The sequence below is a fragment of the Phyllobacterium sp. SL163 genome (assembly GCF_049896885.1).
GTDB lineage: Bacteria > Pseudomonadota > Alphaproteobacteria > Rhizobiales > Rhizobiaceae > Phyllobacterium > Phyllobacterium calauticae.
Map to the genome: position 1 here is coordinate 394,199 of NZ_JAFCVE010000001.1, position 222,302 is coordinate 616,500.

225 protein-coding genes, 4 tRNA genes, 1 other RNA gene and 1 riboswitch (2 of these 231 running past the window's edge) are annotated in these 222,302 nt (G+C 60.0%); of the genes, 140 read left to right on the forward strand and 90 right to left on the reverse strand.

From position 1 onward, the window contains the following. From ACP7B1_RS01925 to ACP7B1_RS01935, 3 genes are all read right to left on the reverse strand, one after another. Positions 1–176: the 5' end (the start) of an ArnT family glycosyltransferase gene (locus ACP7B1_RS01925; RefSeq protein WP_346306297.1), read on the reverse strand. It extends 1,270 nt beyond the left edge of the window; 176 of the gene's 1,446 nt are visible here — the first part of the coding sequence; the start codon lies at positions 174–176; its stop codon lies beyond the left edge, outside the window. Positions 177–367: 191 nt separating this feature from the next. Further along, a complete protein-coding gene (locus tag ACP7B1_RS01930) occupies positions 368–532 on the reverse strand; it encodes a DUF1328 domain-containing protein (protein ID WP_346306316.1) in 165 nt (54 codons plus the stop codon). Between the two features lie 87 nt (positions 533–619). Next, positions 620–1,414: a response regulator gene (locus tag ACP7B1_RS01935; protein ID WP_346306298.1), complete on the reverse strand. Its 795-nt coding sequence runs from the start codon at positions 1,412–1,414 to the stop codon at positions 620–622. Positions 1,415–1,580: 166 nt separating this feature from the next. Between ACP7B1_RS01935 and ACP7B1_RS01940 the strand changes: the two genes are divergently transcribed. Both ACP7B1_RS01940 and ACP7B1_RS01945 read left to right on the forward strand, forming a co-directional pair. Further along, a complete protein-coding gene (locus tag ACP7B1_RS01940) occupies positions 1,581–1,784 on the forward strand; it encodes a NepR family anti-sigma factor (RefSeq protein WP_223613786.1) in 204 nt (67 codons plus the stop codon). An 11-nt stretch (positions 1,785–1,795) separates the two neighbouring features. Then, positions 1,796–2,347, forward strand: a complete 552-nt coding sequence (locus ACP7B1_RS01945; RefSeq protein WP_223613785.1) for an RNA polymerase sigma factor — start codon at positions 1,796–1,798, stop codon at positions 2,345–2,347. On the opposite strand, the gene ACP7B1_RS01950 is transcribed toward ACP7B1_RS01945, so the two are convergent. After that, the gene (locus ACP7B1_RS01950; RefSeq protein ID WP_346306299.1) at positions 2,330–2,749 is read right to left on the reverse strand and encodes a hypothetical protein; all 420 of its coding nucleotides are present in this window, start codon (positions 2,747–2,749) and stop codon (positions 2,330–2,332) included. The two genes, ACP7B1_RS01945 and ACP7B1_RS01950, sit on opposite strands and share 18 nt — an antisense overlap. Before the next feature lie 141 nt (positions 2,750–2,890). Here ACP7B1_RS01950 and ACP7B1_RS01955 point away from each other — a divergent pair, with 141 nt between their 5' ends. Next, positions 2,891–3,646 (forward strand): Crp/Fnr family transcriptional regulator, encoded by a 756-nt coding sequence (locus ACP7B1_RS01955; protein ID WP_346306300.1) that lies wholly within the window; start codon positions 2,891–2,893, stop codon positions 3,644–3,646. Further along, positions 3,555–5,117: a sensor histidine kinase gene (locus ACP7B1_RS01960; RefSeq protein ID WP_346306301.1), complete on the forward strand. Its 1,563-nt coding sequence runs from the start codon at positions 3,555–3,557 to the stop codon at positions 5,115–5,117. Before ACP7B1_RS01955 ends, ACP7B1_RS01960 begins: the two co-directional genes overlap by 92 nt. A 7-nt stretch (positions 5,118–5,124) precedes the next feature. On the opposite strand, the gene ACP7B1_RS01965 is transcribed toward ACP7B1_RS01960, so the two are convergent. Beyond that, a complete protein-coding gene (locus tag ACP7B1_RS01965; RefSeq protein ID WP_346306302.1) occupies positions 5,125–5,346 on the reverse strand; it encodes a hypothetical protein in 222 nt (73 codons plus the stop codon). 222 nt (positions 5,347–5,568) lie between these two features. Between ACP7B1_RS01965 and ACP7B1_RS01970 the strand changes: the two genes are divergently transcribed. Further along, entirely contained in the window at positions 5,569–7,023 is a 1,455-nt protein-coding gene (locus ACP7B1_RS01970) for a sensor histidine kinase (RefSeq protein ID WP_346306303.1), read from the forward strand. Here the strand turns inward: ACP7B1_RS01970 and ACP7B1_RS01975 are convergent. From ACP7B1_RS01975 to ACP7B1_RS01990, 4 genes are all read right to left on the reverse strand, one after another. Next, positions 7,003–7,449, reverse strand: coding sequence for a hypothetical protein (locus ACP7B1_RS01975; RefSeq protein WP_346306304.1), 447 nt, complete (start codon positions 7,447–7,449; stop codon positions 7,003–7,005). The genes ACP7B1_RS01970 and ACP7B1_RS01975 overlap by 21 nt on opposite strands. A gap of 1 nt (position 7,450) precedes the next feature. Further along, entirely contained in the window at positions 7,451–7,789 is a 339-nt protein-coding gene (locus tag ACP7B1_RS01980) for a DUF883 family protein (protein WP_223613778.1), read from the reverse strand. 126 nt (positions 7,790–7,915) lie between these two features. Next, positions 7,916–8,788, reverse strand: coding sequence for a PRC-barrel domain-containing protein (locus tag ACP7B1_RS01985; RefSeq protein ID WP_346306305.1), 873 nt, complete (start codon positions 8,786–8,788; stop codon positions 7,916–7,918). A 224-nt stretch (positions 8,789–9,012) separates the two neighbouring features. Beyond that, entirely contained in the window at positions 9,013–9,171 is a 159-nt protein-coding gene (locus tag ACP7B1_RS01990) for a DUF3309 family protein (protein ID WP_346306306.1), read from the reverse strand. Positions 9,172–9,497: 326 nt separating this feature from the next. Between ACP7B1_RS01990 and ACP7B1_RS01995 the strand changes: the two genes are divergently transcribed. From ACP7B1_RS01995 to ACP7B1_RS02010, 4 genes are all read left to right on the forward strand, one after another. Continuing rightward, positions 9,498–11,354, forward strand: coding sequence for an AI-2E family transporter (locus tag ACP7B1_RS01995; RefSeq protein ID WP_346306307.1), 1,857 nt, complete (start codon positions 9,498–9,500; stop codon positions 11,352–11,354). Positions 11,355–11,605: 251 nt separating this feature from the next. Next, on the forward strand, positions 11,606–11,797 hold the full coding sequence (locus ACP7B1_RS02000) for a CsbD family protein (protein WP_223613774.1): 192 nt from the start codon (positions 11,606–11,608) through the stop codon (positions 11,795–11,797). Positions 11,798–11,922: 125 nt separating this feature from the next. Beyond that, positions 11,923–12,729, forward strand: a complete 807-nt coding sequence (locus tag ACP7B1_RS02005; RefSeq protein ID WP_346306308.1) for a transglutaminase family protein — start codon at positions 11,923–11,925, stop codon at positions 12,727–12,729. A 67-nt stretch (positions 12,730–12,796) separates the two neighbouring features. After that, the gene (locus ACP7B1_RS02010; RefSeq protein WP_346306309.1) at positions 12,797–13,039 is read left to right on the forward strand and encodes a hypothetical protein; all 243 of its coding nucleotides are present in this window, start codon (positions 12,797–12,799) and stop codon (positions 13,037–13,039) included. A gap of 8 nt (positions 13,040–13,047) precedes the next feature. Here ACP7B1_RS02010 and ACP7B1_RS02015 read toward each other — a convergent pair whose 3' ends face one another. The 4 genes from ACP7B1_RS02015 to ACP7B1_RS02030 form a co-directional block, all read right to left on the reverse strand. After that, a complete protein-coding gene (locus ACP7B1_RS02015; protein WP_346306310.1) occupies positions 13,048–16,299 on the reverse strand; it encodes an error-prone DNA polymerase in 3,252 nt (1,083 codons plus the stop codon). Beyond that, the gene (locus tag ACP7B1_RS02020; RefSeq protein ID WP_346306311.1) at positions 16,299–17,855 is read right to left on the reverse strand and encodes a DNA polymerase Y family protein; all 1,557 of its coding nucleotides are present in this window, start codon (positions 17,853–17,855) and stop codon (positions 16,299–16,301) included. Before ACP7B1_RS02020 ends, ACP7B1_RS02015 begins: the two co-directional genes overlap by 1 nt. Next, entirely contained in the window at positions 17,764–18,549 is a 786-nt protein-coding gene (locus ACP7B1_RS02025) for a hypothetical protein (RefSeq protein WP_346306312.1), read from the reverse strand. Before ACP7B1_RS02025 ends, ACP7B1_RS02020 begins: the two co-directional genes overlap by 92 nt. 94 nt (positions 18,550–18,643) lie before the next feature. Beyond that, positions 18,644–19,072: an Lrp/AsnC family transcriptional regulator gene (locus ACP7B1_RS02030; RefSeq protein ID WP_223613768.1), complete on the reverse strand. Its 429-nt coding sequence runs from the start codon at positions 19,070–19,072 to the stop codon at positions 18,644–18,646. 122 nt (positions 19,073–19,194) lie between these two features. Here ACP7B1_RS02030 and ACP7B1_RS02035 point away from each other — a divergent pair, with 122 nt between their 5' ends. The 4 genes from ACP7B1_RS02035 (at position 19,195) to ACP7B1_RS02050 (ending at position 23,182) form a co-directional block, all read left to right on the forward strand. Then, entirely contained in the window at positions 19,195–20,298 is a 1,104-nt protein-coding gene (locus tag ACP7B1_RS02035; protein ID WP_223613767.1) for a saccharopine dehydrogenase family protein, read from the forward strand. Between the two features lie 211 nt (positions 20,299–20,509). Beyond that, complete coding sequence (locus tag ACP7B1_RS02040; protein WP_346306313.1) at positions 20,510–21,529, forward strand: ABC transporter substrate-binding protein; 1,020 nt, start codon at positions 20,510–20,512, stop codon at positions 21,527–21,529. A gap of 13 nt (positions 21,530–21,542) precedes the next feature. Then, the gene (locus tag ACP7B1_RS02045) at positions 21,543–22,394 is read left to right on the forward strand and encodes an ABC transporter ATP-binding protein (RefSeq protein WP_346306314.1); all 852 of its coding nucleotides are present in this window, start codon (positions 21,543–21,545) and stop codon (positions 22,392–22,394) included. Then, the gene (locus ACP7B1_RS02050; protein ID WP_346306315.1) at positions 22,391–23,182 is read left to right on the forward strand and encodes an ABC transporter permease; all 792 of its coding nucleotides are present in this window, start codon (positions 22,391–22,393) and stop codon (positions 23,180–23,182) included. The genes ACP7B1_RS02045 and ACP7B1_RS02050 overlap by 4 nt, the downstream gene beginning before the upstream one ends. 35 nt (positions 23,183–23,217) lie before the next feature. Here ACP7B1_RS02050 and ACP7B1_RS02055 read toward each other — a convergent pair whose 3' ends face one another. The 3 genes from ACP7B1_RS02055 to ACP7B1_RS02065 all read right to left on the reverse strand — a co-directional run bounded on the left by ACP7B1_RS02055 (position 23,218) and on the right by ACP7B1_RS02065 (position 27,242). Next, on the reverse strand, positions 23,218–24,507 hold the full coding sequence (locus tag ACP7B1_RS02055) for an MFS transporter (RefSeq protein ID WP_426136358.1): 1,290 nt from the start codon (positions 24,505–24,507) through the stop codon (positions 23,218–23,220). Between the two features lie 88 nt (positions 24,508–24,595). Next, positions 24,596–25,846: an aminopeptidase gene (locus ACP7B1_RS02060; protein WP_346307714.1), complete on the reverse strand. Its 1,251-nt coding sequence runs from the start codon at positions 25,844–25,846 to the stop codon at positions 24,596–24,598. Between the two features lie 82 nt (positions 25,847–25,928). Beyond that, on the reverse strand, positions 25,929–27,242 hold the full coding sequence (locus tag ACP7B1_RS02065; protein ID WP_346307713.1) for an MFS transporter: 1,314 nt from the start codon (positions 27,240–27,242) through the stop codon (positions 25,929–25,931). A gap of 328 nt (positions 27,243–27,570) precedes the next feature. On the opposite strand from ACP7B1_RS02065, the gene ACP7B1_RS02070 reads away from it, so the two are divergent. Then, complete coding sequence (locus tag ACP7B1_RS02070) at positions 27,571–28,251, forward strand: superoxide dismutase (RefSeq protein ID WP_346307712.1); 681 nt, start codon at positions 27,571–27,573, stop codon at positions 28,249–28,251. A gap of 34 nt (positions 28,252–28,285) precedes the next feature. Here ACP7B1_RS02070 and ACP7B1_RS02075 read toward each other — a convergent pair whose 3' ends face one another. Beyond that, positions 28,286–28,732: a hypothetical protein gene (locus ACP7B1_RS02075; protein WP_346307711.1), complete on the reverse strand. Its 447-nt coding sequence runs from the start codon at positions 28,730–28,732 to the stop codon at positions 28,286–28,288. A gap of 276 nt (positions 28,733–29,008) precedes the next feature. Between ACP7B1_RS02075 and ACP7B1_RS02080 the strand changes: the two genes are divergently transcribed. The 5 genes from ACP7B1_RS02080 to ACP7B1_RS02100 all read left to right on the forward strand — a co-directional run bounded on the left by ACP7B1_RS02080 (position 29,009) and on the right by ACP7B1_RS02100 (position 32,313). Continuing rightward, positions 29,009–29,995 carry an MlaD family protein gene (locus tag ACP7B1_RS02080; protein ID WP_346307710.1) on the forward strand — a complete coding sequence of 329 codons (987 nt, stop codon included), beginning with the start codon at positions 29,009–29,011 and terminating at the stop codon, positions 29,993–29,995. A 94-nt stretch (positions 29,996–30,089) separates the two neighbouring features. After that, positions 30,090–30,461, forward strand: coding sequence for a hypothetical protein (locus ACP7B1_RS02085; RefSeq protein WP_346307709.1), 372 nt, complete (start codon positions 30,090–30,092; stop codon positions 30,459–30,461). 3 nt (positions 30,462–30,464) lie between these two features. After that, positions 30,465–30,617: a hypothetical protein gene (locus ACP7B1_RS02090; protein ID WP_346307708.1), complete on the forward strand. Its 153-nt coding sequence runs from the start codon at positions 30,465–30,467 to the stop codon at positions 30,615–30,617. 88 nt (positions 30,618–30,705) lie between these two features. Further along, a complete protein-coding gene (locus ACP7B1_RS02095) occupies positions 30,706–31,497 on the forward strand; it encodes a head GIN domain-containing protein (RefSeq protein ID WP_346307707.1) in 792 nt (263 codons plus the stop codon). A gap of 561 nt (positions 31,498–32,058) precedes the next feature. Then, the gene (locus ACP7B1_RS02100) at positions 32,059–32,313 is read left to right on the forward strand and encodes a helix-turn-helix domain-containing protein (protein WP_346307706.1); all 255 of its coding nucleotides are present in this window, start codon (positions 32,059–32,061) and stop codon (positions 32,311–32,313) included. 28 nt (positions 32,314–32,341) lie between these two features. Here the strand turns inward: ACP7B1_RS02100 and ACP7B1_RS02105 are convergent. After that, positions 32,342–32,431: transfer RNA gene (locus ACP7B1_RS02105), tRNA-Ser, on the reverse strand. A 352-nt stretch (positions 32,432–32,783) separates the two neighbouring features. Here ACP7B1_RS02105 and rplU point away from each other — a divergent pair. The 9 genes from rplU (at position 32,784) to rlmH (ending at position 39,731) form a co-directional block, all read left to right on the forward strand. Next, positions 32,784–33,263: a 50S ribosomal protein L21 gene (gene rplU / locus ACP7B1_RS02110; RefSeq protein ID WP_223613754.1), complete on the forward strand. Its 480-nt coding sequence runs from the start codon at positions 32,784–32,786 to the stop codon at positions 33,261–33,263. Between the two features lie 24 nt (positions 33,264–33,287). Next, positions 33,288–33,560 carry a 50S ribosomal protein L27 gene (gene rpmA, locus ACP7B1_RS02115; protein WP_223613753.1) on the forward strand — a complete coding sequence of 91 codons (273 nt, stop codon included), beginning with the start codon at positions 33,288–33,290 and terminating at the stop codon, positions 33,558–33,560. A 119-nt stretch (positions 33,561–33,679) separates the two neighbouring features. Then, positions 33,680–34,303 (forward strand): GNAT family N-acetyltransferase, encoded by a 624-nt coding sequence (locus ACP7B1_RS02120; protein ID WP_346307705.1) that lies wholly within the window; start codon positions 33,680–33,682, stop codon positions 34,301–34,303. A 95-nt stretch (positions 34,304–34,398) separates the two neighbouring features. Beyond that, the gene (gene obgE, locus ACP7B1_RS02125; RefSeq protein ID WP_346307704.1) at positions 34,399–35,433 is read left to right on the forward strand and encodes a GTPase ObgE; all 1,035 of its coding nucleotides are present in this window, start codon (positions 34,399–34,401) and stop codon (positions 35,431–35,433) included. A gap of 7 nt (positions 35,434–35,440) precedes the next feature. Further along, positions 35,441–36,607: a glutamate 5-kinase gene (gene proB, locus ACP7B1_RS02130; RefSeq protein ID WP_346307703.1), complete on the forward strand. Its 1,167-nt coding sequence runs from the start codon at positions 35,441–35,443 to the stop codon at positions 36,605–36,607. 3 nt (positions 36,608–36,610) lie between these two features. Further along, a complete protein-coding gene (locus ACP7B1_RS02135; protein ID WP_346307702.1) occupies positions 36,611–37,894 on the forward strand; it encodes a glutamate-5-semialdehyde dehydrogenase in 1,284 nt (427 codons plus the stop codon). Between the two features lie 56 nt (positions 37,895–37,950). After that, on the forward strand, positions 37,951–38,547 hold the full coding sequence (locus ACP7B1_RS02140) for a nicotinate-nucleotide adenylyltransferase (protein ID WP_346307717.1): 597 nt from the start codon (positions 37,951–37,953) through the stop codon (positions 38,545–38,547). 149 nt (positions 38,548–38,696) lie between these two features. Beyond that, on the forward strand, positions 38,697–39,080 hold the full coding sequence (gene rsfS, locus ACP7B1_RS02145) for a ribosome silencing factor (protein ID WP_223613748.1): 384 nt from the start codon (positions 38,697–38,699) through the stop codon (positions 39,078–39,080). 168 nt (positions 39,081–39,248) lie between these two features. Then, the gene (gene rlmH, locus ACP7B1_RS02150; protein ID WP_346307701.1) at positions 39,249–39,731 is read left to right on the forward strand and encodes a 23S rRNA (pseudouridine(1915)-N(3))-methyltransferase RlmH; all 483 of its coding nucleotides are present in this window, start codon (positions 39,249–39,251) and stop codon (positions 39,729–39,731) included. Between the two features lie 56 nt (positions 39,732–39,787). On the opposite strand, the gene ACP7B1_RS02155 is transcribed toward rlmH, so the two are convergent. Both ACP7B1_RS02155 and ACP7B1_RS02160 read right to left on the reverse strand, forming a co-directional pair. Then, positions 39,788–40,210 (reverse strand): DUF3011 domain-containing protein, encoded by a 423-nt coding sequence (locus tag ACP7B1_RS02155; protein ID WP_403181019.1) that lies wholly within the window; start codon positions 40,208–40,210, stop codon positions 39,788–39,790. Between the two features lie 73 nt (positions 40,211–40,283). Beyond that, positions 40,284–41,165: a LysR family transcriptional regulator gene (locus tag ACP7B1_RS02160; protein ID WP_288192953.1), complete on the reverse strand. Its 882-nt coding sequence runs from the start codon at positions 41,163–41,165 to the stop codon at positions 40,284–40,286. A gap of 132 nt (positions 41,166–41,297) precedes the next feature. Here ACP7B1_RS02160 and ACP7B1_RS02165 point away from each other — a divergent pair, with 132 nt between their 5' ends. Further along, the gene (locus ACP7B1_RS02165; protein WP_223613744.1) at positions 41,298–42,794 is read left to right on the forward strand and encodes a CoA-acylating methylmalonate-semialdehyde dehydrogenase; all 1,497 of its coding nucleotides are present in this window, start codon (positions 41,298–41,300) and stop codon (positions 42,792–42,794) included. Between the two features lie 71 nt (positions 42,795–42,865). Here ACP7B1_RS02165 and ACP7B1_RS02170 read toward each other — a convergent pair whose 3' ends face one another. Beyond that, positions 42,866–43,519: a GntR family transcriptional regulator gene (locus tag ACP7B1_RS02170; RefSeq protein ID WP_346307700.1), complete on the reverse strand. Its 654-nt coding sequence runs from the start codon at positions 43,517–43,519 to the stop codon at positions 42,866–42,868. A gap of 81 nt (positions 43,520–43,600) precedes the next feature. On the opposite strand from ACP7B1_RS02170, the gene ACP7B1_RS02175 reads away from it, so the two are divergent. The 12 genes from ACP7B1_RS02175 (at position 43,601) to ACP7B1_RS02230 (ending at position 58,889) form a co-directional block, all read left to right on the forward strand. Next, a complete protein-coding gene (locus ACP7B1_RS02175) occupies positions 43,601–44,494 on the forward strand; it encodes a dihydrodipicolinate synthase family protein (RefSeq protein WP_346307699.1) in 894 nt (297 codons plus the stop codon). Positions 44,495–44,503: 9 nt separating this feature from the next. After that, the gene (locus ACP7B1_RS02180; protein WP_346307698.1) at positions 44,504–45,757 is read left to right on the forward strand and encodes an FAD-binding oxidoreductase; all 1,254 of its coding nucleotides are present in this window, start codon (positions 44,504–44,506) and stop codon (positions 45,755–45,757) included. 13 nt (positions 45,758–45,770) lie between these two features. Beyond that, positions 45,771–46,772: a 4-hydroxyproline epimerase gene (locus tag ACP7B1_RS02185; protein ID WP_346307697.1), complete on the forward strand. Its 1,002-nt coding sequence runs from the start codon at positions 45,771–45,773 to the stop codon at positions 46,770–46,772. A 269-nt stretch (positions 46,773–47,041) separates the two neighbouring features. Continuing rightward, entirely contained in the window at positions 47,042–47,950 is a 909-nt protein-coding gene (locus ACP7B1_RS02190) for a branched-chain amino acid ABC transporter permease (protein WP_105734358.1), read from the forward strand. Positions 47,951–47,954: 4 nt separating this feature from the next. Continuing rightward, positions 47,955–49,379 (forward strand): high-affinity branched-chain amino acid ABC transporter permease LivM, encoded by a 1,425-nt coding sequence (gene livM / locus ACP7B1_RS02195; protein ID WP_346307696.1) that lies wholly within the window; start codon positions 47,955–47,957, stop codon positions 49,377–49,379. Beyond that, on the forward strand, positions 49,379–50,653 hold the full coding sequence (locus ACP7B1_RS02200; RefSeq protein WP_346307695.1) for an ATP-binding cassette domain-containing protein: 1,275 nt from the start codon (positions 49,379–49,381) through the stop codon (positions 50,651–50,653). The genes livM and ACP7B1_RS02200 overlap by 1 nt, the downstream gene beginning before the upstream one ends. Then, positions 50,653–51,402, forward strand: coding sequence for an ABC transporter ATP-binding protein (locus tag ACP7B1_RS02205; RefSeq protein WP_223613737.1), 750 nt, complete (start codon positions 50,653–50,655; stop codon positions 51,400–51,402). Before ACP7B1_RS02200 ends, ACP7B1_RS02205 begins: the two co-directional genes overlap by 1 nt. Before the next feature lie 62 nt (positions 51,403–51,464). Beyond that, entirely contained in the window at positions 51,465–51,818 is a 354-nt protein-coding gene (locus ACP7B1_RS02210; RefSeq protein WP_346307694.1) for a DUF6867 family protein, read from the forward strand. 127 nt (positions 51,819–51,945) lie between these two features. Continuing rightward, positions 51,946–53,061, forward strand: coding sequence for a branched-chain amino acid ABC transporter substrate-binding protein (locus ACP7B1_RS02215; RefSeq protein ID WP_223613735.1), 1,116 nt, complete (start codon positions 51,946–51,948; stop codon positions 53,059–53,061). A 169-nt stretch (positions 53,062–53,230) separates the two neighbouring features. Further along, positions 53,231–56,686 carry a pyruvate carboxylase gene (gene pyc, locus ACP7B1_RS02220; RefSeq protein WP_426136370.1) on the forward strand — a complete coding sequence of 1,152 codons (3,456 nt, stop codon included), beginning with the start codon at positions 53,231–53,233 and terminating at the stop codon, positions 56,684–56,686. Between the two features lie 203 nt (positions 56,687–56,889). After that, a complete protein-coding gene (locus ACP7B1_RS02225) occupies positions 56,890–57,672 on the forward strand; it encodes a DeoR/GlpR family DNA-binding transcription regulator (protein WP_346307154.1) in 783 nt (260 codons plus the stop codon). Between the two features lie 38 nt (positions 57,673–57,710). Then, positions 57,711–58,889, forward strand: coding sequence for an MFS transporter (locus ACP7B1_RS02230; RefSeq protein ID WP_346307155.1), 1,179 nt, complete (start codon positions 57,711–57,713; stop codon positions 58,887–58,889). A gap of 1 nt (position 58,890) precedes the next feature. Here ACP7B1_RS02230 and ACP7B1_RS02235 read toward each other — a convergent pair whose 3' ends face one another. After that, positions 58,891–60,012, reverse strand: a complete 1,122-nt coding sequence (locus ACP7B1_RS02235) for a patatin-like phospholipase family protein (RefSeq protein WP_223613731.1) — start codon at positions 60,010–60,012, stop codon at positions 58,891–58,893. Continuing rightward, a complete protein-coding gene (locus tag ACP7B1_RS02240; protein ID WP_223613730.1) occupies positions 60,012–60,791 on the reverse strand; it encodes a 3-hydroxybutyrate dehydrogenase in 780 nt (259 codons plus the stop codon). Before ACP7B1_RS02240 ends, ACP7B1_RS02235 begins: the two co-directional genes overlap by 1 nt. Positions 60,792–61,007: 216 nt before the next feature. On the opposite strand from ACP7B1_RS02240, the gene ispG reads away from it, so the two are divergent. Continuing rightward, positions 61,008–62,264: a flavodoxin-dependent (E)-4-hydroxy-3-methylbut-2-enyl-diphosphate synthase gene (gene ispG / locus ACP7B1_RS02245; protein ID WP_374042709.1), complete on the forward strand. Its 1,257-nt coding sequence runs from the start codon at positions 61,008–61,010 to the stop codon at positions 62,262–62,264. Positions 62,265–62,266: 2 nt separating this feature from the next. Here ispG and ACP7B1_RS02250 read toward each other — a convergent pair whose 3' ends face one another. Next, the gene (locus ACP7B1_RS02250; protein ID WP_346307156.1) at positions 62,267–63,184 is read right to left on the reverse strand and encodes a polyprenyl synthetase family protein; all 918 of its coding nucleotides are present in this window, start codon (positions 63,182–63,184) and stop codon (positions 62,267–62,269) included. Between the two features lie 170 nt (positions 63,185–63,354). Here ACP7B1_RS02250 and mtgA point away from each other — a divergent pair, with 170 nt between their 5' ends. The 3 genes from mtgA to ACP7B1_RS02265 all read left to right on the forward strand — a co-directional run bounded on the left by mtgA (position 63,355) and on the right by ACP7B1_RS02265 (position 64,942). Then, complete coding sequence (gene mtgA, locus ACP7B1_RS02255; protein ID WP_288193000.1) at positions 63,355–64,092, forward strand: monofunctional biosynthetic peptidoglycan transglycosylase; 738 nt, start codon at positions 63,355–63,357, stop codon at positions 64,090–64,092. 178 nt (positions 64,093–64,270) lie between these two features. Further along, on the forward strand, positions 64,271–64,453 hold the full coding sequence (gene rpmF, locus ACP7B1_RS02260; RefSeq protein ID WP_008121851.1) for a 50S ribosomal protein L32: 183 nt from the start codon (positions 64,271–64,273) through the stop codon (positions 64,451–64,453). An 84-nt stretch (positions 64,454–64,537) separates the two neighbouring features. Then, complete coding sequence (locus ACP7B1_RS02265; protein WP_105734368.1) at positions 64,538–64,942, forward strand: hypothetical protein; 405 nt, start codon at positions 64,538–64,540, stop codon at positions 64,940–64,942. Positions 64,943–65,005: 63 nt separating this feature from the next. Here the strand turns inward: ACP7B1_RS02265 and ACP7B1_RS02270 are convergent, their stop codons facing one another. Continuing rightward, a complete protein-coding gene (locus tag ACP7B1_RS02270) occupies positions 65,006–65,443 on the reverse strand; it encodes a GlcG/HbpS family heme-binding protein (protein WP_223613726.1) in 438 nt (145 codons plus the stop codon). A 90-nt stretch (positions 65,444–65,533) separates the two neighbouring features. Beyond that, positions 65,534–66,145: a polyhydroxyalkanoate synthesis repressor PhaR gene (gene phaR, locus ACP7B1_RS02275; RefSeq protein WP_105734372.1), complete on the reverse strand. Its 612-nt coding sequence runs from the start codon at positions 66,143–66,145 to the stop codon at positions 65,534–65,536. A gap of 273 nt (positions 66,146–66,418) precedes the next feature. Here phaR and ACP7B1_RS02280 point away from each other — a divergent pair, with 273 nt between their 5' ends. The 6 genes from ACP7B1_RS02280 to ACP7B1_RS02305 all read left to right on the forward strand — a co-directional run bounded on the left by ACP7B1_RS02280 (position 66,419) and on the right by ACP7B1_RS02305 (position 74,243). Continuing rightward, positions 66,419–67,603: an acetyl-CoA C-acetyltransferase gene (locus ACP7B1_RS02280; protein WP_403180438.1), complete on the forward strand. Its 1,185-nt coding sequence runs from the start codon at positions 66,419–66,421 to the stop codon at positions 67,601–67,603. Positions 67,604–67,733: 130 nt separating this feature from the next. Beyond that, positions 67,734–68,459 carry an acetoacetyl-CoA reductase gene (phbB, locus tag ACP7B1_RS02285; RefSeq protein ID WP_105734374.1) on the forward strand — a complete coding sequence of 242 codons (726 nt, stop codon included), beginning with the start codon at positions 67,734–67,736 and terminating at the stop codon, positions 68,457–68,459. A 681-nt stretch (positions 68,460–69,140) separates the two neighbouring features. Continuing rightward, entirely contained in the window at positions 69,141–72,197 is a 3,057-nt protein-coding gene (locus ACP7B1_RS02290) for a helicase-related protein (RefSeq protein ID WP_346307842.1), read from the forward strand. Positions 72,198–72,211: 14 nt separating this feature from the next. Then, positions 72,212–72,616, forward strand: a complete 405-nt coding sequence (locus tag ACP7B1_RS02295) for an RNA-binding S4 domain-containing protein (RefSeq protein WP_346307843.1) — start codon at positions 72,212–72,214, stop codon at positions 72,614–72,616. Between the two features lie 327 nt (positions 72,617–72,943). Next, complete coding sequence (gene fdxA, locus ACP7B1_RS02300; RefSeq protein ID WP_105734377.1) at positions 72,944–73,282, forward strand: ferredoxin FdxA; 339 nt, start codon at positions 72,944–72,946, stop codon at positions 73,280–73,282. A 352-nt stretch (positions 73,283–73,634) separates the two neighbouring features. Beyond that, entirely contained in the window at positions 73,635–74,243 is a 609-nt protein-coding gene (locus ACP7B1_RS02305) for a CarD family transcriptional regulator (protein ID WP_223613722.1), read from the forward strand. Between the two features lie 50 nt (positions 74,244–74,293). Here ACP7B1_RS02305 and ACP7B1_RS02310 read toward each other — a convergent pair whose 3' ends face one another. The 4 genes from ACP7B1_RS02310 to thiB all read right to left on the reverse strand — a co-directional run bounded on the left by ACP7B1_RS02310 (position 74,294) and on the right by thiB (position 79,367). Beyond that, positions 74,294–75,721: a M48 family metalloprotease gene (locus ACP7B1_RS02310; RefSeq protein ID WP_346307849.1), complete on the reverse strand. Its 1,428-nt coding sequence runs from the start codon at positions 75,719–75,721 to the stop codon at positions 74,294–74,296. A gap of 242 nt (positions 75,722–75,963) precedes the next feature. Beyond that, positions 75,964–76,716: a thiamine ABC transporter ATP-binding protein gene (thiQ, locus tag ACP7B1_RS02315; protein WP_346307844.1), complete on the reverse strand. Its 753-nt coding sequence runs from the start codon at positions 76,714–76,716 to the stop codon at positions 75,964–75,966. Beyond that, entirely contained in the window at positions 76,709–78,343 is a 1,635-nt protein-coding gene (gene thiP / locus ACP7B1_RS02320; protein WP_426136379.1) for a thiamine/thiamine pyrophosphate ABC transporter permease, read from the reverse strand. Before thiP ends, thiQ begins: the two co-directional genes overlap by 8 nt. Before the next feature lie 4 nt (positions 78,344–78,347). After that, positions 78,348–79,367, reverse strand: coding sequence for a thiamine ABC transporter substrate binding subunit (gene thiB, locus ACP7B1_RS02325; protein WP_346307845.1), 1,020 nt, complete (start codon positions 79,365–79,367; stop codon positions 78,348–78,350). Positions 79,368–79,411: 44 nt separating this feature from the next. Next, positions 79,412–79,528: riboswitch (TPP riboswitch) on the reverse strand. Positions 79,529–79,685: 157 nt separating this feature from the next. Here thiB and ACP7B1_RS02330 point away from each other — a divergent pair. The 5 genes from ACP7B1_RS02330 to ACP7B1_RS02350 all read left to right on the forward strand — a co-directional run bounded on the left by ACP7B1_RS02330 (position 79,686) and on the right by ACP7B1_RS02350 (position 83,448). Beyond that, entirely contained in the window at positions 79,686–79,883 is a 198-nt protein-coding gene (locus ACP7B1_RS02330) for a hypothetical protein (protein WP_223613719.1), read from the forward strand. A 54-nt stretch (positions 79,884–79,937) separates the two neighbouring features. After that, a complete protein-coding gene (locus ACP7B1_RS02335) occupies positions 79,938–80,564 on the forward strand; it encodes a thiamine diphosphokinase (RefSeq protein WP_346307846.1) in 627 nt (208 codons plus the stop codon). 103 nt (positions 80,565–80,667) lie between these two features. Further along, positions 80,668–80,958 (forward strand): hypothetical protein, encoded by a 291-nt coding sequence (locus ACP7B1_RS02340; RefSeq protein WP_223613717.1) that lies wholly within the window; start codon positions 80,668–80,670, stop codon positions 80,956–80,958. Positions 80,959–81,102: 144 nt separating this feature from the next. Beyond that, positions 81,103–81,474 carry a YMGG-like glycine zipper-containing protein gene (locus ACP7B1_RS02345; RefSeq protein ID WP_223613716.1) on the forward strand — a complete coding sequence of 124 codons (372 nt, stop codon included), beginning with the start codon at positions 81,103–81,105 and terminating at the stop codon, positions 81,472–81,474. A gap of 156 nt (positions 81,475–81,630) precedes the next feature. Next, a complete protein-coding gene (locus tag ACP7B1_RS02350) occupies positions 81,631–83,448 on the forward strand; it encodes an ABC-F family ATP-binding cassette domain-containing protein (protein WP_346307847.1) in 1,818 nt (605 codons plus the stop codon). 30 nt (positions 83,449–83,478) lie between these two features. On the opposite strand, the gene ACP7B1_RS02355 is transcribed toward ACP7B1_RS02350, so the two are convergent. Further along, positions 83,479–83,844, reverse strand: a complete 366-nt coding sequence (locus ACP7B1_RS02355; protein WP_223613714.1) for a cell division protein ZapA — start codon at positions 83,842–83,844, stop codon at positions 83,479–83,481. A gap of 27 nt (positions 83,845–83,871) precedes the next feature. Then, positions 83,872–84,144 (reverse strand): DUF4164 domain-containing protein, encoded by a 273-nt coding sequence (locus tag ACP7B1_RS02360; RefSeq protein WP_223613713.1) that lies wholly within the window; start codon positions 84,142–84,144, stop codon positions 83,872–83,874. Between the two features lie 296 nt (positions 84,145–84,440). Between ACP7B1_RS02360 and tkt the strand changes: the two genes are divergently transcribed. From tkt to ACP7B1_RS02390, 6 genes are all read left to right on the forward strand, one after another. Then, on the forward strand, positions 84,441–86,426 hold the full coding sequence (gene tkt / locus ACP7B1_RS02365) for a transketolase (RefSeq protein ID WP_426136383.1): 1,986 nt from the start codon (positions 84,441–84,443) through the stop codon (positions 86,424–86,426). A gap of 67 nt (positions 86,427–86,493) precedes the next feature. Then, the gene (gap, locus tag ACP7B1_RS02370) at positions 86,494–87,501 is read left to right on the forward strand and encodes a type I glyceraldehyde-3-phosphate dehydrogenase (RefSeq protein ID WP_105734389.1); all 1,008 of its coding nucleotides are present in this window, start codon (positions 86,494–86,496) and stop codon (positions 87,499–87,501) included. Positions 87,502–87,726: 225 nt separating this feature from the next. Beyond that, positions 87,727–88,920 carry a phosphoglycerate kinase gene (locus ACP7B1_RS02375; RefSeq protein WP_346307244.1) on the forward strand — a complete coding sequence of 398 codons (1,194 nt, stop codon included), beginning with the start codon at positions 87,727–87,729 and terminating at the stop codon, positions 88,918–88,920. A 178-nt stretch (positions 88,921–89,098) separates the two neighbouring features. After that, positions 89,099–90,124, forward strand: a complete 1,026-nt coding sequence (locus ACP7B1_RS02380; protein WP_223613710.1) for a class I fructose-bisphosphate aldolase — start codon at positions 89,099–89,101, stop codon at positions 90,122–90,124. Between the two features lie 79 nt (positions 90,125–90,203). Beyond that, on the forward strand, positions 90,204–90,962 hold the full coding sequence (locus tag ACP7B1_RS02385) for an SGNH/GDSL hydrolase family protein (protein WP_346307245.1): 759 nt from the start codon (positions 90,204–90,206) through the stop codon (positions 90,960–90,962). After that, a complete protein-coding gene (locus ACP7B1_RS02390) occupies positions 90,959–91,177 on the forward strand; it encodes a helix-turn-helix transcriptional regulator (RefSeq protein WP_346307246.1) in 219 nt (72 codons plus the stop codon). Before ACP7B1_RS02385 ends, ACP7B1_RS02390 begins: the two co-directional genes overlap by 4 nt. A gap of 252 nt (positions 91,178–91,429) precedes the next feature. Here ACP7B1_RS02390 and ACP7B1_RS02395 read toward each other — a convergent pair whose 3' ends face one another. Next, entirely contained in the window at positions 91,430–91,594 is a 165-nt protein-coding gene (locus tag ACP7B1_RS02395; RefSeq protein WP_223613708.1) for a hypothetical protein, read from the reverse strand. A gap of 137 nt (positions 91,595–91,731) precedes the next feature. Between ACP7B1_RS02395 and ACP7B1_RS02400 the strand changes: the two genes are divergently transcribed. From ACP7B1_RS02400 to ACP7B1_RS02420, 5 genes are all read left to right on the forward strand, one after another. After that, positions 91,732–93,642: a propionyl-CoA synthetase gene (locus ACP7B1_RS02400; protein WP_346307247.1), complete on the forward strand. Its 1,911-nt coding sequence runs from the start codon at positions 91,732–91,734 to the stop codon at positions 93,640–93,642. A gap of 130 nt (positions 93,643–93,772) precedes the next feature. Next, positions 93,773–94,069, forward strand: a complete 297-nt coding sequence (locus ACP7B1_RS02405) for a hypothetical protein (RefSeq protein WP_346307248.1) — start codon at positions 93,773–93,775, stop codon at positions 94,067–94,069. 27 nt (positions 94,070–94,096) lie between these two features. Further along, complete coding sequence (locus tag ACP7B1_RS02410) at positions 94,097–94,687, forward strand: DJ-1/PfpI family protein (RefSeq protein WP_346307249.1); 591 nt, start codon at positions 94,097–94,099, stop codon at positions 94,685–94,687. Between the two features lie 21 nt (positions 94,688–94,708). After that, positions 94,709–95,116: a hypothetical protein gene (locus ACP7B1_RS02415; RefSeq protein ID WP_346307250.1), complete on the forward strand. Its 408-nt coding sequence runs from the start codon at positions 94,709–94,711 to the stop codon at positions 95,114–95,116. A gap of 5 nt (positions 95,117–95,121) precedes the next feature. Beyond that, positions 95,122–95,829: a helix-turn-helix transcriptional regulator gene (locus ACP7B1_RS02420; protein ID WP_223613704.1), complete on the forward strand. Its 708-nt coding sequence runs from the start codon at positions 95,122–95,124 to the stop codon at positions 95,827–95,829. A 48-nt stretch (positions 95,830–95,877) separates the two neighbouring features. On the opposite strand, the gene ACP7B1_RS02425 is transcribed toward ACP7B1_RS02420, so the two are convergent. Continuing rightward, on the reverse strand, positions 95,878–96,414 hold the full coding sequence (locus ACP7B1_RS02425; protein ID WP_346307251.1) for a GNAT family N-acetyltransferase: 537 nt from the start codon (positions 96,412–96,414) through the stop codon (positions 95,878–95,880). 86 nt (positions 96,415–96,500) lie between these two features. Next, the gene (locus tag ACP7B1_RS02430; RefSeq protein ID WP_223613702.1) at positions 96,501–97,196 is read right to left on the reverse strand and encodes a DUF1013 domain-containing protein; all 696 of its coding nucleotides are present in this window, start codon (positions 97,194–97,196) and stop codon (positions 96,501–96,503) included. 226 nt (positions 97,197–97,422) lie between these two features. Between ACP7B1_RS02430 and ACP7B1_RS02435 the strand changes: the two genes are divergently transcribed. Then, the gene (locus tag ACP7B1_RS02435) at positions 97,423–99,624 is read left to right on the forward strand and encodes an esterase-like activity of phytase family protein (protein WP_346307252.1); all 2,202 of its coding nucleotides are present in this window, start codon (positions 97,423–97,425) and stop codon (positions 99,622–99,624) included. Positions 99,625–99,683: 59 nt separating this feature from the next. Here ACP7B1_RS02435 and ACP7B1_RS02440 read toward each other — a convergent pair whose 3' ends face one another. Continuing rightward, positions 99,684–100,688, reverse strand: a complete 1,005-nt coding sequence (locus tag ACP7B1_RS02440; protein WP_426136390.1) for an NAD(P)H-quinone oxidoreductase — start codon at positions 100,686–100,688, stop codon at positions 99,684–99,686. Between the two features lie 93 nt (positions 100,689–100,781). On the opposite strand from ACP7B1_RS02440, the gene ACP7B1_RS02445 reads away from it, so the two are divergent. From ACP7B1_RS02445 to ACP7B1_RS02455, 3 genes are all read left to right on the forward strand, one after another. Next, entirely contained in the window at positions 100,782–100,967 is a 186-nt protein-coding gene (locus ACP7B1_RS02445) for a DUF1192 domain-containing protein (protein ID WP_105734400.1), read from the forward strand. Positions 100,968–101,072: 105 nt separating this feature from the next. Then, entirely contained in the window at positions 101,073–102,314 is a 1,242-nt protein-coding gene (locus ACP7B1_RS02450; protein WP_223613698.1) for an MFS transporter, read from the forward strand. Between the two features lie 64 nt (positions 102,315–102,378). Further along, positions 102,379–102,642: an ArsR/SmtB family transcription factor gene (locus ACP7B1_RS02455; RefSeq protein ID WP_223613697.1), complete on the forward strand. Its 264-nt coding sequence runs from the start codon at positions 102,379–102,381 to the stop codon at positions 102,640–102,642. Between the two features lie 119 nt (positions 102,643–102,761). Here ACP7B1_RS02455 and ACP7B1_RS02460 read toward each other — a convergent pair whose 3' ends face one another. Next, on the reverse strand, positions 102,762–102,941 hold the full coding sequence (locus ACP7B1_RS02460) for a YdcH family protein (RefSeq protein WP_105734402.1): 180 nt from the start codon (positions 102,939–102,941) through the stop codon (positions 102,762–102,764). A gap of 226 nt (positions 102,942–103,167) precedes the next feature. On the opposite strand from ACP7B1_RS02460, the gene ACP7B1_RS02465 reads away from it, so the two are divergent. The 5 genes from ACP7B1_RS02465 (at position 103,168) to ACP7B1_RS02485 (ending at position 106,020) form a co-directional block, all read left to right on the forward strand. Further along, positions 103,168–103,371 (forward strand): YdcH family protein, encoded by a 204-nt coding sequence (locus ACP7B1_RS02465; RefSeq protein WP_008128260.1) that lies wholly within the window; start codon positions 103,168–103,170, stop codon positions 103,369–103,371. Between the two features lie 95 nt (positions 103,372–103,466). Next, positions 103,467–103,964, forward strand: coding sequence for a 5-(carboxyamino)imidazole ribonucleotide mutase (purE, locus tag ACP7B1_RS02470; RefSeq protein ID WP_346307255.1), 498 nt, complete (start codon positions 103,467–103,469; stop codon positions 103,962–103,964). Between the two features lies 1 nt (position 103,965). After that, complete coding sequence (locus tag ACP7B1_RS02475; RefSeq protein WP_346307256.1) at positions 103,966–105,039, forward strand: 5-(carboxyamino)imidazole ribonucleotide synthase; 1,074 nt, start codon at positions 103,966–103,968, stop codon at positions 105,037–105,039. Between the two features lie 168 nt (positions 105,040–105,207). After that, positions 105,208–105,333: a type B 50S ribosomal protein L36 gene (gene ykgO, locus ACP7B1_RS02480; protein WP_091880250.1), complete on the forward strand. Its 126-nt coding sequence runs from the start codon at positions 105,208–105,210 to the stop codon at positions 105,331–105,333. Positions 105,334–105,432: 99 nt separating this feature from the next. Continuing rightward, positions 105,433–106,020 carry a hypothetical protein gene (locus ACP7B1_RS02485; protein WP_346307257.1) on the forward strand — a complete coding sequence of 196 codons (588 nt, stop codon included), beginning with the start codon at positions 105,433–105,435 and terminating at the stop codon, positions 106,018–106,020. 55 nt (positions 106,021–106,075) lie between these two features. On the opposite strand, the gene pyk is transcribed toward ACP7B1_RS02485, so the two are convergent. Further along, positions 106,076–107,512, reverse strand: coding sequence for a pyruvate kinase (pyk, locus tag ACP7B1_RS02490; RefSeq protein WP_223613694.1), 1,437 nt, complete (start codon positions 107,510–107,512; stop codon positions 106,076–106,078). Beyond that, positions 107,509–108,060, reverse strand: coding sequence for a DUF1036 domain-containing protein (locus ACP7B1_RS02495; RefSeq protein WP_403181027.1), 552 nt, complete (start codon positions 108,058–108,060; stop codon positions 107,509–107,511). Before ACP7B1_RS02495 ends, pyk begins: the two co-directional genes overlap by 4 nt. Before the next feature lie 128 nt (positions 108,061–108,188). Here ACP7B1_RS02495 and ACP7B1_RS02500 point away from each other — a divergent pair, with 128 nt between their 5' ends. The 3 genes from ACP7B1_RS02500 (at position 108,189) to ACP7B1_RS02510 (ending at position 109,696) form a co-directional block, all read left to right on the forward strand. Then, complete coding sequence (locus ACP7B1_RS02500; RefSeq protein WP_346307258.1) at positions 108,189–108,983, forward strand: N-formylglutamate amidohydrolase; 795 nt, start codon at positions 108,189–108,191, stop codon at positions 108,981–108,983. Between the two features lie 2 nt (positions 108,984–108,985). Next, positions 108,986–109,291, forward strand: a complete 306-nt coding sequence (locus tag ACP7B1_RS02505) for a DUF1244 domain-containing protein (protein ID WP_346307259.1) — start codon at positions 108,986–108,988, stop codon at positions 109,289–109,291. Between the two features lie 135 nt (positions 109,292–109,426). Next, a complete protein-coding gene (locus tag ACP7B1_RS02510) occupies positions 109,427–109,696 on the forward strand; it encodes a DUF2312 domain-containing protein (RefSeq protein ID WP_175540565.1) in 270 nt (89 codons plus the stop codon). A 120-nt stretch (positions 109,697–109,816) separates the two neighbouring features. Here the strand turns inward: ACP7B1_RS02510 and ACP7B1_RS02515 are convergent, their stop codons facing one another. After that, positions 109,817–110,401: a TetR/AcrR family transcriptional regulator gene (locus ACP7B1_RS02515; protein WP_346307260.1), complete on the reverse strand. Its 585-nt coding sequence runs from the start codon at positions 110,399–110,401 to the stop codon at positions 109,817–109,819. A 156-nt stretch (positions 110,402–110,557) separates the two neighbouring features. On the opposite strand from ACP7B1_RS02515, the gene ACP7B1_RS02520 reads away from it, so the two are divergent. Beyond that, positions 110,558–110,989, forward strand: coding sequence for a DUF3995 domain-containing protein (locus ACP7B1_RS02520; RefSeq protein ID WP_346307261.1), 432 nt, complete (start codon positions 110,558–110,560; stop codon positions 110,987–110,989). Positions 110,990–111,212: 223 nt separating this feature from the next. Continuing rightward, positions 111,213–112,562, forward strand: a complete 1,350-nt coding sequence (locus ACP7B1_RS02525; RefSeq protein ID WP_346307262.1) for an MFS transporter — start codon at positions 111,213–111,215, stop codon at positions 112,560–112,562. A 74-nt stretch (positions 112,563–112,636) separates the two neighbouring features. Here ACP7B1_RS02525 and ACP7B1_RS02530 read toward each other — a convergent pair whose 3' ends face one another. From ACP7B1_RS02530 to ACP7B1_RS02575, 10 genes are all read right to left on the reverse strand, one after another. Beyond that, positions 112,637–113,020, reverse strand: coding sequence for a hypothetical protein (locus tag ACP7B1_RS02530; RefSeq protein ID WP_346307263.1), 384 nt, complete (start codon positions 113,018–113,020; stop codon positions 112,637–112,639). Positions 113,021–113,105: 85 nt separating this feature from the next. Then, a complete protein-coding gene (locus tag ACP7B1_RS02535) occupies positions 113,106–114,407 on the reverse strand; it encodes an MFS transporter (protein WP_346307264.1) in 1,302 nt (433 codons plus the stop codon). Beyond that, positions 114,404–115,081: a FadR/GntR family transcriptional regulator gene (locus ACP7B1_RS02540; protein WP_223613688.1), complete on the reverse strand. Its 678-nt coding sequence runs from the start codon at positions 115,079–115,081 to the stop codon at positions 114,404–114,406. The genes ACP7B1_RS02535 and ACP7B1_RS02540 overlap by 4 nt, the downstream gene beginning before the upstream one ends. Before the next feature lie 101 nt (positions 115,082–115,182). Further along, positions 115,183–115,512, reverse strand: a complete 330-nt coding sequence (locus ACP7B1_RS02545; RefSeq protein ID WP_346307265.1) for a hypothetical protein — start codon at positions 115,510–115,512, stop codon at positions 115,183–115,185. Positions 115,513–115,542: 30 nt separating this feature from the next. Then, the gene (locus ACP7B1_RS02550) at positions 115,543–116,691 is read right to left on the reverse strand and encodes a DUF1501 domain-containing protein (RefSeq protein WP_346307266.1); all 1,149 of its coding nucleotides are present in this window, start codon (positions 116,689–116,691) and stop codon (positions 115,543–115,545) included. Positions 116,692–116,693: 2 nt separating this feature from the next. Then, positions 116,694–118,085: a DUF1800 domain-containing protein gene (locus ACP7B1_RS02555; protein ID WP_346307267.1), complete on the reverse strand. Its 1,392-nt coding sequence runs from the start codon at positions 118,083–118,085 to the stop codon at positions 116,694–116,696. Positions 118,086–118,160: 75 nt separating this feature from the next. Beyond that, positions 118,161–118,631 (reverse strand): periplasmic heavy metal sensor, encoded by a 471-nt coding sequence (locus ACP7B1_RS02560; RefSeq protein ID WP_346307268.1) that lies wholly within the window; start codon positions 118,629–118,631, stop codon positions 118,161–118,163. Next, positions 118,632–119,042, reverse strand: coding sequence for a hypothetical protein (locus ACP7B1_RS02565; protein WP_346307269.1), 411 nt, complete (start codon positions 119,040–119,042; stop codon positions 118,632–118,634). It lies immediately after the preceding gene. Beyond that, complete coding sequence (locus ACP7B1_RS02570; protein ID WP_223613683.1) at positions 119,039–119,599, reverse strand: RNA polymerase sigma factor; 561 nt, start codon at positions 119,597–119,599, stop codon at positions 119,039–119,041. The genes ACP7B1_RS02565 and ACP7B1_RS02570 overlap by 4 nt, the downstream gene beginning before the upstream one ends. Positions 119,600–119,617: 18 nt before the next feature. Next, on the reverse strand, positions 119,618–120,025 hold the full coding sequence (locus ACP7B1_RS02575; RefSeq protein WP_346307270.1) for an acid-shock protein: 408 nt from the start codon (positions 120,023–120,025) through the stop codon (positions 119,618–119,620). A 395-nt stretch (positions 120,026–120,420) separates the two neighbouring features. Between ACP7B1_RS02575 and ACP7B1_RS02580 the strand changes: the two genes are divergently transcribed. The 6 genes from ACP7B1_RS02580 (at position 120,421) to phoB (ending at position 126,635) form a co-directional block, all read left to right on the forward strand. Continuing rightward, positions 120,421–121,467 carry a substrate-binding domain-containing protein gene (locus tag ACP7B1_RS02580; RefSeq protein WP_223613681.1) on the forward strand — a complete coding sequence of 349 codons (1,047 nt, stop codon included), beginning with the start codon at positions 120,421–120,423 and terminating at the stop codon, positions 121,465–121,467. Positions 121,468–121,556: 89 nt separating this feature from the next. Next, positions 121,557–123,023: a phosphate ABC transporter permease subunit PstC gene (pstC, locus tag ACP7B1_RS02585; RefSeq protein ID WP_223613680.1), complete on the forward strand. Its 1,467-nt coding sequence runs from the start codon at positions 121,557–121,559 to the stop codon at positions 123,021–123,023. Beyond that, entirely contained in the window at positions 123,020–124,339 is a 1,320-nt protein-coding gene (gene pstA / locus ACP7B1_RS02590; RefSeq protein ID WP_346305059.1) for a phosphate ABC transporter permease PstA, read from the forward strand. Before pstC ends, pstA begins: the two co-directional genes overlap by 4 nt. A gap of 66 nt (positions 124,340–124,405) precedes the next feature. Beyond that, positions 124,406–125,179 (forward strand): phosphate ABC transporter ATP-binding protein PstB, encoded by a 774-nt coding sequence (gene pstB / locus ACP7B1_RS02595; RefSeq protein WP_223614121.1) that lies wholly within the window; start codon positions 124,406–124,408, stop codon positions 125,177–125,179. 23 nt (positions 125,180–125,202) lie between these two features. Next, positions 125,203–125,928, forward strand: coding sequence for a phosphate signaling complex protein PhoU (gene phoU, locus ACP7B1_RS02600; protein ID WP_105734424.1), 726 nt, complete (start codon positions 125,203–125,205; stop codon positions 125,926–125,928). Between the two features lie 20 nt (positions 125,929–125,948). Beyond that, the gene (gene phoB / locus ACP7B1_RS02605) at positions 125,949–126,635 is read left to right on the forward strand and encodes a phosphate regulon transcriptional regulator PhoB (protein ID WP_162700294.1); all 687 of its coding nucleotides are present in this window, start codon (positions 125,949–125,951) and stop codon (positions 126,633–126,635) included. On the opposite strand, the gene ACP7B1_RS02610 is transcribed toward phoB, so the two are convergent. Then, on the reverse strand, positions 126,636–127,826 hold the full coding sequence (locus tag ACP7B1_RS02610) for a VWA domain-containing protein (protein WP_346305058.1): 1,191 nt from the start codon (positions 127,824–127,826) through the stop codon (positions 126,636–126,638). A gap of 65 nt (positions 127,827–127,891) precedes the next feature. Then, positions 127,892–128,731, reverse strand: a complete 840-nt coding sequence (locus tag ACP7B1_RS02615) for an AAA family ATPase (RefSeq protein ID WP_426136401.1) — start codon at positions 128,729–128,731, stop codon at positions 127,892–127,894. A gap of 550 nt (positions 128,732–129,281) precedes the next feature. On the opposite strand from ACP7B1_RS02615, the gene ssrS reads away from it, so the two are divergent. The 5 genes from ssrS to ACP7B1_RS02640 all read left to right on the forward strand — a co-directional run bounded on the left by ssrS (position 129,282) and on the right by ACP7B1_RS02640 (position 132,660). Further along, positions 129,282–129,438, forward strand: a non-coding RNA gene (gene ssrS, locus ACP7B1_RS02620) — 6S RNA. A 27-nt stretch (positions 129,439–129,465) separates the two neighbouring features. Next, positions 129,466–130,080 carry a 5-formyltetrahydrofolate cyclo-ligase gene (locus ACP7B1_RS02625; protein WP_346305060.1) on the forward strand — a complete coding sequence of 205 codons (615 nt, stop codon included), beginning with the start codon at positions 129,466–129,468 and terminating at the stop codon, positions 130,078–130,080. Positions 130,081–130,140: 60 nt separating this feature from the next. Beyond that, positions 130,141–130,965, forward strand: a complete 825-nt coding sequence (locus ACP7B1_RS02630) for a TIGR00282 family metallophosphoesterase (protein ID WP_223613676.1) — start codon at positions 130,141–130,143, stop codon at positions 130,963–130,965. A 66-nt stretch (positions 130,966–131,031) separates the two neighbouring features. Continuing rightward, positions 131,032–131,613 carry a biotin transporter BioY gene (locus ACP7B1_RS02635; RefSeq protein ID WP_346305056.1) on the forward strand — a complete coding sequence of 194 codons (582 nt, stop codon included), beginning with the start codon at positions 131,032–131,034 and terminating at the stop codon, positions 131,611–131,613. 297 nt (positions 131,614–131,910) lie between these two features. Beyond that, the gene (locus ACP7B1_RS02640; RefSeq protein WP_223613674.1) at positions 131,911–132,660 is read left to right on the forward strand and encodes a YebC/PmpR family DNA-binding transcriptional regulator; all 750 of its coding nucleotides are present in this window, start codon (positions 131,911–131,913) and stop codon (positions 132,658–132,660) included. A gap of 89 nt (positions 132,661–132,749) precedes the next feature. On the opposite strand, the gene ACP7B1_RS02645 is transcribed toward ACP7B1_RS02640, so the two are convergent. Next, positions 132,750–133,220: a GNAT family N-acetyltransferase gene (locus tag ACP7B1_RS02645; protein WP_288194854.1), complete on the reverse strand. Its 471-nt coding sequence runs from the start codon at positions 133,218–133,220 to the stop codon at positions 132,750–132,752. Between the two features lie 104 nt (positions 133,221–133,324). On the opposite strand from ACP7B1_RS02645, the gene ACP7B1_RS02650 reads away from it, so the two are divergent. Then, complete coding sequence (locus tag ACP7B1_RS02650) at positions 133,325–134,062, forward strand: class I SAM-dependent methyltransferase (protein WP_346305055.1); 738 nt, start codon at positions 133,325–133,327, stop codon at positions 134,060–134,062. Positions 134,063–134,126: 64 nt separating this feature from the next. Here the strand turns inward: ACP7B1_RS02650 and rpmE are convergent, their stop codons facing one another. Continuing rightward, entirely contained in the window at positions 134,127–134,348 is a 222-nt protein-coding gene (gene rpmE / locus ACP7B1_RS02655; RefSeq protein WP_130271002.1) for a 50S ribosomal protein L31, read from the reverse strand. Positions 134,349–134,554: 206 nt separating this feature from the next. On the opposite strand from rpmE, the gene ACP7B1_RS02660 reads away from it, so the two are divergent. After that, positions 134,555–136,360, forward strand: coding sequence for an ABC transporter transmembrane domain-containing protein (locus ACP7B1_RS02660; protein ID WP_346305054.1), 1,806 nt, complete (start codon positions 134,555–134,557; stop codon positions 136,358–136,360). 3 nt (positions 136,361–136,363) lie between these two features. On the opposite strand, the gene ACP7B1_RS02665 is transcribed toward ACP7B1_RS02660, so the two are convergent. Next, positions 136,364–138,022 carry an FAD-binding dehydrogenase gene (locus tag ACP7B1_RS02665; protein ID WP_346305053.1) on the reverse strand — a complete coding sequence of 553 codons (1,659 nt, stop codon included), beginning with the start codon at positions 138,020–138,022 and terminating at the stop codon, positions 136,364–136,366. A gap of 262 nt (positions 138,023–138,284) precedes the next feature. Between ACP7B1_RS02665 and ACP7B1_RS02670 the strand changes: the two genes are divergently transcribed. Then, positions 138,285–138,635, forward strand: a complete 351-nt coding sequence (locus ACP7B1_RS02670; protein ID WP_346305052.1) for a DUF1304 domain-containing protein — start codon at positions 138,285–138,287, stop codon at positions 138,633–138,635. Here the strand turns inward: ACP7B1_RS02670 and ACP7B1_RS02675 are convergent. The 7 genes from ACP7B1_RS02675 to ACP7B1_RS02705 form a co-directional block, all read right to left on the reverse strand. Then, positions 138,632–139,663 (reverse strand): peptidoglycan -binding protein, encoded by a 1,032-nt coding sequence (locus ACP7B1_RS02675; RefSeq protein WP_223613667.1) that lies wholly within the window; start codon positions 139,661–139,663, stop codon positions 138,632–138,634. The two genes, ACP7B1_RS02670 and ACP7B1_RS02675, sit on opposite strands and share 4 nt — an antisense overlap. A gap of 2 nt (positions 139,664–139,665) precedes the next feature. Next, positions 139,666–140,688: a MotA/TolQ/ExbB proton channel family protein gene (locus tag ACP7B1_RS02680; protein ID WP_346305051.1), complete on the reverse strand. Its 1,023-nt coding sequence runs from the start codon at positions 140,686–140,688 to the stop codon at positions 139,666–139,668. 151 nt (positions 140,689–140,839) lie between these two features. Then, positions 140,840–141,631 (reverse strand): inositol monophosphatase family protein, encoded by a 792-nt coding sequence (locus tag ACP7B1_RS02685; RefSeq protein ID WP_346305050.1) that lies wholly within the window; start codon positions 141,629–141,631, stop codon positions 140,840–140,842. Positions 141,632–141,700: 69 nt separating this feature from the next. Then, on the reverse strand, positions 141,701–142,264 hold the full coding sequence (efp, locus tag ACP7B1_RS02690) for an elongation factor P (protein WP_223613664.1): 564 nt from the start codon (positions 142,262–142,264) through the stop codon (positions 141,701–141,703). 149 nt (positions 142,265–142,413) lie between these two features. After that, a complete protein-coding gene (locus ACP7B1_RS02695) occupies positions 142,414–143,577 on the reverse strand; it encodes a M20 aminoacylase family protein (RefSeq protein ID WP_403180599.1) in 1,164 nt (387 codons plus the stop codon). Positions 143,578–143,627: 50 nt separating this feature from the next. Further along, positions 143,628–144,704, reverse strand: coding sequence for a tetratricopeptide repeat protein (locus tag ACP7B1_RS02700; RefSeq protein WP_346308311.1), 1,077 nt, complete (start codon positions 144,702–144,704; stop codon positions 143,628–143,630). A 4-nt stretch (positions 144,705–144,708) separates the two neighbouring features. Continuing rightward, the gene (locus ACP7B1_RS02705) at positions 144,709–145,365 is read right to left on the reverse strand and encodes a thiamine phosphate synthase (RefSeq protein WP_346308310.1); all 657 of its coding nucleotides are present in this window, start codon (positions 145,363–145,365) and stop codon (positions 144,709–144,711) included. A 236-nt stretch (positions 145,366–145,601) separates the two neighbouring features. Here ACP7B1_RS02705 and ACP7B1_RS02710 point away from each other — a divergent pair, with 236 nt between their 5' ends. From ACP7B1_RS02710 to ACP7B1_RS02810, 21 genes are all read left to right on the forward strand, one after another. Beyond that, the gene (locus ACP7B1_RS02710) at positions 145,602–146,369 is read left to right on the forward strand and encodes a sulfite exporter TauE/SafE family protein (RefSeq protein ID WP_346308309.1); all 768 of its coding nucleotides are present in this window, start codon (positions 145,602–145,604) and stop codon (positions 146,367–146,369) included. Positions 146,370–146,508: 139 nt separating this feature from the next. Beyond that, positions 146,509–147,732, forward strand: a complete 1,224-nt coding sequence (locus ACP7B1_RS02715) for an OpgC family protein (protein ID WP_346308308.1) — start codon at positions 146,509–146,511, stop codon at positions 147,730–147,732. 99 nt (positions 147,733–147,831) lie between these two features. Continuing rightward, positions 147,832–149,478 carry an acyl-CoA synthetase gene (locus ACP7B1_RS02720; RefSeq protein ID WP_426136408.1) on the forward strand — a complete coding sequence of 549 codons (1,647 nt, stop codon included), beginning with the start codon at positions 147,832–147,834 and terminating at the stop codon, positions 149,476–149,478. Between the two features lie 360 nt (positions 149,479–149,838). Then, positions 149,839–150,369, forward strand: a complete 531-nt coding sequence (locus ACP7B1_RS02725) for a DUF1465 family protein (RefSeq protein ID WP_426136507.1) — start codon at positions 149,839–149,841, stop codon at positions 150,367–150,369. A 95-nt stretch (positions 150,370–150,464) separates the two neighbouring features. Next, a complete protein-coding gene (gene ruvC / locus ACP7B1_RS02730; RefSeq protein WP_105734445.1) occupies positions 150,465–150,992 on the forward strand; it encodes a crossover junction endodeoxyribonuclease RuvC in 528 nt (175 codons plus the stop codon). Next, a complete protein-coding gene (ruvA, locus tag ACP7B1_RS02735) occupies positions 150,989–151,606 on the forward strand; it encodes a Holliday junction branch migration protein RuvA (protein ID WP_346307152.1) in 618 nt (205 codons plus the stop codon). Before ruvC ends, ruvA begins: the two co-directional genes overlap by 4 nt. Positions 151,607–151,646: 40 nt before the next feature. After that, positions 151,647–152,687, forward strand: coding sequence for a Holliday junction branch migration DNA helicase RuvB (ruvB, locus tag ACP7B1_RS02740; protein ID WP_346307151.1), 1,041 nt, complete (start codon positions 151,647–151,649; stop codon positions 152,685–152,687). Between the two features lie 69 nt (positions 152,688–152,756). Beyond that, positions 152,757–153,224 carry a tol-pal system-associated acyl-CoA thioesterase gene (gene ybgC / locus ACP7B1_RS02745; protein ID WP_346307150.1) on the forward strand — a complete coding sequence of 156 codons (468 nt, stop codon included), beginning with the start codon at positions 152,757–152,759 and terminating at the stop codon, positions 153,222–153,224. Positions 153,225–153,578: 354 nt separating this feature from the next. Then, positions 153,579–154,289, forward strand: coding sequence for a protein TolQ (gene tolQ / locus ACP7B1_RS02750; RefSeq protein WP_105734448.1), 711 nt, complete (start codon positions 153,579–153,581; stop codon positions 154,287–154,289). A 33-nt stretch (positions 154,290–154,322) separates the two neighbouring features. Further along, a complete protein-coding gene (tolR, locus tag ACP7B1_RS02755) occupies positions 154,323–154,769 on the forward strand; it encodes a protein TolR (RefSeq protein WP_105734449.1) in 447 nt (148 codons plus the stop codon). A 6-nt stretch (positions 154,770–154,775) separates the two neighbouring features. Then, positions 154,776–155,879: a cell envelope integrity protein TolA gene (locus tag ACP7B1_RS02760; protein WP_223613653.1), complete on the forward strand. Its 1,104-nt coding sequence runs from the start codon at positions 154,776–154,778 to the stop codon at positions 155,877–155,879. A 29-nt stretch (positions 155,880–155,908) separates the two neighbouring features. Next, on the forward strand, positions 155,909–157,225 hold the full coding sequence (tolB, locus tag ACP7B1_RS02765) for a Tol-Pal system beta propeller repeat protein TolB (protein WP_223613652.1): 1,317 nt from the start codon (positions 155,909–155,911) through the stop codon (positions 157,223–157,225). 233 nt (positions 157,226–157,458) lie between these two features. After that, positions 157,459–157,962, forward strand: a complete 504-nt coding sequence (pal, locus tag ACP7B1_RS02770; RefSeq protein ID WP_223613651.1) for a peptidoglycan-associated lipoprotein Pal — start codon at positions 157,459–157,461, stop codon at positions 157,960–157,962. A gap of 191 nt (positions 157,963–158,153) precedes the next feature. Continuing rightward, positions 158,154–159,134: a tol-pal system protein YbgF gene (gene ybgF / locus ACP7B1_RS02775; RefSeq protein WP_346307149.1), complete on the forward strand. Its 981-nt coding sequence runs from the start codon at positions 158,154–158,156 to the stop codon at positions 159,132–159,134. Then, positions 159,115–160,476: a tRNA lysidine(34) synthetase TilS gene (tilS, locus tag ACP7B1_RS02780; RefSeq protein WP_346307148.1), complete on the forward strand. Its 1,362-nt coding sequence runs from the start codon at positions 159,115–159,117 to the stop codon at positions 160,474–160,476. Before ybgF ends, tilS begins: the two co-directional genes overlap by 20 nt. A 96-nt stretch (positions 160,477–160,572) precedes the next feature. Next, positions 160,573–162,507, forward strand: a complete 1,935-nt coding sequence (gene ftsH, locus ACP7B1_RS02785) for an ATP-dependent zinc metalloprotease FtsH (protein ID WP_346307147.1) — start codon at positions 160,573–160,575, stop codon at positions 162,505–162,507. A 211-nt stretch (positions 162,508–162,718) separates the two neighbouring features. Next, on the forward strand, positions 162,719–164,071 hold the full coding sequence (glmM, locus tag ACP7B1_RS02790) for a phosphoglucosamine mutase (RefSeq protein WP_223613647.1): 1,353 nt from the start codon (positions 162,719–162,721) through the stop codon (positions 164,069–164,071). 203 nt (positions 164,072–164,274) lie between these two features. Further along, positions 164,275–165,048, forward strand: a complete 774-nt coding sequence (locus tag ACP7B1_RS02795; RefSeq protein ID WP_346307146.1) for an outer membrane protein — start codon at positions 164,275–164,277, stop codon at positions 165,046–165,048. Between the two features lie 196 nt (positions 165,049–165,244). Then, a complete protein-coding gene (locus tag ACP7B1_RS02800) occupies positions 165,245–166,420 on the forward strand; it encodes a phosphoserine transaminase (RefSeq protein ID WP_346307145.1) in 1,176 nt (391 codons plus the stop codon). Between the two features lie 78 nt (positions 166,421–166,498). After that, positions 166,499–168,094, forward strand: coding sequence for a phosphoglycerate dehydrogenase (gene serA, locus ACP7B1_RS02805; protein ID WP_426136413.1), 1,596 nt, complete (start codon positions 166,499–166,501; stop codon positions 168,092–168,094). A 15-nt stretch (positions 168,095–168,109) separates the two neighbouring features. Next, positions 168,110–168,628, forward strand: a complete 519-nt coding sequence (locus ACP7B1_RS02810; RefSeq protein WP_346307143.1) for a GNAT family N-acetyltransferase — start codon at positions 168,110–168,112, stop codon at positions 168,626–168,628. On the opposite strand, the gene ACP7B1_RS02815 is transcribed toward ACP7B1_RS02810, so the two are convergent. Next, on the reverse strand, positions 168,629–169,522 hold the full coding sequence (locus tag ACP7B1_RS02815; RefSeq protein WP_346307142.1) for a DMT family transporter: 894 nt from the start codon (positions 169,520–169,522) through the stop codon (positions 168,629–168,631). A gap of 188 nt (positions 169,523–169,710) precedes the next feature. Between ACP7B1_RS02815 and ACP7B1_RS02820 the strand changes: the two genes are divergently transcribed. Together ACP7B1_RS02820 and ACP7B1_RS02825 are read left to right on the forward strand one after the other, a co-directional pair. Then, entirely contained in the window at positions 169,711–171,003 is a 1,293-nt protein-coding gene (locus ACP7B1_RS02820) for an adenylosuccinate synthase (RefSeq protein ID WP_223613641.1), read from the forward strand. Between the two features lie 54 nt (positions 171,004–171,057). Continuing rightward, positions 171,058–172,749, forward strand: coding sequence for a hypothetical protein (locus ACP7B1_RS02825; RefSeq protein ID WP_346307141.1), 1,692 nt, complete (start codon positions 171,058–171,060; stop codon positions 172,747–172,749). A 54-nt stretch (positions 172,750–172,803) separates the two neighbouring features. Here the strand turns inward: ACP7B1_RS02825 and ACP7B1_RS02830 are convergent, their stop codons facing one another. Then, the gene (locus ACP7B1_RS02830) at positions 172,804–173,724 is read right to left on the reverse strand and encodes a GNAT family N-acetyltransferase (protein ID WP_426136416.1); all 921 of its coding nucleotides are present in this window, start codon (positions 173,722–173,724) and stop codon (positions 172,804–172,806) included. 101 nt (positions 173,725–173,825) lie between these two features. Between ACP7B1_RS02830 and ACP7B1_RS02835 the strand changes: the two genes are divergently transcribed. Beyond that, positions 173,826–174,215, forward strand: coding sequence for a VOC family protein (locus tag ACP7B1_RS02835; protein ID WP_346307461.1), 390 nt, complete (start codon positions 173,826–173,828; stop codon positions 174,213–174,215). A gap of 76 nt (positions 174,216–174,291) precedes the next feature. Here ACP7B1_RS02835 and rpoH read toward each other — a convergent pair whose 3' ends face one another. Together rpoH and ACP7B1_RS02845 are read right to left on the reverse strand one after the other, a co-directional pair. Next, a complete protein-coding gene (gene rpoH / locus ACP7B1_RS02840) occupies positions 174,292–175,203 on the reverse strand; it encodes an RNA polymerase sigma factor RpoH (protein ID WP_223613638.1) in 912 nt (303 codons plus the stop codon). Positions 175,204–175,459: 256 nt separating this feature from the next. Beyond that, on the reverse strand, positions 175,460–176,518 hold the full coding sequence (locus ACP7B1_RS02845) for an RluA family pseudouridine synthase (protein WP_346307460.1): 1,059 nt from the start codon (positions 176,516–176,518) through the stop codon (positions 175,460–175,462). Positions 176,519–176,520: 2 nt separating this feature from the next. Between ACP7B1_RS02845 and ACP7B1_RS02850 the strand changes: the two genes are divergently transcribed. Together ACP7B1_RS02850 and ACP7B1_RS02855 are read left to right on the forward strand one after the other, a co-directional pair. Beyond that, a complete protein-coding gene (locus ACP7B1_RS02850; protein WP_319025543.1) occupies positions 176,521–176,922 on the forward strand; it encodes a fimbrial protein in 402 nt (133 codons plus the stop codon). A gap of 87 nt (positions 176,923–177,009) precedes the next feature. Continuing rightward, positions 177,010–177,084: transfer RNA gene (locus tag ACP7B1_RS02855), tRNA-Glu, on the forward strand. 56 nt (positions 177,085–177,140) lie between these two features. Here ACP7B1_RS02855 and ACP7B1_RS02860 read toward each other — a convergent pair. Further along, positions 177,141–178,328 carry an alpha-hydroxy acid oxidase gene (locus ACP7B1_RS02860; protein ID WP_426136419.1) on the reverse strand — a complete coding sequence of 396 codons (1,188 nt, stop codon included), beginning with the start codon at positions 178,326–178,328 and terminating at the stop codon, positions 177,141–177,143. A 202-nt stretch (positions 178,329–178,530) separates the two neighbouring features. Here ACP7B1_RS02860 and ACP7B1_RS02865 point away from each other — a divergent pair, with 202 nt between their 5' ends. Next, on the forward strand, positions 178,531–179,457 hold the full coding sequence (locus ACP7B1_RS02865; protein WP_346307458.1) for a 2-hydroxyacid dehydrogenase: 927 nt from the start codon (positions 178,531–178,533) through the stop codon (positions 179,455–179,457). Between the two features lie 268 nt (positions 179,458–179,725). Here ACP7B1_RS02865 and purU read toward each other — a convergent pair whose 3' ends face one another. The 5 genes from purU to cobG form a co-directional block, all read right to left on the reverse strand. Then, complete coding sequence (gene purU, locus ACP7B1_RS02870) at positions 179,726–180,580, reverse strand: formyltetrahydrofolate deformylase (RefSeq protein WP_426136421.1); 855 nt, start codon at positions 180,578–180,580, stop codon at positions 179,726–179,728. A 150-nt stretch (positions 180,581–180,730) separates the two neighbouring features. Then, positions 180,731–182,428 carry a precorrin-3B C(17)-methyltransferase gene (gene cobJ, locus ACP7B1_RS02875; protein ID WP_346305831.1) on the reverse strand — a complete coding sequence of 566 codons (1,698 nt, stop codon included), beginning with the start codon at positions 182,426–182,428 and terminating at the stop codon, positions 180,731–180,733. Continuing rightward, positions 182,425–183,165: a precorrin-2 C(20)-methyltransferase gene (locus ACP7B1_RS02880; RefSeq protein ID WP_346305830.1), complete on the reverse strand. Its 741-nt coding sequence runs from the start codon at positions 183,163–183,165 to the stop codon at positions 182,425–182,427. Before ACP7B1_RS02880 ends, cobJ begins: the two co-directional genes overlap by 4 nt. Beyond that, complete coding sequence (locus ACP7B1_RS02885) at positions 183,165–183,791, reverse strand: precorrin-8X methylmutase (RefSeq protein ID WP_223613631.1); 627 nt, start codon at positions 183,789–183,791, stop codon at positions 183,165–183,167. The genes ACP7B1_RS02880 and ACP7B1_RS02885 overlap by 1 nt, the downstream gene beginning before the upstream one ends. Continuing rightward, a complete protein-coding gene (cobG, locus tag ACP7B1_RS02890) occupies positions 183,784–185,202 on the reverse strand; it encodes a precorrin-3B synthase (RefSeq protein ID WP_426136424.1) in 1,419 nt (472 codons plus the stop codon). Before cobG ends, ACP7B1_RS02885 begins: the two co-directional genes overlap by 8 nt. 138 nt (positions 185,203–185,340) lie before the next feature. Between cobG and cbiE the strand changes: the two genes are divergently transcribed. Both cbiE and ACP7B1_RS02900 read left to right on the forward strand, forming a co-directional pair. Next, entirely contained in the window at positions 185,341–186,558 is a 1,218-nt protein-coding gene (cbiE, locus tag ACP7B1_RS02895) for a precorrin-6y C5,15-methyltransferase (decarboxylating) subunit CbiE (protein ID WP_346305828.1), read from the forward strand. Positions 186,559–186,738: 180 nt separating this feature from the next. Continuing rightward, positions 186,739–187,788: a DUF475 domain-containing protein gene (locus tag ACP7B1_RS02900; protein WP_346305827.1), complete on the forward strand. Its 1,050-nt coding sequence runs from the start codon at positions 186,739–186,741 to the stop codon at positions 187,786–187,788. A gap of 70 nt (positions 187,789–187,858) precedes the next feature. Here the strand turns inward: ACP7B1_RS02900 and ACP7B1_RS02905 are convergent, their stop codons facing one another. The 3 genes from ACP7B1_RS02905 to ACP7B1_RS02915 all read right to left on the reverse strand — a co-directional run bounded on the left by ACP7B1_RS02905 (position 187,859) and on the right by ACP7B1_RS02915 (position 190,039). Then, positions 187,859–188,335 (reverse strand): SRPBCC family protein, encoded by a 477-nt coding sequence (locus ACP7B1_RS02905; protein WP_346305826.1) that lies wholly within the window; start codon positions 188,333–188,335, stop codon positions 187,859–187,861. A gap of 91 nt (positions 188,336–188,426) precedes the next feature. Next, entirely contained in the window at positions 188,427–189,668 is a 1,242-nt protein-coding gene (locus ACP7B1_RS02910; RefSeq protein ID WP_346305825.1) for an RNA polymerase sigma factor, read from the reverse strand. Beyond that, on the reverse strand, positions 189,665–190,039 hold the full coding sequence (locus tag ACP7B1_RS02915) for a YciI family protein (protein WP_223613625.1): 375 nt from the start codon (positions 190,037–190,039) through the stop codon (positions 189,665–189,667). Before ACP7B1_RS02915 ends, ACP7B1_RS02910 begins: the two co-directional genes overlap by 4 nt. A gap of 209 nt (positions 190,040–190,248) precedes the next feature. Between ACP7B1_RS02915 and ACP7B1_RS02920 the strand changes: the two genes are divergently transcribed. Continuing rightward, positions 190,249–191,133 (forward strand): methyltransferase domain-containing protein, encoded by an 885-nt coding sequence (locus ACP7B1_RS02920; RefSeq protein WP_346305824.1) that lies wholly within the window; start codon positions 190,249–190,251, stop codon positions 191,131–191,133. A 24-nt stretch (positions 191,134–191,157) separates the two neighbouring features. Here the strand turns inward: ACP7B1_RS02920 and ACP7B1_RS02925 are convergent, their stop codons facing one another. Then, entirely contained in the window at positions 191,158–192,354 is a 1,197-nt protein-coding gene (locus ACP7B1_RS02925) for an NAD(P)/FAD-dependent oxidoreductase (protein WP_346305823.1), read from the reverse strand. 140 nt (positions 192,355–192,494) lie between these two features. Between ACP7B1_RS02925 and ACP7B1_RS02930 the strand changes: the two genes are divergently transcribed. The 3 genes from ACP7B1_RS02930 (at position 192,495) to ACP7B1_RS02940 (ending at position 197,180) form a co-directional block, all read left to right on the forward strand. Next, positions 192,495–193,625 (forward strand): GNAT family N-acetyltransferase, encoded by a 1,131-nt coding sequence (locus tag ACP7B1_RS02930; protein WP_346305822.1) that lies wholly within the window; start codon positions 192,495–192,497, stop codon positions 193,623–193,625. Positions 193,626–193,976: 351 nt separating this feature from the next. After that, entirely contained in the window at positions 193,977–194,975 is a 999-nt protein-coding gene (locus ACP7B1_RS02935; RefSeq protein WP_346305821.1) for a glycosyltransferase, read from the forward strand. Positions 194,976–195,008: 33 nt separating this feature from the next. Then, a complete protein-coding gene (locus tag ACP7B1_RS02940) occupies positions 195,009–197,180 on the forward strand; it encodes a glycoside hydrolase (protein ID WP_426136430.1) in 2,172 nt (723 codons plus the stop codon). A 2-nt stretch (positions 197,181–197,182) separates the two neighbouring features. On the opposite strand, the gene ACP7B1_RS02945 is transcribed toward ACP7B1_RS02940, so the two are convergent. Together ACP7B1_RS02945 and ACP7B1_RS02950 are read right to left on the reverse strand one after the other, a co-directional pair. Next, a complete protein-coding gene (locus ACP7B1_RS02945) occupies positions 197,183–198,256 on the reverse strand; it encodes a GNAT family N-acetyltransferase (RefSeq protein ID WP_346305820.1) in 1,074 nt (357 codons plus the stop codon). A gap of 140 nt (positions 198,257–198,396) precedes the next feature. Further along, complete coding sequence (locus ACP7B1_RS02950) at positions 198,397–199,704, reverse strand: lipopolysaccharide biosynthesis protein (protein WP_346305819.1); 1,308 nt, start codon at positions 199,702–199,704, stop codon at positions 198,397–198,399. A 158-nt stretch (positions 199,705–199,862) separates the two neighbouring features. Here ACP7B1_RS02950 and ACP7B1_RS02955 point away from each other — a divergent pair, with 158 nt between their 5' ends. The 6 genes from ACP7B1_RS02955 to ACP7B1_RS02980 all read left to right on the forward strand — a co-directional run bounded on the left by ACP7B1_RS02955 (position 199,863) and on the right by ACP7B1_RS02980 (position 207,199). Then, entirely contained in the window at positions 199,863–201,341 is a 1,479-nt protein-coding gene (locus ACP7B1_RS02955) for a GumC family protein (RefSeq protein ID WP_346305818.1), read from the forward strand. Between the two features lie 17 nt (positions 201,342–201,358). Then, positions 201,359–202,687, forward strand: a complete 1,329-nt coding sequence (locus tag ACP7B1_RS02960; RefSeq protein WP_346305817.1) for an O-antigen ligase — start codon at positions 201,359–201,361, stop codon at positions 202,685–202,687. Next, complete coding sequence (locus ACP7B1_RS02965) at positions 202,680–203,456, forward strand: polysaccharide deacetylase family protein (RefSeq protein ID WP_346305816.1); 777 nt, start codon at positions 202,680–202,682, stop codon at positions 203,454–203,456. Before ACP7B1_RS02960 ends, ACP7B1_RS02965 begins: the two co-directional genes overlap by 8 nt. Further along, the gene (locus ACP7B1_RS02970; protein ID WP_426136509.1) at positions 203,450–204,694 is read left to right on the forward strand and encodes a glycosyltransferase family 4 protein; all 1,245 of its coding nucleotides are present in this window, start codon (positions 203,450–203,452) and stop codon (positions 204,692–204,694) included. The genes ACP7B1_RS02965 and ACP7B1_RS02970 overlap by 7 nt, the downstream gene beginning before the upstream one ends. Next, positions 204,694–205,848, forward strand: a complete 1,155-nt coding sequence (locus ACP7B1_RS02975; protein ID WP_346305814.1) for a glycosyltransferase family 4 protein — start codon at positions 204,694–204,696, stop codon at positions 205,846–205,848. Before ACP7B1_RS02970 ends, ACP7B1_RS02975 begins: the two co-directional genes overlap by 1 nt. Before the next feature lie 127 nt (positions 205,849–205,975). Next, positions 205,976–207,199, forward strand: coding sequence for a hypothetical protein (locus ACP7B1_RS02980; RefSeq protein WP_346305813.1), 1,224 nt, complete (start codon positions 205,976–205,978; stop codon positions 207,197–207,199). 175 nt (positions 207,200–207,374) lie between these two features. Here the strand turns inward: ACP7B1_RS02980 and ACP7B1_RS02985 are convergent. Continuing rightward, a tRNA-Arg gene (locus tag ACP7B1_RS02985) sits at positions 207,375–207,451 on the reverse strand. 89 nt (positions 207,452–207,540) lie between these two features. Next, entirely contained in the window at positions 207,541–208,710 is a 1,170-nt protein-coding gene (locus ACP7B1_RS02990; protein WP_426136435.1) for a M20 aminoacylase family protein, read from the reverse strand. A gap of 179 nt (positions 208,711–208,889) precedes the next feature. Here ACP7B1_RS02990 and ACP7B1_RS02995 point away from each other — a divergent pair, with 179 nt between their 5' ends. After that, entirely contained in the window at positions 208,890–210,005 is a 1,116-nt protein-coding gene (locus tag ACP7B1_RS02995; protein WP_346305811.1) for a D-alanyl-D-alanine carboxypeptidase family protein, read from the forward strand. A 22-nt stretch (positions 210,006–210,027) separates the two neighbouring features. Continuing rightward, positions 210,028–211,200 carry a CobW family GTP-binding protein gene (locus ACP7B1_RS03000; protein WP_426136437.1) on the forward strand — a complete coding sequence of 391 codons (1,173 nt, stop codon included), beginning with the start codon at positions 210,028–210,030 and terminating at the stop codon, positions 211,198–211,200. A gap of 180 nt (positions 211,201–211,380) precedes the next feature. On the opposite strand, the gene ACP7B1_RS03005 is transcribed toward ACP7B1_RS03000, so the two are convergent. Next, positions 211,381–211,605, reverse strand: a complete 225-nt coding sequence (locus tag ACP7B1_RS03005) for a sulfurtransferase TusA family protein (protein WP_346305809.1) — start codon at positions 211,603–211,605, stop codon at positions 211,381–211,383. Between the two features lie 33 nt (positions 211,606–211,638). Beyond that, on the reverse strand, positions 211,639–212,916 hold the full coding sequence (locus ACP7B1_RS03010; protein WP_346305808.1) for a murein L,D-transpeptidase family protein: 1,278 nt from the start codon (positions 212,914–212,916) through the stop codon (positions 211,639–211,641). Between the two features lie 319 nt (positions 212,917–213,235). Here ACP7B1_RS03010 and ACP7B1_RS03015 point away from each other — a divergent pair, with 319 nt between their 5' ends. After that, on the forward strand, positions 213,236–213,688 hold the full coding sequence (locus tag ACP7B1_RS03015; RefSeq protein WP_223613581.1) for an SRPBCC family protein: 453 nt from the start codon (positions 213,236–213,238) through the stop codon (positions 213,686–213,688). Next, positions 213,681–214,223 carry a GNAT family N-acetyltransferase gene (locus tag ACP7B1_RS03020; RefSeq protein WP_346305807.1) on the forward strand — a complete coding sequence of 181 codons (543 nt, stop codon included), beginning with the start codon at positions 213,681–213,683 and terminating at the stop codon, positions 214,221–214,223. Before ACP7B1_RS03015 ends, ACP7B1_RS03020 begins: the two co-directional genes overlap by 8 nt. 34 nt (positions 214,224–214,257) lie before the next feature. On the opposite strand, the gene ACP7B1_RS03025 is transcribed toward ACP7B1_RS03020, so the two are convergent. Both ACP7B1_RS03025 and ACP7B1_RS03030 read right to left on the reverse strand, forming a co-directional pair. After that, a complete protein-coding gene (locus ACP7B1_RS03025) occupies positions 214,258–214,533 on the reverse strand; it encodes an HU family DNA-binding protein (RefSeq protein WP_091880272.1) in 276 nt (91 codons plus the stop codon). Positions 214,534–214,704: 171 nt separating this feature from the next. Further along, positions 214,705–215,679, reverse strand: a complete 975-nt coding sequence (locus tag ACP7B1_RS03030; protein WP_346305806.1) for a LysR family transcriptional regulator — start codon at positions 215,677–215,679, stop codon at positions 214,705–214,707. Positions 215,680–215,847: 168 nt separating this feature from the next. Between ACP7B1_RS03030 and ACP7B1_RS03035 the strand changes: the two genes are divergently transcribed. Next, positions 215,848–216,801 (forward strand): ring-cleaving dioxygenase, encoded by a 954-nt coding sequence (locus ACP7B1_RS03035; RefSeq protein WP_346305805.1) that lies wholly within the window; start codon positions 215,848–215,850, stop codon positions 216,799–216,801. Positions 216,802–216,848: 47 nt separating this feature from the next. Here ACP7B1_RS03035 and ACP7B1_RS03040 read toward each other — a convergent pair whose 3' ends face one another. The 3 genes from ACP7B1_RS03040 to ACP7B1_RS03050 all read right to left on the reverse strand — a co-directional run bounded on the left by ACP7B1_RS03040 (position 216,849) and on the right by ACP7B1_RS03050 (position 219,965). Further along, positions 216,849–218,414 carry a VOC family protein gene (locus ACP7B1_RS03040; protein ID WP_346305804.1) on the reverse strand — a complete coding sequence of 522 codons (1,566 nt, stop codon included), beginning with the start codon at positions 218,412–218,414 and terminating at the stop codon, positions 216,849–216,851. Positions 218,415–218,631: 217 nt separating this feature from the next. Continuing rightward, positions 218,632–218,781 (reverse strand): DUF1127 domain-containing protein, encoded by a 150-nt coding sequence (locus tag ACP7B1_RS03045; protein WP_091879951.1) that lies wholly within the window; start codon positions 218,779–218,781, stop codon positions 218,632–218,634. A gap of 245 nt (positions 218,782–219,026) precedes the next feature. After that, positions 219,027–219,965, reverse strand: a complete 939-nt coding sequence (locus ACP7B1_RS03050) for a hypothetical protein (protein ID WP_346305803.1) — start codon at positions 219,963–219,965, stop codon at positions 219,027–219,029. A gap of 256 nt (positions 219,966–220,221) precedes the next feature. Here ACP7B1_RS03050 and ACP7B1_RS03055 point away from each other — a divergent pair, with 256 nt between their 5' ends. Next, complete coding sequence (locus tag ACP7B1_RS03055) at positions 220,222–220,350, forward strand: hypothetical protein (protein WP_346305802.1); 129 nt, start codon at positions 220,222–220,224, stop codon at positions 220,348–220,350. 71 nt (positions 220,351–220,421) lie between these two features. Here the strand turns inward: ACP7B1_RS03055 and ACP7B1_RS03060 are convergent. The 3 genes from ACP7B1_RS03060 to ACP7B1_RS03070 form a co-directional block, all read right to left on the reverse strand. Next, positions 220,422–220,498 (reverse strand) — tRNA-Arg (locus ACP7B1_RS03060). Positions 220,499–220,711: 213 nt separating this feature from the next. Further along, positions 220,712–221,665 (reverse strand): acetyl-CoA carboxylase carboxyltransferase subunit alpha, encoded by a 954-nt coding sequence (locus tag ACP7B1_RS03065; protein ID WP_223614118.1) that lies wholly within the window; start codon positions 221,663–221,665, stop codon positions 220,712–220,714. A 215-nt stretch (positions 221,666–221,880) separates the two neighbouring features. After that, positions 221,881–222,302, reverse strand: partial view of a hypothetical protein gene (locus ACP7B1_RS03070; protein WP_346305801.1) — the 3' portion only. 124 nt of this gene lie beyond the right edge of the window; the window shows 422 of its 546 coding nt (coding positions 125–546); its start codon lies off the right edge, out of view; its stop codon occupies positions 221,881–221,883.

Consider the following 222,302-nt stretch of genomic DNA (forward strand, 5'->3'; position numbering starts at 1 on the left):
TTGTAAAGCGGCGGGTGCGAATTGCCGTAAATCCAGGAAAAATCCACGGAACCGACGAACTGTGCTTCATCGATGTCGAGGAATGACGACAGTGCCAGCCTGAGTGCGATCAGGGCCGCTGTGTAGCATAGTATTGCAAGGGGGATTCGCCGGGCGAGGTAGGTCCAGTTGATCATCGGGCCGTCCAGTTTCAACGCTGCATAGACTCAAGATTGGATGCAGCCTGACGTCATTTCACATGTGTCGTATCCCACTACAACCAAGTCTCCATTGCCGCAATGCTACAAATTTCCAATGGAGAACCGTGCCAATGAATAAGGCCGCCGGCTTGATGCCGACGGCCTTTCACGCATTCAAATTGTTGTGACTACGCCCTGCGGAGCAGGCCTGCGATCAACGAGACGAGCAGCAACGCCAGGAACACAAAGAAAACAATCTTGGCTATCCCGACCGAAGCCCCGGCTATTCCGCCAAAGCCAAGTGCACCGGCCACGAGGGCAATAATAAGAAACACAACCGCATAATATAACATTATCAACTCCCTATCCTGTTGCATGCACAACGATCTAAGGGGTGCCTTTGTTCCATGCGGCAGCAGGTGCGGATGCTTTGCCGGCTCCTATGCCTTTGCCTTGCTGCTTTCCTTGAAGAACAACGCCTGTGTAATCAGGGCTTTGACCATGTCAGGGTTGAAGGGCTTGGTGACAAGGAAGGTCGGTTCCGGCCTTTCGCCGGTCAGGAGCCGCTCAGGAAACGCTGTGATGAAGATCACGGGAACCGCGTCCTGGCTCAGGATGTTGTTGACCGCATCGATGCCTGAACTGCCGTCGGCGAGCTGAATGTCGGCAAGAATCATGCTCGGATGTGTTTCCGCGTAGAGTTTCACGGCCTCGTCGCGGGTTCGTGCGATACCGACAACCCGATGACCCAGACTTTCCACCATATGTTCGATGTCCATGGCGATCAGCGGTTCGTCCTCGATGATCATGATATCGGTGGCGATCTGCCTGGAGATGCCGACGGAAGCCTCGTCGAGGAGAGCATAAAGCTCCTGCTCGTCTATATCGAGAATATCGAGGGTTTCAGCCTGGCTGAAGCCTTCAAGGCTGATGAGAAGGAAAGCCTGACGCGCGCGCGGGGCGATGGCCGTCAGGTTTGCTGCCGCGTGCTTTTCCCAGCCGAATTCCGATTGCAACTCGAGCGGGCGGACATTGACGGAATTGAAGTGCTTGATCAGCAGCTTGTAGAGGCTGACCCGGTCGGAGGTAGCTTCAGGAAAAAGGGAGACATCGCTGATAAGGATTTCGAGCGTCGCCGCTACATAAGCATCGCCTGACGATTGCGACCCGGTAATGGCGCGGGCGAAGCGGCGAAGATAGGGCAGATGTGGAGCGATCCGAGTGGACAATGACATTATGGTGATTTCCCGTTCCCGTTTGGGCATTGAAGACTAGTACGAACCAAAACACATTGGCGAAAAAAAAGTTCCCTGGCATGGAACTTTTCCTTCTCCAGGGGATTATCGACATTAATGTGCCTGCCAAAAGCTTTTGCGACGAATGACCAGCAAAGATAGTAGAATGAACGCCAACAAAAGTATCTCAGACGGCTCCGAAAAGGGTCGTGTCCGCCGCCGCGACGTCAGAAACGCGGAATCAGAAATTGGTTTGAAGCTGCGTGCGCTTTATGCCTCCGTACAGGAGGAGGAAATACCGGCACGTTTCCTCGACCTTCTGGAAAAGCTCGACGAAGCTGAACGCAACCATGCTCAGTCGTCAAAATAGCAGGCGGTCGAATGGTACATGAATCCCCTGATTTCAAGAGAAATCTGATTGCGTCCCTGCCGAAGCTGCGCGCATTCGCAGTATCGCTGATCGGCAATCCCGACCGCGCGGATGATCTCGTCCAGGACACGATCATGAAAGCGTGGGCCAAGCAGGATTCGTTCGAGCCCGGCACCAACATAAAGGCCTGGCTGTTTACGATCCTGCGCAATGAATTTTATAGCCAGATGCGCAAGCGCGGGCGCGAAGTGCAGGACTCGGATGGCATTTTCACCGAACAGCTTTCGGTGCATCCCTCCCAATACGGCGCGCTTGATCTGCAGGATTTCCGCAAGGCTTTGGAAAAGCTGCCCGACGATCAACGCGAGGCAATCATTCTTGTCGGAGCGTCCGGCTTTTCCTATGAAGAGGCGGCGGATATCTGTGCATGCGCCGTTGGGACAATCAAGAGCCGCGTCAGCCGTGCAAGAACACGCTTGCAGGAACTTCTCGATGTCCAGGGAGAGGTTGACTACGGCCCAGACTCCATTTCCACGCAGGTAACATCAAACAAGTTCGCCTGACGCGCCGTCTTCTTTTGCCGGCAGTGCTCTTAGAGCCATTCGGGCAAAAGCGGTGGTGACGGCTTGCAGGATCTGGGTCTTGCCATAGGGCTTCAAAACCACGGGAACATCGGCAAAACCGGCAATGCCGCTCCTTTGCTGATCATAGGCGGTGGCAAAGACAACGGGAACGCCCCGTTGCAGCATGAGGCTTGCGGCGTCCAGAGAGGAGGTGCCCCGCGCCTTGACTTCGAGAATGGCGATGTCGCATGGCGGCTGGCTCTCAATCCAGAATAGAAGCTCTGCAACGGTCGAGACGACATGAACGGATTTCGCGCCACATTCCTCCGCAATGCGCTCCAACTCGAGTGCGATCAGATATTCGTCCTCCAGAACCAGAAGTCGCTTGCCGGTCAATTCCATATCAACTGCTCCTAAAAGCAGTGCTTATGCGCTGAACGGAATAGGGTGTCATTTAACTATGACATGTCGAACGCGAAGAATTATCGGTCATTTCAATGGCAGCATGTTAGCGTGCTCAACAACTCTCGATTGAGAAATCAAATGAAAACAGCAACAGCTTCAGCAGTACGGCAATTCCCCTGCGAAAAATGCCCCTTGCAGGATTTCCCGCATTTCCAACCGCACGACAAGGACGAACTGGAGTTCCTGTCGGGCTTCAAGACGGGCGAGCTTGTTGCCGACGCCGGGACGACATTTCTGGTTGAAGGTGCCAACAGCGCGCACCTTTTCACGGTTCTGTCCGGTTGGGCGTTTCGCTACAAAACCCTGGAAGACGGCCGTCGGCAAATCCTCAACTACGTGCTGCCCGGCGATCTCATCGGGCTGCAGGGATCCCTGATGAAGGAGATGCAGCACTCCATCGAAGCCATGTCGCCGGTGATTTTGTGTGTTTTCCAGCGTGACAAACTCCCCAACCTTTTTCGCACCTTTCCAAGCCTTGCCTACGATATTACCTGGCTGGCGTCCCGCGAAGAGCAGATGCTGGATGAAATCCTGCTCAGTGTCGGGCGTCGCACCGCATTGGAGCGCGCGGCCTATCTGTTTGCCTTCATTTTTCAGCGTGCCAAGTCGGTCGGCATGGTCAAGAACAACAAGTTGTTTGTGCCGCTGAAACAACAGCACGTTGCCGATACGCTCGGATTGTCCATCGTGCATACGAACAAGACGCTCAAGAAACTAGCGGCGCGCGGTGCATTGCGCTGGGTTGACCGGGGCTGTGAAGTCCTCAATGAAACGACCCTTCTGGATATATCGGGATGGCAAGGTTTGCCGAAGCTGCCAAGACCCTTTATCTAGTTCGTGTATATGGCGGGCCGAGCATACGAGGCCTGTTTTGGCAGGAGCAGTGCAGTTGGTGCAGTGGCGCAGAGTTTTGGCAGGCTTTTCGGAGAGACCCCGGCGCGGGTTGGCCATCATCATCTCGCTTGCCCTGATCATCACCGCTGCGACGTCGACCGTCATCCTGACCCGCGGCTTCAACAACCAGATGGACGACGTCATTGCCACCTACCGGGTCCGGGAGCAGGCGGATGGCGCACTCGCCCTCTTGAACGAAGCGCATACCAGTCAACGCGGTTATCTCCTGACCCAAAACCCCGCCTTCCTCGATCTCTATCGTGCGGCCGCGTCCCACCTTGCCGAATCGCTGAATACGCTGAACGAGATGACAAGAGGCAATCCCCGGCAACAGGCCATTGTCAGCCAAATTCAGGATCTGGCGAAGCAGAAGCAGCAAAAGGTCGAAGCGGCCATATCGATGTCTCTTGCGGGGAACAACAGCGAAGCTCTGGCTTCACTCGGCTCCGATTTCGGCATCGGCCAGATGGATGAAGTCAGGAAAACCATCAACAGTTTCCTGGGTGAAGAAGATCGTCGGCTGATTGCCCGCAACATAGCCATGGACAAGTTGCGCTTCTGGCTGACCATTGCCTCGATCCTGGCCCTCGCAGGTGCACTGATACTCGCCTATATCCTTGCCAGCCGCACCAAGCGCTATGTGCGCAAGCTGACCGAAGGTCAATCGACGCTGCTTTCTGAAAAATCGCAACTGGAAGAAATGGTTCAACTGCGCACCGCCGAGCTCGAAAAGGCCATGCTGATTGCCAAGCGGGAGCGCGCGCGCGTGGAAACGCTCCTGCAGGATTCCGATCATCGCATCGGCAATTCGCTGGCGACCGTGTCATCGCTTCTTGGCATCCAGATGCACGGCGTTTCGTCAGACGAAATCCGCGTGGCCCTCGGCGCGGCGCGTGATCGAATCCAGACGATTTCTTCGGCACACCGCCGGCTCCGGCTGGGAAAGGATCACGAAACCGTTCGGGCCGATGAGTATTTGCCGGAGATTATGGCCGACATCAGGGAAGCGCATTTTCACGACCGGGATATCCGGATCGAAGCCCATTTCGAACCGATTGATCTGAGCTCCCGGGATGCCACAACCCTCGGTATCATTATCGGTGAGCTGACGATGAACGCGATCAAACACGCATTTCCGCATAATCGCGCGGGGTTGATCGAAATCAGCCTGCAGCGTGATGCCCACGGCATTATAGCCCTCACCATTGCTGATGATGGCATCGGCATCCAGAAAAAACTCCACAAGCGGGCGACAGGTTTGGGCTCCGTGATCGTCGCACAGCTCTGCCAGCAATTTGGCGGTGCGGTGACCTATGGCGCCAAAGATGGTGGCGGCACGATCGTGACGGTCACGTTCCCCTCCCTTCGCAGTGCAGCTGCGCCGGAAAACGCGAAGGCGGAAGACGAATGAGTGGCAGTCAGAGGGTTGCCGCCCCGGTTTCCGGCATGTCGGCTTTCAGCTGTTCCAGCGCAAGTTCGATGTCGCGCAAGGTCCGGGTAGCGCCGTCCTCATTGTCCATTCCACCTTCCGTCGCTGCCCGCTGCAATCCTCTGGCTTCGCTGAGCAGTTCCCGCAGCTTTTCGATTTTCACGATCCTGTCCAGACTATTGTCCGATAGAATGTCCTTCGCTTCGCGCATAGATTTCTCCTTTGCATTCCTCACGCAACAGAAACGACGGGCGCTATTAAATGTTCCGGGCGGGGAACAAAGGGGTATGCGTTGCGTTGATAATCGAAGCTGTTTCAATGTTAAGAGTAAGGACGGCTCGATGAGGGGCGTCATGTGACTATGAAGTCAGACCAAATTTCAGAAAACATGTCAGGATTTCTGTCAGAGCCCGCTCGTCTGGACGCTGTTTCCATGCTGAGCGGCCTTGAATTTCAGCCTGAAAGCGAGCTTCACGGACTAGCCTCTCTGGCCTTGTCATTCTCGAATGCCGATGTTGCGCTGATCGTGGCGGTCGGTGAGACGCAAACCCGGATACTGGCGCAGGCCGGAAACGCGCCGGCGGGACGCACCGATTTCTGGGTGTTCGGCGCAAATGCGCTGGTCCTGCCAGAGGGAGAATCGCTGGTCGTTCCCGATGTGACGGCAGACAAGCGATTTTCCGGGGGTGTGGCGGGCTCAGCCGGCAATGATGTGCGGTTTGTTGCAGCAACGCCCGTCGAGGTTGGTGGCGCGCGGGTAGCTGCGCTTATCATCGCCTCGGCGCAGCCCGGACAAACGGCAACCACGCTGCTGCAATCCCAGTTGAAACAGGTGGCCAGGCTTGCCGGTTCCTTTCTCAAAATGAAGTGCGATGCACAAAGCAATGTCCGGTCCATCGAAACCCTGAACAGGGATGAACTGCGCCATGATATGGCACTGGAGGTTGGAAATGTCGGCAGCTGGGTTTGGGACCTGAAGACCGGAAAATTCACCGGCAACAAGATGGCGTATTCCATGCTCGGCCTTAGCGGCGACAAGCCGATAAGCGGCGAAGATGTTTTCCGCGCCATGCATCCGGATGATTTTCCATTGATGAAATCGGCGTTCACCCGCGCAATGGCACATAACCAGGATTACATCGGCGAATTTCGCGCCGCATCCTCCGGCCAGTGGCTGCTCGGACGCGGCCGTGTCTTTGAACGGGATGCCGCCGGCAGGCCGCTTGTAGCCGTTGGCGTTAATATCGATATCACCAGCACGCGAAATGCCGCCGAGAAAACCCGGCTGCTGTTGCGGGAATTGAATCACCGGGTCAAGAATACGCTGGCCATGCTGCAATCGCTGGCGCGGCAGACATTGAACCGGACCTTGGATCCGGCGGAATTCATGGAGGCTTTCTCCGGTCGGCTGCGGGCGATCTCCGAGGCACACACGCTTTTGTCGGATCGTGAATGGAGCGGCATCAGTCTCGTTGACCTCATCACCAAGCAGGTCGAACCCTATGCGATTTATGATCCGGCCCAGGTCGTGCTGGAAGGCGAGGACATGATTCTCCCGCCCGATCATGCCTTGGGACTTGGCATCGCGTTGCACGAACTTGCCACCAATGCGGCCAAGCATGGTGCTCTGTCCTCCGCACGGGGGAGGGTGCGTGTGTCATGGCAGACGGAAACCGGGCTCGATGAATCCAGGGTTGTGATTCACTGGGTCGAATCCGATGGGCCCCGTGTCATACCTCCTGCCGCCCGAGGACTTGGCGAGCGGCTGATTGAACGCAGCCTGGACAAAGTTCTGTCGAGCAGCGTCCGGTTGAGTTACCCCGAAACCGGCATGGAAGTTCTGATTTCGATGCCGATAAAGGAAGGATCAGCCGCTGTCGTTGGATGATGGTTTCTTCTTGGTGAGAAGCGAAAGTCCGGCAAAGGCGATGACCGGTACGGCGAGCATCAGCAGTCCCCGCGATTTCAAGATGGTTGGCGCGGCGGCAAGTGCAGCGACGGTCAGCAGGGTTGAGGTATCGACCTTTGACCGCTCGCGCTGCCGCTTGCGTGCAACCGTTTCAGCAACTTTCATGATGATGTAGGCCAGAAGCGCAAGGACGATCGCGCCGCCGGCCAGGATTAGGGCGGCGTACAAATCGCCGAAATGCCGAGAAAGCGCGATATAGCCCGCGACGAGCAGGAAGACGCCGGCAATCGCCAGCAGAATGCCGATCAGCGCGAGGAAGACCGCACGGCGCTTTGCCCGGCTCACAGCGGAACCGAGCTCTCCAGAAACCGCACTGGACAGAAGGGGGGCCAGCAGTTTCAGCATGTCAGCGGCGGGCGATCAGAGCCAGAAGAAATCCCACGCCCGCAGCGACGGCAACGGTTGTCAGGGGGTTCTCGCGCACAGTCTCTGTCAATTGATCCTCGAGCGCCTTGGCCTGAGACCGTATTTCATCCAGTGCGTCTTCGCCGCGTGCCCTGGCGTTCTCGAAGGTCGAGGATGCATTACTGCTCGCCTCTTTTGCGGAGGTCTTGCCAATTTTGGCGAGTGTTGCCGCAATGTTCGCGATGTCCTCTTTCAACGCGGCAACCTGAGCTTGCAGATCCGGGTTGGACTCCGTTGCATCGTCCACGGCTTTGCGAACTTTCGAAGAAACTGACGCCATTAAAGGAACTCCTTGAGAAATATAAGTTTCATGGGGATTGAAACGCCCCGCTTGCGGTTTGGTTCCATGCGGAAGCGGAGACCGCTGCTCATGCAGCGGTCTCCCTGCATTGGGCTGCAAACACTGTTATTCGGCGCTGCCGCGCAGCAGGATTTTCTCGCTGTCGGCCTTGTAGGCTTCCTCGCTATAGGCGGGATGGGCCTGTAGCTGCTGCTTCGTGAAGGGCGTGTAGACGGCGATCTTGCCGTCCTTGTCCGACAGTAGGTCGAGATTCTCGATGGAAATGGCGATGGGTTTCTTGCCCAGGCCAAGGAAACCGCCGACGTCCACGACGAAGGCTTCGACCTGACCGTCGGGGGTCATCAACGCGTCGCCCACGGAACCAAGCGTCTCATCATCCGAGCCATAGACGGTCGTGCCGATCAATTTTTCCGCGCTGACGGCGGTTGCCGGTACAGCTTTCAACCCGTCACGCGTCGCCATTGTGGCTTGCGGGGCCGGCTTGGCAGGCGCAAGAGACGGCTTCAGAACATCGGCCGCGGGGTGCCCGTCGAGCAAAGCCGCCTTGTCAAAGGCAGGCGCCTTTTCCAGCTCCTCCTTGCTGGTGGCGATGACGAGCCAACGCGTACCGTCCGCCCGGTCAGCCCAGGCCAGACCATCCAGTCCAACGGCCACATCCTTCTCGCCGATGCCGATAAATCCGCCAACGCCGATGATTGCCGCCTCAGCCGTGCCATTGGCGTCAAGCACCAGATCTTTGACCGCGCCGATCGAGACGGAATCATCCTTGGCGCCGTTATAGACTTTCTGCCCGATCAAGCCGGAAGCCAGGATTTGCCCGGCTGCAGATTCGACATAGCGCCCGGCATTTTGCGCAGGCTTGCTTTTGTCGTGGAAAATGCCGTGCGTTGCCGCTGAACCCGGTTCCTGGGCCTGGGCGAAACCGGATGTTGCCAGGACTGTGATCAAGGCAGTGGTCATCAAGAGACGTTTGGTCATGCGAATATGATTCCTGTATAATATCGTGATGTGAAGAAGCGCCGGGACAATGGCCGGCATGAAGGCAGCGCCGCGCAACGTTCCTACGAGAGATAGCCGAGGAACCAGAGAATAAGGATGATCGGTATTGGCAGGCCGATGAGCCAAAGTAAAACTCCACGCAGCATAGTGTGTCGATCCTTTCGTCAGGTCTGATCCGGGCAATCAGAGTTCAAACAGTTCCGTTAGATGCGGCCCAAAAGCAGCAGGATGAGCAGAATCACCAGGACAATCCCAAGCAAACCGGAAGGGCCGTAACCCCATGCCCGCGCGTGGGGCCAGCTTGGAAACACGCCGATCAGCGCCAGTATCAGAATGATGATCAGGATCGTTGTCACCGGCATTCTCTGCTTCTCTCCTTTGAGCGGCCCGATGCATTGAAAACTTCCGATATCGATTTTTGTTCCGGCCGCTGCAGCGTTTCGATGCTGCTCCATGCAGTGCGAAAGAACGGGTTGGTGTCGTTTTCGTAGGTCTTGGCGGGGGCCATGCAACCAAATTCAGCCGGCTTCGTTTCAGAGTGTTATCGAACGGAGAGGGATTTTCATGAATTCGGAGAAGCGGGCTGGCTATGCCGTCTGAGAATGTAAGGGAGGCGTCCCCGCGCGCCGTTGAGCGCGTCAGTCAAAGGTCAATTTATGCGCCTGCTCCTCCCGATGCCGACGGGCGAATGCAGTTCCCGCCCATCATTGTGGCCATTGCGGTGGTCGCTGCGCTGTATTTTGCCCGGGATATTTTTGTTCCGCTGGCGCTGGCGCTGCTCTTGACCTTTGCCTTGTCGCCGCTGGTCACTCAGCTTCACCGCTTCGGTGTGCCGAAGATTCTTTCGGTTATCGCCGTGGTGCTGACCGCGTTTATCGCCATATTCCTGTTTGCCACGATTGTGGTCGGGCAGCTCACGGTTCTGGCGCAAAATCTGCCAAGCTACCAGTACAACATTGAGGCAAAGATCAGGACCATCAAGGACGCGCAGTCCGGTAACGGTGTTTTTGACCGCGGTGCGCGCATGTTCAAACGGCTCAATGAAGAAATTGGCCGCTCCGATGAAGTGGAGCGGTTTCCCGCGCAAAACGGCGCAGGCACACAGGCACAACAACCTCCTGAGAATGTGACGCCGAACAATCAGGCAGAAAACAAGTCTCCCCTCGCAAAAGGTGATCCGGATAAACCCGTTCCGGTCGAAATCCGTTATCCGGCCCCGGATCCCCTGCAATTGCTGCAAACCGTCGCCGTGCCCTTGATTCAGCCGCTGGCAACGGTCGGCATTGTCGTGGTCTTTGTCATCTTCATGCTGCTGCGGCGGGAAGATTTGCGTGACCGCTTCATCCGGCTTGTGGGAGCCAGCGACATTCACCGCACGACCACGGCATTGCATGATGCGGGCAAGCGGGTCGGGCAATATCTCCTGATGCAGCTTGTGATCAATATCTGCTTTGGTGTCCCGATCGGCATCGGCCTCTGGCTGATTGGTATCCCCAATCCGATGCTGTGGGGCCTTCTCGCCATCGCCCTGCGTTTCGTGCCCTATATCGGACCATTCATTGCCGCATCTTTCCCGCTCATGCTTGCGTTGGCGGTCGATCCCGGCTGGATGCTCCTGTTGTGGACCGCCGCCTTGTTCATCGTTCTCGAGTTGATCAGCAACAATGTCATGGAGCCGGTGCTCTATGGTTCGAGGACCGGACTCTCGCCGGTTGCCATCCTGCTTGCGGCGATAGTCTGGACCTGGATATGGGGCCCGATCGGGCTCCTGCTTTCCACGCCGCTGACGGTCTGTCTCGTGGTGCTCGGGCGTCACGTGCCGCGCTTCGAGTTCCTGGATGTGCTGCTTGGCAACGAACCCGTATTGTCGCCGCCGCAACAGCTTTATCAGCGGTTGTTGTCCGGCGATCCCGACGAGGCGACGGAAAAAGCGGAAGACTATCTGCAGTCATCGGCGATTGCGGATTACTACGCATCCGTTGCTGTCCCTGCGCTGTTTCTCGCCGAGCATGACCGGGGACGGGGCGTGCTGGATGCTGCGCGCCGCAGCCGCGTGGCACAAAGCATGATACGCCTTGTGGAAAATCTCTCGGAACATCAGGACGTGCAAGGCGAGGATGATGAAGATCATGTCGAACCGGCCAAGAGCGGGCGCAGCAAGAGCGAAGAGCCAAGGACGATCATTTCAGCGGGTGGGCGAGGCGATCTCGACGACGCGGCAGCGGTGATCATTGGCGATATCCTGGAGCGGGGTGACTTCGAGGTTCGCGACATCACGCATGACGAGCTTGAAGCCGTGAATATCGGCAAGCTCGACCTTGCCGATGCGAGTGCGATCTATATCAGCTATCTCAACATGTCTTCGGTGGCCCATGCCCGTTATCTCGTCCGTCGTATTCGCAGGCGGAATGGGCGTATCAAAATCATTGTCGGCTTCTGGGCCGAGGATGCAGGCACTGTTGAAGGTGACAAGATCGTTGGATCAAGCCGAAATTGCTATTTTGCCTCGAACATCGAAGCGGCAATCAAACAGGTTGCCGGGTGATATCCGGGATATTCGGGAAAGCCTTCCCGCGGATGGGAACCAAGATGACTCTGTGACGTTTCGCAGAAGCTGGTTACACGTTGACCGGCACGTTCAGAACCCGGTGCCTGTTCCCCCGTGGGCACCGGGTTTTTGCTTTGATATAAAAATTATCCTTTAAATTCAATATTTTAAGTATTTTTGATTTCGCGGGAACCGGAAGCGCCACCGCCCGTTTACCTCTGGTGAGTGAACATTCAAGGAGTGTACCGATGGGTAGCACAGGTGACAAGATTTCCGGACTTGCCAACAAAGCCGCTGGCAACATCAAACAGGCAGCGGGCAAGGTAACAGGCTCCAAGAAGCTGCAGGCCGAAGGCAAGGCTCAGGAACTGAAGGGCGATGCCCAAGAGATGAAGGGCAAGGCCAAGGATGCCGTGAAGAAGGTCGTTGACCGCGCTTGACTGTTCCTATGGCTGAAGTTTGAACCGGCTCGCAATCGAGCCGGTTGCTTTTTGCGCAATAGTCTGTCGTGCTGAGCTGCGATTTTCAAAAAGCGATATTCTTACAGGTTGATGGGGATGTGTTCATGAGACTGAATGTCGGGTGTGAATTGCGTTTTGACTTTGTTCAGGAAACACCCTTGATTGCCATCTTGAACGTGCACCATTCGCGCGTCGAGGACATTGAAGGCGTCGAGACATTCCAGTCGACATTCGGTTCGAGCGTCGACGGTTATCACGACCAGTTCGGCAACTGGTGCAACCGCATCCTGGCTGCGCCCGGCCCGTTCATCTGTTCGACCAATGCGATTGTCCGCGATAGCGGTATGCCGGATCCTGTTGTGCTGGAGGCTGTCCAGCACCGCGTGCAGGACTTGCCTGCGGAGACACTGGTCTATCTCCTGGGCAGCCGCTATTGCGAGACGGATGTCTTGAGCGAAGAAGCATGGCGGCTGTTCGGCAATACGCCAGAGGGTTGGCAACGGGTGCAAGCCGTTTGCGACTATGTCCATAATCACATCACATTCGGCTATGCGTTTTCCAATCCGACACGGACCGCCGCATCGGGCTATGCGGAAGGCCGAGGCGTTTGCCGGGATTTTACCCATTTGGCCGTGGCTTTTTGCCGGTGTCTCAATATTCCGACGCGCTACAGCACGGGCTATATCACCGATATCGGCGTACCGCCGCCCCATTCGGCGATGGATTTCTGCGCCTGGATGGAAGTCTATCTGGGTGGACAGTGGCATGCGTTCGATCCGCGCAACAACAAGCCCCGTATCGGGCGGATCAAGGTGGCGCACGGAAGAGATGCGGCCGATGTTCCATTGACCAATATTTTTGGTCCCAATGTGCTGACAAAATTCACGGTTTGGGCTGAAGAGGCGGTGTGATATCCTGCTTTTTTCGCAACCTTCTCCGCTGCCAGCTGTTTTGACTGGTGATATACAGGAGGAAAGCATGAGCCAACGTGCGATCGATTTCGTCAATAGCTGGATAGAAGCCAATGTTCATGCCACGCGTCCGGCAGATATGGCGCATCATGATCCAAGGCCCAAACAACTGGTCGCAAAATGCACCGCCGCCGCGGAGGCTATCGGCATCTCGAAGGAAGAGATTCTGGATGGCTTGGGGGATCTGGAAATTTGCATGATCGCCGCCATTGACCGGGCTGCATTTGCCAAGGATATCAAGCGGGCCTAGGCTGCGATTCAATGAAAATCCCGTGATTTTGGCAGAATCCGGACCTTGCGCGGATGACGGGCTCTCGATTGATCGGGAACCGGATGAACCACTTCATCGGCATGCGATACAGGCAAGGGCGGCAGTTGTTCCGAAAGCCGATACAGATCCGACGTCCGGTCAATCAGTTTCCGGGCAACGATATGCGTGACATTATCGCTGCTCTGGACCGTTCCCTCGATCAGGATGAGGCGGGAACTCATCACTTCCTTGCGATAGGTGGCCATTGTCTTCGCCCAGACGATGATGTTGGCAATGCCGGTTTCATCCTCGATCGTCATGAAGACAACACCTTTGGCGCTGCCCGGTCTTTGGCGGACGGTGACCACGCCGGCAAGCTTGACGCGCCTGTTGCTGGCCAGAGACGTGGCCTGTCTGCAGGTCACGACACCTTCACGGCCAAGCATGTCCCGCAGAAACTGCATGGGGTGTCCCTTGAGCGATAGCCGGAAGGATTCATAGTCGGCAATGACATGCTCAGCCATCTGCATAGGCGGCAACCGAGTCTGCGCTTCCACGGCAAGTTCGTTGGTGTCAGCAATCTGGAAGAGTGGCAGGGTTGTATTGTCGGGAAATCTGCGCACGGCCCAGAGTGCTTCACGCCGGTCAATGGCCAGTGAGCGGAACGCATCCGCATCGGCGAGCAGGACAAAGGCGCGGCGCTCCAGTCGCGTCAGGCGGCGAAGCTCTTCAATGTCCGCATAGGGTTTTTTCCGCTTTACGCAAATTTCGTCGGCCCAGGCTTTCGAGAGGCCGTCGACCTGCCGAAAGCCCATGCGCATGGCAGGATTTCCACGGCTTTTCTTTTCCAGCGTGTTGTCCCATTCGCTGAAATTGACATCGACAGGACGCACTTCGACATCGTGTTCCCGTGCGTCGCGGATGATCTGGGCCGGGGCATAAAAACCCATGGGCTGCGAATTCAGGAGAGCGGCGGCAAACACTTCCGGATGGTGGTATTTGATCCAGGAAGAAATGTAGACGAGAATGGCAAAACTTGCCGCATGGCTTTCCGGAAAACCATATTCACCGAAACCCTTGATCTGGTTGAAGCAGTTTTCGGCAAAGCTGCGCTCATAGCCGCGGCGTACCATGCCCTCAACCATCTGCTCCTGCATCTTGTGAATGGTGCCGCGATTGCGGAATGTTGCCATGGCGCTGCGGAGCTTGTTGGCCTCATCGGGGGTGAACCCTGCCGCTTCAATGGCAATGCGCATGGCCTGTTCCTGAAACAGGGGAACACCAAGGGTTTTTTCAAGAACCTTTTTCAGCTCGTCCTTGTCGCCATGCTCGGGAGAAGGAGATGGAAAATGAACCTTTTCTATGCCTTTGCGGCGCCGCAGATAGGGATGAACCATGTCGCCTTGAATCGGGCCCGGGCGCACAATGGCGACCTCGATGACCAGATCATAAAATTTCCTCGGGCGCAGGCGCGGCAGCATGTTCATCTGAGCGCGGCTTTCCACCTGAAACACCCCAAGGGAGTCCGCCTCGCACAGCATATCGTAGACCTTCAGATCGCCTTGCGGGACAGTCGCAAGTTCTAAGCGCTCGCCCCCCTTATGCAGATGAATGAGATCGAAAGCCTTGCGGATACATGTCAGCATGCCGAGTGACAGCACATCGACCTTCATGATCCGGAGCGTGTCGATATCGTCCTTGTCCCACTCAATGAAGGAACGGTCCTCCATGGCTGCAGGGCCGATGGGAACGGTTTCATCAAGCCGCTCCCGTGTCAGGACGAAGCCGCCGACATGCTGCGAGAGGTGGCGCGGAAAACCGAGCAGCTCCGTTGCCAGTTTGACGGCACGGCGGATCATGATGTTGTCGGGGTCAAGACCCGCCTGCCGCACATGCTGCCGGTCCACGGTGGAGCCCCAGCTGCCCCAGACCGTATTGGCAAGCGCCGCCGTCACATCTTCAGTCAGCCCCAGGGCCTTGCCGACATCGCGGATGGCGCTGCGCGGGCGGTAGCTGATAACCGTCGCGACAATGGCTGCACGGTCCCGGCCGTAGCGCTTGTAAACCCATTGCATGATTTCCTCGCGGCGCTCGTGTTCGAAATCGACATCGATATCGGGCGGTTCCTTGCGCTCGGCCGAGAGAAAGCGCTCGAACAGCGCATTGCCGTTCGTCGGATCGACAGCCGTGATGTGCAGGCAAAAACAGACGGCTGAATTGGCTGACGAACCCCGGCCCTGGCACAGGATGTTCTCCGACCGCGCATAGGTAACAATGTCGTGGACCGTCAGGAAATACGGCGCATATCCCAATGTTGCGATCAGCGTCAGTTCCTTGTTCAGGAGGTCGCGAACCATTTCCGGAATGCCGTCGGGATAACGTTTCGCCGCGCCCTTCCATGTCTCGTCAGCCAGATGTTGCTGCGGGGTTTTGCCCGGCGGCACGGGTTCATCGGGATAATGGTATTGCAGTTCACCAAGGGAGAAGGTGACCGGCGCGGTGAAACGGCGGATTTCCGCTAAGGCTAAGGGAAAATGCCGGAAGAGATGCTGCATTTCCTCCGCTGATTTCAGATGCCTTTCTGCGTTCTTCTCCAGCCTTCGCCCGGCCGTATCAATGGTGACATGGTCCCGGATGCAGGTCAGTACATCCTGCAGGGGGCGGCGGGAAGGGGTGTGGTAAAGCACATTGTTGACCGCCAGCAGCGGAACACCGGCTGTAGTGGCGATACGCTCCAGCTTTTCGCCATGACGCCGGTCAGCGCCTTCGTAAGACATGGCAAGACCAAGCCAGACACATCCCGGCGCAACAACGCTTAGTTTTTTCAGTACAGATCCGAGATCTTCATCCGGCTGTCCTGATGGCATGACCACCGTCTGGAAATCCTTGGCGCGGAAAAGAAAATCCTCCAGCACCAGATGGCACTCGCCCTTGATCTCAGCTCGCGTCTTCCCCTCGCTCAAAAGGCGGCACAGCTGCCCATAGGCCGGGCGGTCGCGCGGATAGACGACCAGATCGGGCGTGCCATCGATGAACATCAGCCGGCAGCCGATAAAGAGGTTGAGCTTTATTCCCTGCTCCTGCGTCAGTTCCTGATGCGCCTTGTAGGCCCGGACAACCCCGGCAAGCGTGTTGCGGTCGGCGATGCCTATGCCTTCAAGGCCGAGCAATGCTGCTGCCTGCACCAATTCCTCCGGCTGCGAGGCGCCTTCGAGAAAGGAGAAATTGCTGGTGACGGCAAGTTCCGTGTAGCTGGGCATCAGGCAAAAAGCCCATGCAGATACCAGCGCGGAGTGGTCTGGCCGCGCTCGTAAAGGCCTTCACGGAAGACCCAGAAACGATGCCCCTGATTGTCTTCGAGACGATAATAATCCCGCGTCAGGGCGCCGGCATGTTCCCGCCACCATTCCGGCGCGATGCGCTCCGGCCCTTCGGCCAGGACGATATTGTGCCGGACCCGCCGCCAGACGAACTGTGCCGGGGCGCCATCGGGAATTCCCGCCGTGGTTTCAATCTGTTCCGGCGGCTGGAACAGCCGGACCGGGCGCTCGGGTGGCTCACCCGGGTGCTGAACGGGCGCCCATTCGACCGGCAGATTTGCGGTGGTGTGAACAGCCGGTTCCAGTGAAACGGCGCGCTCGGGAATATGCGTGTCGACGGGATGCGGACGCAGAACCCGGCTGGTGCCGAGACGAATAGACAGGCGGTCGATCAGCCCGCCAATCTCTTCGGTTTCCTGAACAGTGCTGTCGAGGCTTTTCTGCATGGTTTGGGTTCGCTCGGCCCGCACCGCCGCAAGACGGATGATGTCAAAGCCATAACCGGTATCGAGCGGTTCTGCGAGGGTGGTGAGCCGCTCCTTCAGCAGCCTGAACAGGGTTTTGGTGTCGGTCAGCGGCCGGCCGGCCTGAATGCCGATCCGCCTGACTTCACCATCGACGCGGAAAAACGCAGCCTCGACTTCCCGCGCACCCTCGACACGTTGCTGCAGCTGCCGGAAAAGTTCGTCGCCAAGCGCGTGCAGCACCAGCTCAACACTGTCCATGACAATCAAGGGTTCGGCCATGCGCCGCTCGACCATGCAGGCGGGTACGATGCGCCGAGGCGAGATCGGATGGTGCGCATATCCGAAAAGCGCATCGAGTCGATCGACCAGCCCGGCGCCGAAACGCGCGGCAAGGGCAGCACGGGGAAGCACTTCGACATCGCCGACAGTGCGCAGTCCGGCCCTCTTCAGACCGGCCAGATGAACATCCTCGATCTCGAGGCTGACGAGGCGCAACCGCCGCAATTTTTCCTTGAGCGCGGAATCCCCGATCACATCTCCCGGTGAATGACGGGCAAATGCGTGGGCCGCCGCCGCATTGCCTGTAATGGCCGAGCGGACCACAACGCCATGCTGGCTCAGGCGCTGGTGGATATCCCGGCGCAATTGATGCTCGTCACCGAAGAGATGCACGCAGCCGGTGATATCGAGCATAAGCCCGTCGGGGCCATCGAGTGCGACCAGTGGCGTATAGCGGTCGCACCAGTCAGCGAGTTTCTCCAAGAGGGCGGCGTCCTTGCGCGGTGAAGCGAAGGCAATATCGAGATTTTCAAACTGCGCCCGGGCGTCGGTCAAAGCCATGGTCTTGAACAGGCCTGCCTTGGCGGCACGTTCGTCAAGGGCTGTCAGGCGCAAGGCATTGGCGACCTTGTCGACGACAATCAGGAACTGTCCGGACTCAGCCCGTTGCGGATTTTCGCGTTTGAGGCGGTCGGTGGGCAGGTGTGGAAACCACAGTGCCAGAAACCGGTTCGATCTGTCTGAAAACATGATTGTCACTCTCCCATTGCAGGATCCAATGGCCTGTCATGCCCTGCCTGTTGCGTATAAGGGTGGCGTCAAACACCGGGTGACCCGGCGCATTGGCGCCGCTTGACCGTGACGCGTTCGAGCGGATCATCCAGCGCGTCACAGCGGAATTGTCGATTGGAACGGCGCCGAGCCGCAGCAGGAAGGCGGGCACGCCCGTCTGCTGGGCGGTCAGCAGCAATTTGCGCGTGGCTGTCAGGTCGAGGCATTTCGGATTGCTCCACGGCGCTATGATGACCGCGCCCGTTCCGCGGATGCCAAGGCTGTCCGATGCGGCTTTCAACACATCCTGCGGCGACGAACAGCGCACGATGACGAGCCGCTGCGGATCAAGCCCGAGATGCTTCAACCCCGGCGCATAGGGAAAACCGTGTTCCTGCGCGGCAAAATCCTCTTCCAGCCAGACAATGGGGCTCTGGCCACTGGACGAACGCAAGGCTAAGGCGATGACGAAGCCCGTTGCTGCGCCCGCATCGTGCATTTCCGCCGAAAAAACCTCATGCAGCGCGCCGCGTTGCAATCCCTTGCCAAGCACCCTGTCGATGCTTCTGTCGCCAAAACCAAAGGCACTGCGCGGCGCCTGCGCTTCCAGCGCATTCCGCTCGCTTAAAGACGCGATGTCGCGCCGCAACGCCGTAAGGTCGACGGTTGTCACCACGGTTTCCCCTGAATGTTCATGATATGTTCTATTATGGAATCCATTCGACCAAAGAGTCAAGCGGAGTCCATGGAGGGACGGATTATATGACTCAGCGGTCGATACGCGTGGAAAGGATGATGGACGAAATGGTGCGTTCCACGCCTTCCAATGCGCCGATCCGATCCAGCAATGTATCGAGCTCGCTGATGGAGGGCGCTTCCAGGATGACGATCATGTCGTACTGTCCGCTGACCGAATGCAGGGTCCGCACCCAGGCAATCTCGCGCAATGCCGCTTCGACCCGCTTGGCAAATTTCGGCAGGGCCGTGACCAGTACATGCGCCTTGACCAGATCCCGCTCATATTCGGGGGAAAGCAGCACGCTGTAGCCGCGAATCATGCCGCGCTTTTCCAGCCGTTCGATGCGGCTTTGTACCGTAGTGCGCGATACGCCGAGCTTGCGGGCAAGGTCGGCGGTCGAGGCGCGGGCGTTCTCGCGCAGCAGGGAAAGCAGGGCGTGGTCGGCATCTGTCAGCATAATGTCAAACTCATACGGCGTATTGCCAAAAAATAGGGTGTTATATCGTCAGTTTACACACTTCATTTCGACGAACAAGGGTGAGAAAATAATGAAAGTTCTGAAATCCTGAGGGGAATCACATGAAAGAGATCGTCATCGTCGGTGCAGGCAAAATCGGCGGAACAATCGCCAACCTGCTCGCAAACACCGGAGACTACCGCGTAACGGTCGTCGACCGGGCCCAGGCACAGCTTGATGCCCTGGATGTTTCCCCGCTTGTCGTCACCCGCTGCATCGAGATTGCTGAAGAGGGCGCGCTTGAAAAGGTTCTCGCCGGCAAATTCGCCGTGCTCAGCGCCGCTCCCTTCCATCTGACCACGCGGATTGCGCAAGCCGCTGCGTCGTCGGACGTGCATTATCTCGACCTGACCGAGGATGTTGCCAGCACCCGCATCGTCAAGCAGCTTTCGGCGACGGCAAAGACAGCCTTCATTCCCCAGTGCGGTCTGGCTCCGGGCTTCATTTCGATTGTCGCCAATGATCTGGCCAAGCGCTTCGATACGCTGGAAAGCGTGCGCATGCGCGTCGGTGCGCTGCCGCAGTACCCGTCGAATGCGCTCAACTACAACCTGACCTGGAGCACGGACGGCGTCATCAACGAATATTGCGAGCCATGCGAAGCCATCGTCGACGGTGAGCTGACCGAAGTGCCGCCGCTGGAAGAGCGCGAGGAATTCTCGCTCGACGGCGTAACCTACGAGGCTTTCAACACGTCGGGCGGTCTTGGCACCCTGTGCGAAACGCTGCTCGGCAAGGTCCGCACGCTGAACTACCGCACGATCCGTTATCCCGGCCATGCCGCCATCATGAAGGCCCTGCTCAACGATCTTGGCCTGCGGGACCGCCGCGACGTGTTCAAGGACATCCTGGAAAACGCCCTGCCTTCGACCATGCAGGACGTCGTGGTGATTTTCGTTACGGTCAGCGGCCGCAAGAAGGGCCGTCTCCTGCAGGAAACCTATGCCAACAAGGTTTATAGCGGCCATATCGGCAACGTGCTGTACAGCGGCATCCAGATCACCACGGCGTCGGCCATCTGCGCCGTTCTCGACATGCTGGCCAATGGCGACCTGCCGCAGCAGGGCTTCCTCAAGCAGGAGGATATCGCGCTTGATGCCTTCCTCGCCAACCGTTTCGGCAAGGCCTATGCCCAGACCGAAACAGCAGGACGCCTCGTCGCCTGATTGTTCCGCTTGTCGGCTAACCTTTAAAACAACGCGCTGGATTCCGCATCCGGCGCGTTTTTTGTTGCGGTGTTTCGTCCATTTCCTTGCCTTGCGCTTCCAGAATCCGGGTGGTAGCGTTTTGAAAACATGTGAAAACAGTAAACATCACGCGGCTCACCAAGGCGTTCCTATGTCTTGCTGAACGGCAGGTGATGCCGGGAGGAAGACAATGGAACGGCGTGAATTTCTTGTGGGCGCAGCGGCCCTGTCCGTGCTGGCTGCATCGAACACGGGACTGATGGCACAGACAGGCGGAGCGCTGGAAAAGACCAGCCTGACGCTGGGTGTCGGCGGAAAGCCGCTCCTCTATTATCTCCCGCTGACCATTGCCGAGCGCCGCGGCTTTTTCAAGGATGCCGGTCTCGATGTGACGATCAACGATTTCGGCGGCGGGGCAAAATCCCTGCAGGCGCTGGTGGGCGGCTCCGTCGATGTGGTGACGGGTGCTTACGAGCACACGATCCGCATGCAGGCGAAGGGGCAGGATGTCCGTGCACTGTGCGAGCTCGGGCGTTTCCCGGCCATCGTCATTGCCGTGCGCAAGGAACTGGCCGACAAGGTCAAATCTCCCGCCGACTTTGCCGGCCTGAAGCTTGGTGTCACCGCCCCCGGTTCGTCGACGGCCCTGACCGTCCAGTATGCCATGGTAAAGGCGGGCTTGAAGGCCAACAATGCGCCGCTGATCGGCATTGGTGGTGGTGCCAGCGCTGTCGCCGCGATCAAGCAGGGCCAGGTGGATGTGATTGCGCATCTGGATCCCGTCATTGCCAAGCTTGAAGCGGACGGCGATATCAAAATCCTCATCGATACACGTACGGAGGAAGGCACGCGCGCGTTGTTCGGCGGCTCCAATCCGGCGGCGGTTCTCTATGTGAAAAAGGATTTTGCCGACGCGAACCCCAATACGTCTAAAGCGCTGGTGGGTGTTTTCGTCAAGACGCTGAAATGGCTGCACGGCGCTACACCGGAAGAGATCGCCGACAGCGTTCCCGCCGAATACCAGCTGGGTGACAAGCCGCTTTATCTCAAAGCCATTGCCAATTCGCTGCCGACCTACTCGCTGGATGGGGTTCTTCCCATGGAAGGCATGCAGTCGGTTCTCAATACGCTGAAAATCCTCGACCCCGAATTCGCCAATGCGACGATTGACCTTGCCGCGACCTATGATGACCGTTTCATCAAGGGGTGAGGCATAAGCATCAATGATCATTGCACGGAAGACCACGCGGGACCTGAACGAGGCCCAGGATGTCAATGCGGTTGAGCTCAACGGCATCCATATTGCGTTTCCCCTGCAGGGCGGCGGCATCTATGAGGCTGTCGGTGAGACGAACCTCGTGGTCAGCGACCGGGAGTTCGTGGCGATTGTTGGCCCCACCGGCTGCGGGAAATCGACACTGCTCAATGCCACGGCGGGTCTTCTCAAGCCGGCGCAGGGGCAGGTCCGCACGTTTGCCAAGCCGCTGTCGGGCTTGAACAAACATGCAGGCTATCTCTTCCAGCAGGATTCACTAATGCCCTGGAAGACCGCGATCGACAACGTGGCCATCGGGCTGGAAGTGGCGGGCACGCCGCGCCGCGACGCCCTGGAGCAGGCACGGGTCTGGCTCGGTAAAGTGGGTCTCGCGGCCTTCGCCGATCGCTATCCGCACATGTTGTCGGGCGGCCAGCGCAAGCGGGTGGGGCTGGCGCAGGTGCTGATCCGTCACCCCAAGATATTGCTGATGGATGAGCCGTTCGGGCCGCTCGATGCCCAGACACGGCTGATCATGGGTGATCTCCTGCTTGATCTGTGGTCGGCGGACCGCAAGGCGGTGATGTTCGTCACCCACGACCTTGATGAGGCTATCGGTCTTGCCGACCGGGTGATCATCATGTCGGCGGGACCCTCATCCCGTATCATCGGCAATTACACGATCCCGCTGGCGCGCCCGCGCAACATGGCCGATATCAAGTCCGAGCCGCAATTCCACGAGGTGCACCGGGAAATCTGGAATGCCTTGAAAGAGGAAGTTCTGAAGGGTTATCGGCAGACGGAAGAGGTCCGGCCATGAACAGGCTTACATTGATCAGCCTGCAGGTGCTCGTGGCGGTTGTCACCTTGGTGTTCTGGCACATTGCCTCGACGACAACCCTTATCGGCAATCCGAAAATCATCAGCTTTTTCTTTGCCGAACCGCTCGCCGTGGGCAAGCGCATGGTTCAGTGGTTCACGGAAGGATCGATCTGGTATCACCTCGGCATCACGCTGACCGAGGCGGCGCTTGCCTTCATCATCGGTTCGCTCGGCGGGGTCATCATCGGGTTCTGGTTTGCCCGCAAGCCCTTGCTCGCTGCGGTGTTCGATCCTTATGTCAAGGCGGCCAATGCCCTGCCGCGCGTCGTGCTCGCGCCGATCTTTGCGTTGTGGCTGGGGCTCGGCATCTGGTCCAAGGTGGCGCTGGGTGTGACGCTGGTGTTCTTCATCGTCTTCTTCAATGTCTATCAGGGCGTTAAGGAAGTCAGCCCAGCCGTTCTTTCCAACGCCCGCATGCTTGGAATGAACGAGCGGCAGCTCTTGCGGCATGTCTACATGCCGTCGGCTCTCTCATGGATGTTCTCGTCGCTGCACACATCCGTGGGTTTTGCCGTGGTCGGTGCGGTGGTGGGAGAGTATCTGGGATCCGCTGCCGGTCTCGGCTACCTCATCCACGAGGCCGAAAGCGTGTTCGATGTCACCGGCGTTTTCGCGGGGATGTTCGTGCTGATGGGCTTTGTCATACTGGTGGACTGGCTGGTGACGCTGGTCGAAAACAGGCTGCTCGTCTGGCGGCCCAAGACCTCGGTCATTACCAGCAGATAGGCGACCGCCACCGGCATTCCGGTGGCGGTCTTTGGTCAGATAGCCGTCAGATCCGCTCCGCGCGTTTCCTTCGACAGGAGCACGCAGACAATGCCCGGTATGACCATGACCGCCGCGTAGATGATGACCGCATGCTGCGTGCCGGTTGCGTTGAGGAGCAGCGTTGCAATCAGCGGTGCAACAGAGCCGCCGACCACCGAGGCGACCTGATAGCTGATGGACATGGCGGAATAGCGCACATGGGTCGGAAACAGCTCCGTGAAGAACGGGGCCATGCTGCCGACGATAATGCCGTGGAATGTCAGGGTGAGCAGGGTTGCCTGCAGGACGAGGCGCGGATCGGCACCGTGCGGCAGGCTGAACAGATAGGTACCTGCAGCAAGGCCGCCAACCAGTCCCAGCAGCATCAATGGCTTGCGGCCAAAACGATCCGAGGCATAGGCTGCGGCCATGATGACGATGACTTCGAGGATCGAGCCCCAGAACAGAGCGCCCACGCCGACGGACCGCGCCAGACCGAGGAACTGGACGGTGAGAACGAGAAAGAAGGTCGTGAACAGATAGAACAGGGTGTTTTCGGCTGTTTTGACCAGAAATACCTGGCCCATGGGCTTGCTGAAATGCTTGAAGGCTTCCGACAAGGGGGCGGCCGGTACGGATTTGCGCTTTTCGACCAGTTCGATGAAGGCAGGGGATTCCTCCACCTTGCGGCGCATCCAGAAACCAAGGACAACCAGAACGATCGAGAACAGGAACGGCAGGCGCCATGCCCAGTCGACAAAGGCCTGTTCGCCGAAGCGCAGGGTCAGGAAGCTGATCGTGGCTGCGGCCAGCACGTTTGCCGCAGGGCCGCCGATCATCGGGAAACTGGTCCAGAAACCGCGCTGTTTGCCCGGCATGGATTCGGCGACGATGAGCAGCGCTCCCGTGGCTTCACCGCCGACGGCAATCCCCTGGAAAATGCGCAGCAGCACCAGCAAAGCGGGTGCCAGGACGCCAACCGAGGCATAGGTCGGCAATAGGCCCATGGCAAAGGTTGAACCGCCCATCATGGCGAGGCTGACCACAAGCGCATTCTTGCGGCCGATACGGTCACCCAGCACGCCAAAGATGATGCCGCCGAGCGGACGGGCAATAAAACCAATGGCAAAGGTGCTCAGGCCGAGCAGAATGCCGATTGCCGGGTCGGCGGTCGGAAAAAACGCCTTGTCGAAAACCAGCACCGCGCAGGTGGCAAAAACAAAGAAGTCATACCATTCGATGATGGTGCCCACCGCGCTGGCAAAAAGCAGCCGCGCGCGTTTTCCGAATCCGTCCTGAGCCATGAATTTTCCTCCCAATGGCATGGTTGACCCCGGGAGGCGTTCTACTGGCTCATTTTGTAACCATCAACGCATGCGCTTCAGGTGTTTTTCAGGCCCATTCTCCCCGGCGCATGACGGGGACTGTGCTGCCGTCCGCATTGACGCCATCCACATCGATCTCACCCGATCCGATCATCCAGTCGATGTGAATGAGGCTCTTGTTGCCGCCGCGTGCCGCAACCTCTTCGGGTGACAGCCTGTCGCCGTTGACGAAGCACTTGGAATAGCACTGGCCGAGCGCGATATGGCTCGCGGCATTTTCATCAAACAGGGTGTTGAAGAAGAGAAGGCCGGAAGCGGAGATCGGCGAGGAATGCGGCACCAGCGCCACTTCGCCGAGACGCCGCGCCCCGTCATCGGTGTTCAGCACCTTGTTGAACACCTCTTCGCCGCGCGAAGCCTTGGCCTCGACGATCCTGCCACCTTCAAAACGCACCGAGATATCCTCGATCAGCGTGCCCTGATGGGACAAAGGCTTTGTGCTGGAGACATGGCCGTCCACGCGCAATGCATGCGGCGTGGTGAAAACCTCTTCCGTCGGGATGTTCGGATTGCAGGTGATACCATTCTTGGCGGTCGAGGCGCCGCCCTGCCACCGGTGCTCGTCGGCAAGACCGACAACCAGATCGGTACCCGGGCCCTTGAAGTGCAGGGAGGCGAAGTTGAGGCCATTCAGCCATTCGCGGCGCTTGGCAAGCACGGCATTGTGCTCCCGCCATGCGGTGACGGGATCATCAATGTCAACGCGCGACGCGGCAAAGATGGCGTCGGCCAATTTGGCAACCGCTGCGTCCTCGGAAAGATCCGGGAAAACCTGCTTTGCCCAGGATGGATTCGGATACGAAACGATGTTCCAGTTGACGTCGAAACCGGCAATTTTCTCCAGTGCCGGCTGATAGGCCTTCGAGGTTGCCCGGTTGGCGCGGGCGACCTTTTCCGGGTCTTCCGCCGAAAGCAGCATCGGATTGTCACCGGCTATGGCAAGCCGCGCTGTGTTCGCTGAAAAGGCCTTGGCCATTCCCTCGAAGAGCCATGTGGCGGCGTGGTCGAAACTCTCCGCCGGCGCATGGCGATAGCGCATCAGCGTCGCTTCTTCGTCCGCATAGAAGGAGGTGACCAGACCGGCGCCCGCCCTGTAGGCGTGCTCGGTGATGCGGCGCACCAGCGGCAGGGCAGCCAGCGGTGCGGTGATCAAGAGGTCTTGCCCCGCTTGCAGTTGCAGGCCGATTTTGACGGCAACTTCGGCCAGGCGGTCGAGTTTTGCGGAATCGATGGAGGTGGTCTTTGCGGATGTAATCATGACGGTTCCAGAGTGACGGCGGGATGGAAAGCAAAAGATGGAGGCGGGGGGTGCGAGACAGTCTGCTTCCCCGCCTGTCGGATCAATCCTCGTGGATCAGGCTGTGGTCACGGCTGTCGCGCATCTTGATGTAGACGATCAGGGACAGGCCGATCATGATGGTGACATACCAGAAGAACCAGGTTTCGTGGCCCATCTGCTTGAACTTCAGCGCCACCCATTCGGCGGTGCCGCCGAAGATCGTATTGGCCAGGGCATAGGGCAGGGCAACACCGAGCGCACGGATATGGGCCGGGAACAGTTCGGCTTTCACCACGGCATTGATGGAGGTGTAGCCGGTGACGATCAGGAGACCGGCCAGCGACAGGGCAAAGGCGACGTAGGGACTGGTGGTGACGGCCAGCGTGGAGAAGATGAGGTAGGTGAAGAGAACGCCGAGAATACCGAAGCCGACCATCAGCGGCTTGCGGCCGATCCTGTCCGAAAGAGCCCCGGCGATGGGCTGGCACAGCATGAAGATCAGCAGGGCGAGTGCGGTGATTTCGCTCGACGATTCCTTGCTGAAGCCGGAGGTGTTGACGAGGAATTTCTGCAGGTATGTGGTGTAGGCATAGAAGGCGAGCGTACCGCCGGATGTCAGTGCCAGAACGGTGAAGGCTTCTTTCGGATAGTGCCGGAACAGGGCAAAGCCGCTGGATTTCGGCTTGTCATCGTTCTTGGCATTGTGAAAGGACTGGGTTTCGGCAAGGCCGCGACGAATGTAGAAAACCGCGATGGCCAGGAAGCCGCCAATGGCGAAGGGAATGCGCCAGCCCCACGCACCGAGCTGTTCCGGCGTCAGGATACGCTGCAGTATAAGCAGAACCACAAGGGCAACGAGCTGTCCGGAAATCAGCGTCACGTACTGGAAGCTTGAATAGAAGCCGCGGCGGTTCTTGCCGGCCATTTCGCTGAGATAGGTTGCGCTGGCGCCATATTCGCCGCCGACGCTCAGGCCCTGCAGCAGGCGTGCCAGGACCAGAAGGGTCGGAGCCAGAAGACCGATCGATTCGTAACCCGGCGTGATGGCAATCAGCAGCGAGCCCAGGCACATCAGCGTCACGGACAGGGTAAGGCCGGCCTTGCGGCCCTTGCGGTCGGCATAGATGCCCATGACCCAGGCACCGATCGGACGCATCAGGAAGCCGACGGCGAAGACAGCTGCGGCGCTCAGAAGCTCGGCGGTCTGGTTGCCGGAAGGGAAAAAGACGGGGGCAAAATAGAGCGTGAAAGCGGCATAGACATACCAGTCATACCATTCGACAAGATTACCCGCCGAACCGCCGATGATGGATTTCAGTCGGGTTTTAACGTCGGGTGCAACGGCAATGGGTGCGGTTTCGGCAATATCGCTCATGAAAATTCCTACCTTTGATTGTGGCTGACCGTCTGCGCGGCGCTGATTTCCGGCATGGCGTTTCTTCGGTGTGAAACAGGGACTCCCTGCCTCCAAGTCTTAGGGCAGCCCCCGCCAGAATTCAAATCCTTATCTGCCCGGCCGATTCTGACGCGATCCGCTGACGCGCAACTGCACCAAAGCGTGATCGCAAAGATCAGAAAATTGCCATGATCCGGGAACTCCCTCTGGCCGGTGCCGTTTTTCACAATGGGAAGGATGCGAGACAAGACACGTTGCACTCGATCACCCCTGTCATTTTGCCGGCAACAATCCTCAGGAGAAGAAGATGGATCTCAACAGACGCGATATGCTCGTCCTCTCGGGCGCCGTGGCAGCCACAACGCTCTTTGCTCCAAACATCCAGGCGCGTGCGGCCGCCCCATTCAAGCAGCCGGAACTGCCCTATGCTGAAGACGCTCTGGCGCCTGTCATCTCCGCGCGCACGGTCGGCCTGCATTATGGCAAGCACCATGCGGGCTATTTCAAGAAGCTGAACACCCTGGTGGAAAAGACGCCCTATGCCGATCTTTCGCTCGAAGAGGTGGTGGTGCGGGCGAAGAAGGAAGGTAATGCGCCAGTCTTCAACAATGCAGCGCAGGCCTGGAACCATAACCTCTACTGGCAGCAATTCCAGGGCGGGTCCGCGCCCGCCAAGGGTGCCTTTGCAACGGCGGCAGAAAGCAGCTTTGGCGGGCTCGACGGCCTGAAGAAGAAGATCGTTGCCGAATCAGACAATGTTTTCGGGACAGGCTGGGTCTGGCTGGTCAGGGATGGCGACAAGCTTGCCGTGGCGGGCATGAAAGACGCTGGCGATCCGTTGGCTGAAGGCGGCAAGGCCGTGCTTGGCATCGACGTCTGGGAGCACGCCTATTATCTCGACTATGAAAACCGCCGTGCCGAGCATGTGGCAGCGGTTCTCGACAAGCTGGTTAACTGGCAGTTCGTTTCCGACCGGTTCGACGCCTGATCCGGCTCATTGCTGCGATGGTTCAGAAAATATCCTAGCCGAAATTCGGGACGCGGATGTAGTGTTTGAGCGGGCTGATGTGTCCTTGCGGTTCATCATCCTGCTCGTCATCCGCCGTTTCCTGCGCCAGCGCTGCATCCTTCTCCAGGCGCGCCTCGCGGATTTCCTTTTCCGAACTTTCGCCCATGCACAGGGCGCCAAGCAGGATCATGCGCGCCTTGCCGGCAAGGCCGGAATGGTCTTCATCCAGGGCGATATCGAGAATGACCCGGCTGAAATCGGTTGGCTCCGGCGCAGCTTCAGCGGTGTGGCGGAGCCGGTCGCGGCGCCGATTCTCCGCATCGATCAGGCTGTAGAGTTTTTCGCGCAGGTCCGCGCCGACGTTTTCGTATTGAGCTGCAAGGCTCGGTGCAGCCGCGGCGAGCTTCTGCTTTTGCCGCTCCCGGTGCCGTTTCTGTCTCTCTGCGTTGGATAGTGCCATGGGTATGTCTGTGCCGTAACGAACGCGAATCACTTGCATGAACTTGATAGGGGTGCGTGCCCTAACGGGCAACATTATGGTCACGTAACACACAGACTGTGGATAACAATCGTTAGGATTGCGTGCGTTACGTAACGCGAGCCGTTATGGCATTGGGCCTCGCCGTAACGGCTGTGACGGAACCATAAGAACGTGGTGGCGTTCTTTGACGCGCAGGGTTAGGGATATTGCACGATAAGGTTGCAAATCTGTCGGACGGAATGAATGGAATCGTGAATGGAAACCAAGGCCAATTATCTTGTGGTCAGTATTTTCACCCTGCTGGTGAGCGCGCTGGCCCTTGGTTTCGTCTACTGGATCGAGCGTTTGGGCGACACGCGCCCCACGGCAATGCTTGAAATCCGCATTCCAGGCTCTGTTACGGGACTGGCCGTGAAAAGCCAGGTTCTGTTCAACGGTCTGAAGGTCGGCGATGTGACCCGGCTTTTCGTCGATGCCAGCAATCCCGACGTGGTGATCGCCCAGACGCAGATCGATGCAACCACGCCAATCACGCGATCGACCCAGGCGCAGCTGGCTTTCGTCCTGTTGACCGGGCAGGCCTATATCGAGCTGAAGGGCGGCAAGAGTTATGAACCGAAGCTCCTTGAAGAAGCGGAAAAGGAAGATACGGTCGCGCGTATCGATATCGACCCGTCATCCCTGAAAACCCTTGTCCAGACGGTGCAGGATGTGCTGCAGCGCGTGGATCGTGCCATGGATGCCACCGAAAACTATCTGGACGAGATGAAAGGGCCGGCGCTCGACCGGGCGCACGAAGCCAAGGCGTTTACCCAGCAGCTTGCCGACAGCACGGATATGATCAACCGTTACGGACAGCGGGCGCAGGATGTGCAGGCGGTGATACAGGATGCGCGTGAAACCATGTCGCGGATCAACCAGGCGTCTGTCAAAGTCGACGATGCGCTAACGAAGCTGGACAAGGAACTCTCCGAAGGCAAGGGCAGCACGGTTGCCAATATCCGCGAACAGCTGCAATCCTATCGCGATACGGCTGACAGCCTGCAGGCCCGGCTGGCGCCAATCCTGAAAACACTGGGAACCTATACCGGTGAAAAGCTGCGCAACGCGCAAAAGTTCATTTCCGACAGTCGGCGCTCGGTCGAGTCTATCGAACGGGCGATTTCGAACTTTGACAGCAATCCGCGGGACGTTCTGTTCGGCGGAGACAGCAAGGTTCCGGAGTATAACGGGCGGCGCTGAATCAATCCGGGATCGCCGCCGCATAGGCGCTCAAGGTAGTGCTCGACACACCGGCATTCGATGGATAGCGTTGCAACCCTGTATGGGGGATATGATGCGGTTCAATGTGATCGGAACGGGACTTTTGATTGCGGCACTTGCGGGCTGCACAACGCCATCCGGCGGCAGGAGCGGCGAAGCCGCGCTTGTGGTGGATGTCAAACAACTCGTGACCACATCCTATCAATGCCAGAGCGCGCTTGGCCGCGAGCCGCATTACTCCGCCATTGAAAGCAGCGAGACCATCCTCAAGGCGCTCGGCCGCTCACCTGAGGAGGCTGACCGGACCGTTCGCGGCTGGCTGAAAGGCCTGATCGCATCGCCAAGGCAGCCAACGGATATGGACCGCAAGTCGTGCAAGGATACGCTGCTGAAACTGGCGGAGAAAGTCAGGGTCGAATTCGAGGCGCGCAAAACCAGGGGATGATGCATGGCTGAGCCGGAACCTCCGCAATCTGCCTCCCTGTCACCGGTATTGTTTGTTCTGGTGCTTGTGTTCGCTGCCGGAGTGAGTTCGGTTTTGTTCTATCCGGCGATGTCTCTGCTGGGCGGTATTGTCGGGCTGTTCCGGGCGACGGGCTAGCCTCCACATTTCAAACGGTCTTGACGCGTTGCGGACATGTTGCCGTAATCCGTGCGATGTATATTGCCGCGCCTATGGAGGCTTCGTAATGGCTCGCATGTCTGGCATGTTTCTGATTGTTTTGTTTTTTATTGCTCTGGTTTCCTTCGAGATTCTCAAGAAAGAGCAGATCGCCGGTTCGGGACATGTCATTGCCAAGACGATCGATATCGAGACATTCGATGGGATTACGCTGGAAGGTATCGGCAATGTCCAGATGAAGCAGGGCGACGGCGAGAGTCTTGTCGTCACGACGGACGACAATATCCTCCCGCTGCTGGATATAGGTGTTCGCGGCGGCGATCTCGTGCTTGGTACCCGGGGCAGGATAGAAATCGTGCCGTCGAAAACGGTAGCATATGACATTACGGTCAAGGACCTCAGCCGGGTCACATTGTCCGGTTCCGGCAGCATCCGCGCCGGCGCGTTCAAAGGCAGCACGGTGAAGATCGATTTGTCCGGCTCCGGCGACATCCAATTCGACGCGCTGAGCGCTGAGCAGATTCTGCCCCGGGTGACCGGCTCGGGCAGCGTAAAGCTGGACAACATAGCGGCCGGCGACGTCGCTGCCGCGATCACCGGATCGGGGCAGATCAGCCTTGGCGGCAAGGCGCAGACGCAGGAACTCGATCTGGATGGCTCCGGCGCCTATAACAATGGCGACCTGGCCACCGATGCCACGAAGGTGGATATTTCGGGAAGCGGCAGCGCATTGGTCCAGGCAAAGAACACGCTGGATATTTCGGTGAACGGCAGCGGAAGGGTGGAATATTATGGCCAGCCGGCAGTCGAACAGCGCGGCCATGGTTCGATGCGCGTCACGCCGCTCGGGGAGAGGTAGCTGTTTTCCCTTTTATGCAAAGGGAGATTAGAACATTTGGAGCGACACACTGCGATCGCAGATATCAAATGGTGTCTTCTATTCTGGATACGGGGCCATCATAACTGTTCAAGACTGTTTGGATTGCAGAAATTCTTAGAACTAGAGCGCCTTCAGAGTGGTCCTAGCTACGCCATGCCCAAGCCGCTTTCAAAACTCGCTGGTTTGATGTTGAATTGCTAGTCGAATGCGCTTCCACTTTTTTTGTGTAAACGAGTCACAGCGCCGCCATGCTTCGACTTCCCTGTTGAATGCTATTTCCCCAGCCCGTTGGCCGTGTCGCGCAATCTGCTCAGCAGCGAGTGCTCTGATTTCTGCTTTGGGGATCAGTCGAGGTCTGATCTCGCCTTCCCATGTCTCCCAAATGAACGCGCCCCATATCGGTGATGTAGCCAGCAATATAGCTAGCCATTTAAGTGAAAATACAAAAAACAAAGCTGCCCCCAGATGAGACGAATTATCTGAATTTAAGATAACTGATTTTCAGATTTACTGGAAGTCCCGTTAAAGACGGGAACACTGATGGGAAAAACGCTTGGAACAGAAAAACACAAGGCGCTGATCGCTTTGCTGATCGCCAGGCGGGAAGCTGCCGGCCTCACGCAGACGCAGCTTGCCGATGCGCTGGGCGAATATCAGTCCTTTGTCGCCCGGCTCGAAAGCGGTCAGCGTCGCGTGGATGTGGTCGAGCTGATCGAGCTTGCGGGCATTCTCGGATTTGATGCGGCGCAGATGGTGAAGGCGGTTGAACTGTCCGGCGAAGCGGACCGGGCTTAAGTCTGGAGACGCATCTTCAGGAAAGTAATGGCGGAGAGGGAGGGATTTGAACCCCCGATGGAGTTGCCCCCATGCCGCATTTCGAGTGCGGTGCTTTCAACCACTCAGCCACCTCTCCGCGTAAAAGCGCCTGTCGTGGACAGACGCCTGATAAAGCCGGGATGTTCTCCCTGCCGGTGCCGCGATGTCCCGAAGGACTTGGCTTGAGCGTGCGACGCGCTAGATAGCGGGCAAAGCGCAAGGATACAAGAGCAATTTTGCGTTAAATTTCTTGACTCTCGCATAATCCTCACCTTATAAGCGCCCGACGACTGGCGTGGGGGATTCTCCGCGCCGTTTGTTTTTGAGTCTGGATGCCCGGATCCCTAGGGGTTGCAGGCATCTTTCGATTAATATGTCACGACTGACAAAAAGACGGTTAGCGCCCTTCAAACGGCAAAAAACCGAACCGAACGCCGAAAGGGCATAAAATGTTCGCAGTCATCAAGACCGGTGGTAAGCAGTATCGCGTTGCCGCCAATGACCTTCTGAAGGTCGAGAAAGTTGCCGGCAATGCCGGTGATATCGTTGAATTTGCCGAAGTTCTGATGGTTGGCGTCGGTGCAGACGCTACGATCGGTGCTCCGACCGTTGGCGGCGCGCTGGTCACAGCCGAAGTCGTCGAGCAGGGTCGGGCACGCAAGGTCATCGCTTTCAAGAAGCGTCGCCGCCAGAACTCCAAGCGTACACGCGGTCATCGTCAGGAACTGACGACGATCCGGATCGCCGAGATCCTGACGGGTGGTGCCAAGCCTTCGAAGACTGCCGCTGACAAGCCGGTCAACAAGAAGCCTGCTCCGAAGGTGGAAGCTGCCGCTGCGGAAGCAACCGAGACGAAAGCCGCCCCGAAAGCCAAAGCTGCGCCGAAGAAGGCTGCTGCCAAGGCCGAAAAGCCCGCTTCGGGCGAGTAAGAACAGGTTTAAAGGAGCAATCCCATGGCACACAAAAAAGCTGGTGGTTCGTCGCGCAACGGTCGTGATTCCGAATCAAAGCGTCTTGGCGTGAAGAAGTTTGGCGGCGAGCGCGTGCTTGCTGGCAACATCCTCGTTCGTCAACGCGGCACCAAATGGCATGCCGGCGTCAATGTTGGCATTGGCAAGGATCATACACTCTTCGCACTTGAAGCCGGTGTTGTATCTTTCCGTACCAAAGCCAACGGCCGTAGTTTCGTGTCGATCGTGAACCCGATCGCCGAAGCAGCAGAATAGCTGGTCCTGCTTGAAGCACCGGCGTCCCCATCGGACCCGGTGACTGGCATCCAAGCCAAGAGATCAAAGGGGAGATGGGGTTTCACCCATCTCCCTTTTCGCATCTGGAGGATAGCAAAATGGTTGCCGAATTACTGGAAGACGATGAAGACAGGCTGGACCTGATAGACTGTCCGGTCCTCGTGACCGAACGCCTGGTCCTGCGCGCGCCGCACGCCGAGGACGTTGACGCAATTGCCCGTCTCGCCGACAATCCCCGTGTGGCGGAAATGCTTTCCCGCATGCCCCATCCCTACACGCAGGATCATGCGGTGGACTTTGTGCGCCGCGCCAATGCGGGCGAGATCGGCAAATGCGTCTACGCGATTACCCTTGCGCAATCCGGCACCTTCATCGGCTGTTGCGGCATCAATTACCGCCGCAGCAAGGACTTGCGGATGAGCGAACCCCGCCGGGATGAGCTGGAGATCGGCTATTGGCTGGGCGAACCCTATTGGGGCAAGGGCTATGCCACGGAAACCGCGCATGCGCTGGTGGATCTCGTGTTCCGCGCCACGCAGGTGGAAAAGCTGCATGCGTCGTGCCGGGTCTCCAACATCGGTTCGCGCCGCGTGCTCTACAAGAGCGGGTTCCAGTATGCCAATACCGGCATGATGGATTCGCTCGCTGCAGGCAATGTGCCCGTCGAACGCTATATGCTGGATCGCCGGACATGGATCGGGCTTCGCAGCTGGAACGCATAAATTACAATTGGCCGCCGCGATCTCTTGCGACGGCCAGTTTTCTTCCCGCGTATTTTCCTGTAATGGCTCGGGACATCAAAAAGGACTGAACTTCCATGAAATTTCTCGATCAGGCGAAAGTCTATATCCGCTCCGGCGATGGTGGTGCCGGCTCGGTATCGTTCCGCCGTGAAAAATTTCTGGAATTCGGCGGTCCCGATGGCGGTGATGGCGGGCGCGGCGGTGACGTTTGGGCCGAGGCCGTGGACGGTCTCAACACGCTGATCGACTATCGCTACCAGCAGCATTTCAAGGCCAAGACCGGCATGCACGGCATGGGCCGCAACATGACGGGCGGCAAGGGTGCCGACGTGGTGCTCAAGGTTCCCGTGGGAACGCAGATTTTTGAAGACGACAATGAAACCCTGATCTACGATTTCACCGCCGTGGGGCAGCGCTACCGGCTTGCCAAGGGCGGCAATGGCGGCTTCGGCAATCTGCACTTCAAGACATCGACCAACCAGGCGCCGCGCCGTGCCAATCCGGGACTCGAAGGCGAAGAGCGCAATCTGTGGCTGCGGCTGAAACTGATCGCCGATGCAGGTCTTCTCGGCAAGCCGAATGCCGGCAAGTCGACATTTCTCGCCAGCGTGACGGCAGCCAAGCCGAAAATCGCCGACTATCCCTTCACCACCCTGCATCCGAACCTGGGCGTTGCCCGCGTCGATGCGCGCGAATTCGTCATTGCCGATATTCCGGGATTGATCGAAGGCGCGCATGAGGGCGTTGGTATCGGTGACCGGTTCCTTGGCCATGTCGAGCGCACGCGGGTTCTCCTGCATCTGGTTTCGGCACAGGAAGAGAATGTGGCCGAGGCCTACAAGACCGTGCGCACCGAGCTTGAAGCCTACGGTCATGGGCTCGCCGACAAGCTGGAGATCGTGGCGCTGAGCCAGATCGATACGCTGGATGCCGCGGCGCGCAAAAAGAAGATTGCCGCGTTGAAAAAGGCCGCGGGCCGCGAGCCGATGCTCCTGTCCTCGGTCAGCCGCGAGGGTGTCGAGCAGGTGCTGCGTGCACTGTCGGCGATCATCCTTGAATCGCGTCAGTCAGAGGCCCCGGCAGAGGCCGATACCCGCTTCAAATATTGAGTGCATCATGTCCGTGCAGAACGAGCTCGCTTCTCCCGCCACTCTCAAGCTTTCCGCCTATCGGCGGATCGTGGTCAAGATCGGTTCGGCATTGCTGGTGGACCGCGCCAAGGGACTGAAGCGCGACTGGCTGGAAAGCCTTGGCGCCGATGTGGCAAAGCTGGTGCAGGCCGGTGTCGAGGTGATGATCGTCTCCTCCGGTGCCATCGCCCTCGGGCGGACGGTGCTCGGACTGCCGAAGGGCGCGCTGCGGCTCGAGGAAAGCCAGGCTGCGGCTGCGGCGGGTCAGATCGAACTTGCCAAAGCCTATTCCGAGGTGCTGGGCGGGCATCAGCTGCGCGCTGGCCAGATCCTGCTTACCCTTTCCGACACGGAAGAGCGCCGCCGTTATCTCAACGCCCGCGCCACGGTCGGCACCCTGCTGCGGCTCAAGGCCGTGCCCGTCATCAATGAGAATGACACGGTAGCGACCACGGAAATCCGTTATGGCGACAATGACCGCCTTGCCGCGCGGGTGGCGACGATGATGGGAGCGGACCTCCTGATTCTCTTGTCCGACATTGACGGGCTCTATACCGCGCCGCCGCATCAGAATCCCGATGCGCAGTTCCTGCCGGTTGTCGATGCCATTACGCCAGAGATTGAAGCCATGGCTGGTGCCGCTGCGTCGGAATATTCGCGGGGCGGCATGAAGACCAAGCTCGACGCCGGCAAGATTGCCAATGCGGCGGGCACGGCGATGATCATTGCCTCCGGCACACGCATGCATCCGCTGGGTGCCATCGATGCGGGCGAGCGGTCAACACTGTTCAAGCCGAGCCTCAATCCGGTGAATGCATGGAAGACGTGGATATCGGGCAATCTCGAGCCGGCCGGGCGGCTGGTGATCGACGAGGGTGCGCTGACGGCGCTCAAATCCGGCAAATCGCTTCTGGCTGCCGGTGTCCGTGACGTTGCCGGTCAGTTCACCCGCGGCGATACGGTTGCGGTTGTCGGTCCGGATGGACGCGAAGCCGCGCGCGGCCTTATTGCCTATGATGCCGCAGATGCCGTAAGGATTGCAGGGCGCAAGACCAATGAGATTGCCGCGATCCTCGGTTACGATGCCCGGTCGGCGATGATACACCGGGATGATCTGGTTGTACGCGCAGCAAAACGTGCTGCGAAGGAGTGAAAAATGCTGGGACGGGTCGAACCGATTGACGACGTTGCTGAATTGATGGCCGGAATCGGCCGCAAGGCCCGTGCCGCTGCCCAGCCGCTGTCGATCGCTTCGCCGGAACAGAAGATGATTGCCCTGATCGCCATGGCGGATGCGGTGGATCGCCGTGCCCCGGAGATTCTGGACGCCAACCGGCAGGATATGGCCGATGGTGAAAAGGCCGGGATGGCCGCCTCGCTGCTCGACCGGCTGAAACTGGATGCAGGCCGTATCGCTGCGATCTCGGAAAGCATCCGCACCATTGCCGCCCTCAAGGACCCCGTTGGGGACATCATTGCCGAATGGGACCGTCCCAACGGCCTGCACATCGAGCGCGTGCGCACGCCGCTTGGTGTTATTGGCGTGATTTACGAAAGCCGCCCGAATGTAACAGCCGATGCGGGTGCCCTTTGCCTGAAGTCGGGCAATGCCGTCATCCTGCGCGGCGGGTCGGATTCCGCCCATTCCTCCCGCGCCATTCATGCGGCGCTGACCGAAGGGCTCGAAGCGGCGGGTTTGCCCAGGGATGCCATCCAGCTCATCCCGGTGACGGACCGTGCCGCGGTTGGTGAAATGCTGAAGGGGCTGGACGGCAATCTCGACGTCATTATTCCTCGTGGCGGCAAGAGTCTCGTGGCCCGGGTGCAGGCGGAAGCGCGCGTGCCGGTCTTTGCCCATCTGGAAGGGCTCTGCCACGTCTATGTCGACGCCTCCGCCGATCTCGACATGGCGCGTCGGATTATCGTCAATGCCAAGATGCGCCGGACCGGCGTCTGCGGTTCCGCCGAGACACTGCTGCTCGACCGGCTGATCGCCCCCGCCCGTCTTTTGCCGCTGCTTGAGGATTTGCAGGCAGCAGGCTGCGAAATTCGCGGTGACGCCGCAGTGGTCCAGCTATTATCAGCGGCAAAACCGGCGACGGAGGAGGACTGGTCGACGGAATATCTCGATGCCATCATATCCGTGAAGCTGGTTGACGGTATTGGCGACGCGATCGCGCATATCAATCACTATTCGTCCCACCATACGGAAGCGGTGATTGCTGAGGACATGCATGTGGTCGAGCGGTTCTTCAACGAGATCGACTCTGCCATCCTGCTGCACAACGCCTCGACACAGTTCGCCGACGGCGGTGAATTCGGCATGGGCGCGGAAATCGGCATCGCGACGGGCAAGATGCACGCACGGGGCCCCGTGGGTGTGGAGCAATTGACATCCTTCAAATACCGCGTGCGCGGCAATGGCCAGACCCGCCCGTGACATCCATCGATGCGTTACGTCACGATTTTCCCGGCGTGAGCGATGCGCATCTGCGCATGCCTTTCGTTGAAAAGGGCATGACCGTCGGGTTGTTTGGCGGATCGTTCAATCCGCCCCATGCGGGCCACGCGCTGGTGGCGGAAATCTCGCTGCGCCGGCTGCAGCTCGACCAGCTCTGGTGGATCGTTACGCCGGGCAATCCGCTGAAGGACACGCGCCATCTGGCCCCTCTGGCGGAACGGCTGAAATTGTGCGAGCAGCAGGTGCATGACCCGCGCATCAAGGTGACGGCGTTTGAAGCGGCCTATAATGTGCGCTACACGGCCGACACGCTGGCTTTGATCAAGGCGCGCAATCCGGGTGTGCATTTTGTCTGGATCATGGGAGCGGACAATCTTGCCGATTTTCACCGCTGGCAGCGCTGGCAGAAGATTGCCATGACGTTTCCCATCGCCGTGATCGACCGTCCGGGTTCGACCCTGGCATTTCTCTCGTCGCGCATGGCCAAGACGTTTGACTACGCCCGCTTCGATGAGGATGACGCCCCGCTGCTGGCACGGGCATCCGCGCCGGCATGGACTTTCATCCACGGGCCGCGTTCATCGCTGTCATCGACGGCGATACGCAACGGAGCCGTAAAACGGCAGGAATGAAAACGTGAACAAAGGCCGTGTCGCGACGTCTTGAAAGTGTCATGCGACTCTGCCTATCTTAATAACGTGCAGCAAGATTAAAGGCTGCGGCGCGTTGTTCTTATTGGAAAGGAAATACACTGAGAACAGCAATTCAGAAGAAGGATGCCTTGGCACCTTCAACGGCGGAGATGAACGGTGCAACTTCCGTTTCTCTTGCCCTCCAGACGGTCCTTGCCAGTCTCGATGACTCCAAGGCTGAAAAAATTGTCCCCATCGATCTTCGCGGAAAATCTGTCATCGGCGACCACATGGTCATCGCATCGGGCCGTTCGCACCGTCACGTAACGGCGGTGGCTGATCAGCTTCTGCGTGCGCTGAAGGAAAGCGGTCACGGAAACAATGCGAAGGTTGAAGGTCTTTCCAGCGGTGACTGGGTGCTGATCGACACGGGCGATATCATCATCCATATTTTCCGTCCTGAAGTGCGCGAGTTCTACAACATCGAAAAGATGTGGCAGGCTCCCGAACTTGACGGGGAAACCGTACATTAGAGCAAGGTGTGCCGTTACGGCACACGGAGCCTTGTGTGAGAAAGTTCTGACGGATCGGGGTATCCCGGCATAACGCCAGCGGGATGCTTCGGGCGGCTTACTGGATATGGACCGGTCATGCGCCGGAGAGTTATTCTTCGCGCCAAATTACAAAGGACTGGACGTGCCATGCGTATCACCGTTTTTGCCGTGGGCCGGATGAAGTCTGGCCCCGAACGGGAACTGGCAGACCGCTATTTCGACCGGTTGAAGAAAACCGGTTCACCGCTTGGTCTCGAATTCAGCTCCGTCACCGAAATCACCGAAAGCCGCGCCCAGCAGCCGGACCTGCGCAAACAGGAAGAGTCCGCTAAAGTGCTGGAAGCGCTGGATCAGGGCGGTGTACTCGTTCTTCTCGACGAGCGCGGCAAGACCATGCCATCGGAAGACTTTGCCAATGCAATCGCCCGGTTTCGCGATGACGGTAAACGCCAGCTGCTCCTGGCGATAGGCGGGCCTGACGGCCACGATGCGGATTTAAGGAAGCGTGCCGATCTCGTGCTGGCGCTGGGCGCCATGACCTGGCCGCATCAGATTGTCCGGATTCTTGTGGCGGAACAGCTCTACCGCGCGACCACGATCCTTTCCGGGCACCCGTATCACCGGGTGTGAAGTGTTTTCGCCACCTCCGGCCCGGAGATGGCGAAAAGCGGGGCACTTAATGCCGATCAATAATCGTCCGGCTGGTAGTAACGGTCATCGCGGTATTCACGCCGGTAGTCGCGGCGGGGATAACGATCATCCCGCCAACGCGGACGGTCGTCGCGGTCCCGCCAGCGCGGACGCTCGGCACTGTCGGCAAAGACCGCCGAGCAGCCCTTGTCCACCCAGATGGTGCCGCGGCTGAAGCCCCAGCTCTGGCCGGGAATGCAGGCCGAACCCGAAAGCTGCCGGATGATCCGCGGCCGGCGCATGTCGGTCTCGCACTCATTGTAGCGGAAGCTGCGTGATTCGCATCTGATGGGCCGTTCCTGTGCCTGTGCGGCTGGAACCGTTACGAACTGCATACCCCCCAGGGTCACAGCCAAAGCTAGTATATATCGGTACATTTTCCCTCTCCGATATGATGACAACACACGCTGAAAGCGCATGTGTTCAAGGCGCAATTGTGGTGTTTGTTCCGTGCTCGTCAATCACATTTCCACCGCTGCCTGTTATGCTTTGTCAGGTGAATCGTCCAGTCTCGCTGTTCACGAGATCGGAGATGAAGCTGGAGACCGCCGTGATGCGGCGCAGGGTGCGTACGGATTCGTGGTAGGCAAGCCAATAGGACCGGTGAATCGTCCGTTCCGGCAGGACCGGGACAAGGTCGGGATATTCCCGTGCGATGAATGTATGCAGAATGCCGATGCCCGCCCCGGCCTTGACCGCTTCCACCTGTCCGATGGCACTGGAAATCTCGAAAGCGGGGCGCCATTCGCGGGTGATTTCAGGCGCATAATTCAGCGAAGGGCTGATGACCAGGTCGTCGACATAACCGACCAGCCGGTGCGCCGCGAGATCTTCGATGCTGCGGGGTGCCGGGTGCGCAGCCAGATAGGACCGGCTGGCATAGAGGCAGAGCGTGTAGTCAACGAGCTTTTTCGCCACGAGGCGTCCCTGATCGGGTCGGTCGACCGTAATGGCTATGTCAGCCTCGCGCCGCGACAGCGAGAAGGAACGGGGAACCGGAACAAGCTGGATCTTGAGATCGGGATAGCGGGCGGTGAGGGTGGCAAGGCGCGGCGCGAGGAAGGAGACACCGAAGCCATCCGGCGCGCCAATGCGCACTGATCCGGAAATGGACACATCGGCATCGCCAAGCGAGGAGCGGATCGACAGCATTTCCGCTTCCATGCGCTCAGCTGACAGGAGGAATTCTTCGCCGGCATGGGTCAGCTCGCAGCCGTTGGTGCGGCGGGTCAGCAGCTTGGTGTTGATGTCATTCTCCAGCGCAGTGAGACGGCGCGCCACGGTCGCATGGTTGACGCCAAGCCGTTTGGCCGCGCCGAGTATTTGGCCCGAACGCGCGACAGCCAGAAAAATCCGCACATCGTCCCAGCTCATCGTTTGACCTCCTGTGCTATTCGTACTTCAATTTTTGCACAACGGATACGCTTTCGCTCGGCTTGCAATAAAAAATTTGAAGCGCGATGATAGAGTAACGAAATTCAGTCAATCCCAGGGAGGTTGCTCGCAATGCGTGAAGTCGGACATTTTATCGGTGGCAAGCATGTCGCCGGAACAAGCGGTCGTACGACCGAAATTTTCCAGCCCATGGACGGCACCGTTCAGGGCCGCGTGGCGCTCGCAACCCCCAATGAAGTGCGCGCTGCCATTGCCAATGCCAAGGCGGCTCAGCCGGCATGGGCCGCAACCAACCCGCAGCGCCGTGCGCGCGTGTTGCGCAAGTTCCTTGATCTCGTCGAAGCCGAATACGACTCGCTTGCCGAACTTCTGGCGCGCGAGCATGGCAAGACCATTCCCGATGCCAAGGGCGATATCCAGCGCGGTCTGGAAGTGGTCGAAGTTTGCCTCGGCTCAGCCCACATGCTCAAGGGTGAGTTCACCGACAATGCCGGCACGGGCATCGATGTTTATTCCATGCGCCAGCCGCTCGGCGTCGTCGCCGGCATCACCCCATTCAATTTCCCGGCAATGATTCCGCTGTGGAAGGCCGGTCCGGCGATTGCATCGGGCAATGCCTTCATTCTGAAGCCTTCCGAACGTGATCCGGGCGTGCCGATGCGTCTGGCCGAACTCTTCATCGAGGCCGGTTTGCCGGCGGGCATCTTCAACGTCGTCAATGGCGACAAGGAAGCTGTCGACACCATTCTGGATGATCCGGATATCAAGGCTGTCGGCTTCGTCGGCTCGACGCCGATTGCCCAGTATATCTATTCCCGCGCCACGGCCAACGGCAAGCGTGCTCAGTGCTTCGGCGGTGCCAAGAACCACATGATCATCATGCCCGATGCGGACATGGACCAGACGGTTGATGCCCTTATCGGTGCCGGCTACGGTTCCGCGGGCGAGCGCTGCATGGCGATCTCCGTTGCCGTTCCCGTCGGCAAGGATACCGCGGATCGTCTCGTCGAGCGCCTGATCCCTCGGGTTGAAAGCCTGAAGGTCGGACCCTCCACCGACGCGTCGGCGGATTACGGCCCGGTTGTGACCCGGCAGGCGCTGGATCGCATCAAAGGCTATGTCGATCTGGGCATCCAGGAAGGGGCGAAGCTCGTCGTCGATGGCCGCGGCTTCAAGATGCAGGGCTATGAGAACGGCTTCTACATGGGTGGTTGCCTGTTCGATCACGTCACGCCTGACATGCGGATCTACAAGGAAGAAATTTTTGGTCCGGTTCTGGGCATTGTCCGCGCCGATACCTATGAGGATGCGATCCGTCTGCCGAATGAACACGAATACGGCAATGGCGTTGCGATCTTCACCCGTGACGGCGATGCTGCCCGGGATTTTGCCTCGCGCGTTCAGGTCGGCATGGTCGGCATCAATGTGCCAATTCCGGTTCCGATCGCCTATTACACCTTCGGCGGCTGGAAGGGTTCCGGTTTCGGCGATCTGAACCAGCATGGCCCGGATGCATTCCGCTTCTACACCAAGACCAAGACCGTGACGTCGCGCTGGCCGTCGGGCGTCAAGGACGGGGCCGAGTTCGTCATTCCGACGATGAAGTAACTCGCTTTGAGCTTTGAAATCGCCGTCCGGTTCCGCACCGGGCGGCGATTTTCTTTTGAGCCAAACCCGGTTTACGGGGCCATTGTCCGGAGATAGCCGATCAGCCGGGTCGCCTCGTCGGCGGCCTTGTCCGGTTCGCGGGCGATGATCGCCTTGATCAGCGCGGTGTGCGCCCCGGCGGATTGTTCGAGGCTGCCGGGCCGCTGCAGGCGGAACCAGAACCGGCGGCTGTGGGTTTGTAGCGGGGATGCGAGACGGGCCGCATAGGGGTTTTCCGCCGCCTGTCCGAGCACCGTATCGAAAATCTTGTCGGCGTTGAGAAAGCTGATCACATCGTTTCCGGAGCGTGCAGCCATCATTGCATCGGATGCCGCCTTCAGTCTTTCATGGTGTAGGGATGCGCCATAGAGCGCCGCATCGCGTGCAAGAACCCGCTCGACACCCTCGCGCGCATCGAGAACCTTGGTAAAGTCCTGCGGATTGAGCGCGGCAATGGCAATGCCCGAGCGGGGGCGAATTTCCATCAAGCCTTCCCAGGCCAGCTTCTGCACCGCTTCGCGCACCGGCGTGCGGCCCATATTGGTAACATCCGTGAGGGTGCGCTCGTTGACGACCGCGCCAGGCTCAAGCTTCAGCGTGACGATCATCTCTTCGATCTGGCGATAGGCCAGTTCAGCAAGACTTTCGCCCGTCTGGGCCATGGTGTGGACTGCGGTTTGATCCATCAGATAAACTTTCTGTTCAAGGCAATTGACAGCCACACGCCTTACAGATATATTTCTGATATATCAAGAAGGAGAAGAGACATGTGGTCAGGCGTTTTCCCTGCGGTTACAACCAAATTCACTGAAGATGATAAACTCGATCACAAGGAAATGGAACGTTGCTTCTCGCTCCTGATGGATGCGGGTTGCGATGGTTTGATTGTTGCGGGTTCGCTCGGCGAAGGCCCGATGCTCAGCCACGAGGAAAAACTCGCGGTGCTGAAAACGGCGCAGGGTGTTGCCAAGGGCAAGCCGGTGCTTCTCACCATCAATGAAGCGGCAACCCGCGATGGCGCCGCGCTTGCCAAGCAGGCAGCCAAGGCCGGTGCCGACGGCCTCATGCTGGTTCCAAGCCCGATCTATCATACGGACCCGGAAGAAACGGTCACCACCCTGAAGGCTGTTGCAGCTGCCGGCGATCTGCCCGTCATGATCTATTCCAACCGCATTGCCTATCGCGTCGATGTGACCAGCGAAATCCTGGCGGAACTTGCGTCCGACAAGCACTTCGTGGCCATCAAGGAATCCTCCGACGACGTGCGCCGCACCACCGATATCATCAATACGTTCGGCAAGCGTTATGACCTCTTCACCGGCGTCGACAACCTTGCCTTCGAAGCGCTGACTGCAGGCGCCATCGGTTGGGTCGCCGGGCTGGTTACGGCCTTCCCGAAAGAGACCGTTGCGATCTACAAGCTCGTCGGTGCCGGCCGCTATGCCGAGGCACTGGATATCTATCGCTGGTTCCGCCCCTTGCTTGACCTCGATGTCTCCACCTATCTTGTGCAGAACATCAAACTGGCGGAAGTCCATGAAATCGGAACCAATGATCGCGTGCGTCTGCCGCGCCAGCCTTTGCGCGGTGCGCGCCGGGCGGCTGTCGACAAGATCGTCAGGGATGCAATGGCATCGCGGCCGAAGCTGCCTGTTCTCTGAGGCTGCGCGATGAGCGCCGCTCCGGAAAAGCATGATGTTGTCATTGTCGGCGCCGGTATCATCGGCGTCGCCATCGCGGCTTTTCTGGGCGAAGCCGGGCGCAGGGTTCTGGTGATCGATCACCAGGGCATCTGCGAAGGGACGAGCTCCGGCAATGCCGGGGCCCTGGCTTTTTCCGACATACTGCCGATGGCCTCGAAAGGGGTCATGGCCAAGGTTCCGGGCTGGCTGATGGACCCGCTCGGGCCGTTCACCATCCGGCCGTCCTACCTCCCCAGGCTGGCGCCATGGCTCTACCGGTTCTGGCGCGCCAGCCGGCCGGACGTATTGGAGCACACCACAGTGGCGCAAGGCGCGATGATGCGCCTCGCCGAGCCGGAAATGCTGGATCTGATGCAGCGCGCCGGTATCCGCCACATGGTGCGCGAGGATGGTTCGCTCGAGCTTTACGAGAGCGAGCACGAGCTCAATCTCTGTCTGCCCGGCTGGGCGGCACGGGAGAGGGCGGGCATTGCCTTCGAACATTTGCGCGGCGACGCGCTGGCTGCCTGTCAGCCAGGCCTCGCCCGCCGCTTTGTCGCCGGAACCTTCGTTCCGGGATGGAAGACGGTCAGCGATCCCAAACATGTGGGCAAAGGGTTGTGGGCCCATGCGGAAAAACTGGGCGCCCGCTTCGAGCGTGCGGACGTCGTTTCCGTCAGCGCGAACGATACGGGTGGTGCAGTCACGCTTGCCGATGGGCGGACGGTCGAAACAGGCAAGCTCATCCTTGCTGCGGGCGCCTGGTCACACCGGCTGGCGCAGCATCTCGGTGACCATATTCCGCTGGATACGGAGCGCGGCTACAACACCACATTGCCTGTCGGGGCCTTTGATCTGAAACGCCAGTTGATATTCTCCGGTCACGGATTCGTCGTAACACCGCTCGAAACCGGCGTGCGCGTCGGCGGAGCCGTCGAATTGGGCGGTCTCGACTTGCCCCCCAATTACAAGCGCTCGGACGTCATGCTGCAGAAAGCCAAGACCTTTCTGCCGGATCTCGATACATCAGGCGGGAGGCAATGGATGGGGTATCGTCCGTCGATGCCCGATTCCCTGCCGGTTATCGGCTATTCCAGGCAAAGCAAGAATGTTCTCTATGCCTTTGGCCACGGGCATCTGGGCTTGACCCAGTCCGCTGCCACGGGACGACTGATCTGCGATCTCATCGAGGGCCGGCGGCCGTCGATCCCGATCGATCCCTTTAATCCGCAACGCTTTTAGGACCCTGTACATCATGGCGCGTCATTCCTTCTTCTGTGTCGACGGTCACACCTGTGGTAACCCGGTACGTCTCGTGGCAGGGGGAGGGCCAAACCTCACCGGCTCGACCATGATGGAAAAGCGCGCGCATTTCCTGCGCGAATTCGACTGGATCCGCACCGGTCTGATGTTCGAGCCGCGCGGCCACGACATGATGTCCGGTTCCATTCTCTATCCGCCGACCCGCGAGGATTGCGATGTGGCGGTGCTGTTCATCGAGACGTCGGGCTGTCTGCCCATGTGCGGCCACGGCACCATCGGCACGGTGACGATGGCAATTGAACACGGCCTGATTACCCCGAAGACGCCGGGCATCCTGAAGCTGGATACCCCGGCCGGTCTGGTGGTCGCCGAATACACGCAGGAAGGCCAGTATGTCACCAGCGTGCGCATCACCAACGTTCCGGCCTTTCTCTACGCGGAAGGGCTGGAAGTGGAATGTCCGGATCTCGGGACGCTGCATGTGGATGTTGCCTATGGCGGCAATTTCTATGCAATCGTCGATCCGCAGAAAAACTTCCGGGACATGGCGGATTACCGGGCGCTCGATCTTATCGGCTGGAGCCCGGTTTTGCGCGAGCGTCTGAACGAGCGATATACGTTCCAGCACCCGGAAAAGCCCGATATCAACACACTCAGCCATATCCTGTGGACCGGGGCGCCGACCAAGCCGGAAGCGCATGCGCGCAATGCCGTGTTCTACGGCGACAAGGCGATTGACCGCTCCCCCTGCGGCACGGGTACATCGGCTCGCATGGCGCAACTGACGGCGAAGGGAAAATTGAAGCCTGGAGACGACTTCGTGCATGAATCGATCATCGGCTCGCTGTTTCATGGCCGGGTGGAATCGGCCACCCATGTTGGCGATCGCGATGCAATCATACCCTCGGTCGCGGGGTGGGCGCGGATGACCGGTTACAGCACGATCTTTATCGATGACCGCGATCCCTTCGCTCACGGCTTTGTGGTCAAGTGAGCCTCACCAGGCTCGTTCCGACAATAAGGCGGGGATAGGTAATTCAGTTAAATCAGAGGCATTTGCTGTAAATTTCGTCAACAAATGACGAAAATTTGGTGAAAAATTTCGCACGGAGTATGCAAGCAAATGTGATGCCGCTGTTTGTGCTAAAAAAGCTGTTGCTTTCTTTAACGCAGACGTTACGTGTAAAGAGGTTGGGGTAAACGGGAACCGGATAAAAAAACCGGATAAGAAACTTCCCAATGAAAATGAGGGGTATCGTTGCGATGGAGTACTTCATCCAGCAATCGATCAACGGTCTGACACTCGGTTCAATCTACGGACTGATCGCAATCGGCTATACGATGGTCTACGGGATCATCGGCATGATCAACTTCGCCCATGGCGACGTTTTCATGCTTGGCGCGTTCATGGCGATGATCGTTTTTCTTGCTTTAACCACGTTTATCGGCGGCGTCCCTGTTGTGCTGGCGCTGCTCCTTATGATGCTTGTCGCCATGCTGCTGACAGGGTTGTGGAGCTGGACAATCGAGCGTCTTGCCTACCGGCCGCTACGCGGATCGTTCCGCCTCGCGCCGTTGATCACGGCGATCGGCATGTCGATCGCGCTGTCCAATTTCGTGCAGGTCACACAGGGCCCGCGCAACAAGCCGATCCCGCCGCTCGTCAATGGCGGTGTGACAATCTACGGCACGGGCATCACCATTGCCTACAAGCAGATGGTGATCGTTATCGTCACCGCGATCCTGCTTGCCGCATTCTGGTATCTGGTCAACCGGACCACGCTCGGGCGGGCCCAGCGTTCCTGCGAGCAGGACCGCAAGATGGCCGCACTCCTCGGTATCGACGTGGACAAGACGATTTCCATGACCTTCGTCATGGGCGCCATGCTCGCTGCGGTCGCCGGAACGCTCTACCTCATGTTCTACGGTGTCATATCCTTCACCGATGGTTTCACACCCGGCGTCAAGGCGTTTACGGCCGCGGTGCTCGGCGGTATCGGCTCATTGCCCGGTGCGGTGGTCGGCGGCCTGCTGATCGGGCTGATCGAAGCGTTGTGGTCTGCCTATTTTTCCATCGATTACAAGGATGTGGCTGCATTTTCGATCCTTGCAATCGTCCTGATCTTCCTGCCCTCCGGCATTCTTGGTCGGCCCGAAGTCGAAAAGGTCTGAGCTTATGGCTGATATCCAATCTTCAGGACAGGATTCCGTCTACGTGAAAGCCGCCAGGGAAGCGGTGATTGCCGGAATCATCGCGTTCGGCCTGTTCTTCCTTGTCATTGGTTTCCGCACCGACCAGAACATCAACAATGAACTGGTTCTCGCCCAGCGCTGGGGCTTGCTGGCGATCTTCGTGGCCGTGGCTGCCATTGGGCGCTTCATCTTCGCAGCGTTCATTACGCCGTCGCGGGAACAGGCGAAGCTGGCCAAAAGCAAGGTGCCAGTCGCTGCCAAGATCGACCGCCGCTCGCTCAAGGCGACGGTGTCGCGGTTTGGCCTTGCCCTGCTTTTCACCTACCCCTTCGTCGTCATCCTGATCCTGGCGCTGATTCAGTTCGCGGTGACCGGACAATGGTCGTTCCAGAGCGGCGTGCAGGGCTCGCTCAAATATGTCGACAATTTCGGTATCCAGATCCTGATCTACGTCATGCTGGCATGGGGTCTGAACATCGTCGTGGGTCTCGCTGGCCTGCTCGATCTTGGGTATGTCGCCTTCTACGCGGTCGGCGCCTATTCCTATGCCCTGCTCTCCGCGCATTTCGGCCTGTCCTTCTGGCTGCTCCTGCCGATGGCCGGTATCTTTGCCGCCACGTGGGGCGTTGTGCTCGGCTTTCCGGTGTTGCGGCTGCGGGGTGACTATCTTGCCATTGTCACGCTGGCTTTTGGTGAGATCATCCGTCTTGTGCTGATCAACTGGACCGTTGTGACCAAGGGTACATTCGGTATCTCCGGTATTGCCAAGGCCACCATGTTCGGTATTCCCTTCACGCCGGGCCCCACCGGTTTTGCCGCCATGTTCGGCCTGCCGAACTCCGGCGTCTACTACAAGATTTTCCTCTATTATCTCATTCTGTTCCTTGCTCTCCTGACTGCCTGGGTGACGATCCGCCTGCGCCGCATGCCGATCGGCCGCGCCTGGGAAGCGTTGCGCGAGGACGAGATCGCCTGCCGGTCCCTCGGCATCAACACGACGACCACCAAGCTGACGGCTTTTGCCACCGGCGCGATGTTCGGCGGGTTTGCCGGGTCATTCTTCGCAGCCCGCCAGGGGTTCGTCAGTCCTGAATCCTTCGTGTTCCTCGAATCGGCGATCATTCTTGCCATCGTCGTGCTCGGCGGCATGGGATCGCTCATCGGTATCGCCATCGCGGCGGCGGTGATGATCGGCGGCACGGAACTCCTGCGCGAACTGGAATTCCTCAAGCTGATCTTCGGCAACGATTTTACGCCGGAGCTCTATCGTATGCTGCTGTTCGGTCTCGCCATGATTGTCGTCATGGTGTGGAAGCCGCGCGGATTTGTCGGTAACCGGGAACCGAGTGCCTTCCTGCACGAGCGCAAGATGATCTCCAGCGAGTTTACGAAAGAAGGGCACGGCTGATGGTTTCGGAAGTGCGTAACAATCCCAGCGCCGTGCTGCGCGTTGAACATCTCTCGATGAAGTTTGGCGGGCTTATCGCCATCAACGACCTGAACTTCGAAGCCAAGCGCGGGGACATCACCGCCCTGATCGGCCCGAACGGTGCAGGCAAGACCACGGTGTTCAATTGCATCACCGGATTCTACAAGCCGACCGAAGGCATGCTGACCATGACCCGCCAGAATGGCGAGGAATATCTTCTGGAGCGCATGGCCGACTTCGTCATCACCAAGAAGGCGAAAGTGGCACGCACATTCCAGAACATCCGGCTGTTCTCGGGGCTGACCGTTCTGGAGAACCTGCTGGTCGCCCAGCATAATCCCCTGATGCTGTCGTCGGGTTATACGATCCTCGGTCTTCTCGGCTTTCCCACCTACAAGAAGGCTGCCGCCGATGCGGTTGAGAAAGCCCGTTTCTGGCTGCAGAAGATCAACCTCATCGACCGTGCCGACGATCCGGCAGGCGATCTGCCCTACGGCGCCCAGCGGCGTCTCGAGATCGCCCGTGCCATGTGCACCGATCCGGAGCTTCTCTGCCTGGACGAACCCGCCGCTGGTCTCAACGCGCGTGAATCGGCGGAGCTGAACCAGCTGCTGCTGAGCATCCGCGATGAAACCGGGACCTCGATCATCCTGATCGAGCATGACATGTCCGTGGTGATGGAAATCTCCGATCACGTCGTTGTTCTGGAATACGGCACGAAGATTTCCGACGGAACGCCGGCGAGCGTGAAGAATGACCCGAAGGTCATTGCCGCCTATCTCGGCGTCGAGGACGAAGAGGTGGTCGAGCTGATCGAGCACGCAGCGGCGACCGGCGCTGATGATATCACGGCGGCCGTTGATCTTTTGTCCACGGAGGCCATCCAGGAAATCACGGAGACGCACCCCGAAGCGCCGGCTGCTGCAACCGCCGAAGTCGCGGCAAAGCCCGCCGGTCCGGCCATCAAGGCGGGAGCAACCGCCAATGCGCTCGCCGCACCGCGCGGCGGCACGCCCGACAATCTGACCCTGATCAAGGGGATTGGCCCGGTCAACGAGCGCCGGCTCAACGAACATGGCATTTTCCATTTCGACCAGATCGCGGCCTGGAAGAAGGCCGATGTGATCGCCGCCGAAGCCTATCTGGCGTTTGACGGGCGCATCGCGCGCGAAGACTGGATCGGCCAGGCCAAAAAGCTGGCGAAAGAGAGCCAGGGCAAACCGGCTGCGAAGAAGACCGGAGGGGCTAAGTAATGTCGGAAACACAAACTCTTCCGAGGACCGGGGCCCTTCTCAGCGTCGAGAACGTTGAAACCTATTACGGCAATATCCGCGCGCTCAGCGGTGTCAGCGTTCATGCGGATGCCGGTGAAATCGTCACGCTGATCGGCGCCAACGGCGCCGGAAAATCAACGCTGATGATGACCATTTTCGGTATGCCTCGGGCCCGCAAGGGCCGGGTGATGTTTGCCGGCCAGGACATCACGCAATTGCCGACCCATGAGATCGCGCGGCTGCGCATCGCCCAGTCGCCGGAAGGCCGCCGCATATTCCCGCGCATGACTGTGCAGGAAAACCTGCAGATGGGTGCCAGCCTCGACAATCTGGAGTTTTATGACGAGGACGTGCGCAAGGTTTTCGACCTGTTTCCGCGCCTGAAGGAACGCATCAACCAGCGTGGCGGTACCCTGTCGGGCGGTGAGCAGCAAATGCTGGCCATCGGCCGCGCATTGATGGCGCGTCCGCGCCTGCTGCTTCTGGACGAGCCGTCGCTGGGTCTTGCTCCATTGATCATCAAGCACATTTTCGAGGCGATCAAGGAACTGAACAAGTCCACGGGCCTGACGGTGTTTCTGGTTGAACAGAATGCCTTCGGCGCGCTGAAACTGGCGGATCGCGGCTATGTGATGGTCAATGGTATCGTGACGATGAGCGGATCGAGCAAGGATCTTCTCGCCAATCCGGAAGTGCGCGCCGCCTATCTCGAGGGCGGGCGTCACTGACAAAAATAGGACCGGCTTTCCAGCGGGTCTGGGAAATCCGGTGCTGCAAGGGGAATACTGCCATGCAAGGCATTTTGTACGAAGAACCCTCATTCTGGCTGTTTGTGCTGGTAACCTGCGTCATGGGTGGCTGGGCCGCATGGATGGCGGGCCGCGCCTGCGCCAAGACATGGCGTTCCTATACAATCCTGATCTTCTACATGCTGCTTCTCGGCATCGGCGTCCGCTTCATCCACTTCGCCCTGTTTGAGGGCACGATGGTGACGCTGCACTACTATGTCGTCGACACGATCGTACTGATCATCATCGGTACATTGGGCTATCGTTACACCCGGACAAACCAGATGGTTCAGCAATATCACTGGCTCTATGAAAAAGTTTCCCCCTTCTCGTTCAAGGAAAGAAAAGGGGCCTAAGCAATCTCGCTGACGCGAAATGAATCAGCGTGACAACCGCCGGAAAATCGGCAAATGTGGTCTTCAAGCGATGGGAAGATTTCATCGTTAGGGGTTTCGTAAGTACCTAGAAAATGGGAGTTTTCAAATGAAGAAGTCACTGTTCTCGGGTGTTGCTGTTGCAGCAATGCTCGCTTTGGGCGGTCACGCCTATGCTGATCTTCTGGTCGGTATTGGTGCTCCGTTGACCGGCCCCAATGCCGCTTACGGCGCGCAGATCCAGAAGGGTGCCGAAGCGGCCGCCGAGGTGGTCAATGCGGCTGGCGGCGTGAATGGCGAAAAGATCAAATTCGTTCTGGGCGATGACGTTTCCGACGCCAAGCAGGGCGTTTCGGTTGCCAACAAGTTCGTTGCCGATGGCGTGAAGTTCGTTGTCGGTCACTTCAATTCCGGCGTATCCATTCCGGCATCCGAAGTCTATGCGGAAAACGGCATTGTTGAAGTAACACCAGCCGCGACAAACCCTGTATTCACTGAACGCGGCCTGTGGAACACATTCCGCACATGCGGTCGCGATGACCAGCAGGGTGCCATTGCCGGTGCCTATATCGCCGAGCATTACAAGGATGCAAAGATCGCGGTCATCCATGACAAGACGCCTTATGGTCAGGGCCTTGCCGATGAAACCAAGAAGACGATCGAAGCAAAGGGCTTGAAGCCTGTTCTTTATGAAGGCGTCAACGTTGGCGACAAGGACTTCTCCGCACTGATCGCCAAGGCAAAGCAGGCCGGCGTTACCGTCCTTTATTGGGGTGGTCTGCATACCGAAGCTGGTCTGATCATCCGCCAGCTGGCTGATCAGGGCCTGAAGGTCAAGTTCATCTCCGGCGACGGCATCGTTACCAACGAGCTCGCAGCGATTGCCGGCGACGCCGTGGTCGGTACGCTCAACACGTTCGGTCCCGATCCGCGCAACAACCCGGCCAACAAGGAACTGGTCGAGAAGTTCCGCAAGGCCGGTTTTGAGCCGGAAGCCTACACCCTCTACGCCTATGCCGCCGTGCAGGCCATCGTCGAAGCAGCAACCGCTGCTAAGTCGAATGATCCTGAAACCGTTGCCAAGGCTCTGAAGGGAAAAGGCCCGTTCAAGTCGGTTCTCGGCGATATCTCCTTTGACGAAAAGGGCGATCCAAAGCTTCCAGGCTACGTCATGTACGAATGGAAGAAGGACAAGGACGGCAAGTACACCTACATCCAGCAGTAAGCCTTTCCGCTTGCTATCTCATGCGAAATGCCCGGCTCTCATGCCGGGCATTTTGCCGTTGGACATTTCACCGTCTTGTGATCAAATGCATTGTTTGCAGTGCAGCAATCGCCCCGCCAATAGGGTTTTACCACTCATATTGCCTGTATGAGATTTCGGAGTTTTCGCCTTGCCTATCAAGAAAATCCTCGTCGCCAATCGATCAGAAATCGCCATCCGTGTTTTCCGCGCCGCCAACGAGCTTGGCATGAAAACCGTGGCGATATGGGCGGAGGAAGACAAGCTGGCGCTGCACCGTTTCAAGGCGGATGAGTCCTATCAGGTCGGGCGCGGGCCGCATCTGGCCAAAGACATGGGGCCGATCGAAAGCTATCTGTCGATCGAGGAAATCATCCGCGTGGCAAAGCTGTCGGGCGCCGACGCCATCCATCCGGGCTATGGCCTCTTGTCCGAAAGTCCGGAATTTGCCGAGGCCTGCGGTGAAGCCGGAATTATCTTCATCGGACCGAAGCCGGAAACCATGCGCCGTCTCGGCAACAAGGTTGCTGCCCGCAACCTCGCCATCGAGATCGGCGTTCCGGTCGTGCCGGCAACCGACCCGCTGCCCGACGACATGGACGAGGTGAAGAAGCTTGCCGAGACGATCGGCTACCCCGTCATGCTGAAGGCATCCTGGGGCGGTGGCGGGCGCGGCATGCGCGCCATCTTCTCGCCGGATGATATTGCCCGTGAGGTTACCGAGGGCAAGCGCGAAGCCAAGGCCGCTTTCGGCAAGGATGAAGTCTACCTTGAAAAGCTGGTGCAGCGTGCGCGCCACGTCGAGGTGCAGATTCTTGGCGATACGCACGGCAATGCGGTGCATCTGTTCGAGCGCGATTGTTCGATCCAGCGCCGCAACCAGAAGGTAGTCGAGCGCGCGCCGGCGCCTTACCTCAACGAGGCGCAGCGCAAGGAGATTGCCGATTACGGCCTGAAGATTGCCGCGAAAACCGCTTATATCGGTGCGGGCACCATCGAATTCCTGATGGATGCCGACACAAACCAGTTCTATTTCATCGAGGTCAATCCGCGTATTCAGGTGGAACACACGGTGACCGAGGAAGTCACCGGCATCGATATCGTCAAGGCGCAGATCCGCATTCTGGAAGGCGCGACGATCGGAACGCCGGAATCCGGCGTTCCCGCGCAAAAGGATATCAAGCTGAACGGCCACGCGTTGCAGTGCCGCATCACCACGGAAGATCCCGAACAGAACTTCATTCCGGATTACGGCCGTATCACCGCCTATCGCGGTGCAACCGGTTTTGGCATCCGGCTGGACGGCGGCACCGCCTATTCGGGCGCGGTCATCACCCGCTATTACGATCCGCTTCTGGAAAAGATCACGGCGTGGTCGCCGACCGCTGACGAGACGATCCAGCGTATGCACCGCGCCTTGCGCGAGTTCCGTATCCGCGGTGTTGCCACCAACCTGACCTTCCTTGAAGCCATCATCACCCATCCGAAGTTTGCAGATAACAGCTACACGACGAAGTTCATCGACACGACGCCGGAGCTGTTCGCACAGGTGAAGCGCCAGGATCGCGCCACCAAGCTTCTGACCTATCTGGCCGACGTCACCGTCAATGGCCATCCGGAAACCAAGGGCCGTGCCACGCCGCCGGCTGAAGCGGCGCTGCCGCGGGTGCCGTTCATTGAGACACCGATCCCGGATGGCACCAAGCAACTGCTGGATCAGTTGGGGCCGAAGAAGTTCGCCGAATGGATGCGCAATGAAAAGCGTGCCTTGTTCACCGATACGACCATGCGCGACGGCCATCAGTCCCTGCTGGCAACGCGGATGCGCACCTTCGATATCGCCCGGGTGGCCGGCACCTATGCGCGTGCCTTGCCGCAGCTGTTCTCGCTGGAGTGCTGGGGCGGCGCGACGTTCGACGTGGCCATGCGCTTCCTGACGGAAGATCCATGGGAGCGGCTTGCGGAAGTGCGCGAAGCGGCACCGAACATCCTGTTGCAGATGCTGCTGCGCGGCGCCAATGGTGTTGGCTACAAGAGCTATCCCGACAATGTGGTCAAGTATTTCGTGCAGCAGGCCGCCCGCAACGGCGTCGATGTGTTCCGCGTGTTCGACAGCCTCAACTGGGTCGAGAACATGCGCGTCACCATGGATGCGGTGCTGGAAGAGGACAAGCTGTGTGAAGCCGCCATCTGCTACACCGGCGATATCCTGAATTCCGCCCGGCCGAAATACGACCTGAAATATTATGTCGATCTGGCGCAGGAAGTGGAAAAGGCCGGCGCGCATATCATCGCGGTCAAGGACATGGCCGGGCTGCTCAAGCCGGGCGCTGCGAAGGTGCTGTTCAAGGCATTGCGCGAGGCGACCGACCTGCCGCTGCATTTCCACACGCATGACACGTCGGGCATCTCAGCGGCAACCGTGCTTGCCGCCGTGGATGCGGGAGTCGACGTGGTCGATGCTGCCATGGATGCCCTGTCCGGCAATACCTCGCAGCCCTGTCTCGGTTCGATCGTCGAAGCCCTCAAGGGCACGGAGCGCGATCCCGGGCTTGATCCGGAATGGATCCGTCGCATCTCGTTCTATTGGGAGGCGGTCCGCACGCAATATGCGGCATTCGAAAGCGATCTGAAGGGGCCGGCATCGGAAGTCTATCTGCACGAGATGCCAGGCGGTCAGTTCACCAACCTGAAGGAACAGGCACGCTCGCTCGGCCTTGAAACACGCTGGCACGAAGTGGCGCAGGCCTATGCCGACGTCAACCAGATGTTCGGGGATATCGTCAAGGTCACGCCGTCATCCAAGGTCGTGGGCGATATGGCGCTGATGATGGTCAGCCAGGATTTGTCCGTCGCCGACGTGAAGAACCCGGACAAGGATATTTCCTTCCCGGATTCGGTGGTTTCGATGATGCGCGGCGATCTCGGCCAACCGCCGAAGGGCTGGCCCAAAGATATTCAGAAGAAGATCCTGAAAGCAGAGGAGCCATTCACCGATCGGCCCGGCTCACTGCTGGCACCGGCCGATCTCGTGGCCGAGCGCAAGGACATTGAGGAAAAGCTGGAGCGCAAGGTCAGCGACCAGGAATTTGCCTCCTATCTGATGTATCCAAAAGTCTTCACCGATTTTGCCGTGACGCACGGCACTTACGGTCCGACGAGTGTACTGCCGACACATGTCTATTTCTACGGGCTGGCGCAGGAAGAGGAAGTTTTCCTCGATATCGAGCGTGGTAAAACCCTGGTTGTACGCAATCAGGCGGTGGGTGAGCCGGATGAGAAGGGCATGGTCACCGTGTTCTTCGAAATGAACGGCCAGCCGCGCCGCGTGAAGGTGCCTGACCGCACCCGTGCGGGCAGCGTCGGTGTCCGCCGCAAGGCAGAGCTTGGCAATGACAAGCATGTCGGTGCGCCGATGCCGGGCATTGTGTCCACGGTCGGCGTCTCGGTTGGCCAGAAGGTCAATGCGGGTGACGTGCTCCTTTCCATCGAGGCGATGAAGATGGAAACGGCGTTGCGTGCCGAACGCGACGGGACGCTGGCTGAAATTCTGGTCCGTGCCGGTGACCAGATCGATGCCAAGGATCTGCTCGCCGTCTACGAGTAAGCGCCATCCGGTCCGCATAGCCCGCCGCGCCGTGCCCTTGAGTTCAATCTTGGGCACGGCGGGATGGATTTGTGCTGATGCCTGTTTGTGCACATATCGGCATAAACAGGCATTGAATAGTGCGCATATACGAAGTATGGTCGGGTCGTTGAATTCCGCAGCCGATGCGGAATGCGAGCGCGCACGTGCAGGGTATCCCCACAATGACCAAAGACCTGTCGCCAGAAGAGCGGAAGAGCATGATCCTCAAACGGGTCAATGAATCCGGCCGCGTCCTGGCGAATGCCGTTGCGACGGAATTCGGTGTGTCGGAAGATTCCATACGCCGGGATTTGCGCGAATTATCCGAAGCAGGGCTTGTCCAGCGCTTCCATGGCGGTGCAGCGCGCAGCAGTTCGAGCTTTCGCAGCTTTCAGCAGCGCGCCAAGGATGAAACGGCCGGGAAAAAGGCGGTTGCCGCTGTTGCCGCTGAACGAATTGCCCCGAATGCCACCATGCTTCTCGATTCGAGCACGACGGTGCTTGAGTTTGTGCGCGCCCTTCCGGTCAACCTGCAGATGCGCATCATCACCAGTTCGCCGGATATTGCCTCGGCCGCTCTCGACCATCCCCTGTGCGAGGTTATCCTTCTTGGTGGCACGCTGAATCGTTTCACCCGCAGCGTCATCGGGCAGTCGCCGCTTGCCGAAGTGCAGCTCATGCACGTCGATTACTGTGTGCTCGGCGCCTGCGCCATCGACGAGAGCCTGACGCTACGCGCCGAGAACTACGAGGACGCGCATCTGAAACTGGCCATGAGCAAGGCGAGCAATGAAGTGATGCTGCTAGCCACCGCTGAAAAGCTGCTGAAGCAGGCGCCCTTTGCCATTGCGCCCATCTCGGCCATATCGACGCTGATTACCGACAGAACCGCCGACCCGTCGATTGTTGAGCGGATTCGCAGCGTGGGTGTCGAAGTCGTCATCGCCGACAGACGCGGTGCGTGATGTCCATCCTGTCCGAAATTCAAGCTGGTGATAAAACTATGGATGCCTCCCTCTACAGGAAGAAAGCCGTCTATGGCCGCTGGGCCGTTGCCAGCGCTTTCTTTTTCAATGGATTTCTGATCGGCAGCTGGGCGCCGCAGATCCCCGTCTTCATGACGCGCCTGCACATCAGCGAGTTCACGCTCGGCCTGATGATCCTGGTGTTTGGCCTTGGCGCCCTGGCGGCGATGCCCTGGTGCGGCTACCTCATCGGCCGGTACGGATCGCGTGCGGTGGTCAAGGGCTTTGCCGTCTTCTGCAGCTTTTCCCTGCTCCTGGTGGCGCTGGCTCCGAATGTTTACATCGCGGCGCCCGCGCTTTTCCTCTTTGGCGCCGTCATCGGCGGCATGGATGTGGCCATGAACGCCAATGCCGTCGAGGTGGAGAAAAAACTGTCCCGCGCCGTCATGTCATCCTCACACGGGTTCTGGAGCCTTGGCGGCTTCGCCGGCGGCGCCCTCGGCGGCTTGCTGATCGAAGCACAGGGCCATCTGGTTCACGCGGCGGTGGTCACCGCCATTGCTATTGTTCTGGGGCTATCCGCATTCCGCTACATGATCACTGAAGATGCGCCGGTGGTGCATGAGAAAAAGGGCAAGCTGGCTTTCCCGACCAATCCGCTGATTTACCTGATCGGCATCATGGCGCTTTTCTCCATGGTTCCCGAAGGCTCTGTGCTTGATTGGGCGGCTCTCTACCTCAAGCAGGAGCGCGGTGCCGATATTGCCACGGCCGGATTTGCCTTCGCCGCATTTTCGGGAACGATGTCCGTCATGCGCTTTCTCGGCGACGGCGTGCGCAACCGCTTCGGTGCGGTGAAGACATTGCGCATTTCCGCGCTCATTGGTGCATCGGGCATGCTGGTTGCAAGCCTCGCGCCAAGCCCCTGGATCGCCATTCTGGCCTTTGCGTTTGCGGGGCTGGGCATCGCCAATATGGTGCCCATCGCCTTCTCGGCTGCGGGGAACCAGAAGGGAACGTCTTCGGGCGTTGCCCTCAGCCTCGTCACGCTGATGGGCTATTCCGGCATTCTGGTCGCGCCCTCGGCCATCGGCTTTGTCGGCGGGCGCACGGGGTTCGGTCCGGTCTATATGGTGCTGGCCTGCCTGCTCGTCGTGGTGTTCCTGATGGCCAATCTTGCCGCCAGCGCAGACCGCAACGAAAACCCGGGCAGCTGATCTATGCCCGGCGGCTTGCCGCGACCGCCGGTTTCTTGCGCTGCAGCAGAAAGTCGGTCACCCGCCGTCCGGCCTTGTGGGCTTTCAATCCGACATTCATTTCGGGAGAAAGTTCACCGGAAAGATCGAGTGTCGCGTGCTCGCCCACCGCATCGAAATGCTCTTCCAGCCAGTCATCGGCTGCGGCCTGACCAAGATCGCGCAGATATTCGAGGAAGGCCCATTCCGCGTTGATTTTCGATGAGGCCGCAAGGCCGGCCAACGCCACATCGGCATCGATACGGTGCATGCGGATATGCTTGTATTCGCCGTGTTCGATCCGGCCTGCATCGATCAGCGAATTGACGAAGGCAATCGAACGGAACTCACGCAGCAGCGCCGCATTGAAGGTGATCTCGTCGATACGGTCGGTGATTTCGCGGGCGGTCTTCGGCGCGCCGCGCCGTTCGATCGGGTTGATCTGGATAAGCAGCAGATCTTCGCTCTTGGTCGAATAGAAGAAGGGATAGAGCGCCGGGTTGCCGCCATAGCCGCCATCCCAGTAGGGTTCACCTTCAATCTCCACCGCCTGGAAAATATAGGGCAGGCACGCGGATGCCATCACCACATCGGCATTGAGCTCCGACTGGGAAAAGACCCGCAGGCGGCCGCTTTCCACATTGGTCGCCGAGATGAACAGCTTGAGTGCCGAGCAGGCTTTCACCCGGTCGAAATCAATCTCACGCTCGACCACATCCCGCAGGGGGTTAAGGTTGAACGGGTTGAACTCATAGGGTGAAAACATGCGCGAGAACTGCTCGAACAGATTATACCCGACGCCGTTCTCGACGGACCAGTTGCCGAAAAAGCGGTCCCACGGCGTGCGCTGAACCGGGCTGAACTGCCCGGTGCGGCCCACCGCCCGCCAGAACTCATAGAGCTTTTCGCGGGCGCCATCGGGACCGTTGCGGCTCCAGCCATCAGCCAGCGCGACAGCATTCATGGCACCGGCGCTGGTGCCGGATATGCCCTCGATGGTCAACCGGCCATCTTCCAGAATGCGGTCGAGAACACCCCAGGTGAAGGCGCCGTGCGAGCCGCCGCCCTGCAGCGCGATGTTGATGACTTTGGGTTTGTGGTTCATCACTGCGCCGTCCAGCCGCCATCGACGGAGATGGATGTACCGGTGATCTGCGCCGCCGCATCGCTGGCGAGAAACACCACCGTTGCGCCGATCTGGTCGACCGTGGCGAATTCCTTGGTCGCCTGCCTGTCCAGCATGACTTCGCGGATGACGGTTTCGCGGTCCATGTTGTGCGCTTTCATCTGGTCGGGGATCTGTGCTTCGACGAGCGGTGTCAGGACATAACCGGGGCAGATGGCGTTGCTGGTGATATGCTTTTCGGCGACTTCCAGCGCTACAGTTTTGGTCAGTCCGAGAATGCCGTGCTTGGCCGCCACATAGGCCGACTTGAACGGCGATGCGCGCAGGCCATGGGCCGAGGCGATATTGATGATGCGGCCCCATCCGGCCTTCTTCATATAGGGAAGCGCCGCAGCGGTGGTGTGGAACGCCGAGGTCAGGTTGATGGCGATGATCGCATCCCATTTTTCCGTCGGGAACTCGTCGACAGGGGCGACAAACTGGATGCCGGCATTGTTGACCAGCACATCGACGCTGCCGAATGCGGCGGCTGCCTGGTCGATCAGGGCACGGCATTCGTCACCCTTGGACATGTCGGCCTTGATATAGGCGACGCCGGTGGAATGCTGTGCGGCGATCTCCTTGGCAAGATCGTGGTCTTCCGGGCGGTCCGTGAAGGAATTGATCACCACATTGTAACCCGCCGCTGCGAGGGCGTGGGCGGAACCCAGTCCGATGCCGGAGTTGGAACCTGTGACGACTGCGGTCTTCTTGGCCATGAGAAACTTCCTTTGGTTTAACAACCGTGTTGAAGGCGTCTGGAATATATTGCATTGCAGCAAGAATACCAGCTTTGGAACGTGAACACTTTGTCATACGGTTCACTGTGGCGTGATCGGGAAGAGCATTTGCTTTGAATTTGCCGCGTTCATGTCACATGGTGTTGACACAAGGCGTTCCCTGCGCCACGTGAAGGGAATATCTGGAGTTTGACAATGTCTGACTATTATTCGCAGCCCTTTGCCCGCCGCGCCTCCGTTGGCGTCGATGTGGGCGGGGTCATGGTTGGCGGAGGCGCACCCGTTGTGGTGCAGTCGATGACCAATACGGATACAGCCGATGTGGACGGCACCGTTGCACAGGTGGCAGCGCTTTCCCGCGCGGGATCGCAGATCGTCCGCATCACCGTTGACCGGGATGAATCCGCTGCCGCCGTGCCGAAAATCCGCGAAAGGCTGGACCGGCTTGGCCTGAACGTGCCGCTGGTTGGCGATTTCCATTATATCGGTCACAAACTGCTGGCGGACCATCCGGCCTGCGCCGAAGCGCTGGCGAAATACCGCATCAATCCGGGCAATGTCGGCTTCAAGGACAAAAAGGATGCGCAGTTCGGCGCCATCATCGAAATGGCGATCCGCTATGACAAGCCGGTGCGCATCGGTGTCAACTGGGGCTCGCTCGATCAGGAACTGCTGACGGCACTGATGGACCAGAACCATGCGGCGGGCGCACCCCTGACGGCGGAACAGGTCACCCGGGAAGCCATTGTCCAGTCGGCGCTGATTTCCGCGCAGCTGGCCGAAGAAATCGGCCTGCCGCGCTCCAGGATCATTCTTTCCGCCAAGGTCAGCCAGGTGCAGGACCTGATCGCGGTTTATGCGGAGCTGGCGCGGCGCTGCGATCATGCGCTGCATCTCGGCCTTACCGAAGCCGGCATGGGCTCCAAGGGCATTGTCGCTTCCTCGGCAGCGCTCGGCATCCTCCTGCAGCAGGGTATCGGGGATACGATCCGCATATCGCTGACACCAGAACCGAACGGTGACCGGACACGGGAAGTGCAGGTGGCGCAGGAATTGCTGCAGACCATGGGCTTTCGCCAGTTCATTCCGATTGTCGCGGCCTGTCCCGGTTGCGGGCGGACCACATCCACCGTGTTTCAGGAATTGGCGCAATCGATCCAGAGCGATATTCGCGACAACATGCCGGTCTGGCGCGAGAAATATCCCGGTGTCGAAGCGCTCAATGTCGCGGTGATGGGCTGCATCGTCAACGGGCCGGGCGAATCCAAGATGGCGGATATCGGCATTTCACTGCCGGGAACCGGCGAAACGCCGACGGCTCCGGTCTTTGTCGACGGCAAGAAAGTGGCGACCCTGCGCGGTGCGGGCATTGCCAAGGAATTCCAGAAGATGGTTGCCGATTATATCGAAAACCGCTTCGGCCAGGGTGCAGGCTCGCACGCGGCCGAATGATTCTAGCTCTGCCGCTCGGCGATGAACCGCGCGGCCTGCTTGAGCAGGGCAGCCTTTTCGCCGAAGGGCGCAAGCAATTCCTCGGCCTGTGCCACCAGCCCGCTCAACTGGCGCTTGGTCCAGTCGATCCCGTGCAGTGAAACCAGCGTGGCCTTGCCCGCCGCCGCATCCTTGCCGGTGGCTTTGCCCATATGGGCAGCATCGGCGGTAACGTCGAGCAGATCGTCGGCCAGCTGAAAGGCAAGACCAATGGCCGAGCCATATTCCGCCAGCCGTTCGCGATCCCGGGAATTGGCATTGCCGATCATGGCACCGGCCTCGCAGGCGAAACGGATCAGCGCGCCGGTTTTCATGGCCTGCAAGCGGATAATGCCGGCCTCGTCGGGCTTGACCTTTTCCGCTTCCAGATCGAGCGCCTGGCCGCCGGTCATGCCGCCGATACCGGCAGCGCGTGCCAGTGCCGTCACCAGTGCAACCTTGGCGCTAGGATCAAGTTCCGTCGCCTCGGCAGCAATCAGTTCGAACGCGTAGGTCAGGAGGCTGTCACCCGCAAGGATGGCGGCCGCCTCGTCGAACTTGCGATGCACCGTCGGCTGGCCGCGGCGCATATCGTCATTGTCCATGGCCGGAAGATCGTCATGCACGAGCGAATAGCTGTGGATGCATTCCAGCGCCGCCGCTACCCGCAAAGCCGCGGGGGTGTCGGCACCGAAGAGAGCGGCACTTTCCAGGACGAGGAAGGGGCGCAGACGCTTGCCGCCATTGAGAACGCCGTGCCGCATCGCTGCCATGAGGCGGGGCGGACGGCTGATCTCACCGTCTTGCGGCTGATCCGAGAGCAGGCCCGTCAGCAGCGTTTCCACCGAGGCGGCGCGATGCAGCAATGTCATCTGAAACAGGGAAGTGTCTTGATCTGTCATCATGATCTGGCAATGAGCGAAAAATCGGCGCCCGGTCAATGATTAGATGCGCTGCTTTTGCATTTTTGCCTTGTTGTCATTGTGAACATGGCCGGAATGGCATGGAAATGGTTCCCTTTGGCGGATGGTTGCTCTATGTCCATGGTGGGCTTTCAACGCAGGCGGCGGGTGTGACACGGGTTCTGGTCAGAAACAAAAGAGGCGGAGGCTATCTGGTCAGTCCGGGCGGCTCGCCTTTGGGGCGCATCGTGCGCTACCTGATTCTGGCGGGTATCCTCCTGATGATGATCCCCATCATCCTGCTCAGCCTGTACCGGCTGCCGTTCGTGCATCCCGTTTCCACCTTGATGGTGAAGGACCTCGTGACTTTTTCCGGTTATGACCGGCGCTGGGTGTCACTGGACGAGATTTCCCCGGTGCTGGTGCATTCCGTCATGATGTCAGAGGATGCGCGGTTCTGCTTTCATTCGGGCGTCGACTGGGATGCGATGAACCTGGTTGTGTCCGATGCGATGGATGGCGAGCAGACGCGCGGTGCGTCGACGATCACGATGCAGACCGCCAAGAACCTGTTCCTGTGGAACAGCCGGTCTTTCATCCGCAAGGGCCTGGAAATGCCGCTGGCGATGATGACCGATCTGATCCTGACCAAACGGCGGGTGATGGAAATCTACCTGAATATTGCCGAATGGGGCCCGGGCATCTACGGCATCGAGGCGGCGGCGCAGCATCATTTCAAGGTGAGTGCGGCAAGGCTGACACCGCGGCAGGCGGCCTTTCTCGCGGTGACCCTGCCCAACCCGATCGCGCGCAATCCGGCGCGGCCGGGGCAGGGGTTGCAAACGCTGGCAAGGCTCAATGAACGGCGTGCGCGGGGCGCCGGTGCGTATATTGGTTGTGTCAAATAGACCCTCTATCGGCGCAAATCCCGGCATATCGGCATTTGCGACAAAAAATATGCGACTCATGCTGGTCAAAAGCTCTCAAGCCGTGTATAGCCCCAGCCGAACTTTCCGGAATTTTGTCCATTGTGACAGGCTCGATCGGGCCAGCGCCGGATTTTGACTGATTACTGGAGCAGGAACAATGGCTGTACCTAAAAGAAAAACTTCTCCGTCGAAGCGCGGCATGCGCCGTTCCGCCGACGCGTTGAAGGCCCCGACTTACGTCGAAGACAAGAATTCAGGCGAACTGCGCCGTCCGCACCATGTCGATCTGAAGACCGGCATGTATCGCGGCCGTCAGGTTCTGACGCCGAAAGAAGGCTGATCCCTTCCTGGATTTCGTGATAAAGAGGACCGGCCTTGTGCCGGTCTTTTTTTGTTTATGACATGCTGATGGGAGACAGATGCCGTGATTTCCAATATTCCATTGATGATCGTGCCGCTTGTCGTGTTCAATCTGGTGGTTGCCGGATTGACGGGTATCGGCGGCGCCGATCCGTGGGCAACGCAGCTCTATTCCATGCAGATGCTGTCGGGCGGCGTATGGCGGATGACACTGGGCGACCTGATGATCGTGCTGTCGCTGGCGTTGCTGTTCTTCGAGATCATGAAGTCAACGCGCACGAGCAATGCCTCGGTGGTTGACCATCTCCTTTCGACCTTCGTGTTCGTGGCATTTCTGGTGGAATTCCTGCTGGTTCCCAGCGCCTCGCATTCGCTGTTCTTCATTCTGATGGCGATGGCTTTTTTCGATATTCTGGCGGGATTCACCGTTTCGCTGCGCTCTGCCGGGCGCGACGTCAACTTCCGCTGACATCATGCAAAACCCCCGGCAGAGGAGGCCATCTGCCGGGGTTTGATGTTGCTGGGCCGATGATCAGCTCTGGCCGCCGTCGGCGATGAAACCGGCCGCCTGAATACCGGCGATCGCTGCAATCTCGTCATTGTCGGAAGTGTCGCCGGTGATGCCGACCGCGCCGAGAAGCTCCCCCTTGGCATTCTTGATGAGAACGCCGCCTGCCACCGGGATGACGCGCCCGCCCGACGCCGCCACCAGCCCTTCGACGAAGTGCGGGCGTTCCTTGGCGAATTTTTCAACGGTGCGCGAGCCGGTGCCGATGGTCAGGCCGCCGAACGCCTTGCCGAAGGCGATCTCGAAGCGCAGCAGGGAAGCGCCGTCCTGTTTCTGGAAGGCCTTGAGGTGGCCGCCGGCATCGAGCACGGCCACCGAGAGCGGACGCATGCCGGCCTCGGTGCCCTTGGCAAGCGCTGCCTTGATGATGGTGTTGGCTTTGGAAAGTGAGAGTTGGGCCATGGTGTCCTCTTGGGTTCGTATGGTCATGGAATGCAAAAGCCGATCCGCCGCGCGAGCCGGATATTCAGTCAAAAACGGATGTGGCCTGGATTATTTGTCGAGGGAGTCCAGCTTGCGCTGCATGGCGGCGATCTGCTCTTTCAGTTCGTCCAGCCCGGTATCCTTCTTGGCGGTTTCGGCGGCGGGTGTTTCGTCGGCCTCGGCCGCTCCGGCCGTCTTGTTCAGCGGGAATGGCGTGAACATGCGCATGGCGTGCTGCAGCATTTCGGTGTTGCGGCGAACCTGCTCCTCGACGAGCTTGACCGGCGCACTGATGTTCATCATGTCGATCGGCGATTTGCCGAAGGCGGCCGAAAGCTGCTCGCGCATGCGCTCCTGTTCCTTGGCAAAGGCACTCATGGACTGTTCGAGGAATGTTGGCAGCACCACCTGCATCTGGTCGCCGTAATAGGCGATGAGCTGGCGCAGGAACGGAATCGGCAGCATGTTCTGCCCATCCTTGTTTTCCAGCTCGAAGATGATCTGGGTCAGGACGGAATGGGTGATGTCTTCTCCGGTCTTGGCGTCCTGAACGGTGAAATCCTCATTGCGCTTCACCATCTCGGCGAGATCTTCCAGCGTCACATAGGTGCTTGTGCCGGTATTGTAGAGGCGCCGGTTGGCATATTTTTTAATGACGACGTCGCCGGTTTTTGCTGCCATCAGAGAACTCCCCAACTCATGTCATCAGACTCAAATGGTCTGAATTTGCGTGCCCGCTTACTGATATATCCACGAGGATAGGGGGAAAGCGGCACAAATCAAAGTGATTTGTGCGCCGCATCCATCGCGCAGATCATTCTCGCCTTTCTCTGCCTTGCAGGCGATAAATTTGGCTTCGCGGCGAATGCCCCTTGTCAAACTGCCGCAGGGAGGGAATTCTGTTCGGGAAGCCAAGCTGAATGAATTCAGCATCTCAATGATAAGGAGACGTCTATGACCCAATCCATCGTTATCGCCAGTGCAGCGCGAACCCCCGTGGGGTCGTTCAACGGTGCTTTTGCCAACGTCCCGGCCCACGAACTCGGCGCTGCTGTGATCAAGGAAGTGCTGAGCCGCGCCGGTGTCGATGGTGCCGATGTCGATGAAGTGATCATGGGCCAGGTGCTCAGCGCCGGCGAAGGGCAGAACCCGGCCCGCCAGGCGGCCATGGAGGCAGGCATTCCGCAGGAGGCGACAGCCTGGGGGCTCAACCAGCTTTGCGGCTCCGGTCTGCGCGCCGTGGCCCTCGGCATGCAGCAGATCGCAACCGGCGATGCCGATATCATCGTGGCGGGCGGACAGGAATCCATGTCGATGGCGCCGCATTGCGCGCATTTGCGCGGCGGCGTGAAGATGGGCGATTTCAAGATGATCGATACGATGATCAAGGATGGCCTGACCGACGCTTTCCATGGCTACCACATGGGCAATACCGCCGAGAACATCGCCCGCAAGTGGCAGTTCACCCGCGAAGACCAGGACAAGTTCGCCCTTGGCTCCCAGAACAAGGCGGAAGCCGCGCAGAAGGCGGGCAAGTTCAAGGATGAAATCGTGCCGTTCACGGTCAAGACCCGCAAGGGCGACGTGATCGTTGCGGATGACGAGTATATCCGTCACGGCGCGACACTCGACTCCCTAGCCAAGCTGAAGCCTGCTTTCGACAAGGAAGGCACCGTTACCGCAGGCAATGCCTCCGGCCTCAATGATGGTGCGGCTGCCGTGGTGCTCATGAGCGAGGACGAGGCCAAGCGCCGCAACGTCAAGCCGCTGGCCCGCATTGTTTCCTGGGCAACGGCCGGTGTCGACCCTGCCATCATGGGCACGGGTCCAATCCCTGCGTCACGCAAGGCGCTGGAGCGGGCCGGATGGAAGGTGGAGGACCTTGATCTGGTCGAAGCCAACGAAGCCTTCGCGGCGCAGGCGCTTTCCGTCAACAAGGATCTCGGGCTCAATCCCGATATCGTCAATGTCAATGGCGGTGCCATCGCCATCGGTCATCCCATCGGCGCTTCCGGTGCCCGGGTGCTCAACACACTGCTTTATGAATTGAAGCGCCGCAATGGCACAAAGGGCCTTGCCACGCTGTGCATTGGCGGCGGCATGGGCATTGCCCTGTGCGTTGAGCGCGTCAAGGACTGATCTGCAAGAATGAGCACGGGTTCGGCGTTTGTCGAACCCGTGTTCCGGCAGCACTAAATTTCCAGGCTGCTGCCACGTCTCTTTTTCAACAACACTAACTTTGATCCAACATGAATTAGGGAGGGGAAATATGACCAAAACGGCAATCGTTACGGGCGGAACACGTGGTATCGGCGCAGCCATATCCGTGGCCCTGAAAGCGGCAGGGTACAAGGTCGCGGCAAATTACGCCGGCAATGACGACGCGGCGAAGAAATTCACGGAAAAGACCGGTATTGCCACCTACAAGTGGGATGTTTCCAACTATGAAGAGTGCGCTGCCGGTATTGCCAGGATCGAGGCCGATCACGGCCCCGTCGCCGTGCTGGTCAACAATGCGGGCATTACCCGCGACGCCATGTTCCACAAGATGACCCCAGGTCAATGGGGCGAAGTGATCAACACCAATCTGACCGGCCTGTTCAACATGACCCATCCGGTATGGACGGGGATGCGTGACCGCAAATTCGGCCGCGTGATCAATATTTCTTCGATCAACGGACAAAAGGGCCAGGCCGGGCAAGCCAATTATTCCGCGGCCAAGGCCGGAGATATCGGCTTTACCAAGGCGCTGGCGCAGGAAGGCGCGCGCGCCGGCATTACGGTCAATGCCATCTGTCCCGGTTATATCGGCACGGAAATGGTGCGGGCCATCGACGAGAAGGTGCTCAACGAGCGCATCATTCCGCAAATCCCGGTCGGACGTCTGGGCGAACCGGAAGAAATCGCGCGCTGCGTGGTGTTCCTCGCCTCTGACGATGCCGGCTTCATCACCGGCTCGACGCTGACAGCCAATGGCGGGCAGTATTTCAGCTGATCGGAAGCAAATCAAAAGACGCCGCGGGCTGGAAACAGCCGGCGGCGTTTTCGTTTTGTGCGGCGGCGCTTCGGATATTCGCGGCCAAAGGTTAACGGCGTTTCCTGAATCTTGTCCTATTTCCTGCCCATGCGTTCGGGGATTGGTGCGACTCCCGCGCCTTCAGCACAAGATGTAGCCGTGAACAAAACAGGAAAGTGGACAAAGCGCTGATTCGTCGCTGATTCGTTCTTCCTTTGATCGGAGTGTTAATAAAACGGAGCGCCCGGGCCTTGGATTCCTTAACTAACTATAAGGAAATATTGCGATTTTCTTAACAGAGCAAAAAATCGTTGACGGCGGACCGCCCGCTTTTGCGCGGAAAAGCCAAAGGTTAACGGCGGTGGACCGATTCGTTGAAATCCTGTTCCCGCTGATTCAGCATCTTGTGCGACTCGCACCCGGGAAAGCTAGATGTGGCCGTGAACAAAGCAGGAATCTGATCCTATAGCTGATTCGTCGCTGATTCGTTCTGCTCGCGTTCTGTTTCTTAATGGAACACTCCGTGAATCGGTTCGCAATTGTTTATCTTGAGGTCGCCGCATACTTTCTGTCTGATGCCGATAATGCTATCGGATAGTGCATGCCCGGCATGCCTTGCTGGTTCTGGTGAGGCCGTCGTGCCGGTGTTGGATATTTTTGATGAACCTTATGCCTACTCCCGAACTTCCCTTGATCCTGAGCGGTCGTGACGTCACCGCCGTTCTGGGGCCGACGAACACGGGGAAGACTCACCTCGCTATTGAGCGGATGCTGGCGCACCAGACGGGCATGATCGGCCTGCCGCTGCGCCTGCTGGCGCGTGAAGTCTACAACCGTGTTGCCGAACGGGTAGGGCTTGCCAATGTCGCGCTGATCACCGGTGAGGAAAAGATCATGCCGCCCGGCGCGCGCTATGCGGTGTGTACCGTCGAGGCGATGCCGCGCCAGACGGATATGGATTTCGTTGCCATCGACGAGGTCCAGCTTGCCAACGATCTGGAGCGTGGCCACATCTTTACTGACCGCATCCTGCATCTGCGGGGCCGTCAGGAAACCTTGCTGCTTGGTGCGGCCACCATGCGCGGCATACTGGAAAAGCTGCTGCGCGGCATCTCCGTCGTCACGCGTCCGCGCCTGTCCAATCTGACCTATGCCGGCTCGAAAAAGATCACGCGCCTGCCGCCGCGCACCGCCATCGTGGCCTTTGCCGCGGATGAGGTTTATTCCATCGCCGAACTTATCCGCCGCCAGAATGGCGGTGCCGCCGTGGTCATGGGGGCCTTGAGCCCGCGCACCCGCAATGCCCAGGTGGATCTCTACCAGTCGGGCGATGTGGATTATCTGGTCGCCACCGATGCCATCGGCATGGGGCTCAACCTCGATGTCGATCACGTGGCTTTTGCGCAGGACCGCAAGTTTGACGGCTATCAGTTCCGCGATCTGTCGCCGGGCGAAATCGGCCAGATCGCCGGGCGCGCCGGGCGGCACCTGCGCGATGGCACGTTTGGCGTGACAGGTCAGGTCTCCGGTTTTTCAGAAGAACTGGTGCAGCGCGTGGAATCGCATGCCTTCGATTCCGTCAAGATTTTGCAATGGCGCACCGCCCGGTTTGATTTCTCCAGCCTTGATGCACTGAGACGGTCGATCGACACACCCGCACCGGTGGAGGGATTGACCCGGGCACTGCCTGCCGTGGATCAGCAGGCGCTTGAATATCTGTCGAAAGATCCGGATATCGCGCCGCTGGCCAACACGCCGGAACGGGTGGCCCTCCTGTGGGATGCCTGTGCGTTGCCGGACTACCGCAAAATTGCACCGGCGCAGCATGCGGATATTATTGCATCGATCTATACAGATCTCGTCGAACATGGTCATGTTAACGAAACATACATGGGCGAACAGGTGCACCGGGCTGATACGACCGACGGCGATATCGATGCTTTGTCGCGGCGGATTGCCCAGATCAGAACTTGGACTTTTGTGTCGCATCGGCCGGGATGGCTGGCAGATCAGGCACATTGGCAAGAAAAGACGCGTGAAATTGAGGACAGATTATCAGATGCACTGCATGAACGGTTGACGAAACGCTTCGTAGACCGCAGGACAAGCGTGCTTATGAGGCGCCTGAGAGAGAATACAATGCTAGAAGCCGAAATTAGCCCTGCCGGGGACGTTGTTGTCGAAGGGCACCATGTTGGACGTTTGGATGGATTCCGTTTCACCACGGACAGCCAGATCGATGGAACCGATGCAAAAGCCGTGAAGGCCGCTGCACAAAAAGCCTTGGCGACAGAGTTCGACAATCGCGCCGAGCGCTTTGCCGCTTCCGCGAACGGCGACTTTGCCCTGGGATCGGACGGGACGCTGCGCTGGATTGGCGCTCCGGTCGCCTCGGTCGTCTCGGGTGAGCAGCCATTGAAGCCCCGAGCGGTGTTGCTGGCCGACGAGCAGCTGACGGGACCGGCACGCGACAAGGTCGCTGCGCGGGTTGACCGCTTCCTCGCCCATCATGTGGATACGGTGCTCAAGCCGCTGGTTGATCTTGCCAACGCGGATGCGCTGGTCGGGATCACGCGGGGACTGGCGTTCCAGCTCGTCGAAAATTTTGGCGTGCTGCAGCGCCGCGATGTGGCTGAAGATGTCCGCGGCCTCGATCAGGATTCGCGCGCGGCCCTGCGTCGTCTGGGCGTGCGCTTCGGCGCCTACCATGTCTTCCTGCCTGCATTGCTCAAACCAGCGCCTGCAGGTCTGCTGACGCTGCTATGGGCGCTCAAGGAAGATGCCAAGGATCGTCCCGGCTATGGCGATGTGGTGCAGGTTCTTTCCGCAGGCCGCACGTCGGTTGTTACCGATCCGGCCTTCGATCCGGCCTTCTATCGCCTCGCGGGCTACCGGCTGCTCGGACGCCGTGCCGTGCGCATCGATATTCTCGAGCGTCTGGCCGATCTCATCCGTCCGGCACTGGCATGGAAGCCGGGAAGCGGAACACGGCCCGACGGTGCCTATGACGGCACGCGTTTCGTCGTCACCCCGGCCATGATGTCCATTCTCGGCGCAACAGCCGACGATATGGAAGAAATCCTGAAGAATCTCGGCTACCGCTCGGAAGCAACCGATGCAGCCGTTGTGTCGGCCAAGGTTGCCGAACTCGATGCGGTTGCTCAGGCACCTGCCCTGCAGGAAACGGCTGCCGCTGCGCCGGAAGGTACCAAATCGGTGCCGGCGGCCGAACCGGTTGGTGATCCGATCGTCAAACCGGTTGTCGAGGCTGTGGCAGCCGTTGCGGTTGCCGAAGAAGCGCCTGCGGCTGCTGCTGAAACCGCAACTGCTCCAGCGGCGGAAGAAGCACCCAAGCCGGTGCTGCTCTGGCGCCAGGCTCCCCGCTTCGAAGGCCGCAACAACAACCGCCGTCCACAGGGCGGACGCGAGAATCAGCGTGAACCGCAGGCCCGCAATGGCAACAGCCAGGGCGAGGAGCGTCAAAGCCGTCCGAACCGCAATGCCGGTCCGCAGGGCGAGCGCGGTGAGCGCAAGGATTTCCGCGGCAAGGGCGGCAAGCCCGGCGGCGGCGACCGCTCCCGGCAGGAAGGCGGCAAGCCCTCCGGCAAGCCGCAGAATCACGGCAAGCGTCCGGAGCGGGAAGAACGCCCGGTCAAGATCGACATGGACTCCCCCTTCGCCAAGTTGCTGGCGTTGAAGGAGCAGATGAAGAAGTGAGGGTTTGACCCTAAATGACGGGAACCGACAGGCAGCGCATCGACAAGTGGCTGTTTTTCGCGCGGGTGGTCAAATCCCGTTCCCTCGCTGCAAAGCTGGCATCGGGCGGCAACGTCCGGGTCAACAAGGACAAGATCGACCAGCCATCACACGGGGTCAAACCCGGTGATGTGCTGACGATCACGCTGGACCGGCGCATTCTCATTTACAAAGTCCTGTCCGGCGGTACCCGGCGCGGACCCGCCGAGGAGGCGCGGACGTTGTACGAGGACATTTCGCCGCCGCCATCGCCGAAGGATGCCATGAGCCGCTTCGACATGCTGCCCAGACGCGATGCGGGCAGCGGCCGTCCCACCAAGCGCGAACGGCGGGACGTCGACCGGCTGATGAAGGGCCGGGACAACGGCTCGGATGATTGACGCATCCGCGTTGTGGTTTCCCGGGCAAAACGCCGAAACATCGAAATTATCTCCAAATTCGTCGGCGGGACTAAAATATTATTTCCGCAACACCTATATTAGAGGACAATGGTTGCTTGTCGGCAGGTCATCGCGATGCGATGAATGGCACGCTGCGGACTTGGACAATAGCTCGGTCCTGATGTGATGAAGACAATCCTTTTGCACGTCGAGATTTTTCGGGCCGCGTTCTGGTGCCGCAGTCCGTTTTCCCCTCTTGTCAGGCCGGTGCCAAATCGTTACCTCAACCGCTGACACGCTGACTATGGTGTCTTCAGGAGCCAGTAAATGACATATGTTGTGACCGACAATTGCATCCGCTGCAAATATATGGATTGCGTTGAGGTCTGTCCGGTCGATTGTTTTTACGAAGGTGAGAACATGCTCGTCATCCACCCGGATGAGTGCATCGATTGCGGCGTGTGCGAACCGGAATGCCCTGCGGAGGCCATCAAGCCGGACACCGAGCCGGGCCTCGACAGCTGGCTGCAGCTGAATTCGGAATATGCGGAAAAATGGCCGAATATTTCGGCGAAGAAAGATGCGCCCAGCGATGCCAAGGAAATGGATGGCGTCACCGGTAAACTCGAGAAATACTTCTCCCCGGAACCGGGCGAAGGCGACTAAACTTATTCGGGGTACCGCAGTTGCCCGCAAGACTGATTTGCCCTGAAAATCAAGTCTTGCAATGCGTTTAGTTTGCGCTTGTGCAGCAAAAAGTTGATTCTGATCACTTTTCGTGTTATGGTGCTGCGATATGTTGATCATTGGACGTCAATTTCGTGGCGCTAAAGCATAAATCACCAATCGGCTAGATTTTTTCCGGACTTAACAGTTCAGGTTGAGGTTCTTTGATTGTGACCCGTCCTGCTGTTTGGTCCGGATTGCTTTGCGTGAAAATATTGGCGGCCGACAAACCGGGTTCCGGTTTCCAGTGATTGGTTTAACCGGTGCGTTTTGCCGGGCGCAGCAGGGAGTAATGAAGCGCATGACAGCAGTTCCGCAGAAAAAGACCGCCCAGCGTATCGGATTCAAGACGGGTGAGTTTATTGTATATCCGGCTCACGGCGTAGGCCAGATCGTCAATATCGAAGAACAGGAAGTTGCGGGCCACAAGCTCGAACTTTTCGTGATTGACTTTCAGAAGGACAAGATGCGCTTGAAGGTACCGGTTGCAAAGGCAACCGCCATTGGTATGCGCAAACTCTCAGAAACAGATTACGTCGACCGTGCGCTGAAGGTAGTTCAGGGACGGGCCCGTATCAAGCGCACCATGTGGTCCCGCCGGGCGCAGGAATATGATGCGAAGATCAACTCGGGCGATCTGATTTCCATTTCGGAAGTTGTCCGCGATCTTTTCCGTGCCGACAATCAGCCGGAACAGTCCTATTCCGAACGCCAGCTCTATGAAGCAGCACTCGACCGCATGGCCCGTGAAATTTCCGCCGTCAATAAGATGTCGGAAACCGAAGCCGTCCGTCTGATCGAAGTCAATCTCGCCAAAGGTCCCAAGCGCGGCGCGAAGACTGAAGAAACCGAAGCTGATGCGGACATTTCCGTTGAAGACGAACAGGAAGAAGCCGCGTAACAGCGGGTTCATCCCTTTCAACAAAAAGCCCGGTTTTACCGGGCTTTTTGTTATTCGCTGATGATCTTCACCTTGTCGCCGACGGAAACCGTGCCGCCGGGCGGCAGGGCGTTGATCAGCCGGAAGAGATCCAGCTTGCGGTCCGTGCCCATGATCTGGCTGGAGAGACTGGCGAGCGTATCGCCCGCCTTGACCGTCACGACGCGGATCCGCAGCGGCTTGATGTTGGCCTTTTCCTGCGCCGTCAGCAAATGGAAGCTCTGCGTCACCGTTTGCGCTGCCGGCATCAGTGCCGTGCTGCCCGTGGGCGCTGCCGTCAGGAAGCGATAGATGCGGTCGCCCGAATTCACGACGAAAATATCAAATTCCCAGCGGTCCGCCTTGGCTTTTGCCGTGGCGGCGGGCATGCCGTTGAATGTCGTCGCCTTGACGCTGGCATTGTCCAGGCCGGTAACCCAGCCGCTGCGCATGTAGTCGACCATCGATGTCTTGCCGGAAACCTGGGTTCCGTCAAAGCGGATCGCGACTTCGCCGGGTCCGGTTGCCATGACCGCGGCTGCGGAATTGTCGATGACAAAGCCGTCCGGCACGGTGAAGCTGACACCGAGCAGCGGGTGCACGAAGGTGCGGCCGCGGACATAGCCTTCTTCCGGCGTGTCGCCATAGAGCAGCCCGTCAATCCCTTGCAGGAAGGAATCGCGGTCCGTCGTGCCGACACCGGGTGCACCGATCTTGCGGGCATGGCCGCGCGCCAGCTCGATGCGCTGCGGCGCGGAGGGATGGCTCGCCAGGAAGTCGAGGCTGGCATCGGTGGCGCCGGAGACGTTGCGGAAGTCCGCATAGGCGGCCATTGACTGCAGGAAGCGGGCAGCCGCAAACGGATCATACCCGGCTTCGCCGATCATCTTGATGCCGATGGCATCCGCCTGCAATTCCTGATTGCGCGAGAACTGCGCCATGCGCAGCTTGCCGCGAATGAGCGCCTCGCGGCCTGCCTGGTCGTCCTGCAGCACTTCCGACACAACGCGGCCGGCGATGACGGCTTCCGCTTCGCGCTGCTGGCGTTCGATGCCGTGATTGGCGATGACATGGCCCATTTCATGGGCAATGACGGCGGCAAGCTCCGCGCTGTCATTGGCCAGCGCAAGCAGGCCGCGGGTCACATAGAGATAGCCGCCCGGCAGTGCGAAGGCATTGATGTTGGGCGAATTGAGGATGGTGATGCGATAGGTATGGGTCGGATTGTCCGATACGGTAGTCAGATTTCCGACGACCTTGGCAACCATGCGTTCGAGCCTCGCGTCCTTGTACTCGCCGCCATAGGTGGCCAGGATGCGGGGATGCTGTTCGGCGCTCAGTTTGGCCAGCCGGTCATTCTTCGAGACATTGTCGACGATGACAGGGCTTGATGACGGGCCGAGCGCATCTTCCTTGGTGACGTTGAGCACCTGGCAGCCCGACAGGAAGGCGAGCAGCAGCGTCGTCGAAACCACGGTCGTGCTTCGTACTGCCGGATGGAACCGTCGATTGCCGATGGGGAGAATGTGCGAACCCAGAATCATGTCCTCATGTCGTGCGGCGCCAGTGCAAACGCTAAAGCCAAGTTCTCACTCGTCTTTTGCCTGCGGAATCGGTGTGCTTACTTTCTAGCTAGCCCGTTGAGCAGGCTGGGGCAAGAATTACATTGATTTCTTATGAGACCCATTGAGTACAAAATATGTCAAAGTGATAACTCTTGCGAGCCGAGATATTTTCGCAACAGGGAAGGGCCATTGGCCGAGAGCAATTCGCCCGCGGGCCCCGATGCTGCCACATGGCCATTTTCGAGAAAGAACAGCGTTGATGGTAAACGCAAAGCATCGTCTGGATGGTGGGTGACCATCACCACAGTCATTCCAGTATCTTTTTGCAGTTGTCCGACCAGATCAAGCATTTCATGGCGCAATGCTGGACCAAGTGAAGCAAAGGCTTCATCGAGCAACAGTACAGGCCGGTTGCGCACCAGCGCCCGGGCGATGGCAACGCGTTGGCGTTCCCCGCCCGACAGTGCCGCCGGTTTGCGCGTCTCCTTGCCCGCAAGCCCGACCTTGGCGATGGCGTCGTGGACCGCCTGCTGATCCGCCGCGTCGAGGCGCAGGCCCGGCTTGCGGCCAAGACCGACATTGGCGGCAACGTCGAGATGGGCGAAGAGATTGTTGTCCTGAAACACCATGGAAACCGGGCGCCGGGATGGTTCGACATGCGTGACATCGGCATCGCCGATCAGCACGCGGCCGGAGAGCGGTGCCTCGAAACCGGCAATGAGATTGAGAACCGTGGATTTGCCCGCGCCGCTCGGGCCGATGATGGCGGCAATGGACGACGGTGCGATGGCAAGGTCGAAACGCATGGCCATGTCGCCGTAATCGAAGCGAACGGCATCCAGCCGGATCGCGGCGCCGCCGGTTGTGATCTTTTCCGTTTGTTCAGCCATCTCTTGCATTGTCCTGTCGGGCGAGGCTGGCCGCACCGCGGTCGGCTGCGAACATCAGGAGCAGGCACAGGACCCCAAGGATCAGCGCCAGTCCCGCTGCATCCTGTGTGCGATAACTTCCCATGCGCTGCAAGAGCAGGAAAGGCAGGGTCTGGATGGAATCATTGCCGAACAGCGCGATGGTTCCTAGATCGCCCAGCGACAGGGCCATGGCAAACGCGAAGGCAACACCCATGGGCAGGCGCAAAGCCGGCCAGTCGATCAGGCGCAGCCGGTCCCAGCCGGTGATGCCGAGCTGGAGGCAAAGCCGGTTGTGGCGGCTTGCGGCCGTATCCCAGGCCGGGCGCAGGATACGGAAGGCGAAGGGCACGGCCATGGCGGCATTGACGCCGATGACCATGACGGGTGCAAGGCTGAACGGGTTGATGGCGTGGCGCGAGAGGATGAACCAGCCGGCGCCGATGACAATGGGCGGCACCACCATGATCAGGCTCGCCCCCAGATCCAGTGACCGTTCGAACAGACCGGGCGAAACCGTTCGCCGTCGGCTCTGTTGATACTCCCGGGCGATGACAAGCGACAGTGACAGCGCGAGGGAGAGCAGGGCTGCAGCCGCGCCAAGCACGATGCTTGTGGCAATGGCGCGCCAGACGATGGATTCGCTCATCAGGCGCGCCAGGTCGGCGCCAAGCCCGGAGACAACGGTTCCGCCCATGGGCAGGCCGACAAAGAGCAGTCCGAGGAGAATGATCGCTGTATTGACGCATTGCGCTGCACGGCCCGGCCGCTCGAAGCGCCGCGTGGTCGTCTGGAGACTGAAGCCTTCGTCCGCCGGTTTGCCCGTCAGGCCGAGCAGCAGCAGCACGGCGATGGTCAGGCCCAGTTGCAGCAGTGTGAGCGAGACGGCGCGGGCAATATCGAAATCGAAATGCAGGGACTGGTAGATCGCCACTTCCAGCGTGGTGGCACGCGGTCCGCCGCCCAGGGTCAGCACAATCGTGAACGAGGTGATGCAGAGCATGAAGATCAGCCCGGCAATACCGGACAGATTGCGGCGGATGACCGGCCATTCGATCAGGCGGAAGCGTGCCCAGCCGCCCATGCCGAGCTGCGCGGCGAGTTTCCAGTAATCCGACGGAATGGAATCAAGGCTTGCAAGCACGAGCCGGGTCGCCAGCGGCAGGTTGAAAAAGACGTGGGCGAGAAGGATGCCGGGAAGCCCGTAAATATTGGGTATGGTGTCCATGCCAAGGCTGCTGAAAGCAAAGGCCAGCAGGCCGTTGCGGCCATAGATGCTGGTGATGCCGAGCACCGCGACAAGCGCGGGTAAGGCCAGAGGCAGGGCAAACAGGCGCAGAATCAGCGCGCGGCCGGGAAAGGCGGGATGTTCATGCAAGGCGCGCGCGAGTGGAATGGCAAAGGCAACCGCAAGCAGCATGGACAGGAGCGCCTGCACCAGCGTGAACCGCGCCACCCGCCACAGATAGCTGTCGAATGCGGCAAAACCTTCCACGCCGCCGCGCAGCGCTTCGGATGCGAGACTGAGAAGTGCGCCACCCGCAAGTGCCGCCAGAAAGGCGAGGGCGCCTGCCCCCGCCCAAGGTCTGAAACTGCGGATGGCAATCACAATGCTACAGGCTCATGGCCGCGAGCCATTCATCGATCCAGGCTTTACGGTTCTTGGCGACCTCCTCGGACGGGAAGGCCAGGGTCTTGACGGGTTGAACAAGGGTTTCGAAGGCCGGGTTCAGCGCGTCGGTGGTTTTCGCAGCCGGATACATCCAGTTGTTTTCAGGAATCGCATCCTGAAACGCCGGGCTGGTCATGAAGGCAAGAAACTGCGCCGATAGCGGGTTTTTCACCCCGTTGACGGTCTGGGCCGCGACTTCGACCTGCAGGTAATGGCCTTCGCTGAACGAAATGGCCTTGTAGCGGTCCACGCGCTCGGCGATCAGGTGATAGGCCGGGGACGTCGTGTAGGACAGCACCAGTGGTGCTTCGCCCTTGGTGAAGAGGCCATAGGCCTCCGACCAGCCGGGTGTGACGGTCAGCACGCGGTCTTTCAGCTTCGCCCAGGCTTCTCCCGCCTTGTCGCCATAGACCGACTTGACCCAGAGCAGCAGGCCGAGACCGGGCGTCGAGGTGCGGGGGTCTTCGATGACGATCTTCTGCTTCGGGTCGCCTTCGACCAGTTCCTTCAGGCTTTCCGGCGGGGTCTTCAGCTTCTCGGAATCATAGATGACGGCGAAATAGCCGTAATCGTAGGGAACGAAGGTATCATCCTTGTAGCCGCCGGGGATGGTCACGGCGGAGGTGTCGATGCCATGGGGGGCAAACAGGCCGGTTTGCCTGGCCTCGTAGGTCAGGTTGGTGTCGAGGCCGAGCACCACATCCGCCTTGGTTGACTCGCCTTCCAGCTTGACCCGGTTGAGCAGGGCAACACCATCGGCAACCGCCACGAATTCGACCGTGCAGGCACATTGCTTTTCGAAGGCTTGCTTGACCTTCGGGCCGGGACCCCATTCGGCGGTGAAGCTTTCATAGGTGTAGACGGTGAGTTTGCCTTCGGCATGCGCGGTGCCAAGGGGAATGACGGCGAACAGAGCGGTCACAATGGCCGCTGTTTTTACAATAGTCTCGAATGGCCGCATCGGCGCCTCCTATCAGCAGTGTTCAAAAGGATTGGTGCGCCGGCAAATCTGCCGCGTCTAATCCCTCCGCCGGTACAAACCGGATCAGGTTCCGCGGGTTGGCAGGGTTTCCCCGTGCGCCTCTCAGCCGGTCCATGCGACCGGCACCCCGTTAGAGCGTGACAAGGATAGAGGTTCGGCCGGAGCCGTGCAAGCGGTCGATGCTTATGAAATCTTTATGTTTTGCCGATTCTGCCAAATCGAAAGCTGATACTGGCGCGCTTATTGTCCACAGCGAAAACATCCCGTGCGGCTGTTTTCCGATGGAAAGGGTCAATCATGTTTCGTGGTCACGGTTTTTATCATTCCCATGTCAGGGTACAGCAGAACCCGGCTTCCCAAAACGCCCGCCGCAAGGCGATTCTCCTGCGTCCGCGCCGGCAGAAATTCATCCCGGAGCTTTATCCGAGCCTGTTTCTGGCCATCGGCGTGGCGATTGCCGGCATGGCCGCGATTGCACTCGGGCGCTTCGTTTAAACCAGAATCACGGATGCCCTGTGCGACCGGCTTGTGCCATGCTATGGCCGGTGCATGAGCAAATTCGTCCTTCTTCTTGGTGGAACCGTTCACGTCACCGACCGTCTCCGGCATCTCATTGCCGGGGCGCGCGTTCTTGCCGCCGATGGCGGCATTGCCCATGCGCAGGCGCTGGGCGTTGAACCCGAGTTGTGGCTGGGCGATTTCGATTCGACATCGCCTGAACTTGCCGAACGCTATGCGCATGTGCCGCGTTCGGTTTTTCCGGCCGCCAAGGACATGACCGACGGCGAACTGGCACTCAACGAAGCCTACCGGCTGGGCGCCACCGAGGTGATCCTGTGCGGCGCCTTTGGCGGTGAACGCACCGACCACACCCTGCTGCACCTGACCATGGCCACCCGCCATGCGGCGGAAGGCCGGAAGATCATTCTCTCCAGCGGAAGCGAGGAAGCGCATCCCCTGGTTGCAGGAGAATATGCGTTCGATTTTGCCGATGGAACGGTATTCAGCATTGTGGCCTTTACGTCCCTGCGCGGATTATTTATCCATGGTGCGCGATGGCCGCTGGAAAATATGGAACTTTCTTTCGGTTCATCGCTTACAGTGTCGAATGCCGTGTGTGGAAATCTCCACGTATCGCTTCGTTCAGGCAATGCAGTCCTGATTGCTACGCCGTGAAATTGCGAACCGCTTGTAAAACAACGCGGAAAGTGCAATTCTTGCGGCACAGCATTGGGGACGCAAGCTGGTTAGTTTAGTTTTGAAACGGGAGAGGTCTTCCATGTTGAAAAGTTTGTCGACAGTAGCAGTTGCCGCGCTTCTGGCATTTTCGGTAGCCGGTTGCACAACAAGTGAACAGCGTACAGCGGGTTATGGCGTTGGCGGTGCAGCACTTGGTGCTTTGGCTGGTGGTGCAATCGGTGGTGGCCGTGGCGCACTGGCTGGTGCTGCCATTGGTGGTGTTGGTGGTGTGGCTGTTGGTGCCGCAACGGCCAACAATGATGGCCGCCGTTACTGCACATATGAAAACCGTTACGGCGAGCGTTATCGCGCGCCTTGCCGCGGTTACTAATCCTTCCCCATCAGGGAAAGCGGAACAGGCCGGGAAACCGGCCTGTTTTTGTTTGAGGCTGCCGGGGTGCATGGGCTGATCTTTGTTCTGCCGCATTAAGCCCGCACGATATGGCCGCTATATTCATGTTGAGAGGATTGACTAATGAGTTTTCGTTTGACCGCCATTGCGGTTTCCGCGCTTCTGGCCATGTCATTGGCCGGTTGTGAAACGAGCGAACAGAACCAGCGGGCCGGGACGGGCGCGTTGATCGGCGGCGGTGTCGGCGCACTCGCCGGACAGGCACTCGGGCACAATACCAAGAGCACTGTGATCGGTGCGGCCGGCGGCGCGCTTCTCGGTGCGGCTGTCGGCACGGCAACGACGCCAAGCGGTGGCGGCAACGGCAATCAGAATCTTTGCCGTTATCAGCGGCCCGATGGCAGCATCTACAATGCCCCCTGCGAAGGCAATGGCGGCCGCGGCGCTGCCTATGGCGGATACAACAACAACGGTTACAACAACGGCGGCTACTGAGCGGCGCGTTGCTGAACGGATCCAGACAGGCCGGTTTTCCGGCCTGTTCTGTTTTATGCCATAAAGATATTTGACAGCGGCGCCAATCTCGCCGACAAGCGCCCGTCGGCACTGATGTCCGGCAATTGCGCTCCTTTTCCAGAACTGAAAAACGCCATGGCTCCACCCCTTCTTCGTCTTGACCGGATTGCATTGACGTTTGGCGGCACCCCGCTTCTCAGCGATGCGGCGATTTCCGTCAGCGAGGGCGATCGCATCGCCCTTGTCGGCCGCAACGGGTCCGGCAAGTCGACGCTGCTCAAGATCGCGGCGGGTTTTATCACGCCGACCGACGGTGAAGTGTTCCGCCATCCCGGTGTCACCGTCCGCTATCTCGCCCAGGCGCCCGATATGGAAGGTTTTGCCAATGTCCGCGACTATGTCGAGGCAGGTCTGGGACCGGCGGACGATCTCTACCGCGTCAGCTACATTCTTGAACATCTCGGCCTGACCGGCGAGGAAAAGCCGGACAATCTGTCTGGCGGCGAGGCGCGGCGTGCGGCACTGGCCAAGGTTCTCGCCCCCCAGCCCGATATCCTGCTTCTCGACGAGCCGACCAACCATCTGGATCTGACGACGATCGAATGGCTGGAAAGCGAATTGCGGCAGATCCGCTCCAGCATCGTGGTCATCTCCCATGACCGGCGGTTTCTGGAAAACATCAGCCGCTCGACGGTCTGGCTTGACCGCGGCGTTACGAAACGGCTCGATCAGGGCTTTGGCGCCTTCGAGGAATGGCGCGACAAGGTGCTGGAGGAGGAAGAGCGCGATCTGCACAAGCTCGGCCGCCAGATCGTGCGCGAGGAACACTGGTTACGCTACGGCGTTACGGCACGGCGCAAACGCAACATGCGGCGTCTTGGCGAACTCCAGTCTATGCGGGGGGAATTCCGCAATCATCGCCGTGCGCAGGGAACCGCCGTCCTGAAGGCCAGCGATGCCAGGGAATCCGGCAAGCTGGTGATCGAGGCCGAGCATCTGGTCAAGGCCTATGGCGAGCGCGTGCTGGTCAAGGATTTCTCCACGCGCATCCAGCGCGGCAACTGCGTCGGCTTTGTCGGTCCGAACGGTGTCGGCAAGACCACGCTTCTCTCCATGCTGACGGGCCTGCTTGCCCCGGACAGCGGTTTCGTGCGCCTTGGCACCAATCTTGAAATCGCCGTGCTGGACCAGAAGCGCGACAGTCTCAACCTTGACCAGACCCTGTCCGATTATCTGACCGACGGGCGCGGCGAGAATGTCATCGTCAACGGCGAACAGCGCCATGTGGCGTCCTACATGAAGGACTTCCTGTTCCAGCCGGAGCAGTTGCGCACGCCGATCCGCGAACTGTCGGGCGGCGAGCGGGCGCGGCTCATGCTGGCGCGCGTCCTGGCCCGTCCGGCCAATCTGCTGGTGCTCGACGAGCCGACCAATGATCTCGACATGGAAACGCTCGACCTCCTGCAGGAGCTGGTGTCCGGCTTTGCCGGAACCGTGCTCCTGGTCAGCCATGACCGCGATTTCCTCGACCGTACCGTAACATCGGTGATTGCGCCGGAAGGCGACGGGCGCTGGCTCGAATATGCCGGCGGCTATACGGACATGCTGGCGCAGCGCAAGGAAGCGCTGGCGACGCGCAAGGAGCTGAAGACAGCCAGGTCATCGGCCGTAACCGAAGCCGCCGGAGAGAAAACCGCAGTGCAGCGCGAGGAAAAGCGCAAACTGTCGTACAAGCAGAAATTCGCGCTGGAAAACCTGCCGGGCAAGATGGAAGCGCTGCACGCCGACATCCACAAGCTCGAGGCCAAACTTGCCGATCCGAACCTCTTTGCCAAAAACCCGCAGGTCTTCAACAAGACCGTCGAGGAGATCGGCAAGAAGCGGCACGATCTCGAGCGTTTTGAGGAAGAGTGGCTCGAGCTGGAAATGCTGCGCGAGGAAATCGAGGGCTAGAGCCTCACCTGTTCGGCCAACGCGGCAGGATCAGGTCGCCTTGGGCGCGATCTTGGCAGCGAGGTTTTCGATCCGCGTGGTGACTTCGGAAAGAACGCCGGTGATGGCCGTGTCGTTCTTGTCCGCCCTCTGCAAAGCTTCATCGCGGCTCTTGCGCAGGGCGTCCGCCTCGTTTTCAAGCCCTTTCACCCGCATCTGCAATTCATGCAGCTCGTCCGTGATCATGATGCCGGCCATGACGGTCAGGCGCAGGTCGCCGATCTCACCAAACGACGATTTGAGGTGCGTCACGTAACGGTCGAACCGCTCGGCCAGGCCGGTCAGATGCTGTTCCTGGCCTTCGTCACAGGCCATCCGGTAGGCTTTGCCGTCAATCGTAACTGTTACAGTGGCCATGGGCGTCTCTTTCAGCTGATAGCGGTATTACCGGTCCAGTACGGTGCGAATGGATTCCATCGCCGTTACGAGACGGCGGGAGACTTCCTTGTTGGCGGCTTCCAGACGTTCCGCACGTCCTTCCGATGCGTCCAGCTCCTGGGCCAGCCTGCGCCGGTCCATGTTCATGCGCTGGACCTCTTCCTCGGCTTCGGCAAAATCACCCTCCTGCTCAAGACGCATGTCAACCGCGTCCTCGAGATGAGCCAAGGCTTTTGCCAATCGTTCCAGAACCTGCTTGAGGGTGGCTTCCGGTGCCATTTTCGCGTTTCCCCTGTGTGTCGCTCTTTTACGCGAATCGCAAAAAGAAGAACAGCTTATGCGCCGAAGTCTAGAGGGCACATCAACGTCGCGTCAATCAATCCGCGTTGTCACAGTCCAGTCATGCACCGATAATAAGCGTCTGCGACGAAAGAGCCTGCTTTTCGAACGCCTCAATTTGACTTAGGTTTTATTGACTCCCTGATGACACCTGCTATGTGTCGCGTGCCTTTTGGATCTTGTCTGAACCGGCGTCCAGAAACGGCATTTCCTATCCTCTTCGAAAGACGGTACACATGACCAATTCTGATAAATCCAACCAAATGGCCAATGCAATCCGCTTTCTGTCGGCAGATGCAGTGGAGAAGGCCAATTCCGGCCATCCCGGCCTTCCCATGGGCGCAGCTGATATTGCGACCGTTCTTCATACCCGTTTTCTCAAGCACGATCCGAAGGCGCCGCATTGGCCCGACCGCGATCGCTTTGTCCTTTCGGCCGGACATGGCTCGATGCTGCTCTATTCGGTGCTTTACCTCTCGGGTTACGAAGACATCACCATCGACCAGATCAAGAATTTCCGCCAGCTCGGCTCGCGCACGGCCGGTCATCCCGAATATGGCCACGCCGCCGGCATCGAAACCACAACGGGCCCGCTCGGCCAGGGCCTGGCCAATGCCGTGGGCATGGCACTTTCCGAACGCATCATGAATGCCCATTACGGCGACAAGCTCGTCGATCACCATACCTATGTGATTGCCGGTGACGGCTGCCTCATGGAAGGCATCAGCCAGGAAGCCCTCGCGCTTGCCGGTCATCTCAAGCTGAACAAGCTCATCGTTTTCTGGGACCACAACAACATTTCCATCGACGGCCCGGTGTCGCTGGCCGACAATACGGATCAGTGCGCCCGCTTCGAGGCTTCCGGATGGAACTCGATCAATGTCGACGGTCATGACCAGGATGCGATTGCTGCCGCGATTGAAAAGGCCCACAAGTCCGACAAGCCGACCCTGATCGCCTGCAAGACGACCATCGGTTTCGGTGCGCCGACCAAGGCCGGCACCAACAAGGTGCATGGTTCGCCGCTCGGTGCGGAAGAACTCGCCGGTGCACGCAAGGCACTCGGCTGGACATCCGAGCCATTTGTCGTTCCTGCCGATATTCTGGATACCTGGCGCGCCTCCGGTCTGCGCTCCGCCAAGGAGCATGCGGCATGGGAACAGCGCCTTGCGGCGACCGATGCGGAAACCCGCTCGGAGTTCGAGCGCCGTATCCGCGGCGATCTGCCCGGCAATTTCGAAGCCACGATCACGGCCTACAAGAAGAAGCTTTCGGAAGACAAGCCGAAGGTGGCGACCCGCAAGTCATCGGAAATGGCGCTTGAGGTCATCAACGGTGTCATCCCCGAAACCATCGGCGGTTCTGCTGATCTGACCGGTTCCAACAACACCAAGACCAGCCAGACGCAGAACATCAGCCCCGATGATTACGGCCAGCGTTATGTGCATTACGGTATCCGCGAGCACGGCATGGCCGCTGCGATGAACGGCATGGCGCTGCATGGCGGCCTCATTCCCTATTCCGGCACGTTCCTGACCTTCTCGGACTATGCCCGCGGCGCTATGCGTCTTTCCAGTCTCATGGGCATCCGCGTCATCTATGTGATGACGCACGATTCCATCGGTCTTGGTGAAGATGGCCCGACGCACCAGCCGGTCGAACATCTGGCAGCCCTGCGCGCTATTCCGAACAATTACGTGTTCCGTCCGGCGGATGCCGTGGAGACGGTGGAATGCTGGGAACTGGCGCTGAAATCCCGCAAAACGCCGTCGACATTGGCGCTGACACGCCAGAACCTGCCGACGGTCCGTACCGACCACGTCGACGAAAACAAGTGCGCCTACGGTGCCTATGAACTGGCTCCGGCCAGCGGCAAGGCTGTGGTGACGATTTTCGCGACCGGTTCGGAAGTCGAAATTGCTCTGGCCGCCCGTGCACAGCTGGAAAAGGATGGTCATCCGGCCCGCGTCGTTTCCGTGCCCTGCTTTGAACTCTTCGAACAGCAGAGCGAAGACTACAAGCGCACGCTGATCGGCGATGCTCCGGTCAAGGTTGCGGTGGAAGCTGCGATCCGTCTCGGCTGGGACCGTTTCATCGGCCTCGATGGTATCTTTGTCGGCATGACCGGTTTTGGCGCCAGCGGCCCGATCGAAGAGCTCTACAAGCATTTCGGCATCACCGCGGAAGCCATCGTCGCGGCTGCGGAAGGCAAGTTGAAATAATCGGCGGGTTCACCGCTTCATCACATTCATCAAGGGCTCCTCACTACCCCCAAGGAGAAACTAAAAAATGACAGTTCGCGTTGCAATCAACGGGTTTGGCCGCATTGGCCGCAATGTTCTTCGCGCCATTATCGAATCCGGCCGCACCGACATCAAGGTTGTCGGCATCAACGATCTGGGCCCGGTCGAGACCAATGCCCACCTGATGCGTTACGACTCCGTGCACGGCCGTTTCCCCGGCACTGTAACGGTTTCCGGCGATACAATCGACGTCGGCCAGGGCCCGATCAAGGTCACTGCCGTACGCAACCCGGCAGAATTGCCGTGGAAAGAGCTCAACGTTGATATCGCGCTGGAATGCACCGGCATTTTCACGGCGCGTGACAAGGCGGCAGCCCATCTTGAAGCCGGCGCCAAGCGCGTCATCGTGTCGGCGCCTGCCGACGGTGCCGACCTGACGGTTGTGTTCGGTGTGAACCATCACAAGCTGACCAAGGAACACCTGGTCATTTCCAATGCGTCCTGCACCACCAACTGCCTTGCCCCGGTTGCATTTGTGCTCAACGAAGCCGTTGGCATCGATCATGGTTTCATGACCACGATCCACAGCTACACCGGCGACCAGCCGACGCTCGACACCATGCACAAGGATCTCTATCGCGGCCGTGCGGCTGCGCTGTCGATGATCCCGACATCGACCGGTGCCGCCAAGGCTGTCGGTCTCGTCCTGCCGGAACTCAACGGCAAGCTCGACGGCAGCTCGATCCGCGTCCCGACGCCCAATGTCTCGGTTGTGGATTTCAAGTTCGTTGCCAAGCGCGCGACCACGGTTGCCGAGATCAACGACGCCATCAAGTCCGCCGCCAACGGCAAGCTGAAGGGTATCCTCGGCTATACCGATGCGCCGAATGTCTCGATCGACTTCAACCACGACCCGCATTCATCCGTGTTCCATCTCGACCAGACCAAGGTCATGGAAGGAACATTCGTGCGCGTCCTGTCATGGTATGACAATGAATGGGGCTTCTCGAACCGCATGGCCGACACGGCCGTCGCGTTCAGCAAGGTCATCTGAGACGCTTGCTGCGATATGAGTTGAACGGCAGGCGTTTACATCCCCCTCTGTCCTGCCGGACATCTCCCCCACAAGGGGGAGATCAGCTTTCAGATTTGTTGATGCACATCATCGAATGTGACGATGAGCGATAACACCAATGCCAATGTGATCTCCCCCCTTGTGGGGGAGATGGGCGGTAGCCCAGAGGGGGGTGCTGGCAAATTCAGATGAGGGGTAATCACCATGCCAGCTTTCAAAACACTCGATGATGCCGATGTTGCGGGAAAACGCGTTCTTCTGCGTGTCGACCTCAACGTACCGGTTGCCAATGGCCATGTGACCGATGCCACCCGGATCGAGCGTGTCGCTCCCACCATCCTTGAATTGTCGAAAAAGGGTGCCAAGGTCATCCTGCTCGCGCATTTCGGCCGTCCGAAGGATGGGCCCACGCCGGAATTCAGCCTGAAGCCCATCGCGCATGCGGTTGCCAAGGTGATCGGCCAGAACGTGCATTTCGCCGAGGACAGCATCGGCCAAAAGGCGGCCGAAGCCGTCGCCAAGCTCGGGAACGGCGATATCCTGCTTTTGGAAAACACGCGTTTCCACAAGGGCGAGGAAAAGAACGATCCGGCCTATGTCAAGGCATTGGCCGCCAATGGCGATATCTACGTCAATGACGCGTTTTCTGCCGCGCACCGCGCCCATGCCTCGACCGAAGGTCTGGCGCATGTGCTGCCGGCCTATGCGGGCCGCACCATGCAGGCGGAGCTCGAAGCGCTGGAAAGCGGTCTCGGCAATCCGAAGCGTCCGGTGGTTGCGGTTGTCGGTGGTGCCAAGGTGTCGTCCAAGCTCGATCTCCTCGGCAATCTCGTCGAGAAGGTCGATGCGCTGGTGATCGGCGGCGGCATGGCCAATACATTCCTGGCGGCGCAGGGCGTCAAGGTCGGCAAATCGCTGTGCGAGCATGACCTCGCCGACACGGCCCGCGCGATCATGGCCAAGGCGCAGGCGGCCAACTGCACCATCATCCTGCCGGTCGACGCCATCGTTGCCTGGCATTTCGAAGCCAATGCGCCGTTCCATGCCTACGGTCTGGATGCCATTCCCGAGGATGGCATGATCCTCGATGTCGGACCGCAGTCGATCGAGCGCATCAAGGGTGCCATCGACGACGCGGCAACGCTGGTGTGGAACGGTCCGCTGGGTGCATTCGAGCTGACACCGTTCGACAAGGCAACCGTCGCGGCGGCACGGCATGTGGCCGAGCGCACCAAGTCGGGCCATCTGGTTTCGGTTGCCGGCGGCGGCGACACGGTGGCGGCGCTCAACCATGCGGGCATTGCCGATGACCTGACTTATGTATCGACCGCAGGCGGCGCCTTCCTCGAATGGATGGAAGGTAAGCCGCTTCCGGGCGTCGACGTCCTCAAGCGCTGATGGCCTGTTCAAGGCGTGATCCGGGGTCTTTGCGGGCTCCGGATTAACGAAGAACAGAAAATGTTATCCTGTTAAATCGGTTGAAAAAATTTCAATCGTTTCAAAGGCTTGAACTGCCATTCCGTTTGATATGAGCTTCTGGTATGGGCCAGACCACTAGAAACGGAGTGCATGATCTATGAGCGAACGCCTGGAAGATATCGCGATTGCAATGGTTGCCAGCGGCAAGGGCCTGCTTGCTGCGGATGAAAGTACCGCAACGATCAAGAAGCGGTTCGATACGATTGGGCTGGAATCGACAGCCGATAGCCGCCGCGACTATCGCGAAATGCTGTTCCGCTCGGACGATGCCATGAAGAACTACATCTCCGGCGTCATTCTCTATGATGAAACCCTGCGTCAGAACGCCAAGGACGGCACGCCGTTCGTGCAGATCCTGAAAGCGGCCGGCAGCATTCCGGGCATCAAGGTCGATGCCGGTGCCAAGAACCTCGCTGGTTTTGCCGACGAGACCATCACGGAAGGCCTTGATGGCCTGCGTGAGCGGCTGGCTGAATACTACAAGCTGGGCGCGCGCTTTGCCAAATGGCGCGGCGTCATCAATATTTCCGATGCCCTGCCAAGCTGGGGTGCGGTCAAGCAGAATGCACAGGCTCTGGCCCGTTATGCCGCCCTTTGCCAGGAAGCCGGCATCGTGCCGATCGTCGAACCGGAAGTGCTGATGGACGGCAAGCCGGGGACACATACCATCGAGCGCTGCTACGACGTGACCGAATGGGTATTGAAGACCGTTTTCACCGAACTCTACGACGCCCGCGTCGTGCTGGAAGGCATGATCCTCAAGCCGAACATGGTCATCGACGGCAAGAATGCCCGCAAGGCGTCGGTTGAACAGGTTGCCGAGCAGACCCTGCGTGTCTTGAAGTCGACGGTTCCATCCGCCGTGCCCGGCATTGCCTTCCTGTCCGGCGGCCAGTCGGATGAAGAAGCAACGGCGCATCTCTCGGCGATGAATGCCGCCCATGGCCTGCCGTGGAAGCTGACATTCTCCTATGGCCGCGCCCTGCAGGCTGCTGCGTTGAGCGCCTGGAACGGCAAGTCGGAAAATGTTGCAGCCGGTCAGCGTGCCTTCACGCACCGCGCCAAAATGAACAGCCTTGCCGCAACCGGCGGCTGGAAAAAGGACCTGGAAAAGGCCGCTTAAGCGTTTTTTATACAAAAACAGCTCTCATAGAACCCGGGCCGGAATCAGGTCCGGGTTTTTTGTGTGCTGTGAGGACCGTTTGACCAAACCATCGGCTTTCCATCCGCTTGTCAGCTGGCTGCTGTTTCCGGTCTATGCGTGGCAGGGCATTGCCGTGCGGCTGAAGACCGAACGCATGCTGCCGCCGCCAGCCTTTCCTGTGGGCGAGATCGCGGGTAAAGAGCCGGCCATCCGCCTGCTGGTGCTCGGCGATTCCTCGGCGGCCGGTGTCGGGGTGAGCGATGTCTGGCAAAGTCTCTGCGTGCGGCTTGCCGTGCACCTGCAGGGCCGGACGGGACGCAAGATCATCTGGCGCGCCGCCGGGTTCAATTCCGCGACCTCAGGCCAGTTGCGCGATCACGTGGTGCCCAATATCGAGCGGGGCATGTGGACCCATATCGTTCTGACGACCGGCACCAACGACACCAAGAATTTCCATTCCATTGCCCGTTTCAAAAGGGAATTCGGCGGGCTACTCTATGCACTGAAGGCAAAGTGGCCGGAGACGTCGGTCGTCTGGTCGCCGGTCATCGATTTCCGCGACGTGCCGGCCATGCCGCCGCTGCTCGGGCGCATTCTGGAAGGGCGGGCCGGTGCCATCAACGCCATGGGCGAACGGCTCTGCCGCGAACGTTCGGCAATAGCGGCGCCGCGCCTGCCGGTGGAGGGGCCGGAAGGCTTTTCCAGCGATGGTTTTCACGCCTCGGCGCATGGCTACGACGCCTGGGCGAAACATCTCGTGCCCTATGTGCTTAATCTTTCGAATGGTGAGAAGGCGGCGGGTCCATTGATGCAATGAATCTTGAGACGAAATTTGGCCAAAACGTACGATACTGGCGTAAAAAACGCGGACTCTCACAGGAAGAGTTTGCCGATCGGGCACATCTGCATCCCACCTATGTGAGCGGGATCGAGTCCGGACACAGGAATCCGACCATAAAGGTTATTGAACGCATTGCCGATGCGCTTGACGTCGAGCCCGCAGCGCTGCTGTCTCCTCTCTTGGATGAGTGACCTGACGGACTCAAGGCTTACCATTGGCAAACATACTGGAAGCTGGCATTCCCATCGTGCGTGGTTCGACAAGCTCACCATGAGGGATGAGGTGGGCTGCAGAGCACATCTTGTACGTTGCAGAGTATAACTCTCTGCAATCTCCAACCTCCCTCATGGTGAGCCTGTCGAACCACGGCATGACAGTTTTGCAGAGTGAAGAAGCAAACCCAGTTTGAATGGGCGTGGTGTTGTCATGCAAGGGAACAAAACTCATAACCCGCTGTGGCTCAGCACCACGACAACCAGCATCGCAAATATCGCTCCGGCGGCGATTTTCCAGAAATCCCCGCGCTTCTTCATGCCGGGCCAGCCCAATGGCTTGATCAGATGCAGCGCCATCAGAAGGATCAGCAGCAGCGGCAGAATCTTGAGCATCGTCGTTACAAAGCCTGCGGCCTGAGGGGAACGGGTGAGTGGGGATTCGACAAGTGTGTGATCCCGCGCCAATTGTCAAATCGGCCTTTGACTCCGGGGCGTACATTGGGGAAGGTACGCCATCTGGGAGGATATTCATGACATCACGCTATGCACAGGTCTACCGGGATTGGCAGTCCGATCCGGAGGGATTTTGGGCCAGGGCCGCCGAGGCCATCGACTGGTCGCGGCCGTGGGAACAGGTCTTTGATGCCACGCATCAGCCCTATGGCCGCTGGTATCCGGGGGCGGAGTGCAACACCTGCTACAACGCCGTCGACCGTCACGTGGAGCGCGGCCGGGGTGATCAGGTCGCCCTGATCTATGACAGCGCGGTGACCGGCACGGGACGCAAGATCACCTATGCCGCCTTGCTCGACGAGGTGAACGCGCTGGCGGCGGTGCTGACCGACAGGGGCGTCGCCGGGGGTGACCGCGTCATCATCTACATGGCGATGGTGCCAGAAGCCGTGGTGGCGATGCTGGCCTGCGCGCGCATCGGCGCGGTGCATTCCGTTGTTTTCGGCGGGTTTGCCGCCCACGAGCTGGCCACGCGCATCGACGATGCCAAGCCGGTTATGATCATTGCCACCTCCTGCGGCCTCGAACCGGGGCGGGTGGTGGCCTACAAGCCGATGCTTGACAAGGCCATCGAGCAGGCGGCGCACAAGGTTACCTCCTGCCTCATTCTCGTGCGTCCGCAACAGCCGCACGAACTGGTGGCCGGTCGCGATATCGACTACGCCGCGGCCGTTGCCGCCGCCAGCGGGCGGAAAGTCCCCTGCGCGGGCGTCAAGGCAACGGACCCGCTTTATATCCTCTATACCTCAGGCACCACGGGCCAGCCCAAGGGCGTGGTGCGCGACAATGGTGGCCATCTCGTCGCACTGGCGTGGTCAATGGGCGCGGTCTACGACACGGCTGCGGGCGAGGTGTTCTGGGCCGCCTCCGATATCGGCTGGGCGGTCGGCCACTCCTATATCGCCTATGCGCCGCTGTTCATCGGCGCGACAAGCGTCCTGTTCGAAGGCAAGCCGGTGGGAACACCCGATGCCGGCACATTCTGGCGGGTGATTGCCGACCACAAGGTCAAGGTGCTGTTCACCGCGCCGACAGCGTTCCGCGCCATCAAGAAGGAGGATCCGAAGGGCGAGTTCATCGGCAAATATGATTTGTCCTCACTGCAATACCTGTTTCTGGCTGGTGAGCGCGCGGATACGGACACGATCAAATGGGCCGAGGAAAAGCTTGGCGTTCCCGTCATCGATCATTGGTGGCAGACGGAGAGCGGCTGGCCCATGGCCGCCAATCCGGCGGGTCTCGGCATGCTGCCGGTCAAATACGGGTCGCCGACCGTGCCCATGCCCGGCTATGACGTGCAGGTGCTGGATGATGCCGGGCACCCGGTCAAGCGCGGCGAGCTGGGCAATATCGTGGTCAAGCTGCCCCTGCCGCCCGCCTGCCTGCCGACGCTGTGGAATGCCGACCAGCGGTTTCGCGATGCCTATATGGCGGAATTCCCCGGCTATTACAAAACCGCCGATGCGGGGATCATCGATGACGACGGTTACATCTACATCATGAGCCGGACTGACGACATCATCAATGTCGCCGGACACCGCCTGTCGACGGGGTCGATGGAAGAGGTGCTGTCAAGCCATCCGGATGTGGCGGAATGCGCCGTCATCGGCATTGCCGATCATCTGAAGGGCCAGGTTCCCTGCGGTTTCATCGTGCTCAAATCGGGTGTCACCCGGGCGGCGGCGGATATCGAGCAGGAATGCGTCGCCCTGATCCGTGACCGGATCGGCCCGGTCGCCGCCTTCAAGATCGCGGTGACGGCCAAGCGGCTGCCGAAAACCCGGTCGGGCAAGATCCTGCGCGGGACGATGCAGAAGATTGCCGATCAGGAGCCGTGGAACATGCCGGCCACCATCGACGACCCCGCCATCCTCGACGAGATCAAGGGTGTGCTCAACGCCAGGGGCATCGGCATTCCCGCCGGTTGACCACCCCCAAACGATCCTGTTTCGGTCAAATCCATGCCCGCATCTTTCCTGCCCCTGCTGACAGGCTCCTGACAGAAGGTTGTCAGGAGGGGTGTGCGATAGTGTCTTCGTAAGCAAAGGAGACAGGGTCATGAATATGGTTGATTTTGGAATCGTCGGAACAGTCAGGCGCCTGTGGTCGCGGTATGCACATCTGCGTGACGAAATGCGCACTGAACGCTCCGTCAGCGCACTCCCGGACTATCTGCTGAAAGACATCGGCTGGCCCGATGCCTATGCGGAACGTCTGGCACGGCGCAATTCAATGAAGGATGTCGCCGGCAGCGAAAATGCCGGCGCCGTTCGCCAATCCGGCCGTTCACGGCGTCCGGCCCGTGCGGTAACCGGAAAAACAAGCCAAAACGGACATTTCAAGCTAGAATACTGAACAGTGACGCCGAAAGGGAGCATCGCGATGGACCAGAAAAAGATGATCGGCCTCGTATTCATCGACGCGTTTGCCGATTGGGAATTCGGTCTGCTTTCCGGATCAGCCGTCGAATGGTTTGGTGCGCGGGCGGTTGCTCTGGCCCCGACGGCAGGTCCCCTCAGATCCATTGGCGGATTGCATCTCGTGCCGGACCGCGGACTTGATCCGCAGGAGAACGCGGATCTGGATGCGGTTGCGGTGATCGGCGCCAACACCTGGCCGTCGGAAGATGCTCCTGACATTGCACCCCTGCTGCATTCGGTTTTGTCACGCGGCGGCATTGTGGGCGGCATCTGCGGCGGCACGCTGGCTCTTGCCCGCGCGGGTGTCTTCGATGGGCGCAGGCACACCAGCAACGGTGCAGGCTGGATACAGTCCCAGATCGGCGACTATGCCGGTTCCTCCCTGTATCAGGACGTGCCCCATGCGGTGCGCGACGCGCAGATTGTCAGCGCGGCCGGATCGGCGCCGGGCACTTTTGCCACGGAATTTCTCGAAGCGTTCCTGCCGGAGCAGGCGGGGCAGATTGCCGGGATGCGCAGCTTTATTGCGCGCGAGTACCAGGCGGCCGGTTGAGCCAGCCTCAGGGAGGGTGCGATGAAAACATGGACAGACAAACTGGATTCGGGCGCGCCGCCCCAGGTCAAGCCCGCGCCGGTCAGCATCGCTGGAATGAAGGCTGGCGAGATCATGCTGGTACCTACGGCCCGTCAGGTGGACGATTTCATCCGCACTCTCCCCAAGGGCAGGCATATGGATGTGAAAGTCTTGCGGCAGACCATGGCCAGGCAGCATGGGGCTGAAGTGACCTGTCCCATCACGCTGGGATTTCACCTGCGCACGGTCGCTGAAGCCGCGTTCGAGGATTACCAGAGGACGGGCGACATCAGCGCGGTGACGCCGTTCTGGCGGGTTCTCAATTCCAGTACCCCCACTCTTTCCCGGCTGTCATTCGGGGCGGCATTTGTAACCGAACAACGCCTTAGAGAAGGCTTGAAGGATTAAGCAGGATGCGACGTGCAGACCGTCTCTTTCAGATCGTACAGAAACTCCGCGGCGGACGACTGGTTACCGCGCGCCAGCTGGCGGAAAAGCTCGAAGTGTCCGAGCGCACCATCTATCGCGATATTGCCGACCTCCAGTCCACCGGCGTGCCGATCGACGGCGAGGCGGGGGTGGGCTATATCCTGCGGGAAGGCTTTGACCTGCCGCCGCTGATGTTCACGCGCGACGAGGTGGTCGCGCTGGTTGCCGGCGCCCGGCTGATAACGGCCTGGGGCGGCGCCTCCATGGCGCGTGCAGCGGAAGAAGCCATCATCAAGATCGGGGCTGTCCTGCCCAAGGATGATCGCCCGCGCATTGCCAACACGCATATTCATTCGTCCGGAACCAATATCAGCAGCCATGACCGGGCGATGATCGATCTTGCCGAGAATGCAGCGGACCAGTGCCAGGTGCTGTCCGTGGCCTACAAGGACATGGACGGCAAGGAAAGCATGCGGGACATCAGGCCGCTCGGACTGTGGTTCTGGGGCAAGGTCTGGACCGTCATCAGCTGGTGCGAATTGCGCAATGATTTCCGCACGTTCCGCATCGACCGGATCACCAGGGCCGAGAAGGCCCAGCGCATCTTCCGGCAGGAGCGCGGCAAGACGCTGGCCGATTTCTACCGGCGGATGGAACTCAGCGAAGCGCCCGATGCCAAGAAGGCGTCTTAGAGCCTTTCCTGTTTAAACAGAACTGGTTCTATTTAAGCAGGAAAGGCTCTAAACAGCTGTCTGGCCCGTCATGAGCGCGGCGGCAAAATCCTCCCGGTTCAAGGCAAAGTATCTGTATGGGGCGCCGTCATGCGTGGCTGTGAGGCCGATCTTTTGCGCCACACGAATGGACGCCGCATTGTCCGGATGGATTGCGGCAACGATGCGCTTGATGCCAGCCTGCCCGAAGGCGTGCACGACGAGCGGCCGGGCAGCCTCCGTCGCATAGCCCTTGCCCCAGGCGTGGCGATTGAGCCGCCAGCCGATTTCAATGTCCGGCCCCACCGCATCGTCCGGGATCAACAGGACCCAGCCGAGAAACCGTTGCGGCTGGTCGCGCGCAAAGATCGACCAATAACCGAGATCCGGGCCGAAATCCGCCTCCATGCGCGCGGTGATGAAACGGCGATGCGCATCGGGATTCGTCCAGGGCCCCGGTATGAACCGGGTCACCTCCGGATCGCGGTCCATGGCCATGCAGTCTTCCAGATCAGCCATGGTGCGCGGGCGCAGGAAAAGCCGTTCCGTCTCGAATGTCGGCAGCAAGGCTGTATCTCCCGTAAAAGAAAAAAGCTCCACCGGAGGTGAAGCTTTCTCGATTCAGGGACTACCCGTCAAGGCAATCAAATGGCTTATTCTTCCTCGTCTTCGTCCGTATTGCGGCCCTTGAGCGAGGAAAGCTTGGCGAAAACCTTGTCCGCATCGAGCTCTTCGTCCTCTTCGCGCACGGCCGGCTGGATATCCAGGTTTTCCGTGGCCGATGCCGGCAGCAATGTATCGCCGCCTTCGCCGGGCTGGACCGGGCGGTTGCGGGAAGAACGCTCGACCTCAAGGTCAAGGTCGATCTGCGAGCACAGGCCGAGGGTGACCGGGTCCATCGGCTGGAGATTGTTGGAATTCCAGTGGGTGCGGTTGCGAATCTGCTCGATGGTCGACTTCGTCGTGCCGATGAGGCGCGAAACCTGCGCATCCTTCAGTTCCGGATGGTTGCGCACCAGCCACAGGATGGCGTTGGGACGATCCTGGCGCTTGGACAGCGGCGTGTAGCGCGGTCCCTTGCGCTTGGCTTCCGGCACGCGCACCTTCGGCTCGAGAATCTTCAACTTGTGATTGATGTCGGCTTCGCCCCTGGCGATTTCCTCACGCGACAGCTGGCCGGTCATCAGCGGATCCAGTCCCTTGATGCCCTGGGCGGATTCACCGTCGGCAATCGCTTTCACCTCAAGCGGGTGCAGTTTGCAGAAGGCGGCAATCTGGTCAAAAGACAGAGCGGTATTGTCGACAAGCCAGACGGCCGTTGCCTTTGGCATGAGAAGCTGGGTGGCCATTGAATATAGTCCTCTCGTTCGTCCGCTCCGGTGAGGCGGGACGTGGGTTCAACCACAATTTCCGGGAATTCGAGGCGTTATATAGCGGTAAATTCTCGATTGGGCAAGAATCGGTTTTCGTAGCAACCGAATGCAATTACCGGTTTCACCAAACTGTCATGAAATTGTCATGCCGCTGCAACGCCCGCGGGCAACTGATCCCTTGTAAACAAGAGGAGATTCAACAATGCCGCGCAAAACCCTTTGCATCGGACTGTGGACCGCCCTGGTCGCTTCCGTCGCCCTGCCAGCCGCTGCCGAACCGGTTTTCAACCGGATCGCCAGCTTCCCGGTTGCTGACCATCTGCCCAAGGATGCAGACAAGTCAAAGCCGACATCGTCGGAAATCATCACGGCCTCGGAAGACGGCAAGACGCTGGTCTATTCCGACAGCCCCTACGGTGCCATCGGCTTCATCGATATCAGCGATGCCGCCAGGCCCAAGGCCGCCGGCCTGCTGAAGGTCGAAGGTGAGCCGACCTCCGTTGCGGTTGCCGGCGCCATGGTGCTGGCTGCGGTCAACACCTCCAAGGATCACAAGAATCCCTCTGGGCGGCTTGATGTGATCGATCTTGCATCGCGCACGGTGCTGACGAGCTGCGATCTCGGCGGCCAGCCGGACTCGGTCGCCGTCTCCCCCGACAGGACCTTTGCCGCCGTTGCCATCGAAAACGAGCGCGACGAAAAGCTCAATGATGGCGCGCTGCCGCAGCTTCCCTCCGGCGATCTCAAGATTTTCTCGCTGAAGAACGGCGCGCCGGATTGCACGAGCATGAGGACCGTCGTTCTGACCGGCCTTGCCGACATCGCCCCGGAGGATGCCGAGCCGGAATTCGTGTCGATCAACGCGAACAACCAGATCGCTGTTACCCTGCAGGAAAACAACCATATCGCGATCATCGATGCGGCCAGCGGCAAGATCACCTCGCATTTCTCCGCCGGCACGGTCGATCTCGACAAGATCGACGTCAAGAACGACGGTGCGCTGAAGTTCGACGGCAGCATGAAGGGTGTCCTGCGCGAGCCGGATACCGTGAAATGGCTAGGCAATGACCGCATTCTCATCGCCAATGAAGGCGACTACAAGGGCGGTTCGCGCAGCTTCACGATCTTCTCCACGGATGGGAAGGTTCTCTATGAATCCGGCCCCTCGCTGGAGCATAGGATTGCGGCAGCCGGTCACTATCCCGACAAGCGCAACAAGAAGGGCGTGGAACTCGAAGGCGCCGAAGTCGCGCAGTACGGCGATACCAACTATATCTTCGTTGCCAGCGAGCGCGCTTCCGTCGTCGGCGTCTACAAGGATACCGGCAAGGACCCGGAATTCGTGCAGCTGCTGCCGTCGGGCATCGCCCCGGAAGGCATTCTTGCCATTCCCTCGCGCAATCTGTTTGTCACCGCCAATGAATCCGATCTGGTTGCGGATGGCGGCGCGCGCTCCCATGTCATGATCTATGAGCTGAAGGACCAGGAACCGGCCTATCCGAAGATCGTGTCGGCATCGAAGGATGATGGCACGCCGCTGGGCTGGGGTGCCCTTTCGGGCCTGGTTGCAGACCTGAAGGAGCCGGGCAAGCTCTATGCGGTCTCGGACTCGTTCTATTCGGCCGCGCCCACCATCTTCACCATCGATGCCAAGCAGACACCGGCGAAGATCACCCGGGCGCTGGTGGTCACGCGCGGCGGCCAGCCGGCCCAGAAGCTCGATCTCGAGGGCATCACCACCGATGGCGCGGGCGGCTTCTGGCTTGCCAATGAGGGCGACCAGTCCAAGCTGGTGCCGCATGCGATCTTCAACGTCAATGAGAAGGGCGAGATCAAGAAGGAAATCGCGCTTCCCGAAGAGCTGCTGCCGCATCAGACCCGTTTCGGGCTGGAAGGGATCACCCGTGTCGGCGAAGGCGATGCCACCGTTCTGTGGATGGCCGTGCAGCGGGAATGGAAGGATGACGAAAAAGGCTTCGTCAAGCTCCTGAGCTACAACGTCAAGGACAAGAGCTGGGGTGCCGTCTCCTATCCGCTGGACAAGAAGAGCGGTGACGGCTGGGTCGGTCTTTCCGAAATCACCGCCCATGACGGCCAGCTCTACATCGTTGAACGCGACAATCTGATCGGTGACAAGGCGGTCAACAAGAAGCTCTATCGCGTGGCGCTGGACGGCCTGAAACCGGCAAAGCTCGGTGAAAAGCTGCCGGTTGTCGAGAAGACGCTGGCCCGCGACTTCATCGCCGACCTGAAGAGCACGAATGGTTATGTCGTCGACAAGCTGGAAGGCTTTACCGTCGATGTCGCCGGCAATGGCTTTGCGGTCACCGACAATGACGGCGTCGACGGCTCATCCGGCGAAACGCTGTTCTTCGGCATCGGCAAGGTCAGCGCGGCAAACTGAACCCTCCGCAACGTTTGCAGGAGGCCGCGCTTGCCGCGCGGCCTTTTGCTTGAGGCATGTCAGCTGACGTCGAGAACGATCTTGCCGACATGCTTGCCTTCTTCCATGCGCTCATGCGCCCGCCACGCCTCGTGGAACGGATAGACCATGTCGATGACCGGGGCGACGCGGCGCTGCACCAGGAGAGGCCAGACTTTCAGCTCCAGTTCCCGGGCAATACCAGCCTTGAACTCGACCGGCCGTGCCCGCAGGGTCGATCCCGTATGGGTCAGCCGCTTGATCATGATTTTGGATATGTCGACCGTGACCTTCGCGCCATTGAGATGGGCAATCTGCACGATCCGCCCGTCGATGGCGGCAGCGTCGTAATTGCGCCCGGTATAATCGCCGCCGACCATATCGAGCGTCAGGTTGACGCCCTTGCCGCCGGTGGCCTCCTTCACCGCTTCGACAAAATCATGCGTGCGGTAGTTGATCGCCCGGTCGGCGCCAAGCTTCAGGCAGGCTTCGCATTTGTCGTCGGAACCGGCCGTGGTGATGACATAGGCGCCGAACGCGCTGGCAAGCTGGATCGCCGTGGTGCCGATGCCGGATGTACCGCCATGCACGAGGAATGTCTCGCCGCTCTTCAGGCCGCCCCGTTCGAACACATTGTGCCAGACGGTGAAAAAGGTCTCGGGCAGGGCGGCGGCTTCGATGAACCCGTATCCCGCCGGGATCGGCAGGGCCGTGGTCTCGTGCACGGTGCAATACTGCGCATAGCCGCCGCCTGCCACCAGTGCCGTCACCCGGTCGCCCACGCGGAAGCGCGTGACGCCGCTGCCCACGGCAACGACGTCGCCGGCAATTTCAAGGCCGGGAATGTCCGATGCGCCTGATGGCGGCGGATAATAACCCTGGCGCTGCAGCACGTCAGGCCGGTTGACGCCGGCCGCATGCACCTGAACCAGAAGTTCATTCGGCCCTGCTTCCGGAACGCCGCACTTTCCCGGCTTGAGGACCAGCGGACCGCCCGGCTGGGTGATCTCGACCGCGGTCATCGTCGTCGGAATTTTACTGGCCATGGGTAGCTCCTTCAGTTGATTCGCTTGAATGATTTGCAATTCGAAGCGGGTGGACTGTATCCTTTCAGCACAAAGCGGCAAGTGGAGGACATGATGTCACTTTTCGATGAGGAACCGAAACGCAGGGTTGCCCACGAGATCGGGCAGGAACTTTCTCTGCTTTCCGTCGCCGAGCTGGACGAGCGCATCGGCATCCTGCGGGCGGAAATCACCCGGCTTGAGGAAGAGCGCACGCGCAAGGGCAGCAGCAAGCTGGCGGCAGAAGCACTTTTTCGCTGAAACGGAACGTAAATGATGCGGATGTCATGATGTCTCCGCATTGCTGATCGAGACGGGCCTGTACCGGCTTGTTGCCGGCATCCGTCCAAGCATTGGGGTATCGCTGTGTTCCGTTCGTTCGTACAGGTCTTTGCCCTCTTGTGTGGCACGTCATTCCTGGTCATGGCCTCGGGCCTGCACGGGCTCCTGCTGCCGCTGCGCGGCGGGGCGGAGGGTTTTTCCACCACCTCCCTCGGTCTTCTCGGCACTGCCTGGGCCGGCGGGTTCATAACCGCCTGCCTGCTGGCGCCGCGCCTGGTGCGCCGCGTCGGCCACGTCCGGGCATTCAGCGCCTTTGCCGCCATTGCCGCCATTGTCGCGCTGATGACCGGTATCCTGGTGCATGCCACCGCCTGGATTGCGCTGCGGGCGCTGACCGGCTTTGCCATGGCCGGCGCCTACATGGTGATCGAAAGCTGGCTGAACGAGAGGGCGACCAATGCCAATCGCGGTCAGATCTTCGGCCTCTACATGGTGGTGAACTTTGCCTCCATCACGGCGGGCCAGATGATGATCGGCTTCGGCGACGTGCACAACGGCACGTTTTTCATGCTGACCGGCATCCTGTTCTGTCTGGCGCTGATTCCGACGGCCATTTCCACCGCCAGCAGCCCGAAACCGCTGACGGAAGTGCAGCTCGACCTCAAGGCGCTCTACCGCAATTCGCCGGTTGCCTTTGTCGGCTGCATGCTGATCGGCGTTGCCAATGGCGCGTTCGGCACGCTGGGCGCCGTCTACGGCGCGGCGACGGGCATCACCACCACGGAAATCGCGCTGATGATGAGTGCCTCCGTCATGGGCGGTGCCTTGATGCAGATACCGGTGGGGCGCATGTCCGACCGTACCGACCGGCGCTATGTCCTGGCGTTCGTCGCCGGTGCTGCGGCCATCATCGGCATCCTGATTTTCCTGATCGGCTCGCGTCAGGCAACGGTCATCCTGTTCATGACGGCGATCTATGGCGGACTGGCCTATACGCTCTATCCGGTGGCCGTGGCCCATGCCAACGACTATTCGGACTCGCAGAATTTCGTCAAGGTAACCGGCGGCCTGCTGCTGCTCTATGGCTTCGGCACCATGGTCGGGCCGATCCTCGGCGCCTGGGCCATGGAATATGTTGCGCCCGAAGGCCTGTTTGCGATCACCGCGCTGGCACATGTCTCGATCATGACCCATGCCATCATCCGCTCGCGTATGCGGGCAGCCATGCCGATTGCCATGCGGGACAATTTCCAGACCGTTCCCTCGGAGCGGGCAACGCCCGAGGGCATCAAGCTCGATCCCCGGGCAGAAGCCCAGCCGGACTGAGGTTCGCAACGTTTTTCGTACAAAATGCGTTGACATTGACGGCAGTTTAAAACGACTATTCGGCATGGCCGAAACCGATGCATTTGCCGCCATTTCCGATCCGAACCGCCGCTATCTGCTGGAAGAGTTGCGGCGCGGTCCCAAGACCGTGAATGAACTGGCGCTTGGCCTGCCCATTTCACGCCCGGCGGTATCCCAGCACCTGAAGGCGCTGCTGGATGCACAACTGGTCAAGGTCAAGTCCGAGGGGACACGCCGGATTTATGCCGTCGACGACAGCGGCTTCTTTCACCTGAATTTATGGCTGGATCAGTTCTGGAGCGAATGATGGCCGCACGGCGTCCGGCCAATAAAAAAACCCGGTCGCAGACCGGGTTTTTGTTTTAGTGCCAGCCCAGCCGCCTCTCCGGCAACCGGCTGAAATTCTTCTTCTGTCGGCCAAAGGCTCTAATGGCGCGTGGCGGTCGATCTCAGTTTTTCGATTTGCTCTTTCAGCATGAGCTTGCGACGTTTCATATCGGTAATCTTCAGGTCGTCGGTGGCAGGACTTGCCAGCGCTTCGGAGATTTCCTTCTCGAGTGCACCATGCTTACGTTCAAGCGTTTCAAGATGAGACTCAATGGCCATCCGGCTTCTCCCTTGGTTGGTTTCCTACTCGTTCATGCTCTGCCGGCCAAAGGGCAAGATTATGACAGAGCCGTGACACTCTGCCACCACTTGAAGCAATTGTCGAATTTGTTTCGTAGGATTTTCTTGTCATGTAAAATATGGTATTGCCACCTGCTGATCCGGTATTCTCGAACGCCGGACCAGACATTGGATTCTTCTAAAGCAAAATACCGGGAATCACTGCATGTCCGACCAGGATCAGGCTGACATTCGATTGGCAGTCGCACGATTGAAACAGGAGCATCTGGATTTTGATGCCGCCATACAAGCGATGATCCAGGTTGGTTGTGACCAGCTTCGAATCCAGCGGATGAAAAAGAAGAAGCTCATCATCAAAGACAAGCTCATCGAGCTTGAAGACAAGATCATCCCGGACATTATTGCCTGATTTTCAACAGCTTGTGACCGGCGGGCTGCCGATAACTTGCAGCGTCCCCACTTTTCCGTTAATCCCTGCACGCTCCGCTGATCAGAGGATGTTCAATGGCCGATAAACGCGCTGACGTCGCAATCATCATGGGTAGCCAGTCCGATTGGGCAACCATGCGCCACGCCGCCGAGACGCTCGATGCGCTCGGCATTTCCCACGATGACCGCATCGTTTCTGCCCACCGCACGCCGGACCGTCTGGTTGCTTTTGCCAAGGGCGCGCGCGATGCCGGTTTCAGGGTTGTGATCGCCGGTGCCGGCGGTGCTGCCCATCTTCCCGGGATGGCCGCTTCCATGACGCCGCTGCCGGTGTTCGGCGTGCCGGTGGAATCGAAAGCTCTTTCCGGACAGGATTCCCTCCTGTCCATTGTCCAGATGCCGGCCGGCATTCCCGTCGGCACCCTGGCGATCGGCCGTGCCGGTGCGGTCAATGCCGCCCTTTTGGCTGCGGCTGTTCTGGCACTGAACGATGCCGCACTGGCAAAACGGCTTGACGACTGGCGCACGGCGCAGAGCGAAAAGGTCGCCGAACGGCCATCTGACGAGGCATGAGATGATTGCAGCAGGATCGACTATCGGCATTATCGGCGGGGGACAGCTCGGCCGCATGCTTGCCATGGCAGCGGCGCGTCTCGGCTATCGCACCGTCATTCTCGAACCGCAGGCGGACTGTCCGGCCGCGCAGGTTGCCAATGAGCAGATCGTGGCGGCCTATGACGATCCCGATGCGCTGGAGCGTCTGGCAGAGCTGAGCGATGTCATCACCTACGAATTCGAGAATGTGCCGGTCGATGCGGCCGAGACATTGAATGAAGCCACGCCGGTCTTTCCGCCGCCCGAGGCGCTGAAAGTGTCGCAGGACCGGGTGACTGAAAAGCGCTTCCTCAACAAGGCCGGCATCCCGACAGCGCAATGGCGCATTGTCGAGAATGAGGGCGATCTGGAAGCGGCGCTTCTTGCCTTCGAGGGCAAGGGCATCCTCAAGACCCGCCGCTTCGGCTATGACGGCAAGGGCCAGGTCAAGTTTTCCGGCGCCAAGGGCGAAGACGCCAAGGCCGGCTTTGCCGCCATCGGCAGCGTCCCGGCCATTCTGGAAGGTCTGGTCGATTTCACCCGTGAGATTTCGGTGATCGCGGCGCGCGACGAGGCAGGCAATATCCGCATCTACGACATTGCCGAGAACGTGCACAGGGACGGCATTCTGGCGACGTCGACCGTGCCGGTTTCCGTATCGTCGACGATTGCAGGCCTTGCGGCCGATTCGGCGCGCAAGCTGCTCGAGGCCCTGAATTATGTCGGTGTCCTCGGCATGGAGTTCTTCGTGCTGGCCAACGGAACGTTGCTGGCCAATGAATTTGCCCCGCGCGTGCACAATTCGGGTCACTGGACGGAAGCCGCCTGCGCGGTCTCGCAGTTCGAGCAGCATATCCGTGCGGTTGCCGGGCTGCCGCTGGGCGATACGCGGCGTCATTCCGATTGCGTGATGGAAAACCTCATCGGCGACGACGTGGCCAAACTGCCGGCGATTCTGGCGGAAAGCGGGGCCGTCGTGCATCTCTACGGCAAGGCCGATGCACGTCCCGGTCGCAAGATGGGCCACGTCACGCGCATTACAAAGCGGCTGTAGGGGCAAATAAATTCACTCCCGATGCATGAATCGCCATATGAATCATGAGTCGGGAGTTGACAATCGGGGCAATCCTTGGCTATTTCCCCGCAACGTGTTTCCGGCGCGCTCCAGAGGCGCGCTTTATTATTGGTGCCCGGTTTCGGGCGTAAAGATACCGGTGCTGAAATGAAGATCAAGAATTCGCTCAAGGCTCTCAAAGGCCGTCATCGTGACAATCAGCTGGTGCGCCGCAAGGGCCGCATCTACATCATCAACAAGACTGCGCCGCGTTTCAAAGCGCGCCAGGGCTGATTTACCGTTTCACGGTTATTTGCATTTGACGTTTCGCTGATACGGACTACGATCCGTATCATGCGGAACGTTGTTGCGTTTTTTATCGGATCTGTCCTGATGATGTCGCCGGCGCTGGCACTGGCGCAGGAAACGTCCGGGACTGACGTTCCCGCGCCTGCACCGCAGGCAACCACGCTGCCGGGCAAGACCCTGGCCGAAAAGCGCTCCGCCCGCCTCGACGAGCTGTTCTTTGCCCTGAAGCGCGAGCGCAATGAAGCCAAAGCCACCCGCATCGCCGAACAGATCCAGGCGCAGTGGCAGAATTCCGGCAGTGCGACCGTCGATCTGATGATGCAGTGGGCGGCCCTCGCCATGACGGAAAAGAAATATGCCGTCGCCCTGGATTTTCTCGATCAGGTCACCGTGATGAAACCGGATTTTGCCGAGGGCTGGAACCGGCGTGCCACGGTCAATTTCCTGATGAATGATTACGGACGGTCGATGGCCGATATCCAGAAGACGCTGTCGCTGGAGCCGCGTCATTTCGGGGCGCTGGCGGGGCTGGCGGCCATCCTGAAGGATACCGGCAACAAGGAAGGCGCCCTGCATGCCTTCGAGCAGGTTCTTGCGGTCTATCCGATGATGCGGGAGGCGCAGAAGCAGGCGGGCCAACTGGCCGAGGAGCTGACCGGTCAGCGTACCTGATTTTTTGGGTATTTCCGGGCCGGCGGCCTGTTGCCGCCAGCCCGAATGATGCTTTTTAGATCCCCGTCAGCCCGTCCGAGCCGATATAGGCAATGCGCAGCATGTTGGTCGAGCCCGGCGTGCGCAGCGGCACACCGGCTGAGATGATGATGCGGTCACCCGGATTGCCGAATTCTTCCTGATAGGCGATGTGGCAGGCGCGGTCGACCATGTCGTCAAGATCGGTTGCATCTTCCGTGACAACGCAGTGCAGGCCCCAGACGAGCGAGAGCTTGCGCGCCGTCTCGACAACCGGCGACAGGGCGATGATCGGCAGCAATGGCCGTTCACGCGCCGCGCGCAGGCCCGTGGTGCCCGATGCCGTATAGGTGACGATGGCGGACAGGTTGAGCGTTTCGGCGATCTGCCGGGCAGCAAGCGAAATGGCGTCCGCGCCGGTGGCATTCGGCTCGGGGCGCTGCGCATGGATGATGCCGGGATAGTTCGGGTCGCGCTCGACCTCTTCGGCGATGCGGGCCATGGTGGAGACCGCTTCGACCGGGTAGTCACCGGCGGCCGATTCGGCTGATAGCATCACGGCATCGGCGCCTTCGAACACGGCGGTTGCCACGTCGGACACTTCGGCGCGGGTCGGGACCGGCGCGGTGATCATCGATTCCAGCATCTGCGTGGCGACGACGACCGGCTTGCCGGCGCGGCGGCAGGCGCGGATGATCTGTTTCTGGATGCCGGGAACGGATTCCAGCGGCATTTCAACGCCAAGATCGCCACGGGCAACCATCAGCGCATCGGAGAGCTCGATGATCTCAGCAAGGCGGGTGACGGCCTGCGGCTTCTCGATCTTCGAGAGCAGGGCAACGCGGCCGCGCGAGATCTTGCGCACTTCGGCAAGATCCTCCGGCCGCTGGATAAACGACAGGGCCACCCAGTCGACCTCTTCCTGCAGCACGGCATCGAGATCGCGGCGGTCCTTTTCCGTCAGGGCGCCGACGCCCAGCGTGGTATCGGGCAGGCTGACGCCCTTCTTGTCGGAAATCTTGGTGCCGGACACGACGCGGCAGGTGATCGACTTGCCATCGGACGATTCGGCGACCAGCGCCAGCTTGCCGTCATCGATCAGCAGGCGGTGGCCCGCTTCGACCGCTTCGAGAATTTCCGGATGCGGCAGGAACACGCGGGTGTTGTCGCCCAGCGCTTCATTGTTGTCGAGGGTGAAGATCTGGCCGGGAACGAGGTCGACCTTGCCCTCGGCGAACTTGCCGACGCGCAGCTTTGGTCCCTGCAGATCGGCGAGAATGCCGATCGGGCGGCCCACTTCCTTTTCGACATTGCGCAGGCGGCGCACGAGTTCGCGCATGAGATCATGGCTGGCATGGCTCATGTTGATGCGGAACACGTCGGCACCGGCTTCGAACAATTTGCGAATCATCGCTTCGTCGGATGAAGCGGGACCCAGTGTGGCGAGGATTTTGACCTTACGGCGGCGTCTCATCGAGGAGGGGTATCCGTTACAATTGGAGCTGAGGGAGGATTTTCTTCCGTAAGCTGGACCATCCAGCTTGATTGTTCGCCGGTATCATACTCCTGAAATCCCGCCCGCTGAAACCCGCGTGCAAAACAGTCATTGATACCGGTAATCTTGAATTGGTTTTCCGCCACGCACATGTTGACCTTGCCATCCCAGCGACCGCCGCTCTGGGCGTCCTCGGCATACAGGTAGTAATAGCGCGACGTCAGCGGACCGACGACCAGCGTGGTGCAGGAGGATGCGTTGACATGCCACCAGCCTTCGGTGATCCAGCCGGTCTTCGCCCGGTAGCCAAGCGCGACGCCCACCAGATTTTGCGTGGTGTTGCACACGCGAAAATCCGCATGGGCCTCCTCCGGCGCAAAGACACTGCCTGCTACGAAAATGAATAAAAAAGCCGCTAGAAAGCTGCTCCATCGCGTCCGCTGATGCTGGTCAGCGCGGAAAATGATGCCCCTGCGCAATATTGCCTCCGTCCGTCTTAGACTCCTTTTCCGCAGTTTCACATGCATTGTCAACGCGCTAATGGGCGGAACATGCCGTTCCTGCTGACCTGTGACAAAAGATTGATGGTTGCATTCCCGATCAGGGCATGAAACACAAAAAATTCTCCCGAATAATCGCGCAAGAGAACGTTCCAATGCCGTTTTCCCCCTTTCATCTCGTCCATGGCAGCAATGACAGAGGGCTGGTGCTTCTGGCCGATCATGCCCACCGGGATCTGCCGGAGGAATACGGCTCCCTCGGGCTGCCGCCGCAGCAGTTCGAGCGGCATATCGCCTATGATATCGGCGTCGAGCCGTTGACGCGCAAACTGGCGGCAATGCTCGGCGTTCCGGCTGTGCTGGGCGGGTTTTCCCGCCTGCTGATCGATCCGAACCGCGGCGAAGACGATCCCACGCTGATCATGCGCCTGTCCGACGGGGCGATCATTCCGGGAAACAACCCGATGCCGGACGCGGAGCATCAAAGACGCGTGAATGATTTCTATCGCCCCTATCACACGGCTGTTTCGGATATGATCCAGGCGGTTGCCGGGGCGAGCGGCAAGGCACCGCTGGTCATTTCCATCCATTCCTTCACCGCCTTCTGGAAAACGACGCCGCGGCCGTGGCATGCGGGCATTCTCTGGGACAGCGATCCGCGCGCGGTCGTGCCGCTCATAAAGGCCCTGGAAGCCGATCCGCAACTGGTGGTCGGTGACAATGAGCCTTATGACGGCGCCCTGCGCAATGACACGATGTTCAAGCATTGCATCGTGCCGGGGCTCGCCCATGCGCTGATCGAGGTGCGGCAGGATCTGATCGCCGACGAGAAGGGTGTCGATGAATGGGCAGACCGGCTTGCCCCGATCCTTGACGCGATCAACGCCGATCCCGATATACATGTTATCAGGCAATACGGCTCGCGCACCGGCCCACTGGAAGAGGTTTGATCATGAGCAATGTCAGTGAAGAACAGCGTATCGCCCTTGAAGCCGCTGCGTTCCGGCGGCTGCTGGAGCATCTGCGCGCGCGCAGCGACGTGCAGAACATCGACCTGATGAATCTGGCCGGTTTCTGCCGCAACTGCCTGTCCAACTGGTATCGGGAAGCGGCGGATGCGGCGGGCGTGCCCCTGTCAAAGGATGAATCGCGTGAGATCATCTATGGCGAACCCTACGCGCAATGGCAGGCCAAGCACCAGCGCGAGGCCAGCGATGCGCAGAAGGCCGCCTTTGAGGTCAACAAGCCTTCGCATTGACAAACCACGCCGCAGCGGCGGCCGAAACCGCCCTGATCCCGACTCTATTGTCTTGACTCATTGCGCTGTGGTCGGGCATCGGAACCGCAGAGGCGGCGTTCGCGAGTCGCACAATCAATTTTTACGGAGCAAGATATGAGCATGGATGATGTAGCGCCACAGGGCGGTGTCGAGGGTGTTGCGGCTGCGGAATTGCGGCAGTTCATCGAGCGCATCGAGCGCCTTGAGGAAGAAAAGACCACGCTTCAGGACGACATCAAGGAAGTGATGGCGGAAGCCAAGGGCCGCGGCTACGACACCAAGATCATCCGCACGATCGTCCGCCTGCGCAAGAAGGACGCCAATGAGCGCAAGGAAGAGGAAGCGATCCTCGAGCTGTACATGAACGCCCTCGGCATGGTCTGAGCCTTCAGGACAAACGACGGCTGAAACGGGATTGGATGTGCAGATAGTGCCTGCACCCTATCCAATCCCGTTTGGTCAGCTGCACGGCGCGCCCTGCGGGCGGCTCGCTCAGGACGACCCCTACAAAACCCCGGCGCCGGGATATTCCCCCAGAAGATCTGCAAGCAGTTCAAGCATGCTCGCCCGGACATCGGCGAGGCCTTGCGATGCCAGAATTTCCAGGCCGATCAACGCCCCGTAGAGAATCTGGGCATTTGTTCCGCTCCGGTCTGCGGACCGGCCGCAGTTCCGGAAAAGCTGCACAAGATAGGCCAGGCGCCGTTCATCCACCGATTTGAGGATTGCCGCGGTCGTGGCGTCATGCCGGGCCCATTCGCGGATGGCGCTTTCGGTCCGGTCGCCGCCATAGGCCGAACTTGGCACGCCGGTTGCCTCGATCACCAGTGCCTGCAGCTGCTCCTGGGGCGTTGTCCCGATGGCTTCGACATTGCTGATGATGGCATCGGTCGCCAGATGCTGCCAGTGCGCCAGCATCTGCGCCTTCAGCGCCGGCACATCCCTGAAATGCCAGTAGAACGAGCCCTTGCTGACCTTGAGATCGCGGGCAATCGCCTCGGCCCGGATCGCCTGCGCGCCGCCCTGGCTCAGGGCGCGGAAGGCGGCGCTGATCCAGTCTTCGGCTGAGAGGGTCTTTCGGGTCGGCATTCCCATTCCATACGCTGGCGTATTGACGAGGGCAAGCGTCAATGTTTATATACGCCACCGTATGGTCGACTGGATTGAAGGACGTATCATGAGCAAATGCGCTGCCGCCGCTGCAATCGTGTCCCCGGTCACGCTCCACATCCTGGCGGGCAGGCCATGATGTACACTCTGGCATGGCTCGTGTTCATCGTGCTGACCATTGTCGCGGCGCTGCATCTCTACTGGGGGTTCGGCGGCCTGTGGCCGGCGCGCGATCAATTGTCCCTGGCTCGGACCGTGGTCGGGTCGAAGGGAATTTCCGCAATGCCGTCGCGCGGGGTGACCGTTGTCGTTGCCGCCCTGATCTTCACCGCCGGTGTTCTCGCCCCGATGCAGATGTCCCTCATTCCGGCGCTGTTGCCGGCCTGGCTGCTCCGTCTCGGCATGTTGGCGCTGACGGTCATATTCCTTGCGCGCGGCGGCCTCAGCTTCACGGCATTTTTCCGTAACCGGCAGGCCGAGGAGCCCTTCCTGACGCTGGACCGCCGCTATTACGGTCCGCTGTGCCTCGCCATCGGGGCGGGTTTCGCTGTGCTGCTGTTCGCCTGAATGCGCCGCACATTTTTGACTTTGAACGTTTGAAGGGCGCTGCGCGATATTAAACTTCACATGAAGCATCGCGAACGGCTTTAAATTTCTTGAACTGGCCCGGCGACGGGTATAATCGTCTCGCTGCCCACCTATCTTTTCATGATCCATTTCTCTTCCGACTGATGTGATCTGCCGGCATTCGCGTTGGGGCAGCCGCCTCAGCCGTCAGGGAGTAAAATCAATGTCCGTATCCACAGCGCAGCTGTCCATGAAGGCGCCCGCCAATTCGCGGTCCCGCGTCATCCTGGCCAGCCTGATTGGCACCACCATCGAGTTCTACGATTTCTACGTCTATGCGACCGCCGCCGTGCTGGTCTTCCCGCATCTGTTCTTTCCGCCCGGCAACGAAACGACGGCCCTTCTGTCCTCCTTCGCCATTTTCGGCGCCGCCATGGTGGCACGCCCGCTCGGTGCGATCTTCTTCGGCCATCTCGGCGACAAGCGCGGCCGCAAGATCACGCTGGTCGGTGCGCTTCTGACCATGGGTATCGCCACCTTCCTCATCGGCGCCCTGCCGACCTTTGCAACCGTGGGCTGGTTTGCCCCGGCCATGCTGGTCGTGCTGCGGCTGGCGCAGGGGTTTGCGCTGGGCGGTGAATGGAGCGGTGCGGCGCTGGTCGCCACCGAGAACGCCCCCGAGGGAAAGCGCGCGATCTTCGGTACGTTTCCGCAACTGGGCGCGCCCATCGGCTTCATCATCGCCAATGGCCTGTTCCTGATCATCGCGGCCATCCTGCCGTCGGATGATCCGTCACGGCCCTCCCTCGCATTCCTCGACTGGGGCTGGCGCATTCCGTTCCTGTTTTCCGCCGTCATGGTGATCGTCGGCCTGTGGGTCCGGCTCAACCTGGTCGAAAGCACCGCCTTCGAGAAAACCGTCAGCAAAGGCGAGATCAAGAAGGTGCCGCTGGTGTCCGTGTTCCAGTCGCATTGGAAGCAGCTCGTGCTCGGCACATTCTACATGCTTGCCACCTATGTTCTGTTCTACCTGATGACCACATTCTCGCTCAGCTATGGCCGCGCTGCCACGGCCGGACCGATTGCCGGTCTCGGCTATGACTACACGACCTTCGTCCTGATGATGATTGTCGGCGTGGTGTTCTTCGGCATCTTCACCCTGGCGTCCGGGCCATGGGCGGACCGCTGGGGCCGCCGCAAGACACTGATCTGGGTGACGCTTGCCATTATCGTGTTCGGCCTCCTGTGGGTGCCGATGCTGTCTCTGGGCAATGTTGGCGTCATGGCCTGGCTGATCCTCGGCTTCACCCTGATGGGAATGACGTTCGGTCCAATGGGCGCCCTGCTGCCGGAACTGTTCCCGGTGAGCATGCGCTACACCGGATCGGGCATTTCCTACAATGTCTCGTCGATCCTCGGCGCCGCGGTTGCCCCTTTCATTGCGATTGCGTTGTGGAAGCTCGGTGGCGGCAGCCCGTTCTGGGTTGGCGTCTACCTCTCGGCCATGGCCGTGCTGACATTGATCGCGCTGATCATCGGCAAGGAAACCAAGGACGTCGATATCGAAGCCTAGATTTCCGGTCGTTGAATACAAAAGGCGCGGCCCGCTGAAAAAGCGGGCCGCGCCTTGTTTTTATGATGATTTATTTAGTAGTTCGGATCGTAGATCAGGCGGTCGCGGCTTGCCGGGCGGTCATAGACCGGGGCGCGGTTCTGATTCTGCTTGGCAAGCGATCCGATGATCACAGCGCCGAGCGCCAGTCCGGCAACACCGGCAATGATGGCCGTGTCGCGGTTCTTGTGACGGTCGGAACGCTCGGACCGGTAGTCCCGGTTGCGGTAGTAATCCCGTTCGCGATAGTAGTCATCGCCGCGATCGCGGTAGTAGCTGTCGCGATAGGAGCGCTCGCCGGACCAGCCGCCATCATAACCATCGGAATAGTAGCCGCCAGCCTGCGCCGGAGCCGATTGGAGGCTGATTGCGCTGATCGAAACGGCAGCAACCAGAAGAGCAGCGAGTATCTTTTTCATCATGCGGTCCTCAACGTTAATTCGTTGAGCACAGATATAGAGCCCGCCGGCTGAACCGGTGATGAATGCTGCCGTTAGCTGTCGTTCACAGGGTGATGGTCCGGGCCTGCACCTGCAGGGCACGGCCGGCGCCCCAGCCGAAAATGGCAACGCCAATGCCGAGCAGCACAAACAGGATGGCCGTTGCCGCATAGCTTTCCGTGACGCTGTGGATCAGGCCGACAAGCAGCGGACCGATGGCAGCAAGCATGTAGCCGACGCATTGGGCCATGCCGGAGAGGTGCGAGGCGACATGCGAGTCGGGCGAGCGCAGCACGATCATCGTCATGGCTATGGCGATGAGCCCGCCCTGGCCGATGCCCTGGACGACAGCCCACAGCCAGACCGTGGAGAGCGGCGCAAACAGCAGGCCGAGCAGGCCGGCAACGGCAATCGTGACCAGCGCCACATTGATCAGGCTCTGATTGCGGCAACGCACGGCAATCGACGGCACGAGCAGGCAGGTGAAGACCTGCGCCATGACCGACACGGAAACCACGACCCCGGCGGTCGTTCCGTCAAGGCCGCGATCGCGCAGGATGGGCGCCAGCCAGCCGAAGACGCAGTAGGCGAGTGCCGACTGCAGGCCCATGAACAGGGTGACCTGCCATGCCAGGCGGTCGTTCCAGAGGCCGATCACCTTGAAGCCCGCATGTTTGGTGCGGACCTTGCGGGCGAGGGCCTGCGGCAGCCAGATCGCGGTGACAACCAGCGCCGGCAAGGCCCAGGCGCTGAGCGCCAGCGACCACGATCCGCCAAGCATCTTCTGCACCGGCAGGGTCAGGCCGGCGGCACTGGCCGCGCCCGCGCACAGCGCCATGGTATAGAGGCCGGTCATCATGCCGGTGCGGCTGGCGAAATCGCGCTTCACCAGACCGGGCAGCAGCACATTGCCGATGGCGATGCAGCCGCCCGCCAGCGCCGTGCCGATGAACAGCAGCGGCAGGGATTCGAGTCCGCGCAGGGCGGTGCCGAGCGCCAGCAGAAGGAGAACGCCGAGGAGCGTGCGCTCCGCGCCGATGCGCTGGGCGAGACGCGGCGCCAGCGGGGCAAACAGGCCAAGGCAGAGCACCGGCAGCGTGGTGAGCACGCCCGCGCCGAAGGATGACAGTCCGGTCTGGGCGATGATTTCCGGCAAAAGCACCGACGCGCTGGAGAAAACCGGGCGCAGATTGTAGGCGATGAGAACGAGGCTGAGGCCGAACAGAACCTGCGCGCCAGGGGTTTTGAAATCCGGCACGCGCGGCTGGGGAACGCTGTCCACCTCGGCATCGACAAGCTGTTCGGCGGCAATGTTCAGATCCGCTGCCAGGCGGCTGGGGTGTTCAGGCGGAAGATGCTGATTCATGATGCGAGCAACCGATCGAGTTCGATGAGAAGGGGAGCCATGAAGGCGCGGGCGGTGGATGCCGCCTTGTCCGGATCGCCGGATTCAATCGCGTCGATGATGGCCGCGTGGGCCGCCATATCCGGTTCGGGCAGCTCGCCCGTGACCGTGGCCCGGATGATTTCCTGGGTGGAAACCGAGAAGAATTCGTAGACTTCGATGAGGGCGAGATTGCACGAGGCGGCGACGACTGCTTTGTGGAAGGCGAGATCGTGCTCGACATAATAATCGTGCCGGGCCGTAGCGTATTCGCCGCGATCGGCCAGCAGCTGGCGCAGGTCGGCGACGACCTCCGGAGTGTGGCGCAGGGCAGCCAGGCGTGCCGCTTCGACTTCCAAGGCGCAGCGCGCCTCGACCTGGTCGCGCAGGCCGGTGCGCCTGATCCGCAACAGGCTTTCGTCCGGGTTGATGATCGAGCGGACATAGGTGCCGGAGCCCTGCTTGGTCTCGAGAAATCCCTGCGCGACGAGAACCCGCACCGCTTCGCGCACGGTCCCGCGGCTCACACCGAGCATGTCGGCGAGGGCCGCCTCATTGGGGATGCGGTCGCCGACCGGCCAGCGATTGCTGACGATTTCGGCGCGTATGTTGTCAATCGCCGTATCGGCAAGATTGGTGCGGGCGGCAGGCTGCATGGCGTAGAGGTCCCATAGTCATCAGATGACTTGATAATTATGGGACTGCGGGGCGCCTGTCAAGGCGCCCAGATGGACAGAGACTGGCGGAGACTGGCGTCTCAGCGGTATATCACGATCGGCCGGCGATGAACGATGATGGGAGCCGGGCGCTCGATGATAACGGTTCTTGGCCCGAATGCTTCGAGCGGGAACCAATAGCCGCGATAGAAGCGGTAGCCCGGCCGGTAATAGCCGTAGCCGCGGTGGCCATTGTAGTAATAGCCGTCGTGCCAGCCGTAATAGCCGTGCCGCCAGTAGACGGGCTCGGCCTGGGATTGCAGGTGTTCGCCCTGTACCGGCAGGAGCGGCAGGGCGCTGGCGGTTTGTGCTCCGGCAAGCGTGGCAATGGCGACAAGACCGCCGGTAATCATGCTCAGGATGGTTCTCATGATAGCCTCTTCAAAGGGTTGGTTGGTGGTTCACGTTCTGATCAGCCCTTGCAGGGACCGGTCAAAGGGGCGGTTCGGAAAGAGCGTTTGCATGGTGCGCTCGGGTTCGAGACCAAAGGTTTCTGCGGCAAGCGCCGCGATCAGCGCGTCAAGATCCATGGTGGGTTTCAGGTCGCGGTTTTCATAAAGTGCATTCGGGGCAAGGCCCGGCCAGTCCGCCAGGATGCGTCCGCCGTTGACGGCGCCACCGAGGATGAGCGCGGTTGTCGCGGTGCCATGGTCGGTCCCGCCGGTGCCGTTGGCGGCGGCGGTGCGGCCGAATTCGGTAGCCACCAGCACGGTAGTCTGCTGCCAGACGTCGCCAAGCCCGTCGCGCATGGCATCGATCATGGCATCGAGCGCCTTGAGCTGGTTGGCAAGCCGGTTCTCCTGGCCGCTATGGGTATCCCAGCCGCTGGTTTCGATCATGGCGATGCGCGGGCCGTCAGGCCTGACAAGCGCCTCGGCGGCGGTTCTGCCGGCGGCGGCGGGATTCTGGCGGGATTCCATGTCGTGGAACAAGCCGCGCGCTTCCATTGCCGCGCTCCAGACCGGATGAAACTGCTGGTCCCGGTCGTAGAGCTGCGCCACCCGCAGCAGGAGATCGTCGGATGCTTCCGGCAGGTTCGAGGGTGCGTAGGAGGTAACGTCAGCCGCGCCGCGCAGGGCAGCCGGTATGGTCGGCGCAAAGGCAATGGCCTTGTCAGCCGATTTCGGCAGCAGCGTTACCAGCCGGTTCAGCCAGCCATCCCGGATCTGGTAGGGGCTGGTGCCGCCGGTCTCCAGGACATTCTGGCCGTCGAAGTGTGAGCGCTCGCGGTAGGGTGAGGCGACGGCGTGCACGAACAGCGCCTGCCGGTTGCCGTAGAGCGTTCCCATGCCGGTGAGCGCGGGATGCAGGGCGAACATGCCGTCGAGCTTGATGGCGTCTGAAGTCTGGATGGCGAGGCCGCCGCGCAGCTGCGCATAGGCGGGGTCGGCATAGGGCACAACGATGTTGAGGCCATCGGCGGCGCCGCGCTGGATGATGAAGACGAAGCGGCGGTCGCTCGCCACATTGGCAAAGACGATACGCGGCGCCACGAGCATCGATCCCGCCCCGATGGCGGCCAGACGCAGAAAATCCCGGCGGTTGGTCATGCTCATCTCCGTTGAAAATCAGGTGAAACAAGCAGAAGGGCGATGCCCGTCTGGACGGATTCGGCGCGGTTGATTTCCGTTGCCGTGCTGTCGGTCAGCGCGTTTCCGAGCAGGTTGTTCGCCAGCTCTTCCGGTTTCAGCGACCGGTCCGCCCTTGCCGCCAGCCTTTGCGAAACCTCCACCCGCCGCACCAGGGCATCGGGAGCCAGCCAGCTCGCCGCGATATCGTCGTAACCGGCGGGTGAACGTGGCAGCCAGACCGGCTGGCCCAGCTGGTTCAACAGGTTGGCGGCGTTGGCCTTGCCAAGGTCGGGATAATCCAGCCCGCGCATGGCTGAAACCAGCCATTCCCAGGGAGTCTTGATCTTGGTAGACGGCACTGCCCATGCCTCCGGTGCTTCGACGAGCGCTCGATACACCGCCGGTAAATCACCGCCGGAGGCAAGAAACGCCTTGCTGATCCGATCAATGGCTGCCTGCGGGGGTGTGTCGGCGATGAAATGGCGGCAGAGCTTTGTGGCGATGTGGTTTGCCGTTGCCGGATCGCTGGCCAGATCTTTCAGGACTGCGCCTGCCTGATCCTCACCGGTTGCGCCGTAGACGCGGCGGCGGATCAGCCGCTTGCCCGGCTGATGCAGGCCGGGGCGATACTGAAATACACCGGCCTGACTGGCATCGGCCTTGCCGCCCATGCGTCCGGCGGACCAGCCGGTGAGGGCCAGGGCGAACTCCGTGACATCCTTCTGCGTATAGCCGGACCCGACGCCGACCGTGTGCAATTCCATGATCTCGCGGGCCAGATTCTCGTTGATCCCCGGCAGTTCGCCGGCATTGCGCCGCTTGGCGCGCGTGGCGAGGGGGCTGTCGGGACCCGCCGAACGGATCTGGTCGAGATAGATCAGCATGGCCGGATGCTGCTCGACGGCAAACAGCAGGTCGGTGAAGCGCCCGGTGACATGGGGGCGGATCGCGTCCCGCTCAAAGGCGCCGGCAAGGCTCAGCATTGCGGGATTGTCGGCCGACACGGCAAAATGGTTCGACCAGAAATGCACGAGCGCTTCCAGGAACGGCGTGGGCGTTGCAAGGGCATTGCGGCTGCGCGCGTCGATCTCGCCGCGGTAAAGCAGGCGGGCCGCCTTGTTCAGCTCCTTGCGCAGGGCGATTTTCTCGTCGCCGTCGAGCGCCTGCAGCTTTTGCCGGTCACTGGCATACTGCGTCGCGATTTCGGGTGTGGTCTGGAGCTGGGCAAACGCTGCCGGGCGCGGTTCGTAGCGGCCGATCTGATCGAGCAGCCAGTGCCTGGGGTCGGCTGGGAGCGGTTCGCTAGCCCGCTTTCCCAAACCGAAGCGATTGACCGCAATGGCCGCCGCCGCATCTGTTGCCGTTGTAACCATGGTCTTCTCCGTTCGCAGCCTGTCTGGCATTGACAGTCATTGAACGGGGGCACCGGAAAATTCCGTCGCGGGCATTCATTGTTTTTTTGCCGGCGTCTGCCGCAAAATGACATTGCGCTTTTTCAAACCCTCGACGAGCGTCTTGCGGTCCTCCGGCGACAGGCTTTCGGCAAAGGCAACGATGGTCTGCTCGATGCGTGTCCGCAGGGCGAAATCGGCTTCGCGGGCTTTGGTCAGTTCCGCGTTGACCGCAGCCGGATCGATGACATCCTGTGCCAGCAGCCGGGCAATCTCGGCACGGCTTGCCCGTCCGGCATCGGCCAGGGGTCCATTGTCCTTGCGGGCCGCTGCCAGATTTTGCCGCAGTGCCTTCTGTTGCTCCGGCGTCAGATATTCGGCGGCAAAGCGAACGCCGCGCCGGTTCTCCGTCGTCCAGGAATGGCCGAATGTGTGCCAGATGTAGCCGCCGCCGATCACGCCGCCGGCAATGAAGACATTGAGGGCAAGCGAAGCGACGAGAAGGATGTTGCGTGACCGTTCACTCATTTACTCTTCCAGTTCATCAGAGATGTTGAAGGCGGTGACCGCATAGGCCTGGTCCTCATATCCGCGCGATTCGGCGGAATGAATGACGCCGATGAGAAGGGCGCCGGTGATCGCGCCCGCCAATCCAATGCCGGCGAGCCCGGTGCCCTGCCACCAGAGACGGGCGCGCTTCCAGCCGGACCAGGACCTGCCGGAGGAGGCGATGATGCGTTCGCGCAGCGCAGCCTCCGCCGGGGCGGTCCGGTACTGCGCCAGCATCCCGTCGAGTTCCGCCGCCAGCCTGAGCGCCGGCTGGGCGATATCAGGATGCTCCCTGATGAAGGCGACGGCGCCGGCCTGTTCGGGCGGCGGCCAGCGCCGCACCTCGGCACCATAGATCTCGGTCAGTTCCTGAAAACGTTGCGGGGTCATTTTGCCTTCTCCTGTTGGGCAGTCTCTTCCAGGGCTGTCCGCAAATTGCGCCGGGCACGGGCCAGAAGGCTCTCCAGGGCTTCAATGCTGATATCCATGATCTGCGCTGCCTCGATATTGCTGAACTCCTGATAATATTGAAGCACGATGGCCTCCCTCTGCCGGTCGGGCAGGGAGGCGAGGGCCCGTTTGATCCGGTCGCTTTCGTCCCGGGTTGAAAGCGACTGTTCCGGGTCGGGGGCTGGATCTGCCCTCTCGGGTGTCTCGGCCACCGGTTGTTCCCGGTGCCGGCGCAGGCGGTCGTAGCAGAGATTGAGCGTGACCCGGTGCAGCCATGTATCAAAGGTCGCCCGGCCGCTCTGCCAGCTGCCCGCCTGCCGCCACAGCCGGATAAAGGCTTCCTGGGCGACGTCCTCGGCTTCATTCCGGTCGCCAAGCATCCGCGCCGCCAGGGCGAGCAGGCGCGGCAGCTTGCGTGTCACCATGGTTCGGACGGCCGCATCGTCATGCTGGCCGATCTTCACCAGCAGTTCTTCATCCGTGTTGCGATTGTCCAAGGTTTTGCACGCTTGCCGTTACTCCTGTGAACTGTCGGTGGCGCCCTTCTTGTGTCCGTGGCGTTCCTCTTTGGTCAATTGGCCATCGGAATTTGTGTCGAGGCGCTCAAACCGCTTCTTCGCTACAGTATCCATTTCCGCCGTATCGATGAAGCCGTCATGATTTGTATCGATCCGGTTGAACACCGCCGTGGGATCGCGCTTGGCATTCTTTGCGGCGGGGCGCTTCAGCCACTCCTCGAGCGAGAGTTTGCCGTCGCCGTCTGTATCGAATTTGAGCAGCCGCGCCCGGGTGGCGGCCTGATATTCGGCCAGCGAAATTGTGCCGTCGCCATTGGTGTCGGCCTTGGGTGCCGCCATCGCCAGGGTTGCGGGCAGGGACAGTGGCACCATGGCAAGAAGAACCGCAGCTACTTTCGATTTCATCAAACTTTTCCTTTCAGCAGACTGTCATTTGTCGTGACTTAAACGGCGGGAGCGGGACAATCCGTCGCTTGCGCGGAATTTTTTTGAAACCGCAGCGGGGGGACGGTATTGTCCCCCTGCGGCGTATGGCAGGGTTGCCTGCGCGAGTGTCGCAATTGAGCGTCATGAACCCACTGGAATCGTTGAGCTTATCTTCACTGTGCCAAGCTGTGCAAAATCCATAGACGGTTAACTTGATGGTTTTAGAAGGAATTTTGATTCCGCCGCGGGCGCGGCTCACGCACAGGCCGCGCTACAGAACTGTAACAATAGTGTCATATGACTGTTATATTGGTTCTATAGACGGCAGACGACGTCGGAGGCGTCACACAGTTAATCCAACAGGAGCTGCTCCTATGAACAAGCTTATTTCCACCACTGCTCTGATTGCGATCTCGGTGATTGCCACGACAGTTGGCGCATCCGCTCGCGACCAGATTCAGGTCAGCGGTTCATCCACAGTGCTGCCATATGCCAAGATCGTCGCCGAAGCTTTTGGCGAAACATTCCCCAAGTTCAAGACCCCGGTCGTTGAATCCGGCGGTTCGGGTGCCGGCATCAAGGAATTCTGCAAGGGCGTTGGTGAAAACACCATCGATATCGCCAATGCCTCGCGTCCGATCAAGGACACCGAGTTGAAGTCCTGCGTTGACGCTGGCGTCAAGGACGTTGAAGAAATCCGCATCGGTTATGACGGCATCGTGTTCGCGACCGACATCAAGGGCCCGGATTGGGCGCTGGAGCCAAAGGACGTCTATACCGCTCTTGCTGCGCAGGTCGTTGTCGACGGCAAGCTGGTTGCCAACCCGAACACCAAGTGGAACCAGGTTAACCCGAAGCTGCCCGATTGGGACATCGCCGCCTACATTCCTGGCGAAAAGCACGGCACACGTGAAGTTTTCGAAGAGAAGCTGATGACTGGCGGTTGCAAGGCCACCGGTGCAGCCGATGCGATCAAGGCTGCCGGTCTTGACGAAAAGGCCGCTGCTGCTGCCTGTATCGCTGTCCGCAAGGATGGCAAGGCTATCGACATCGACGGCGACTATCCGGAAACACTGGCTCGCATCGATGCCAACAAAACAGGCGTTGGCGTCTTCGGTCTGGCCTTCTACGAAAACAATGCGGACAAGCTGAAGGTTGCAACCGTCAACGGCATCAAGCCAAGCACGGAAACCATTGCCACCGGCAAGTATCCGGTTTCGCGCCCGCTGTTCTTCTACGTCAAGAAGGCGCATCTCGGCGTCATCCCCGGCCTGAAGGAATATGTGGACTTCTTCCTTGCTGACCAGATGGTCGGTCCGGATAGCCCGCTGGTCGAATACGGCCTGGTTGCTGCACCGGATGCAGAGCGTGAAGCTCAGCGCTCCGCATTCGCCGCCGGCAAGACCATGGCTGGCAAGTAAGCCGATAACCGGCGCGGACAGAACCCTGTCCGCGCCGGATATTTCTCGGGGCCTATGCTCTCGTTGCAGGACAGATCGGGGAAGCGTTGATGTCCACCTTGTTGGTTTTAGTGATTGTCGTTGCGATTGGTCTTGTCGGGTTCTTTCTTGGACGCCAGCGTGCCATCAGCAAAGATGACAGAAGTGTCAAAGCCCATTCTCTGCCGCACTATCACGGCTGGTGGGTTTTTCTGGTTTCCGTATTGCCAGCAATTATCTTCATCCTGGTCTGGGCCATCGGGTCGAGCTTCTATATCGAGCGCCAGGCCATCAACAGCCTGCCGGTGCACAACAGCGAAAGCGTCATTGCTAGCCAGAGCCTCGAGCTTGGCATGGTCGGCGGCATCGCGCGGGGTCTCGACAAGCTGACGGACCAGGAGCGGGCGAACCTTCCAACCACGTTCTCCGAATTGCGGCCGCTGCTGTCGAGCAAGGGCGTGGCCCTGGCGACGGAAGGCCAGGACTTCATGATCCCCGTTGCCGTGCAATGGAACAAGAGCACGGCGCGCGCGCATAATATCGGCGCGGTGGTGGCCATTGTCCTTGCAGTTGCCGGTGCGATCTTCGGTCTGTCCGGCGTCAATGTCCGCACGCGGGCCCGCAACAATGTCGAGCGGATCATCCTCTGGGGACTGCTCGCGGCCTCGACCATCGCCATCCTGACGACGGTGGGCATCGTTCTGTCGATGCTGTTCCAGACCATCACCTTCTTCCAGTCCGTAACCCCGTCGAGCTTCTTCTTCGGCACCGTATGGGATCCGCGCTTCTCCGCAGCCGGCGGCAATGGTGCGCAGGGTCAGTTCGGTCTCATTCCGCTGCTTGCCGGCACGCTCTATATCGCGCTGGTCGCCATGCTGTTCGCCGTGCCGGTCGGCTTGTTCGCCGCCATCTACATGGCCGAATATGCCAGCCGCAGCGTGCGCTCTGTCGTCAAGCCGCTGCTTGAAGTGCTGGCGGGCATCCCGACGATCGTCTACGGCTTCTTTGCCCTTGTCACCGTCGGACCGTTCCTGCGCGATATCAGTGCTGCCATCTCGGGCGGCTATCCCTTCATCATGGCGCAGAGCGTGCTGACCGCCGGTATCGTGATGGGCGTGATGCTGATCCCTTTCGTTTCCTCCCTGTCGGACGACATCATTACCGCCGTTCCGGGGTCGCTGCGTGACGGATCGCTCGGGCTTGGATCGACCCGTTCGGAGACGATCCGCCGCGTCGTGCTGCCTGCCGCATTGCCCGGCATCGTCGGCGCACTGCTGCTCACCGCATCGCGTGCCATCGGTGAAACGATGATCGTGGTTCTGGCAGCCGGTGTTGCGGCGAATCTCAACATCAATCCGTTCGACGCCATGACGACCATCACCGTCAAGATCGTCAACCAGCTGACAGGCGATCTCGAATTCAATTCACCGCAGACGCTGGTGGCATTCGCCCTTGGCCTCACCCTTTTCTTCATCACGCTGGCGATGAACATTTTCGCGCTATACATCGTGCGTAAGTACCGGGAGCAGTACGAATGACCGACACAACACTCAATCCTGCGGCAGTTGCTCCGGCAAAGGTCGTCCGGCGCGACATCGGTCTGAAGCGCCGCTATGCCGCCGAGCGCCGGTTCAAGATTTACGGCATCACCGCGATTGCCATCGGCCTGTTCTTCCTGGTTGCGCTGCTCTACTCGGTGATTTCCAACGGCTACACGGCGTTCTGGCAGACGGAGGTCAGCCTCTCGGTCAAGCTCGACGAGAAGGTGATCGACCCCGCGAACAAGCGTGCGACCGACCCGACCGTTCTGCTCACCGCGAACTATCCGATCCTGGTGCGCAATGCCCTTGCCGAAAAGCTGGGCGTCAGCCTTGACGACAAGCCGGCGATCCGCGAACTGAGCAAGCTTGTCTCCGACGGCTCGCGCAGCCAGCTGCGGGAACTGGTTTCAGGAAATCCGGCACTGATCGGCACGACGCAGACCCTCTGGGTGCTGACCGGCGGCGACATCGACTCGGCCTTCAAGGGCCAGATCGACCTGAGTGTCGATCAGGCCAACCGCAAGGTATCGGACCGTCAGGTTGCCTGGATGAACACGCTGGCCAAGGAAGGCGCCATGGCGCAGCGCTTCAACAGCGGCCTGTTCACCTTCGGCGCATCGAGCCGTCCGGAAACGTCGGGTCTCGGTGTGGCCCTCATCGGCTCGCTCTACATGATGCTGATCGTTCTGTGCCTTTCCCTGCCCATCGGCGTGGCCGCATCGATCTATCTGGAAGAATACGCCAAGAAGAGCCGCCTGACAGACATCATCGAGGTCAACATCAACAATCTCGCCGCGGTTCCGTCCATCGTCTTCGGTCTGCTCGGGCTGGCCGTGTTCATCAATTTCTTCGGCCTGCCGCGCTCCGCATCGCTGGTCGGCGGCCTGGTGCTGACGCTGATGACGCTGCCGACGATCATCATCGCCACCCGTGCGGCCTTGCGCGCCGTGCCGCCATCCATCCGCTCGGCGGCACTGGGCATCGGTGCCTCGAAGACACAGATGGTGTTTCACCATGTGCTGCCGCTGGCCGCCCCCGGCATCCTGACTGGCACGATCATCGGCCTTGCCCACGCGCTGGGTGAAACAGCACCGCTGCTGCTCATCGGCATGGTGGCCTTCGTTGCCAACTATCCGGTCACGCCGCTTGATCCGTCAACCGCCCTGCCGGTGCAGATCTACATGTGGGCGAACGAAGCGGAGCGGGCCTTTGTCGAGCGCACATCCGGCGCTATCATCGTGCTGCTTCTGTTTCTTGCAGTCATGAATATCGGGGCCATCATTCTGCGTCGCCGCTTCGAGCGGCGCTGGTAGGTAAAACGGGAGCGAACAATGAATCTCATGACAGAACGATCTCTCGAAAAAGCGGTAAACGACAAAATGAGTGCACAGGTCAATACGATCAAAATGCAGGGCAAGGATGTCACCGTTCACTACGGTGAAAAGCAGGCCCTGTTCGGTGTCAGCCTCGATGTGCCTGAGAAGATGGTGACGGCGCTGATCGGCCCGTCCGGTTGCGGCAAGTCGACCTTCCTGCGCTCGCTGAACCGCATGAACGACACGATCGAAGGCTGCAAGATCGGCGGCAAGATCACGCTCGATGATGAGGATATCTACAATCCGAAAATCGACGTGGTCGAGCTGCGCGCCCGGGTCGGCATGGTTTTCCAGAAGCCCAATCCGTTCCCGAAGTCCATTTTCGAGAACGTGGCCTATGGCCCGCGCATCCATGGTCTTGCCAAGAACCGGCACGAGCTGGAGGAAATCGTCGAGAAGAGCCTGCGCCGCGCCAGCCTGTTCGACGAGGTAAAGGACCGCCTGCATGAAGCCGGCACCGGCCTTTCCGGCGGCCAGCAGCAGCGCCTGTGCATCGCCCGCGCCATTGCCGTCAGCCCGGAAGTCATCCTGATGGACGAACCATGCTCGGCGCTCGATCCGATTGCCACGGCAAAGGTCGAGGAGCTGATCGACGAACTGCGCCAGAACTACACCATCGTCATCGTCACCCATTCGATGCAGCAGGCGGCCCGCGTTTCGCAGCGCACCGCCATGTTCCATCTCGGAAATCTCGTCGAGGTGGGCGATACGGAAATGATGTTCACCAATCCGACGGAAAAGCGCACGCAGGACTACATCACCGGACGCTTCGGCTAATCACGGGAAACAGGGATAAGAATATGACCGAGTCGCAGCATACCGTCCGTTCCTATGACGACGAACTGAAGTTCCTGACGCACAAGATCGCCGAAATGGGCGGCCATGCCGAACGCATGGTCGAACAGGCCGTCACCGCCATGGTGAACTCCGACAACGCGCTGGCCCAGCGCGTCATTTCGGATGATCTCATCCTCGATGCCGGACAGCGCGAGATCGACGAAAAGGCCATCACCATCATCGGCAAGCGCCAGCCCATGGCGATCGATCTGCGTGAGATCATCGGCGCCATCCGCATTTCCTCCGACCTCGAACGGGTCGGCGACCTCGGCAAGAACATCGCCAAGCGGGTTGTCGCCGTCACCGATACACGCCAGACACTGTCGGTCTATCGCGGCCTGCAGACCATCGCGGAACTCGCCCTGACGCAGCTCAAGGACGTGCTCGACGCCTATGCGACACGCTCCGTGCAGCAGGTCAACATCGTGCGCGAGCGCGATGACGAAATCGATGCGCTGTATACCTCGCTGTTCCGCGAACTCCTGACCTACATGATGGAAGACCCGCGCAACATCTCTGCCTGCACGCACCTTCTCTTCTGCGCCAAGAACATCGAGCGCATCGGAGACCATGCGACGAACATTGCTGAAACGGTCTACTACATCGTGACGGGTGCCCAGCTTCCGGCCGAACGGCCCAAGGAAGACCAGACCCACAGCATCATCGTCGATGAAGCCAGACAGCCTTAAACAGAATCAGGATTCCAGCAATGGCGATCGCTCCCAAAATCACTGTTGTCGAAGACGAGGAAGCGCTCAGCGTCCTTCTCCGGTACAATCTTGAAGCCGAAGGCTATGTCGTCGAGACAATCGCACGCGGTGACGAGGCGGAAATTGCGCTGCGTGAAAAAGTGCCGGATCTGCTCATTCTCGACTGGATGCTGCCGGGCCTTTCCGGCATCGAACTCTGCCGCCGCCTGCGGGCACGGCGCGAGACGGAAATCCTGCCGATCATCATGCTGACGGCGCGCGGCGAAGAGAGCGAGCGGGTGCGCGGCCTTGCCACCGGCGCCGATGACTACATGGTCAAGCCGTTCTCCACCCCGGAACTGCTTGCCCGCATCAAGGCCATGCTGCGCCGGGTCAATCCGAGCCTGCTGTCGCATGTGCTCAGCTTCGGCGACCTGAAGCTCGACCGCGAGCAGCACCGCGTGTTCCGCAAGGAACGCGAGCTGAAGCTCGGGCCGACCGAATTCCGCCTGCTGGAATTCCTGATGCAGTCTCCCGGCCGGGTGTTCTCGCGCGGTCAGCTCCTGGACAATGTCTGGGGCGCTGACATCTATGTGGACGACCGTACCGTCGACGTGCATGTGGGGCGGCTGCGCAAGGCCATCAATATCGGCCGCTCGATCGATCCGATCCGCACCGTGCGCGGTGCTGGGTACTCGTTCGGGTAATCAGTGCCTGCGCGAGAGTTCGCGCGTCGCTCCTTCGATGCCCGCCAGGGTCATGGGATACATGCGATGCGCGAAAATCTTGCGGATCATCGCCGTCGAGGCGGTGTAGTCCCAGTACTGTTCCTTTGACGGATTGAGCCAGGCGGCGTTCTTCCAGTGGTCGAGCACCCGGCCGAGCCAGACCGCCCCGGCCTCCTGGTTCCAGTGTTCGACTGATCCGCCCGCATGGGAAACCTCGTAGGGCGCCATGGCGGCATCCCCGACGAAGATGACCTTGTAGTCCGGTCCGTATTTATGGATGAGATCGAGCGTCGGGATTTTTTCCGCGTGGCGGCGGCGGTTGTCCTTCCACACGCCCTCGTAGAGGCAATTGTGGAAGTAGAAATATTCCATGTGCTTGAATTCGGAGCGGACGGCGGAGAACAGTTCTTCTGCGATCCGGATATGTTCGTCCATGGAGCCGCCCACATCGAAGAACATCAGCAGCTTGACATGATTGCGCCGTTCGGGCCGCGTCTGGACATCGAGATAGCCGTGTTCGGCGGTTGACCTGATGGTGCCCGACAGGTCGAGCTCGTCATCGGCGCCTTCGCGCACCCAGCGGCGCAGCCGTTTGAGGGCAACCTTGATGTTGCGGGTGCCCAGCTCGACGCTGTCGTCGAAATTCCTGAATTCGCGCTTGTCCCACACCTTGACCGCACGGCGGTTGCGGCTTTCGTCCTGGCCGATGCGCACGCCTTCCGGATTGTAGCCATAGGCACCGAAGGGTGAGGTTCCGGCCGTGCCGATCCATTTCGAGCCGCCCTGATGCCGGCCCTTCTGCTCCTCAAGCCGCTGGCGCAGGATTTCCATCAGCTTGTCGAAACCGCCCAGTGCCTCGATCAGCTTTTTCTCTTCTTCGGTGAGGTGTTTTTCGGCCAGCCGGCGCAACCATTCCTCGGGCAGATTGGCAATGTCGATGCCGCTCTCGCCGCCGAGCAGTTCCAGCCCCTTGAACACGTGGCCGAAGACCTGATCGAAGCGGTCGAGATGGCGCTCGTCCTTCACCAGGGCGGAACGGGCGAGATAGTAGAACCCTTCCACATCATAGGTCACCAGCCCCGCATCCAGCCCCTCAAGCAACGTCAGATATTCCCGCAGCGATACGGGAATCTTGGCCGCCTTGAGCTCGAGGAAGAAGGGGAGGAACATTGTGGGACCCTTTTATTGCAAGCGATGAACGATGCCGGTTCTCTCGATGGGGCGGATGGCGAGCGTCATCCCTGCCTCCTCGCCATGAAGGCCAGCCGCTCGAACAGATGCACGTCCTGCTCGTTCTTCAGCAGGGCGCCGTGCAGTTTCGGCAAGGCGTTCTTCGGGTCGGCCCGCAAATCTTCCGGGGCGATGTCGTCGGCGACCAGCAGGCGGATCCAGTCCAGCGCTTCGGATGTCGACGGCTTCTTCTTCAGGCCGGGCACATCGCGGATCTCGTAGAACTGGGTGAGGGCGGCGCGCACGAGGTTCTGCTTGATGCCGGGATAGTGCACCTCGACGATCCGGGTCAGCGTCTCGACATCCGGGAAGCGGATATAGTGGAAGAAGCAGCGGCGCAGAAAGGCATCGGGCAGTTCCTTCTCGTTGTTGGAGGTGATGATGACGATGGGCCGGTGTATGGCGCGGATCGTTTCACCGGTTTCGTAGACGTGAAATTCGTTGCGGTCGAGTTCCTGCAGGAGATCGTTCGGGAACTCGATATCCGCCTTGTCGATCTCGTCGATCAGCAGCACGACTTTCCTGTCGGTGGTGAAGGCATGCCACAGCTTTCCGGGCTTGATGTAATTGGCGATGTCGTTGAACTTGGCATCGCCAAGCTGTGAATCGCGCAGGCGGCTGACGGCATCATATTCGTAGAGGCCCTGCTGCGCCTTGGTGGTGGATTTGACGTTCCATTCGACCAGTTCCAGATCGAGCGCCGCCGCAATCTGCCGGGCAAGCTCGGTCTTGCCGGTGCCGGGTTCGCCCTTGACCAGCAGTGGCCGTTCAAGCGCAATCGCCGCATTGACCGCCACCATCAGATCCTTGTCGGCCACATAGGCCGCTGTACCTTCAAACCGCATCGCATTCCCTTTCGTGATCGACAAAGATTAAGGGGCGTGCCGGAGGAGGGCAAGAGCCGTCCGGGAATGCGGCGATATGGTTTTCCCGTTGCCACGCCCGCTGTCGCGTCTGGCTGTTGAAAGGTGGGAAAGACGGGCGGTCCCTGGAACGCGGGTCTTGGGTGTTCTGGTATGCTATGCTTGCGATCCTGGGGACCACCCGCCCCGGCGTTTTTGAGAGCTTTGCCCAATGCGCATCCATTGAGCCAAACCTCCCCGGCCGCACAGGTTTTCCTCCCTGTGAAGCCGAAGCGCCGATCCTTTCCCGACTTTCGAAGGTTTCCGGAAGCATTCCCGCCGGAAAGGACACGAGAAGGATAAGCGCGGATGGGAGAACGTGGATAAGTTGATGTGATTTTTTGTGATGGAGGTCTTTCACCCCCTCTGTCCGGCAGCCCAGAGGGGGGGTGTCCCACACCTCCACAATGATTATGCGACAAAGATTGTGCGGGGAGGGAAAATCGTTTGCCGCGCACTGGTGCAATGCCTGCATCCGTCCTATATTCGGATCGGCGCTCTGCGCTTCTCGACAGGAGAGACATATTCCCCGGGGCCTTAATGATCCCTTAGGGAGCTGTCCCTGAGGAGGCCCGTGGGCTTCTTCACACGGCACCCACCTACTTTGTAGGTTCCCGGGATCGACTTCTCCATCGGTTGTGTGGACGCCACTTTTGTTTCATCCCGAGCCGGTTCGCGTGCCGGCGCCCCATGAAATCAAGCCCGTGCAGCACCACTCCCCCATCAAAGAGCTGAAGAAGAAACTGCGCCTGGAGGCCCTTGGCCGCCGCGATGCGCTGACGACGGAATTCCGCATCGAAGCCTCGATGCGCATTGCGGATTTCGGTCTGGCGGCGCTTGCCGTCGATGCGGGCACCATTGTTTCGGGCTTCTGGCCGATCCGCTCGGAGGTGGATCTGCGCCCGCTGTTGTTCGGCCTGCGCGAGCGCGGCGCCCGGCTTTGCCTGCCCGCTATCATCGACAAGCAGACCATCCTTTTCCGTGAACTGGTGCGCGGCGCGCCAATGATCGATACGGGCTTCGGCACGGCGGGGCCGCCGCACGACGCAGCGGTGCTTGATCCATCCTTCATGCTGGTGCCGCTGGCGGCTTTCGACGTCAGGGGGCACCGCATCGGCTATGGGGCGGGCTACTATGACCGGGCCATCGCGCATCTGCAGATCAAGGGCGTGAACCCGCGCCTGATCGGCGTGGCGTTTGACTGCCAGCAGGTTGAAACCGTACCCGATGAGCCGCATGATGTGCCGCTGGAGGCGATCCTGACGGAAAGCGGGTTGCGCCGCTTCGGCTAGACAGATAAATCGATCATTTCAGGCCCGGGCAAGGACCGGGCTCTCTTTCAGGATGTGCGCGTGAGATTACTGTTTCTTGGGGATATGGTGGGGCGTTCTGGCCGGACGGCGGTCTATGAGCAATTGCCGGGACTGATATCCGACCTGAAGCTCGATTTCGTCATCGTCAACGGCGAGAACGCGGCGGGCGGCTTCGGCATCACCGAGGAAATCTTTCACGACACGATCAATGCCGGGGCCGACGTGGTCACGACAGGCAATCACGTCTGGGACCAGCGGGAAGCGCTGGTTTTCGCCTCACGCGAACAGCGGTTCCTGCGCCCGGCGAATTTCCCGCTCGGCACGGCCGGCAAGGGCTCCGGTGTGTTTCTCGCCAAGAACGGCGCGCGCGTGCTTGTGTCCAACATCATGGGCCGCGTCTTCATGCATCCGGATCTGCATGACCCCTTCACCATCGGCGAGGAGATTCTCGCCGCCTGTCCGCTCGGCGAACAGGCCGATGCCGTTGTGTTCGACTTCCATGCGGAAGCCACCAGCGAAAAGCAGTGTTTTGGCCATTTCGTCGACGGCCGCGCCAGCCTCGTCGTCGGCACGCACACCCACGTGCCGACCGCCGATGCGCAGATCCTCAATGGCGGAACGGCCTATATGTCCGATGCCGGCATGTGCGGCGATTACGATTCATCGCTCGGCATGGACAAGGAAGAACCGCTGAACCGCTTTCTGTCGAAAGTGCCGAAAGGCCGGTTTGAAGCCGCCAGCGGCAAGGCGACGATCTGCGGTGTCGGTGTGGATATTTCCGACCGCACCGGACTTGCCGAAAGGATTTCTCCCCTGCGCATTGGCCCGCGGCTGGAAGAAACCATTCCCGCCTTCTGGAAATAGCTCGATACAACCCGGCGCAACCAATCACGCCCGATTCTGTAACACTCGTTTGAGGATAGACCTTCCATGACCCAGACTGCATTCCCCACCGCTTTCGTCCCGCTGAGGCTGGCGAACCGCTCCATTGCTTTCAAGGCTCTGGCCGTTCTGATCGGCACGGCCTTCCTTGCCGTCAGCTCGTGGATCGAAGTGCCGATGTTTCCGGTGCCCGTCACCATGCAGACATTTGCCGTGACGATGGTCGGCGCGCTTTACGGCTGGCGTCTGGGTGGCCTGACAGTGCTTGCCTGGCTAGGTGAAGCGATGATCGGCATGCCAGTTCTGGCCGGCGGTGCCGGCGGGTTCCTTTATTTCGCCGGACCGACTGTCGGTTACCTCGCGGCCTTCCCGGTCGTCGCCGTTGCCGTCGGCTTCCTGGCGGAACGCGGCCTGACGCGCAACCCGTTCGTATCGGCTGCGGTCATGCTGTTCGGCAACCTGCTTTGCCTCGCCCTCGGCGCCTCGTGGCTGGCGCATCTCTTCGGTTTCGAAGCGGCCTGGGCTTCCGGCGTTGCGCCGTTCCTGATCGGTGCCGTGCTGAAGTCGGCCCTGGCTGCGGCTGCGATCGAAATGCTCCGCCGTTCGGGCATTGCAGCGCGCCTGTTTTGACCATCCGCCAGCGTGCACATCACCTTCTGTGCACGCTGATCTCTATCGGCAAAGGCCATACACCGGCCTTTGCCGGCAATGACGATAAAATCGTCGCGCGGCTGTTTCCAAAGCCGGCTATGGCGATATGCGGCTGCAACTTCCCCCATTGTGATCGCGCGGGTGCTGGACGAGACGCCGGTTTTTACCTATAAGGGCGCCATTCCAGACGCCTGTTTCCGCCTGAACTGCCTGCAGACTTGGTTCGCAGGCTTCCGAGGGAAACGGCAGAACCATATCTAAGCACGCAGGGGTGCCATGGCAGGCCATTCACAGTTTAAAAACATCATGCACCGCAAAGGGCGTCAGGACGCCGTTCGGTCGAAGATTTTCTCCAAGCTCGGACGCGAAATCACCGTGGCCGCCAAGCAGGGTCTGCCGGACCCGGCGATGAACCCGCGTCTGCGCCTCGCAGTGCAGAACGCGCGCGCCCAGTCGATGCCGAAAGACAACATCGAACGCGCCATCAAGAAGGCCGCGGGCGGCGACGCCGATAATTACGAAGAAGTGCGCTATGAAGGCTACGGCCCGGGCGGTGTTGCCGTCATCGTCGAAGCGCTGACGGACAACCGCAACCGCACCGCATCGAATGTGCGTGCCGCATTCACCAAATCAGGCGGTGCGCTGGGCGAAACCGGTTCGGTCGGCTTCATGTTCAGCCGCGTCGGCGAAATCACCTACAAGCCGGAAGCCGGCAGTGCCGACAAGATCATGGATGCGGCGATCGAGGCCGGTGCGGATGACGCGCAGACCGATGAAGACGGCCACACCATTCTTTGCGCATTCGAAGACATTGGCGATGTGTCCAAGGCGCTGGAAAGCGCGCTCGGCGAAGCCGAGTCCATCAAGGCCATCTGGAAGCCGCAGACCACGGCGCCGGTCGATGAGGAAAAGGCCCAGTCCGTGCTGCGCCTGATCGCAACACTCGACGACGATGATGACGTGCAGAACGTCTACGCCAATTTTGAAGTCAGCGACGAAGTTCTGGCCAAGCTCAGCGCCGCCTGATTATCTGACGAGGTTCCCAAAGAAGCCCGCCGGTTGCAGACCAGTGGGCTTTTTATTTGCGCTCAAGGTAAGTGACGCGGAAGAAAAACTCAGGCGTAGCGGGGGATGGGCTTGCTCATATGCACGGCGATGCCGCCCAGGAAGGGTTCCTCGCGGTCGATGGTGTAGCCAAGCTTCAGGTAGAGCGCGACGTTCTCGGCAAACATCTTGTTGGTGTAAAGCCGCAGTTTGCGCAAACCGAGCGAGCCGGCAAGTGCCTCCGCGTGGGTGAGGAGCAGCCTGCCATAACCGCGACCCTGAAAGGCCGGTGCGACGGCGACGTTCTCGATCAGGAGACAACCGGATTCCCGGATCATTTCGATGAGGCCCGCCAGTTCGCCATCGGCGTAGAGAAGGTCGACAAGATGGTGCTGGACGGCATGTTCGTAGTTGGCACCCATCGGTTTGGGTTCGCGGCCGATCACCGGTATCCACTTGGCATAGGACGCGCGAACGAGGTTGCGGACGGCGTCTGCATCGTCAATGGTTGCCCGTACGAGTTTTTCGTGTCCGCTCCGCATGATGTTCTCCGCGCCAGATGGTGGGGGCAGCAAACATGGTTTCGGGCGCGGGGACAAGGACATGGATGCAATCTTTGTGCAAAGACAGGACGGACGGCAACCGCATGCTGGATGATATCTACACGAATGGTGAACTTGCCGCGCTTTATGACAGCCTGAACCCGGCAGGGGAGGACAGTGCATTCTATCTGCGCAGCGCCGGAAGGCCGAAGCGCGTGCTTGATCTTGGCTGCGGCACGGGCCTCCTCGCCTGCATGCTGGCGGCGCGCGGCCATGCGGTCACGGGCGTCGAACCGGCGCGGACAATGCTGGACATCGCACGGAGCAGGGAAGGCGGCGGAGCCGTCACCTGGATCGAGGCGGATGCGCGGTCGCTGGATCTGGGCGAGCGCTTCGATCTGATCATCATGACCGGCCACGTCTTCCAGGTGTTCCTCACCGATGACGACGTGCATGCCGTCTTGAGGGCTGCCCATGCGCATCTGGCAAAGGAGGGGCGGCTGATATTCGAAAGCCGCAATCCGGCGGTGAAGGCATGGGAAAGCTGGACGCCGGAGCAGACGGCCCGGACGGTGTCAGTCGCCGGCGTGGGAGAGGTCGGTGTCCAACACCGGCTGATCGCGGTGAATGGCGATCGGGTTGCTTTCGAGACGGATCATGTTTTTCACAGGACGGGGAAAACGCTGGCCAATGCCAGCACCCTGCGCTTTCTGTCCCAGGCGGACATCGGCACGCATCTGCGGGACGCGGAATTTACCCGAACCGCGTGGTATGGCGATTGGGTCGAAGGCCCGGTTCTGCCGGAAAGCCGCGAACTCATCATTGTCGCGGAGCGGGACTGATCGCGCCAAAGCAAAACGGCCCCGCGTGAGCGGAGCCGTTTTGAAATCCGGTGTGCCGAAGGGATTAAATACCCAGATTGGCGAAACGGCTCTTGAACTTGGAAACGCGGCCGCCACGGTCGGTGAGCTGCTGCGAACCGCCGGTCCATGCGGGATGCGTGGTCGGATCGATATCGAGGTTCATCGTATCGCCTTCCTTGCCCCATGTGGAACGGGTCAAGTATTCGGTGCCGTCTGTCATCACAACCTTGATGGTGTGGTAGTCTGGATGAATATTGGCTCTCATCTGTCTTATCCTGAACTTAAGGGGCACAAAACCAGAGCCACACAGGGTGCGGAGGGCCGGTTCGGAGCCGATTGGTAGAGATGAAGCCAAACGTCACAGAAACGTGGGCTTCCAAAACTGTTGGCGAGCCTATACATCAGCCTTAAAACAATAACAAGGCCATCCGGCAGCAAAGTCACGATGCGATACAGGAAGACTTGAAAAATATGGCCGACACGGCTTACGCAGAAGCAGAAAAGAAACGGCGCTCGCTCAAGCCGCTGCAGCGCATCTTCCCCTATATGTCCCGATACAAGGGTATGGTGATCGGCGCTCTGATCTCGCTGAGCATTGCAGCGGTGACGACGCTCATCCTTCCGCTGGCGGTGCGCCGGATGATCGATCACGGCTTTTCCGGCTCGAACGGCGCCTTTATCGACAATTATTTCGGCATGCTGATCGTTCTGGCGGCCGCGCTCGCCGTTGCATCCGCCGGGCGCTATTACTTCGTCATCACGCTCGGCGAGCGGATTGTTTCGGATCTGCGCCGCGATGTTTTCGCGCACCTCACCAAATTGTCACCGGCCTTTTTCGACAGCACGCAGTCGGGTGAAATCGTCTCGCGGCTGACGGCGGACACCACGCAGATCAAATCGGCCGTAGGCGCCACCGCCTCCATTGCCCTGCGCAACCTCATTCTGGCTTTCGGCGCGATCGTCATGATGGTCATCACCAGTGCCAAACTGTCCGGGCTGGTGATTGCCGCCATTCCCGTGATCATCATCCCGCTGGTCGCCTTCGGCCGGTCGGTGCGCCGCCGTTCGCGCAATGCCCAGGACACGCTGGCCAATGCCACGGCCTATGCCAGCGAATCCATCATCTCCGTGCGCACCCTGCAGGCCTTCACCAACGAGGCGCTGGCGACGGGGCGGTTCGGCTCCGCCGTCGAGGATGCCTTTGCCGCGGCCCGTTCTTCGGTCAAGGCGCGCGCCGTGCTGACGGCCTTTGCGATCTTCATGATCTTTTCCAGTGTCGTGGCCGTGCTCTGGTTCGGTTCGCGTGACGTTTTGGCCGGAACCATCACGCCGGGTACGCTCGGTCAGTTCCTGCTCTATGCGGTGTTTGCCGCCGGGGCGCTCGGGGCGCTGTCCGAGGTCTGGGGCGAGCTGTCGCAGGCATCCGGCGCGGCGGAACGGCTGATGGAAATCATGGCGGAAAAGCCCGCCATTGCCACGCCGCTCAACCCCGTGGCGCTGCCGGAACCGCCGGTCGGTTCCGTTGTTTTCAGGGATGTCCGCTTCAACTATCCGACGCGGCCCGATGCTCCGGCATTGCGCGGTCTCGATTTCGCGGTCAAGCCGGGCGAGACTGTCGCCATTGTCGGGCCCTCCGGCGCTGGCAAGAGTACGGTGTTTTCGCTGCTGCTGCGCTATTACGACCCGGTGTCGGGCAGCATCCGGGTGGATGGCGTCGATCTGCGCGAAGCCGATCCTGCGGTGGTGCGGTCGCGCATTGCCATCGTGCCGCAGGATACGACCATCTTTGCCGCGACGGCGCGGGAGAATATCGGCTTCGGCCGGCCGGGCGCCAGCACCGCCGACATCGAGGCGGCAGCCAGAGCAGCGCTCGCCCATGACTTTATCGAAGCGCTCGACCACGGTTATGCGACGCAGGTTGGCGAACGTGGCGTGACGCTGTCCGGCGGTCAGCGCCAGCGAATCGCCATTGCGCGGGCGATCCTGCGCGATGCGCCGATCCTGCTGCTGGATGAAGCGACGTCGGCTCTCGACGCGGAAAGTGAAATTCTGGTGCAGAAGGGTCTCGAACACCTGATGCAGGGGCGCACGACGCTGGTCATCGCGCACCGGCTGGCAACGGTCCTCAAGGCGGACCGCATTCTTGTCATGGATGACGGCCGCATCGTCGAGGAAGGCACGCACCAGAGCCTCGTCAAGAAGAACGGGATCTATGCAAACCTTGCCAAGCTGCAGTTCGAAGCAGGTGCAGACGCATTCAAAGGCGCGGCCGAGTAAATTTCAGCCTCTGCCCGCCGCCGCCCGACCGGCGGACCGGCCGGAAAAGATGCAGCCGCCGAGAAAGGTGCCTTCCAGCGCGTTGTAGCCCTGATAGCCGCCGCCGCCGAAGCCAGCGGCTTCGCCTGCGGCATAAAGGCCGGGAACAGGCGCGCCCGCAGCATCCAGCACCTGTGACTTCAGATTGGTGTGCAGGCCGCCGAGTGTCTTGCGCGTCAGGATATTGAGCCGCACGGCAATCAGCGGACCAGCCTTCGGATCGAGTATCCGGTGCGGTTTGGCGATGCGGGTCAGCCGGTCGCCGATATAATTCTGCGCGCCGCGCATGGCGGTGACCTGCGCATCCTTGGCATATTTGTTGCCGATCTGGCGGTCGCGCGCCTCGATCTGGTATCGGAGATGGTCGTGGTCGATCAGGTTGTCGCCGGCCAGCGCGTTCATGCCCTTGACCAGATCCTGCAGGTTGTCACGCACGACAAAGTCCTCACCGTGCTGCTTGAAAGCCTCCACCGGTGGCGGCGCGCCCTTGCCGAGGCGGTTCTTCAGGAGCAGCTTCCAGTCCTTGCCCGTCATGTCAGGGTTCTGTTCGGAACCGGACAGGGCAAACTCCTTCTCGATGATTTTCTGTGTCAGCACGAACCAGGAATAGTCGTATCCGGTCGACAGGATGTGCTTGAGCGTTCCCAGCGTATCGAAACCCGGAAAGTAAGGCGCCGGGAAGCGATTGCCCCTGGCGTCGAACCACAGCGACGAGGGGCCGGGCAGAATGCGGATGCCGTGGTTCGGCCAGATAGGGTTCCAGTTCCTGAGGCCCTCCGTGTAGTGCCACATGCGGTCCGCGTTGATGACGCTGCCGCCGGCTTTCACCGTGATGTCGATCATCCGGCCGTCCACATGGTGCGGCACGCCGACAACCATATTCTCGGGCGGATTGCCAAGCCGGTCGCGCGGCCAGTTGCGCTTGACCAGCTCGGGATTGCCGCCGATGCCGCCCGACGTGACGATCACGGCCGGCGCCGACAGTTCAAAACTGCCTGCCACCTCACGTCCCGACTGCTGGCCGCGCTCCGCCGTCGACGGCTCCAGCACATCGCCGCTGACACCGGTCACGGCACCGTTGGTCGTCACCAGCGCATTGACGCGGTGGCGGCATTTGAGCGTGATCAGGCCCTTGGCAACGGCATCGCGCAGCAGGCGTTCGAACGGCGCGACGACGCCGGGGCCCGTGCCCCAGGTCAGGTGAAAGCGCGGGACCGAATTGCCGTGACCGTTCGCCAGCGCGCCGCCGCGCTCCGCCCAGCCGACAATCGGGAACCAGCGCATTCCGAGCGAATGCAGCCAGCTGCGCTTTTCGCCGGCGGCGAATTGCAGATAGGCATCGGCCCATTGTTTCGGCCAGTGATCCTCGGCACGGTCGAACTGTGCCGAACCCAGCCAGTCCTGCCGCGCGAGTTCGAAGGAATCGCGGATGCCGAGCCTGCGCTGTTCCGCGCTGTCAATGAAGAACAGGCCGCCAAGCGACCAGAAGGCTTGCCCGCCGACGGAGTTCTCGCCTTCCTGTTCGAGAAGGATGACTTTCTTGCCCGCCTGTGCCAATTCGTTTGCGGCGACGAGCCCCGACAATCCGGCCCCAACGATGATCGCATCGGCATCCATTGCCATTCGCCCCTCCCAGTGGTCCGATTCTGACATTTGCAATCCTTTGATACAGCCATTCAGGCAAATGTCAGAATCAAAGGACCACTGATAAATATGAGATTCTAGTGGAACTTTGAATTTGACATTCGCATGTTGCGCGTGATGTCAAATGGGAGGCGAATGTCAAATTCGTTCCACTAGTGCTTTGCTCGCTGCATGATTGCGCGGCTCAGGTTGGCGCGCAAGGGTGGAAAGCGGGACAGCAAGGAGTGAAAAGGGGACAGGGATGATTGCGAACATTCTCATCGGGCTGGTTGCCCTTCTGCACGTCTATTTCATGTATCTGGAAATGGTGGTGTGGGATAAGCCGCTGGGGCTGAAAACCTTCCGGCTGACGCCGGAATTCGCCGCCGCATCCAGGGCGCTCGCGCTCAATCAGGGCCTCTACAACGGGTTTCTCGTTGCCGGACTGATCTGGGGGCTGTGGCTGGGCCAGGCGGGCTTTGCCATCAAGGTCTTCTTCCTCGGCTGCGTTGTTGTCGCCGGGATCGTCGGTGCACTCACCGTCAATCGCCGCATCTTCTTCGTGCAGGGCGTGCCGGCGATTGTCGCGCTGGCAGCCTTGCTCCTGCTCTAGCGCTCCGTCAGCTTGAGCTCGATACGGCGGTTGCGCGAACGCACTTCCGGCGTATCGCCCGGCTCCAGTGGCTGGAACTCGCCGAAACCCGCCGCCACAAGGCGGTTGGCGGAAACGCCGTTGGCGATGAGGAACTTCACCACGGAAATGGCGCGCGCGGCGGAAAGATCCCAATTGTCCTTGAACTGGCCGGTGCCCGAGAGCGCCACATTGTCCGTATGGCCGTCGACGCGCAGAACCCAGTTGATGTCATCGGGGATTTCCTTCTGCAGGTCGATCAAGGCCAAAGCCAGCTTCTTCATTTCCTCGCTGCCTGCCTCGTTCAGCACTGCCTGACCCGATGGGAACAGCACTTCGGACTGGAAGACAAAGCGGTCGCCGACAATGCGGATATTCTCGCGGTCGGACAGGATTTCACGCAGGCGGCCGAAGAAATCGGAGCGGTAGCGGTTGAGTTCCTGCACGCGCTGGGCGAGCGCGACGTTCAGCCGTTTGCCGAGATCGGCAATCTTGGCATTGGATTCCTTGTCGCGGGATTCCGAGGCGTTGAGGGCTTCCTCCAGCGCGCCGATCTGCTTGCGCAACGCCAGTATCTGCTGGTTGAGAATTTCCACCTGCGACAGGGCACGCGCGCTCAGCTGCTTTTCGTTTTCGAGGCCCGCGGTGAGGTCGCTGATCTTGCCTTCCGCAGCCGCACCGGCACCTGCGCCCTGCGACAGCATCGACTGCAGCCGCGACTGCTCGCTCTGCGCCTTGGTCAGCGATGCCTGCAGGTTGGCAATGGTGTCTTCCAGATCCTGCTTGTTGCCCTGTTCGAGCGACAGCATCTGGGTCAATTCATTGATCTGCGAATTCAGGCGGTTGAGCACGGCATCCTTGCCGGTGATCTCCTGGCTGAGCAGGAACTGCGCCAGCACGAAAACCGACAGCAGAAACATGATCGCCAGCAGCAATGTCGACAGGGCATCGACGAAGCCGGGCCAATAATCCACATGACGGATAGCGCGGCGGGTGCGACCGAGCGCCATTCTCAGTTGTCCCTGCGGCGGGCGACGGAGTCGCTGAGCTTGGCGAGGGTTTCGCGCATGGATTTCTGTTCTTCAGCCTGTTTTTCCACCCAGTCGCGCATCATCTGTTGTTCGGAGCGCATGTTCTTGACCAGGCCCTGGATGCCTTCGGCGAGGCTGGCCAGCGCGGCGGTCGTGCGCTGGCTGGAGCCGCCGGTCTCCTGGATGTTCTGCAGGCGCTCGGAGAGTGAGCGCAGTTCGTCCGACGTGCCGCTGTTGACGCCATCGAGCGCATGCAGGTCCGATCCGAGGTCGGTGACGCTGGACAGCCAGTTTTCCAGTTCGGTGTAGAAGCGGTTCTGGGCGCGGCCCGCCTGCAGGTCGAGAAAGCCGAGGACAAGCGAGCCGGAAAGGCCGAACAGCGAGGACGAGAACGCGGTGCCCATGCCCTTGAGCGGCGATTGCAGGCCGGCCTTGAGCGCATCGAGGACGCCGTTCGCATCGCCGGCGCGCGGATCGAGCGACTGGATGGTCTGGCCGATGGAGCCGATGGTTTCCAGAAGGCCCCAGAACGTGCCGAGCAGACCGAGAAACACCAGAAGGCCAATGAGGTAACGCGAGACATCGCGCGTTTCATCGAGGCGGGTGGCGATGGAATCGAGCATGGAGCGCATGGCATTGGTCGACAGCGCCATGGACTGGCGCCGTCCGATCAGGGCGCGCATGGGAGCCAGCATCACCGGCTTGGAATTGGGATCCGAATTGCCCTGCCGGAAGGAATTGACCCAGCGCACCTCCGGAAACAGCCGGATCACCTGTCCGAACCCCAAGAGAATACCGACGATCAGCACGCCGATGATCAGGCCGTTGAGGCCGGGGTTGGTGGTGAAGAACACGGAAATCTGGCGAAAGAGAATGGCGGCGAGAAAGGCGACAATGGCCAGGAAGATCGCCATCGACAGAAGCACAAGCCGCGGGCTGGACAGCCGGTACGGGTCATAATCGTCACCGTCCATGACCCGGCGGGTTGAACTGAAATCAGCCATTGCATCGTCTCCGCATTCGCCACGCACCAAGCAACCTCGTTCGCGTCACTGGACGAACGGAAATCGCACAAACCCAAATCGGTTTGTGCGACCCTAACCGAAATCAAGGTAAAAATGGAAGGTGCAATGCGGCCGGCGCGCCGGATATTGTTCAGATCGGCTTCTTGAGTGTCTTCAGCAGCGCCCGCTGAATGGCTTCATTGCCGGCGACGATCGATTTGCTTTCGACCACATCCTGGCTGCCGTCGAAATCGGTGACAAAGCCGCCAGCCTCGCGCACCATGATGATGCCTGCGCCCGTATCCCAAGGGGAGAGGCCGTCTTCCCAGAAACCGTCGAAGCGGCCTGCCGCGACGGCGGCCAGATCGAGCGCTGCCGCGCCCATGCGGCGGATGCCGGAAACCTCGCCCATGACATTGCGCAACTGCACGAGATAATCGCCGTGATGACCGCGGCCGAGATGCGGCACGCCCGTGCCGATGACAGAATCGACCAGCTTGATGCGGCCGGAGACGCGCAGGCGGCGATCATTGAGGAAGGCGCCGCCGCCGCGCTCGGCGGTGTAAAGCTCATCCATGGCAGGGTTGAAGATCACGCCGGCGACGATCTGGCCCTGACGTTCCAAGGCGATGGAAACCGCGAACAGCGGAATGCCGTGCAGGAAGTTGGTGGTGCCGTCGAGCGGATCGACCAGCCAGCGATGCTGGCTGTCGGTGCCTTCGACCGTACCGGTTTCTTCCATCAGGAAACTGTAGTCGGGACGGGCCCGGCGCAGTTCGGCATAGATGATTTCTTCGGCCTTGCGGTCGGCCTGGCTGACATAATCGCCGGGACCTTTCAGCGAAACCTGCAGATTCTGCACTTCGCCGAAATCGCGCGCCAGGGAGCGGCCAGCCTTCATAGCTGCCTGCACCATTACATTGAGGATCGCTGAACGCGCCATTTCAGGTCATTCTCCGTCTGAATTCGTTGATGCGGGCGCCATTCTTAAGCGGCGCCCGATAATGCCTGCTTAGTCAGCGCGGCGGACGTAGGTCAGTTCGTTGGTGTCAACGATGATGCGCTCGCCCGACGAGATGAATGGCGGAACCAGAACGCGAATGCCGTTTTCAAGCACGGCAGGCTTGTAGGATGAAGCCGCCGTCTGGCCCTTGACGACCGGGTCTGCCTCGGTGATGGCGAGCGTGACGTAATCCGGCAGCGAAATGCCGATCGGACGTTCGTCGTAAAGTTCGACAGTGACCATCATGCCGTCCTGCAGGAACGCCGCGCGGTCGCCGACGAAATCCTTCTGCAGCTCGAGCTGCTCGTAGCTGGCGGTGTCCATGAATATAAGTGCGTCGCCCTGTTCGTAGAGGAAGGAGAAATCCTTCTGTTCGAGGCGGACCTTTTCGACGGTTTCAGCGGCGCGGAAGCGCTCGTTGAGCTTGGTGCCGTTGAGGAGGTTCTTCAGTTCGACCTGGTTGTAGGCGCCGCCCTTGCCGGGCTTGACTGCGTTCGTCCTGACGGCGACCCAGAGGCTGCCATCATGCTCGATCACATTGCCAGGACGGATTTCATTGCCGTTGATTTTCATTTGTTTATCCGGATTGGTGTTGGAAACCGGGCGCCGACGTCTCGGCGGCAGCCGATATTGGCGCCTCCAAGACCACAAAATCGCGCGATAGGCAAGAGAAAGCGCAAAAAGAGCCGGGTATGGCCCTTTTCGCAGCTAAGCCTCCGGAACTAGGCGGCGAGCGCCGTTTCCGCCACGGAAACCCAATAGCTGATGCCGTAAGGAATGGCATCGTCGTTGAAATCATAGGCTGAATTGTGCAGGGCCGCCGTGTCGCCATTGCCAAGGAAAATGAAGGCGCCGGGCCGCTTTTCCAGCATGTAGGAAAAATCTTCGGCACCCATGACCGGCGGCATGTTGGTATTCACCGCGCTGTCGCCGGCAATCAGCTGCGCGACACCCGTGGCAAAATCCGTCTCGCGGTCATGGTTGAACGTGACCGGATAGCCCTGATCATACTTGACTTCCGCCCGTGCACCGAAAATGGCAGCCGTGGCTTCGGCCACTTCGGTCACGCGCTTGCGGGCGAAGTCGCGCACATCTGGCATCAGCGTGCGCACCGTACCCGAAAGGGTCACGGCGTTCGGAATGACATTGGTCGCATCGCCGCCGTGAATCATCGCCACCGAGATGACCAGCGACTTGAGCGGGTCGGTTTCACGCGACACCAGTGACTGCAGGGCGAGAACCGTATGGGCGGAGACGACCACGGGATCGACTGTCGTATGCGGCTTGGCGGCATGGCCGCCGCGGCCGATGACCTTGATCTCGAATTCGTCGGTGGCCGCCATGATGGAGCCCTTGCGCAGGGCGAACTGGCCGACGGGCAGACCTGGCGCATTGTGCATGCCATAGACTTCCTTGATCGAGAACCGGTCCATCAGGCCGTCATTGATCATGGCCAGCGCGCCCGCGCCGCCTTCTTCGGCGGGCTGGAAGATGACCGCGACCGAGCCCTTGAAGTTGCGGGTTTCGGTAAGATACTGCGCCGCGCCGAGCAGCATGGCGGTGTGGCCGTCATGGCCGCAGGCGTGCATCTTGCCCTTGGTCTTCGAGGCCCACGGCTTGCCGCTGGCTTCAAGAATCGGCAGGGCATCCATATCGGCGCGCAGGCCGATCACCGGTCCATCGCCATGGCGGCCGCGGATGATCCCGACCACGCCGGTCTGGCCGATGCCGGTATCGACACTGTCGCAGCCGAAGGAGCGCAGCTTGTCCGCGACAAAACGGGAGGTTTCATGCACGTCGTAAAGGATTTCCGGATTCTCATGCAGATGCCGGCGCCATTCGGCGACATTCGGTTGCATTTCATGAACTCGGTTGATCAACGGCATGGTGAAGTTCCCTTTCTGATCGTGTCGCGCACTGCAAGTCCGGCTGCCGGTCAGCGCATCCTGTTGGCTTCCGTCAGGGCGGCCTTTATCTGGTCGTCGTCGAGGCCGTCCATGAAAGAGTCAAGTTCGGGGTCGGTCAATCCGGCCCGTCTGGCGACCATGTACCAGGCGGCTGCCTTGACCGAGTCACCTTCCACGCCAAGGCCCTGATAGTAAAGCTTTGCCAGCTGTGCCTGTGCTGCGACATTACCGCCTACGGCGGCGCGCAGGGTCCAGCCGAAACCCGACACATAATCGCGCGGCCCGCCGCGCCCCTCGACCAGCCAGCGGCCAAGATCGAGCTGCGCCGTGTCGTAGCCGCGATTTGCCGCCTTGGCGAGATATTCCCGGGCCTTGGCGTCGTCGCGCGGAACGGCGAGCGTGCCGTTGGAAAGGATCTGGCTGACCGCATAGCTGCCATCGGGCAGGCCCTGTGCCGCTGCCTTAAGGAACCAGGGATAGGCATTGTCGATGCCGATGTCGCCGGGGTGCTCCTGCAGCAGGATCTGGCCGTAATTGAACTGGGCCATGGCGTTGCCGCCGTCGGCGGCAGCCTTCATCAGCGTTTTGGCCTTGGCCGGATCCTTGGGGGCATATTTGCCCTGGAGCAGGATCGCGCCATAGCGGAACTGGGCTTCGGGAACACCCTGGTCGGCGGCCTTGCCGTACCATTTGGCCGATTCGGGCAGGTTGACCGGTATGCCGAGGCCGCGGGCAAGCATGTCGGCCACCAGCACCTGGGCGGCGCCATCGCCATTTTCCGCGCGCGGCAGGGCGAGATTGTAGGCCGTCTTGTACAGGCCGCGCTGGTAGGCGCCGAATGCCTCGTCCACTGCTCCCTTGCCGAAGCGCGTCGGGTTGACGATGTCGACCGCCGGATCGCTGGCGAGTTTCGGCCTGTCATGCTTGGGGGTTGTCTGCGGCGTTTCCAGGTGCTGGGGCGCGTCGGTCGGCGCGGATGTCACCGAAGGCGCCTGGCTTGTTGCGGGTGCCGGAGCCGTCTGGGCCGTGGCGCCATGCGTCAGGGCCGGGAAGGCTGCAAGCACGGCCGCGACGGCGCAAACGAGGTTTGCGGATTTTGCTCCCATGGGCCTATTCCTCAAATCGCGGCGCGTGCTCGTCGAGCAGCCGGTTCGCTTCCTTGATGGCGTCCGCCGGTTTGTCGCTGCCGAAAACCGCCGCACCAAGGGCAATGAACTCCGCCCCGGTTGCGGCCGCGTCGGTGATGCTTTCCAGCGTGTTGCCCGCCTGGACGATGCAGGGGATCTCGATCATCGATGCCCACCAGTCCGCCAGTTCGACATTGCGCGGATGGGCTTCGGGTGTCGTATCCGCGCCAATCTTGCCGAACAGGACATAATCCGGCTGGGCTTCGCCGATTTCCAGCGCCGTGTGCCGGTTCTTGATATTGCCGGTCCCGACGATCAGTTTGGGGGAAAAGCGCTCGACATTGGCAGCAAGATCGCTGGCCGGGCCTTCGAGATGCAGTCCGTCGGCCTTGACCCGTCCGGCAACCTGCGTGTTGCCGACGATGATGGCGGCAGCGCCCGCATTCTGAATGATCGGAACGGCGGCTTCGGCCATGGTCTGGAACAGGGTTTCGTCCGTCTCGTAGGCGGGCAAAAGCACGGAGGCGACATCGCCGCCGGACAAGGCTTCGCTGAGTTTCCTGGCCAGTTCGTCGGCAGTCGCGGCCGGAGGCGCGATCAGAACGATACGGCAGCGTTGGGGTGTTTGTTCGTTGTTCATGGGCTGCAACCTTACAATCGTTCTCTATAGAATGGGCAATCGTGATGGAATTCGGGCATAGAGGATGGCCGTTCATTTGAACAGCCTTTTCGATGATCCAAGCCATCACACCCTGTTGCATATTAGTCTTACGACGTAATTACTTAGTAGCAAACAGGCACATGTTGCCAAAAAGCATTTTTCAAATGCCGCGGTGATCGGCTAGAGATGGAAGGCCCTCCTTGTGGATTTCCATCATGCACGATCTCCTGTTGAACCCATGGTTCTATGCTGCCGCCGTTCCGGCCACGATCCTGATCGGGCTGTCGAAGGGCGGCCTTGGCGGGGCCATGGGGCAGGTGGGGGTGCCGTTGATGGCGCTGGTGATGCCGCCGGTGCAGGCGGCCGCCATCATGCTGCCGATCCTCATCATCATGGATGTTGCCAGCCTGTGGAGCTGGCGCGGTTACCGCGATGCGAAAACCCTCAAGCTGATGCTGCCGGGCGCCTTCCTCGGCATTGGCATAGGCTGGCTGACCGCATCGGTGGTGACCGACGACATGGTCAAGCTCATTGTCGGTGCTGTCGCGATCATCTTTTTTGCCCGTTATGTCTTTGCAAGTGCCGCCAAACGCGCCACCGCACAACCGCACAATGCCGGCGCTGCAACCTTCTGGTCGACCATCGCCGGGTTCACAAGTTTCGTCGCCCATGCGGGCGGCCCGCCCTATCAGGTCTACGCCCTGCCGCTGCGCCAGGATCCGAAGGTTTACAATGGCACGAGCGTGATTTTCTTCGCGATCGTCAATGCCGTGAAGGTCATCCCGTATTTTGCCCTGGGGCAGTTCGATGCCGAGAACCTCAAGGCGGCGGCGGTTCTGGTGCCCATCGCGCCGCTGGCGACCTTTGCCGGCGCGTGGATCGTCAAACGCATGCGGCCGGAGGTGTTCTATCCCTTCATGTACATCATGATCCTATTGATGGGATTGAAGCTTTCCTACGATGGATTAGCCGCCTTGTTATAATGATGAACGAAAGTTGATCAGCCGAATCGCAACTTTCCCACTATGTAAACATTATCAACTGCAACCGTCGGACCAACGCTCCCTCACGAGGCCGGGAGTGCTGTGATTGAATATTGCATGACAGGAATTGGTGAACGCTATGACACAGACGCAGCTCAAACAGCGGGATACCCGCATTGATGTCTTCCGGGCTTTGGCACTGCTGACCATCTTCATCAATCATGTGCCGGGAACCGTTTTCGAACATCTCACCCACAGGAATTTCGGATTTTCTGACTCGGCCGAGGCCTTTGTGCTGATCTCCGGCATTTCCGTTGGTCTTGCCTATGGGGCCAAATTTGAACCGGGCAGCCGCTTCCTGATCACGCTGAAGGCATGGCGCCGGGCGGCGACGCTGTACAGCGCCCATATCCTGACGACGGTCGCTACGCTTGCGATCTTCTGTGCCGCCGGGCTTTATCTCAACCGCCCGGAATTCATGTCCTTCATCAATATCGGGCCGTTGATGGACAGCCCGGCCGAGGCGCTCATCGGCCTTGCGACGATGGGGCATCAGCTCGGCTATAACAATATCCTGTCGATGTACGGCGTGCTGCTGCTCATGCTGCCGCTGTTCCTGTTCCTCGCCAATATCAACCTGTCGCTGATGGTCGGGGCGTCCGGGCTCCTGTGGCTGGTGTCGGGTGTCTACCGGATTGCACCGCCGAATTACCCGACCGAAGGCGTCTGGTTTCTCAACCCGTTGTCATGGCAGTTCCTGTTCGTCATCGGCATCGCCGGTGTGATGCATGTGCGCCGGGGCGGGCGAATCCCGTTCAACAAATACCTGTTCGGTGTCGCGGTCGGCTATATCCTGCTGGCGTTGATCTGGGTGCGGGTACCGCTGTGGGGCGTCAATACATCAATGGGATTGCCCATGGTGATCACCGGTTTCGACAAGACGTTCCTGTCGCTGACCCGCCTGGCGCATATCCTGGCGATCGCCTATGTCATCGTCTCGGTACCGGCCATTTCCAACCTGGCGCGGACGCCGGAAGATCACCCGCTCGCCATCCTCGGCAAGCATTCGCTGCCGGTGTTTGTTGCCGGAACGATCCTTGCCATGGTCGCGCAGATCGTCAAGGTGATGAACCCCGGCGACGAGCTGGATGACACGCTGCTGATCGCCAGCGGAATCATGGCGCAGTTTGCCCTGGCGCATTACCTGGAATGGCTGCCAAGCATCGGATGGGGCAACGCGCGTCCTGCCCAGCAGCAGGTGCAGCCGGTGAAATCGAAGCTGGTGATTGCCGGCCGGCCGGTCAATGCCGCCGCGATGAGTTCAGGCATGAAATCCGGAACCGCCAAGTCGGCGGTCTCCTGACCGCCCGCACCGGCTTTTGCCGGGTGGCCCGGAAAAACCGATAGCCATCGTTTGCTGGCTTGGTCTAAGCTTTGCCCATGGAAGCGTTGGGAGGCGTGCATGGGTGGAATCTTTGATCGTGATCTTGAGCGCAATGCGGCCAATTACCAGCCGCTGACGCCGCTGACCTATCTGGAACGGGCAGCGCGGGTCTATCCGTCGAGAACGGCGATCATCCATGGTGCGCAGCGCTTCGATTACGGCACGTTCTACCGCCGCACGCGGCAGCTGGCATCGGCACTGTCGCGCCGCGGCATCGGCAAGGGCGATACGGTCACGGTGATGCTGTCCAACACGCCGCCCATGCTGGAGGCGCATTTCGGCGTGCCGATGACGAAGGCTGTGCTGCATTCGATCAACACACGCCTCGACGCGGCGGTCATTGCGTTCCAGCTCGATCATGCGGAAACCAAGATCGCCATTGTCGATACGGAATTTTCCGGCGTTTTCCGCGAGGCGCTGGCACTTGCCAGGGTCAAGCCGCTGGTTATTGACTTCGTCGATACGCAATATCCCGCCGACGCACCCTATCCGCAGGGTGAGCCGTTCGGCGCGGTGGACTATGAGACCTTCGTTGCAGGCGGGGACCCGGATTACGCCTGGGCGCTGCCCGATGACGAATGGGATTCGATCACCCTCAACTATACATCCGGCACGACAGGCGATCCGAAGGGTGTTGTCTATCACCATCGCGGCGCGGCGCTGATGGGCTATGGCAATGTGGTGGCCTCCGGCATGGGGCGCTATCCCGTCTATCTGTGGACCCTGCCGATGTTCCACTGCAATGGCTGGTGTTTTCCATGGACGCTGGCCCTGCAGTTCGGCACCCATGTCTGCCTGCGCTGGGTGCGGGCAAAGCAGATCTACGACGCCATTGCCGATCTGGGTGTTACGCATCTGTGCGGGGCGCCGATTGTCATGTCGGTGCTGATCAATGCGGCTGACAAGGACAAGCGCGATTTCCCGCAAACGGTGACGTTCAACACGGCTGCCGCACCGCCGCCGGAATCCATTCTGGCCGGCATGGCCGAGGCGGGATTTGCGGTCACGCATCTCTATGGCCTGACAGAGACCTACGGCCCTGCCGTCGTCAATGAATGGCAGGATGAATGGGATGCGCTGGAGGCATCCTCGCGCACCGCCAAGAAGGCGCGGCAGGGCGTGCGCTATACGGCGCTCGAAGATCTGACGGTGCTCGATCCCGAAACCATGCAGCCCGTGCCGGCCGATGGCGAGACCATCGGAGAGGTGATGTTCCGCGGCAATATCGTCATGAAGGGGTACCTGAAAAATCGGCCGGCCAGCGATGCGGCCTTTTCAGGCGGCTGGTTCCACTCCGGCGATCTCGGCGTGATGTATCCGGACGGCTATATCCAGCTGAAGGACCGGTCGAAGGACATCATCATTTCCGGCGGCGAGAACATTTCATCCATCGAGGTGGAGGACGCGCTCTACAGGTTCCCGGCCGTGGCCGCCTGTGCTGTTGTGGCGCGGCCGGACGACAAGTGGGGCGAGACGCCGCTTGCCTTCGTCGAGTTGAAGCCGGGCCAGACGGCAACGGAAGAGGAGCTGATCGCCCATTGCCGCACCCTGCTGGCGCGCTTCAAGGTGCCGCGGCACGTGCTGTTCGAAGACATACCGAAGACATCGACCGGGAAAATCCAGAAGTTCGAGCTGCGCAAACGGGCCAGGCTGATGCTGGATTGAGGCGTTGCGGGGGCGGACTGATTGCAACTGCGCTGTCGGCTTTAACCACTTGTTAAGCATTACAAGCTATAAATTGATCATCCAGTTTTCTGGATTCTTACCAAGTGGTTTGGCCACTTTGTTTGACGCCTCCCTGTTAGACTCCTGAGAGCCGCCTCGTTTTGCGGCTCTTTTTTTGTGTTCATATCTCTGCTGCGGCCCTGACGTTAACCCTTTATTAAGGATAAACTTGCGCTCATGTGTGCATACGGGCAGGTTGATGGGGAATACTACCCGTTGGCCGTTGTGGTGATCCGCTTGCTGTCCCAGTAAGAGAGCGCTGCTTTGAGAATCAGCGGATTTTTAATGACAGGGCATGACATGGTTGAACAGGAATACCACGCTGACAATACAATCCGGCTGGCTGACCGCATGGTCCGCTCGGAAACGTTCAATCATATCTATGACGAAGGCATGGGTCTGGTCGAGGAGGCGGCTGCCTATCTCGACGGCGAAGGCCGGGCGGAAGCCAAACGGCTGAGCCGCGTTGCCGCCACGCTCTATGCGGCCGAATCCATGCGGCTGACGACGCGTCTCATGCAGGTTGCCTCGTGGCTGCTGTTGCAGCGCGCATCGCGCAGCGGAGAAATGACCCAGGAGCAGGTGCTGTCCGAAAAGGCGAAAGTGCGGCTCGATACGGATTCCGCCCCGGAAACCGTCGAAGGCTGGGACGAGATTCCCTTCGATTACTGTGATCTCGTGCACCGTTCGCTGCGCCTGCAGGCCCGCGTCCGCCAGATGGATGACGAGATCTATAATGAAGGCGCCAGCACGGCCCACAGGCGGATGCTGACGACCAACCCGGTCTCGGATCAGATCAGCCTGCTGGCCACCGCCTTCGCCCATCGGTGATGACAGCACGATAATCGTGCATAACAGGGCGGTTTGTTTCTCTTTTGTTCACCTTTCTGCTGTCAAGTTCCCTGACAGCTCGATAAGGTCCCGACATGAAAGAAGCGATTCGCATCATTGGCATTGATCCCGGCCTGCGCCGCACCGGCTGGGGCATCATCGAGACACTCGGCAATTCGCTGCGCTTTGTCGCCTCGGGTACAATCCTTTCCGACGCCAAGCTCGATCTCGCCTCGCGCCTTTGCCAGCTGCATGACGGTCTTGCCGGAATCATCCACGGCCAGATGCCACACGAGGCGGCGGTCGAACACACCTTCGTCAACAAGGATGCCACGGCGACACTGAAACTCGGCCAGGCGCGCGGTATCGCCCTGCTTGTTCCCGCGCTGGCCGGATTGCCCGTTGCCGAATATGCGCCCAATGCGGTCAAGAAGGCGGTGATCGGCGTCGGGCATGGGGAAAAGAAACAGATTCACATGATGGTCAAGGTGCTGATGCCCAAGGCAACATTCGATACGGATGATGCTGCGGATGCGCTGGCGGTTGCCATCTGTCACGCGCATCACCGGCAAAGCGCCATCGGCCGCATTGCCATCGAACGCAAACTGGCGGCACAGCTATGATCGGAAAACTCAAGGGTACTGTCGATGAAATCGCCGAGGATCACGTGATTCTCGATGTGCACGGTGTCGGCTACGTCGCCTATTGCTCGGCGCGGACGCTGTCGAACATGCCGGGGCCGGGTGAAGCGGCGGTGCTGCTCATCGAAACCTATGTGCGGGAAGACCTGATCCGCCTGTTCGGCTTCGGCACAGCGCTGGAACGCGAATGGTTCCGCCTGCTGCAGAGCGTGCAGGGCATCGGTGCCAAGGTTGCCCTGAGCGTTCTTGGCACCTTGACGCCGTCCGATCTCGCCAATGCCATTGCCCTGCGCGATATCGCCATGGTCAGCCGGGCACCGGGTGTCGGCAAGAAGGTGGCGGAGCGCATCGTCATCGAACTGAAGAACAAGGCGCCTGCCTTTGCCGGCGAGGCCATGGGCACGATCGGGCTCAAGCAGGAACTGGGCGAGGGCGTTGCCCCGGCGCCGGTGGCCGATGCCGTGTCGGCCCTGACCAATCTCGGCTATTCGCGCGACCAGGCCGCCAATGCCATCAGCGCCGCCCTGCGCGATGCGGGCGAGGAGGCCGATTCCGCCAAGCTGATCCGGCTTGGCCTGAAGGAACTTTCCCGGTGACATGGTTGCCTGATACAGCACACTGTGCGAGGACATCCGCATGAGTGATGTCAGCCGATTGATAACCCCCGACAAGCGCGGCGAAGATGCCGACACGTCACTGCGCCCGCAGACACTGAACGATTTTGTCGGGCAGGCGGCGGCGCGTGCCAATCTGAAGGTCTTCATCGAAGCCGCCAAGTCGCGCGGCGAGGCGCTGGATCATGTGCTCTTTGTCGGGCCACCCGGCCTCGGCAAGACGACGCTGGCGCAGATTATGGCCAAGGAACTCGGCGTCAATTTCCGCTCGACGTCCGGGCCTGTCATCGCCAAGGCGGGCGATCTTGCCGCGCTGTTGACCAATCTGGAAGAAAACGACGTTCTCTTCATCGATGAAATCCATCGTCTCAATCCGGCGGTGGAGGAAATCCTCTATCCGGCCATGGAAGATTATCAGCTTGACCTGATCATCGGCGAGGGGCCGGCGGCACGTTCGGTCAAGATCGATCTGGCCAAGTTCACGCTGGTGGCGGCGACGACGCGCCTCGGGCTTCTGACGACGCCGCTGCGGGATCGTTTCGGCATTCCGGTCCGGCTGAATTTCTATACGGTCGAGGAGCTTGAGCATATCGTCCGGCGCGGCGCGCGCATCATGGGCATCGGGATGACCGATGACGGGGCGCTTGAGGTGGCGCGGCGCGCCCGCGGCACACCGCGTATTGCCGGGCGGCTTCTGCGCCGGGTGCGCGACTTTGCCATTGTCGACGGCAAGGATTCCATCGACCGCCAGACGGCCGATTCCGCGCTCCTGCGTCTCGAGGTCGATGCGCTGGGGCTCGATCAGCTCGACCGGCGCTACCTCGCGATGATTGCGCACAATTTCGGCGGCGGACCCGTCGGCATCGAAACCATCGCCGCGGGGCTTTCCGAACCGCGCGATGCGATCGAGGATATTATCGAACCCTACCTGATCCAGCAGGGCTTTATCCAGCGCACGCCACGCGGACGCATGCTGACCGCCAATGCCTGGAAACATCTGGGCCTGAACGCACCGTCCGACACCATCCAGCAGATCAGCCTGTTTCAGGAAGACGAGGATTAGTACTCGCGTGTCGCACCAAGCATAATGGCACTGGACAAACCACTGGCTGTACCGACAAAAGGAGGGATCATGAGCGAAAACAATCCTTCCCTGCCGCCCCTCGGCGGCCTTGCCGGTGAACTCACCTCCTTCGGCCACCGTCTCCTGGCGCGGGTGTATTATGCCGACACGGATTTCTCCGGCATTGTCTATCACGGACGCTATCTGGAATTTCTGGAGCGCGGCCGCACCGATTATCTGCGCCTGCTTGGCGTTCACCACTCGGAACTCGCCGACGGCAAGCATGGCGAAAGCATTGTCTGGGTGGTGCGGCGCATGGAAATCGATTTCCGGGGCGCCGCCCGCATCGATGACGTGCTGACGATCGAAACGCGCACGGCGGAAATCTCCGGCGCGCGGGTCAAGATGGCCCAAACCATCAAACGGGGCGATGATCTGCTGATTTCAGCTGCTGTCGAAGCGGCGCTGATCAACGGTGCCGGACGGCCGCGCCGGTTTCCCGCGGAATGGATCAAACTTTTTCAGCCGGAATCCTGATGTCATGGCGTTTAAATGACGCACAGGCGCTGAATCATAACTGATCCTTAACCATAACAAACCATGAATAAAGCCATGAAACGGGGCGTTTTGCGTTAACGCCTTCGTTTTACCAAAATTAACCGTGAGAAGCCGCGGTATGAATACTGGAAAAAGTCCGGTCTCAGAACGTGGCTTTCGAAATTTAGTGAGCGACGATGGACGCCGGTCGGGCGTTCGGCCGGGTTCCAAAGAAATAAAGTGGCGCGTGGTCGCATTGCCGGACCATTTATACTTCGGTGGACCAAGCACGGGTATGAGAGACGATTGCAGCCCGGTTGAAATACCGGGTTTTCGGATTCGAGGGTAGTGGATATGGAAAATTTAGCGGTTGCTGTTCAGACATCGGACGTCTCCCTCTGGGGATTGTTCTGGCAGGCCGGATTCATCGTCAAGCTGGTCATGATCGGCCTTCTGGGTGCTTCCATCTGGACCTGGGCGATCATCATCGACAAGGTACTCGGCTATGGTCGCGCCAAGCGCGCCTTTGACCGTTTCGAGCAGGTTTTCTGGTCCGGCCAGTCGCTTGAAGAGCTTTACCGCAACCTGGGCGAAAAGCGCACGACCGGCATGGGCTCCATTTTCATCGCCGCGATGCGCGAGTGGAAAAAGTCCTTCGAAAAGGGCGCCCGTTCCCCCATCGCCCTGCAGATGCGTATCGACAAGGCGATGGATGTCGCCCTTTCACGCGAAAGTGATATTCTCGCCGCCCGCCTCGGCTTTCTGGCGACCATCGGTTCCGCCGGCCCCTTCATCGGCCTGTTCGGCACGGTCATCGGCATCATGACATCGTTCATGGGCATTGCCGGTTCGAAGTCCACCAGCCTCGCGGTTGTCGCACCCGGTATCGCCGAAGCGCTGCTGGCGACGGCCATTGGTCTGGTTGCCGCCATCCCGGCGGTTATCGCCTACAACAAACTGTCAAGCGATGCGGGCAAACTGACCGCACGCATGGAAGGCTTTGCGGACGAGTTCTCCGCCATACTCTCGCGGCAAATCGATGAGAAGCTGGCGCCGCGTTCTTAAGCAACTGATTTTACAAGTGCGGGATTGAATGCCATGGGCATGTCTGTTGGTAACAAGGGTTCAGGGGGACGCGGCCGTCGCGGCCGTGCCAGCAAGGCGTTGATGAGTGAAATCAACGTGACGCCGCTGGTCGACGTCATGCTCGTGCTCCTGATCATTTTCATGGTGACGGCACCGATGATGACGGTGGGCGTGCCCATCGACATGCCGGAAACCCAGGCCAAGGCGCTGAACAGCGAAACCAACCCGATCTATGTGACGATCAACCAGAAGGGCCAGGTCTTCCTGCAGGAAACCGAAATCCCGATCGAGGAAATCGTCCCGAAACTCCAGGCGATCGCCAAGACCGGCTATGAAGAGCGCATCTTTGTCAAAGGTGACAAGGCTGCCGACTATGGCACGATCATGAAGGTCATGGCGCGCATTTCCGGTTCCGGATTCAAGAATATCGGTCTCGTCAGCCTTCCGGAAGGCAGCTGATAAGTCATGAAGACGAGTGTTGCATCCTCCGCCATTATCCACGCCGTTATCCTCGGCTGGGGGCTGTTGACCTTTTCTGCGCCAAAACCGATGGATTTGGCCAATTCCGAATCGCTGCCGATCGAAATCATCTCCGATACAAGCCAGTTGCAGAAGGGTGACGTAAAGGCGCCGAAGGCCGAAAAGGCAACGCCGAAGCCGACGGAAAAGCCGCAGACCAAACCGGATGCGCAGATCATCGGCGACGCTGAAACAGATGTCGAAACCAAGCCGATCCCTTCGACCAAGCCAAAGGTCGTGGAGTCTGCCGAAGCCCCGAAGCAGTCGGACGTGCCTGTTGCCAAGCCGGATCCGAAGCCTGAAGTGAAGCCGGAAACCAAACCGGTTCCGGTCCCGGCGACGGAAATAGCGCCGGAGGCAAAGCCGAAGCAGGACGTCACGCCGGACCCGATCACCGCCGCGATCAATGATTCCAAGCCGGCGCCGACACCGGATGCGCCGAAGGTCGAGCCAACGCCGCAGGCGGAAAAGCCGGCCGAGGAAGCCTTCAAGCTGCCGCAGAACGTGGCGAAGCCTGAGGACAAGCCCAAGCCTGCCCAGGCGCAGACCGCGACGACGCCGGAGCGCAAGGAAACCAAGGAAACACCGAAGCCCACCAAGACCGCGCCGACACCGTCCAAAGACAAGAGCGGGATTGCCGATCAGGTTGCCGAATTGCTCAATCACGAGAAGCCTTCCGGCGGCGGTGCCAAGCGTTCGACGGAGCAGGCATCGCTCGGCGCCACCAAATCGACAGGCGGCGCCAAGCTCAGCCAGAACGAGATGGACGCGCTGCGCGGACTTATCTCGAAGAACTGGATCAAGCCGGTCGGCGCGCCTGACTTCCCGGACATGGTCGTGGTGGTCAAGTTCCGCCTCACCAAGACCGGCGAAATTGACGGCACGCCGACCGTCACCGGCAGCGGCGGTGACGCTGCGGTGCTGAGTGCGGCAAAGAGCAGTGCGCTGCGGGCGGTGATGCGCACCGCTCCGTACAATCTGCCGCAGGACAAATATGCAGGTGGCTGGGACGTTGTCGAACTGACGTTCCATCCCGCTGTAGATGACTAATAGGCCAGCCAAAAGAGGGCCCTGAACTTATGCTGAAAATTACCCGGACTATTTTCCCAATCTTCGTGACGCTTGTTGCGACATTGGCAATCGCGATACTGCCAGCACGGGCTGAGCTCAAACTCGATATCACCAAGGGTGTTGTCGAGCCGATGCCCATCGCCATCACGGATTTCCTTTCCGGCGATCAGCTTGGTGCCAATATTACGGGCGTCATTGCAGCCGATCTGGAACGGTCCGGCCTTTTTGCCCCGATCGACAAGGGCGCGTTCATCGAGAAGATCTCCAATCCCGATGCCGCACCGCGTTTCGAGGACTGGAAAGTGATCAACGCGCAGGCGCTTGTCACCGGCCGCGTCACCAAGCAGCCGGATGGCAGGCTCAAGGCGGAGTTCCGCCTCTGGGATACCTTCGCCGGCCAGCAGCTTGACGGGCAGCAGTTCTTCACCTCGCCCGACAGCTGGCGCCGCGTCGCCCACATCATTGCCGATGCCATCTACCAGAAGCTGACGGGTGAAAAAGGCTACTTCGACACGCGCGTCGTGTTTGTCGATGAATCCGGCACCCGGGAAAAGCGCGTCAAGCGTCTGGCCATCATGGATCAGGACGGTGCCAATGTGCGCTATCTGACCAATGGCAAGGACCTGGTGCTGACACCGCGCTTTTCGCCGAGCCGCCAGGAAATCACCTATATGTCGTTCGAAGGCGCCAAGCCGCAAGTTTATCTCCTGCAGCTGGAAACCGGACAGCGTGAACTCGTCGGCAACTTCCCCGGCATGACGATTGCGCCGCGCTTCTCCTCCGACGGGCAGAAAGTGGCCATGAGCCTTCTGCAGGATGATGGCAGCGCCAATATCTATGCGATGGATGTGCGCAGCCGCACGACGACCCGCCTGACCAGCACGAGCGCCATCGATACCGGTGCATCCTATTCGCCCGATAGTTCGCAGGTTGTGTTCGGATCCGACCGTGGCGGCCGGCCGCAAATCTACAAGATGGGCGCGGATGGTTCGAACCCGCAGCGCATCTCGTTCGGCGACGGTTCCTACTCCACGCCGGTCTGGTCGCCGCGCGGCGATCTGATCGCCTTCACCAAGCAGTCGGGCGGACAGTTCTCCATCGGCGTGATGAAGACGGACGGCTCGGGTGAGCGCATCCTGACCAGCGGCTATCACGATGAAGGCCCGACCTGGGCTCCGAACGGCCGCGTCCTGATGTTCTACCGCTTCCCTCCCGGATCGAACAGCCCGCATCTGTTCACGATCGATCTCACGGGCCGCAACCTGCGCCAGATCCAGACACCGAATCTGGCATCCGATCCGGCATGGTCACCGCTTCTCGAGTGATCGCATCCTGATCCATCGATGATTTAAGACCATTCGCGGCGATGTTATCTCAACATTGCCGCGAATGTCGTTTTTCCGCCGCATTGTTTGCATTAAGGATGCAGGACATTCACTGATTTCGCTGTTAATCCTGGTGTTAAGAGTGGATTAACCCTGTTTCTTGAACTGGCCTTAACCTCGATATGGTTACTGCTTGTTCACCGAAACAATTCAATTCTTAAGGAGTCCAGGCTATGCGCCGCTTCGAAATGATCGCCCGCAGTCCAGTTGTCGTCGCCCTTTTCATGGCCCTCGCTATTGCGGGCTGTGCGAAGAAACCTATCAACAGCGCCGGTGATCTTGGCCTGAACGGTGCCGGTAGTGCCCGCCCGGGTTCGACCCAGGACTTCACGGTCAATGTTGGCGATCGCATTTTCTTTGATGTCGACTCCTCCGTCATCCGTGCGGATGCCCAACAGACCCTCTCCAAGCAGGCTCAGTGGCTGCAGCGCTACCCCAACTACACCATCACCGTTGAAGGTCATGCGGACGAACGCGGCACACGCGAATACAATCTGGCTCTCGGCCAGCGCCGTGCGGCTGCGGCCCGCAACTTCCTCGCGTCGCGCGGCCTGCCGGCTGCCCGCATCAAGACCATCTCCTATGGTAATGAACGTCCGGTTGCCGTGTGCGATGCCGACTCCTGCTGGTCGCAGAATCGCCGTGCCGTTACCGTTCTCGGCGGTGCTGGCAGCTAAGCCATACATCTCTGATGTAACTGCAGAAAAGCGGCCTTCGGGCCGCTTTTTTTGTCTCACCCGCGATCACAACAAAATTTGGCCGAAGTCGCGTTGCTCGTGTTAGATAGGTTCGCCGTAAATCGTTGCGGTGGTTAAATTCCCATATCAGGGGCGGTAAAGGAATGAACAAACGACTGAAAAGATTGGTTATGGCTGTGGCGGTTCTGCCTTTTCTGGCAACCGGCGCCAGCCATGCCTCGAACCTTGATGGCAGCTTTTTTCCCGCTGCGCCGAAGGCAAATGTCGGGAAAAGCGATGCGCCGATCCTTATGGCTCAGGCAGGCGATCCGCGTGTCAGCCAGCTGGAAGAGCAGATCAGGCAGCTGACAGGCAAGATCGAAGACCTTAATTTCCAGTTGCTGCAAATGCAGGAGCAGATGCGCAAGGTTCAGGAAGACAATGAGTTCCGTTTCCAGGAACTGGAAAAGAAGGGCGGCGGTAAGAAAACCGATGCCGGCGGCAAGGGCGACCGTACGGTTGCCGGTGCCGCGCCTTCTCGGACAACAGGGGAGGCATCGCCAGATGCCTCCGCTTACCCCGCCGCTCCGTCGCGGACATCCCCATCCGACAGCACCGATTCCGCTGCTATTGACCCTCAGCCCAATGCTCCGCAGTCTCCGCAGGTCGGCGAACCGCCGCGCGCGCTCGGACAGATTGAGTTCGATGCCAATGGCAACGTAATCGGTGAAACAAGGAACGACACCGCTCCGGCAGCCAATCCCAGCCTTGCGTCGCTCCCGCAGACGGATGATCCCAATGCGCTGTACCGGCAGGCCTATCAATTGTTCCTGTCCGGCGATTATCGCAATGCCGAAGCTGCCTTCCGCAGCCATATCGAGCGGTTCCCGAAAGATCCCTCCGATCCCGACGCGCGCTACTGGCTCGGCGAATCGCTGTATGGCCAGGAGCGCTACCAGGAAGCGGCATCGGTCTTCATCGACAACCACAAGCAGTTTCCCGATTCCAAGAAAAGCCCGGAAAACCTGCTCAAGCTCGGCATGACGCTGGCGAAGATGAAGGACCACGATGTCGCCTGCGCCACCTTTGCAACGGTGAGCTCACGCTATCCCAGCCTCTCGGTCGCGCTCAAAGAGCGCGTGAAGAATGAACGTGCCGCCAACAAATGCTGACCATCGCCTCGATCCGGAAGAGATTTTCGCTGGAATCGATTTCGACCGTCTGACGGCGGTCGTCGTTGCCGTTTCCGGCGGCAGCGATTCTCTCGCTCTGCTTTTCCTGCTTGATGATCTGCGCAAAAGCCGGGGCGCCTTTCCCCGTATCGTTGCCATCACCGTCGATCATGGGCTGCGGGCGGAATCAGCGGAGGAGGCCTTGTATGTCGCCGACCTGTGCAAGGCGGCGGGGCTCGACCACAATATTGTCAACTGGGCCGGAGCCAAGCCCGCCACCGGGCTGTCCGCCAAGGCGCGCGAGGCCCGCTACCGGCTGCTTCGCGACGCCGCCGGCGAAGCGGAAACCGATGTGATCCTGACCGGCCATACGCTGGACGATCAGAACGAGACCTTCATGATGCGCGCGGCGCGCGGCGGCGAACGCGGCCTTGCCGGCATGGCGCGGTTCACCCTGCTTGAGCGGGAGACATGGCTGGTCAGGCCGCTGCTCGGGATCAGGCGCGAAGACTTGCGCGGCTATCTGCGCGCGCGGGCAATCGTCTGGCGCGACGATCCGTCCAATGCCAATCCGCAGTCCGAACGGGTGCAGGTCAGGACGGCGCTGCAGGAACAGGGCAGCGGCGACATTCCAGCGCGCGTTGCGCGCAAAGGCGCGCAGCGGCTTTCCGTCAACGGCGAGGCGGCGACGCTCCTGCTGGGTCATGTCACGGTGACGGACGGCGTCAGGGCAGCGGTGAACACCGCAGGTTTCGATCAGTATGGCGATGACGCTCAACCTCTCGCCATGGGGGTTCTATTGGCCGCTATGGGCGGCCTGTCGTTTCTGCCGTCCGTGCAGGAATGCGGCAAGGCCGTCCGCCATCTCATCGGCGCGGATGGCCCCCGCCGCATGAGTCTTGGCCGCTGCATAATCCAGCGGGTTAAGACGGGCGTAACCATATACCGCGAAATGCGTTCGATTCCCGATGCCGTCATCGCACCCGGTTGCACCATCGTCTGGGATGGTCGTTACCGCGTGTCGAATGGCGCGCCGATCGCGCTGCGGATCAGGGCGGCGGGCGATGACGGGGTGGTGTTTTTGCAGGAGGGCGGCTGCGGGAATGTGCACCGCGCTTCGATCTCATCCAGCCCGGCCCTTGTGGTCGAGGGCCGGATTGTTGCCGTCCCGGCCGGGCCGCATCACGGGAATGTGCCTGCGGGGGTCGAGGTGACACGACACGTCGCCCTGTTCGATCATATCCTTTCAGGCTATGATGAAAACCTTGCCGCCGGCGTGGCAAAATTGTTTGGTTTGCAGGATTACAAGCGATTTTCTGTAAACCAGATTGATAAGAATTGATCTCAGTTTGATTGCCAGCCTTGGCAAGGCCACGCTTCGAACCTATGTTACGTGTAAATTCCGCGTCCTTGCGGTTGTGATTGATGGGACCCGATAATGAATCCTAACTACCGGAACTTCGCACTGTGGGCGATTATCGCTTTGCTTCTGATCGCGTTGTTCAACCTTTTTCAAAGCCCTTCCCAGCGTTCGGCATCCAGTGATGTGCCCTATTCGACGTTCATAACGGACGTGAATAATGGCCGCGTGAAAACGGTGACGATCGCCGGCAACCGCATCACGGGCACCTATGCCGACAATAACGCAACGTTCCAGACCTATTCGCCTGGAGATGCCGGCCTCGTCGGCCGCCTCGAGAGCAAGAATGTCCAGATCGCCGCCCGACCCGAGACCGATGGCTCGACATCGTTTGTCGGCATGCTGATCAACTGGCTGCCGATGATCCTGATCGTCGGCGTGTGGATTTTCTTCATGCGCCAGATGCAGGGCGGCTCGCGTGGCGCCATGGGTTTTGGCAAGTCCAAAGCCAAGCTTCTCACCGAGGCGCATGGGCGCGTGACGTTCCAGGACGTGGCCGGCGTTGACGAAGCCAAGGAAGACCTGGAAGAAATCGTCGAATTCCTGCGCGACGCGCAGAAATTCCAGCGGCTTGGCGGGCGCATTCCGCGCGGCGTGCTGCTCGTGGGTCCTCCCGGTACCGGTAAGACGCTTCTGGCGCGCGCCATCGCCGGTGAAGCCAATGTGCCGTTCTTCACCATCTCCGGTTCCGACTTCGTTGAAATGTTCGTCGGCGTCGGTGCATCGCGTGTGCGTGACATGTTCGAACAGGCGAAGAAGAATGCGCCCTGCATCATCTTCATCGACGAAATCGATGCGGTCGGCCGTCATCGCGGCGCCGGTCTGGGCGGCGGCAATGACGAACGCGAGCAGACGCTGAACCAGCTGCTGGTCGAGATGGATGGTTTTGAGGCCAATGAAGGCGTCATCCTGATTGCCGCGACCAACCGTCCCGATGTTCTCGATCCGGCCTTGCTGCGTCCGGGCCGTTTCGACCGTCAGGTCGTCGTGCCCAATCCGGACGTTACCGGCCGCGAAAAGATCCTGAAGGTTCATGCCCGCAATGTTCCGCTGGCACCCAATGTCGATCTGAAGATTCTGGCCCGCGGCACACCCGGCTTCTCCGGTGCCGATCTGATGAACCTTGTCAACGAAGCCGCCCTGATGGCAGCGCGCCGCAACAAGCGCCTCGTCACCATGCTCGAATTCGAAGATGCCAAGGACAAGATCATGATGGGTGCCGAGCGCCGCTCGACAGCCATGACCCAGGCGGAAAAGGAACTGACGGCCTATCATGAAGCCGGTCACGCCATCGTGGCGCTGAACGTGGCGATGGCCGATCCCCTGCACAAGGCGACGATCATTCCGCGCGGCCGTGCGCTCGGCATGGTCATGCAGCTGCCGGAAGCCGACCGCTATTCCATGAGCTACAAGTGGATGATCTCGCGTCTGGCGATCATGATGGGCGGCCGTATTGCCGAAGAACTGAAATTCGGCAAGGAGAACATCACCTCCGGCGCATCGTCGGATATCGAGCAGGCCACCAAGCTTGCCCGGGCGATGGTGACCCGCTGGGGCTTCTCCGACAAGCTCGGTCAGGTTGCCTATGGCGAAAACCAGGAGGAAGTGTTCCTCGGCCACTCCGTTGCCCGGACGCAGAATGTATCCGAGGAGACGGCGCAGCTGATCGATGCGGAAGTGCGCAAGCTGATCGATGATGCCTATACGCAGGCGCGCGTCATTCTGACGAAGAAGAAGAAGGAATGGATCGCCATTGCCGAAGGTCTGCTCGAATACGAGACGCTGACCGGCGAAGAGATCAAGGCCCTCATGGCAGGCAACAAGCCAGCCCGCGATCTTGGCGATGATACGCCGCCGTCACGCGGTTCGGCTGTTCCGAAAGCCGGTTCAGCCAAGAAGCCGCGCAAGGGCGATGAGCCTGACAAGGGGCTCGAACCCCAGCCGCAATCCTGATTGCGGCACACGCCAACAAGCAACGGCCGGTATTCACCGGCCGTTTTTGCACGGATTGTTCACGGATTGAATGATAGTATAATCGCCACATAATTTGTGAAATGCGCAGGAAAAGGTCTTCTGCAATAAGCGTGAAGATCAGGCACAAGCACAACAGGCTGAACACCGGCGCCGCCGGATGAGAGTTGGCCACACAGTTTGGATAGACATTATGGCTCGAAAATATTTCGGCACCGACGGTATTCGCGGACAGGCAAATGCCTACCCCATGACACCGGATATCGCGATGAAGGTCGGCATGGCTGTCGGCCTCGCCTTCAAGCGCGGCAATCACCGCAACCGGGTAGTGATCGGCAAGGACACCCGTCTTTCCGGCTACATGATCGAGAACGCGCTGGTCGCCGGCTTTACCTCCACCGGCATGGATGTCTTTCTGCTCGGACCGATACCGACGCCCGCCGTGGCCATGCTGTGCCGCTCGCTGCGTGCCGATATCGGCGTGATGATTTCCGCCTCGCATAATCCCTACCATGACAACGGTATCAAGCTTTTCGGCCCGGATGGCTTCAAGCTCTCCGACGAGATCGAGCTTGAGATCGAACGGCTGATGGACGAGGACCTGTCGGGGCGGTTGTCGAGCTTTGAGGCCCTCGGACGGGCCAAGCGTGTCGATGGCGATATCTATCGCTATATCGAGTTCGCCAAGCGAACGATGCCGAAGAACATCTCGCTCGCCGGTTTGAGGGTCGTCGTGGATTGCGCCAATGGTGCCGCCTACAAGGTTGCGCCCGCTGCCCTGTGGGAGCTTGGCGCCGACGTCGTGACGATCAATGACAAGCCGAACGGCACCAACATCAACGAGGATTGCGGCTCCACGCATCCGTTGAGCCTGATCAAGAAGGTGCACGAGGTGCGGGCGGATATCGGCATTGCGCTGGATGGCGATGCGGACCGTGTGCTCATCGTCGATGAGAAGGGCTCGATCATCGATGGTGATCAGCTGATGGCGGTGATCGCGCAGTCCTGGCAGGAATCGGACCGGCTTGTCGGCGGCGGCGTTGTCGCAACGGTCATGTCCAACCTTGGCTTTGAACGCTTTCTCGGCGATCGCGGCCTGACCCTGGCCCGCACCAATGTCGGCGACCGCTACGTGGTCGAGCATATGCGCAATCATGGCTTCAACATCGGCGGCGAACAGTCCGGCCATATCGTCATTTCTGATTTCTCCACGACCGGCGACGGACTTGTTTCTGCCCTGCAGATTCTGGCCGTGGTTCAGGAGGAGGGGAAACCCGTCAGCGAGGTCTGCCGCAAGTTCGAACCGGTGCCCCAGGTGCTCAAGAATATCCGCACGGCGGGCGGCAAGCCGCTCGAGGACAAGAAGGTCAAGACGGCGATCGATGATGCCCGCGACCGTCTTGGAAAATCCGGTCGTCTGGTCATCCGCCCGTCGGGAACGGAGCCCTTGATCCGTGTCATGGCGGAAGGGGACGACAGCCAACTGGTCGATACCGTGGTCAATGATATCATTTCGGTGATCTCGTCGGTCAAATCGGCAGCCTGATTGCCGCCAGCCGCAACGCGCTGAATGGGCCCCTTTACGGGCCCATTTTCACATCTGCCCGGCGGTATGGGGTTTGTTGACGTTAATGATCATGGTGAACAAACACGGTTAAGCGGGATTTAACTTTTTCCCCCCATATTCCCTTCTAGAACCTTAGTAGCATTCGCTGCGTTTCGATTTTTGGGCCTGACGAGGGATATGAAATGGGCATTTTCAATAAATATGCTGCAGCAAGTGCAGCTCTGCTATGCCTGGGGGCAATCCCGGCTTATGCTGCGGATCCGGTGGAAGTACCGGTGGTCGAAGTGCAGCAGTTCGGCGGATGGTATCTGCGCGGCGATATCGGCATGAGCAACCAGCGCCTCGGCAATCTGGACTATGTCGGCTTCGGCGACGCAGCGCAGCACGGCTTTCTGGAGGACGGTTCGTTCGATGCCGGGATCACCGGCCAGATTGGTGTCGGTTACCAGTTCAACGATTGGCTTCGTGCGGACGTAACCGGCCAGTATCGCGGTAAAACCGAATTCAGTGCCCTTGATTTCTATTCCAATCCCGCACTGGGACAGTATGGAACCAACCAATACCATGCAAAGAAATCCGAATGGCTGTTCCTGGCCAACGCCTATGCGGATCTCGGCACATTCAGCGGCATAACCCCCTATGTCGGTGGTGGTATCGGTGCGTCGCGCAATACGATCTCCAACTTCACCGATGACAACATACTCAATGGCGGCGGTGGTTATGCCGACAGTGCCTCCCAGTGGAACTTTGCATGGGCGCTGCATGCCGGTGTCGGCATCAAGGCAACGGACCGCATGACCATCGATGTCGGGTACAGCTATGTCAATCTTGGCGATGGCCAGACCGCCAATGCGCATAATTATGTTGATCGTTTCACACGCGCCAATCCTGAGCCGTTCAAATTCAAGGACATCACGTCGCATGATTTCAAGGTCGGCGTACGCTACGCTTTCTGATTGAAACGACTTGGTTTTTCGGGCGGCAGGAGCATTGCTCCTGCCGTTTTCGTTTGTGTTGCAGGCTGCCGGTCCTTGCAGATTTAATGTCGCACGCAAACATATTTCTTGACTGTGAACGACATTTCTCCTAGTTCCCGGAGTGGGCCACCTCTCCCCAACGAGAGGCGTGCTATCTGTGAGGATAGGAGAAAACATGACGACGCTTGTAAAGCCGGCGCAGCGCCCGGCTAACCCGAATTTTTCATCAGGTCCCTGTGCAAAACGTCCCGGATGGTCGCTTCAAGCGCTTTCCGACGCACCGCTTGGCCGCTCGCATCGCGCCAAGGTCGGCAAGACGAAGCTGAAACAGGCGATCGATCTTACCCGCGATATCCTGCAAGTCCCCGCCGATTACCGCATCGGCATTGTTCCGGCGTCCGATACCGGCGCTGTCGAGATGGCCCTGTGGTCGCTGCTCGGCGAGCGCGGCGTCGACATGGTTGCCTGGGAAAGCTTTGGCGCGGGCTGGATCACCGACGTGGTCAAGCAGCTGAAGCTTGGCGATGCCCGGACCATCGAGGCCGGTTATGGTGAACTGCCAGACCTTTCAACAGTCGATTTTGACCGCGATGTCGTCTTCACCTGGAACGGCACGACCTCGGGCGTGCGGGTGCCCAATGGCGATTTCATTCCGGCGGACCGCAAGGGCCTGACCATCTGCGACGCCACCTCGGCGGCGTTTGCGCAGCGTCTTGATTTCGACAAGCTCGATGTCGTCACCTTCTCCTGGCAGAAAGTGCTCGGCGGCGAGGGCGCCCATGGCATGCTGATCCTCAGCCCGCGCGCTGTCGAACGGCTGGAAAGCTACAAGCCCGCCTGGCCGCTGCCGAAGATTTTCCGCCTGACCTCCGGCGGCAAGCTGATCGAAGGTATTTTCTCCGGCGAGACGATCAACACGCCGTCGATGCTGTGCGTCGAGGATTACATCGATGCGTTGAACTGGGCAAAATCGCTCGGCGGTCTGGATGGACTTGTCGGCCGCGCCGACCGCAATTTTGCCGTACTTGATGCCTTTGTCGAACGCACGCCATGGATTGCCAATCTGGCAAAGGTCCCGGCGACCCGGTCCAACACCTCCGTGTGCCTGACCATCGTCGATCCCGAGATCACGGCGCTCGACAAGGATGCCCAGGCCAATTTCGCCAAGAACCTGGTTGCGGTTCTGGAGAAGGAAGGCGTTGCCTATGATATCGGCGCCTATCGCGATGCTCCATCGGGCCTGCGCATCTGGGCAGGTGCGACGGTCGAAACGGCCGATCTCGAAGCGCTGCCGCTGTGGCTTGACTGGGCATTCCAGTCGCAAAAGGCCGCGCTGAAACAGGCTGCCTGATTTCACCGGCTTGACGTGACCGCAGCAGATGCGGTCACCCCCATTCAAAATTTCACCGATTCAACGATGGAGGCCATGATGGCACCGCGCGTACTCGTATCCGATAAACTCTCCCCGACCGCCGTTCAGATCTTCAAGGATCGTGGCGTAGAGGTCGATTACCTGCCGGATCTCGGCAAGGACAAGGAAAAGCTGGCCGAAGTGATCGGCCAGTATGACGGTCTTGCCATCCGTTCGGCCACCAAGGTCACGGAAAAGCTGATTGCCGCCGCCCCTAACCTGAAGGTCATCGGCCGCGCCGGCATCGGCGTCGACAATGTCGATATTCCCGCCGCGTCCCGCCGGGGTATCATCGTGATGAACACGCCTTTCGGCAATTCCATCACCACGGCCGAGCATGCCATCGCGCTGATGTTCGCGGTTGCCCGCGAACTGCCGGAAGCCGACGCTTCCACCCGTGCCGGCAAGTGGGAAAAGAACCGCTTCATGGGCGTCGAGATCACCGGCAAGACGCTGGGTATCATCGGTTGCGGCAATATCGGTTCGATTGTCGCCACGCGCGGCGTCGGCCTCAAGATGCACGTCATCGCTTTCGATCCGTTCCTGTCGGAAGGCCGGGCCGAAGAGCTGGGCGTCGAAAAGGTCGAGCTTGACGAACTGCTGGCACGGGCCGATTTCATCAGCCTGCACACGCCGATGACCGACAAGACCCGCGGCATCATCAATGCGGATACCATCGCCAAGATGAAGGATGGCGTGCGCATCGTCAATTGCGCCCGCGGCGGCCTGATCGTCGAGAAGGATCTGGTCGCGGCCCTGAAGGCGGGCAAGGTTGCCGGTGCCGGCATCGATGTGTTCGAGGTGGAACCTGCGACGGAGAACGAGCTGTTCAACCTGCCGAACGTCGTCTGCACGCCGCATCTCGGCGCGTCGACAAGCGAAGCGCAGGAGAATGTCGCGCTGCAGGTTGCCGAGCAGATGGCGGACTACCTGATCAAGGGTGCGGTTTCCAACGCGATCAACATGCCATCGATCACGGCGGAGGAAGCGCCGCGCCTGAAGCCGTTCGTCAAGCTGGCGGAAGTGCTGGGCGCCTTTGTCGGGCAGGTTACCGATGAGCCGATCCAGGAAGTGGAAGTGCTGTTCGACGGCTCCACCGCCGCGATGAACACCCGGGCGCTGGTCAGCGCGGCCCTGGCAGGCCTGATCCGCCCGCAGGTGGCGGATGTGAACATGGTGTCGGCACCGGTCATGGTGAAGGAACGGGGCATTATTCTTTCCGAAGTGCGTCGTGACAAGTCGGGTGTGTTCGACGGCTATATCAAGCTGACGGTCAAATCCGCTTCATTGACCCGCTCGATTGCCGGCACCTGTTTTTCCGACGGCAAGCCGCGCTTCATCCAGATCAAGGGCATCAATCTCGATGCCGAAGTTGGCCAGCACATGCTCTACACGACCAACAACGACACACCAGGCATGATCGGTATGCTTGGCACGATCTGCGGCAAGAACGGCGTCAACATCGCCAACTTCTCGCTGGGCCGCGACAATCCCGGCGGCAACGCCATCGCCATGCTCTATCTCGACGAGCGGATTCCGGATCATGTTCTGGAAGAACTGCGCGTGAACAAGGCAATTGTTTCGGCCAAACCGCTGGAATTTGACATCGGCTGATTGTAGGGATGGCGTATGTCGACATCCCAAACGCACACACTGAACTGGCGCCGGATGGAAGCGGGGGACCTCGCTTCCGTCATCGCCATGGCCGCCGTCATCCATACGGATTTTTTCGAGGATGATGCGATCTATCTGGAACGCATGCGTCTTTACGGCCAAGGCTGCTTTGTCCTTGAGGGGCAGGGCGGTGAACTTTTTGGCTATGCGATCACGCATCCGTGGCAACTCTTTGCCACGCCGGCCCTGAACAGCCTGCTTGAGCGCCTGCCGGATCATCCGACGACCTATTATCTGCACGATATCGCGCTCCTGCCCGCCTCGCGCGGCAGCGGTGCGGCGCCGCGCATCGTGTCGATCCTTGCCGATCAGGCGCGTGCCGAGGGGCTCGAAACCATGTCGCTGGTCTCGGTCAACAATTCCGCCGGCTTCTGGCAGAAGCAGGGTTTCGCGGTGGTGCAGCGGCCGGAACTCGATACCAAGCTCAAATCCTATTCGGATGATGCCTGTTTCATGTTGCGCAGGCTTGCCTGATCAGGCGGCGGCGTGCTTGCGGCCGCTGATTTCAGCAATGCCGATGCCGCCGAGAACCAGCACCAAGGCGACGGCATGATAGAGGTGAAATGCCTCGCCCAGCAGGATCACGGCCAGCAGCGTGCCGAAGATCGGTACCGCATTGATGAACAGGCCGGCGCGATTGGCGCCGATATATTCGACCCCCTTGATGAACAGCACCTGCGCGGCAAGCGATGGCAAAAGCGCGGTGTAAAGCACGACCATCGTGCCGGTAAAATCCGGTGCGACCAGCGCGCCATCCAGCCATTCCCAGATCGTGAACGGGATGGCGGTGACAAAGGCAAAGAACGTCATGACCGTCATCAGGCTTTGCCAGTGAATGGCCGGGCGAAGCCGCAATGCCACGGTATAGCCGCTGTAGAACAGCACAGCGAGCAGCATCAGCGCATCGCCCTGGTTGACCTCGAGTTCCGCCAGCTTGAGGAAGCTGCCATGCCCGGCGGTCAAAGCCACGCCGACGAGCGACAGGCTGAAGCCGAAGATCTGGCCGGGGCGCACGGCCATGCCGAACAGCAGCAGGTTGGCAACGAAGATCACCATTGGCATGCCGGCCTGTTCGATGGTGACGTTGATGGCCGAGGTATAGTTCAAGGCGGTGTAGAGGGCCATGTTGAAGAAGGTGAAGCCGAACCCGCCCAGGGCGGCGAGCAGCGGCAGATGGGCGCGCAGCACTTTCCAGTCCCGCCTGACCTGGCTGCCGCTGATTGCGGCGACGACCGCGAAGGCGATAAGCCAGCGCAGCATGGTCAAAAGCATTGGCGAGATATGGCCGACCGCGAGCTTGCCCGCCACGGCATTGCCGCCCCACAGGAGGGCGGTGACGAGCAGAAAGATGTATGCGGTGCGATTCATGGCGGGCTGCTTATACTTTGGCGGGGAAGTGTTGCGGTGTGGCCAGAACAATAGGTTTATTCGTTTAATAATGGCAAATTGGCCACGCTTCAGCCGAAAGAATTGTCGCGCTTTTATGAACCAGCTTGTATAGAAGCACCGCATTTAGCAAAAAATGCATGACGAGGTTATGACTCGAGGAGTTTTGAATGGCAAATGTTGTGGTGATCGGCTCCCAGTGGGGTGACGAGGGCAAGGGCAAGATTGTCGATTGGCTTTCCGAACGGGCCGATATCATTGTCCGCTTTCAGGGCGGGCACAATGCCGGCCATACGCTGGTTGTCGATGGTGTCACCTACAAGCTGTCGCTGTTGCCATCGGGCGTGGTGCGCAAGGGCAAGCTCTCGATCATCGGCAACGGTGTTGTCTTCGATCCGCATGCATTCATTGCTGAAAAGAAAAAGCTCGAGGCGCAGGGCGTTGTCATTACGCCCGAAACGCTGAAGATCGCCGAGAACACGACGCTGATCCTGTCGATCCATGGCGAGCTTGACCGCCGCCGCGAAGCCTCCAATTCCGGCACCAAAATCGGTACGACCGGCCGCGGCATCGGTCCGGCCTATGAAGACAAGGTCGGCCGCCGCGCCATTCACGTGCTTGATCTGGCTGACCCCGACACGCTTCCGGCGAAGATCGAACGGCTGCTGGCCCATCACAATCCGCTGCGCCGCGGTCTCGGCATTGAGGAAGTCGATGGTTCCAAGCTGCTGGCCGAACTGCTTGAGGCCGCGCCGCACATCATCCCGTTCATGGACCGCGTCTGGTATGTTCTCGACCAGAAGAAGCGGGCCGGCGAGCGCATCCTGTTCGAAGGCGCGCAGGGTACCCTGCTCGATATCGACCACGGCACCTATCCGTTCGTGACCTCGTCGAACACCGTGGCCGGTCAGGCATCCGCCGGTTCCGGCATCGGACCCGGCTCGCTGCACTATGTTCTCGGCATCACCAAGGCCTATACGACCCGCGTCGGCGAAGGCCCGTTCCCGACCGAACAGCAGAATGAAGTTGGCGAATTCCTCGGCCAGCGCGGCCATGAATTCGGCGTCGTCACCGGGCGCAAGCGCCGTTGCGGCTGGTTCGATGCGGTGCTGGTGCGCCAGGCCGTTGCCAACAACGGCATCAGCGGTATCGCGCTGACCAAGCTCGATGTGCTTGACGGTCTCGATGAGATCAAGGTCTGCACCAGCTATGAACTCGATGGCGAGGTTATCGATTACCTCCCGGCCAGCCAGGGCGCGCAGGCGCGCGTCAAGCCGATCTATGTGACGTTGGAAGGCTGGAAAGAGACAACAGCCGGAGCGCGCAGCTGGAGCGAACTGCCGGCGCAGGCGGTGAAATATGCCCGCTATCTGGAAGAGCTGATCGGTGCGCCGATCGCGTTGCTTTCGACCAGCCCGGAACGGGACGACACAATACTTGTTACCGACCCGTTTCATGATTAGACTCACAAACGAGTTTCGATGTTAATCTCACAACAAAACCATAGGTTTGGGTGAATGGCTGATTTCGTTGCAGTATTGAGAAAGACAATTGACGGGCTCGCGGACCCAAAGCCCGAGCTTCGTCAACGTGTGTATGCAAAGGCTCGCGCAACGATTGAGCAAAAGCTTGCGACGCTGAATGCGCCGGAAGCTGTCGCCGTTCGCCAGAAACAGGCGCTGGAAGATGCGATCATAGAAGTCGAGTCGGATTTCGCGCCTGCTCTCGACGATCTGACGCATGTCCCCGACCCGGTTCCCGTTGCGGCCCCTGTTCCGCCACCACCGCCGCCGCCGCTGCCGGTTGCCCCGGCACCGGTTGTGGCAAAGCCGGAGCCTGCTGCGGCGATGCCGCCAAAGCCGGCACCTGTCGCAACGCCTCCGGTCGTGCCCGCGCCATCCTTTACCAAGCCCATCGCCCAGTCCGATGCGCTTGAGGATTTCCTGACGACCCACACGCCGAGCGGCGCCAAGCCGATCGAGCACCGGGAGGACGGGTTCCACAACGAACGATCGGATGAGCGCCCCCTTGCCGGATCTTTTTCCGGTATGGCCGGCAAGCTGAAATCCGGTCGCGGACCGGAAGAGGAGCTTGACGACGAGCCGGACCTGAAACCGGAGGATCGCGGGCCCACGGACTATGGCGTTTACTCGCGCGGACCGCTGAAGCAGCCGAAACAGAAGCGTTCGCTGGTTCCCCTGGTCAGCCTTCTCGGCCTGCTCATCCTCATTGGCGGCGGTGCCTATGCCGGCTGGACCTACAAGGACCAGATCGCTGCACGGGCCGCATCGGTCAAGACCTATCTTGCCAGCCTGACGGGCGGCGGCGACAAAGCCCCGGCGAAACCGGCCGAGACCGCCAGCAACCAGCCGGCAACACCGCCCGCGAAGACAGAACAGCCCGCGCAACCCGCGGCACAGCCTGCAGCGCCAACGGCACCGGCGGGCGAAGCAAAGCCCGAACCGAAATTGACGCAGCGGCTGTTGCCGGACGGACAGGAAATCAATCCGGGCCCGGCCAACGACACGCCGTCGCTGGGCGAAGGCACATCGGTTGCCGCGTCGACGCCGGATCAGCAGCCTGCAACACAGCCGCCAGCGCAGGGACAGCAGACGGCTCCAGCCGGACAGACAACGCCCCCGCCAGCGGCGCTGCCGATCGGCCAGAAGGCGTTTTTCTATGAGGAGCGTTCCGGACAGGATGCCGGCACGGCGGATGCGGGCGGTGTCGTCTGGTCCGTGGTGCAGGAATCGCCGGGCAACGACCTGCCGCCCGAACCGGCAATCCGCGCCGAGGTGACTATCCCGGACCGTGGCATCAAGCTGCGCATGGTCATCCGCCGCAACGGTGACAAGACGCTGCCGGCCAGCCATCTCGTCGAAATGATCTTCACGGTTCCCGAAGGGTTCCCCGGCGGGTCCATCGATGCGGTGTCGCGCATGACGCTGAAGGATACCGAACAGGCTCCCGGCAGCCCGCTCGTTGGCATCCCGGCCAAGATTGCCGACAACTTCTTCATCATCGCGATGAATGATGCGAAAACCGCGGTTGATACCAACATGGCTCTGCTGCGCCGTCAGTCGTGGATCGATATCCCGATTGCCTACAAGACTGGACGCCGTGCGCTGCTGACGCTGGAAAAAGGCTTGCCGGGCGAGAAGGCCTTTGACGACGTGCTGAAGGCATGGGCGGCCAAGGCGGGCGGCTAGTCCGTCGCACCCCAACGACCGATGAAAAAGGCTCCGTGGAAACGGAGCCTTTTTTCATCGCAATTGTTTTTCCATGGGTTGCCCGCCAATCTCGCGGGCTGGTTCCGCAGGCTCGCTGTCTGCATAGCCGCAGGCTTGATAGAAGCGGTGTGCGGTGCGTGTGCTCGTTAATCTGCTGAGCGTGTTTCCCCGTCCGTGGAGATAATTTTCAAGACCAAGCAGTATTGCTTTGCTGACCCCGTGAAAACGTGCATCCGGAGAGACATAATTGAGCAGGATCTGGCCGGAACTATCAGCGGCTCCCACTCCCAATATGGTCTTGCCAGTCACAGCGATCAGCATGTGCTGCCCTGGATCGCTGATCCATTTCAAGACATTCTCCGGCGTCTTGTTGAAGAGCCACGCACCGAGGATGTGGGCGTCGCGCTTGTGATCCTCAATGCACAGTTCCTTGATTGAGCGTCGCAGCACTTCGCATATCCGGTCGCTGTCCTCAGCGGTAGGCTGCCGGATCATCATGTTCGGCCGTCCGGCGTCCGTTCGCGGCGGGCGCCGGTAGTAGACATCCCACTCGTCCTCGCCTGTCTGCGTAAAACCGTGGCGGGCATAAAAGCGTCCGGCATCGCTTTGCTGGAGCACGCTCAGGCGGATCGGCAGGCCGGCGGCGTCGGCTTCGCTAAGCAGCCGCTGCAGAACCGCGCTGCCCAGACCTTTTCCCTGCTGTTCGGGCGCGATGTAGAAATGCTCAAGCAGCAGATCTCCGTCTGCCGGTCCCATCGCCACGCATCCGGCCAGTTCCCCCTGAGGCCGCATGATGAGCCTTGTATAATGCGGGCGGTATGAATTGCGAAAGCGGTCATAGGCGCGCCACTCGTCGAACCGCCCGATCCGTTCCAGGCTTTCACGCATGCAACGAAGGCGTAATTGCAGAAGCCGGTCGAAATCTTCTACGGTGGCGGGTTCTAAGGTGAACATGGAAAGCTGCCTGTGGTGAATCGTTTGCCTACAGGCTGGTTTTAGCGCAGATCTTTGTCAATATTGTCATCGGTCCGCAGGGGTATTTGGAGGAGACGGGGATGATCGGCTACACGATGATCGGAACGAATGACCTGGAAAAATCCCTGCGTTTCTATGATCCGCTCATGGCGGCAATGGATCTTGATCAATGCTGGCGCGATGAGCAGTCGGTTTCATGGGGCAAGCGCGCGGATGAGTCCGTTCCACGATTCTTCGTCGGCTATCCTTTTGACGGCGGGACTGCAACGGTGGGCAATGGCAGTATGACCGCCTTCCTGTTCGACAATGCCGGCATCGTCGACCGGCTCCATGCGCTGGCGATGCAGAACGGCGGAAGCGACGAGGGCGCGCCGGGGCCAAGGCCGCACTACGGCGCAGGCTTTTACGGCGCTTATGCGCGCGATCCGGACGGCAACAAGCTGGCTTTCGTCTGCTACAACGCCGGATGAGACGGGCGGCGCAGCGGCTGAAAATGCAAAAGGCCCCGGATATCCGGGGCCTTTTGTCTCATTCGCGATGCGCTTGTCAGCGCGCGTCGGAACCGGTCGAAACCAGCGCCTTCAATTGTTTGCTGGCTGCTGCTTTCACCGCATCCTGCACCTTCTCAAAAGCACGCACTTCGATCTGACGCACGCGCTCGCGGCTGATGCCGAACTCGGTCGACAAGTCCTCGAGCGTTACCGGATCGTCGGCCAGGCGGCGGGCCTGGAAAATGCGCCGTTCGCGGTCATTGAGCGATGACATCGCGCCGGAGAGCATTTCGCGTCGGTTTTCCAGTTCGTCCTGTTCGATCAGCATGTCTTCGGCGCTGTCGTGGTCGTCGACCAGCCAGTCCTGCCAGTCACCGCCGGCTTCGCCGTCGGAAGAGCGGATCGGGGCGTTCAGCGATGCATCACCGGACAGCCGGCGGTTCATCGATACGACCTCGTCCTCGGACACGCTGAGGCGGGTGGCGATTTCCTTGACCTGTTCAGGGTTGAGGTCGCCATCGTCCAGCGCCTGAATCTTGCTCTTCACCTTGCGCAGGTTGAAGAACAGGCGCTTCTGGTTGGCTGTCGTGCCCATCTTGACCAGGCTCCACGAGCGCAGGACATATTCCTGGATCGAGGCCTTGATCCACCACATGGCATAGGTCGCCAAACGGAAGCCGCGTTCCGGCTCAAACCGCTTGACCGCCTGCATCAGGCCGACATTGCCTTCGGAAATGACCTCGCCGATCGGCAGGCCGTAGCCGCGATAACCCATGGCAATCTTGGCGACGAGCCGCAGATGGCTGGTCACGAGTCTATGGGCCGCTTTCGGATCGGCATGCTCCAGATACCGCTTGGCGAGCATGTACTCTTCCTGCGGTTCGAGCATGGGAAAACGGCGAATCTCTTCGAGATAACGGGTCAGTCCCCCGTCACCGGCAACAATACTTGGAAGATTTTGGGCCACTGAGCACCCCTCCTCATTGTGAGATGAACCCCCATTATCGGCGGGTTCGCAGCAACCGGCCGCCCGCATTGCGCGGCACGACCGGACCAGTGCTATCCATATATAGGTAGCATTTTGTCAAAAACACGATGCATTAAGAACCGAAACAATTTGTCACATAAACGTGAACAACAGAGTCAAGATTTCCATCTGCGTTCTATAACGTACGGTATGAAATAAAGTTCCGCAAGTGTTTTCGATTTTTTCTGCGGGGGGTCTAAAGCGGAGTTGTCCGGAATGCGGTCAGCAGTTCGGCCATATCCTCCGGTACATCCGCTTCGAAGCGCATGATCTCGCCGGTGGATGGGTGTTCGAATGCCAGCACCTGCGCATGCAGCGCCTGCCGTGAAAAGCCCTTGACCACGCTCTGCAGAGGTTCGGCCAGCTTGTTGGCCTTGGTCTTGTAGGCGCTGCCATATTCCACGTCGCCCACCAGAGGGTGGCCGATATGGGCCATGTGCACGCGGATCTGATGGGTCCGTCCGGTTTCGAGGCGGCATTCGATCAGCGAGGCGACCGCCGTCGAATCCTCTTTGGCGCCGAAGCGTTCCTGCACGTCGAAATGCGTGACCGCATGGCGGGCGTCGTCGCGTTCCTCATGCACGACCGCCTGCTTGGTCCGGTCGCGGTGCGAGCGGCCGAGCGGCGCGTCGATGGTGCCGGTCTTGCGGTCGGGCGTGCCCCAGACAAGCGCGAGATAGGCGCGTTCCAGATCGCCGGTGCGGCCGTGATCGGCAAACTGGGCGCTAAGGTGGCGGTGGGCAAGGTCGTTCTTGGCCACGACCATGACGCCGCTGGTTTCCTTGTCGAGACGGTGCACGATGCCCGGACGTTTGACGCCGCCGACGCCGGACAGCGTATCGCCGCAATGGTGGATCAGCGCATTGACCAGCGTGCCGGTCCAGTTGCCGTTGCCGGGATGGACCACGAGACCGGCGGGCTTGTTGATGACGATCAGGTCGGTATCCTCGTAGAGAATGTCGAGCGCGATGTCTTCGCCGGCGGGTGTCGCATCTTCCGGTTCGGGAATTTCAACCGTGATGCTGATGCCTTCGCGCAGCTTGTGTTTCGTCTCGCGCACGACCTTGCCGTCGACGCTGACCTGCCCGTCGCCGATGAGCGCCTGGATGCGGTTGCGGGACAGATCCGGTGCCAGCTGCGCCGAGAGCCAAGCGTCAAGTCGCTTGCCCGTTGCCTCGTTATCGGTAATTAGCTCTTTCAAAGACCGCGTCCCTTCGTTACAGAGGCTTGGTTTCGAAACCTCGGAGAATGCCATACATGGCCAATATCAATGCTGATACGGAAACGGAAGAGCAGCCGCTCGATCCAGCAATGGAACGGGTGCGCCGCAAGATGATCCGGCTTCTGGCTGTTTCCATCGGCATCATGGTGATTGGTCTTATGGCGGTGCTTGCGGCCATTGTCTACAAGATTAACCAGCCGGTGGGCGGCGCGGCCAAGCCGGCAGCGGTCCGTTCCGAGGCGCCGGGGCAGCCGATTGGCGATGCGCTGGTGGGTGAAGCCATCACGCTTGATCCCGGCACGCGCGTCCTGTCGCACAATCTTTCAGGATCGATGCTGTCACTGGAAACGCGGCTGGCAAACGGCACGCGGCAGATTCTCGTCTATGACGTGGCGACGAAGCGCGTCGTGGCGCGCATTTCGGAAGCGGCCAATTAGATATTGCAGACCGCTGCAATGACCATTCTCTTGCAAATGGTCATTGCACTTTTCGATTTGCTTGATTATACCCGCGCAATCGACTGCGCGCCCATCGTCTAGCGGTCAGGACGGCGCCCTCTCACGGCGCAAACAGGGGTTCGATTCCCCTTGGGCGTACCACTCACCTGAAATGCGAAGAAGAATGTCTGGCCGGTTTGCACCGGCCATTGATCGTATCAGGCACGCTTTTTCCTGGGCGCGGCCGCGCGCGGCCTGGTTTCAAGGCCGCTCTTGTAGAGATTGTTGCGGTCGAGGTTCTTGACGTCGCGTTCGCCGCACAGCGCCATGGTGACGTCGAGCTCGTTGCGGATGATCTCCAGAGCTTGCGTGACGCCCTGCTTGCCGCCGGCACCCAGCCCGTAGAGGAAGGCGCGGCCGATGAAGGTGCCCTTGGCGCCGATGGCGAGCGCCTTCAGCACATCCTGACCGGAGCGGATGCCGCCATCGAACAGAACTTCGATCTTGTCGCCGACCGCGTCAACGATATCGGCGAGCGCTGAGATCGAGGAGGGAGCGCCATCCAGCTGGCGGCCGCCATGATTCGACACGATAATGGCATCGGCGCGGGTCGAAACAGCCATGCGCGCGTCCTCGACATCGAGAATGCCCTTGAGGATCAGCTTGCCGCCCCAGCGTTCCTTGATCCAGGCGACGTCATTCCAGGACAGGCGCGGGTCAAACTGTTCATCCGTCCATGTGCCGAGCGAAGAGAGATCGCCGACACCCTTGGCATGGCCGACGATATTGCGGAACGTGCGGCGCTCGGTCTTCAGCATGCCGAGGCACCATTGCGGGCGGGTGGCCATCTGCCAGATGTGCTTGGCGGTGAATTTCGGCGGGGCGGACAGTCCGTTGCGCACATCCTTGTGGCGCTGGCCGAGAATCTGCAGATCGAGTGTCAACACCAGTGCGGAGCATCTGGCCGCCTTGGCGCGGTCGATCAGGTCTATGACGAAGTCGCGGTCGCGCATGACATAGAGCTGGAACCAGAATGGCTTCTTCGTCACCGAGGCGACGTCCTCGATGGAACAGATGCTCATGGTCGACAGGGTGAACGGCACGCCGAATTCCTCGGCCGCCTGCGCCGCCAGCATTTCGCCGTCCGCATGCTGCATGCCGGTCAGGCCGGTCGGGGCGAGGGCAACCGGCATGGAGACGGCCTGGCCCGCCATGGTGCTTTCCAATGTCCGGTCGCTCATATCGACGGCCACGCGCTGGCGCAGCTGGATCTTGCGGAAATCCTCCTCGTTGGCGCGGTAGGTGCTTTCCGTCCAGGCACCGGAATCCGCATAGTCGAAAAACATTTTCGGCACGCGGCGCTGGGCAATTCTCTTCAAATCGGCAATTTCAACGGTCTTGGGCATGGGTTCCGTCCGGAGGTTTCTGTTTTTGATTTTCGACAATAGCAAGGTTGGGAAGACAAGCACGAGAATTGTCAGAACGTGTCAAAAAGTCATATACGATTAATTGCTTTACAGGTAAATTCTTATTGAGGGTTTGGCATAAGCCCGGCGATTTGGCTATGATCGCGCTCCTGCCTCGTTATTTTCCGAAGGATATCCATTCATGACAAAACAACCGGTTCTCGTGCTCGGCCCCCTCATGCCCTATCTGCTGGCGGAGCTGGAGAAAAGATATGCGGTGGAGAAACTCTACGCGGAAACGGATGCGCTGAAATACCTGCAGGAGAATGCCGGGCGTTTTCGCGCTGCGGTGACCAGCACGTTCACCGGCATCACCGCCGATATGATCGACCTGTTGCCTCAGGTGGAGATCATTTCGTCCTTCGGTGTCGGAACGGATTCGCTGGATGTCGCCTATGCCAATACCAGGGGAATCCGGGTCGCCAATACGCCCGATGTGCTGAATGAAGACACGGCCAACATGGCGCTGCTATTGCTGCTCGCCGCGACGCGCGATCTGGTCAAGAACGATCGTTTCGTGCGCGAGGGGCGCTGGGCTGGGGGCGAAAGCGCACCGCTGGCGCTGGGTATCGAAGGCAAGCGCGTCGGCCTTGTCGGGCTCGGGCGTATCGGCAGCGTCATCGCCAAGAAGCTTCTGGCATTCGGATGCGACGTTGCCTACCACACCCGCAGCAGGAAGGCTGACGCGCCCTATGCCTATTACGACAATCTCGTCGAGCTCGCCCGCGACAGCGCCGCGCTCATAGCCATCCTGCCGGGCGGCGAGGCAACACGGGGCGTGATTTCCCGCGAGGTCCTGCAGGCGCTCGGTCCCGACGGAACATTCGTCAATGTGGCACGCGGCACGGTGGTCGACGAGGCGGCGCTGGTGGAACTGCTGCAATCGGGCGAACTTGGCCGCGCCGGACTTGACGTGTTCGCCGATGAGCCGTCCGTGCCGGAAGCCCTGTTCAAACTCGACAATGTCGTGCTGCAACCGCATATGGGCAGCGCCACGCTGGAGACGCGCCGCGCCATGGCGGATCGCGTCGTCACCAATCTGGAACACTATTTTGCGGAAAAACCCTAGAGCCTTTCCTGCTTAAATAGAATCGTTCTGCCGGAGGGAATTTGGTTCAAGGGCGAGGGGTTTGGCGAGACCGATGCCTTTCCATCGGGCGAAGCCGAAGCCCGATGGAATTGGGCCAAATTCACCCGGCCCTTCGGGTTTCCGGCTGGCGGACACCCACTTTGTCAGGCAGCTTCGTCCGATGGGTCAACATCGGCCTCGCTGCCTTCCGCGTGGATTGTCTCGCCATCCGGGAAACAGAACTGGTTCTATTTAAACAGGAAAGGCTCTAGCCGAACACCACGGTCTTGTGGCCGTTGAGCATGACGCGGGATTCGAGGTGCTTCTTGACGGCACGGGCGAGCACCCGGCTCTCGATATCGCGGCCGGTGGCGACAAAGTCCTCGGCGCTCATGGCATGGCTGACCCGCTCGGTCTCCTGTTCGATGATCGGACCCTCGTCGAGGTCGGGCGTGACATAATGCGCCGTCGCGCCGATCAGCTTCACCCCGCGCTCGAATGCCTGGTGATAGGGCTTTGCCCCCTTGAAACTCGGCAGGAACGAATGGTGGATGTTGATCACCTTGCCGAACAGCCGTTTTGACAGGTTGTCCGACAGCACCTGCATGTAGCGGGCGAGGATGACGAGATCGGCGCCGGTGTCCTTGACGATCTTCAGCAGCGCCTCCTCCTGCGCCGTCTTGTTGTCCTTCGACACGGGCAGCACGTGGTAGGGGATGCCCTCATGCTCGGCAAAGCGGCGGCTGTCCTCGTGGTTGGAGACGATGGCGGCCACTTCCGCATCGAGCCAGCCGACCTTGATCTGGTAGAACAGGTGCAACAGCGCATGGTCGAACTTCGACACCATGATGACGATCTTCGGCTTCTTGGCCTGATCGATCAGCGTGGTCTTCATGCCGAAGCGCTCGATGGCGGGTTTCAGCGCCCGCTCGACATCATCCTTGGAGGTGGCTTCCGAGGCGGCAAAGGCGATGCGCATGAAGAAGCGGTTGGTCTGGCGGTCCCAGAACTGGTTGCTCTCGGCGATATTGGCATCCAGCGCCGCAAGCTCCGTCGTCACCGATGCCACGATCCCCGGCTTGTCTTCGCACGACAGGGTGAGGACATAGTTCTTGTTTGGCATGGGAAACTCCAGGTATACGGGCGACAATGGACGGCGATCATAGTGAGGGCGGAAGAAACGCGTCGACACAAATGCGAAGCGCTCAGTCCTTTTTCCGGCATTCGGGTGCCCCGTCAAATGATCTTTCGTCACCGGGCGATGAGATTCCCTTCAACCGGCGGGCTTGGTTCCGTACCAGCGCGGGGTATAGACCCACTGGCCGCCATCCACCCGGTCAAAGCTGCGGGTGAGGGATGATCCCACGAGAATGACCGTGCGCATGTCCACCTGCTCGGGTGTGAGGTCCGCCAGGGTGATGACGCGCAGGGTTTCCGCCGGACGGCCGATGTCGCGGCCAAGCACGATGGGCGTTTGCGGCGCCCGGTGCTGGCGCAGAATCTCGATGGCACGCGGCAATTGCCATGGCCGCGGCCTGGAGATCGGATTGTAGAAGGCCATGGCGAAATCCGCTTCGGCCGCCAGCGCGATACGCTTTTCGATGATATCCCACGGTTTCAGATTGTCGGACAGCGACAGGATGCAGAAATCATGGCCGAGCGGTGCGCCGCTGCGGCTGGCGGCCGCCATCGCGGCGGAAACGCCGGGAAGAATCTGCAGGTCGACCCCGTGCCAGGCCGGATTGTCGGATTCGTGCAAGGCTTCGACCACCGCGGCTGCCATGGCGAACACGCCGGGATCGCCGGATGAAATCATCACCACGGAGCGGCCGGAGGCGGCAAGTTCGAACGCGTGGCGGGCACGCTGCATTTCCTCACGGTTATCCGTCATGTGAATGATCTGATCGGGGCGGAAAGACCCGGCCATGCGCACATAGGTCTCGTAACCGAGAACATCCTGCGCGCGCTGCAATTCGTGTTTCACTGCCGGGATCATGAAGTCCGGATCGCCCGGTCCAAGCCCTATGACCGCAAGGCGGCCGCGCCGATGCCCGGCGCGTGTTACCTCATCGGGCGTGGCCGCAACGGCGATGGCAAGCTTTTCACTGCCGCTCTGGCGCACCGGCTCCTTGATGAAGGCCGATAGGATATCTCCGGCACTGCTTCCGTTTGCCGAAAGCAGCCGCAGCGGCAGATCAAGCTCCGCTGCGAGACGGTGCAGCGATGCACTTGCACTGTGTTCTTCGCTGGCGGCAAGCCAGACGACGGAAGCAAACGCGATATTCTCTGCCGCAAGGGCGGCCCGCACCTCTTCAGCGCTGATATCTCCGGCAACGCCGACAACCGCCACCTTGGGATGAAAGACCAGCTCGTTCTTCTGCGGGGCAATATCAGACGGCGTGACGCGGATATGCATCGTGCCGTTATCGTCGACCGGCAGGCGCGCCTCCTCCAGCCATGGCGCCGGACCATCGATCCGCACGCTCTGGCCGGCGAGAAGATCAGCGATGAAACGCTTGCCATCCTCGGGGTTCTGCAGATGGAATTCCGCCGGCGGATTGAGCAGGCAGGTGCCGAAGCGCAATTCCCCTGATGTCGTGATTGCTGGTGATACGCCCAGAATTGTGGAAAGCTGCCGCGCCAGCACATTGACGCCGGTGGTTCCGCCGAGTAGCGGCACAACGGCGCTGCCGTCATCGGCAATGGCGAGTACCGGCGGTTCGCCGCCCTTGTTTTCCAGCAATGATGCCAGCGCGCGGATGGTGATGCCGGCGGAACACAGGGCGGCAATGGCGTTGCCGCCGCGGTAATGCGCGCGCAGCGTTTCGCCGAAATTGCTGTAGCTGTGGTCGGCACCCTGCACGCGGCCTTCCAGCCCGTGAATGACCACTTCGGGATAGTCAGCCTTGATCCGCAGCGCTGTTTCCATGCCCTGCGCGCTCAAAACCATCAGGACCAGCGGGGCTGTCATTCGCCGCCACCCTGCCATTTCTCACCGGGCACCAGAATGAGCGAGAAATAGGGTGAGGACTCCGGATCGACATCGCGCAACGGCACGATACGCTGCGCATCCATGGTGGCGCGCTCGACGTAAAGCGCACGATCCATCAGCCCAAGGTCGGCGATGACATCGCGCACCTTCGCCAGATTCTTGCCGAGCTTCATGATGGCGGCCGCTTCCGTCGCGGCGAGGCGGGTTTTCAGCTCATGGGCCGGAAGTACGCCGGAGAGCACCGTCAATGTCTGGTTGCGGTAGACCAGCGGTGCACCGAGCACGGCCGCGCCACCCAGAATGGAGCAGACGCCGGGCACAACTTCCGTCTCATACTGTTCGGCCAGCCGGTCGTGGATATACATGAAGGAGCCGTAGAAGAACGGATCGCCCTCGGCAATGACGGCGACGTCCTTGCCCGCATCCAGATGCGTTTTGAGACGTTCAGTGATCTCGCCGTAGAAATCGCTGACGATGGCTTCATAATTCATGTGCGCGGGCAGCTTTTCCGTGGTGACCGGATAGATCAGCGGTACAAGCAATTGGTTGTCATTGAGATAGGTCTCGACGATGGTCAGCGCATTGCCCTTCTTGCCCTTGGCCGCGTGGTAGGCGACGACCGGCGCCGCCTGCAGCAGGCGCAGGGCCTTGAGGGTAATGAGTTCGGGATCGCCGGGACCAACGCCCAGCCCGAAAAGCCGTCCAGGCTGCGGCATTATTCTTTCTCCGAAGCGAGTGCATTGAGTGCGGCCGCGGCCATGGCGCTGCCGCCGCGCCGTCCGTGCACGACGACGAAGGGAACGCCGCGGCTGTTTTCGGCCAACGCCGCCTTCGATTCCATCGCGCCGACGAAGCCGACGGGAAAGCCGAGGATGAGCGCGGGTTTCGGCGCGCCTTCATCGAGCATTTCGAGGAGACGGAACAGGGCGGTCGGTGCATTGCCGAATGCCACCACGGCACCGGCGAGATGCGGGCGCCACAGTTCGAGCGCCGCCGCCGAACGGGTATTGCCCATGTCGCGGGCGAGGGCGGCGACGGACGGGTCCGAGAGTGTGCAGATGACGTCATTGGAGGCGGGCAGGCGCGCGCGCGTCACCCCTTCGAGCACCATACGGGCATCGCACAGAATGGGTGCGCCCCCGGCCAGGGCGGCAACACCCGCTGCACCCGCGCCTTCGGAAAAGGCGAGGTCCCCGATCACATCGACCATGCCGCAGGCATGGGCGACGCGCACGGCCAGCTTTTCCAGATCGGCGGGAATGCGGCTGAGATCGGCCTCGGAGCGGATGATGGCGAAGGAGCGATCATAGATCGCCTGACCGTCGCGGATATAGTCAAGCATGCGGTGGCCCCCCAGAGCCGGAAGTGAGCGGCCTTTGGGTCGATGGCCGGGAATTCAACGGAAGGTTGCCGATCCAGTCGGCAGCTTCCTCGATAGTAACATGTGCAGCCAATAGCTTGCCAAAACGCGACGGTCCATTGGTCGCACGCAGAAATATGTTGTAGTACCCCGGTTCGGTTGCAACCAGCGTGACCGGTTTTGCCGAAGGCGAGGCGCAGGATTTGGCGCAGCCGGTCAGGTGAACCGCCATATCAGGGGCCCGGCCGCGCAGCAATGCGCCGAGCTTGAGGCCATCGGCCTGCGCTGCGCCAAGCGCCGATCCGCAACCGGCGGAGCCGGAACAACTGATCATGGTTGCAAGCGGATTATCCGACCGGGCGGCGAACCCAAGGGATTCAAGCTCCCGCACTGTTTGCGATGCCATGGCTTCCGGCACTTCAGGCAACATTATGCTCTGCCACGGCGTTATCAGCAGCTTTCCATTGCTGTTTTTTTCCGCCAGCTCTGCCACAGCGTCCAGCCTGTCGGGATCAAGGCGTCCGAGCGCTGGCATGGCGCCGACAAGGCGGTGGTCGCTGCCGCGTTCCGGCAACAGGCCGAGATGTCCATGCGGGCGGGGCAAGGATCGGCGCCATTCATCGGTCTGTTCATTGCGTATTGAAAAATTCAGACGCTTTTCCAGCCGGGCGGCGAATGCGTCACGCCCGATGGCTGCGATCATGTGACGGAGGCGCGACGCGGCCGGATTGGCGGCGTTCCAGTCGATGAACACATCGAGAATCGCCGTGACCAGCTGCATGGCTCGGGATGCATCGACACTGCCGAGGGCGGACGTATCATCCGCTCCCGTCGGCGGCATGCCGGCAACGCCCAGGGCAAATCCGGGGCTCTCGGCGTCGATGGCGCTCAGCCAGATGTCATGGGGATGCTCCACCATGGCAACGCTTTCGCCGCCGTCGACGAGAATGGAAAATTTCGGCGACAGGCGCTGGTAGGAGGCATCGGTCTGCAGGATTTCGAGCAGCCGCAAGGCGAGCGGCCGCACGTCGAATCGGCCCGGCACGACACCGGCGATCGGGCTGACCATGACATTGCGCACATCGTCGCCCCGGTCGGTCAATGGCCCGAGCCCGGCGGCCAGCAGCGCTGCGATCAGCGGATTTTCCGTATCGGGCCGCACGCCGCGAATCTGCAGGTTGGCGCGGTTGGTGATCTCGATGACGCCATTGCCGAACTGCCGGGCTGCATCGGCAATGCGGTGCGCCTGTTCGGCGCTCAGCGTGCCGAACGTCAGTTTCACCCGGCATATCGCGCCATCAAGCGCCTTGGCCATGCGGAACAATCCGGGGCAGGCGGACCGCCGGTCTTCAATTCTGTTCGGGACTGCGTCCATGGTGCTTAACTGGCTCATCGGATCAGGGTTTTACAGGATGGCCGGTGCGGAGGAAAGAAATATGATCCGCAATTGCAACGGGCATGCTGTTTGAGCTTCGTTGACCCTTCCGGCGCTTTCGGGCATGCATAGCCTCTGCAATCAACGGGACATGACATGACGCCTTGGCTGACAATTATCGGGATTGGTGAAGACGGCTATGGCGGACTGGGTGCCAATGCCCGCGCCGCGCTGGACCATGCCACCACGGTTTTCGGCGGCAGGCGGCATCTCGAATTCCTGCCGGAAACCCTTGCGGCAAAGCGGATCGCGTGGCCGACGCCCTTTTCCGATGTCTATCCCAGCCTGACGGCGTTGCACGGCACCCAAGTGGTGGTGCTTGCCAGCGGCGATCCCATGCATTTCGGCATGGGGGCAACGCTGACGCGCTTCGTTGACCGGAGTGAAATGCGCATTCTGCCCGCGCCGTCCTCCTTTTCCCTTGCGGCGGCGGCCATGGGCTGGCCGGTGCAGCACGTCCAATTGCTCAGCGTGCACGGGCGGCCCGTGGAAACGCTGTTCAGATCATTCACGCCGGGAGCTAAGCTGCTGATCCTCAGCAATGATGGCGGCACGCCGGCGCAGGTGGCGCAGATGCTGACGGCCAATGGCTTTGGTTCTGCCCGGCTTGCGGTGCTCGAACATATGGGCGGGGCGGCGGAACGCCGTGTCGAGGGATTGGCCGGGGAATGGCATCACCCTCGCGGTGCCGATCTCAATGTTCTCGCGGTGGATTGCGGACCGGCCGAACCGCAGGCGCGGTCCTATTCCATCCTTTCGGGCCTGCCTGACGAGGCCTATGAGAATGACGGCCAGCTGACCAAGCGGGATATCCGCGCTGTAACCCTGGCGCGGCTTGGGCCGCGTCCGGGAGAGCTTTTATGGGACGTCGGGGCTGGATGCGGCTCCATAGGCATCGAATGGATGCGGAGCGATCCCTCCTGCCGAACAATCGCCGTGGAAGCCAATGACGGGCGGCAAGGCGTCATCGAGCGCAATGCCCGGGCGCTGGGTGTTCCGAATCTGCAGCTCGTCCGCGGGGAAGCCCCGGCAGCACTTTCCGGTCTGGCCAGCCCGGACGCCATATTTATCGGCGGCGGCGTTACCGACAGCGGCGTGATGGAGGCCTGCTGGAACGCGCTGAAACCGGGCGGGCGGCTTGTGGCCAATGCCGTGACCCTGCAGAGCGAGGCGGCACTGATCGGCTGGCGCGGCAGGTTCGGCGGTGAGCTGACGAAACTTGCCGTTGCGCAGGCGCTGCCGCTCGGTTCCTTTGATGCGTGGCGCTCCGCCTTGCCCGTGGTGATCTATTCGGTCCGCAAACCCGCGGATTGACAGCCGGACCGGCGCCGCGACAGGATTGCGACAGGATTATGCAGTCTAAGGGGGGCGGGTGATTGCTATTGCGCGCGAATTCATATTCAACCGGTACACAAGTTCCGATCTCTCGGTCGTGACCGCCGTTTTGATTTCCGGCCCCGATAGCAATCTGGGAGACTCTAGCAGGAATTAAATATGGCAACTTACAAGTACTTCATCTGGCCGTTTCTGTTCACGGCGGTTGGACTGGCGCTCGGTGCGTGGATAGGGTTCGTCTATTCGGGAACGGTCGAAGGCACATTATCAGTCCTCTTCATCTGTGCGGTGCTGGGCATTCTTGAAATTTCGCTGTCCTTCGACAATGCGATTGTGAACGCCAGGATTCTCCGGGACATGACGCCGGTCTGGCAGCGCCGGTTTCTGACTTGGGGCATCATCATCGCCGTGTTCGGCATGCGGATCATCTTTCCGCTGGCGATTGTTGCAATCGCCGCCTGGATCGATCCGATTTCGGCGCTGAAGCTGGCCATCTCAAATCCGGAGCAATATGCGCGGATCATGCAGGACGCCCATGTCGGCATTTCCGCCTTTGGCGGTACGTTTCTCCTGATGGTCGGCCTCAAGTTCTTCTTCGACCATGAGAAAGACGTGCACTGGATCCGCGTCGTTGAAAGCCGCGCGTCCCGCTTTGCCTCGGTGCAGGGCATCGAGGTCGGCGTGGTTCTGGCATTGATCATCTTCTTTTCCAGGCAGCTCGACGGTGCGGAGTCGGTGACGTTCCTGACATCGGCCATTTACGGCCTGCTGACCTTCCTCGTTGTGGAGGGGCTTGGCGCGATTCTCGATGCCTCGCAGGAACAGATGGACACGGTTCACAAGGGCGGGCTTGGCGCGTTCCTGTATCTGGAAGTGCTCGATGCGAGTTTTTCGTTCGACGGTGTCATCGGGGCGTTCGCCCTGTCGACCAATCTGTTTGTCATTGCGATCGGTCTGGGCATCGGTGCGTTCTACGTGCGCGCGCTGACCATCATGATGGTGGAGAAGGAGACGCTCGGCCAGTACCGCTATCTCGAGCACGGGGCATTCTACGCGATCCTTGTGCTTGCGGTGATCATGTATTGCCAGACCTTGTTTCATATTCCCGAAGTGATCACCGGTGTCATCGGCGCGGCACTCATCATCTTCTCGCTCTGGTCGTCGATCCGCTACCGGCGCCGGCATCCGGATGAGGCGGAACACGCCTGATCCGCTTCAATGTCCCGATAAAAAGCCATCCGGGTTCCGGATGGCTTTTTTGCAGGTGAAATGAAGGGTTTTAGAGCCTGGCAGCAAGGGCTGCGAGCTGGTCGGTGCACAGACCCCAACCTGCATGAAAGCCCATTTTTTCGTGGGCTTCCCGGTCGGCCACCGTCCAGTGCCGGACCAGCGCGGTGTATTTCGTCTTGCCGCCACCGGCATCTTCCAGCGTGATGATGCCGGTCATGAACGGTTTCTCCGACGGCTTCCAGTCACTGGTATAGGCATCGGTGAAGACGAGCCGTTCGTTTTCGACGACTTCGAGATAGACGCCTTGATTGGGAAACTCGGTGCCATCGGGTCCGCGCATGACGATGACGCTGGTGCCGCCGGCGCGCACGTCAAGCTCGGCGTGCGGTGTGGTGTAGGGCAGCGGCGCGAACCACTGCTTGAGAAGATCGACCTCGGTCCAGGCCCGGAATATGTTTGCACGGGGCGCATCGATGATGCGGGTAATGACGAGGTCGCGGTCGGTGATTTCGCTGGTGGATGTCATGATGGTCTCCTGCGTGAATGGTTTCGTTGCAAGGACGAATGGCAATCGGCCAAGCCGACACGGTATCGGAATTTTCCGTATTTTTCCGCGATCAGTTCTGGCTGAGGCGGTCGAGATGCATGCGGATGTGGGCGGCTTCCGCCGGTGTATTGGCAAGGGCTATCGCACGGTCGAAGGCAATGCGCGCCTCCCGGCTGCGGCCAAGCTGCATCAGCAGCCCGCCCTTGACGCCGAAGAAGTGAAAATAGCCGGAAAGCCTGTCTTCCAGCGGCTCGATCAGCAGCAGCGCCGCTTCGGCACCGTGCACCTTGGCCACCGCTATGGAGCGATTCAGCGTGACAACGGGTGAAGGGCTTATCCGTTCGAGCGCGGCATAGAGCTGATCGATTTCCAGCCAGTCCGTATCCTGCGGCTGCCGGGCCCGCGCATGCAGGGCGGCAATGGCCGCCTGCACCTGATAGGCGCCCGGCTGCCGGTGGCGCATGGCCTTGTCGATCAGGGCAAGCCCTTCGGCGATCATCGTCTGGTTCCACAGGCTGCGGTCCTGATCGTCCAGCAGAACGACCGCGCCTTCCGCGTCGAATCGGGCCTTGGCGCGGGCGTGCTGCAGCAGCAGGAGGGCGGTCAGCCCCATGATCTCCGGTTCCGCCGGGAAAATGCGCAGGAGCAGGCGCGCCAGCCGGATCGCCTCGTCGCACAGTGGAAACCGCGCCGCCACTTCCGTGCTGCCTGCTGAATAGCCCTCGTTGAAGATCAGGTAGATCATTGCACTCACCGCCGAAAGCCGTTCTGCCCGCTCGAAGGCATCGGGTGTGTCGAACGGGATTTCGCCGGAGGAAATCCGCCCCTTGGCGCGGGTGATGCGCTGCTCCATGGCGCTTTCACCGACAAGAAACGCCCTGGCGATCTGGCGGACCGAAAGTCCCGACACGATGCGCAGTGCCAGCGCAATCTGCTGCGTGGCCGGAAGATCCGGATGACAGCAGATGAACAGCAGCCGGAGGATATCGTCGCGGTAGTCGGCGCTGTCGATCTTCTCGGCGATGGCCGATTCGGCATCTCCGAGGTCGGACAGCACGTCTTCGGGCGGCAGCGGCTGCTGCTTGGCCTGACGCCGTACGGTATCGATGGCGCTGTTGCGGCCGACGAAGATCAGCCACGCCGTGGGATCGCGCGGCGGGCCGTTCTTCGGCCAGTTTTTCAGCGCGCGCAGACAGGCCTCCTGGAAGGCTTCTTCCGCCGTGTCGAGATTGCGGAAATAGCGCAACAGGGCACCCACGGCCTGCGGGCGCGCGGCTGTCAGCGCGGCATCGATCCAGGCCGGGTCGATCATTGGGAACCCGATCCGGGTCTGAACAAGGCGATCGGGCGTATTTCGTAGGACCCCTGTCCGGGATTGGCCTGCGCCAGATCGCGGGCGATATCGAGCGCCTCGTCGAGCGATTCGCAGTCAACCACATAGAATCCGAGAAACTGTTCCTTGGTCTCGGCGAAGGGGCCGTCGATGACGAGGGGCTCGCCGCGGGATTTGCGCAGCGTTGTCGCGGCAGTCGTTGGCAGCAGCCGGGCGACCGGCCCCAGCTTGCCTGATTTGGCGAGCTTGTCCTGCACGACACCAAGCCGTTCCATGACGAGGTCGTCTTCCTCCTTGGACCACGAACCGACCACGTCCTCCATGTTGTAGCAAAGTATGGCGTAAAGCATCCCGTTACTCCTTCTTCCTCAAGACGAACCACTATCGCTGATCCCGACATGAGGTCGAGAAAAATTGCAAGCCTGCCTCGGCTCGCCTTGTGGAGTGACATTCGTTGGCAACCAGCGGTTGACGCTGGAAACGAAACTGCTCTCTAATGCCTGGCAGGCGAACACGCACAGCCAGCCGGCGGTTAAAGAATCAAGTGACGGGGTAATGAATGGGACACAGTATGCGCAATGCGGCCATGTACGGGATCGGCATTGTTTTCCTTGCGCTGGCCTGGGCAAAAAACAAGCTGCAGGGCTATACGACGCCCAATAAGGTCGACCGTTCCGACACCGATGGCCGCATCGACTATGTCTATGACACCGTCGCCTCGTGGAAGCGCTATCTGCCCGCCGGCTTCGATCTGGAGGGCAAGGACGTCCTTGAGCTGTGTCCGGGGTCGTCGCTCGGCACCGGTGCCATCCTGCTCGGCTATGGCGCCAAATCCTATCGTGCGGTCGATGTGTTCGAACTGGCCGGCACGGAGCCAGCCGCCTATTTTGCCAAACTTCTCGACCGGTTTCCGGAGCGCGAAGTCTATGCTCCCAGTATCGACCGGGCGAAACAACTGACCGAAGGCCCCGGTTCCGACCTGTTCAGCTATCGCGTCGGCCGGGATTTCGACATTCCACGGCTGGCGGACAACAGAAAGTTCGACCTGATCTTGAGCTGTGCCGCATTCGAGCATTATGACGACATCGAAGCGACGATTGCCAATATCTCCAAGGTTGCCCGCAGTGGCTGCATCGCCGAGCACATTGTCGATTATCAGACACACTCCCGCTGGATCCGCGAGCAGGATCCGAACAATATCTATCGATACTCGGAAGGGCTGTACCGGCTGTTTTCCTTTCCCGGACAGCCCAACAGGCGCCGCCCGCTGGACTATGTCAGGGCATTCGAAGCCAATGGCTGGAAAAATGTCCGCGTCATCAATGCCCGTGCAATCCCGCAGGAGCATCTGGCCCGTTCCGTTTCGGGAATGGCGCCGCCCTTCGATCGGCCTGATATGCAGATGGACATGCTGTCCGGCGTGGTCATTGCGGAATGGCCGTGAACGGAAATCCCGATACGCCGGGATTTATTTGGGTGCCGGTGACCGCAGCTGCTTGACGGTGGCGCGCACCACATAGCGCGCACGGCCCAGCGTGTTGCTGCGCAACCGCCGCAATTTCCAGCGCATGCCAAGGTCGGTTTTGATCTTCTTCGCGTCGAAACTCATCTTCATTGCCGAAGCGTCCCGGGCTGTCTTGACGGGGTCGGCGTAAAACTCATGGATTTTTGCCTTGGACATGCCCGCACTTTTGAACCAGCGCGGAATATATGTGTTGCACAACCGGTCCACATCGGTGAGGGCTTTTTCAATCCCCGTGCCGGTGATCGGGCAGACGACGCAGAAGGCGTCCCCGATGAGAACAACTCCATCCTGTTCGTGATTGTGCACCTTTACCAGGTCAATGGGGCGGGCAATGACCGGACCGGCAATGCTGATTTCGCCAAACACCCTTTCCAGACCCGGCATCACTGCGCGCAGACCCTGCGCGGGCTGATCCCGGAATGTGCGGGTCCATTCCTCCGACGATGTCCGATAAACGAAGAAGTTGGCGCGAATTTTATCGCCTATGGGAAAGAGCGTCAGGTAGGACACGCGGTCATTGAATTTTGCCCCGTTCCACACAAGGGACGGAAAGGGAAAATGCGATCGCGGCTGTACCAGATCGAAACCGCAGCACAGCGAATGCTGCGGGCTTATGATGTCCCTTTCGATCCCGAGCTTCTTGCGGATCGTATCGCCGAGCCCCGTGGCAACGATCAGGAGCCGTGCGGTGAATTTCCGGCCATCGGACAATGTCACGTGCTGCAGGTTTTCGCTGGTCGTAATGTCATCGACCCGGCCGACAATGGAATGCACGCCAGCAGGGATGGCACGGCGCACTGTATTGACCAGATCGGAATAATCGCCGCCATATTCGGGCGTCGTGGTTCGCTCGAACCGGCCGAATCGGTGGAGCCATACGCCGTCAAACGCGGTCACCTCGGCACGCACGACATTGCCAAGACCGATGCGCTCGAACAGCTCCATCTGGGTTTGCGCGACTTTCTCGGCGCGAAAGTCCGGTGGATGACGCTCGTGGCTGCTGATCAGGGTCACGCCGTAGCCCTGACGGAACAGCGCGATGGCGGCACTGGCTCCTGCCAGCCCGCCTCCGATGATCACCACATCGGTCTGGATGGGCTGTACCTCCGTCCCTTGAATTGCCAATTCCGGTTCAACCATGCATGCTCCGCAGACCTGTAGACAGCTCGATCAGTCAATGTGAAGCCGGATAATACAGCGTAAATAAGATGTATGTTAAACAATCGATTATGCTGGTTGTGGATAGAGTGTTCACGTATGCGTGTGTCGTGAAGGGGTGAGTGTTTGTGATTCCAGAATATGATATCCGGGTTTACAGCCATCCCGATCAGCTCTCGCCTCGATGGCCGGCGGCCGGTACGGCCACGGATGCAAGGCAGTATATTTTCCAGACGACCACATTCCTGCAGACGTGGCTGGCATCCTATGGCACCCGGCTGGGCAACCAGCTTTGTCTGGTCGAGGTCTGGGATCTCTCCGGTAATCCGCTGTGCTTTCTGCCGTTCAGCCTCTCGTCCCGGCATGGTGGGCGCGTCCTCACCTTCGTTGACGACGGCGTGGCGGATTACAACGCGCCGATCCTGTTTCCCAACGGCGATGAATGGACGCGGACATCCGCCCAACAGCTGTGGAACAAGATTGCGAAAGCCTTGCCGCCGTTCGACATGGCGATCTTCGACAAAATGCCGGAGCAAATCCGCGACCGCACGAATCCGCTGTTCCTGCTGGCTGAAGACTTGAACGGCGAGTCGTGCCACCTGACAAACCTCAAGCGCAGCTGGCCGGAGGTCGATCAGTCGCAGCCGGGGTCGAAGAACCTGCGGAACCGGCATCGGGCGCTGGAGCGGCTGGGCGAATGCCGGCTGCTGATTGCCGGGACGCCGGAAGAACGCGCCTTTGTTCTGGAGACGCTGCTTGCCCAGAAACAGCGCCGGTTTGAAGAAACGCAGGTGCCGGGTTTCGACAAGGAGCCGGAGAAGCAGAGCTTTTTCGAACTGGGAACCGACAATTTTGCCGCGGCGAATGCGCTGCACCTGTCCGCGCTCGTCGTAAACGGCCAGGTTATCGCGGCGATGTGGGGGCTGGTCGAAGGCAGGCACTATTACGGGCTGGTGTTCACGTTTGAATCCGGCGAATGGTCCAAATATTCTCCGGGGCGGGTGCTGCACTATCTGCTGCTGCGCCATTTGCTCGATAGCGGCTATGATTGCCTGGACCTCGGCATCGGCGACGAGCCATGGAAGCTGAACTGCTGCGACGTCACCATCGACCTGAAGAAGATGACGCTTGTCCGCACGGCGCGGGGACGGGTCATTGCTACGCGGTTGCGGGTGATGGAGAGGCTGCGTGCGACGCCCTTGTGGCAGAAACTCAGGCCGCTCAAGTGGAAAGTCTTACGCGCGTTGCGCTAGGGTCCAGACCCGTTAATATGATCGAAATGGCGTCTGAAACGGCAAAAAGATGCGAGGAGAGATGCGAAGGGCGGGGCCTTTCCCCCGGCCGAGCGGCTCGACACTGCAGCTTGCAGCCGTTTCGGCGTCCGGAGGATATGGTCTTTTCGCCCGGCTACAGCGTCGCAAAGGCTCGACAATGAAGCACATTGCCTTCGCCTTCGCTCCTTGTATCCGAACGAAAAGCCTCATACCATTTCGACCATATTAACGGGTCTGGACCCTAATGCCATAAGAGATACGATAGTGAATGCGCCATTGCGGGATGGCGGTGCATGTTAGCGGTTTCCAGACTGGGGCAGGACTTGATTGATGACCGTTTCGATTATCATGAAAACGCTGAACGAAGAAAAGCGCATCGCAGCGGCGATTGAAAGCGCGCTGGAGGCTTTGCCGGGCGGCACGGTCGAAGTCATCGTGGCCGATAGCGGTTCCACGGACCGGACGGTCGAAATCGCCATGCGCTATCCGGTGACCGTGGCGCAGATTGTCAATCCGGCCAAGCCAAGCTGCGGCATCGGCCCGCAATTGGGCTTCCAGTACAGTCATCACGATCTCGTCTGCCTCATGGATGGCGACATGCTGCTCGACAAGGATTTCCTCGCTGCGGCCATTGCGTTTCTCGAGGCCAATCCCCGGGTTGCCGGGGTGACGGGACATGTGGTGGAAATGAACGTCGACAATCTCGAATTCACCCGCCGGGTGCGCCGCGTGTCGCCGGAAAACCGGACGGGATCGATTGACCGCATGAATGGCGGCGGGCTTTACCGCCGTGCTGCCATCGCCGAGGCCGGCTATTTCTCCGACCGCAATCTGCACGGCTATGAGGAATTCGACCTGGGCGTGCGCCTGCGGTCGCTCGGATGGGAACTGCACCGGCTTGACCGCCGTTTCGTCGCGCATTTCGGCCACTCCATCAATGCCTACACGCTGCTGGTGCGGCGCTGGCGGTCGAAATATCTGCGGGGCGTCGGCGAATTGCTGCGCGCCGCGCTAGGCCGCCCCCATTGGAACAAGCTGGTGCACGAGCTGCCGGAACTTCGCCTTTGGGCCGGTGTCTATCTGTGGTGGCTGGCGATGATCGGGCTTCTGGTTTTCCTGCCCGACAAGAAGATGGCTCTATTGATCGATGCTGCTTTGATCGTTCTCGTCGTTGCCGCGATGAGCCTGAAACAGCGCAGCCTGTCGCTGGGCGTCTATGCCGTTGTCGCCTGGTGTTTCCACGCCGCCGCCCTGCCGCTCGGCTTTTTCCATCCCCGCCGCCAGCCCGATGACTGGATTGAGAGTAAGGTCGTCTCCAAGGACCACTAGGCTGCCCTCAAAGACACAGGAATGCACCGCATCATGTCCACGATGAGATTGGCCGCCTTCGCTCTCGGTTTCCTGCTCGTCGCGGGTGCGGCGAGGGCGGGCGATGTCTGGTCGCCGGTCCGGGAGGTGTCGCTCGAGCTGCAAAGCGGCAGTCCTCTCGATTTTTCCACGCTGTTGCCCAATCCGCCGATCAGCGAGCAGAGCCGGATCGTCATCAATGGAGACGGCCGGCTGGCCCGTGCGGATGCGCAGACGAGCCCCGTGCGTTTCCTGTGTGCGTCGCTGGGCTGGAGCCCGGCCTCCGGCGGCTTTCCCGACCATGACGGGGCTGACCGCTATGCCCGCCAACTGAAAATGCATGGCTACAACATCGCGCGTTTTCATTTTGTCGATGCCGCGCTGATGTTCGGCCGTACCGCCGATTTCGATTTCGATCCGGAAACCATGGACCGGTTCCGCTATCTGATGGCGGCGTTGAAGCGCAACGGCATTTACTGGATGATGGACGGTCTGAGTTCCACCCGCGGCGCCTATGGCGGATATGACGATCGCTGGAATCTCACCGGCGATATGAAGCTTGAGGTGCAGATCGATGAAAAGACTTTTCAGCACTGGCTGAAATTCCAGCAGCTGGTGCTGGCAACGGTCAATCCCTATACGGGAATCGCGCCGATCCGCGATCCGGCTCTGGTGGCGATCATCCCGTTCAACGAAAACAGCATCGAGTTTGACAGCATCCTGCATCAACGCGATGGCCAGCCGCAATATTCACGGCTTCTGCAACCTCCATTCAATGCCTGGTTGCAAAAACGCTATGCCTCCACTGCTGCGCTTTCCCGTGCATGGGGCGCGGTCGAGGCTGGCGAGCGGCTGGAGGACGCAACGGTCGGCCTGCCGACCAATCGTTATGAAAAGACGCCGCGCATGCGCGACCTGCAGGCCTTCTTCGTCGATGTGGAAACGCGTTCCGCCGAACGCATGACGGCAGCGCTGCGCGATCTCGGCTATCGGGGCGTGGTGGCGCCCTACAACAACTGGCCAAGTGTCCAGACAAGCCTGACGCGGGCTGGGCAGCAGGCGGTGTCGATGAACACTTATCAGGATTGGGTCGGGGGCTACGAGCCGGGCAGTTCGCTCGGTCAGAAGAGCTCGATCGCCGACGGCGCGGCTTACATGCGGATGATGGCGGCGGCGCGCTGGCTGAACCGCCCTTTTATCGTCACGGAATATGATCACCTCTTCTGGAGCCATTATCGTTACGAGGCCGGCATTGTCATGCCCGCCTACGCGGCATTGCAGAATTGGGATGTGCTGTGCCGCCATGGGCATGGGCCCATCGTGCTGGCCTATGGCGAGGATTTTGCCCATAAACGCCAGATGCTGCCCTATGCCATTGCGCTCGATCCGGTTGCGCGTGCGGGCGAAACGCTGGCGGCCCTGCTGTTCAGGCGCGGCGATGTGCAGGGCTCGCCGGTTTCCATCCCCTTCCGCATCCGGGGAATGGAGGATTTGACGCAGAACATGTATGAGCGGGAACCCGATGCATTGACGACGCTCGCCCTGCTTGCGGCAATCGGGTTGCAGAAGGATACGCCATCGGCACCAGCCCACGGTCTGGTAGCGGCATCGCCCCGCGACCCCGCGTCGGGTAGCAAACTCATCGCCGCCATGCGCGACAGCAGGCTGCTTGCGCCCGAAAACAGCACGGACGCCGGCAAGGGTATCTTTGAGAGCGACACGAACGAGATCAGCCTGGACCAGAACAAGCTGCGCATGACGGTGAAAACCGGGCGAACCGAAGCCATTGCCTTCGCCGACCTTGCCGATACGGTCACGCTTGCCAAGCTGACCGTCGGCAATGCCACGGGCAAGGGCCTGTTTGCCGTTTCAGCGCTGGATAACCGGCCGGTCGGCAGCAGCCGCCGCCTGCTGCTTATCTACGCGACCGATGCCCAGAACACCGCCATGCGCTTTTCGGATGGGGAAGAACGGGTCATCGCCGATTTCGGCCGCCTGCCCGCCCGCATCAAGGCGGGAAGCGTCGATTTCTCCCTGCCCGGGAAAGGACGCTGGACCGTCTCGCCGGTGGGGCTGGATGGCAGGGTGCGGCCGGCGATTGCCCGGGGAAGCGGCGCGGTTGCAACGCGGCTTTCCAACGATGGACCCGAGGGACCCACCACCTATTTCCTCATTGAACGGCAATAATTCTAGAAGAAGTCCGATACGAGCCGGCTCCACGATTCACCGGCCAGTCCGCCGATATACATGTCGTTGCGGTCGATGGCGTTGAGGACGCCGGCATAACGCGTGCTGACGCAGGTATGGGCGCGATGCTTGTAATACATTGCCCTTTGCCGGGATAAAGCGTCGAGTTGCCGGGGCTGCACGTGACCGCGGGCCGCCACAAGCCCTGCCTGTTCCAGATGATACATCATCCGGTTGATCACGAGCGCATCCTTGCCCTTCTGGGAAAATATGTTCATCACCTGGGCAATCATTCCGGGGCGTCCGAAATAGACAAAACAGCCGATCAGCTCGGCGTTCTGATCCCAGACCGAGCGGATGTTCAGATCTCCCAGGCTTGCATTCAGTCTGGCGACATCCAGAATCCAGTTCAGCTCCGGCCCCGACCAGACAGGACGGACCGGATAATCGGAGAGAAAGTCCTGGACGGTTGCCACGAACAGTTCCGGCGCCATGTCCTCGTCATGCATTCCCGCGCCCGGCTCGACATGCAGCCCCGGTATCATCCGTCTGATGATATGGTCGACCGGTCGTGCTAATGGCAGCCGGGCGGCATGGCGGCCAAGGGTTGACCGGCTGGCCGCCGACCGGGCAAAAAAACCGGCCGGCCGGAAAACCCGGCACCAGTCCAGCCCATGGACCGGCAGCAGGGCGGCGCGTGCCGCCTTGAACGCCCCGGCACTGGCGGGGGAGGCGCTGTCGGTGAAACAGAGATCCTGATTGCGCGGCCGCATGGTCAGCGCGAGTTCAGCCGCGCCGTGGCAGGGCATGTCGGGGTCCGTCATGAAAGCGCAGAGAAGACGCGCCGTTATGATCGCGCCGTCGACCATGTATTGCATCGGCACGGCCGAAACGACGCTGCTTATGTGCCCTGCCGATGTCTCGTGAACGATGCTGCCATATTGCTGCTGGTAGATCGGGCTGCCGAAAAACAGCTGTTCGAAATAATCGTTGAAGGCGTTGCTTGAATTGCTGGCCCGGTTGCGGAACGTTTTATAGAATAGGCGTCCGACCTGAGGAATATCGTCCACAGTCATCGGACGTATCTGTCTTCCCCGCTTCATCTCCATCCCCATGCAGACGTATATCCCGACTAACAGTCTGCACTATCTCGATGTTCGAAGCATATAGTCAATGCAACCAATGCGCGATTCTTCAATTCTGATGGCAAGATGTTCTACGTGGTAAACGATCTTTCCTGTGCAGCGACACGGCTGTTGCGCGCCAGACGAAGCAGAACCAGCCATGCGGCGATCATGATGGCGATCTCGATGACATATATCGAGACAAATGTTCCGAGCGGTGGCGCGACCCAGGTGGCCCAGGCAATCAGTCCCGCGCCAACCGCATTGGCGGTGTTGAGAATTGCCGCCCGGGGACCGTGATATCCCGCCGCCCCAAGCGCATCGATTGCCACCGACCAGATGGCAAGAAAGACCACCGTGCCGCTCAAAATCCGGCAGAACGAGACCAATGACACATATTCGCGGCCGAAGAGAATGGGCAGGAACGGGGCAATGATGAAGATGGCAAGGGCCGAGCCGATGCCGATTCCCAGGGCGGCCAGCAATATCTTCTTGGTTCGCCCGATCGCGTTGTGAATGCCATCGATGCTCAGGCGGGCTAGGCCCGGATAAACCAGCCGGTTCATGGCATCGATGGAAAGATAGCTGCTGTCAACGATACGGCGCACGACGCCATAGCTGCCGACGACCTCGGGATTGGCCATGATGCCGAGCATGAGAAGATCGACGTTCTGGCGGATGGCGCGGAAGATGAAGGGGGTTGCAAAGAGAATGCCGAGGCGGATTTCCTCGCGCACGATCCGGTATTGCGGCCGGCCCAGTTTGCGCAATGACCACATATAGACGATCAGGACCAGCACATGGGCGGCGAATTGCCATATGGCCCAGTCTACCAGGCTGGTCACGCCGAACACCAGACAGGCAAGCGCGGCGGCGGCCGTCCGGGCAAAGGCAAAGCCGACCACGGAGCGGTTGGCCGCTGGAAACTGCGAATGACCGATAAAGATCTGTTCGGTCAGCAGAATGATGCGGACCAGGATGATGTTGGTGATGAGGATCAGCAGGATTGCGATGACATTCTCGACGGGATCGGGCGAAAGCTTCATCCAGAAGGGCAGAATGGCGATGCCGAGCAACACCAGCACGACGCCGCTTGTCAGGGTCAGGATAAGGTTGTGCCCCATCATGACGGGGTACATGGCATGGTCGCGGGCGACGCGCCGCACCAGGCATTCCGAGGCGCCGAGGCCGCACAGATGCACGGCGATGCTGGTCACCGCCGTCACGGAAACGAAGACGCCGAATTCGACGGCGCCAAAGGAGCGGGCAAGAATGGCGAATGTCACCAGCTGCGCCGCATTGGCGATCAGCAGGCTGCCGCTCGACGCCGCATAGGACATGATCATCGGCAAGAGTCGCGGCAGTCCAGCGATGATTTCCGCAGCACTCAACTTCTTCATGTTCTACGACCTGGGCGGAGGGCTGGCATTTTCATCTTTATTGTTCAGCAGGCCAAAGGGAGATAGCCATTTATTAACCAAAATTTGCAATCTATCGTTTAGATATACATTACCGTTAAACCGTTACGGTTTGATTGATGCTTACAGAGTATTGTTGAATGTACAAACTGCGTGACGCGACGGGCAAACTGCAGCCGGCAGCTCCTATCAAGGGACCTGTCGTCGAGCCTCCTGTGCGTGACGATCGGAAACCGGCCCCAGCCGCTGCCTTTTCCCTGCCGCACATCGATGTGAGTTCGCTGATTTCCTGGCTGCTTGCCCGCTGGTATTGGGTTTTGATCGGGGCCGTCGTTGGCGCCTTGATCGGCATCGGTTACGGGATGGGCGCGAAGCCGCGTTATACCGTCTATACGGACCTGCTCGTGCCGCCGGCCAATCTTCAGGTTTTGCCGAACGACATCTACGTGCAGAACCAGCAGGGCGACACGCAGCTGCTCGACGTCGAGAGCAAAATGCTGGTGCTGACCTCTGGCAATGTGTTGCGGCGCGTCGTCAGTGAGCTTGGCCTTGCCAGCGATCCGGAGTTTGTCGGCACGGATGGTCCGGGCTTCAGTCTCGGTGCATTGTTCGGCAGCAAGCCGGCGGTCGCCGACAAAACGCTGGCAGCCATGCGCAGCCTGTCCGAGAGAATAACCGCACGCCGCCAGGAACGCTCCTACATGGTGACCATCGCGGCCTGGGCCAACAATCCCGATACGGCGGTGCGCATTGCCAATGCGCTGGCCAAGGCCTTCCAGGAGGAAGTCGCCCAGGCGGAGGCCGACGGCGCCGGACGCGCGGCCTCGGCCCTGACCGACCGGCTGGCCGAGCTGAAGCAGGGCGCATCCGATGCGGAGGCCAAGGTGGCTGAATTCAAGCGCGATCATGGTCTCCAGACCAGCGCCGGTGAGCTGATCAGTTCGCAGTCCATGGCGCAGATCAACGTGAAGCTGGTGGATGCCAATGCCCGGTTGGTCGAAGCACAGTCGCGCTACAACGAGCTGACAGCCTCGACACCCAATCAGACGAGCCCGTCGGCGACATTGCAGTCGCCCACGCTCGCCAGCCTGCGCGCCCAATATGCGACGGTCAAGCAGACGGTCGATTCCATGTCGATCACCTACGGGCCGCGTTATCCCGGACTGATCCGCGCCAGGTCGCAGCTCGGTGGCCTGGAACAGCAGATATCGCAGGAAACCGGGCGCATCCTGCGGGCAGCGCAGGTCGATCTGGACCAGGCGAAATCCGTGGTCGATGCGCTCAAGCAGCAGGCGGCAAGTGCGCGCTCCTCCGTTTCCATGGACAATGATGCACAGGTGCGGCTGAACGATCTGGAACGCGACATGGCAACGAAAATCGCCATCTACCAGACCTTCCTGACGCGCGCCGGCGAAACGACAGAGCGCCAGCAGCTCAACAGCACCAATATCCGGGTGATCTCGTCCGCCATACCGCCCCTGCGCCGCAGCTGGCCGCCGCGCACGGCGTTGCTTGCCGCCGGCGGAACATTTGCCGGATTGGGCCTGGGTGCCTGCCTTGCCATCGCCACCGGCCTGCTTGGGGTCATGCGCGCCGAGCGCAAGGCGAAGAACAGTTAAGCAGGATACGTTCTTTTATGGGAACAATCGAAACCAGAACTGCGCCCACGACCTTTGCAGCGGGTGGTGTCGGCGCTTTGCTGTTCGTGGCGATTTTCCTGTTTTTCTGGATCACCACCACACCCTATGTCGATCTGACAGGCGCGGCTTCGGTCGATCCAAGCGCTGGAAACTCCAACCTGATCAATCAGCTTGTCACGCTGGTTCTCTCGGCAGGATTGATCGCCTTCGGGTTGAGCAGCCCCATGCGTCGGACGATCATGCAGCCGCGCGGGCTGCTCGTCCTGCTGTTCGCCTGGTTCATTCTGGTCTCCGCACTGTCCGCGCATCCCGATATCGCCCTCAAACGCATCGTCCTTGCCATTCTGGTTTGCGTGAACGCCAGTGTCTTCCTGCTGCTGCCGCAGTCCGACCGGCATTTTGGCAAACTGCTTGGCCTGGCGACGCTCATCATGCTGGGCTTTGCTTATTTTGGCGTGATCGCCCTTCCCACACGCGCCATTCACCAGGCATCGGAAATCCGCGAGCCGATGAATGCGGGTTTTTGGCGTGGTCAATTTCCCCACAAGAACGTCGCGGCCGCCGTCATGGTGATGGCGGTGTTCTTCGGACTGTTCGTCCATAGCGCAGGCCAGAGACTGGCAGGGATTGCCATCATTGTCCTCTCTGTGGTGTTTCTGCTGCACACCGGGGGCAAGACATCCACCGCCGCATTGCCGGGTGTTCTCATCCTCGCCTGGATATTCGAGCGCTGGAAGTGGACGCGGGCGCTGATCGGCATTGCCGGGATTGCACTGTTCAACATTCTTGCCGTGGGATCGGCGGTGTTCGAACCGATACGATCCCTCATCACCTCCGCCGGCATCGATGCCACCTTTACCAACCGGACGGACATCTGGCGTTTCGCCTTTTCCGCCATCGCCCAAAAGCCCTTTACCGGTTATGGATTTCAGTCATTCTGGCAAACCGAGGAACTGGTCTACAGCGGCGGCAATGTCGAGACCTGGGCCGTTGCCGCTTATAACGGCCATAACGGCTATCTCGACACGCTTTTGACAACCGGGATACCGGGCCTGGTTCTCACGCTTATATGGTTGCTTTTTCTGCCGCTACGCGACATAGGCAGGGCGGATAAAGCCGCCAACAATCCCGCCCTCACACGGCTTTTTGTTCGCGTCTGGCTGTACGGGATCTACACGGCCTGCGTGGAAAGCATGTTCTTCCAGAGCGGCAGCCCGTTATGGTTCGCATTCCTGTTCGCTGTGTTCGGCCTGCGCCTGCAAGCAAATGCCAGCATTGTCAGCCCAACACCTTCACAAGATAGATTGACGGTCGCCCATGCCTGACATTCTGAAAAAGCTGGACTATTGGTCGGACCGCATCACCGACAGGCTGATGCGCCGGATGCCCGGACCGCGCCTGAACATACCCGTATCGCGACCGGTCGTGTCCTTCACCTTCGATGACGTGCCCGATACGGCGCTGACCAACGGTGCCCGCATACTCGAGGACCATGGTGTCCGCGGCACGTTCTATATCGCCGGGTCGCTGGAAGGACAGATTGAACCCGGGCGCACGCTGATTTCCCGCGAGGGATGCCGGGCCCTGGCGCAGCAGGGTCATGAGATCGGCTGCCATACCTTTTCCCACACGAAGGTGTCGCATATGGGCAACCGGCGGCTTGCCGCGGATCTGCAGCGCAACAAGGCCTATCTCGACAGTGTTGCACCGCAGGAGCGCCGCCGCAATTTCGCCTATCCCTACAATGCCGGTTCGTTCCGGGGGCGCGGCATTTTCGGCAGCCGTTTCGAAACCTGCCGTGCTGGCGGCGAACGCATCAATCGCGGCGCCGTCAATCCGGCCTTTCTTTGGGGCGTGGAAATCCGTCAGCCGGAAAGCCATGCGCGCGGCCTGACCCATTGGATCGATCATTTGATCGCGGAGCCCGGCTGGCTTATCTTTTTCACCCACGATATCGCGCCGCAGCCGACGGATTTCGGGTGCACGGCGGAGACGTTCGAACGCCTCGTCGCCCACACGTTGGCGCGGGGATGCACGGTCCTGCCGGTGCGGGATGCGCTGGAACAATTCAGCGCGGGGAGGCATCCATCGTGAACGCCTCCACCCCGTCGAAGCGCCTGCTCGCGATCAACAATTACTTCTATCGGCGCGGCGGTGCCGAAGCCATATTCCTCGAGCACATGCAGCTCTTTTCCGAGATTGGCTGGGAGGTCATTCCCTTTGCCATGCAGCATCCGGACAATGATGCCTCTGCCTGGTCGGAGCATTTTGTCTCTGAAATCGAGTATGGGCGGGAAAGCAGCCTTTTGACCAAAGTCGCCCAGGCCGGCAAGATCATCTACTCTTTCGAGGCGCAGCGCAGCATCGAAGCGCTGATCGAACAGGCGCGGCCCGACATCGCCCACGCGCACAATGTCTATCATCACCTCTCGCCCTCGATCTTTGCCACGCTGAAAAAGGCGGGCATTCCGACCGTGATGACCGTGCATGACCTGAAGCTGGCCTGTCCCGCCTACAAGATGCTGGTTGACGGGCATGTCTGCGAGGAGTGCCGCGGCGGGCGGATCTACAATGTCGTGCGGCACCGCTGCATCAAGGGCTCGCTTGTCCTCAGCGGCCTGGTGTTCCTGGAGACCATCGTGCATCGCGGGCTGGGGCTTTACCGGAACAAGGTCGACAGGTTCGTGGTGCCGAGCCGGTTCTACCGCGAGAAGCTGATCGAATGGGGCTGGCCGGCGGAACAGCTCGTCTATATCCCGAATTTTGTCGATACGCAGGAATTCGCGACCGGCTGGAGCGAAGGCGACTATTTCGTCTTTGCCGGACGTCTCGCGCCGGAGAAGGGGCTGGTTACCCTGATCCGCGCCGCGGCGCTGGCAAAGCAGCGGCTGGTGATTGCCGGAACCGGCCCGGACGAGGCCATGCTCAAGGCCCTCGTTGCGGAGCTGGGTGCGGATGTGACGTTCGCCGGATATGTTTCAGGCGGCAATCTGCGCCGCCTGATCGGCGAAGCCAGGGCATTGGTGTTGCCCTCCGAATGGTATGAAAACGCGCCCGTCAGCATATTGGAAGCCTATGCGCTCGGCCGGCCGGTCATTGGCGCGGCCATCGGCGGCATTCCGGAAATGATCCGCGAGGGCGAAACGGGCATGACCGCCATTGCCGGCGATGCGGATGACCTGGCGCGTGCCATCGGCGCCATGGCGGACCTGACCGCCGCCGCCCGTTCGCGCATGGGCATGAATGGCCGCGAGTGGATCGCCCGCGACTTCTCGGCGGCTGCCTATCGCGACCGCATGGTCGATCTCTACGCCACGCTTGGAGTATCCTGATGGCTGACGGACGCGGTGCAGCAAAGCAACCCACGGTGATGATGCTCGGCCTGCGCGGCATCCCCGAGGTGCAGGGCGGCGTGGAAAAGCATGTCGAGGAACTCAGCCGGCATTTTGTCGACAAGGGCTGGGATGTCACGGTTCTCGGCCGCAGGCGTTACCTATTGACGCCCGATCCCTATACGTGGAAGCGGGTGAAGGTGCATCCGCTGTGGTCGCCCGGTTCGGTGAAATTCGAGGCGATCGCCCATACGGCGCTCGGCGTGCTGTTTGCCGCCTATCATCGTCCGGATATCCTGCACATTCATGCCATCGGCCCGGCGTTGATGACGCCGCTGGCCCGCCTCTTCGGCCTGAAGGTCGTCGTCACCCATCACGGCTATGATTACGACCGGCAGAAATGGGGTGGCCTTGCCAAGCTCATGCTGAAACTGGGCGAGAAGGCCGGCATGCGCTTTGCCCGCGCGCGCATTGCCGTGTCCAACGACATCGCGCTGACCATGGAAAACCGCTACGGCGTGCCGGTGCAATATGTGCCGAACGGCGTGACGGTCCGCCGGAGCCAGACGGATACGGGCATTCTCGGCAAACTCGGGCTGACGTCGCGGCGCTACATCATGCTGGTTGCACGCATCGTGCCGGAAAAACGCCAGCACGATCTCATCGCGGCCTTTGCCAAACTGGCCGATCCTACGGTCAAGCTGGTTCTGGTGGGATCGGCCGAATACATGGCGCATTATTCGCAGGACGTCGAAAAGCTTGCCGCTGATGTTCCCGGTGTGGTTCTCGCGGGCATGCAGACGGGTGACGATCTCTCCATCCTCTATGAGAATGCCGGCTTGTTCGTCCTGCCTTCCAGCCACGAAGGCATGCCGATTGCCTTGCTCGAGGCGATGGGCGCGGGACTGCCGGTGCTTGCCAGCGACATCACGGCCAACCTTGCAATCGGCCTGCCCGCGCAGGACTATTTCCCGCTTGGCGACATTGAGCAACTGGCCGCGGCGATGCGGTCAAAGCTCGCCGTGCCGTTCGATTCCCGCAAAGCGGCGGAGCAGGGCGCTCTTGTGGCAGAACAATATGGCTGGCTGAACATCGCGGACCAGACACTTGATGTTTACAACACGGCTTTGAAGCGCAAGATGCCGAAAACCTAAGGCTGGACTCGAAATGATCAGGCCATTTTTATGAAGTTTTCCGCTTTATTGAGCTTCTATTTTTATCGCAAATCTATATTCAACGATGTTCAGTGGTTCTGATTGTGGTTCCAATACGGGTGATGTGGTGAATTATATTAAAGCCGTTTCCAATCATTATATGCCTACAGTTAAACATCGTTATTTCTTGGTACTTTTCATCGCTGCAATAACTATCGCGTTACGAAGGCCCGATCAAATCTTATTCCCGGAAGTGTGGAACGAAGATGGTCTATTTATTATACCGCAGGTGATTGAGCGTGGGTTCATGGCTATATTTGAGCCAGTTAATGGTTATTTAATTCTTCCCTCCAGAATTATCACATACATCGCACTGTTCATTTCGTTCGAACATTACCCCGTAATTTCTACTATCATCGGTATCGCTGCCCAAGCTGCATGTGTTGCGGCAGTTGCGGCATCCCCCACATACCTGCGAGGCCGGATACTCTGCGCTGTCATGATGGTAATTCTTCCAATGAACGCCGAGGTCTATGTGTTGCCTCAATACACGTTCTGGTGGACAACGTGCTTGCTATTTCTAGCACTCATATGGCGCCCGGGCGAAGCTCTGATACTGCGCTACACATTTATCCTGATTGGCTCGCTGTCCTCACCGACATGCATAATACTCCTTCCTTTGTTCGCACTCAGAGCCGTCTTAACCAAACGGTGGCGCGAAGACGGACTATCCTTTTTGCTTGTTGCGGTGGTCGTTGTTATTCAATTGTACTACGTGATGATCGGCGACCCTGCCAAAACCGAGAACATCGAACTAGCCGACATTATACCAGCAATTTCAGTGTTCTTTGGTGGCATGAGTTTTGTTGCCTCGACTTGGATGGAATTGTCAGTGGCTCTAGGAACGGTGGCCTTGCTGCTTTTTGGTGTATTGGCAGTTCAATCTGATACGCGGTTCGCTTATGTCTTGCTTGGGTTAGCTCTTGGTGCGACGATTGGCAGTTCGTTGCTGCGGGTGCCGATAGAGATGATATCCCCTGTCGGTAATGGTCCCCGATATTTCTTTTTTCCACTTGTTCTCATGTCCTGGATGCTGGTCTGGCTGATATTCAGCGCGAGTTCTATTGTCCGGGGCGTGGCCGTCATGGTGGTATTGGGGTGGATACCAGTAACCATTCACAACTTTCAGCGTGGTCAGGATCGCCTTGAGGCTTGGAGTGAAGCAGTGAGCAGGTGTCTCGTTGAAGGGGCTATCATGTCTGTTCACCACGATGGAAACACGGCAAGTCACCATCAGATCCCCTATTCTTTGGAATTATGCCAGCAGGCAGAAGCGAACGACATTTGGTGATGTTGTCCGCTACGGGCATCAGGGACTACAATACTACCGAGAGATGCACTCCTTCGTTGCAAGTGCTTTGGTATGTTGCAGTTGATAGGCGGATTGCTCATCTCAGCCAAAGAACGTCTTGGTAACGCTCAAACAGAAGCGTGGGGAACGTGCTGCTGCCTAAATTGTAGATTTATGGTGATCCCGACTGGATTCGAACCAGTGGCCTACAGATTAGGAATCTGTCGCTCTATCCTACTGAGCTACGGGACCATGCGGCCAGACATACTGTTTTTCCGCCGCGACGCCAAGTCTGAAGATGCGTGAAATATACGCATCTTCAGAGGCCACCTCTCAAAATGTCAGGATGCGGCGGGAAGGGCGCTTTCGGCCAGCTGCACCCAGTAGCTGATGCCGTGCGGAATGACATCGTCGTTGAAGTCGTAAGCCGGATTGTGCAGCGAGGCGCTCTCGCCATTGCCGATGAACATGAAGGCACCGGGGCGCGCTTCCAGCATATAGGAGAAATCTTCCCCCGCCATCATCGGCGCGACCTCCAGATTGACCGCTTTGCTGCCAGCCACGCTCTGCGCGGTGCGCGCGGCAAATTCCGTTTCCTGGTCGTGATTGAAGGTGACGGGGTAATTGCGGTCGTAATCCACCCTGGCGACAGCGCCGAGAGCCGTCGCCACGCCCTCGGCCACTTCGCGCAGGCGCTTCTCGGCAAAGTCGCGCATTTCTGAGCGCAGGGTGCGCACCGTGCCAGCGAGCTCGGCCTTCTGCGGAATGATGTTGTGTGCATCGCCCGCATGGAATTTTGTCACGGACAGAACGACTGAATCCAGCGGATCGGTGCCGCGCGAAACGATGGTCTGCAGCGCGTTGACGAGCTGGGCGCCGATCACCACCGGATCGATCGTGCGGTGCGGCTGGGCCGCATGGCCGCCGCGGCCCTCAATGGTGATGTTGAATTCGTCCGTTGCCGCCATGATCGGCCCCTTGCGGATGGCGAACTGGCCGACGGGCAGGCCGGGCGTATTGTGCATGCCGTAGACTTCGGAGATGGCGAAGCGCTCCATCATGCCCTCCTTGACCATCTCGCGGCCGCCGCCGCCGCCTTCCTCCGCCGGCTGGAAGATCACCGCGACCGAGCCCTTGAAGTTGCGCGTTTCGGCGAGATACTGCGCCGCCCCGAGCAGCATGGCCGTATGGCCGTCATGGCCGCAGGCATGCATCTTGCCGGCGTTTTTCGATGCATAGGGCTTGCCGGTGATTTCATTGAGGGGGAGCGCATCCATGTCGGAACGCAGGCCAACCGTCTGTCCTTCGCCGTGGCGTCCGCGAATGATGCCGACGACGCCGGTCCGGCCGATACCGGTAGCAACCTCGTCGACGCCGAAGCTCCGCAGCTTGTCCGCGACAAATTTTGCGGTCTCGTGGACATCGAACATCAGTTCCGGATTCTCATGCAGATGGCGCCGCCACCGGGAGACTTCTTCCTGCATTTCGATGGCGCGATTAAGCAAGGGCATAGTGTTGAAACTCCAAACGTGCGGACTACATCTGACAATTCAGTGAACAGTTCAAAGGTGTTTTGCCTTTTGCCTGCCACATAGGATAGATAAGGCCATTGCGACCCGGCGGGAAGCCCGGCAATGAAATCACAAGGCCATTTCCCTGGTTCTTTATACAGACAGGCTGGATATCTGGAATGCGGAAAACTGTAGCACTCTTTCTCTCGGGCTGCGTGGTGTCAACCACCGCGGGCCTGGCAACAGCGGCACTTGCGGGCCCGAACATCACCGTCGATGTCGGTACAGGCGAGGTTTTGTCGCAGGAAGATGCGTTCCAGCGCTGGTATCCGGCGTCCCTCACCAAGCTGGTGACCGCCTATGTGGCCTTCCGCATGATCGAATCGGGGCAGATCACCCTGGACACGCCGATCAAGATGACGGCACGTGCGGCGAAGGAGCCGCCGAGCAAAATGGGCTACAAGCCCGGCTCGCAGCTCACGCTGGACAACGCGTTGAAGATTCTCATGGTCAAATCGGCCAATGATGTGGCGATGGCTGTCGGCGAGACGCTGGGCGGCTCATCGGAAAAATTCGCCGTGCTGATGAATGCCGAAGCCAAGCGTCTGGGCATGTACGGCTCGCATTTCGTCAATCCCAACGGCCTGCATTCGGACGATCATTATACGACGGCGCGCGACCTGGCGATCCTGACGGTGCAGATGCGGCGCGAATTCCCGCAATACATGCACTATTTCGATATTGAGGCGATTGATTCCGGCAACAAGATCCAGGCCAATTTCAATGCACTGATCGGCCGGTTCCAGGGTGCGAACGGCATGAAGACCGGCTTTGTCTGCCCGTCCGGTTTCAATCTGGTCGGCTCGGCCACCCGCGATGGCCGCAATATCATCACCGTGGTTCTGGGTGAGTTGAAACAGCAGGGGCGCGCGACGAAGGCGGCCGAGCTGCTGGCAAAGGGGTTTGAGACCCGCGGAACCGGCAAGACGCTGGAGGCCCTGCAGCCCTACGGCCCGGCCACGCGCGATGTCGCCGTCAATATGCGCCCGACTGTCTGCTCCAAAGAGGCTGCCGCCTCCGACAGCTGGGACGGCAAGGACGTAGAAGGGCATATCATCGAGGGTTCGCCCTATATGTACCGGATGGATCATGAACCGCAGGCGGAACTCGTTGCCTTGCTTCCCTCCAAGACCACTGCGAAGGGCAAGGACATGAGCCGCATCCCGATCCCGGTTCCGCGGCCCGACCGTGCATCGATCACCGATGCGGCCAACACGGCAAAAACAGTGAATTAACCCAGCAAGATAGGATGTCATCATGAGTGGCCTCAATGCCCCCATTCCGGTTTCTGTACTCACGGGATTTCTGGGGTCGGGCAAGACCACCTTGCTGAACCGCCTGCTGAAAGATCCGGCATTGGCCGATACGGCCGTCATCATCAACGAATTCGGTGATGTCGGCATCGACCATCTCCTGGTGGAGACGGCGAGCGAAGGCGTCATCGAGCTTTCCGACGGCTGCCTGTGCTGCACCGTGCGGGGCGAACTCGTCGATACGCTGGCCGACCTGATCGACCGTCTGCAGACGGGCCAGTTGAAGCGGCTCAAGCGGGTCATCATCGAAACGACCGGGCTGGCCGATCCTGCGCCCGTCCTGCATGCGATCATGGGGCATCCGGTGCTCCTGCAGGCGTTCCGGGTGGACGGGGTGATCACAACCGTTGATGCCGTCAACGGCATGGCGACGCTCGATGCGCATGAGGAAGCGGTCAAGCAGGCGGCGGTTGCCGACCGCATTGTCGTGACCAAGACCGATATGCCGCAAGCCGCGCAGGGGCTGCCGGCGCTGCGTGCCCGGCTCGCCGCACTCAATCCCGGTGCGGATATCATCGATGTCGGCGATGCGCGCACCGGCTATGCCGCCCTGTTCGAATGTGGTGTCTACAATCCCGAGACGAAAACCATCGATGTACAGCGCTGGCTGAAGGCGGAAGCCTATCGCGATCGTGAGCATGAGCGTGAAGCGGTTGAGCATCACGCGGATCATCACCATCACGATCATGGGGAGCATCATCACCATGACCACGACCATCATCATCACGATGTGAACCGCCACGACGCGGCGATACGCTCCTTCTCGCTGACACACGATGCGCCGGTACCGCGCGCCGGTTTCGAGATGTTCCTCGATCTTCTGCGCTCGGCCCATGGCGAGAAACTCCTGCGCATGAAAGGCATCGTGCAGCTGGCCGATGATCCGGAGCGTCCGCTGGTCATTCACGGCGTGCAGCAGATTTTCCATCCGCCGGCGCGGCTTGCCGCATGGCCGGAAGGGCGGCGCGAGACGCGGCTGGTTCTGATCGTGAAAGATCTGCCGGAAAGCTACGTGACGCAGCTGTTCAGCGCCTTCCTCAACGAACCGAAGGTCGATACACCCGATCGTGCCGCGCTGTTCGACAATCCGTTGGCGATCCCGGGATTGAAAGTCTAGGCCTCAGCAAGCTGCAGTGGACGTTGTGTGTGGTTCGACAAGCTCACCATGAGGGAAGTGGTTTGGCTGCAATGCTAATCGCAAAAGCTGCAGAATTTAGCGCCCTGCAATCCTCCACCTCCCTCATGGTGAGCTTGTCGAACCACGCACTGGTCTTGCTGCAAATCTGCGAATGGTGCGTTAGCCGCGCTCGATGTGAAAGCGGTGGCCGCCCTCGATGGTCACCGTCTCGATCAGCCGGTGGCCGTCGCTCAGGCAGAAATTCGGCATATCGATGACGGCGAGAGGATCGCTGGTTTCGACCCAGAGACGGCTGCCTCCGGGCATGCTTTCCAGACGTTTGCGAGTTTTCAGCACCGGCAGCGGGCAGTTCAGACCACGCAGGTCATAGGTGTCAGCCGACATGGCGGGCTCTCCGGGCAGGCAAATATACGTGGCTCAATTGCCGATGATTTTCCACCAGGCCTTTTTCGCCGGCTGTTCCGCCACCGTGGCTGTCACGTCCTGTGGTGCCTGGACGGGCGCTGCCGCCGGTGCCGGTACGGGTGCAATTGTCTGGCGTACCGGGGCAACGACATTGGCGGCGACCTGATTGGCGGTGGAAGCCGGTGCCGTGGTTGCGGCCGGGATGGCGGCAACCGTCATGCGGTGCCGTTTGCCGGCCTCGCGCTCGTCGCGGGCCTTGTCGGCGGCGACAGCGGAAGCGAGGCGGACCATGACCTGCGGCTTCAGCGCCGCGTCCTTGTCCTGCGGCGACAGGGATGGCGGCTCCTGGGTGACGCGTTCGCCGCGGGCGCGGCGGGCGCTCCATTCGGCGATGATCTTGGCTTCGTTCAGGCCCTGGATGGAACGGCTCGGCGCCTGGATTCTGCCCTTGCCGACCATGGAGGAGAATGCCGCCTCGTAATTGGTCTGATAGCTCTGATAGGCCATCTTCAGCGTTTCAGGCTGCTGCATGGGCGGGCATGTGGCCGTTGCGGCAATCGGTGCATTCGGATCGGTGGTGTTGTTGAAGACATATTTCTTCTCGCACACGTCGACCTTCGGCGGTACCTTGGTGATCTCGAAATGATCGTAGCCTTCCTTCAGGTTTTTCCAGAAGGCATAGTTCGGATCATCCTTGTAGCGCGCCATGTTGGCTGCGGTCATGCGGAACGGAAAGGCCTGGAGCTGGATCGAATCCTGCCCGCCCTTGAACGCGTCGCGGGCAAAGGCGTAGATTTCCTGGACCTGCGCATCGGTCATCGAATAGCAGCCGGACGACGAACAGGCGCCGTGCACCATCAGATTGGCGCCGGTGCGGCCGAGTGCCTGGTCAAGCGCATTGGGAAAGCCCGTGTTGAAGGACAGATAATAGCTGGATTTCGGATTCATCTGCCCGGGGCGCACGGCATAGAAGCCTTCCGGTGCCTGACGGTCCCCCTCGATGAATTTCGGGCCGAGCTTGCCCGACCATTTGCATATCTGGTAGCTCGTCACGATATCGTAGCGGCCGTTGTCCTTGCGTTTCCAGACTTCGAGAACGCTCTCTTCCTTGAAGATGCGGACCATGATCGGCGCGGTCATGGTCATGCCCTTGGTCTTCATCAGCTTGACCAGCTTTTCGGACAATTGCTTTTCGGATTTTGGTGCAAGGTCGGACACCGACGCGCCCTGGCAACCCGCCAGAAACAGGGTCAGCAATAACGGAGCAAGGATATGTGTCGGTATTTTCATCTTCGCAGCTGTTACCAGTTCGCTTCGCCGAAATTGTGTGGATTGAAATCCACAACCCCCTATTTGCATCCGGTATAGTTGATAAAGCCTTACTGCAATGAGTCAAATTGCTCAATCATGCAATTGTCACCTGCAATGAAGACAGGGCGGATTTATGGCGAAATACACTGTTTTTCCAAGATGATCCATCCGTTGCAACACGTACTTGCCCTGTAATACGCCATTGACAGGAAGCATTCGCCCTCATCAATTGTTGGTGTCCGGCCCGTGAGCGGCCGCGTTGCGTGCCCGTTTCATCAGCCGTGCAGGGAGGAACAGAATGGCAATTGCACCCTTTTTGACGCTCAAACGCCATCTGAAAGCGCCGCCGCGGCTGGTGTGGGCCGCCTGGACCGATCCCTCGATGATCGTGCGCTGGTGGGGCCCCACGGGAGCCAGAACCTTGAAGGCGGAAGCCGATCCGCGCCTTGGCGGCCGCTACCACATCGTCTTTGTCACCCCCGACGGCGAGCAGCACGATGTCAGCGGCGTCTATTGCGAGGTGCTGGTCGAGCAGCGCCTGGCCTTTACCTGGATGTGGATTACCTTGCCGGACCGGGAGTCGCTGGTAACGCTGGTGCTGGAACGGGTGGATGACGGCACATTGCTGACACTCATCCATGAGAAGTTCTACGACGAGGCGGCGCGGGATCGTCACAGGCAGGGCTGGAGCGGCGCGCTCGACAGTCTTGAGAATTTTATCAATCAACAGGCGGTGGATCATCGTGACTGAACATTCTGCAATCACATTTCGCCCGGCCTCACTGTCCTATCTGCCATTGATGGCGAAATGGCTGATGATGCCGCATATGCGTGACTCCTATCAGCCGGACCCGATAACCCCGCGCGAGGTTGCGGAGGAATATGGGCCATTGTTCACCGGAGAGACGCCCGATATCTGTCACATCGCCTATTATGGCGAGCAGCCTTTCGGTTATCTGCAATGCTACCGCAACGCGGACTATGAGGACGAGCTGCCCGCGCTCGACTATGGCATCAGTGTCGATCTGTTCATTGGCGAGCCGGACTATATCGGGCGCGGCATCGGTTCGCTGATGCTGAGGGAATATCTTGCGCAAATCGCCTTCCCGCATTTCACCGATGAGCGGTTTGCCTATATCACGCACGAGGCGGGCGATCTCGATGCGATCAGGGCATCGGAGGCGGCAGGCTTTCGGCCGGTTGACGAATTTGAAGAGGATGGCGACAGCGTTATTCTTTTCAGGTTCGAACGCAGCAGCAACGACAATAAAAAAGGCGGCGCCTGAGCACCGCCTTTCATGAAATCAGCACAAACGGTGATTAGCCGTTGAGGGCATCCTTCAGAGCCTTTGCAGGCTGGAAGGCAACCTTCTTGGAGGCTGCGATCTTGATCGTTGCGCCAGTTGCAGGGTTACGGCCTTCGCGAGCAGCGCGCGACTGTACCTTGAACTTGCCGAAGCCTGGCAGCGAAACTTCGTCGCCTGCGACGACGGCATCGGTGATGCCCTTAAGAACGCTATCAACAATCGCCTTGGACTGAACCTTTGTAAGACCCTGATCAGCGACGAGCTTCTCGATAAGATCGGACGTATTCATGTTGGCGGTTTCCTCAGTATATTCGTTGATCGAAGGCGTCTGTATGGCATGCGTTGCCGCCCCTGTCATCAGGAATAGGACGCATTTTCGGGGTTTATACCCAGTGTTTACAGGGTTTTTTGCAAAACCGGCTATGATTTTTCAGATCGGAGCCGGATGACGCCTGCAAATTCAGTCCGGTGATTCGGCCTGTGATTCCGCAGGTTCAGGGCTGCCGGTCTGCAGAGCATCGGGCATCTGCCAGATCGGAGGGTTGCCGATATGGCGCGCCACGTGGTCGATAAAGGCGCGCACCTTGGCCGAGACATGGCGGGTCGGCGGGTAGACCGCATAGATCCTGTAGGGCAGCGGCCGCGCCTCCGGCAAGACCGGGATGAGCGTGCCGCGCCGCAGCGCTTCGGCGGCGATGAACATGGGCAGGAGCACCAGGCCCAGTCCGGCGATGGCCATGTCGCGCATGGCTTCGCCATTATTGGCCACGATGCGCCCGTGCATGGCAACCGAAATGGGTTCGCCAGGGGCTGCCGGGTTTTCGAACTGCCAGAGCTGGCTGGTGTTGACGTTGGAGTAATCGATGCACGCGTAGGAGCCGAGTTCGCCGAGGTTTTGCGGCAGGCCGTTGGCTGCGGCAAAAGCCGGGCTGCAACATATGACGCGCGGGTCGGTGCACAGCTTGCGCGCAATCAGGCTGGAATCCCGCAGGATGCCGATGCGGATACCGGCATCGAAGCCGCCTTTGACGAGATCGACCATGCGGTCGTCAAACTCCACGGCGATTTCGAGATCGGGATATTGCCGGGCGAAATCGGCAATCAGGCGGCTCAGGTAAAACGTGCCGAAGGTCATCGGCGCCGTGATGCGCAAGGTGCCGCGAATGGCGCTGTAGCGCTCCCCGACGGTGTCGGCCGCTTCGGTGAGCTCGCGCACCAGCGGCCGGACACGTTCGACAAAGGCGCGGGCATTGTCCGAGGCGAGCAGTTTGCGCGGCGAGCGTTGGAACAGTTCCGTACCGAGCGCCGCTTCCAGATCGGTGATGCGCTTGCTGACCACGGATTTCGACAGGTTGAGCCGGGCGGCGGTCATGGTGATGCTGCCCGTCTCCATCACGTCGAGAAAAGTTAAGAGATCGTCGAAGCGCCATTTCATGGTTCTCTTATAGAGGACAAGAGCGCAACAACAAAGACGGTTCTGGGGAAATCGTTCTGCTATGTCGAACATGAGTTGCATCGAAGCGGGCTTTATATCGGCACCTATCGCGCAGATATTCACCCCAACGGCGCATGAGCGCCAGGCAACATCATTCAGGAGGCTTTCATGTCCCTACAATTGACAGGTATCCATCATCTGACCGCCATCACGGCGAATGCCCCGGAAAACCTGCGTTTCTACACGCAGACCCTCGGTTTGCGGCTCGTCAAGAAGACAGTCAACCAGGACGATACAAGCGCCTATCACCTGTTCTATGCCGATGGCGAGGCAACGCCCGGCACCGATCTTACCTTCTTCGACTGGCCTGTCGGCCTGGAGCGGCGCGGCACGCACAGCATTGCGCGCACGGGTCTGCGCGTCGGCAGCAAGGCCAGCCTTGTCTGGTGGAAGGCGCGCTTCAACGAACTTGGCGTCAAGTCGGACGAAATCGTCGCAATCGGCGGCCGTGACTCGCTCGATTTCGAGGACGGTGAAGGCCAGCGTTTCCGGTTGATTGATGATGGCGGCGCAACCCCGTCGCACCCCTGGGACAAGAGCCCGGTTCCGGCCGAACACCAGATCAGAGGCCTTGGCCCGATCACCATCAGCGTGCCTGATATCACCAACACGGAAGCCATTCTTCTGCATGTGATGAACATGCGCCAGACCAGCACCTATCCGTCTCCCGACGGAGCCGGTCACGTCCACGTCTTTTCCATGGGCGAGGGCGGCCCTGCTGCCGAACTGCATGTTGCCGTCCAGCCGGATCTTCCCGTGGCCCGTCAGGGTGCGGGCGCGGTGCATCACGTGGCGTTCCGGGCGCCGGATGTGCAGCAGCTGCACGAATGGACGGAAAGGCTGAAGAGTTTCCGCATGCCGTCCAGCGGCGAGGTCGAGCGCTATTACTTCCGCTCGCTGTATTTCCGCGAGCCCAATGGCATTCTGTTCGAGATCGCCACGGATGGTCCCGGCTTTACCGTTGACGAGCCGCTGGAAACGCTGGGCGAAGGATTGTCCCTGCCGCCGTTCCTCGAGGGCAAGCGGGCGTCCATCGAAGCAAATCTGAAGCCTCTGGTCTAACCGGAATGAAGAAGGCCCGGCGCACAAGCGCCGGGCCTTCTTGCATCTCAAGCCGTGCGGGGAAGGTTGGCCTCAATCCACTGCCGCACGGCATCGATGTCATGCTGCCCGGTTTCATGCCCGGCATGGACGTGCTGGACGGTAAGGTCCGCTCCGGCCCGCCGCAACAGCGCCTCGAGATCGGGTGTCTTGGCGCCGAACAGGTCGTGGTCGCCATTGACCATCAGAATTTTCGCATGGCTCAAATCCGCCTGCGGTGTCTCCTCAAGAACATTCATCGCGCGCAGGAGAATTGCATTCCTGACAAGACCGGGATGCAGCAGTATGGTTGCCACCAGCATGTTGGCGCCGTTGGAATAACCCAGAAACACCGTGCGTTCGAGATCGAGACGATAGGCCTCGGCGGCCCCTTCGATGAAGGCGGCCAGTGCTTCGGCCTCCGATCGGACATCCTGCTGGTCGAAACTCAGGGGGCCGAAGCGGCGGAACCAGCGGCCGATGCCCTCTTCATTGCTGCGCCCGCGTAAACCAATGAGGGTGGCGTGCGGCGCGGCATTGGCGGCAAGCGGCAGCAACGTGGTTTCATTGCCGTCGGAGCCATGCAAAAGCACAAGCGTCAGGCCATCGGTGTGCTCGGGCGTATAGACACGGTGCACGAAAGGCAGCTCGCGGTAGAGGAACCGCTCCTCGCCGGGCAGGCCGAACTGCGGCAGCATCACTTTGAGATTGCCGGCCTCTTCGGCAAAATGCGGCGGAATGAACAGTTGCGTGCCGAGCGTTTCCAGCGGTTCGTCCACAAGCATGCCGGGACCGTCGGTCGCCATCTCGAACAGCGTGCCGCCGGGCTCGCGCACATAGATCGAGTGAAAATACTTGCGGTCATGCATGGCGGTCGCGTCCGACCCATCCCTGATCAGGCTGTTATAGGTCTCCTGGACATGGGCGATATCGGGCGAGCGGAAGGCGACGTGATCGACCGTTCCGGTGCCGGGCGCCGAACTCCAGAAGCCGCTGGCATCGCGCACATCGACGCAATCGCCGGTATCCGAAACCATCCGCACAATCGTGTCGGTGCGCTCGCCGGCGTGAAAGCCGAAATAGGCTTCGAGAAAGGCGCAGGTGGCCTGCGGCTGTTCGGTAAGAACCGTGGCGCCGCGGATGCGCCGGATGGCGTCGGCCGCGGCAATACCCCGGACGGTCCACGGCGCGGTGCCCGTTACCTCTGATGTTCCGACGAGTTTCACGATCACGCCGTCGGGGTCTTTCAGCCGCAGGACCGTTTCGCCGAATTCCTGCGCGGGACCGGTGACGGCAATGTTGTGCTGGAGCGCGCGGGTCAGCCAGAAGCCGATGGCATCCGGGGCGATGGCCAGCGCGATTTCGCTCGGCTGGCCGTAACCCACCCGGCCGGGCGACCCGTCTTCCCAGACGAGAAAGGTGATCAATGAACCGGGGGTTGCCGATGTGTCGCCGTAGAGGAGGTGAAGCTGGGTCGCGTCTTCATAGCCGCCGGTACGCTTGACGAGCCGAAGGCCGAGAAAACCGGCATAGAAATCCACATTCGCCTGAACGCTGCGGGTGATCAGGGTGATGTGGTGGATGCCGCTTGTCATGAAGTTCCTCCGCCTGTGGATCATGCGACCAATATGCGGCGATCAATACGGGGAAAGCCAGCGGGCGGCAATCAGGCAGGGCCTGAAAAAACAACACCCACCGCGGGAGGAGGTGCGGTGGGTGCTATTTGTAAAGGCCGGCTGGGAGGAGGAGTGCCAGCCTTTGAACGTTCGGAACCTGGGAGGAGGTCATCCCGAACGTTAACTTTGAATTCGATTAGCGCGCAGCTGCGGCCTTCTTGGCAACGAAGGCGATATCGCCACGGGAGATGCCGAGGTCGTTCAGTTCACGTGCGGACAGGCGGTTCAGTTCCGTGACCGTGTCACGATAACGGCGCCAGTTGTTGTAAGAGCGGATCAGGTTCATTTCACTCACCTTGGTAACTTATTGTTTGTTGGATCATTTCTTGATCGTGACCTGCATATAGTCGATGCCCGGCGAAACTTGCAGTGACAAGAATGCATAGCTGCTTTGCAGGAAGTGCGGAGTGGATGGCCAAATTGGGGCGGGTCGAATCACGTCAATCATGATGGCCCGGAAGGGGTGCAAAAACCCGCTTCCATCTTGCCGCGGCCGCCGGCCGGCCCGGCATGGCAGTGCTACCCGCCCGGTTATCGCTGCCCGTGACTGCGGACCTTTTGAACGACCCTTCGCAGCGGCTGCGTCATCCGCCACGAAGTGCTCGATCGGATGGCGGTCAGTTCCTCCTGCAGCCGCAGAATAATCTGCGCCTGTTCCCGGGACATTTGCTCAAGTGCGCTGTGGTCCGGATTGTGCCTGTCCATGGCTGCGGCATGAAGAAGCCGCATCTTCTTGATCTCGCGCCGCAGGGCAATGTTGTCGAGCTGCTCCAGCGACGGAAAGTCATCCGATGCCGCCGCCGGGAGTTTGGTCAGGGTTTGCACGGCGATTTCCGATTCCACCCGCACTTTTTCAGGATCTATCAGGCTCTTGTGCAGCGGCAGAATGGATTCGAGGCTCGCCGACGGGGGCAGGCATCCCCGGAGGGTGGAAAAGAGATATTCGGGATCCTGGGTGAAACGCGGAAAGGCGATGAGATAAATCGGTATTCCCGCCCGCGTCAGGCGCTCGACAAGATGATGGAATCCCACGGCCAGCAGCCGGGCCTGATCGACGGGATCGAGCGCGTACACCGCGCCTCCGGGCGTTTCTCCCCAGTGGTCCCAGGTCCGTGCCTCGTCGGCCATCCATTCCTGGTTGTGATGGAGTCTCTGCAGTTCGAGAATGATCCGGCTGCTTGCCGCTTCCGCCAGATTGCGTATGGGAATGATGACGCCGTCAATCGTAATGTCGGTGCGCTTGAGCACCTCGTCGATGAACTGGTACAGCCAGGGGGATTTGACGACGTAGGGAAGGTTCGCGCCGCCATGGAGAACCAGATCCTCCAAACCGGCATTGGCGTCCTCTATCAGATGGGTCTGTCCGTTGGATCTGGTGATGTGTGTGGTCAGTCCCAGGGCATCGAGATATCGGACGAGAAGGCTCGTTCCGGCCCGGCCTGTACCCGCGATGAGGAGATGATTTGCCATGCGTGTCTCGTATTATCTGGCAAACAGATACACCCGGCCTTGGGCGGAAAACAGTTACAAGTTGTTAAGTTTGTTGATCGCGAAAAAGCCCGTTTTCTGGGCATGGGGACGCCGCTTGCGGGCAGACTTTTCGGCGCCGCGGCTGGGACGGCAAATCGAAATCCCCGATTGAACTGGTATTGAGCATGGCCTTGCTGTCGGTTCGCCGGGGCCTGGGCCAAGATCGGGCTCCTGATCCCCACGCGAGAACGAAGCCGTGTACGACGAGTATGACGACAAACAACACCTGCATTATACGACACCGGTCTGGGTGCATCTGCTGGCCTTTGGTGTCGTGGTGGGGATTGCCGTGCTGATCTGCGAACTCTGCCAATCCCTGGCCTAGAATCAGGATTGCTGCGTCATCGGCCAATGCCGGTCGCGCAAACAGGGATATCGATTTTTGTCGGGAAGGAATGGCGCGCCCGAAAGGATTCGAACCTCTGACCCCCAGATTCGTAGTCTGGTGCTCTATCCAGCTGAGCTACGGGCGCGTGCCACACTTGCGCGTTCGTCTGCGCAGGCCGGTTCGTAATCGGTTGGGCTGTGAATTGCAAGCAGCTTTGGCAAAAAAACCGCAACAATTTTTTGCCGGAACGTCGCACCCCGGTTTATTCGGTGGCTTAGCGCCTTTCCGGTCGTGTGCACCCGCGTCTTTCCGGCGGAAATGAAAAGGCCCGGAGAATGTCCGGGCCTTTGTGCAGGTCTTAAAGGTTGCGCCCGATGGCGAGGAACTTGTCGCGCCGGTCTTTCCTGAGCGCTTCGCCGTCCATCGATGCCATGGATTTCAGGGCAACGTTGATGATGTTGCCCGTCGCCTCGATCACCGCATCCTTGCCGCGATGGGCGCCGCCCGTGGGTTCAGGAATGATGCCGTCGATGATTTTCAGCTCGTACAGGTCCTGTGCCGTGATGCGCATGTTGGTTGCCGCATCCTTGGCGCGGGTGGAATCGTGCCAGAGGATCGATGCCGCGCCTTCCGGCGAGATCACCGAATAAATCGCATGTTCGAGCATGTAGACGCGATTCGCCGTGGCAATGGCGATGGCGCCGCCGGAGCCGCCTTCGCCGATGATGACGGAAACCATCGGCACTTTCAGGTTCAGCGACGCTGCCGTGGACCGGGCAATGGCTTCCGCCTGTCCGCGCTCTTCCGCCGCGATGCCCGGAAAGGCGCCGGCCGTATCGACGAGCGTGATGACCGGAAGGTTGAAGCGGTCGGCCAGGTCCATGACGCGCACGGCCTTGCGGTAACCTTCAGGCATGGCCATGCCGAAATTGTGTTTGAGGCGGGACTTCGTGTCGTTGCCCTTTTCCTGGCCGATCACGGCGACGGCCTGGCCGTTGAAACGGGCAAGACCGGCCTGGATGGCCTCGTCCTCGGCAAAGTTGCGGTCACCGGCGAGCGGCGTGAAGTCCGTGAACAGCTTGCCGATGTAGTCGACGCAATGCGGACGGTCGGGATGGCGGGCGATCTGCGCCTTCTGCCAGGGGGTCAGCTTGCGGTAGAGATCGCGCAAAGCCTCGGCCGACCGCTTTTCCAGACGGGCGATCTCGTCATTGGTGTCGAGCGCGCCGCCTTCTTCCGCAAGCTTCTTCAGTTCGAGAATCTTGCCATCGAGATCAGCAACCGGCTTTTCGAAATCGAGATAGTTGTACATGGACGACGTGTCTGCCTGCATAACGGTGGATTTTTCACGACCTAACTGGCTGTTGCGGACGCTCATGTCAAGGAAGCATGGCCGACAAGGCGCGTTCGCGGCGCCAGTTATAGGGATAATTCCGGCGAAGGTGTGGTGGAAACCCGTGGATAAGGACGAAGTTCAAGGCCTTGCCTGCGTGGCGTTCCTGGCGGAAGAGCTGCTGCGGGCGCCGCTCATGCATCCGGCTTCCTGGTCGACGTCCGGGGTTTGGCCGGTGCCGTCTTGCGTTTCGGCGCCGGCTTCTGTGCCGGTTTCGCCCGCTTGGCGGGTTTTGGGCGCTGCCAGCCGATCCATTCGCCTTCGCCGTCGTAATAGTGAAAGCCCTGCGATGCATTGTACAGGCCCTTGCGCAACTCGCCGATGTCGAGACCGGGCATGTTCTGCAGAAGGGCGGGCGGAAGATGGTCGATGTTCAGCCAGTCCGCGTGGAAATAGATGTGTTCGGGAGCCTTTTCGTTGTCAACGATGATGAACCATTCGCTCTCCATATAGTCGCCGAACCAGGGGTCGGGAAACATGGCCTGTTTGAAGGAGAAGCCGAAACCGTCGATCTCGTCCCAATCCCAGTGTTCCCGCCAGCCCATGGAGCGGATCA

Coding starts and splice junctions, on each gene's coding strand:
- ACP7B1_RS02240 (WP_223613730.1), bottom strand. CDS start 60,791: ATGGCCAAGAAGACCGCAGTCGTCACAGGTTCCAACTCCGGCATCGGA.
- ACP7B1_RS01930 (WP_346306316.1), bottom strand. CDS start 532: ATGTTATATTATGCGGTTGTGTTTCTTATTATTGCCCTCGTGGCCGGT.
- pstC (WP_223613680.1), top strand. CDS start 121,557: ATGTCCACCTTGTTGGTTTTAGTGATTGTCGTTGCGATTGGTCTTGTC.
- ACP7B1_RS02160 (WP_288192953.1), bottom strand. CDS start 41,165: ATGAGCTGGGACGATGTGCGGATTTTTCTGGCTGTCGCGCGTTCGGGC.
- ACP7B1_RS02095 (WP_346307707.1), top strand. CDS start 30,706: ATGGCTCGCATGTCTGGCATGTTTCTGATTGTTTTGTTTTTTATTGCT.
- rlmH (WP_346307701.1), top strand. CDS start 39,249: ATGCGTATCACCGTTTTTGCCGTGGGCCGGATGAAGTCTGGCCCCGAA.
- pal (WP_223613651.1), top strand. CDS start 157,459: ATGCGCCGCTTCGAAATGATCGCCCGCAGTCCAGTTGTCGTCGCCCTT.
- ACP7B1_RS02660 (WP_346305054.1), top strand. CDS start 134,555: ATGGCCGACACGGCTTACGCAGAAGCAGAAAAGAAACGGCGCTCGCTC.
- cobG (WP_426136424.1), bottom strand. CDS start 185,202: ATGAGCCAGTTAAGCACCATGGACGCAGTCCCGAACAGAATTGAAGAC.
- ACP7B1_RS02485 (WP_346307257.1), top strand. CDS start 105,433: ATGATGTCGCCGGCGCTGGCACTGGCGCAGGAAACGTCCGGGACTGAC.
- glmM (WP_223613647.1), top strand. CDS start 162,719: ATGGCTCGAAAATATTTCGGCACCGACGGTATTCGCGGACAGGCAAAT.
- rpmE (WP_130271002.1), bottom strand. CDS start 134,348: ATGAGAGCCAATATTCATCCAGACTACCACACCATCAAGGTTGTGATG.
- proB (WP_346307703.1), top strand. CDS start 35,441: ATGTCCGTGCAGAACGAGCTCGCTTCTCCCGCCACTCTCAAGCTTTCC.
- ACP7B1_RS02020 (WP_346306311.1), bottom strand. CDS start 17,855: ATGTTTTCAGACAGATCGAACCGGTTTCTGGCACTGTGGTTTCCACAC.
- ACP7B1_RS02050 (WP_346306315.1), top strand. CDS start 22,391: ATGAACAGGCTTACATTGATCAGCCTGCAGGTGCTCGTGGCGGTTGTC.
- ACP7B1_RS02395 (WP_223613708.1), bottom strand. CDS start 91,594: ATGCTCAAGATTCTGCCGCTGCTGCTGATCCTTCTGATGGCGCTGCAT.
- ACP7B1_RS02225 (WP_346307154.1), top strand. CDS start 56,890: ATGACCAAAGACCTGTCGCCAGAAGAGCGGAAGAGCATGATCCTCAAA.
- ACP7B1_RS02520 (WP_346307261.1), top strand. CDS start 110,558: ATGATGTACACTCTGGCATGGCTCGTGTTCATCGTGCTGACCATTGTC.
- ACP7B1_RS02350 (WP_346307847.1), top strand. CDS start 81,631: ATGGCTCCACCCCTTCTTCGTCTTGACCGGATTGCATTGACGTTTGGC.
- ACP7B1_RS03065 (WP_223614118.1), bottom strand. CDS start 221,665: ATGTACAACTATCTCGATTTCGAAAAGCCGGTTGCTGATCTCGATGGC.
- ACP7B1_RS01965 (WP_346306302.1), bottom strand. CDS start 5,346: ATGCGCGAAGCGAAGGACATTCTATCGGACAATAGTCTGGACAGGATC.
- tkt (WP_426136383.1), top strand. CDS start 84,441: ATGACCAATTCTGATAAATCCAACCAAATGGCCAATGCAATCCGCTTT.
- ACP7B1_RS02250 (WP_346307156.1), bottom strand. CDS start 63,184: ATGACAGATCAAGACACTTCCCTGTTTCAGATGACATTGCTGCATCGC.
- ACP7B1_RS02505 (WP_346307259.1), top strand. CDS start 108,986: ATGAGCAATGTCAGTGAAGAACAGCGTATCGCCCTTGAAGCCGCTGCG.
- ACP7B1_RS02710 (WP_346308309.1), top strand. CDS start 145,602: ATGCACGATCTCCTGTTGAACCCATGGTTCTATGCTGCCGCCGTTCCG.
- ACP7B1_RS03035 (WP_346305805.1), top strand. CDS start 215,848: ATGTCCCTACAATTGACAGGTATCCATCATCTGACCGCCATCACGGCG.
- ACP7B1_RS02330 (WP_223613719.1), top strand. CDS start 79,686: ATGTTTCGTGGTCACGGTTTTTATCATTCCCATGTCAGGGTACAGCAG.
- ACP7B1_RS02090 (WP_346307708.1), top strand. CDS start 30,465: ATGGCTGAGCCGGAACCTCCGCAATCTGCCTCCCTGTCACCGGTATTG.
- ACP7B1_RS01980 (WP_223613778.1), bottom strand. CDS start 7,789: ATGGCGTCAGTTTCTTCGAAAGTTCGCAAAGCCGTGGACGATGCAACG.
- ACP7B1_RS02390 (WP_346307246.1), top strand. CDS start 90,959: ATGAATCTTGAGACGAAATTTGGCCAAAACGTACGATACTGGCGTAAA.
- ACP7B1_RS02280 (WP_403180438.1), top strand. CDS start 66,419: ATGACCCAATCCATCGTTATCGCCAGTGCAGCGCGAACCCCCGTGGGG.
- ACP7B1_RS02555 (WP_346307267.1), bottom strand. CDS start 118,085: ATGGTTACAACGGCAACAGATGCGGCGGCGGCCATTGCGGTCAATCGC.
- ACP7B1_RS02210 (WP_346307694.1), top strand. CDS start 51,465: ATGCAAGGCATTTTGTACGAAGAACCCTCATTCTGGCTGTTTGTGCTG.
- ACP7B1_RS02845 (WP_346307460.1), bottom strand. CDS start 176,518: ATGGCATTCTCCGAGGTTTCGAAACCAAGCCTCTGTAACGAAGGGACG.
- ACP7B1_RS01935 (WP_346306298.1), bottom strand. CDS start 1,414: ATGTCATTGTCCACTCGGATCGCTCCACATCTGCCCTATCTTCGCCGC.
- ACP7B1_RS02000 (WP_223613774.1), top strand. CDS start 11,606: ATGGGTAGCACAGGTGACAAGATTTCCGGACTTGCCAACAAAGCCGCT.
- ACP7B1_RS03000 (WP_426136437.1), top strand. CDS start 210,028: ATGAGTGGCCTCAATGCCCCCATTCCGGTTTCTGTACTCACGGGATTT.
- ACP7B1_RS02435 (WP_346307252.1), top strand. CDS start 97,423: ATGCCGCGCAAAACCCTTTGCATCGGACTGTGGACCGCCCTGGTCGCT.
- ACP7B1_RS01945 (WP_223613785.1), top strand. CDS start 1,796: ATGGTACATGAATCCCCTGATTTCAAGAGAAATCTGATTGCGTCCCTG.
- purU (WP_426136421.1), bottom strand. CDS start 180,580: ATGCCAAACAAGAACTATGTCCTCACCCTGTCGTGCGAAGACAAGCCG.
- ACP7B1_RS02535 (WP_346307264.1), bottom strand. CDS start 114,407: ATGAATCAGCATCTTCCGCCTGAACACCCCAGCCGCCTGGCAGCGGAT.
- ACP7B1_RS02290 (WP_346307842.1), top strand. CDS start 69,141: ATGAACCTTATGCCTACTCCCGAACTTCCCTTGATCCTGAGCGGTCGT.
- ACP7B1_RS02170 (WP_346307700.1), bottom strand. CDS start 43,519: ATGGATCAAACCGCAGTCCACACCATGGCCCAGACGGGCGAAAGTCTT.
- ACP7B1_RS01940 (WP_223613786.1), top strand. CDS start 1,581: ATGAACGCCAACAAAAGTATCTCAGACGGCTCCGAAAAGGGTCGTGTC.
- ACP7B1_RS02345 (WP_223613716.1), top strand. CDS start 81,103: ATGAGTTTTCGTTTGACCGCCATTGCGGTTTCCGCGCTTCTGGCCATG.
- ACP7B1_RS02140 (WP_346307717.1), top strand. CDS start 37,951: ATGCCTTTCGTTGAAAAGGGCATGACCGTCGGGTTGTTTGGCGGATCG.
- ACP7B1_RS02235 (WP_223613731.1), bottom strand. CDS start 60,012: ATGAACCACAAACCCAAAGTCATCAACATCGCGCTGCAGGGCGGCGGC.
- ACP7B1_RS02860 (WP_426136419.1), bottom strand. CDS start 178,328: ATGCCCAAGACCGTTGAAATTGCCGATTTGAAGAGAATTGCCCAGCGC.
- ACP7B1_RS02335 (WP_346307846.1), top strand. CDS start 79,938: ATGAGCAAATTCGTCCTTCTTCTTGGTGGAACCGTTCACGTCACCGAC.
- ACP7B1_RS02045 (WP_346306314.1), top strand. CDS start 21,543: ATGATCATTGCACGGAAGACCACGCGGGACCTGAACGAGGCCCAGGAT.
- ACP7B1_RS02975 (WP_346305814.1), top strand. CDS start 204,694: ATGGCTGACGGACGCGGTGCAGCAAAGCAACCCACGGTGATGATGCTC.
- ACP7B1_RS02950 (WP_346305819.1), bottom strand. CDS start 199,704: ATGAAGAAGTTGAGTGCTGCGGAAATCATCGCTGGACTGCCGCGACTC.
- ACP7B1_RS02925 (WP_346305823.1), bottom strand. CDS start 192,354: ATGGTTGAACCGGAATTGGCAATTCAAGGGACGGAGGTACAGCCCATC.
- ACP7B1_RS02540 (WP_223613688.1), bottom strand. CDS start 115,081: ATGCAGCCTGCCGCCCGCACCAATCTTGCCGATACGGCGATTGACAAC.
- ACP7B1_RS02180 (WP_346307698.1), top strand. CDS start 44,504: ATGAGCGCCGCTCCGGAAAAGCATGATGTTGTCATTGTCGGCGCCGGT.
- ACP7B1_RS02940 (WP_426136430.1), top strand. CDS start 195,009: ATGTCCACGATGAGATTGGCCGCCTTCGCTCTCGGTTTCCTGCTCGTC.
- ACP7B1_RS02815 (WP_346307142.1), bottom strand. CDS start 169,522: ATGAATCGCACCGCATACATCTTTCTGCTCGTCACCGCCCTCCTGTGG.
- ACP7B1_RS02575 (WP_346307270.1), bottom strand. CDS start 120,025: ATGAAATCGAAAGTAGCTGCGGTTCTTCTTGCCATGGTGCCACTGTCC.
- phaR (WP_105734372.1), bottom strand. CDS start 66,145: ATGGCAGCAAAAACCGGCGACGTCGTCATTAAAAAATATGCCAACCGG.
- tolB (WP_223613652.1), top strand. CDS start 155,909: ATGCTGAAAATTACCCGGACTATTTTCCCAATCTTCGTGACGCTTGTT.
- ACP7B1_RS02760 (WP_223613653.1), top strand. CDS start 154,776: ATGAAGACGAGTGTTGCATCCTCCGCCATTATCCACGCCGTTATCCTC.
- ACP7B1_RS02810 (WP_346307143.1), top strand. CDS start 168,110: ATGTCGACATCCCAAACGCACACACTGAACTGGCGCCGGATGGAAGCG.
- ACP7B1_RS02410 (WP_346307249.1), top strand. CDS start 94,097: ATGGACCAGAAAAAGATGATCGGCCTCGTATTCATCGACGCGTTTGCC.
- ACP7B1_RS01950 (WP_346306299.1), bottom strand. CDS start 2,749: ATGGAATTGACCGGCAAGCGACTTCTGGTTCTGGAGGACGAATATCTG.
- ACP7B1_RS02705 (WP_346308310.1), bottom strand. CDS start 145,365: ATGAACAACGAACAAACACCCCAACGCTGCCGTATCGTTCTGATCGCG.
- ACP7B1_RS02015 (WP_346306310.1), bottom strand. CDS start 16,299: ATGCCCAGCTACACGGAACTTGCCGTCACCAGCAATTTCTCCTTTCTC.
- ACP7B1_RS02075 (WP_346307711.1), bottom strand. CDS start 28,732: ATGGCACTATCCAACGCAGAGAGACAGAAACGGCACCGGGAGCGGCAA.
- ACP7B1_RS02430 (WP_223613702.1), bottom strand. CDS start 97,196: ATGGCCACCCAGCTTCTCATGCCAAAGGCAACGGCCGTCTGGCTTGTC.
- ACP7B1_RS02445 (WP_105734400.1), top strand. CDS start 100,782: ATGTCACTTTTCGATGAGGAACCGAAACGCAGGGTTGCCCACGAGATC.
- ruvA (WP_346307152.1), top strand. CDS start 150,989: ATGATCGGAAAACTCAAGGGTACTGTCGATGAAATCGCCGAGGATCAC.
- ACP7B1_RS02185 (WP_346307697.1), top strand. CDS start 45,771: ATGGCGCGTCATTCCTTCTTCTGTGTCGACGGTCACACCTGTGGTAAC.
- ACP7B1_RS02175 (WP_346307699.1), top strand. CDS start 43,601: ATGTGGTCAGGCGTTTTCCCTGCGGTTACAACCAAATTCACTGAAGAT.
- ACP7B1_RS01955 (WP_346306300.1), top strand. CDS start 2,891: ATGAAAACAGCAACAGCTTCAGCAGTACGGCAATTCCCCTGCGAAAAA.
- ACP7B1_RS02080 (WP_346307710.1), top strand. CDS start 29,009: ATGGAAACCAAGGCCAATTATCTTGTGGTCAGTATTTTCACCCTGCTG.
- ACP7B1_RS02830 (WP_426136416.1), bottom strand. CDS start 173,724: ATGTTCACCTTAGAACCCGCCACCGTAGAAGATTTCGACCGGCTTCTG.
- ACP7B1_RS02295 (WP_346307843.1), top strand. CDS start 72,212: ATGACGGGAACCGACAGGCAGCGCATCGACAAGTGGCTGTTTTTCGCG.
- ACP7B1_RS02610 (WP_346305058.1), bottom strand. CDS start 127,826: ATGTTCCTCCCCTTCTTCCTCGAGCTCAAGGCGGCCAAGATTCCCGTA.
- ACP7B1_RS02200 (WP_346307695.1), top strand. CDS start 49,379: ATGGTTTCGGAAGTGCGTAACAATCCCAGCGCCGTGCTGCGCGTTGAA.
- ACP7B1_RS02465 (WP_008128260.1), top strand. CDS start 103,168: ATGTCCGACCAGGATCAGGCTGACATTCGATTGGCAGTCGCACGATTG.
- ACP7B1_RS02440 (WP_426136390.1), bottom strand. CDS start 100,688: ATGGCCAGTAAAATTCCGACGACGATGACCGCGGTCGAGATCACCCAG.
- ruvB (WP_346307151.1), top strand. CDS start 151,647: ATGAGTGATGTCAGCCGATTGATAACCCCCGACAAGCGCGGCGAAGAT.
- ACP7B1_RS02190 (WP_105734358.1), top strand. CDS start 47,042: ATGGAGTACTTCATCCAGCAATCGATCAACGGTCTGACACTCGGTTCA.
- ACP7B1_RS02680 (WP_346305051.1), bottom strand. CDS start 140,688: ATGGCTGATTTCAGTTCAACCCGCCGGGTCATGGACGGTGACGATTAT.
- ykgO (WP_091880250.1), top strand. CDS start 105,208: ATGAAGATCAAGAATTCGCTCAAGGCTCTCAAAGGCCGTCATCGTGAC.
- obgE (WP_346307704.1), top strand. CDS start 34,399: ATGAAATTTCTCGATCAGGCGAAAGTCTATATCCGCTCCGGCGATGGT.
- phoU (WP_105734424.1), top strand. CDS start 125,203: ATGACCGAGTCGCAGCATACCGTCCGTTCCTATGACGACGAACTGAAG.
- ACP7B1_RS02670 (WP_346305052.1), top strand. CDS start 138,285: ATGATTGCGAACATTCTCATCGGGCTGGTTGCCCTTCTGCACGTCTAT.
- ACP7B1_RS02010 (WP_346306309.1), top strand. CDS start 12,797: ATGAGCCAACGTGCGATCGATTTCGTCAATAGCTGGATAGAAGCCAAT.
- ACP7B1_RS02270 (WP_223613726.1), bottom strand. CDS start 65,443: ATGGCCCAACTCTCACTTTCCAAAGCCAACACCATCATCAAGGCAGCG.
- ACP7B1_RS02865 (WP_346307458.1), top strand. CDS start 178,531: ATGACAAAACAACCGGTTCTCGTGCTCGGCCCCCTCATGCCCTATCTG.
- ACP7B1_RS02800 (WP_346307145.1), top strand. CDS start 165,245: ATGACGACGCTTGTAAAGCCGGCGCAGCGCCCGGCTAACCCGAATTTT.
- ACP7B1_RS01970 (WP_346306303.1), top strand. CDS start 5,569: ATGCTGAGCGGCCTTGAATTTCAGCCTGAAAGCGAGCTTCACGGACTA.
- ACP7B1_RS02415 (WP_346307250.1), top strand. CDS start 94,709: ATGAAAACATGGACAGACAAACTGGATTCGGGCGCGCCGCCCCAGGTC.
- ACP7B1_RS01990 (WP_346306306.1), bottom strand. CDS start 9,171: ATGCCGGTGACAACGATCCTGATCATCATTCTGATACTGGCGCTGATC.
- ACP7B1_RS02400 (WP_346307247.1), top strand. CDS start 91,732: ATGACATCACGCTATGCACAGGTCTACCGGGATTGGCAGTCCGATCCG.
- phoB (WP_162700294.1), top strand. CDS start 125,949: ATGGCGATCGCTCCCAAAATCACTGTTGTCGAAGACGAGGAAGCGCTC.
- ACP7B1_RS02340 (WP_223613717.1), top strand. CDS start 80,668: ATGTTGAAAAGTTTGTCGACAGTAGCAGTTGCCGCGCTTCTGGCATTT.
- tolR (WP_105734449.1), top strand. CDS start 154,323: ATGGGCATGTCTGTTGGTAACAAGGGTTCAGGGGGACGCGGCCGTCGC.
- ACP7B1_RS02040 (WP_346306313.1), top strand. CDS start 20,510: ATGGAACGGCGTGAATTTCTTGTGGGCGCAGCGGCCCTGTCCGTGCTG.
- pstA (WP_346305059.1), top strand. CDS start 123,020: ATGACCGACACAACACTCAATCCTGCGGCAGTTGCTCCGGCAAAGGTC.
- phbB (WP_105734374.1), top strand. CDS start 67,734: ATGACCAAAACGGCAATCGTTACGGGCGGAACACGTGGTATCGGCGCA.
- ACP7B1_RS02695 (WP_403180599.1), bottom strand. CDS start 143,577: ATGCCGTTGATCAACCGAGTTCATGAAATGCAACCGAATGTCGCCGAA.
- ACP7B1_RS02720 (WP_426136408.1), top strand. CDS start 147,832: ATGGGTGGAATCTTTGATCGTGATCTTGAGCGCAATGCGGCCAATTAC.
- ACP7B1_RS02205 (WP_223613737.1), top strand. CDS start 50,653: ATGTCGGAAACACAAACTCTTCCGAGGACCGGGGCCCTTCTCAGCGTC.
- cbiE (WP_346305828.1), top strand. CDS start 185,341: ATGACGCCTTGGCTGACAATTATCGGGATTGGTGAAGACGGCTATGGC.
- ACP7B1_RS03010 (WP_346305808.1), bottom strand. CDS start 212,916: ATGAAAATACCGACACATATCCTTGCTCCGTTATTGCTGACCCTGTTT.
- ACP7B1_RS02475 (WP_346307256.1), top strand. CDS start 103,966: ATGATTGCAGCAGGATCGACTATCGGCATTATCGGCGGGGGACAGCTC.
- ACP7B1_RS02230 (WP_346307155.1), top strand. CDS start 57,711: ATGGATGCCTCCCTCTACAGGAAGAAAGCCGTCTATGGCCGCTGGGCC.
- ACP7B1_RS02165 (WP_223613744.1), top strand. CDS start 41,298: ATGCGTGAAGTCGGACATTTTATCGGTGGCAAGCATGTCGCCGGAACA.
- ACP7B1_RS02055 (WP_426136358.1), bottom strand. CDS start 24,507: ATGGCTCAGGACGGATTCGGAAAACGCGCGCGGCTGCTTTTTGCCAGC.
- ACP7B1_RS02965 (WP_346305816.1), top strand. CDS start 202,680: ATGCCTGACATTCTGAAAAAGCTGGACTATTGGTCGGACCGCATCACC.
- ftsH (WP_346307147.1), top strand. CDS start 160,573: ATGAATCCTAACTACCGGAACTTCGCACTGTGGGCGATTATCGCTTTG.
- ACP7B1_RS02910 (WP_346305825.1), bottom strand. CDS start 189,668: ATGATCGACCCGGCCTGGATCGATGCCGCGCTGACAGCCGCGCGCCCG.
- ACP7B1_RS02665 (WP_346305053.1), bottom strand. CDS start 138,022: ATGGCAATGGATGCCGATGCGATCATCGTTGGGGCCGGATTGTCGGGG.
- ACP7B1_RS02460 (WP_105734402.1), bottom strand. CDS start 102,941: ATGGCCATTGAGTCTCATCTTGAAACGCTTGAACGTAAGCATGGTGCA.
- ACP7B1_RS02715 (WP_346308308.1), top strand. CDS start 146,509: ATGACACAGACGCAGCTCAAACAGCGGGATACCCGCATTGATGTCTTC.
- ACP7B1_RS03045 (WP_091879951.1), bottom strand. CDS start 218,781: ATGAACCTGATCCGCTCTTACAACAACTGGCGCCGTTATCGTGACACG.
- ACP7B1_RS02945 (WP_346305820.1), bottom strand. CDS start 198,256: ATGACTGTGGACGATATTCCTCAGGTCGGACGCCTATTCTATAAAACG.
- ACP7B1_RS02885 (WP_223613631.1), bottom strand. CDS start 183,791: ATGCTTGACTATATCCGCGACGGTCAGGCGATCTATGATCGCTCCTTC.
- ACP7B1_RS02420 (WP_223613704.1), top strand. CDS start 95,122: ATGCGACGTGCAGACCGTCTCTTTCAGATCGTACAGAAACTCCGCGGC.
- ACP7B1_RS02120 (WP_346307705.1), top strand. CDS start 33,680: ATGGTTGCCGAATTACTGGAAGACGATGAAGACAGGCTGGACCTGATA.
- ACP7B1_RS02375 (WP_346307244.1), top strand. CDS start 87,727: ATGCCAGCTTTCAAAACACTCGATGATGCCGATGTTGCGGGAAAACGC.
- serA (WP_426136413.1), top strand. CDS start 166,499: ATGGCACCGCGCGTACTCGTATCCGATAAACTCTCCCCGACCGCCGTT.
- ACP7B1_RS02405 (WP_346307248.1), top strand. CDS start 93,773: ATGAATATGGTTGATTTTGGAATCGTCGGAACAGTCAGGCGCCTGTGG.
- ACP7B1_RS02700 (WP_346308311.1), bottom strand. CDS start 144,704: ATGGGAGCAAAATCCGCAAACCTCGTTTGCGCCGTCGCGGCCGTGCTT.
- ACP7B1_RS03015 (WP_223613581.1), top strand. CDS start 213,236: ATGGCAATTGCACCCTTTTTGACGCTCAAACGCCATCTGAAAGCGCCG.
- ACP7B1_RS02990 (WP_426136435.1), bottom strand. CDS start 208,710: ATGCCCTTGCTTAATCGCGCCATCGAAATGCAGGAAGAAGTCTCCCGG.
- ACP7B1_RS01975 (WP_346306304.1), bottom strand. CDS start 7,449: ATGCTGAAACTGCTGGCCCCCCTTCTGTCCAGTGCGGTTTCTGGAGAG.
- thiQ (WP_346307844.1), bottom strand. CDS start 76,716: ATGGCTGAACAAACGGAAAAGATCACAACCGGCGGCGCCGCGATCCGG.
- ACP7B1_RS02635 (WP_346305056.1), top strand. CDS start 131,032: ATGACCCAGACTGCATTCCCCACCGCTTTCGTCCCGCTGAGGCTGGCG.
- ACP7B1_RS02850 (WP_319025543.1), top strand. CDS start 176,521: ATGGCCAATATCAATGCTGATACGGAAACGGAAGAGCAGCCGCTCGAT.
- fdxA (WP_105734377.1), top strand. CDS start 72,944: ATGACATATGTTGTGACCGACAATTGCATCCGCTGCAAATATATGGAT.
- ACP7B1_RS02560 (WP_346307268.1), bottom strand. CDS start 118,631: ATGAGTGAACGGTCACGCAACATCCTTCTCGTCGCTTCGCTTGCCCTC.
- ACP7B1_RS02820 (WP_223613641.1), top strand. CDS start 169,711: ATGGCAAATGTTGTGGTGATCGGCTCCCAGTGGGGTGACGAGGGCAAG.
- efp (WP_223613664.1), bottom strand. CDS start 142,264: ATGAAAATCAACGGCAATGAAATCCGTCCTGGCAATGTGATCGAGCAT.
- pstB (WP_223614121.1), top strand. CDS start 124,406: ATGAGTGCACAGGTCAATACGATCAAAATGCAGGGCAAGGATGTCACC.
- ACP7B1_RS02835 (WP_346307461.1), top strand. CDS start 173,826: ATGATCGGCTACACGATGATCGGAACGAATGACCTGGAAAAATCCCTG.
- ACP7B1_RS02525 (WP_346307262.1), top strand. CDS start 111,213: ATGTCCGTATCCACAGCGCAGCTGTCCATGAAGGCGCCCGCCAATTCG.
- ACP7B1_RS02905 (WP_346305826.1), bottom strand. CDS start 188,335: ATGACATCCACCAGCGAAATCACCGACCGCGACCTCGTCATTACCCGC.
- ACP7B1_RS02500 (WP_346307258.1), top strand. CDS start 108,189: ATGCCGTTTTCCCCCTTTCATCTCGTCCATGGCAGCAATGACAGAGGG.
- ACP7B1_RS03040 (WP_346305804.1), bottom strand. CDS start 218,414: ATGACAAGCGGCATCCACCACATCACCCTGATCACCCGCAGCGTTCAG.
- ACP7B1_RS02935 (WP_346305821.1), top strand. CDS start 193,977: ATGACCGTTTCGATTATCATGAAAACGCTGAACGAAGAAAAGCGCATC.
- ACP7B1_RS01985 (WP_346306305.1), bottom strand. CDS start 8,788: ATGACCAAACGTCTCTTGATGACCACTGCCTTGATCACAGTCCTGGCA.
- ACP7B1_RS02100 (WP_346307706.1), top strand. CDS start 32,059: ATGGGAAAAACGCTTGGAACAGAAAAACACAAGGCGCTGATCGCTTTG.
- ACP7B1_RS02915 (WP_223613625.1), bottom strand. CDS start 190,039: ATGCTTTACGCCATACTTTGCTACAACATGGAGGACGTGGTCGGTTCG.
- ACP7B1_RS02900 (WP_346305827.1), top strand. CDS start 186,739: ATGGCAACTTACAAGTACTTCATCTGGCCGTTTCTGTTCACGGCGGTT.
- ACP7B1_RS02650 (WP_346305055.1), top strand. CDS start 133,325: ATGCTGGATGATATCTACACGAATGGTGAACTTGCCGCGCTTTATGAC.
- ispG (WP_374042709.1), top strand. CDS start 61,008: ATGTCTGACTATTATTCGCAGCCCTTTGCCCGCCGCGCCTCCGTTGGC.
- ACP7B1_RS03050 (WP_346305803.1), bottom strand. CDS start 219,965: ATGGCAAATCATCTCCTCATCGCGGGTACAGGCCGGGCCGGAACGAGC.
- ACP7B1_RS02515 (WP_346307260.1), bottom strand. CDS start 110,401: ATGCCGACCCGAAAGACCCTCTCAGCCGAAGACTGGATCAGCGCCGCC.
- ACP7B1_RS02035 (WP_223613767.1), top strand. CDS start 19,195: ATGAAAGAGATCGTCATCGTCGGTGCAGGCAAAATCGGCGGAACAATC.
- ACP7B1_RS02360 (WP_223613713.1), bottom strand. CDS start 84,144: ATGGCACCGGAAGCCACCCTCAAGCAGGTTCTGGAACGATTGGCAAAA.
- ACP7B1_RS02380 (WP_223613710.1), top strand. CDS start 89,099: ATGAGCGAACGCCTGGAAGATATCGCGATTGCAATGGTTGCCAGCGGC.
- gap (WP_105734389.1), top strand. CDS start 86,494: ATGACAGTTCGCGTTGCAATCAACGGGTTTGGCCGCATTGGCCGCAAT.
- ACP7B1_RS02215 (WP_223613735.1), top strand. CDS start 51,946: ATGAAGAAGTCACTGTTCTCGGGTGTTGCTGTTGCAGCAATGCTCGCT.
- ACP7B1_RS02510 (WP_175540565.1), top strand. CDS start 109,427: ATGAGCATGGATGATGTAGCGCCACAGGGCGGTGTCGAGGGTGTTGCG.
- rpmA (WP_223613753.1), top strand. CDS start 33,288: ATGGCACACAAAAAAGCTGGTGGTTCGTCGCGCAACGGTCGTGATTCC.
- ACP7B1_RS03030 (WP_346305806.1), bottom strand. CDS start 215,679: ATGAAATGGCGCTTCGACGATCTCTTAACTTTTCTCGACGTGATGGAG.
- tolQ (WP_105734448.1), top strand. CDS start 153,579: ATGGAAAATTTAGCGGTTGCTGTTCAGACATCGGACGTCTCCCTCTGG.
- ACP7B1_RS02030 (WP_223613768.1), bottom strand. CDS start 19,072: ATGCTGACAGATGCCGACCACGCCCTGCTTTCCCTGCTGCGCGAGAAC.
- pyk (WP_223613694.1), bottom strand. CDS start 107,512: ATGAGACGCCGCCGTAAGGTCAAAATCCTCGCCACACTGGGTCCCGCT.
- ACP7B1_RS02005 (WP_346306308.1), top strand. CDS start 11,923: ATGAGACTGAATGTCGGGTGTGAATTGCGTTTTGACTTTGTTCAGGAA.
- ACP7B1_RS02645 (WP_288194854.1), bottom strand. CDS start 133,220: ATGCGGAGCGGACACGAAAAACTCGTACGGGCAACCATTGACGATGCA.
- ACP7B1_RS03025 (WP_091880272.1), bottom strand. CDS start 214,533: ATGAATACGTCCGATCTTATCGAGAAGCTCGTCGCTGATCAGGGTCTT.
- ACP7B1_RS02065 (WP_346307713.1), bottom strand. CDS start 27,242: ATGAGCGATATTGCCGAAACCGCACCCATTGCCGTTGCACCCGACGTT.
- ruvC (WP_105734445.1), top strand. CDS start 150,465: ATGAAAGAAGCGATTCGCATCATTGGCATTGATCCCGGCCTGCGCCGC.
- cobJ (WP_346305831.1), bottom strand. CDS start 182,428: ATGACAGCCCCGCTGGTCCTGATGGTTTTGAGCGCGCAGGGCATGGAA.
- ybgC (WP_346307150.1), top strand. CDS start 152,757: ATGAGCGAAAACAATCCTTCCCTGCCGCCCCTCGGCGGCCTTGCCGGT.
- ACP7B1_RS02565 (WP_346307269.1), bottom strand. CDS start 119,042: ATGACCCCGCAACGTTTTCAGGAACTGACCGAGATCTATGGTGCCGAG.
- ACP7B1_RS02305 (WP_223613722.1), top strand. CDS start 73,635: ATGAAGCGCATGACAGCAGTTCCGCAGAAAAAGACCGCCCAGCGTATC.
- ACP7B1_RS02155 (WP_403181019.1), bottom strand. CDS start 40,210: ATGCGCTTTCAGCGTGTGTTGTCATCATATCGGAGAGGGAAAATGTAC.
- thiB (WP_346307845.1), bottom strand. CDS start 79,367: ATGCGGCCATTCGAGACTATTGTAAAAACAGCGGCCATTGTGACCGCT.
- ACP7B1_RS02135 (WP_346307702.1), top strand. CDS start 36,611: ATGCTGGGACGGGTCGAACCGATTGACGACGTTGCTGAATTGATGGCC.
- ACP7B1_RS02995 (WP_346305811.1), top strand. CDS start 208,890: ATGCGGAAAACTGTAGCACTCTTTCTCTCGGGCTGCGTGGTGTCAACC.
- ACP7B1_RS02070 (WP_346307712.1), top strand. CDS start 27,571: ATGGATCTCAACAGACGCGATATGCTCGTCCTCTCGGGCGCCGTGGCA.
- livM (WP_346307696.1), top strand. CDS start 47,955: ATGGCTGATATCCAATCTTCAGGACAGGATTCCGTCTACGTGAAAGCC.
- ACP7B1_RS02530 (WP_346307263.1), bottom strand. CDS start 113,020: ATGAAAAAGATACTCGCTGCTCTTCTGGTTGCTGCCGTTTCGATCAGC.
- ACP7B1_RS02920 (WP_346305824.1), top strand. CDS start 190,249: ATGGGACACAGTATGCGCAATGCGGCCATGTACGGGATCGGCATTGTT.
- ACP7B1_RS02725 (WP_426136507.1), top strand. CDS start 149,839: ATGGTTGAACAGGAATACCACGCTGACAATACAATCCGGCTGGCTGAC.
- rplU (WP_223613754.1), top strand. CDS start 32,784: ATGTTCGCAGTCATCAAGACCGGTGGTAAGCAGTATCGCGTTGCCGCC.
- ACP7B1_RS02675 (WP_223613667.1), bottom strand. CDS start 139,663: ATGGCGCTCGGTCGCACCCGCCGCGCTATCCGTCATGTGGATTATTGG.
- ACP7B1_RS02615 (WP_426136401.1), bottom strand. CDS start 128,731: ATGCGGTTTGAAGGTACAGCGGCCTATGTGGCCGACAAGGATCTGATG.
- ACP7B1_RS02060 (WP_346307714.1), bottom strand. CDS start 25,846: ATGATTACATCCGCAAAGACCACCTCCATCGATTCCGCAAAACTCGAC.
- ACP7B1_RS02640 (WP_223613674.1), top strand. CDS start 131,911: ATGGCAGGCCATTCACAGTTTAAAAACATCATGCACCGCAAAGGGCGT.
- ACP7B1_RS02580 (WP_223613681.1), top strand. CDS start 120,421: ATGAACAAGCTTATTTCCACCACTGCTCTGATTGCGATCTCGGTGATT.
- purE (WP_346307255.1), top strand. CDS start 103,467: ATGGCCGATAAACGCGCTGACGTCGCAATCATCATGGGTAGCCAGTCC.
- ACP7B1_RS02545 (WP_346307265.1), bottom strand. CDS start 115,512: ATGAGAACCATCCTGAGCATGATTACCGGCGGTCTTGTCGCCATTGCC.
- ACP7B1_RS02355 (WP_223613714.1), bottom strand. CDS start 83,844: ATGGCCACTGTAACAGTTACGATTGACGGCAAAGCCTACCGGATGGCC.
- rpmF (WP_008121851.1), top strand. CDS start 64,271: ATGGCTGTACCTAAAAGAAAAACTTCTCCGTCGAAGCGCGGCATGCGC.
- ACP7B1_RS02955 (WP_346305818.1), top strand. CDS start 199,863: ATGTACAAACTGCGTGACGCGACGGGCAAACTGCAGCCGGCAGCTCCT.
- ACP7B1_RS03005 (WP_346305809.1), bottom strand. CDS start 211,605: ATGTCGGCTGACACCTATGACCTGCGTGGTCTGAACTGCCCGCTGCCG.
- ACP7B1_RS02880 (WP_346305830.1), bottom strand. CDS start 183,165: ATGCCGCAGCCTGGACGGCTTTTCGGGCTGGGCGTTGGTCCCGGCGAT.
- ACP7B1_RS02685 (WP_346305050.1), bottom strand. CDS start 141,631: ATGGCGCGTTCAGCGATCCTCAATGTAATGGTGCAGGCAGCTATGAAG.
- ACP7B1_RS02495 (WP_403181027.1), bottom strand. CDS start 108,060: ATGCATGTGAAACTGCGGAAAAGGAGTCTAAGACGGACGGAGGCAATA.
- ACP7B1_RS01995 (WP_346306307.1), top strand. CDS start 9,498: ATGCAGTTCCCGCCCATCATTGTGGCCATTGCGGTGGTCGCTGCGCTG.
- ACP7B1_RS02455 (WP_223613697.1), top strand. CDS start 102,379: ATGGCCGAAACCGATGCATTTGCCGCCATTTCCGATCCGAACCGCCGC.
- ACP7B1_RS02550 (WP_346307266.1), bottom strand. CDS start 116,691: ATGACCAACCGCCGGGATTTTCTGCGTCTGGCCGCCATCGGGGCGGGA.
- ybgF (WP_346307149.1), top strand. CDS start 158,154: ATGGCTGTGGCGGTTCTGCCTTTTCTGGCAACCGGCGCCAGCCATGCC.
- ACP7B1_RS02825 (WP_346307141.1), top strand. CDS start 171,058: ATGGCTGATTTCGTTGCAGTATTGAGAAAGACAATTGACGGGCTCGCG.
- ACP7B1_RS02085 (WP_346307709.1), top strand. CDS start 30,090: ATGCGGTTCAATGTGATCGGAACGGGACTTTTGATTGCGGCACTTGCG.
- ACP7B1_RS02960 (WP_346305817.1), top strand. CDS start 201,359: ATGGGAACAATCGAAACCAGAACTGCGCCCACGACCTTTGCAGCGGGT.
- ACP7B1_RS02795 (WP_346307146.1), top strand. CDS start 164,275: ATGGGCATTTTCAATAAATATGCTGCAGCAAGTGCAGCTCTGCTATGC.